Origin of the sequence: Streptomyces sp. MA5143a (assembly GCF_900290235.1) — a bacterium.
Taxonomy (GTDB): Bacteria; Actinomycetota; Actinomycetes; order Streptomycetales; family Streptomycetaceae; genus Streptomyces.
This window is the reverse complement of the sequence record NZ_OLMK01000026.1, coordinates 112,676-343,361: the sequence shown is the minus strand read 5'-3', so window position 1 is coordinate 343,361 and position 230,686 is coordinate 112,676. Positions and strand designations below refer to the sequence as shown.

Here is a 230,686-nt window from a genome sequence, read left to right as displayed (position 1 = left end):
ATCGCCTTCGGACTCGACGGCAAGTCGTACGAGATCGACCTCAACGAGGCCAACGCCGAGAAACTGCGTGAGGCGCTCGCGCCGTACGTGGAGGCCGGGCGGAAGCGGTCGAGGTCGGGCAAGGCCTACAAGCAGACCCAGGTGGCCCCGGACCCCGCGGCCGTCCGCGCCTGGGCCATGGCCAACAAGCTGGAGGTGCCGGCCCGCGGCCGGATCCCCAAGAAGGTCTACGAGGCGTTCGCCGACGCCCAGTGAGCCGGGGCGGGTGATCCGCGCCGGGTGACCAGGGCGGGCGAGGCCGCCGGGTGATCCGGGTCGGGTGAGGCCCGGCGGGGTGTGCCGGGTCGGGCACCCTGCCGAGGCCGGCCCTCAGTGTCCGTCAGCGGACCCTGGGGGTGGCGGACTTGGCCCCCGGCGGGAACCGACTTGCGTTGCACCCCTGCGGATCAGCTAGAGTCTGGAGCACGCCGAGGGGCAAGGCCGAAAGGCCCGGCTCACCGGAGTCACGCGGGTGTAGTTCAGTAGCAGAACATCCTCCTTCCAGGGGGAAGGCGCAGTGTGCAATTCCTGTCACCCGCTCTGATCACTTACCAACCATCCTTCTGGATCAGGTAATGTGGTCTGCGCGCCGATCGGTGGGAGCCGGTCGGAGGCAATGCGGACGTAGCTCAGTTGGTAGAGCGCAACCTTGCCAAGGTTGAGGTCGCGAGTTCGAGCCTCGTCGTCCGCTCTTGAATCAAGACCCCGGTCCACTGGACCGGGGTCTTGTGCGTTCCCAGATCTTCCGCGTTCCGATCACCCGGGTTGCGGCTCGCCCCGGTTCCCGATCTTCCCCTGACATTTGTCATGCCGACCGATGACAGCGCGCACTGCTCCGCGGCCCGCACCACCGGGACGCTGGAAGCATGAAAACGAACGGGCACGAGGACGTGATCGAGGTCACCGACCTGCGGCGCGTGTACGGGGGCGGTTTCGAAGCCGTACGGGGAATCACCTTCTCCGTACGCCGGGGCGAACTCTTCGCCCTTCTCGGCACCAACGGCGCCGGCAAGACCTCCACGGTCGAGCTGCTGGAGGGCCTCGCCCCGGCGTCCGGCGGACGCGTGCGGATCCTCGGCCACGACCCGTACACCGAGCGCGCGGCCGTCCGGCCCCGTATCGGCGTCATGCTCCAGGAAGGCGGCTTCCCCTCCGAGCTGACCGTCACCGAGACGGTCAGGATGTGGGCGGGCTGCACCAGCGGCGCCCGGCCCGTCGGGGAGGCCCTGGAGATCGTCGGACTCGGGCGCCGGGCCGGCGTACGGGTCAAGCAGCTGTCCGGCGGCGAGAAGCGGCGCCTGGACCTCGCCCTCGCGCTCCTCGGCCGCCCCGAGGTGCTCTTCCTCGACGAGCCGACCACCGGCCTCGACGCCGAGGGCCGCCAGGACACCTGGGCGCTCGTCCGCGACCTGCGCGACCAGGGCACGACCGTGCTCCTCACCACGCACTACCTGGAGGAGGCGGAGGGCCTCGCCGACCGGCTCGCCATCCTCCACGAGGGAAGCGTCGCCGCGACCGGCACCCCGGCCGAGGTGACCGCCTCCCAGCCGTCCCGGATCTCCTTCGAACTGCCCGACGGCTACTTCCTCGGCGACCTGCCGCCCCTCGGGGAACTGGGCGTCGCCGGACACGACGTCGAAGGACGCGCGGTGGTGCTGCGCACCCACGAACTCCAGCGGGCCGCCACCGGGGTGCTGCTCTGGGCGGAGCGGGCCCGGGTCGAACTCCGGCGGCTCGAAGTGCGGTCGGCCTCGCTGGAGGAGGCGTTCCTGCGCATCGCGCGGGAGACGGCGGCCCGTACCGGCACGGGGGCCGGTACGGGCGCGGCGGCGGACGACAGGGCGCTGACGGGCACGAGGGCCCGCAAGGACGGGGTGAGCGCATGAGCACCATGACCGACACCGACACCGGCACCGGCCGGACGACCCTGAAGGGCCGGATGACCGCGCTCGCCCGCGCCGAGCTGACCCTGCTCGGGCGCAGCCGGGCCACGCTGGTCACCGCGGTGCTGGTGCCGCTGCTGCTGCCGCTCAGCGTGCGGTCGGCGACCGACCAGATGGACCTGGACGAGGTGGGACTCAGCGTCGGCACGGTCATGCTGCCCGCCGCCGTCGGCTTCTCCCTGCTGTTCGCGGTGTACGCCGCCCTCACCAACATCTACGTCGTCCGCCGCGAGGAGCTGGTGCTCAAGCGGCTGCGGACCGGGGAGCTGCGGGACCCGGAGATCCTGGTCGGGGCCGCGCTGCCGGCCGTCGGCATCGGGTTCGCGCAGTGCGTGCTCCTCGCCGTCGGCTGCACGGTCCTGCTGGATCTCGGGGCGCCGCCCGCGCCGCACCTCGCCGTGCTGGGTGTGCTGTTGGGGATCGTGCTGTGTGTGGCGCTGGCCGCGGTGACGGCGAGCTTCAGCCGTACCGCCGAGAGCGCGCAGGTGACCACCCTGCCGGTGATGTTCGTGTCGCTGCTCGGCTCCGGGGTCACCGTCCCGCTCGAAGTGCTGCCCGACCGGGTGGCGTCCGTCTGCGAGCTGCTGCCGCTCTCCCCGGTCATCACGCTGGTGCGCGGCGGCTGGACCGGCGACCTCACCGCGTACGAGTCGCTGGGGGCCGTCGCCACCGCGCTGGCCTGGACCGTGCTCGCGGTGTTTGCTGTACGACGGTGGTTCCGCTGGGAACCGCGCCGATGAGGGGAGTTGGCCATGCGGGGGCCTGGGGCATGGTGGCGGGGGAAGAGCACACCGGCGAAGGTGGAGACGTACACCCGGTGGTCGTTCTACTCGTTCCCGCTGATCGAGGTCGCCACGTTCGGGCTGCCGGTGCTGGGGCAGGTTCCGATGCCGCAGGCGGGCTGGCTGTTCGCGCTGCTCGCCGGGCACGCGGCGCTGGGCGCGCTGACCGGGGCCCGGGCCCTCGACTGGGTGCGGGACGTCCGTGACCAGCCGCTCCGGTTGATGTGGGCCTTCGCCGTGTTCAGCGGGATGGTCGGGATCGTCGTGTGCGCGATGATCGGCCGGGTGGGCGACGACGAGACGGACGCCGCGCTGGGCGGGCTGTTGGCCGGCGTCATGGTCTTCGGCATAGGCATGATTTCGCTCGGCGTGCGCAGACGGCGGAGCGCTCTGTACCTGAGCGCGGGCTGCGCGGCGGGCACCGCGGTCATGAGCCTGGTCGTGGGCGGCAGTGCGTCCGAGGCGCTCGCCGCGACGATCGCCGTTCTGGTCGGGACCTCCTTCTTCGCCTTCACCTCCGTCTTCTCCGTCTGGCTCCTCAAGGCCGTCTACGAACTCGACGAGGCCCGCGAGACCCGCGCCCGGCTCGCCGTCGCCGAGGAACGGCTCCGGTTCGGGCGCGATCTGCACGACGTGATCGGACGCAACCTCGCGGTCATCGCTCTCAAGAGCGAGCTGGCCGTCCAGCTGGCCCGCCGCGAACGGCCCGAGGCCGTCGACCAGATGACCGAGGTCCAGCGGATCGCGCAAGAATCGCAGCGGGAGGTCCGGGACGTCGTACGCGGCTATCGCGAGGCGGACCTCGGCATCGAACTCGCGGGTGCGCAGGGCGTCCTGGAGGCGGCCGGCATCGCGTGCTCGGTCGACCGGGCGAACACCGCCGGACTGCCCGGCGAGGTGCAGTCCGCGCTCGCCTGGGTGGTGCGCGAGGGGACGACGAACGTGCTGCGGCACGGGAACGCCGGTCAGTGCACGGTGGTGTTGAAGGTGACGGAGGGGCAGGTGGTGCTGACCGTGGAGAACGACGGGATACGGGCGGCCGACGGGGACGGGGAGCGGATGGCGGCGGGTGCCGTCGCGGAGCGCTCCGCCGGATCCGGGCTGGCCGGGCTACGCGAGCGGCTCGCGATCGTGGACGGAACGCTGGAGGCGGGACCGGTGGACGGGGAGGCGTTCCGGGTGGTGGCCCGGGTGCCGCTGACGCCGGAGACCGCTCCGGGTCCGGTCGGCGGGGGCGTCGCGGTCACCTCCGCGGCGGGCGCCGTACGGGAGGTCGCGTCGTGACGGCCGTACCGGAGGCGGGGCGGCCCGTGCGGCTGCTGCTCGCCGACGACGAGCATCTGATCCGGGGGGCGCTGGCCGCGTTGCTCGCCCTGGAGGACGATCTGCTGGTGGTCGCCGAGGCGGCGAGCGGGCCGGAGGCACTGGCGATGGCCCGGGCGCACGAGCCGGACGTGGCCGTGCTCGATCTGCAGATGCCGGGGGCGGACGGTGTGAGGGTGGCCACATCGCTGCGGGCGGAGCTGCCCGGCTGCCGGGTGCTGATCGTCACCGGTCATGGCCGGCCGGGGCATCTGAAGCGGGCGCTTGAGGCGGGTGTGCGCGGGTTCGTACCGAAGACGGTCAGTGCCCAGCGGCTCGCGGAGATCATCCGTACCGTGCACGCGGGAAACCGTTACGTCGACCCCGAGTTGGCCGCCGACGCGATCTCCTCCGGGGACTCGCCGCTGACCGCCCGCGAGGCGGAGGTGCTGGAGCTGGCCGCCGACGGGGCGCCCGTCGTGGAGATCGCCGAGCGGGCCGCGCTGTCCCAGGGGACCGTACGGAACTATCTGTCGTCGGCCGTCTCCAAGCTCGGGGTGGAGAACCGGCACGCGGCGGTACGGCTCGCACGGGAGCGAGGTTGGGTATAGTTGCTCTCGCGCCACGGCGCACTGCGGACGTAGCTCAGTTGGTAGAGCGCAACCTTGCCAAGGTTGAGGTCGCGAGTTCGAGCCTCGTCGTCCGCTCCAGAAAAGGCCCCCGGTTTCCCGGGGGCCTTGTTCGTTTACGCCCAGCGCGTGCCCGTCAGACGCTCGTACGCCTCCACGTACTTGGCGCGGGTGGCCGTGACGATCTCCTCCGGGAGCGGCGGCGGGGGCTGCTCGCTCGCCCGGTCCCAGCCGGACTCTGCGGACGTCAGCCAGTCGCGGACGAACTGCTTGTCGAAGGACGGCTGGGCGCGGCCCGGCTCCCACTGGTCGGCGGGCCAGAAGCGGGAGGAGTCGGGGGTGAGGACCTCGTCGGCGAGGACGAGGGTGTCGTCCTCGTAGCCGAACTCGAACTTGGTGTCGGCGAGGATGATGCCCCGGTCGCGGGCGATGGAGCGGGCGCGGCTGTACACGGCGAGAGTGGTCTGCCGCAGCTGGGCGGCGGTCTCCGCGCCGACCTGGCGGGCGACCTCCTCGTAGCTGACGTTCTCGTCGTGCTCGCCGACCGCGGCCTTGGTGGCGGGGGTGAAGATCGGCGCGGGCAGCTCCGAGCCGTCGACCAGGCCCTCGGGCAGGGCGAGACCGCAGACCGTACGGCTCTCCCGGTACTCGGCGAGACCCGAACCGGTGAGGTAGCCGCGGGCGACCGCCTCCACCGGGACCATCCGCAGGGACTTGCAGACGAGGGTGCGGCCGGCCCAGTCGGCGGGGGCGCCCTCGGGCAGTTCGGTGCTCAGGACGTGGTTGGGGACCAGGTCGGCGAGCTGGTCGAACCACCACAGGGACAGCTGCGTGAGGACGCGCCCCTTGTCGGGGATCTCCGTCGGCAGGACCCAGTCGAACGCGGACGTTCGGTCGCTGGCGACCATCACGAGGTCGCCCGCCTCGTTCTGGTACAGCTCGCGCACCTTGCCGGTGTGCAGGTGCACCAGGCCCGGAACCTGGATCGGCTCGGGCTTTTCTACGAATCCGGACACGGTTCCTCCCCGTGGTGATGTCCAAGTGGCTCGATTGTCCCGTATCGGGGCGACCGGTCTGGGCCAGGGGTGCGGGTGAGGGCGTTCGGGCGCGTTGCGGAGGACGAGGTCAGTCCCGTTTGCAGATGCGGTCCAGGAGATTGGCCGTGGCCCGCTGGATACGGGTGTCGACGTGGCCGGGGCGGTCCAGGGCGGGGGACCAGGCGAACGTTCCGGATGCGAAGACCCAGGCGCCGGAGGGGGCCCGGTAGAGGGAGGTCTCCTGGTGGCGGAGGACACCTTCGGGGTCCCGGTACGGGGAGTGGGCGAGGAGGATGCGGCCCTGGTGCTCGGGGAGCGCGGTGCGGGGGAAGTAGCGGTCGGCCTCGCCGGCGACCATGCCGTGCAGCTCATCGCCCTCGTGGGCGCCGGTCGCGTCCCAGAGCCAGTGGTCGGCGTTGCGCACGACCAGGGGGTGGGGTTCGGGGACCCGGCCCTCGTACTGGATGCCCATCAACTGCTGCTCGGGGCGGTCGATTTCGCGCCACAGTGCGGGTTTTCCGGGGCCCCGGCGTTTTCGGCAGGTGAGGAGCCGGTCGGGGACACCGGACGGGGACGGGCCCAACTCCACCTGCCAGTACATGGTGTTGGAGGAGAGGAACACCAGGGAGATCCCGCTGTCCCGGGCGGTCTCGGCGGTGCGGCGCATCTGCGGGGACCAGTACTCGTCGTGGCCGGGGAAGACCAGCCCCCGGTAGCGGGTGGGGTCGACGCGGCCCGAGTGCAGGTCGCGGGCGTCGGCGTAGGCGATGTCGTAGCCGTAGCGCTCGGCCCAGCGGATGAAGTCGTAGGCGTGGCCCACATGGAGGGGCAGGCCCGCGCCGGCGTACGGGCGGTCGAAGGAGACGGTGGTCGCGGCGTGGGACTCGCCGAGCAGCCGGCCGTCCTCGTCCCAGGCGTGGTAGAAGCTGGCGCCGGTGCGGCCGTCCTCCGGGTACAGGTTGTACGCCTGCCAGGTGATGTCGGGCATCAGCAGCAGCAGGTCGGCGGGCTGGTCGTCCCGGACGGTGAACGGCACGTGGGAGCGGTAGCCGTCGGCGGTGGTCAGGACCGCCACGTACGCGCCGATGTTCCAGTAGCTCGGGATCTGCAGCCGCCAGGACAGCCACCAGTGGTGGCAGGAGACCGTGCGGTCGGCGGTCAGGGGCGGGGGCTGGACGATGCCGGACAGGCGGGGGCTGGTGGTGATCTTCGCGGCGCCGTCGCCGCCGTAGTGGCCGACGCGGTAGATGTCGACAGCGAATTCCTGGGGCGGGTCCACGGTGATGTGGAAGTCGATGGACTCGCCGGGGGCGGCGGCACCGGTCGCGGTGAAGCCTTTGATCTGGCGCCGTACGTCGTCGGCGGAGCGGGGGCCGGACGTCGACCGCGGGGCGGGGATGCGGGGCTCGGTGGTCCTGCCGCTCGGCGGCAGCGTCGCCTGGTCCACGTACCAGGGGACGACCTGGCCCGTGTCGTCGAAGTACGTCACGTTGCCCCGGAGCCAGGGAACGGGGCCCTGGCCGAAGGGGTCGGTCACGGCGTGTGCGAGTGCGCCCGACTCCCAGCGGCGGACGCGGTGCTCCGTGCCCATGAGTTCTCCCCTCCCTCGCCCCCGTGAGCCGTCACAAGCCTCTGCCGCGTACGCGAACGGTCCCAGCACATCACATTGAGCACGCGCTTCGTCACCGTTCGTCGCGAATTGATGAGAGTGGAAACCGGGGCTCCGGATGGGGAGGCCGGTCAGACCAGGCGGACCGGCTTCTCGGGGCGGACGCCGAGTCTGCGGAGCCACTCGCGGAGGGGGTCCGGGTCTCCGTCCTCGACGAGGGTGAGGACGCGGGGGGTGAGGTCGGAGGCCCGTTCGCCGTGGACGAGGAGGGAGGGGCCGTCCAGCCAGTCGAGGCCCGGGGTGGCGCCGGCCGTGTCCATCGCCGCGCAGCAGACCATCGCGGCGACGTGTTCGGCGAGCAGGTCGCGGCCCGTGCGGGGCGGCTGCATCGGGAACAGCGGCAACAGGCCGTCCTCCCACAGCGCCCGGTCCGGGCCCTGCGCCTCGGCGCCGCCCGGCTGCTGCTCCGCGGGGCGGGGGGCCGCCGCCTCCTCCCTCGCCAGCTCCGCGGTCAGCCCGGCGGCCAACGCGGCGGCCTGCACGGTGGCGGGGCCCTGCTCGTCGTCCTCGTCCGAGGGGGTGAGGGCCGGGGCGGCTTCCGAGGTGGGCGTGGGGGTCGGGAGTTCGGCTGTGGCACCGGGGGTGGGTATGTCTCGGTGCTGCGGCTCGGGGGCCGGTTCCGTGGCGGGGGCTGGGGTGGCGTCGTGCGGCGCGCCGGTGGCCGTGGGACCGGTCGGCTGTCCGTCGGGGCGTGCCTCGGGGGACCCTGTCCGTGCCGTCAGGTGGTCCAGGACGCGGTCCAGGGTGGGGCCGGTCTGGTCGGGGCCGGTCTGGTCGGGGCCGGTGCGGTCGGTGGTGCGGTGGACGCCCAGCGCGTCGAGCACGCGGTGGAGTCGGGCCGCCTCCGTGCGCCATTTGCGGTCGACGACCTCGTCCGGGTACTCGTTCCAGGCGACCGGGGCCCAGTCGCGGCCGGCCTCGGCGGGGCCGCCGTGGAAGAGGCGCGCGGCGAGCAGTGACGCGGCCTCGTCGACCGTGCCGGGTTCTTCGAGGAGGTCGCAGGCGGGGCGCTCGCCGAGCCGGGAGGCGAAGCCCTCGGCGAGGCGGTCGCGGCGGGACAGCTCCGTGAGCGCGGCGACGACGCCCGCGTCGAGACGGGACGGCCAGCGTCCCATCCGCCAGGCGGGCAGCGCGACGCGCGTGAGAAGCCGGTCCCAGCCGGCGTAGGCCAGTCCGACCTGCTCCTGGGCGACGATCCGCAGACCGTAGTCCACAGCCTGTGCACGCTCGGCCGCGGCGGCCGCCACCCCGCGCTCCATCTCGGCCGCGTGGGCCCGGCAGCCGCGCAGGAGCAGCCGGGTCACCCAGCCGACGCCGGCCAGCACCGTACGGACGAGGGGACCGTGCGTCGGGGCGGAGCTGACGGCGACGGCGGCGTCCAGGCCGCGGACGAAACGGCGGGCCGCGGCTATGTCCGGGTGCGCCGACGGGCCCGTACCCGCGACGACCGGGGCGAGCACCGCCCGTAGCTCCCCCACCCGCATCCACCACAGGAACGGTGAGCCGATGACCAGCACGGGCGCGGTGGGGGCACGATGGCGGCGGTGCGAGGACAGGCCGGAGGGGATGCCGGGCGCGACGCCGGTCCCGGTCGGGACGCCGGACGCCCCTTCTCGGGCGTCGGCCGTCTCGTGGCCGCTGCCGGGACCGCGTCCGCCGGGGCCGGCGGCGCCCGACGCCCCGCTCGACGTGCCGCCGGACGGTGACGTGGCGGCCGACGAGGTCCCGGGCGAGGTGGCGGCCGATGCGGTGGAGGTGTGGCTGCCGGGTGAGGTGTGGGACGGGTGGGTGCGGTCCTCCAGCCAGCTGTCGCAGTCGGGGGTGAGCGCTATCGCGGAGGGGGCGGGGACGTCGAGGCGGTCCGCCAGGTCGCGGACCAGGCGGTAGAGGTCGGGCGCGGCTTCCTCGGTGATCGGGACGGTGGGGCTCACGGCGGGCCGGGCCCGGGCCACGACGAGCGCGATACCGGCGGCGGCGAGCAGGACGAGGGCGGCGAGGCCGGAGACCACCCAGCGTGCCGTGGACCAGAACGGTCCGGTGAGGTGGCCGGTGGAGACGCCGGCCACCAGGACGACCGCGACGGCGGCCGGCAGCAGAGCCACGGCCGACGCGCGGCTGCGGACGCGCAGCACGGCGAGGGCCCGCGAGCGCGCTGCCCGCGCACCCGCCTCCTCACCACCCGCCATACCGCTCACGATGCGACGTCACCCCCTGCTGTCCCGTGCGGCGTGCGCCGCGACGGCTTCCCGTCGGCGTCGTGGCCGCCGACTGCCCTGACGTTGCTCACTCCCCCACTGTGGCACCCACGACTGACATCGCAATGCCGGTGGGCCAAGTGCCGGAACACTTGCGCCGCACCCTAGTTGGGGCCTCGGCGCCCGTCAGCCGGATGGCCCATCGGTCACTCGATGGAATGGCTTTGGGGAGAGGTGATCGAAGCGGGGAGGGACCAGGGGCCCGCGGTTCCAAGGGCTCCGAGAGCGCTCGGGAGGGGGCTCGGTGGGGGTGACGGGGGGCCGGTGGGGGTGACGGGGGGCCGGTGCGGGTGACGGGGGGCCGGTGGGTGGCCAAGTGGGGACCGTGAGCCTTTGGACGCGCGGGGCGCACGGCGCTCGGGGGCCGCGCACGGCACCTCCGTCACGCGATGCGTCAGGTGCCCCGCGCAGAGCCCGGGTACGTCTGTCAGGCCGTCTGTCAGGCCGTCTGTCAGGCCTCGGCCGCCGCCTTCGCGGCGATGTCCGAGCGGTGCTGGGAGCCGTCCAGGCCGATGCGGGCGACGGCGGTGTACGCGCGGTCGCGGGCCTGGGTGAGGTCCTTGCCGGTGGCCGTGACGGACAGGACGCGTCCGCCCGCGCTGACCACGGCGTCGCCGTCGCGCCTGGTCCCGGCGTGCAGCACGTACGCGTGCGGCGCGTCCACGGCGGCCACCTCGTCGAGCCCGGTGATGGGGTCGCCGGTGCGCGGGGTGCCGGGGTAGTTGTGCGAGGCCACGACCACCGTGACGGCCGCGTCGTCGCTCCAGCGAAGGGGTTCGAGGTCGCCGAGGGAGCCGTTGGCGGCGGCGAGGAGGACACCGGCCAGCGGGGTCTTCAGTCGGGCCAGGACGACCTGGGTCTCCGGGTCGCCGAAGCGGGCGTTGAACTCGATGACCCGTACGCCCCGGCTGGTGATCGCCAGACCGGCGTAGAGCAGGCCGGAGAACGGGGTGCCGCGGCGGCGCATCTCGTCGACGGTCGGCTGAAGCACGGTCTGGAGGACCTCGTCGACCAGCTTGGGGTCGGCCCAGGGGAGGGGGGAGTACGCACCCATGCCGCCGGTGTTGGGGCCCTCGTCGCCGTCCAGCGCGCGCTTGAAGTCCTGGGCGGGCTGGAGCGGGAGGACGGTCGTGCCGTCGGTGATCGCGAAGAGGGAGACCTCGGGGCCGTCCAGGAACTCCTCGATGACGACGCGACCGCAGGCCAGCGCGTGCTCGCGGGCGGCGCCGAGGTCCGGGGTCACGACGACGCCCTTGCCGGCGGCCAGTCCGTCGTCCTTCACGACGTAGGGGGCGCCGAAGGCGTCGAGGGCCTCGTCGATCTCCTGGGCGGTGGTGCAGACGTACGACCGCGCGGTGGGCACGCCCGCGCCGGCCATGACCTCCTTGGCGAAGGCCTTGGAGCCCTCCAGCTGCGCGGCCTCCCCCGAGGGGCCGAACACCGGGATGCCCGCCTCGCGCACGGCGTCGGCGACACCCGCGACCAGGGGGGCCTCCGGGCCCACGACCACCAGGTCGGCCTCCAGTCGGGTGGCCAGCGCGGTCACGGCGGCGCCGTCCAGCGCGTCCACCGCGTGCAGCTCGGCGACCTCCGCGATGCCGGCGTTGCCGGGGGCGCAGTGGAGCGCGGTGACGTCGGAGTCGAGGGACAGAGAACGGCACAGCGCGTGCTCGCGGGCACCGCTACCGATGACGAGGACCTTCACGGGGCCAGCCTAACCGGCTGGGCGGGGTGGGTTTGTGGGGGCTTCCGAAGAGTGGGACGGCGGGGGTTTGTGGGTCAGACGAAAGGGGCGACGGCGGTGGGCCGGGACCGGCTTGCTCCCGGTCCCCGCAGACGCGTCGCCCTTGCTCCCGGTCCCCGCGGACGGGTAACGCTGCTCGCGGTCCCCGCAGACGCGTCGCCCTTGCTCCCGGTCCCCGCGGACGGGTAACGCTGCTCCCGGCCCCGCCCACGGACGGCGCTGTCGCTCGCACTCCCCGCCCGGCTCCGTACGGTCCCGCCCCGCTACTCGTTCGCGATCTCCTCCACGACCGTCGCGCCCAGTTCGCGGACGATCAGTTCGTGGCCGGAGAGGGCGGATTCGTCGAGGTCGGGGTCGTCGTCCTCGGGAATGTCGTCCTCGGGGGAGACCGGCGGGGGCTCCGGGGCCGCTGGGGGTGTGGGCGCGGCGGTGGGTGCGGCCGGGCCCGGCTGCTGGGGTCTCGGCGGGGCCGGGGTGGACGCGGCGGGCGGGTGGGGGGCCGAGGGCGAGGCCTGGGGCGGGGCGGGGCGGGACGCCGGGTCGGGGGAGCCGTAGCCGCCGCCCGCTCCACCGCCGTAGCCACCGCCCCCGCCGTACCCACCGGGGGCCGGGGGCGCGTAACCGCCGGCCGGGGCCGAGCCGCCGCCCGATGTGTCGACGAGCGCCTCGATCTTCCAGTGGACGTTGAACTGCTCGCCCAGCGCCGCGCGCAGGACGTCCTCGCTGCCGCTGCTCGCGAAGTTGTCCCGTGCGCCCGCGTTGACGAAGCCGATCTGGAGGGTCGTGCCGTCGAAGCCGGCGACGTGCGCGTTCTGGCTGAGGAGGATCCAGGTGAACCGGCGGCGGTTCTTCACGGCCTCCAGGATGTTCGGCCACAGCATGCGGGGGTCCAGCCCGCCGGGGGCCGGGGTGTACGCGGCCGGGGCGGACCGGTCCGCCGGGGGCGGAGTCGGCCGGCCGTGTGCGGCGGACGGGGGCGCGGCGGCCTGGCCCGGCGCGGAGCCGGACGGACCTCCGGGCGCCGCTCCACCACCGGCGGGCGCGGCCGTGGGCCACCCACCGGGGCGCCGCCCGCTGCCGGCGGCGGCCGGCGTGGGCCACGAACCGGGACCGGCGGCAGGAGCGGCCTCCGGCGCCGCGGCGGCGGGGGTGTTCGGGTGAGCGTGAGGCGGGGCGGCGGCCGTCCCTGCCTCTCCCGACTGTCGTGACTGGGCGGCGGGCTCGGCGGGCGCGTTGCCCGGCGGAGCCCCCTGCGGGGCAGCGGCGGCGGCCGGGGCGGCCCCGGCGGGACCACCCGCGCCCGGCCCTGCGAAACCACCGGCGCCCCCGGCACCGTACGCGTCCGGACCCGGCCCCCCGGCGGGACCGCCTGCGGCCGCGGGCGCTCCCTGAGCACCGGGCATCCCCGACCCCCCGGGCACCCCGGCGGTCCCCGGCGCCCCCTGGCCTCCGGGCGCCCCCGCGCCCCCGGCACCGCGCACAGCGGCCCGAGCCGCGGCCGGCCCGCCCCCCGGCGGCACCGGCGGACCGGGAACGACCGGCGGGGCCATGCCCATGCCCATCGGCGCGCCCGCCGCCCCCCCGTGGACGTCGGGCCCGGGGGCGTACCCCATGGCCGGGCCGGGGCCGGACGCGGAGAAGTTCACGCCGCGCTCCAGCCGGTCCAGGCGGGCCATGACGGAGCGTTCGTCGCCGTAGGTCGCGGGGAGGAGGACCCGGGCGCAGATCAGTTCCAGCTGGAGGCGGGGGGAGTTGGCGCCCCGCATCTCCGTGAGTCCCTCGTTGACGAGGTCGGCGGCGCGGCTCAGCTCGGCGGCGCCGAAGACGCCGGCCTGGGCCTGCATCCGCTCCAGGACGTCCGCGGGGGCGTCGATGAGCCCCTTCTCGACGGCGTCGGGCACGGCGGCCAGGATCACCAGGTCACGCAGCCGCTCCAGCAGGTCGGCGACGAACCTCCGCGGGTCGTTGCCGCCCTCGATGACACGGTCGACGACCTCGAAGGCGGCGGACCCGTCACCCGAGGCGAAGGCCTCGACGACCGAGTCGAGCAGCGACCCGTCCGTGTAGCCCAGCAGGGACGTGGCCATGGCGTATGTCACACCCTCGTCCGTCGCGCCGGCCAGCAGCTGGTCCATGACGGACATCGAGTCACGCACGGAACCGGCGCCCGCGCGCACCACCAGCGGGAGGACGCCCTCCTCGACGGGGATCTTCTCCTTGCCGCAGACCTCGCCGAGGTAGTCGCGGAGCGTGCCCGGCGGGACGAGCCGGAACGGGTAGTGGTGCGTGCGCGAACGGATCGTCCCGATGACCTTCTCGGGCTCGGTCGTGGCGAAGATGAACTTGAGGTGCTCCGGGGGCTCCTCGACCACCTTCAGCAGTGCGTTGAAACCGGCGGACGTGACCATGTGGGCCTCGTCGATGATGTAGATCTTGTACCGGCTGGCGGCCGGTCCGAAGAACGCCTTCTCGCGCAGCTCACGGGCGTCGTCGACACCACCGTGCGAGGCGGCGTCGATCTCGATCACGTCGATCGAACCCGGGCCGTTGCGCGCCAGGTCCTGGCACGACTGGCACTCGCCGCAGGGGGTGGGCGTGGGGCCGTTCTCGCAGTTCAGACAGCGCGCGAGGATACGGGCGCTGGTCGTCTTGCCGCAGCCGCGCGGCCCGCTGAACAGGTACGCGTGATTGACCCGGTTGTTCCGCAGCGCCTGCTGCAGCGGGTCGGTGACATGCTCCTGCCCGATGACCTCGGCGAACGACTCCGGGCGATAGCGGCGGTACAGCGCGAGAGACGACACGCCTACGAGGTTATAGGCGCCCACTGACAACCCGGACGCGGCCGAAGCGGGACCGGACGCCGAGCGGACCGTCTCCCGGGACGTCGACCCGGCTCGCTCCCCGAGCCCCCTCTGCCGGGCCGCGGCCCCTGGGCAACGAAAGACCCCTCACGCACCCGCCAGAGCCGACCTACCCTTGCTGCCTTCCGGCCCTGGGGGAGTTCAGTCAGATAGCGCCGCGTGAGGGGCTACGCCCAGCCTACCCGATCCCCCGACCCCGCCCGCCCGCCTCCCCACCTCGACGCCTCCCCCTCGTCACCGAGGGGGAACGCGTTCGCAAGCACCCTCCGCCGTCATGTAATGTTTCCGGCGGAGGATTCGCCTAGAGGCCTAGGGCGCACGCTTGGAAAGCGTGTTGGGGGCAACCCCTCACGAGTTCGAATCTCGTATCCTCCGCAGCCGCCTGAACAGGCGAAACGAAGACCCCGGACCGCTTGGCGGCCGGGGTCTTCGGCGTGCCCAGGTCTCAGTTTTGGTCTCACTTATACCTCGCCAAGGCCAACCCGGGAGCTGCCCTCGATCATCCAGGAGGCGCTGCGCCCCCTGCGTGACCAGCGCACCGGCTCCCGTACCCGGCTGCTGCTGTGCGGCTCGGCGCTGTCCTTCATGGGCAGGGTGCTCTCAGGTAACGCCCCACTGCGCGGACGGGCTGGGCTGGAGCTGGTCGTCCGCCCCCTGGACCACCGCCTCGCCGCCGAGTTCTGGGGCATCACCGACCCCCACTTGGCCATGAAGGTGAACGCGATCGTCGGCGGCACCCCCGCCTACCGGCGCGAATTCGCACGCGGCGACACCCCCAACGGGCGGACGACTTCGACGACTGGGTCGTCCGTACCGTCCTCAATCCCGAGACCCCCTCTTCCGCGAGGCCCGCTATCTGCTCGCCGAAGAACCCGACCTTCGCGACACCGCCCTGTACCTGTCCGTTCTGGCCGCCGTCGCCGACGGCAACGCCACCCGCGGGGGCATGGCCGGCTATCTGGAACGCAAAGCCACCGACGTTGCGCACCCCATCAACGTCCTCGAAGACGCGGGTCTGCTGCACCGTGACGCCGACGCGTTCCGCGACAACCGGCCCACCTACCGCATCGCCTAGCCACTGATCGGCTTCTACCCCGCGATCATGCGTCCGGTCTGGGACCAGCTCGAACGCCCGGGCAGTGCGCCACGGGTCTGGCAGGCCAGCCGCCGACGCTTCGTCAGCAACGTCCTCGGACCTCATTTCGAACAGGTCTGCCGCGAATGGGCCCTCCATCACGCCGACCCCGAACTGCTCGGTGGTTTGCCCGCCCGCGTCGGGCACGGCATCGTCCACGACCCCAAGGCCCGCACCGGCCACGAGGTCGACGTGGCGGTCATCGGCATCGCCGACGGCGCCAAACCGCCGCTCCTGGCCATCGGCGAGGCCAAGTGGAACGACACCATGGGCAAGGCCCACATCGACCGCCTCCGGCACGTCCGCGACCTCATCGCTCTGGCCGGACGCTACGACACGAGCCGCGCCCAGCTCATCTGCTTCAGCGGAGCCGGATTCAACGACAAAGCACGCGCTATTGCCGAGGCCGACCCCTGCGTCCAGTTGATCGGCCTGGCAACGCTCTACAGCCAGGGCTGATGCATACCTTCATCCATCCCCAGCTGGCCTCTGTACGGTCTCTCCCCAGCCAGCCACACCTGGACCAAGGGACGGGTGCCGCAGTCGCCCGGAGCCGCAACCCCATCAACCGCCCACCTTGACTTCGGATCGCCTCCTGGGGTTCGGCCAGAAGCGAATTCATCACATTCAGGGCCGCCTTCTGACGCCGGAAAAGCCGCAGCGCGGGGCAGTACAGGCTGCGGTGTACACGAACGCCGAAGCCCTGGCCGGAGCACCGCTTTGCCGCAGCCACCCATCCACCTCATCTGGGCTGGTGAGGCTGCAACTTGAGCTGCTTGACCAGATTCTGCGGGGTGGGCTGGAGGCGACGGGAAGACGACTGCTCCGGGTACAGATCGTGGTGGACTGCGCGAGCGACTCCTTCAATGGTGCCTATCCCGTAAATCCACCCCGATTCTGCCGGATGGCCGTCAGGGACTCTGTTGTTCTCGGTGAGGACAACAAGCCCGTAGTCGTAGTCGTCCCCAGTGAACGCAGCCATGCTGTTCACCTTCCAGTCGAGCCTGTCGTAGGGGTCTACACCAGGATTGTCGGAGCGCCGCAGCCAGCCGTTCTTGACATGGACGACAGCGTTCTGGGGAGCTCCTGCCGGGGCTCCCCATCGCTGGTCACTTTGGACGTGATTCATGAGCTCCAGCGCGTAGGCGCGTGCCTCTTGGGGGAGCACCGGCGCTGCTGTGTCACTGTTGTATGTGAACACCTTCAGAAGTTGAAGCTGATCCGCTGCGGTGACCTGACTGAGACCCCAGAAGCCTTCCTTGTCGAGGATGGTGTTTTTCATTCCCGCCGCGTCGAGAAATTCCTGAATCTTTACCGGGTTTGGGGCGGACGGATTCGTCAGGTCCGAAAGTTTTTTCCAGAGAGTCGTGGCTGCAGCATTGTCCGAAGCAGTGATCATTTTTCTGGCAAGAGCGTCGTCCTCACCGGTCAGGGGCCCCTTGCTCTGGAACAGCAGCGCGCCCAGGATGACCGGCTTTATCACACTTGCCGCGTCCTGCTGCCTGTTCTCGTCGTATGCGCAAGCAATGCCGGTTTTGCGGTCGTAGAGTGCAACCGACGCCACACTGTCGCGACCCTTTAGGGCCTCGTTTATGTCTTTCTCGATGCGCTTGGCCAGGAGGTGCCCAGTCGGCTCGCTGCCATCCGAGGTGCATGCGGCCCCGGCGCCCCCCTGACCGCCAGTCACCGCGGATGCGGCAGCCGGCACCAAGGCCGCGAGGGCTATCACGCCAGCCGCCACCTTTATGTACTTGTACACAGTCAACCCTTCGCGCTTTGTCCACCGAATCTTTACGTCACTCACTTTCGCGAATAACGATGCCGCACAATAACACAAGCGCAGGAAAAGAAATGGGGTCCCATTTCATTCCGTGGAGGGTGATTGGATACGCTTTGGGGTGCCTATCCGCCGAGTGAGTGCGGGTGGAGGTACCACTCGGCACTGCCAGGGCTTCGGCATGGTCGCCTGACATCCGGTTCGTGATTATCTGCCGGCTCAGCGGATTTCCGGGAATGCAGCGACGCTGGTCGAAGCGTACGACAGCAGAACCAGCGCTGGGACTGGGTGCTCTCCGGGCTCAAGGTCGCCGACATCGGGAAGGACGAGGCCCGCCAGGCCCGTCGCCTCCTGGCCGATACCAAGCTGCACAGCCACAAGCCTCGATCTTGCCCACCGACCCGGACTTCGAGACCACTCCGTGGTCACCGCCCGCGACACGGGCATGCGGGTACGACCCGCTACGCTTCTTCACCTGGAGAGTGCTTCTTTCCTTGCAGCTGACAGGACCCTCGAAAAGTCCCATCGTTGCAGGTCAGCAGCATTCTCCGTCTATTCGATCAAAGCTCGGACAGCCCCACTCGCGAAAGTGCGAGGCAAGTACGCGATCGACGCCGTTCTCGCCGTCATCGCGCGACAGCAGAAGGGGCAGGTCACCGTCTTCACCTCGGACGTGGACGACCTGGAACAGCTGGTTCCGACTCGATCGTCGTCAAGAAGGTATGACCCGGCGTCTGGTCTCAGTTCTGGTCTCATTCACCCCCGGTCGACGCCGTCTGAAGCTCCCTCCGGCCAGGCGAAACGGGGAGCCGGACCGCTCATTGCGGTCCGGCCGACATGTCCTGGTTGCAGTTTCGGTTGAACTCATAAGCAACATTTAGGACAAATCGTCAAGCAGGAAAGGCGCACGCTCAGGTCCTCCAGGGCGACCGGCGCAGACCCTGAGAAGCTTGGACACCGAACGCGCTCATGCTCCCGCATCCGTCGATGACGTATTCACCCATCGCGGGCTGACACTGCGGCGACTCTGGTAGCTGCGGATCCACTCGGATCTGTCCATGGTCCCGGAACGATGCCGCGGTCATAGCCCGATCATCCGGACCTTGCTGCCGCACAGCCGGGTCATGTCATCGACATCCGACGTGAGGATGGCGACCGGGCCAGGCTGACGCAAGGCCGCTTCCGCGACGGTGGCGTCGATCGCGTACTTGTGTCCGTGCAGACCGGCGCCCTTGAGCAGTTGGGCCGCCGCCTTGGCCGCCGCCTCCGTGATCGGCTCCACCTTGACCCGGGAGAGCGCCCATTGCAGTCGGGGCAGGTTCACCCTGGTGTGGCTCACCTCGACAATGGTGTTGGCGCTGACGACAAGGTCCGCGCCCATGTCATGGAACACCTGGAACATCGCCAGAACCTTCCGGTCCTGCGCCACCCAGGCCGACAGCCCCTCGCTGTCCAGGACGACGGTCTCGATGTGCCCGCTCACGCTGCGCTCGCGCCGCCGCCGGCCGACGTCGTACCGAAGATCCGCGCCCGCGCCTCGGCCAGCTCTTCCTCGCTGAAGGCCCCGTGCTCGTCCGTGTGGCTGCGCAGGTCGGCCCCCAGGAGCTGGTGCCGGATCTGCCTGGCGACCGCTTCGGCCACGTAGCCGGAGATGTTGCCCGTGATTTTCTTCAGCTCCGCCACCTGCTCGGTGGGGAGTGTCACCGTGATGCGTGTGGTGTCAGCCATAGCTCCAAGCATACTGCGGTATGCGCGCTACGGGTTGTCTGTTCCCGCCGTCGGTCCGGTGAGCGGCAGTCGGGGCGGCTGTCCGTTCGAGCAGGGGCTCAGCTGGGCGGCTGTACGACGCGCCAGTTCAGCGGGCCCAGTAGCGGTATGCCTCGATCCACTGCCAGCCCTCGGGGGCGGGGTCCGGCAGCGGCAGGTCCAGAATTCCGATGTCCTGTCGGACCGACCCCCGGGCGCAGCGTGCGACCACGCGTCCGTCTTCGGCCAGATCGGCACCGACCACGCTCACCTCGACGCCGAGAACAGTCGTGGTGAACGGCACGGCAAGACTCCCGCGATCATCGTGAAGAAGCCGGTGAGCTGCTCATCCTCGCCGTAGGCGTCGACGGTGGCCTCTTCGATCAACGCCTCCAGCACGGCTGGGTCCCAGGTGCTCATGGCCTCACCGTAGCGCTGCGCCGTACGGTTGAGGCCGGTGTGTTCAGCAGTGACGTATCCGTCGCGGCGCCGTCGCCGGCAGTCAAGCCAAGGCCCGTGGTTGCCAGCCTGTGACATTGCCTGGTGGGGTTCGGTAGTGAGCTGCCCAAGGGAAGGTCCGGCCAGCGACAGGGTGGGAGAGAGTGGCACGAGTCGTCGTACGAGAGCCGAGTACGGGCGCGAAAAGCGCACCGCCGCTGGCCCGGCAGGAAACGTCCGCCTTCGTCAGGGAGCTGCTCGGCGTCGGCTGGGCGGCGGTGTTCCTGCCCGGTGAGCCCGCCCGCCTTGGGCGGCTGCTGCTGTGGAAGCCGACCGGGGCGGCAGCCGGAGACAGTACGGCGCCCACCGGCCTCGAGACCGAGGCGGTGGAACTGGTCCTGCCGCACGGCCGCTCGGTCAGGCGGCGCAGGGTCGAGGGTTACGCGGTGCCTGTCGCCGTCGCTGTCTCCGCCCTGGCCACTGCGGAGCCGACGCATCCCTCCGGCGCCGCCTGGCAGGCCGCCACTCGCTTCGCGCTACGGCTGCTCGCCGACGGCCGCCTCCACCCGGCCCTCACCCCCGCCGGTTACGACATTTGGCAGGCGGGCCCTTTCACCGCCGCCCAGCGCCAGACGCTGGACGCCCTGGCCGCCGCCTTCTCGCCACACGCCCACTGCCTGCCCGAGCCTGGCCCTGCTCCGGTACGGATCGCCGAACCGGCTGCGCTGGTAAGCCAGTTCTGCGACGCGGTCGCCGACGAGCTGGTCCGTACACCTGCCGCGCCGCTCGCCATGGGAGCGCTGCCGTACGCCTGGCGCGAGGCCCGTGCCGTGCCCGCCTTGCGGGAATGGGCCGAGGAAACTCAAGTGGCGCTCACCGCCGAGGTCAGTGTCTCCCTGCGCGTGGACGTACCCGAAGGACGCCGACGGCAGTTCCGGGCCGTCCTGCAACTGCACACCGCGGCGGACCCGGCGCTCGTCATCGAGGCCGCACGACTGTGGAGCGAGCCGACCGAAGCGGAGCGACTGCTCGGCCCACGCGCCGAGGCCGAGACCTTGCTCGCCCTGCGCCGCGGCGCCCGCGCCTGGCCCCCGCTGCGGCGGCTGCTCGACGATGCCGCTCCCGATCAGCTCCGGTTGACCGACGACGAAGCCTTCGATCTCCTCGGGGACGCCACGGACGCACTGCGCGCGGCCGGTGTCGACGTTCACTGGCCGCGCGAACTGGTCAAGGCGCTCACCGCGACCGCGGAGATCGGACAGCGCACCGCCCCCGGCTCCGCCGCAGGCGGCCTGCTGGACACCGAGGCCCTCCTCGACTTCCGCTGGCAGGTCTCCCTCGGCGGCGAGCCTCTCACCGAGGCCGAGATGGATGCTCTCGCGGAGTCACGCCGTCCCCTCGTCCGACTTCGGGACCAGTGGGTGGTCGCCGACCCGAAGCTGGTGGCCCGCGCCAAGCGCCGACGGATGGAACCGCTCACCCCCATGGAGGCGTTGAGCGCGGCGCTGACCGGCGAGGCCGAGCGAGACGGTGACCGGGTCCCCTGTGCGGCGGTCGGTGCGCTCGGCGACCTGGTCGCCCGTATCCGCGACCCCGAGTCCCGCACCCCCGTGCCCCAGCCCGCCGCCCTCGAGGCCACGTTGCGCGAGTACCAGAAACGGGGCCTGGCCTGGCTGGCCGAGATGTGCGCACTCGGCCTCGGCGGCTGCCTCGCCGACGACATGGGCCTGGGCAAGACCATCACCCTGCTCGCTCTGCACCTGCACCGCCAGACCGACCCCGCCACCGCCGGCCCCACGCTCGTCGTCTGCCCCACCTCTCTGCTCGGCAACTGGCAGCGCGAGGCCGCCAGGTTCGCACCTTCCATCCCCGTGCGCCGCTACCACGGCGGCGACCGCCACCTGAAGGACCTCGCCGATGACGAGATCGTCCTGGTCACCTACGGTGTCCTGCGCCGCGACCGGGAGACCCTCACCGAGCACGCATGGTCGCTGATCGCCGCCGACGAGGCACAGCACGTCAAGAACCCCTACGCCGTCACCGCCCGTGAGCTGCGCGCCCTGCCCGCCCGCGCCCGCGTCGCCCTCACCGGCACCCCCGTGGAGAACAACCTCTCCGAACTGTGGGCGCTCCTCGACTGGACCACCCCCGGACTCCTCGGCCCGCTCACGGCCTTCCGCGAACGGCACGCCCGATCGATCGAGTCGGGCGAGCACCCACAGGCTGCCGACCGGCTGTCCCGTCTTGTCCGCCCGTTTCTGCTGCGCCGCAGGAAGTCCGACCCGGGCATCGCACCCGAACTGCCCGCCAAGACCGAAACCGACCGTGTCGTACCTCTGACCGCCGAGCAGGCAAGCCTGTACGAGGCAGTGGTCCGCGAAACCATGGCGAAGATCGCCGAAGCCGAGGGCATCGCCCGCCGCGGTCTGGTTCTGAAGCTCCTCACCGCGCTGAAGCAGATCTGCAACCACCCCGCCCAGTACCTGCGCCAGTCGTCACCGCTGCGCGGCCGGTCCGGCAAGCTCGACCTGCTCGACGAACTGATCGACACCATCACCGCCGAGGGCGAGTCGGTGCTGGTCTTCACCCAGTACAAGCAGATGGCGACCCTGCTGGAGAAGCATCTCGCAGAGCGCGGAGTGCCCACCCTCCTCCTGCACGGCGGTACCCCCATCACCGCGCGCGAGGAGATGGTGGACCGCTTCCAGCACGGCGAGGTGCCGGTGTTCCTGCTCTCCCTCAAGGCCGCGGGCACCGGCCTCAACCTCACCCGCGCCACCCACGTCGTGCACTACGACCGCTGGTGGAACCCGGCCGTCGAGGACCAGGCCACCGACCGCGCCTACCGCATCGGCCAGGACAAGCCCGTACAGGTCCACAAACTCCTCGCGGAGGGCACCGTGGAGGACAAGGTGGCGAAGCTTCTCGAGTCCAAGCGCGCGCTCGCCGACGCCGTCGTCGGCTCCGGTGAGGCCGCCCTGACCGAACTGTCCGATGCCGACCTCGCCGAACTCGTCGCCCTGGGGAGGCAGACATGAGCCCCGCTGTCCCCAGTCCGCGCCGTGCGCCCGCCCGCGGCAAGCGAGCCTTCGCCGCGACCTGGTGGGGCCAGGCATGGGTGACGGCCCTGGAGGACTCCACCCTGGACTCGGGGCGCCTGTCCCGCGGACGTACCTACGCCCGCCAGGGCATGGTCGGCGCCGTCACCATCGCCCCCGGCCAGGTCAAAGCCGTCGTCCAGGGCAGCAGGCCCCGCCCCTACCGCTCCGCCGTCCACCTGCCCGTCCTCACCGACGCCCAATGGGGCACTCTCCTCGACACCATCGCCGCCCGAGTTGGGCATCTCGCCGCCCTCCTCGACGGCGAGATGCCCGCCGAACTCGTCGACGACGCCCACCAAGCAGGCGTCCCCTTGCTCCCGCAGCCCGCCGAACTCGATCCCGAATGCTCCTGCCCCGACTGGGGCTACCCCTGCAAACACGCCGCCGCGCTCTGCTACGCCATCGCCGCCACCATCGACGCCGACCCATTCGTGCTCTTCGCGCTGCGCGGCCGCGGTCGCGAGGAGGTCTTCGCCCAGCTGCGCGCACTCCGTACGGCGGCACAGGAGACCGCCGCCCCACCGGCACCGGCCGGCATCCCGGCAGCCGCCGCGTACGCCCGCTGGGCCGAAGAGCCCCCCGAACTGCCCGAACCCCCGGAACCCGCCGCCCACACCACAGCACTGCCCGTCGCCCCGCCATCCGGCACCGGTCTGGCCGCCGCGGACCTGGAACGCCTCATGGCCGACGCCACCGCGCGCGCCGCCCGGCTCCTCGCGGGCGACACCGCCGACCTTCACCTGACCCAGCACCAGGACGCCGTCCGCATCGCCGCGAGCAACCCCGGACCCGAGTGGTTCCACCACCTGATCCAGAACACCGGCACCAACCCCACTGCCTTCGCACGCCTCACCCGCGCCTGGCGCCACGGCGGCCCCACGGGTATCACCGTCGCCGAACAGCCCCACACCCCCGACCCGACGGTGATGAAAGCCACCCGCACCGCCCTGGCCGCGGCCCTCGCCGAGATGACCGACTTCCCCCCACACCTCAGAACCTGGCGCAACCGCCTCACCCTCACCCACCACGGCATCCAACTGCGCCTGGGCCCCGACGCTCGCTGGTACCCCTACCTCCGGGACGACGACGGCGAATGGTGGCCCGCGGCACCAGCCGACAGTGACCCGGTCACCGCGCTCACCGCGGCCTGGTCGCAGAAGGGGGAGTAACGAGGCGATTCCCCGCTGACCAGGAATCACGAACAGAAGCCGGACACACTCACGCTGCTCCACTTCCGTGGTTGCGGTTCTGGTTGCATTCACCTGCGTACAGCACCGTTCAGAACCCCCGCCCTGACCCGCTGAACCGCAGGTCAGGACGTTGCCGTACGCGCCGGGACCCCCAGACGAACATGTGGAAAGCGTGTGGGGGGGGCAACCCCTCACGAGTTCGAATCTCGTATCTTCCGCAGTCGCCTGACCGGCACCATGAAAGACGAACCGCCCGGCCACGCCACCGTTCGCGGCACAGACTGGTAACGGAGGCAGGGGCGGGCGGCGAACGGGTGGGCTCACCTGGGCGCGGAGTGCAGTTCGCGTACCAACTGCGGGGTGAGCAGCTCGCCGGCGCGGTCGGCGAGGACGGCCATTTCGTAGCCGACGAGGCCCACGTCGCACCCTTCGGCGGCGAGCACGCCCAGGCAGCTGCCGTCGCGGATACGACCGACCATGAGGAAGCCCCCCAGCATTTCGATCATGACGAGCTTCATGCCGTGGAAGCCGTGTGCCGTCGCCGCGTTCTGGGCGAGGCTGGTGATGCCGGAGACGACGGCGGCCAAGTGGTCGGCGTGATCTCGTCCGAGGCTGTCCGAGGCGGCCATGAGCAGGCCGTCAGAGGAAACGGCGACGGCATCGGTGACGCCGTCGGCGGTGCGCACGAACTCCGAGACGAGCCAGCCGAAACTCTGGACGGCGGTGGTCACGATGACGCTCCTTGGGGGTTTCTGGCTTCGGCGCGGGCGACACCTGCTCGGAAGCCGTTGAGCAGAGAGGAGACAGCGGGCCTGGCGGGTGGGGGTGAGGGGGAGGGGCCCTCCACGGCGGCGAGCAGGCGCCCGGGGAGGACAAGAAGGGCGGACAGGCCGCCGCCAGGAGTGTCGAAGAGGTGGACTTGAGCGCCTTCACCGAGACGGTGGGCGATTCGGCCGACGACGAGGTGGCCGAGGAACCGAGTGGGTGCGGCAACCAGGCTCTCCTCGCCGGAGTCGGAGAGGAGGGCGCCCGCACGTGCTTTGTCGGCTTCGGACATGCCGATGCCGTGGTCGACGACACCGAAGGAGTACGTGTCGTCCTCGGCGTCGTACCAGCCGTGCACCTCGACCAGTTCGGTCGGGGGCGAGAAATTCAGTCCGTTCTCGATGAGTTCGGCGAGGAGGTGGGCGACATCTGCGACGGCGTGCCCACGCACCCGCACCCGCTCCACGGTCGCGATCAGAACTCGACGGTACTGCTCCACCTCGGCGACTGCGGACTGGACGACCTCCAGACTGTCGGCGGGTGCTGCCGTGGCCCGCGGCGAATTCTGCCCGGCCAGGACCAGCAGGCTTTCAGCGTTGCGCCGCATACGGGTGGCGAGGTGGTCGAGCTCGAAGAGCTCGGCGAGGGCGTCCGGGTCGAGTTCCTGCCGTTCCAGGCGGGTGATGAGGCTGAGCTGGCGACGCACCAGGCTCTGGTTCCTGCGGCCGAGATTGGCGAGCGATTCCGTGGTGTTGCGACGCAGGCCGGCCTGCTGGGCAGCCAGCTGGAGGGCCGTGTGCTCAACCTGCTGCAGGGACGCCGCGACCTCGGCGATCTCGGCCGCACCGCCCAGCAGCCGCGCATCGGGATTGTCCCGTACGTTCTCCGACGGGAGGAGCTGAGCATGGTCCTGCGGGGACTGCTGGATACGGGCGACGGCTGCGGGCAGCCGGCGGCGCGCCACGTCGTGAGCGGTCTCGGCGAGCCCACGGAGCGGGCGCGTGAGGGACCGGGAGGCAACAGCGGCGAGGCCCGCGACAAGGCCGACGATGAGCGTGCCCGCGACGAGATATGCGGCGAGGGTCAGCTCGGCGTCGTGGCTGAGCCGATCGGCCCGGTCCCGTACGCCGTCACCGACCGACTGCTGGACGGCGTACAGATCGTCGACGAGCACGGTCATCGCGTCCCACCAGGTGCCGGCGTCGGCGCGCAGGGGGGAGCCGTCGGCGGCGCCTTCCGCCTGTTTCTCGTAGGCGGTGGCACGTTCGGCGTCCTCGGTTGCGAAGGCTCTCTCCAGTGCCGCGTGTTGAGGTGCGGTCGCGACCTGCCGGAAGCGGGCGAGGGCGGCGACGCGTGTGGCTCGCACCTCGATGAAGTCGATGTACGCACGGCCGCGGAAGGCGCCTTGGGCGAACACACCGTTGAGGAGTCCGCGTTCGAGAGCGACGGACTCCGTGATGGCGGCCAGCTCGCGCAACGCGGCCAACCCGTCACGCAGTTGAGGGTCGGCGCCGGTCGCGGTCTCCGCCACCGGATCGACGGCGTTCAGGGCGTTGACGGCGCTGGTGTAGAAGGTGAGGGTCGCGGCCTGGCCGGCGGTGCCTCTGTCGGCGGCGGCTCGGATGTCGGCGAGACGCCGCAAGTGCCGCTGGACGACGTCCTCGACGGCGCTTTCACCGCGCATACGGCGCAGTGCCGTGTCAACGCGCTTTCGTGTGGCGGAAAGCGGTGGGCGGAACTCCTTCTCACCGCCCAACAGGCCGCTGGTCAGACCGCGTTCGCGCTGCAGCTGGTGCACCAGGGCCTGGATGCGCAGACTGAGGCCCACCTCGGCACGGGTCGTCCGGGCATCGCCGAGGGCCTCGGCGCTGCCGTGCACGGCGAGACCGGCCACCGTCAGCAGCAAGCAGATCGGCACCGCTATGACCACCGCCACCCGGCCCCTGATGCTGCGCCAGCCAGGCATCGGCCGTCGTCCGGGAGTCGTTCGGCCCCCGTGGCGGCGCGCTGAACCGCCCTTGCCGAATCTGCCCTTGCCGATCGCGGCAAGCCTGCCGCGCCACGGCCGTACGGGCATCCACACCCTCATGTCACGAAGTTAGTCCGACCGCCGTAGCGGCCGGTTTCCTGCCTGTTAGACCGCGTGGGACATTCCGTTGCGCCGCTCTCACACCGCAGAGCAAGAGGTTGTGACCGCGGAATGGTCGAGCCCAGGGGTGTGGGGGCGGGAGCGTGACGAACGTGGCTCTATGGGCAGCCGCCCCTCCGCGCCTTCGTACTGGACCGCGAAGCCCTGTCCCTTGCGGTACGCGACGACAGGAAGACGATCGCCTGGCTCGACCTCGCGGCCGGGGGTGGGGCCGAGGTGGTGCCGTCTCTCTTGACGCTGGTCGAGGCGTTCGACGGCAGGACTACCGAGCAGCGCTGGGACTGGGTGCTCCCGGCTCAAGGTCGCCGACAAGTCGAATCTCGTATCCTCCGCCAGTGCCTCACCGGGCACGATGTCGAAGGGCCCCACCGTTCGCGGTGGGGCCCTTCGACGTTGCGGAAGGGTGGGCGAGTGAATCTCAGGGACATGAGTGCGCGAGTACTGGGCCTTCGTGTCCGAGGGCCCCGAGGTGTTCGTGGGTCGGGCCACGCTCGCCCGCGTGGAGAGCTTCTTGATCGGCTACGACGCCCACGCCCGGCGGCACGGCGGCCGCGGGCTCGACGGCTGGCGTGACTGGCTGGTGGCCAAGCGCGGCCGGGAATGCAACCACGCGTGGATGGGTCTGGTCCGTCACATCGCGCTTCCCGATGAACCCTGGGATCACTGGCAGCTCTCACCCGAGCAGGAAGAACGTGTCATCACGACACTTTTCGCGCTGCTCGACGACTTCCTCGCGGAGCACGAAGGGGGGCCGCACACACTCTGACCTCTCCGCATGGAGTTCATCGTGGAGCGGCGGGTGGAGCCGGGCGGGCCTCGGGATCTCCGGTGCCCGCGCTGCCGCCTCGCTCAGTTGGATCGTGTACGCGAAGGGGTCCAGGAATCGCGTGTCGCCCTACGCTTCTACGACCAGCGACCAGCGACCAGCGACCAGCCACCAGCCACCAGCCACCAGCCACCAGCGGGGCAACGTGGGTCTCTTCGTCGGAGCCGCGAGGGCAGTGACGGTCGGCTGTGGCAGATCGGATGAGGGAGGCATGAACAGGATCGCGTCCGACCGTACGACCGGTGTTCTGCCCGACGCCGCCGTCGTGCAGCGCCGGGTGTTGCGGGTGTTGGTCGCTTCTCAGGTTCTTTCCGGGGCCGGGCTCGCCGCCGGTGTCACCGTGGGGGCGCTGCTCGCCCAGGACATGCTCGGTGCCACCGGTCTCGCCGGGTTGCCGAGTGCGCTGTTCACCGCGGGGTCCGCGTTGACCGCCGTCGTCGTCGGTCGGGTCTCCCAGCGCCACGGGCGTCGGCCCGGACTGGCCGCCGGTTACCTCACGGGGGCCGTCGGCAGCCTCGGCGTCATCACCGCCGCCGTCCTGGACAGCCCCGTCCTGCTGTTCGTCGCCCTGTTCGTCTACGGTGCCGGAACCGCCACCAACCTCCAGGCCCGCTACGCCGGGGCCGACCTCGCGCCCCGCGACCACCGCGCCCGGGCCGTGTCCACCGTGCTGGTCGCCACCACCCTCGGGGGCGTCGCCGGACCCAACCTCGCAGCCCCCACCGGCACCTTCGCCGAGAAGCTCGGCATCCCCGGGCTGGCCGGCCCGTTCCTGCTGTCCGGTGTCGCCTACGCGCTCGCCGCGCTCGTCCTCGCCGTCCGACTGCGCCCGATCCACTGCTCACGGCCCGTGCCCTCGCCGACGCCGGGCCGGAGGGAGGCGCCCCCGCCGACGGGACCACCACGGGCACCACCGACCGCGAAGGCCGCGGCGGCGTGGTCCTCGGGGCGCTGATCATGGTCCTCACCCAGCTCGTCATGGTCGCGATCATGACGATGACGCCGGTGCATCTGCACGACCACGGCCACGGCACCGCCGCCTCCGGCGTCGTGATCGCCGTCCACATCGCCGCCATGTATCTGCCCTCGCCGCTGACGGGCTGGCTCGTCGACCGCTTCGGCCGACTGCGGATCGCGGCCGCCTCCGGCCTCACCCTGCTCGCCTCCGGGCTGCTCGCCGCCACCGCGCCCGGCGACTCCGTCGCCCTCCTCGCGCTGGCCCTGGCGCTGCTGGGTCTCGGCTGGAACTTCGGCCTCGTGTCGGGCACCGCGATCATCACCGACGCCGTGCCGCTCGCCACCCGCGCCAGGACGCAGGGCATGGTCGACGTCTCCATCGCCGTCGCCGGTGCCACCGGCGGCATCAGCTCGGGCCTGGTCGTCGCCGCCTCCGGCTACCCCGTCCTCGCCCTCACCGGCGGTGTCCTCGCACTCGCGGTCCTGCCCGCCGTCGCCGTCACCGCCTACCGGCGCTGAACCCCGGCGGTCGCAGGGCGCGGGCTGCCGTTCACACGTCCCCCGGCCAGTCCCCCGGCTCCTGGGTGCGCGGCAGGACGCTGGTGGTGAGGCGGCGGTAGGCCGCTCGGGCCTGGAGGAGGCGGGCCAGGGTCGTGCCGGTGAGGGCCGCCGTGAGGAGGCAGACCAGCCAGAACATGTCGCGGGGGTTGGCCCAGGTGAGGACGCCGACCGGCGGTATGGCGAAGCCGTTGAGGAAGAGCCAGCACAGGGCGGCCGTGCCGGGGGCGGCGGTGAAGCGGGCGTAGACGCCGAGCAGCGCGGACAGCAGGGACAGCGCGGTCAGGGCCAGGCCGGGGCGGTCCGTGCCGACCAAGGCGTTGAGGAGGGCGACCAGCGCCATCGCGCCGGCGAACGCCGTGGCCCACACCAGCGGTGTGGAGACGGGCTGGGGTACGGGGCGGGGGCCGGTGGCCAGGGACACCCACTGGATCATGCCTGCGCTTCCTTTCGGTCCTTCCCCCGCTGCCCGGGCGGAGCCGCGGCCGGAGCGGGCGCGGCGGCGGATGTCGACGGCCTCGGTCCGCATGACCGCCGACAGGGGGGTACTGGGCAGGTCACCGGCGTCAACGCCGGAGGGGCCGGACGGGGATTGTCCCATCGGGGACTCAATCTCGCCTCGGCCAGGCCGTCTCGGGTCTCGTTAGGGTGGCACCCATCGGGTTTCCGAAGACATGTCCGAACCAGACAGGGGGCCAGCCGTGGGTGCTCCGCGCCTCAGCAGTACGCCGTTGCCGGGGATCGGTGTGCGGTACGACCTCAACACCCGTGAGCACCGGCGGCTTTCGGTCGTGGCGCACCGGGACGGGTCACGGACGTTCAGCGCGTACCGGGAGGACGATCCCGACGCGTGCGCGCTGTCGGTACGGCTGACGGGGAGCGAGGCGACGGCCCTCGTGGACGCGTTGATGCCGGACCACCACAGCCCCAACCTGCTGTCCACGACGGAACTGGGCCTGGTCGCCGAGCGGATCGAACTGGCCTCGACGTCGTACTGGAACGGGCGGGTCCTCGGGGACACCCGGATGCGGACCGACACGGGCGCGTCCATCGTGGCCGTGCTGCGGCGGGCGGAGGCGATTCCGTCACCGGCACCGGACTTCCGGCTGGCCGGCGGGGACACCCTCATCGTGATCGGCACCCGTGAGGGTGTGGGGGCGGCCGCCGCGATACTCGGCCGGGAGTGAGCGGCCCATGCACCTCTCCGCTCAGCTCTCCGCGTCCCTCGCCGCCCAGGCTCCCCAGCAGCTCGCCTCGCCCGTGCGACTCGCCGCCGAGTCCTCCGGGCACTCCTCCGCCGTCTTCCTCATCGAGTTCGGCGCGATCATCCTCGGACTCGGGCTGCTCGGGCGGTTCGCCGCCCGGTTCCGGCTCTCGCCCATCCCCCTGTATCTGCTGGCCGGGCTCGCCTTCGGGGAGGGCGGGCTGCTGCCGCTCGGCACGAGCGAGGAGTTCGTGGCGATCGGCGCCGAGATCGGCGTGATCCTGCTGCTGCTCATGCTCGGCCTGGAGTACACCGCCAGCGATCTCGTCTCCAACCTCAAGACCCAGTACCCGGCCGGTCTGGTGGACGCCGCGCTCAACGCGCTGCCCGGCGCGGCGATGGCGTTGCTGCTGGGCTGGGGCCCGGTCGCCGCCGTCGTGCTCGCCGGTGTCACCTGGATCTCCTCCTCCGGTGTCATCGCGAAGGTCCTCGGCGACCTGGGGCGGCTCGGCAACCGCGAGACGCCGGTCATCCTGAGCATCCTGGTCCTCGAGGACCTCTCCATGGCCGTCTATCTGCCGATCGTCACCGCCCTGCTCGCCGGGGTGGGGCTCGCGGCGGGCAGCGCGACCCTCGCCATCGCCCTGGGCACGGCCGGGCTCGTCCTGCTGGTCGCGGTGCGGTACGGGCGTCACATCTCCCGCTTCGTCTCCAACGACGACCCCGAGAAGCTGCTGCTGGTCGTGCTGGGGTTGACGCTCGTGGTCGCCGGACTCGCTCAGCAGCTCCAGGTGTCCGCGGCGGTGGGCGCGTTCCTCGTCGGCATCGCGCTGTCCGGGGAGGTCGCCGAGGGGGCGCACAGTCTGCTGGCGCCCCTGCGGGATCTGTTCGCCGCCGTGTTCTTCGTCTTCTTCGGCCTCCACACCGATCCGGCGAGCATCCCGCCGGTGCTGCTGCCCGCGCTCGTGCTGGCCGTCGTCACCGCGCTGACGAAGATCGCCACCGGGTACTGGGCGGCCCGCCGGGCCGGGATCTCCGCGAAGGGCCGCTGGCGGGCGGGCGGCACGCTGGTCGCGCGCGGCGAGTTCTCCATCGTCATCGCCGGGCTCGCCGTCACCGCCGGCATCGAACCGTCCCTCGGACCGCTGGCCACCGCGTACGTCCTGATCCTGGTCATCGCGGGCCCGCTGACCGCCCGCTTCACCGAGCCGGTCGCCCTGTGGGTGACGGGGCGGCTGGGCAAGCCGGCAGCCGGGCAGCCGGCGGTCGCCACCGCCACGGCGGACGGCGGTGCGCCGTCGGACTCCGCGTCCCTGACCGGAACGGCGCACGACGTCCTGCCGACGGCGGAGGAACGGGACACCGCCGAGCGGCCCTGAGGTCTCGGGGTGGGTCCCGGCTCGGGGATGGGTGCCGGCTCGGGGATGGGTGCCGGCTCGGGGATGGGTGCCGGCACGGGGGTGAGTGCCGGCACGGGGATGGGCCCCGGCTCGGGGATGGGCCCCGGCTCGGGATAGGACCCGGCCCGGGGAGGGGTCCCGGCCGAGGATGAGGGCCCCGGCCGGGATGGGTCCCGGCTCAGGATAGGACCCGGCCCGGGAAGGGGTCCCGGCCGAGGATGAGGGCCCCGGCCGGGATGGGTCCGGCGCGGGATAGGACCCGGCCCCGGGGAGGGGTCCCGGCCCGGAAATGAGTCCCGCCCGAGGATGAGAGCCTCGGGCCGGGATGGGTCCCGGCCCGGGATAGGACCCGGCCCCAGGGAGGGGTCCCGGCCCGGAAATGAGTCCCGCCCGAGGATGAGGGCCCCGGCCGGGATGGGCCCCGGCCGGGATGGGTCCCGGCCCGGGATAGGACCCGGCCCGGGAAGGGGTCCCGGCCCGGAAATGAGTCCCGCCCGAGGATGAGAGCCTCGGCCCGGGATGGGTCCCGGCCCGGGGATGACGGCCCCAGCTCGGGGATGAGGGCCTCGGCCCGGGACAGGCCCCGGCTCGGGATAGGCCCCGGCCCGGAGATGACGGCACCGGCCCGGGAGGGCACCGGCACCGGCCCGGGAGGGCACCGGCACCGGCACCGGATGGGGCCCCGGCCCGGGAGGGGTCCCCTTACTTCTCCGCGGTCTCGTCGAAGCTGGCGAAATACGCGGCGGCCATGTCTTCGTCGGCGTGGCCTTGCGCGGCGGCGCGGGTGAGGCGTTCGGCGCCGGCCTCGGCCACGTCGAGGCGGACCCCGTGGCGCTGTCCCTCCTCGACGATCAGCCGGGCGTCCTTGGCGGCGGTGGCCACGGCGAAGGACGCCGGGGACAGCCTGTCGTCGAGGATGAGCGCGGACTTGGCGCGCAGATAACCCATGTCGAGGGGTCCGCCGTCGATGATCTCGAAGAAGGACCGCGGGTCGACACCGAGGGCCTTGGCCAGGGCGAGTGTCTCCCCGGCCGCGTTGGTGGCGGCGAGCACCCAGCTGTTGGCGACGAGCTTGAGCCGGGTGGCGGTGCCTGCCGCGCCGTCCTCACCGGTCCACACCGTACGGGCGCCCACGGCGTCGAGGACGGGCGTCACCGTGTCCCGCCCCGCCGCCGGGCCGGCCGCGAGGACCGTCAGCTGCCCGGCCTCGGCGGGTTGCCGGGTGCCGAGGACCGGGGCGTCGTAGTACACCAGGCCGTGTTCGCCTGCCAGGGCGGCCAGTTCGGCGACGTCCTCCAGCCCGGCGGTGGTGGACTGTACCCAGGCGGCGCCCGCGCGCAGGGCCGGCCCCGCCTCGCGCATCACGTCCCGCACGGTCGCCCCGTCGTACAGCATCGTGAGGACGACATCGGCGTCCCGGACGGCCTCGGCGGGGGTGTCAACGACGTGGACGCCGTCGGCGGTCAGCGGCTCGGCCTTCTCACGGGTGCGGTTCCACGCGCGGACGGGGTGTCCGGTCCGGGCGAGGTTGCGGGCCATCGCGGCCCCCATGATGCCGGTGCCCAGAACGCCGACGGTCGGCTTGTCGCTCATGACGTGATCTCCCATCAACAACTTCCCGGATCACCGTTCGACTTCTCGCCGTCGGAGCCTACGTCTCCGACCGCGCCGACCGGCGGCTCTCGGTAGGTACGGCGCGGCCCGCCGGGCTCGTGCCCGGCTGAAAGGGGCCGCGGGGCGGGTAGGTCCCCAAGCGGGAAACGGTGAGCGATGAAAGGTGAGCGATGAACAGCGACAGCACGGGAGCCGTCGACGGGCTCGACGTACGCCCCGCCTCGGGGTACATCGGCGCCGAGATCCACGGCGTGGACCTCTCCGGGCCCCTGGACGACCGCACGGTCGACGGGATCCGCTCGGTGCTGCTGCGCTGGAAGGTCGTGTTCTTCCGGGGGCAGCGGCTGGACCACGCCGGGCAGATCGCGTTCGCGCGGCGCTTCGGGGAGCCGATCCGGCTCCGCTCGCGCGGCTCGGTGTCACCCGCGGAGTACCCCGAGATCGAGACGACCGCCGACCGCCAGGAGCTGGGCCGCAAGCACGGCATGGACCAGGCCGAATGGCTGGAGCGCCGCCGCCACTCCACCCTGCGCGGCTGGCACGGCGACCACACCGCCCGTATCGACCCGCCCGCCCTCACCCTCCTGCGCGCCGAACAGGTGCCCCCGTACGGCGGCGACACCACCTGGGCCGATCTGGCCACCGCCTACGCCGGGCTCTCCGAACCCGTACGCCGGTTCGCCGACGGGCTGCGCGCCGAGCACCGCCTCGGCGTCGGCTATCTCGCCCGCTCCGGCCCCGACCCGTATCTGCGCCACCTCCAGGACCATCAGGTGGCCTCGGTGCACCCCGTCGTCCGCGTGCACCCCGAGACCGGCGAACGCGTCCTCTTCGTCAACCCGTACTACGTCGAGAACATCGTCGACGTCAGCAGAGCGGAGAGCCGGCTCCTCCTTGAGCTGTTCGTCGAGCAGATCACGCGCCCCGAGTACACCGTCCGCTTCCGCTGGGAGCCGGGCTCCGTGGCCCTCTGGGACAACCGGGCCACCGTCCATCTGGCCCCCAACGACACCGCGCACCTGGACTTCCCGCGCATCATGCACCGGGTGATGGTGGCCGGGGAGCCGCCCGCCGGTGTGGACGGCACCGCGTCGAAGTCCCTCGTGGGCGCGCCGCTGCACGACCCCCACGACGCCTAGCCGCCCGGCCGGGGCCCTCGTCCGCGCAGGAGCGGGGCCGTGCGGCGTGGCGCCGAGTAGTCGTCCGGCCGAATCCGGGTAACCGGCACCGCATGGGTGAGCTGCTGGTCGGTACCTGTTCCTGGACGGACCGCGCGTTACTGGCCGGCGGCTGGTATCCGCGCGGCCGGCGCGACGCCGAGTCCCGACTGCGGTACTACGCCGAGCAGTTCCCGGTCGTCGAGGTCGACTCCAGCTACTACGCGCTGCCCAGCCGCCGCAACGCCGTCCTCTGGGCCGAGCGGACGCCGCCCGGATTCCGTTTCGACGTCAAGGCATTCTCGCTCCTGACCGGCCATCCGACCCGGCCGACGGCGCTCCCCGAGGACCTGCGCGACCGGACGTCCCCTCTGCCGGGCCTGCTCGACCGGATCTGGGAGCGCTTCGCCCACGCCGTGGAGCCGTTGCGGCTCGCGGACCGGCTGGGGGCCGTGTTGTTCCAGTTCCCGCCGTGGCTGGCGCCGGGGCCGCGGGCGGAGAAGACGCTGACGGAGTGCGCGGAGCGCACGGCGGGCTGGCCGGTCTCCGTGGAGTTCCGGCACCCGGCGTGGTGGCGCCCCGGGCAGGCGGACGAGACCAGGGCCCTGCTGTCCCGGCTCGGCCTCATCGCCGTCGGCGTCGACATGGCCCAGGGGCTCGGCACCTCACTGCCGCCCCTCGCGCCCGTCACCACGCCCGAGCTGGCCGTCGTACGGTTCCACGGCCGGAGCCCCGCCTGGGGGACCGGCAGCAAGGAGGACCGTTTCCGCCACGACTACACGGAGGCCGAACTCACGGCGTGGCTACCGCGGTTGCGGGCCGCCGCCGAGCAGGTCGACGAGCTGCACGTGCTGTTCAACAACTGCTGCGCCGACGCGGCCGTCCGAGCGGCGGAGACGATGCGCCGCCTGCTGACCGGGGGAGGGGAAGCGGGCGGGGGCGGGGGCGCGGGCCGAGGGGCGGCTGGGCCCTAGCCGACCTTGACGTTCTTCTCCACCGTGACCTGGTCGATGTCCGTCGTGCGGACCGTCAGCTTCATCGTCCATGTGCCCGGCAGGGGGATCTGGAGGGTGTCCGTGGCCCAGTAGCCGCCCCGGTCGGTCAGCTTGGCGTCGATCGGGCCCACCTTCTGCGCCTTCAGCGTGAACGTGAGCCGCAGTTCGGGGACGGTCGCGATGCCGTCGTCGGGGCCGAACACCACGGCCTGGATGGAGTTCTTGCCGACCTTGCCCGGACCGAGGTCGATCTGGACCTTGCCGTGCCCGTTCGGGGTGCCCATGTCGAACGGCACGACGGTCGAGGAGGCCGTGACCTCCCCCGGCGCCGCCGCGCCCCCGGCCCCCTGCGCGCTCTCCGCCGCCGCCCGGCCCGGCAGAGTGCCCGTCAGCACGGTGGTGATCACCAGCACCACCACCGCCACGGTGAACTCGCCGAGCACGCTACGGCGCAGGGCGAGGCGGTGGGGGTCGGCGGGCTCGGTGGGGGCGTCGGAGGCCTTGGGGGCCTTGGGGGCGTCGGGGGCCTTGGGGGCGTCGGTGTCGGCGTCTGTGCCCTCGGCGGAGCCGGAGTCGGCGTCGGCGTCGGCGTCGGCGTCGGCATCGGCATCGGCATCGGCATCGGCATCGGCATCGACGGTGGAGACCGCGGGCGCCTTCGCCACTGCCGCGTCGTCCACGCGGGCCACCGCCCCCACCGGTTGAGGCACCCGAGCCTCCGCCACGACGACCCCGCCGCTTCGGGCGCTCTCGGCGTACTCGGCGTTCTCGCCACTCTCGGCGTTCACCCCGACCGCCACCGCGCCCAACCGCGCCGTCCACCGGCGGGAGAACGCGGCCGCGGCCAGCAGCAGGGCGACCGCCGCCAGTTTGGCGAGGAGGACCTGGCCGTAGGCCGTGGTGGTGAAGGCGGACCAGGAGCCGAGGCCGCGCCAGGACTGGTAGACGCCGGTGACGACCAGGACGACCACCGAGGCGAAGGCCAGCCGGGAGAAACGGGTGACGACGGCGGCCGACAGCGTCTCGGGGGCCCGGTACAGCACCGTCAGCAGGGCGGTCAGGCCACCCAGCCAGACGGCCATGGCGAGCAGATGGAGCACGGAGGAGGTCATCGCCACCGGCACCTGGATGCCCGCGGAGGCGTGCTCCGCGGCGGCCCAGGTCCCGGCGAGACCGACCGAGAGCAGCACCCCGGCTCCGGCCGCGCCCCGGCCCCGGTTCTCCTGACCGCGGGTCCGGACGAGGAGGAAGAGGACCACCGCGAGCAGCGCGAGCCGGGCCAGCAGCGCGAGGCCCGGACGCGTTCCGACCGTGCCGCCGAGGACGGACGGGTCGAGGACGGCGCCGACGCCGCTGCCCCGTTCGTACGGTCCGCGCAGGAGCAGCAGGACCACCGAGGAGAGCGTCAGGGCCAGCCAGCCGGACAGGAGCAGCTTGCGGAGCGTGTCGTTCGCCCGGCCGAGGACCGCGGTCACGAACACGGTGACGCCGATGAGCAGGGCGAGGGCGCCGTACGCGAAGTAGCGGGTGATGTCGTAGAAGGAGGCGGTGAGGGGGTCCTCGGTGAGGTCGGCGGGGAGGGTCGCGGAGGTGGCGGAGGGTTCGCCGACGGAGAAGAGGAGCGCTCCCGAGATGGGGTGACTGTCGGCGGAGATCACCCGCCAGGCGACGGTGTACGTGCCGTCGGCCAGCCCCGCGGGCAGGGTGACGCGGGCCGTGTCGGACCGGTCGCCGGACCGCCCCGGCTTGCTCGTGTCGACCGCGCGGTTCTCGGGGTCGATGACGCGGATGGAGTCCTGGAGCAGGCTCACCGGTTCCGTGAAGGTGAGGGTGACGTCCTTCGGCGCCGAGTCGAGGACGCTGCCGTCCGCGGGATCGGCGCCCTTGAGCGCGGCGTGCGCCGAAGCGGTCCCCGTCCCGCCGAGGAGGAACAGGACCAGCACGGTGCCGAGCAGCACCAGGCGCCGGACATACGGGCGGACATACGGGAGGCCCCTCACGCCCCTTCCGCCGGTTCCGCCCTGTCGACTCTCGTCCCTGTCACTGCGTCGGCCCACGTCGTGCTCCGGATCCACTGTCGCCGGCTCGGATTCCTCCGAGTAGGTACGGGCGCCGGGAACCGTGTGTTCACCACTCATCCCGGGCGTCCGCCCTCATTCCCTCCCCAGCTCCGCGATGAGCGCGGCCCGCTCGGGGTACCGCCGCGCCAACTCCCCCGCGTCGCCGTGCTCGTACCCCTCGAAGGTGAACCCCGGCGCCATCGTGCAGCCGAACAGCGTCCATGCCCCGTCGCCGCCCAGCACGCGCGCGCCCATCCAGGTCCCGGCGGGCACGACGTACTGCACGTGCTGCCCGCCGAGCACGTCCGGCCCGAGCACGACGGTGTCGGAGGAGCCGTCGGGGCGCAGGAGGAGCAGTCGGAGGGGGTCGCCGAGGTGGAAGTGCCAGATCTCGTCGGTCGGCAGCCGGTGCAGCGCCGAGTAGTCCCCCGGCTCGGTGGTGAGCAGGGCGACGATCGCGGTCCCCTCCGGCCGCCCGTCGCCCCGCTGGGGCCCCGCCCACGTCTGGCGGAAGCGCCCGCCCTCCCGGGGGATGGGCTCCAACGCGTAGTGCGCGATCAGGTCCTCAGGAGTCACCCGCCCACGCTACGTCCGAACGGGCCGCCCCGACACCGTCCCCCCGCCCTCCCGAGACCACCTCCCGCCACCCCGAGACCACCTCCCGCGCTCCCGTGACCACCTCCCGCCACCCCGGCAGCGTCCTCCTACCGCCGGAACACCGTGTCCCGCCGCAGGAACGCCAGTTGCGCCCGCTTCTCCGGCAGGTACACGTCGGGCAGGTCGATCTCCGGCAGCACGACCACCGGCCCGCGTTCGAAGCCCTGCCGCAGGAACCGCGCGATCGCCTTCTCGTTCCGCACGTCGGGGTCGACGACCACCCGCCGCCGGTCCAGGCCCACCAGCACGAACGCCGAGAACACCGCCAGCACCGAGGCCGACCAGCCGGGCCGCGCCCCGTCCCGCCCGGCGGGCGCCAGCAGGACGTGCACGCCGATGTCGCCGGGCTCGACGTCGTAGCACTCGCCGACCCGGTCGGCGTCCGGCTCGTACGTCTGGAGCAGTCCGACGGGCTCACCGTCGCGCAGCGCGAGGAAGGCGTGGTGGGTGTCGAGGGTGTCGAGGTGGGCGTAGATCTCCCGGACCTGCTCCTGGGTGAGTCCGTTCATGCCCCAGAACGCGGCCCGGGGTTCGCTCACCCAGCCGTGGACGACACCGGCGTCGGCCGTCGGGTCCAGGGGCAGGACGCGGACGGTCCCGAAGCCGTCGATCACCTGCTCGTGGACGGCCACGCGCCCGCCGTACGCGTCAACGCTCATCGTCGTTCCCCTCGCTGTCCTTGCTGTCCTTGCTGTCCTTGCTGTCCTTGCTGTCCTTGCTGTGCTTGCTGTGCTTGCTGTGCTTGCCGGCCTTGTTGTGCTCGTCGGGGTCGGTGGGCCCGGTGTCCCTGGTGAGCCGGTCCCAGTCGGTCACGACCGGTACGAGCTCCCCCCGGAGCCAGAGGGGGAGCTGGTCGCGGTGGTGGGTGGAGCCGGCCGTGCCGGACGCCCCGAACGGCACCACCCAGAGGCTGTCCTCACGTCGGGCCAGGTCCCAGACGTAACGGGCCGCGGGGCCACGCGCGCTGCGGTCGGTGATCCCGGGGACGGCGGAGGTGCACAGCACGCAGTCGTGGTCACCGGCGAGCCCCGGCTCGACGTGCGCGGCGAACGGGTCCACGGGGTCCAGCGCCCGCCACGGCGCGAGCCGGTGGCTGTCGCCCCACGGCCCGAACGCGCCGCCCGCCACCTCCTCCAGCGCCTCCCGCACCAGTCCCGCGCGGTCGATCCCGTACAACTCCTCGGCCCGCAGCAGATGTTCGAGCGCGAACCCGATCCGGACGGTGAGCGAGAGCCAGGGCCGGAAGACCTCCGGGTACGCCGGCGGCACGGCCAGCGCCGCGAGGGCGGGCTGGGCGGCGAGCCGCCGTACGACCGCGTCGCGCACCGCCGCGTACGCCGTGGCCTCGACGCTGTCGGCGGCCATCCGCCGGTCCCAGCCCAGCAGCCGCGCGCGCAGGTCGGCGGCGGCAGGGGTGAGGCCCACGGGACCGCCCGAACCGTCCGAGCCGTCTGAGCGATGGGGTCCGTCGGGGTCGTCGGGGAGAGCGGCCAGGTGGTCCAGCAGGGGCCCGGCGGAGGCGAGGTGGGTGTCCATGTGGATGGCCGGCATGTCCGGTGCCGACCAGACCGGCCGCTCGGCCAGCAACTCCCGGATGCGGTCGGCCCGGTGGGGTGGCGCGAACTCCACGCCGAGCGGGGTCGCCGGGCCCCGCTGGTTCGCCATGACGGCGACCCCGTCCTCGAACGTGCCGTACGGCGTCTCGTGCCAGCCCTCCCAGGCATGGCCCGGTTCCCACGCCGGAACGATCCTCCGGCGGTTGTCCGCGCTCCGGACCGGCACCCGCCCCGCCACCCGGTGCAGCACACCGCCCCTGGTGTCCGCGGCCTGCACGACGTTCACCGGCTCGGCCCACAGATCCAGCGCCCGGTCCACATCGGCGACCTCGCGTGCCCGGAGGAGCGGGAGCAGCGCGCTCATCCCGAGGTCCTCGGTGACCCGCGGCGGGTAGCGGAGGCTGATGGGACCGACGGAGGGGATGTCAGAGGGGGTGCCCGCGTGGGCGTCGGCCGAGGAGGCGGTGCCCGCGTGGGCGCCGGTGACCGTGCCCGTGTCGCCGTCGCTCTCCGTCCCGCAGCCCCCGATGACGACCGGCCCCCGGGCGGTCTCGACGACCTCCACCTCGACGGCGGCCCCGCCGGCGACCTCGACGGTCTCCACGTGCCGGTGCGCGGCGCGCCACCGTCCGTCCGGGTCGAGCGCCTCGACTCCCCCGGACGGGGTGCGCCGCAGGCGCTCCCGGTAGAGGTCCTGGTAGTCGGCCATGGCGTTGGTGATCGCCCAGGCCACGTGCCCGGTGTGGCCGAAGTGGGCGATGCCGGGCATGCCCGGGACGGCGAGCCCCACCACGTCGAACTCGGGGCAGGAGAGGCGGATCTGCTGGTAGACCCCGGGTTCCTCGATGAACCGGTGCGGGTCACCGGCGATGAGGGCCCGCCCCGTGGCCGTACGGGACCCGTCGACCAGCCAGCCGTTGCTCCCTGCGGTGCCGGGCCCGTCGGTGGCGAACAGGCCCACCGCGTCGGTGCCCAGGTGCCGGACGACCTCCTCGCGCCAGAGCTTCGCGGGGAACCCGGCGAACAGGATGTGCGTGGCCAGCCACACCCCGAGCGGGTGCCAGTCCTCCCAGCGCCCGGGGGCGAGCCCTGCCCGCTCGAACTCGGGAGCGCGCCGGGCCCCTTCGGCGAGCCCCTCGTTGACGCCGTCGACATACGCGCGGACCCAGTCGGCGGTGCCGGGGTCCTGTCTCTCCAGCCGGGCGAAGCAGCGTCTGGCGGTGTCGTCGAGTCTGGCCCGTCTCGCGAACAGGTCCCAGCCGAGCGCGTCCGCACCCAGGAAGGCCGCCGAGGTGCCCTGGGACCGGTGACGTTCGACCTCCAGCTGCCAGGCCCGGTCGTGCGCGGTGACCCGGCCCTGGGCGCGGGCGAGCGCACGGGCGTCGGCGGCGCGGAGGTGGGGGATGCCCCAGGCGTCCCGGTAGGTCTCGGTGCTCATGTCTGTCCCTGACGTGCAACTGTGGTTTAGGTTAGCCTCACCTAAGCAATGGTGGGGGAAGCGTACGTGAAGGGTGCGGGCGTCATGGGGCAGGGTCACGGCTGGGAGGGCGCGGTCCTCAAACTGCTGCGCGCGAAGGACTTCGTCTTCACCGTCACGGGCGCCGAACAGGTCACCGACGACTACCGGCGGATCCATCTCACCGACGGCGGCATGCTCGCGACGACCGGCGTCCACCCCACGATGTGGGTACGGCTCTGGTTCGCGCCCACCGGGGAGACGGGGGCCGCCGCCCGCCCGCACCAGCGGGCGTACACCCTGGTCGATCCCGACCCGGCCGCCGGGACCTTCAGCCTGGAGTTCGCCCTCCACGAGGGCCGCGCCAGCGACTGGGCGCGCTCCGCGAAGCCGGGCGACACGATCGAGGCGACCGTCCACGGCACCGGCTTCACCGACCCCGACCCGGCCCCCTCCCACCTCCTCGCCATCGGCGACCCGGCCTCGCTCCCGGCCATCAACTCCCTGCTGGGCGCGCTGCCCTCGACCCTCACGACGATCTGGTTCGAGACCCCGGCCGAGAACGGGTCCGACGCCGTGGGCGGCCTCCCGCTCCGCCGCGACCCCGACCACCACGAACTCCGCCCGGTCCCCCGCCGGGACGGCGGCGCGCACCTCGTGGCCCGGGTGCGGTCGGACGCGCCCGCGCTGCTGGAGGGCACCCCCGACCCGTACGTCTGGATCGCCTGCGACACCGCCACGACCCGCTCCCTCACCACGTACTTCCGCAAGGAACTGGGCCTGCCGAAGCAGCGGATACAGGCACTGGGGTACTGGCGGCCGTAGAGGGACGCCGGGCTGCGGCGGGCGGGCGGCCCGGGGTGGCCGGGCTGCGGCAGGTCGGCGCCTCGGGGGTGGCCGGGCTGCGGTGGGTCGGTGTCCGCGCCATCATCGGGGGCATGGACGTCACCCTTCACCTCGCCCAGGATCCCGAGGCCGACGCACTCCTCGGGCGCAGTCCGCTCGCCGCGCTGGTCGGCATGCTGCTGGACCAGCAGGTGCCGATGGAGTGGGCGTTCAAGGGCCCCTCGACCATCGCGGGGCGGCTCGGCGCGGACGACCTCGACGCGCATGAGATCGCCGCGATGTCCCCGGAGTCGTTCGCCGGGATCCTCTCCGCCAAGCCGGCGGTCCACCGCTACCCCGGCTCCATGGCCAAGCGGATCCAGCAGCTGTGCGAGTACCTCGTGGAGCACTACGACGGTGACGCGAGCGGGGTCTGGAAGGGCGCGGGGACGGGCCGGGAGCTGCTGGCCCGGCTGGAGGCCCTGCCCGGCTTCGGCCGCCAGAAGGCACAGATCTTCCTCGCCCTCCTCGGCAAGCAGCTCGGTGTCCAGCCGGAGGGGTGGCGGGAGGCGGCGGGGGCGTACGGCGAACGGGATTCCTTCCGCTCCGTGGCCGACATCAAGGGGCCCGAGTCACTGGCCAAGGTCCGGGCGCACAAACAGGAGATGAAGGCAGCGGCCAAGGCGAAGAAGCAGAGCGCCGGGTAAGGGGACCGCGCCGGGCGGGGGAAAGCACGCCTGGCCGGGGCCACGCGCCGGGTAACGGGCCACGCCGGGCGGGGAGCCACACCGGATGAGTGGAGCCATCTCGGACGAGAGAGGAGCCACCTCGGACGAGAGTGGAGCCATCTCGGACGAGAGTGGAGCCATCTCGGACGAGAGGTAAGCCGCGCGCCGCGCGAGAGGGGCCGCGCCGGGTGAGGGGGCCTCCGCCGCCGTCGCGTACGGGGCCCCTCGGCGCGAGAGTGCCGTCGACGCGCCCTAGGGGTGGGGTGGCCGGGGCTGCGGGGCGGGTGCGGGGCAGCCGAGGGCGGACGCGCGGTTCGCCGCGCCCCTGGAGAGGGCTTGGTCCCCTCCTCGGGTACGCCCCTCGGGTACGCCGAACAGGGGGTTCTTCGGGCGGCTCGATGCAAGAAGGGCGCCCGGCGGGCAGACAGTCACCGTGAGCACGACCCCGCACGCCCCCGTCGCCGTACGGCTGTGGCTGCGTGTGCTCGTGCTGGCCCTCGCCCTGGTCCTCCCGGCCGCCCACGGCACCGCTCACGCGAGTGGCGCGCCGCCCGTCGCAGGCGAGACGGCCCTCGTCGAGTACGACCTCGTGGAGACGGCCCCGCGACCGCCGTCCCGGCACCACCGGCGTCCCGCCACCGCGACACGCCCGGCGGCCCCCGCCGTCGGTCCACCGGCCCCGGCCACGGCGGAGCGCCCCCCGCTCGCGCCGGCCCCGCCCCGGTCCCCGTCCGCCCCGCGCGTCCTGCGCTCCGTCGTCCTGCGCTGCTGAACGAGCCGTTCCCGCAGCTCACCCCCGCGAGAACCCGCGGCGGGAACCGACACGGACCCAGCACAGAACCCCGCACAGGACAGGACCACGACCATGCCCAGCGACCCCTACACGGTCCTGCGCGCCCTCCTCCGCGCGGAGGCCGTGCGCAGCGCACCCAAGGCACGCCCCGAGCAGCACCCGGAACGCGACCGGGACCCCGAGCGCGGGGAGCAAAACGGCCAGAAGGCTCCCCAAACCGACTGAACCGGGCTCCGCCCGAGTGCCCCGGAACCACGGACTCCGGGGCACTCGGACCGCGGGGACAGCGCGGATCACACGCCATCGACCCACAGGGATTGCGCCGTTTGACCGATTCACGGAACCTTTTCCCGGGTCGCACTCCGTCGCCGTGGCTGCGCCCGGAACGTCTCGACCGGTAGGCTTTCCGTGTGATCTTCAAGCGCATCGGAAACGGCCGGCCGTACCCCGACCACGGCCGGGAAAGCACCCGGCAGTGGGCGGACGTCGCGCCGCGCCCGGTCCGCCTCGATCAGCTCGTGACGACCAAGGGGCAGCTGGACCTGGAAACCCTCCTCGCCGAGGACTCCACGTTCTACGGCGACCTCTTCGCGCACGTGGTGAAGTGGCAGGGCGACCTTTATCTGGAGGACGGCCTCCACCGCGCCGTACGCGCGGCCCTCCAGCAGCGCCAGGTCCTGCACGCCCGCGTCCTCGAACTGGACTGACCGGACCCTCGCGTTCCGGCGGGCCGAGGCACCGGTTGGCCCTTTCGGGTTGGACTGCCGCGCGGCCAATGATCATCTAGTAGGCATTGCCGCCCAACGGCACTACGCTGCGCCCATGAGCATGCTGACTCCTCCCGGCATGGGCGGCCAGTACCGGATCACGGGGGACAAGTACCCGCGGCTGCGCCGACCGAAGAGGCGCCGCAGGCTCGTCCTCGCGGTCGTCGCGTCCACGACCGCGCTGGCCCTGGCCGGTTGGGGAACCCTGCAGCTCATCGACGTCTTCACCGGCGGCGACGACCAGGCCGCGGCGGCCGGCCCCAAGGCGGACTGCTCGGCCCGGGTGAGCCCCTCCCCGACACCGGCCAAGGCCGGCGGCAAGACCTCCGGCAAGCCCGATTCGTACCCGGCGCCCGGGAGGATCACCGTCAACGTCCTCAACGCGACACCCCGCTCGGGCCTCGCCAAGGACACCGCCGAGGAACTGAAGAAGCGCGGCTTCCGCATCGGGAACGTGGGCAACGCGACCGAGGAGTACGACAAGAAGGTCAAGGGCACCGCCCTGCTGCTCGGCGCGAAGGCGGCCGAGGACACGGCGCTGCCCGTCCTCAACACCCAGCTCGCCGGCGCCCGGCTGAAGACCGACGGGCGCAAGAAGGCCACCGAGGTCGACCTCGTCATCGGCACCGGGTTCAGGGCCCTCAGCAAGCAGAAGGACGCCGACGCGGCCCTGGCCGAACTGACCAGGCCCGAGCCGACGCCCACTCCGACGAAGACCTGCTGAGCCCCACGAGGGGCAGGCGGGCGGTGCCTACTCGGCCGCCCCGTACAGCCGGTCCCCCGCGTCGCCCAGGCCCGGCACGATGTAGCCGTGCTCGTTCAGGTGCTGGTCGACCGCGGCCGTCACGACCGTCACCGGGGTGCCCGCCAGCTCGCGCTCCATGACCTCCACGCCCTCGGGCGCGGCGAGGAGCACCACGGCGGTCACGTCGTCGGCGCCCCGGTCGATCAGCTCACGGATCGCGGCGACCAGGGTGCCGCCGGTGGCGAGCATCGGGTCGAGGACGTACACCTGACGCCCCGAGAGGTCCTCGGGCATCCGCGTGGCGTACGTGGAGGCCTCCAGCGTCTCCTCGTTGCGGATCATGCCCAGGAAGCCCACCTCGGCGGTCGGCAGCAGCCGGACCATGCCGTCGAGCATGCCGAGGCCGGCGCGCAGGATCGGCACCACCAGGGGGCGCGGGTGCGAGAGCTTGACGCCCGTGGTCGGGGCGACCGGCGTCTCGATGTCGACCTGTTCCGTGCGCACGTCACGGGTGGCCTCATAGGCGAGCAGGGTGACCAGCTCGTCGGCGAGACGACGGAAGGTCGGGGAGTCGGTGCGCTGGTCGCGCAGCGCGGTGAGCTTGTGGGCGACCAGGGGGTGGTCGACGACGTGGAGACGCATGACCACAACAGTAACGGGGGTGACAGCGGCGGGCTCCCCGTCCCCGGCCGCGGAACCGTTCACTCACCGCACAGCAACCCCGACCCGCGCCGTTCACCCTTCCGATGGCATCAAACCCGCCGCCGGAGGGAAAGTGGGAGGGACATGGCGGGGGTGGTGAGCCGATGCCGGACGGTGGTGAGCCCATGGCGGGAGTGGACGACGAGTCCCGGCGTCCGCGGAGGACGGGCGGGACCCGGTCGCGGGGGACGAACCGGGAAGGACAGCGAGGCGCGGACGGCGATCCGCGGCGCGCGACGGACGGGGAACGCCCACGGGGTACGGACCTGCGGGGCACGGACCTGCGGGGCACGGACCTGCGGGAACCGGCGGGGGCGAGCACCGACGCGGGCGCCCCCGACCCCGATGAACAGAGCGACGCCGCGCGCAGGCGGCGCAGGGCCCAGTTCCTGCGGGAGCTGACGGAGGCACGCGAACTGCGCGACCGGGTGCAGCCGCGCCGGGCCAAGGCGGCCCGGCTCCGGCACGCGATGCGTATGCGCACCTTCCGCTGGTAGCCCGGCCGGCACCCCGCGAACACCCCCGTGCGACACGCCCCGTACGCCCCCTTCCGGGACCCTCGCGAGGTGCTCACGGGGCATGCGCGGGGCGCTCACGGGGTGGCCGTGCATATGCGGCGGGGAAGTCCGCGTACGATCCGCAGGTGGTGGCAACAGGTGCGCAGGTGAACGCCTTGCCCGGCCGGCGATCAAAACTGCCGGACACAGGGAGCCGAAGACGTCCCCTGGGCGCTCTGTTTCTGCCACGATTCCGAGTGGGTGGGGCTCGGAGGACAGCACTCCCCGCCCACCGACCTCCGCCGGGGGGACCCCCAACCGGCACGCCTATGACCAGTGGGAGAGTCACGGTGTACTTCGCCGCACTGCTCGCGCGCACCGAAGACGGGTGGGAAGCGAGCGACACAGAGCTCGACGATGTGGAGACCCTGTCGGATCTGGCCGACCTGGCCCGTGAAGCCTCGCCCGACGACGACACGGTGCTGGTGCTCATCGAGCAGGAGGACGCCTGGTTCGGCGTCGTCCGCATCGATGGCGAGGACGACCCTCGTATCTACATCTCGGACGCCGCCGCCGCTGCCCGCAGCAGCTACGGCGAGATCCTGCTCACCGCCGAACTGCTCGGAAAGGAGCCGGGAGACGACGGTCCCGACCTGGACTCCCTCGACCTCGACGGTACGGAGGACGGTGAGCCCGACGACGAGGACGACGACGACACGGCCGCCGAGGCCGTGCCGCACAGCCCCGTCGGCGACACCGAGATCCTCGACGACCTCGGCGTGAGCGAGAAGGAACTGCGCGCCCTCGACGCCGACGACGCCCTCAACTCCATCGCCGAGGCCCTGGGCGCCTCGGAGGTCCTGGAGACGGTTCGCTAGGCCGTCGCCGGGCCCGTCGGCACGACGGCCCGGCGGCGGACTGCGTGGCGGACGGCGCGACGGGCTGCCTGGCGGACGGCGCGGCGGGCTGCCTGGCGGGCGGCGGGCCTCGGGGTGACTCCCGGACGGCTCGCCGGCGGCCGATCCGCTAGGTTCCCCGGGTGACCGAAGCAACCGACGCAGAGGCACCGGGCCCCGATCCGGTACGCGACCGCTGGCGGCCCGCGATGCGGCTCGCCCTGGACGAGGCCGGGCGGGCCGCCGCGGGCGGAGACGTCCCGGTCGGCGCCGTCGTCCTGTCCCCGGACGGCACGACCGTCCTGGCCACCGGGCACAACGAACGCGAGGCGACCGGCGACCCGACGGCCCACGCCGAGGTCCTGGCCGTCCGCCGGGCCGCCGCCGCACTCGGCGAGTGGCGGCTGACCGGCTGCACCCTGGTCGTCACCCTCGAACCCTGCACGATGTGCGCGGGCGCCATCGTGCAGTCCCGGGTCGACCGGGTCGTCTACGGCGCCCGCGACGAGAAGGCCGGCGCGGCCGGTTCCCTCTGGGACGTCGTCCGCGACCGCCGCCTCAACCACCGCCCCGAGGTCGTCGAGGGCGTCCTCGCCGACGACTGCGCCCGGCTCCTCACGGACTTCTTCCGCCTCCGCTGAACCGCCTGCGGCAGCCCACCCGACCCTCCCCGCATATGGATTTCAAAGCACGCCCCACCTTGCTGTAAGGTCTCCCTCGGTAGCGTGTCCGAGCGGCCGAAGGAGCTCGCCTCGAAAGCGAGTGTGGCGCAAGTCACCGAGGGTTCAAATCCCTCCGCTACCGCTGGCAGACGAAGGGCCCGGTCCGATGGACCGGGCCCTTCGTGCTGCTCCGTCTCAGCAGGCGCGTCACCGTTCCGTCACAGGAGTCGCCGCACGGAACCCCGTCGCTCTCCCGCCCTATCTGCACTCACGTACGACGACCACACGTGCCGCGGGGCAACAACCGACGACCGAAACCCGCGGACGAGACGACTCAGGGGGACGACAGCATGCGGCACAGCAACGGCATTCGCAGGGCGGCTCTGGCGACGACGACGGCGGCCACGGCCATCGCGGCGGCGGTGACCGGCATCCTGCCCGGCACCGCCATGGCGGCGAGCACCACCACCTCCACCCCGCCGCCCGCCTGCCGGGCCTCCGCCCTCCAGGTCAGCGCCCGGCAGGCCGCCCACCCGCCCGTCGGGACCGGGACCGGGGCGGCGGTCGTGAAGTTCACCAACGTCTCCAAGAGGACGTGCGTCCTGAAGGGCCATCCGACGGTCGCGGGCGCCGGCAACGGCTCCCCCGCCCACAACACCCCGCTCAAGGTCACCCGCACCGGCAAGGCCACCACCGTGAAGCTCCGGCCGCACGGCAAGGCATGGGTGAAGCTGACCTTCGTCCAGGTCCAGGGGGAAGGCGACGGCTACTGCAAGTCGGGCAAGACCCCGAAGACCTATCCGACGATGGTCATCGGGCTGCCGCGCTCCGGGAAGCACCAGGTCGCCCTGAACGAAGGCGTGTGGGCCGAGTGCGACAACAAGGTGAAGGCCACCCCGGTCTCGGCGGTCAAGCCTTCCTGACCCCACCGTCCGCGGAGAAGGGCCCCGCCGTCAGGCGGGGCCCTTCCTGCGTTCCGGGGATCTCTACGAACGGATGATCGGGTTACACTCGCCGCCGGTGGACAGGGACATATGAGGCGGGGGAGGCCGCTGTGGCGGTGCAGGGGAAGAAGATCGCGCTGTACGTGCTCGTGGTCTTCGTGCTGTACGTGATCATCACGGACCCGGCCAAGGCCGCGGACTACGTCCAGATAGGGTTCGAGGGCGTCTCGACCGCCGCCCAGTCCATCGGCGACTTCTTCACCTGGATCGCCGACGGGGCGGAATGACCCGCAGCACCACGCGTCGTACGACCTTTCCGGAGCGCCCATGATCCGCCATCTGGTCCTGTTCAAGCTCAACGAGGGCGTCGAGCGCGACGATCCGCGGGTCGTCGCGGGCGAGAAGGCCTTCCGGGCCCTCGACGGCACCATCGCGGAGCTGCGCCACTGGGAGCTGGGCTGGAACATCAGCGACCGGCCCATCGCGTACGACTTCGCGATCAACTCGGCGTTCGACGACGCGGACTCCCTGCGCCGGTACGTCGAGCACCCCGACCACCAGGCCGGCGTCGCCCTGTGGCGGGAGTTCGCCACGTGGGTGATCGCGGACTACGAGTACTGACCGGTCGACCGCCCGCCCATACGCCCGTACGGCCCGCCCCGCGCCACTCAAAAGGTGCGGGGCTTCGTCGTGCCCCGTTTCCCGGTTCCCCCGATTGCCCGGCACGGTCTCAACTCTCCCTCAACACGGCGATATGCGGTGCTTGATCGCAGCACACATGTCTTGTGATGCTATGACCGCTTTTGACGGTTGAGTTGATGAGTTGATCGACGAAGAGGTGGCGTTGACCGTGTCGGCCAGTACTGCGCCACCCCAGGAAGAAACCCAAGCGCCCGTTCAGGAGAAACGTCGCGGCGCCGACACCCGCGCCCTCACCCAGGTCCTCTTCGGTCAGCTCAAGCACCTGGAACCGGGCACTCCGGAGCACAACCGCGTACGCGGGGCGCTCATCGAGGCGAACCTCCCGCTCGTGCGGTACGCGGCCGCCCGTTTCCGCTCCCGCAACGAGCCCATGGAGGACGTCGTCCAGGTCGGCACCATCGGCCTGATCAACGCCATCGACCGCTTCGACCCCGACCGGGGCGTGCAGTTCCCGACCTTCGCGATGCCGACCGTCGTCGGTGAGATCAAGCGCTACTTCCGCGACAACGTCCGCACGGTCCACGTGCCCCGTCGGCTGCACGAGCTCTGGGTCCAGGTGAACGGCGCCACCGAGGACCTCACGACCGCCTTCGGCCGCACCCCCACGACCGCCGAGATCGCCGAGCGGCTCCGGATCACCGAGGACGAGGTCCTGTCCTGCATCGAGGCCGGCCGCTCCTACCACGCGACCTCGCTGGAGGCCGCCCAGGAGGGGGACGGGATGCCGGGGCTCCTCGACCGGCTCGGCTACGAGGACCCCGAACTCGACGGCGTCGAACACCGTGACCTCGTACGCCACCTCCTCGTCCAGCTCCCCGAGCGCGAGCAGCGCATCCTGCTGCTCCGCTACTACAGCAATCTGACGCAGTCGCAGATCAGCGCGGAGCTGGGCGTCTCCCAGATGCACGTCTCCCGACTACTGGCCCGGAGCTTCGCGCGACTGCGGTCGGCGAACCGCATCGAGCCCTAGGGCTTGCCGTCCGGAGCACGCCTCGGCCGCGGCGATGACCGGGCCACGGCGCGGCCGCAGTCGGCCTTTCCGGGCACCGCATGACCGGGGGCGCCGGCGTGACCGTCGGTAACCGGCAACCCTCGTTCCACCTCGGAGGGACCGTGGGGCACGCGGGGCGCACAAAGGCAGGCGGGGCGCACAGAATGGGCCACGAGCACACGTGCCCAGGCCATCTGGCCTAACCGAATGCGCTGTCGAGGCATCACCGCCGAGAGCGAATCACTCACAGCAACTCTTTCCGACAGCAATAGGCCGAAACATCGTCAGACTGCCCTTTTCCAGGGCTAATTGCCCCTCTCCATGTCGACATGTCACTACATCGCGTTGCCGACGTGTGACATTCTTCCCCCAGCGCGTTTGCCGTGGCCTCGCCGCCGGTATTCAGGTGGAGGCTGCGTTCCCTACGACGGAGCGTCCGCCGCGACCGTCCGCGACCCAAAGGGGGTGGCATGTCCGCAGACCAGGGCAGCTCGAAGGTGCTCACGCTCGCCAAGAGCGAGACCGCGCCCGACGCTATCCAGGCCCCTCAGGACCTTCAGGAGCTCGAGAACCTTCCCGGCACCGAGGCTCCACCGGCGCCTGAGTTCCCGGCCTTGCCGGCCTCGGCGAACATCGACACCCGCACCCTGTCCCGCTCCCTGTTCCTGCGGCTCGCCGCCCTCGACGAGAACAGCCCCGAGCGCGCCTACGTCCGGGACACCCTCATCGAGCTCAACCTCCCGCTGGTACGCTACGCGGCCGCCCGTTTCCGGTCGCGCAACGAGCCGATGGAGGACATCGTCCAGGTCGGCACCATCGGCCTGATCAAGGCGATCGACCGCTTCGACTGCGAACGGGGCGTGGAGTTCCCGACGTTCGCGATGCCGACGGTCGTGGGCGAGATCAAGCGGTTCTTCCGCGACACCTCGTGGTCGGTCCGGGTGCCGCGCCGCCTCCAGGAGCTGCGCCTGGCCCTCACCAAGGCCAGCGACGAGCTGTCGCAGAAGCTCGACCGCTCCCCGACGGTCACCGAACTCGCCGCCGTGCTGGGTGTGTCGGAGGAGGACGTCGTCGACGGCCTCGCGGTCGGCAACGCGTACACGGCGTCGTCGCTCGACTCACCCGCCCCCGAGGACGACGGCGGCGAGGGCTCGCTGGCGGACCGCCTCGGCTACGAGGACACCGCGCTCGAAGGGGTCGAGTACCGCGAGTCCCTCAAGCCGCTGCTCGCCAAACTCCCGCCCCGTGAGCGCCGGATCATCATGCTCCGCTTCTTCGCGAACATGACCCAGTCCCAGATCGGCGAAGAGGTCGGCATCTCCCAGATGCACGTCTCCCGCCTCCTCACCCGCACCCTAACCCAGCTCCGCGAGGGCCTCATCTCCGACTGAGCCCCCGTCAAGAGGGGTTTGGGGAGCGCCCAGACAGAGAGACGACCGCCGGGATGTCCATTCGTTCAGGACATCCCGGCGGTCGTCGTGCGCGCGGATGGATATGCCGGGGGGAGTAACTAGGCGGGTGGGGCGGAGTAGCCGGGTGGATGCGTGCGGGTGGCGGGTGGTTGCTCACGCAGTTCCCCGCGCCCCCTGAGGACGCCGGGTGCCACCCATGCCGTCAAGGGGCGCGGGGAACTGCGCGACCAGCCACAAACCCACCCGCAGCCGCAAGATCACAGTCACCCGGCAGACGCACAGGCGCCCGCCACCTCGCCGGAGGCTCCCGGCAGACGCACAGGCGCCCGCCCCCACCGAACCGCTAGCCCAGCGCCAGCCACACCACCGCCGCGACCACCGCCACCGCCGCGACGATCCCGACGATCAGACCGACGCGGGGCCCGGAGGAGGCCACCTCCGCACGGCCACCCCGCGGGGTCTCGTCAACGAACGCGCGGAACATCTGCGTGCTCCCGGCGGGGTCGTAGTTGCCCTGGGGGCCCTGGTTGTCAGCCATGGCCCGAGACCTTAGCGAATCCGTGAGGGGGCACCCAAGTGGGGTGGGGCGGAGCGGCTCCCTCCGCGGCGCCCTCCTTTGCCAAGACTTGGTCCGCGAACCCACCGATTCGCTTGCCTGCGGCAACCATCCAGTTCTATGGTTGCCCTAAGCAACAAACACGGGAGGGGCTCCCATGGCCGAGCGAGCGCAGTACGAGGAGCTGGCCCGCCAGCTCAGCGCCATCGGGGTCGTGAAGCGGGAGATCGCACGGATGCTGCCGTACGACTGCCCCGGCGGATCGGCGGGAGTCCTCACGCTGCTCGACCGGAACGGCGAGATGCGGATGAGCAGGCTCGCCGAGCTGCTCTCGGTGGACATGTCGGTGACCAGCCGCCATGTCGCGCACGTCGCCGAGCGGGGCTGGATCGAACGGCTCCCCGACCCGGCGGACAGGCGCTCGCGCATCCTGCGCCTGACCCCCGAGGGCCGGGCCCTGGTCGCCGAACTCCACCGGCGCACCAGCCGGGTGATGGCCCATCGGCTGAGCGACTGGTCCGACGACGAGGTCGGCGAGCTGGTCCGGCTCCTCGGCCGGCTGCGCCACAGCTTCGACGGGGCCGCCGCCTCCCGCCCGGCCCCCTGAAAGACACCCACCACAACCCGTACACCCGCGAAGACCACGTAAGAGAAGGAAGCCCATGGCAACGACCACACCAGCCGGTGTGCGGGCCCACGCCAAGCACGGCCACGGCCCCGCCAAGGGGGCCTCGCACGGCGGCGACGGCACTCCGATGACGCACCGGCAGATCATGGAAGCGCTGACCGGACTGCTGCTCGGCATGTTCGTGGCGATCCTGTCGTCGACGATCGTCTCGAACGCGCTGCCCGACATCATCAAGGACCTGGGCGGCGGCCAGAGCGCCTACACCTGGGTGGTGACCGCGTCGCTGCTGGCGATGACCGCGTCCACCCCGCTGTGGGGCAAGCTCGCCGACCTGTTCTCCAAGAAGCTGCTGATCCAGCTGGCGCTCGTCATCTTCGTGCTCGGCTCGGCCGCGGCAGGACTGTCCCAGAACGCCGGGATGCTGATCGGGTTCCGCGCGGTGCAGGGCGTCGGCATGGGCGGCCTGTCGTCGCTGGCTCAGATCATCCTCGCCGCGATGATCTCCCCGCGGGAGCGCGGCCGGTACAACGGCTACCTCGGCGCCACCTTCGCGACCGCCATGGTCGGCGGCCCGCTGGTCGGCGGTGTCATCACCGACACCGACTGGCTGGGCTGGCGCTGGTGCTTCTACGTCGGCGTGCCCTTCGCGGTGATCGCCCTGATCGTGCTCCAGCGGACCCTTCACCTGCCCGTCGTCCGGCGCAAGGTCAAGGTCGACTGGGCGGGCGCCTTCCTGATCACCGCCGCGGTGTGCCTGCTGCTGATCTGGGTGACCTTCGCCGGTGACAAGTACGACTGGGTGTCCTGGCAGACGTACGCGATGGTCGGCGGCACGGTGGCCCTGCTCGCGCTGTTCGTCCTCGTCGAGGCGAAGGCGAGCGAGCCGATCATCCCGCTGCGGCTGTTCCGCAACCGGACGATCACCCTGGCCTCGCTGGCCTCGCTCTTCGTCGGTGTCGCGATGTTCGCGGGCACCATCTTCTTCAGCCAGTACTTCCAGCTGGCCCGCGACAAGTCGCCGACCATGTCCGGCGTCCTGACCATCCCGATGATCGCCGGTCTGTTCGTCTCGTCGACCGTCTCCGGCCAGGTCATCACCCGCACCGGCCGCTGGAAGGCCTGGCTGCTCGCCGGCGGAGTGCTGGTGACCGCGGGCCTCGGTCTGCTGGGCACCCTCCGGTACGACACCCCGTACTGGCACGTGGCGGTCTTCATGGCGCTGCTCGGCCTGGGCGTCGGCATGATGATGCAGAACCTGGTGCTGTGCACGCAGAACCAGGTGGCCCCGGGCGACCTGGGCGCCGCCAGCTCCACCGTCACCTTCTTCCGCTCCCTCGGCGGCGCGATCGGCGTCTCCGCGCTGGGCGCGGTGCTGAGCCACCGGATCACGCACTACGCGGAGGAGGGCCTCGCGAGGCTCGGGGTGTCCGGCTCCTCCATGGGCCACGGCGAGATCCCCGACCTGGACGCGCTGCCCGCGCCGATCCGCACGGTCATCGAGAGCTCCTACGGCCACGGCATCGGAGACGTCTTCCTTTACGCCGCCCCCTTCGCCGTCCTCGCGCTCGTCTTCTCCGTCTTCATCAAGGAGGTCCCGCTGCGGACCCACGGGGCGCTCGCCCAGGCGGCGACGGAGAAGGAGACGGCCGGGACGGCACCGTCGCCGACCCCGGTTGCGGCAGGGGCCGGCACTCCTTCCGCCTCGGCTCCCTCCACCGCTGCGGCTTCCGCCACGGCTGATGTGGCTCCGGCGGCCGCCGCCTCGGGCTCCGTCCCGGCGTCGGTGGGCGGCGGGGTGGCCGTGCGGGGGCATGTGCGCGGGGCCGAGGAGGCGCCCGTGCCGGGGGCCGCGGTCACGCTGATCTCGCTCGGGGGCCGGCAGCTCGGCCGTTCGGTCGCGGGGGCCGACGGGGTCTACGCGGTGGACGCGCCCGGCGCCGGGTCGTATGTGCTGATCGCCGCCGCCGACGGGTTCCAACCGCAGGCGTCCACGATCGTCGTGAACGGCGAGCCGGTCGCGTACGACATCCTGCTGAGCGGCACGAGCGGGCTGAGCGGTGTGGTGCGGGCCGCCGGGGCCGCGCTGCCCGTGGAGGACGCGATGGTCGTGGTGACCGATGTGCGCGGGGACGTGCTGGCCACCGGAACCACCGGTGAGCAGGGCGAGTTCGGCTTCGGTGAGCTGGTGCCCGGTCCCGTCACCGTCGCGGTGAACGCCGCCGGGTTCCGTCCGCGCGCCCTGCCCGTCGAGGTCGGCGGCACCGGCGTCACCCGCGTCGAGATCGACCTGGACGCCGGGGCCCGGCTCCAGGGGGTCGTCCGGGCGCCGGGCGGACCGCTGGCCGACGCCCGCGTGACGCTCGTCGACGCGGCGGGCAACGTCGTCGCCACCGCCACCACCGGTTCGGACGGGGCGTACGCCTTCGCCGACCTGGACGGCGGCGACTACACGGTCATCGCCACCGGGTACCCGCCCGTGGCCACGGCCCTGACGGTCTCCGGCACCGGAGTCGACGGCCATGACATCGAACTCGCCCACCCCGGCGAGTAGTTCACACCCGGTCGGCGGGGCGGTGCCTCCGCCCCGCCGACCGGTCGCACCCGAGGAGTGACGCGCACATGGGACTGACCGCGAGGATCCGCACGAGGGACGGCTGGGCCGTGTCGCACGCGGTCGTCACGGTGACCGACATGGCCGGTACGCAGGTGATGCGGGCCGAGGCCGACGCGGAGGGAGCGGTCCACGAGCCCACGGCGCTCGCGCCCGGCGCGTACACGGTGATCGTCACGGCCGTCGGCTACGGACCGGTCGCGTCGAGCGCCCTGGTCACCGCGAGCGGCCGGGCTGAGGTCGGCACGGTCACCCTCGCCCGGCTCGGCGGCACCGAACTCCCGCCGCCCGGCCCCTGGACCGTCGACCCGGCCCACTCGTCCGTCGCGGCGGTCGCCCAGCACCTGGGCATCTCCAGCGTCCGCGGGCGGTTCACCGAGTTCTCCGGTTCGATCGAGATCGCGCCGACCCCGGACGAGGGCACCAAGTCCCGTGTGGCGGCGGTGATCCGGGCCGCCTCGATCGACACGGGCAACGGCATGCGCGACGACCACCTGCGGTCCCCGGACTTCCTGGACGTGGAACGGCACCCGGAGATCACCTATGTGTCGACGGGGCTCACCACCGTCGCCCCGGACCGCTGGACGGTGCACGGCGAGCTGACCCTGCACGGCGTCGTCCGCCCGGTCGACCTCGACCTCGCGTACCTCGGCACCGGCCCCGACCCGTGGGGCGGCACCCGCGCCGCGTTCCGGGCGACGACGGAACTGCGCCGCGAGGACTTCGCGATGAACTACAACCAGGTCCTCCAGGCGGGCATCGCGGCCATCGGCACGACCCTGAAGGTGGAACTGGACGTCCAGGCGGTGCGGGGGGAGAGCCTGCCGGGGGCTCGGTGACGGCGGCGGGTGTCCCGCTCCCTCAGGCACCCCGGCCCTACGCTGTGCGCATGGCACGGAACATCGCGACCAACACCAAGGTCTCCCTCGACGAGCTCCTCGACTTCGTGCGCCCCCGGCACCGGGCGCTCCTGCTGACCCGACGGGCCGACGGCGGGCCACAGGCCTCACCGCTGACCTGCGGTGTCGACGACTCGGGCCGCATCGTGGTCTCCACGTACCCCGAGCGCGCCAAGACGCGCAACGCCAAGCGGGACGAGCGGGTCAGCGTCGTCGTCCTCAGCGACGACTGGGACGGCCCCTGGGTCCAGATCGACGGAACCGCCGAGGTCATCGACTCCCCCGAGTCGGTTGAGCCGCTGGTGGAGTACTTCCGCAACATCGCGGGCGAGCACCCGAACTGGGACGAGTACCGCGAGGCCATGGTCAAGCAGGGCAAGTCGATCATCCGCATCACCCCGGACCGCTGGGGCCCGGTGGCGACGGGGGGCTTCCCGGCACGGCTGGTGGAGGAGGGCTGAGGGCCGGGCGAGGGCTGAGGGCCCTCCCGGGGCCGGGGCCCAGAGCCGGGGCCTTCCCGGGGCCGGGGCCCAGAGCCGGGGCCTTCCCGGGGCCGGGGCCCAAAGCCGGTCGCGCCGGCGCGGGGTCGGTCAGCCGCGTTCGACCATCGCCTCGATGCCGGCGATGAGCGTGTCCAGCGCGTAGGCGAAGTCCCGTTCGCGCATCTCCTCCACGGTGTCGCCACCGCGGGCCTCCATGAGGTCCGCGGAGTGCTGGACCACCTCGTGGAGTTCGGGGGTGACGGTCACCGCGGTCATGGCGTGCCGGAAGTACTCCTCCTGGGTCATGCCGGCGCTCGCACAGCGCTGGACGTAGTGGCCCTCGATGGTGCCGAAGCCGTACACGAACTGGAAGACCGCGGCGATCGCCCCCGCCTGGCCGTGCGCCGGCAGCTCCGTCCGCCCGATCACCCGCTGGACGGCCAGGGAGAAGTCCAGCGAGTGCGGGCCGATGTTGAGGAAGGTACCGGCGAGGGGTGACACCCAGGGGTGCCGGACCAGCAGGGCCCGGTACTGCTCGGCCAGTGTGCGGAGCTGGTCCCGCCAGTTCTCGTCGGAGTCCGCCGGGGGGAGCCGCATCTCGCCGAAGGCCCGGTCGAGGGCCAACTCCAGCAGGTCGTCCTTGGTCTCGACGTACCAGTACACCGACATGGCCGTCACGTTCAGATCGGCGGCCAGGCGCCGCATCGAGAACTTGGCCAGCCCCTCGGCGTCCAGCAGTCGCAGGGCCGTCTCGGTGATCCGCTCCCGGTCCAGCCCCGACGGCTGCCCGCCCCGCCGCGCCCGCGCCTCGCCCTCCAGCCACACGCTGACCCGAGCACGGCCTCCGGCCCGACCGGCAGCCTTCACCATGAGCACCTTCCCCGACACGACGACGGTTCGTCCTTGGTGATGATGCTAGGGCCGCACGAACACCGGGGGCGCGCGGCGAGCGTCTTCAGGGGCGCGGGGAACTGCGCGAATGGCCCCAGCGCACCCGCAGCCGCCCACCAACCCGCACCCCGACCCGCTAGGCACCCCCCACCTCCCCCACCCCCGTCTCCGCCCTGCGCAGCAGTCCCGCCGCCAGCAACCCCCCGAGCAGTACAGCCACCGCTCCCACCAGCAAGCTCGTCTGCACCCCGGAGGAGAACGCCGCCACGATCTCCCTCCTCTCCTCCCTCGACCCCGCCGCCCCCAGCGCCGCGGGCAGCGACGCCGCCGCCAGCGGGATCAGCGCCGCGAACCGGGAGTTCAGCACCGCCCCCAGCACGGCCACCCCCAACCCCGTGCCGAACTCCGCGAGCGTCCCGTTGACCCCCGCCCCCACCCCCGCCTTGGCCGGCGGAATCGCGCTCATGATCGCGTGGGCCATCGCCGGGTTGGCGATCGCCGCCCCGGCCCCGATCAGCACCAGCCCGACGAGCGTCGCACCGTAACCGTCCGGCCCGGCCGCGATGGAGACCAGGCCGCCCGACATCAGCACCATGCCCAGCGCGATCGACACCGGCATACCGAGCCGGCCCGTCCACCGGGCCGACAGCCCCGAGAAGTTGAGCGCGACGACGACGAGGGCGAGGGGCGCCGTCCTGAGCCCCGCCTCCAGCGCGCCGTACCCGAGGACGAACTGCAGGTGCTGGGTGAGCAGGAACAGCGCCCCGCCCATCCCGAACGTGATGAGGACCGCCCCGGCCACGGCTCCCGTGAACCGGCGGTCACGGAAGAAGTGCGGGTCGAGCATCGGATACGGGACACGGCTCTCCCAGAACGCGAACGCCGCGAGCACCACGACGGCGACGACGGCCGTGGCCAGGACCCGCCCGGAGGCCCAGCCGTGCTCGGGGCCCGAGATGATCGCGTAGACGAGCGAGGTCATCCCCACCGTCGACAGCAGCGCCCCCGGCAGATCGGGCCGGTCCCCCTGAGGGTTCTTCGACTCGGGGACGAGGGCGACGACGGCCACCAGCCCCAGCGCGACGACCGGCAGGTTGACCAGGAAGATCGCGCCCCACCAGAAGTGGCCCAGTAGGAAACCGCCGAGGAGCGGACCGGCCGCGAACCCGAGCGCGTTGACCGCGCTCCAGATGCCGATCGCCTTCGGCTGCTCCCCGGGCGGGAAGATCTGCATGGCGACGGCGAGGGTCGTGGTGAGCAGCAGCGCCCCGCCCACACCCATGCCCGCCCGCGCCGCGATCAACTGCCCCGTCGACTGGGCGAGTCCGGCCGCCAGCGAGCCGACGCCGAACAGCGCGAGCCCCGCGAGCAGCATCTTCTTCCGGCCGTAGCGGTCGGCCGCGCTGCCCGCGGTGAGCAGCAGGCCCGACTGGACGAGCGAGTACGCGTTGATCATCCACTGGATGTCGGACGTGGCCGCGCCCAACTCCTCGGTGAGCGAGGGGATCGCCACGTTCAGCACGGTGTTGTCCAGCAGCACGGCGAGCTGCGCGAGACAGATGACGCCGAGGGTCAGCCAGCGTCGGGGGTGACCTTGGGGGGAGGGGGTGGTGGGGAGGGTCGGGGTGGTCGCCATGTTCTACACCGTAGAACAGTTTCCTATACACCGTACAACGCTGCTGGAGCGGCGTACGGCAAGGCGGTGGCCCGGGGTCTCGTCCTCACCCCGGGCCACCGCCCCACTCCGCGTCGGCCGCGCCTACTTCGCCTGCGTCAGGTCGTAGAACGTCGTGCCGTCGACCGTCACCGTCTCGAAGTTCTCCTGGACCCAGGAGCTGATCTGCGCGGAGGTACCGTCGCTCCCGCCGCGCATGCCGCCCCCGAAGCCGCCGGCGATGAAGTAGTGGATCTTTCCTTCCTCCACGTACTTCTTGAACTCCGCGAGGGTGGGGGACGGGTCGGTGCCGTTGAAGCCGCCGATGGCCATGACGGGTTCGCCCGTGGAGAGCTGATAGCTGGCCGCGTTCTGGGCGCCTGTCGCGGCAGCCGCCCAGGTGTAGTCCCCGGCGTTCTTCTCCAGGAGTTCCTTGACCTCGTCGCTGACGCTCGCGCCGTTGAGCAGACCGCCCATGCCGCCACCGCCGCCCATCCGGCCGCCGTCACCGTTCTGCTGACCTTGCCGTCCCTGCTGACCCTGCTGGCCCTGCTGACCCTGCTGGCCGTTCGGGCCTCCGCCGAAGCCGCCGGTCGGGGGCTGGCCCATCTGACCGTTGCCGTTCTGGCCGTTGCCGTTCTGGCCGTTCTGGCCGCCCTGCCAGCCCGGCATCCCGCCGCCACCGGGGCCGCCGGGGCCGCCGCCCATGCCTCCGCCGGGGCCTCCCCGGCCGCCCTGGACGGACGGGCCGGCCGTGACGATCGAACCGGTGTGGCCCTCACCGAGCGTGGTCAGGGTGTACGCCGTCGGGCCGGCCAGCGCGGTGACGAAGCTCAGGCCCACGACCGCGAGGGCCAGCTGACGACCCAGCCTGGCCGCGAAGACCAGGCCGAGCGCGGCGACCAGACCGCCGACCAGGACGACCCACTTCAGCCAGGGGAGGTAGTCGGAGGAGCGGGTGAGGAGGACGTACCCCCAGACCGCCGTGGCCGTCGTCGCCGCGGCCAGGGTGAGCGACGCCCACACCTCGGCGCGCCGCTCCCACAGCAGGGCCGCGCCCATGCCGATCAGCGGCGCGATGTAGGGGGCGAGGGCCACGGTGTAGTACTCGTGGAAGATGCCCTGCATGAAGCTGAACACCACCATGGTGATGAGCAGCGAGCCGCCCCAGAGGAGGAACGCGGCACGGGTGCCGTCGGTGCGCCGCAGCTTCCGCGTGGCCCAGATCGCCGCGCCCAGCAGGATCAGCGCGGCGGGGATCAGCCAGGAGATCTGGCCGCCGATGTTCGAGCTGAACATCCGGTCCCAGCCGCTCTCGCCCCAGATGCCACCGCCGTTGCCGCCGCCACCTCCGCCGCCGACGCTGCCGGTCTCCTCGCCGTTGATGCGGCCGAGGCCGTTGTAGCCGAAGGTCAGCTCCAGGAAGGAGTTGTTCTGCGAGCCGCCGATGTACGGGCGGGACGAGGCCGGCCACAGCTCGACGATCGCGACCCACCAGCCCCCGGAGACGACCATCGCGAGCCCGGCGAGCAGCACCTGGCCGACGCGCTTCTTCCAGGTGCCGGGGGCGCAGGCGACATACACGAGTGCGAGCACCGGCAGGATCAGGAAGGCCTGGAGGGTCTTCACCAGGAAGGCGAGGCCGATGGCGGTTCCCGCCCAGACCAGCCACTTGGTCTGCGCCTTCTCCATCGCGCGGAGGGTGCAGTACACGGCGGTGGCCATCAGCAGCGCGAGGGCCGCGTCCGGGTTGTTGAAGCGGAACATCAGCGCGGCGACAGGCGTGAGCGCGAACACCGCCATGGTGAGGAAGCCGGCCGTGGCGTGGAAACGGCGGCGTACGGCCGCCCACAGCACTCCGGCGGTGGCGACGGCCATCAGGACCTGCGGGAACAGGATCGCGAAGGAGTTCAGGCCGAGGAGCCGCACCGACAGGGCCATCGGCCACAGCGACGCCGGGGGCTTGTCGACGGTGATGGCGTTGGCCGAGTCCAGCGACCCGAAGAAGAGGGCCTTCCAGGACTGGCTGCCCGCCTGCACGGCCGCCGAGTAGAAGGAGTTGGCGTACCCGGACGCCGTGAGGTTCCAGGTGTAGAGGCCGCCGATCAGGACTAGGGCGAGGAGGAAGCCGGGGCGCACCCAGCGGTTGTCCTCCGGGCGCCCGCGCCACATCCGCCGGCCGAGGGGCTGCCGGGGCTCACCGGCGCCGGGTGCCGTGGGAGTGCCGGGCGGATCCGCGACTTCCGTCCCCTGGACGTCTGCTCTCGTCGTCGGCGGCCCCCAGCCGGGGTCGGCCGGGCTCGTGCCCCCCTGGTGCGTCGACGTGTCGAAGTCCGTGGTCATCGTGTGTTCCTCGAATCCTGGTCGTGCGGGCGCACCGGCCGCATCCGCATGGTCGCGTCGCCCCAGGCGCGGTCCGCGGCGTCACCGGCGCGGAACGGGGTCGTGGGGTACGGGGTGGTCCCGTACGGGACGGTCGGCGCCGCCTCGTACTCGGGGCGCGGCACGGTGCGGGCCTCTGTCGGGGGATGGGCCGCTGTCGGAGGGTGGACCGCTGTCGGAGGGTGGACCGCTGTCGGAGAGTGGGTCGCTGTCGGAGGGTGGGCCTCCGTCGAGCCGTGGGCCGTCGGCTGGAACCGGTCCTGGTGGGCGTACGGGCCTGGCCGCCCCGGTCGGACCGCGGCCGTGCTCACGTACCCGGCGGCGGGGTGGGCGGCGGGAGCGGTCGGCGTGCCGCTGTCACGCCGGTCGGGGAAGACCCAGGCCCGGAAGAGCAGGAACCGCAGCACCGTCGCCGCGAGGTTGGCGGCGATGAGGACGGCCAGTTCCGTGGAGTGCGCGGGGTCGCTGGTGGCCGCGTTCAGGGCGACGAGCGAGCCGCTGGTGAGGGCGAGGCCGATACCGAACACCACCAGACCCTGCGCCTGGTGCCTGACGGCGCCGGCCCGGCCCCGGACGCCGAACGTGAGGCGCCGGTTGGCCGCCGTGTTGGCGATCGCCGAGACGAGGAGGGCGAGCGCGTTGGCGGTCTGCGACCCCGCGAGGCTGCGGAAACCGCTGTAGAGGAGCAGATAGAAGAGAGTGGACAGGCCGCCCACGACACAGAAACCGAGAAGCTGGCGGGCCAAGCCGCGCGGCACGTCCTCGATGTCGCGGTCGCGGGGGTCGTCCCCGAAGGGCCGGGCGAGCCGGTCGAGGGTGATCGACCCGGTGGCGAGGGCCCGGCCGACCCGCCACACGCCCTTGAGGTCGTCGGTGGCCGTCCTCACGATGTGGACGGTCGAGTCGGGGTCGTCGACCCAGTCGACCGGCACCTCGTGGATCCGGAGCCCGGCGCGCTCGGCGAGCACCAGCATCTCGGTGTCGAAGAACCACCCGGTGTCCTCGACGAGCGGCAGCAGCACCTGCGCCACGTCCCGCCGTATCGCCTTGAACCCGCACTGCGCGTCCGAGAAGCGGGCCTGGAGCGAGCCGCGCAGGATCAGGTTGTACGCGCGGCTGATGAACTCCCGCTTGGGGCCGCGCACCACCCGTGACGAACGGGCGAGCCGGGAGCCGATCGCGAGGTCCGAGTGGCCGGAGATCAGCGGGGCCACCAGCGGCAGCAGGGCGTTCAGGTCGGTCGACAGGTCCACGTCCATATAGGCGAGGACCGGGGCGTCGGAGGCGGACCAGACGGCGCGCAGGGCCCGCCCGCGCCCCTTCTGCTCCAGCCGGAACGACCTGACCCGCGGCAGCTCCGCCTCCAGCCGCGCGGCCACCTGGGGGGTGGTGTCCGTGGACGCGTTGTCCGCGATCGTGATGCGGAACGCGTACGGGAAGGTCCGCGCGAGGTGCTCGTGCAGTCTGCGGACGCACGGCTGGAGGTCCTTCTCCTCGTTGTAGACGGGGACCACTACGTCCAGGACAGGCGTACCGGCGTCTCCGGCCGGGAGGTGCTCCCGCGCCGGCAGGGTGCCGGGAGAAGAGTCGGTTCGCATGACACGTACATTCGCGACCGGCTCTGTTATGCCCGTGTGCTGACGCTGTGCTGTGCCTATGAGTCCGGCTGCCGGGGGGCGGGCCGGTGCGCGGGCCGCGGTACGGGCCGGTGCGCGGCGTCGACGAGGTCCTGGCCGACGCCGCCGGTGTCGAGAGCGAAGTCCAGGTCGGTGTCGTGTCCGGAGTCCGGGTCGACGTCCGGGTCGGCGTCGTGGTCCAGGTCGTCGAACCGCCAGTCGGCGGCGTCGTCGAGCAGGGGTCCGGGCCCGCCGAGGACGGGCAGGTGCACGGTGAACACGGTCCTTCCGGGCACGCTGTCGACGGTCACGGCACCGCCGTGCGCATCGGCCACGGCCTGCACGATGGCGAGTCCGAGGCCGGTCGAGCCGGACACCCGGGACCGGGAGGAGTCCCCGCGCGCGAACCGTTCGAAGACGTGCGGCAGCAACTGCTCGGGGATGCCCTGCCCGTCGTCCTCGACGTCCACGCACATCCAGGGCCCGCGCCGCTGCACGCGTGCGGTGACCGTGGTCCCGGGCGGTGTGTGCGTACGGGCGTTCGCCAGCAGATTGACGAGGACCTGTTGGAGCCGTGCCGCGTCCGCCGACACCGGCGCCGGCGCGTCGGGCAGGTCGAGCCGCCAGTTGTGGCTCCGCCCGGCAGCCCGCGCGTCGCTGACGGTGTCCACGACCAGAGGGATCAGATCGGTCCGCTCGAACTGCAACGGCCGTCCGGCGTCGAGCCGCGCCAGCAGCAGCAGATCCTCGACGAGCAGTGTCATCCGTCCGGACTCGGACTCGATGCGGCCGAGCGCGTGCCGCGTGTCGGGCCCGATGGCCTCCCGGCCGCGCCGGGTGAGTTCGGCGTAGCCCCGGATGGACGCGAGGGGTGTCCGCAGCTCATGGCTGGCGTCCGCCACGAACTGCCGGACGCGCGTCTCGCTCTCCTGCCGCGAGTGCAGCGCGCCGTGGATGTGGTCGAGCATCCGGTTGAGAGCGGCCCCGACCTGTCCGACCTCCGTGTGCGGGTCGGTCTCGGACTCGGGCACCCGTTCGTTGAGGGTGACCTCGCCGGTGTGCAGGGGCAGCTCGGAGACACGGGTGGCGGTGGCCGCCACCTTGCGCAGCGGCCGCAGGGCCACCCCGACCAGCGCGGACCCGGCGATACCGGCGGCGACGAGCCCGGCTCCGGTGACGCTGAGCTCGACGACGACGAGGGTGTTGAGGGTGTTGTCGACGTCCGTGGTCGGCAGCGCGACGTAGTAGGTGCCCTTGATGCCCGTGACGTAAGTGACCCGGTAGTCACCGAGCCCGGTGAGCTCCACGGTGTCCATGCCCGTCCTGGACGCGGCGGCGAGTTCCTTCGTCGTCGCGGCCGGGAGTTCGGTCCCGTACATCCGGTCGAAGCCGCCGGAGTCGGTGGACTTCTCCCGCGCCACGACCGCCTTGCTGACCTTGCCGCTGTCGTCGACCGCGGCGATGACGGTGTTCTCCAGCGTCGGGCCCCTCACGAAGTCCTCGAGCTTCTCGTCCGTCGTCCGAGCCGTGAACGCACCGGAGCTGTCACCGGCCCCTGAGCCGTTCGGTTTCTGGAAACCGGGGTAGCCGCCGCTCGGCTTGAGCCCGTCCAGCGCCTCCTGGGGAGGGCCGGACGCCCGGTCGCCCACGTCTTGCACCTGACGGTCCAGCTGGTTGTTGAGGTGCTCGCTCAGCGCGATCGTCGTCACCGTTCCGATCACCGCGCACACCACCGCGATCAACGCCACCGCGGAGACGACGAGCCGCGTACGCAGTGTGCGCGGCTGCCGTTTCCCTCGTCCCGGCCCGAGCCGCGACCACCACCGCGTACGCGTCCGTCGTCGCCCGCTCATGAAGCGCCGGGCTTGATCAGATAACCGGCTCCCCGCCGCGTGTGGATCATCGGCTCGCGCCCGGCGTCGATCTTCCGCCGCAGGTAGGAGATGTACAGCTCGACCACGTTCGCCTGGCCACCGAAGTCGTACGACCACACCCGGTCGAGGATCTGCGCCTTGCTGAGCACCCGCCGCGGGTTCCGCATCAGGAACCGCAGCAGCTCGAACTCGGTGGCGGTGAGGTGGATGTCGTCCCCACCGCGCGACACCTCGTGGCTGTCCTCGTCGAGCATGAGGTCACCGACGACGAGCACGGAGTCGGAGCGCCGGTCGGCGGCGCCGGAACGCCGGATGAGGCCCCGCAGCCGGGCGACGACCTCCTCCAGGCTGAACGGCTTGGTGACGTAGTCGTCGCCGCCGGCGGTGAGTCCGGCGATCCGGTCCTCGACCGCGTCCTTCGCGGTGAGGAAGAGGACCGGCACGTCCGGCAGATCCCGCCGCAGCCGCCCGAGGACGGTCAGCCCGTCCATGTCGGGGAGCATCATGTCCAGGACGACGGCGTCGGGCCGGAAGTCGCGCGCGGTCTGGAGGGCACCGGTGCCGTCCCCCGCGCTCCGGATCTGCCATCCCTCGTAGCGAAGGGCCATGGAGAGCAGTTCGGTGATCGACTGCTCGTCGTCCACCACAAGCACGCGGACGGGGCTCCCGTCCGGCCTCAGCAGTTCGGTGCGCCCCTGGGGCGAGGTCGTGGTCATGCTGGACACCTTGTCGGGGCCCTCTGAGAACACCCTTTCTGGAACCTGTGATTTTTCTGAGAAACACACAGGAGCCTCTCAGGGAACACCTGGGATGTTCCGGACTTCCGGGAGAACCTCCCAGCTGACCTGCGATTTCATGCCCCGGCGCAAGGTCTTCGCCTGGGCGCCTCACCGCGATCCCACAGCCCCCGCCCCACAGGAAACGGGACGCGCGCCCCCGTCCTGCCCCCCGCCTCATGCAAGCGCGGTCATGCTCGCCTACTCCCTCTCCTTCACGAACCCGTGGCTGCGTTCGACCTTGGCGACGTGCAGGGAGTAGCTCCGGTACCACTCGGCGCGCCCCCGCTTCTGTGCCGACCGGTGCTCCGTGTCGCTCCGCCACCGCTCCAGGGCGTCGGCGTCCCGGAAGTACCCCACGGTGATGGCGAGGCCGCCGGGCGTCTGTGCGTGGTCCATCCCGAGGTACCCCGGCACGTCCTTCACCAGTTCCTCCATCCGCTCGGCCGTCTCCCCGTAACCGCTCTGCTCCTCGGTCCGCGTGGAGGTGAACACCACGGCGTAGTAAGGCGGTTCGAAGGCAGGAACAGGTGCTATCCGCTGATCACTCATGTCGCCCACTGTCGCCTCGGTCATCGACCACCGTCCAGCGCCTTTCCGTACGGGATCCCAAAGGGATCGAAGTCTTTACCCGGAGCTCGACGACCACGGCCGGCGCGAAGCCCTCTCCGGCCGCCCGCAATCACACCACCGCACCCCCTCACCCGCTCGCCCTCGCTCCCCCCTCACCCGCGGGCCCCCTCACCCGCCCTCAGAACAGCCCGTCTTGGACCCCTCCCCCTGCCCCTCCCTCTCGCTTCCGCACCTCTCTGATCGGCACCGTGACCGCGTCACGCGCCCCCTCGCCCGTGGGAGCGGTCAACTCCCACCCGGTCATGAGCCGTGTGTCCAGAACGACGACTCCCTGCCCGGTGGCGAGATGCAGATCGGGCCCGGCGACGGCGAGCACCTCACCGCCCACCACACCGCCCGCGACCAGCTCGCTCACCACCCCGTCGGCGGCCGGCAGCGCGTCCAGCCCGAACACCCCGAAGTGATCGACCGCCTGGAACGCCACCGGTTCCAGGGACTCCGGCCACCCCGGCAGCGCGAGGGCCCGCCCGTGGACCGCCGCCAACTCCCCCTCGCGCTCCGCCGGTTCCGGCAGGGCGGCCCGCAGCAGCCTCTTCTCGGCGTACGGAATCCGGTCCGGCACCTTCAACGCGGCCCGCAGCACCTCCTCGGCCCGCCGCGCGGCCATCAGCGGCCCCCGCCCGAGCCACGCGAAGCACACCGCCCCCTGCTCCAGCAGTCGCGCCGACCCCCGCTCGATGGCCGTGATCCCGACCTTCACCATGCCGGGCCCGAACCACGCGAGGTACACGTGGTACGGCCGCGGATCATCGGCGAAGGTGTCGGCCGCGACGGAGTGCGCCCGGTCCAGCCGCGCACACTCCTCGCACCGCGCGCCGGTACTCCGCCCCGGAACGCCCGCCCGCACCGGACACGCGTGCCCCCGGGCCCCGACACAGGTCCGTCCGCCCCCGTCCACGACTCCGAAAACCACCGCCTTCCCCCGAGGCAGAGGACTCCTCCGCCCGCCTTCCCACACCAGACAGGGCTCGGCGCCGCCCCACCGCAGCCCGGTACATCTCCACGCGTGTGCCATCCCTCACGACATTAGAGGGCACCACTGACAATGCGACTGATCTGCGAAAACGACCCGGCCGCCGGACGTCGGGACACGCGGAAGCCACTCACGGGCTGTCGGGTCGGGCGGTGTGGGCGGGGTGGCCGGCCGTACGGCGGGCCTCCTTCATCTCCGCCTCATAGAGATGGTCCCGGCCGTCGGCCAGCTCGTCCACGGCGCTCTTCTCCAGCGCCTTGAAGGGCTCGTAGTAGGTGTCGTTGTAGGCCTCGACGATCTGGAACGTCCAGTGCCCGGGGATGACATTGCGCCCGAGGATCTCGGTCCGCACCTTGTCCGCCCACTCCGGGTGCCCGGCCTCCCGCAGCAGGCGCACGGCCCGGTCCAGTTCGAGATCGGCACCGCCGGTGAGCTGGTGGAAGTCGTAGAGGCGGCCGCGGGCCCGCTCGGTCATCTCCAGTGCCTTGGAGAGCGCCCCGAGCGCCTCCACCGTCGTGTCGCTGAGCCCTTCGGGCCGCTGATGAGCGCGGTCGGGGCCGTCGTGCTGTGCGTTCATGACTCCCGAAGTGCCCGTTTTCTCCCTATCCCATTCGGTCGACGTCAGGATGTGTCAGGGCCGTCGGCGCGGTACTCGTGACACCACCATGCAGACGTTCCTGCCCTACCCCGACTTCCGGGCGTCGGCGCTCACGCTGGACCGCCGCCGCCTCGGCAAACAGCGGGTCGAGGCGTTGCAGGTGCTCCGCGGCCTCGTCGTACCGGGCTACGGCTGGCGCCACCACCCGGCGGTACGGATGTGGGCCGGATACGAGGAAGCGCTGGTCCGGTACGGCCTGGACGTGTGCGCGGTGTGGTGCGAGCAGGGCCACCAGGACAGCTGCGCGACCACCCTGGTCGCCGACCTCCTGGCGTTCCGCCCCGGAACACAGATCCGCCCCCAGACCGCGCTGGGGGAGGCCGCCGAACTCCCCCCTTGGCTGGGCGACGACACGTTCCACCGCAGCCACCGCTCGGCACTCCTCCGCAAGGACCCCGCCACGTACACCCCCCTCTTCCCCGACGTCCCACCCGACCTCCCCTACGTCTGGCCCACGTCGGACAGAACCACGACCCAGCCCCAACGGTCCGAGCCATGACACGGCGACGGCTCGGGTAAGGTGGCGATCTTCGGCCGGCGGAAGCCGTACGGAGTCCTCGAAGGCCGGGCACATGCAACTCGCCGACCATCCCGCACGCCGCCGCCTCAGCGCCGCCCTGGAGAACCTCTCCACCACCTTCCGCGGCATGACCGCTCACCCGGACGAGCACAACTGCGAGTGCCACTGGGGCAGTCCGGAGGAGATCGCCCTGCTCAAGACGCCGGACGTGGAACTGGATCCGGATCTCCTGCGCAGGACCTGGCAGGCCGTCGACTGGACCGACCACGCCGCCGTGCTGCGCCGCATCCTGCCGCAGTTCGCCACAGACCTGGTCGCCGGTCGCGTGAATCCCCGGTACGACGCACTGGAGGAGGCCGGGTACTCCCTGGCCCGAGGCCGCTGGCAGCAGTGGCCCGAGGATCACGCCGGTCCGGTACGCGAGTTCCTGCATGCCTGGTGGGCCCAGAGCCTCACCGATCCGGATGCGGTCGTACCGGCGCACCGGGTCCTCGTGCTGTGTGCCGAGGCGTCCGGAACGCTGGGACCGTGGCTTGCCGCATGGGAGCAGCACACCGAGCCCCTCAGTGACCGCCGCCTGGCCGAGGCGGCGGCGGAATGGGAGTACGAGCTCCTGGGGGACGGCCTGCCCTGGAGAGTCGGCTGGTACGAGCACGACGAGGAGAAGATGCGCGCCGACCTGGTCACGTGGCTCCTCGACCACGCCGTGACGCGGCTCCGCGAGTCGAACGCACCGGAAGACCTACAGCACCGGATACGACTCCTGGGACTCACCGACGAGGACCGCTGGACGGACCCACACTGGCCCGGCCACCGCTACTGACGACCGCCCCCACCCGGAAGCGAGCGAGGAGGAGGTGCGGGCAGCACTGGGCAAACTGTCCGAAGCCATGGGTGGCGTCGGCTGAGGACTCCGTAACCATGACCTGCTCTCCAGGGGACCCCGAACTCGGGGCCCCCTGCATGTCGTTCGCCTATGCGGCATCCACGGTCAGGGAGTAGTCCACACCAACGGCGAAGTCCTGGGCCTGACCACGAATTTTCAGTGTGTGCTTCCCGGGCTCCAGCGGGGGCAACTGGACCCAGAGGCCGCACCCTGTGGTCGTGAGGCGCTCGTCCGTGCCTGTGACGGGGTTGAAGGCAACGCCCTTCACAGAGATCGGCTCTCCGCGGTTCGTCTCCGATTCGACCTTCTTGCCGTCCAGGACTGCGGACCCCTTGGCCTCGCTCATGAAGGTTGCGCAGTCCTCCGGCTCACCCATCAGGTTCACCAGGGGAAACGCGACAGGGATCCCTTCGGGGACGTGGCAAGTGCGCTCGGCCCGAGTGCCGAAGGTACCCGCCAGAAACCACACGTCCTGCGGCTGGTTGCGCTCACAATCGCTCCCATCCTCGTCAGCGACCGGATTGGTGCCTTCGGGTTCCGACAGTGCCCACGTCCACCATCGGCTCTGCAGATCCTCAGGAGAGAGACCGTCTGGCGCCGACGACGGCGCACCTGAAGCCCGAGCCGGCGAGTCCCCCGTTCCCTCGGTTGCGCTGCGCCCGCACCCCACCAGCGCCGCCAGGACCATGGTCATGAGCACCACCCTGCCGGTCTTGATCTTCATGAGATCCCCTCCCCCTACTGCGCACGTGCGCGACCCCCGGTCGCATACGGATGGCGTGGACCCTGTCCGCGAAGCCGGCCGGCCCCCTTGGGCCACCCGTTGCTGTACTTCGCCGCTGCACGCCCCCGAAACGCAAGAGGCCCCGGATCTCTCCGGGGCCTCTCACCTGTGTGCACTCGGCAGGATTCGAACCTGCAACCTTCTGATCCGTAGTCAGATGCTCTATCCGTTAAGCTACGAGTGCTTGTTCTGTTTTCCGCCGGTCCCGGCCCTTTCGGCCCGCTCTTGGCGACAGGAAGAACATTACATGACTGCCGTCGCCATGTGAAATCCGTTTGCCGCACCCCTTGTGACCTGCGAAAACACCTCCGTGGGCCCTCCAGGGAACGACGAAGCCCCGGTCGCGTGGACCGGGGCTTCGGTGATCAAGCGCGGAGGCGGAGGGATTTGAACCCTCGATGGGCTTTAAGGCCCAAACCGCATTAGCAGTGCGGCGCCATAGACCGGACTAGGCGACGCCTCCCGCACAACCGCCCGCGCGAGCGCGAGTGGTGCGTGCAGATGATGACACAGCCGAGTGGGCTGTCACCAATCGCCTCCCACGGTACTAGGCGGAGAGGCCGCAGGGCAAAGCCGTATGGCACGTCGCGGCGGGTCGGAGGGTGTTCGGGAACGGTTCGTCAGGGACGTCCGGGATCGGCGGGGCGGGTCGGCGCGACAGGGCCCCTCTCCTGCGTCCGCTCCTGCGTCCGCCGCAACCGTGGGACCCCCGTGGCGTTAGTCAGGTCATGTTGCAGAGCCGTCCACCCACACCGCCGCAGGGGTCCTCCGCCTCCGCCCTCGCCCCCACCCCCGCCGACGCCCGTCACGCGGCCTCCGGTCGGCCCGTCCGCCCGTTCGCCCCCGGCGCCTCCCGTGCCGCCACCCCCGGCCGTTCCGCTCGCCGGGTTCTGCTCGGTGCCGTCGTCTCCCTCGCCGCGGCCGCCGCCGGGGCGTTCTCACCCTCGGCCGCTCCGGTCGCGTACGCCGCCGACGCGTCGCCCCGTATCGGCGAGGCGCTCCCCCGGACGGCGTTGCCCCTGCCCGTCGCTCCTCAGGACCGGCTGGTCGTCACGGTCCGGGGTGCGGGCGAGGGGGCCGACGGGCGGTTCGAGCTGCGCTGCCATCCTCAAGGGGGCAGTCATCCGCACACCCGGGACGCCTGCGGGCAGCTCGATCAGCGGACCGTCTGGGGCAAGGATCCCTTCGCACCCGTCGCGCCGGGCACCGTGTGCACGATGTTGTACGGCGGACCGGCCACCGCCCATGTCACCGGGATCTGGGCCGGTCGCCCGGTCGACGCGCGCTTCGAGCGCGGCAACGGCTGCGAGATCGCCCGCTGGGACTCACTCGTCCCCGTACTTCCTGATCTCCGTAAGTAACGGCGCCCTCCCCGCCTACGACCACAGCGCCCTCCCCACCCACGCTCACGATCACGGCACCCTCCCGCCCTCGCCCCGATCACGGCGCTCCCCCCGCCCTCGGACCGTCGGCACGCCCCCGCCCGCCCCTCCCCCGATAACTCCGACGGCATATGCCCATAAGCCCGAGCGGGGGTCGTAGGCGCCGTACATATGTGCCGCGAGGCGTGTGGTTCGGCAAAACACACGGTCACGGCATCTCCGTATGTTCGGTGTGCGACCTCCCTCTCATCCGGCGTCGCGAGCGCAACCTCTGCCCGTAGACTCCCTCGCGTGACACGTCGCGGGCCGGTTGGCAAGATGGCCCAGGCGGTCGGCAAGGTGCGGTAACAGGGAGGAAGCGTCTCGTGAGCAGCAGGCCATCCCGAGGCGCTGCTCGCCTCGCAGCCATACTGGACGCGCTGCCTGACGCGTTGGTGCTGGTCAACGCCAATGGGACCGTCGTCAACGCGAACACCATCGCCCTGGAGGCCTTCGAGGCCCCGGGGACCGCCCTGGTGGGGCGCGGGCTGCTGGACCTTCTCCCCGAGTTCGACTCCCGGCTCATTCCGGGGTCGATGCGCCGGCCCGACACCATGGACCCGACCGGGCGGACCAAGCCGACCCGCATGATCGCCCGCCGGACCGACGGCAGCGAGTTCCCGGTCGAGGTCACAAGCGCGAATCTGGAGAACGGGCAGCAGGCGTACGACGGTTACGGCTCCGCCAATGACGAGCTGCTCATGCTGGTCGTACGCGACCTCTCCGGCACCGTCGACACCGAGGCCGAACTCGCGCGTTCGCAACGGCAGACCGAGATGATCCTGCGGGCCGCGGCCGAGGGCGTCGTGGGGACGGACACCGACGGGCGGATCGTCCTCGTGAACCCGGCCGCCGCCCAGATACTGGGTTACCGGGCCAGCGATCTCGGCGGGCGCGAGCTGCACACCCTCGTCCTGCACTCCCGCGAGGACGGCTCCCCCTTCCCGTACGGCGAGTCGCCGCTCGCCGACACCCTGCGGTCCGGGCGCAAGCACCGCGTGCGCGGCCAGGTCCTGTGGTCCAAGAGCGGCGACAAGGTGTCGGTCGACCTGACGACCGCGCCGGTGCGCGACGGGGACCAGCTCGTCGGGGCCGTGATGACGTTCACCGACCGGCGGCCCTACGACCAGCTCGCGGAGGAGAAGAGCGCCGAGGCCGAGCGGCACGCGGAGGAGCTGAAGCAGCTCGCCGAGGAGCACGCCGAGGAACTGGAGGGCGTGCGGGAGCAGCACACCACCGAACTCGCCGAGCTGCGCGAGAAGCACGCCGAGGAACTCGCCGCCGGTGACGAGCGGTACGCCGCGCTCGGCGAGCGGGAGAAGGACCGCTACGAGGCGCTGGCCGCGCGGCACGAGCAGCTGCTCGCCGTGCTGGGCACCTCCCTGCGCGGCCCGCTCGACCAGCTCCGCAGCGAACTGGGCACCCTCGCCGCTGACGACGCCGGGCAGCTGTGGCCCGAGGCCAACCAGGTCCTCCACCACCTCACCGCCGGGTACTCGCGGATCACCACCCTGATCGACAACGTGCTCGGGTACCAGCGGATCGACGCCGGTGAGGACGGCCTCGTCCGTACGACGGTGATGCTCGACGCGGTCGTCGCCGCCGGTGTCGACGGTGCCGTGGAACTGGTCGGGCCGGGGCGGGTGCAGTTCGCCGTGCACGCGCCGCCCATCGAGGCGGAGGTCGACCAGGCCCGGCTCGCGACCGCCCTCGCGCACCTCATCGCGGATGTCGCCGGCGTCGACGCGACCGGCAACGCGCCGATGTCCGTCGGCGGCTACATGGACAACACCGTCGTCGTGGCGGCGGCGCAGCGCGGCGAGGTCGTACGGATCGAGGTCCGTGGCCCCTACGCCGGGGGTGACCCGGTGCACCAGCCGATCGTGCAGGGGATCGTGCGCGCGCACGGCGGTGTGCTGCAGACGCACGAGGTGCCGGGGATGAGCGGCAGCGCGTACGTGCTGGAGGTGCCGCTCGGGGGCGGCGCGGGCACGGTTCCCGTGCAGGCCCCCGTCGTGGCCGTCGAAGAGTCCGCGCCCCTCGCCGAGTCACCTGCCGACGGTCCCGTGGCCGCCGGTGCCGAGGTCTCGTTGCCCGAGCCGGCCGCCGCCGGTGGCGCTGGTGGAGCCGGTGGAGCCGGTGGTGGGCGGCGTCGGGCCCGGCGGTCGTCCGTGGACGCGTTCCTGGACAGCGACGACGCCCCCGAGGCGGAGGCCGCGCCCGCCGCGCCTCCCACCGGGCGTCGTCGGCGCCGGGCCGAGGACGCCGCGGGCGGTCCCCCCGCCGAGGCGCCCGTGCCCGGGCAGGGCGGCACCGACGAGGCCGAGGGCACCGGGCGGCGACGCGGCCGGGCAGCCGCTGCCGACGGTGCCGGAGAGGCCGTCGCCGCCGAGGGCGCGGTCGTCACGGCGGCCGAGCACGCCGCCGGCACCGCTGCCGCCGCCTCCGGGCTCGGCGGGACCGTGCCGCCCCAGGGCGTGCCCGCGCCCAGTGGACGACGGGCACGCCGCGAGCCCGCCGCGCAGAACGCGTTGCCGCCCGCGCTGCCCGCCGGCCCGGCCACGACCCCCTCGCCCGACGCCGCGACCGGTGACACGAGCGAGGGCCAGCCCTCCGGCCGCCGTCGTCGTGCGCTGGCCAAGGCGGAGGAGCGCGCCGCCGCCGAGCCCGCCGGGCGTGCCGTCTTCGCGCTGCCGCCGGCCGAGGCCGACCGTGGCCCCGAGTACGCGCAGAACGCCGGTCTGGGTCCGGTGCCGGTGCCTGCGGCGCCGGGCGGGGCGGTGACTCCGGGTACTCCGGGCGCGCCTGCCGGAGCTGTGGCCGTGCCTGCGGTGCCCGCGCAGGGGTCGCAGAGCGTCCCGGGGGCCCCGGGAGCGGAGGTGTACGAGGCTGAGGGCGGCCAGGGAGCCGCGGTGCCCGGGGGGATGGTGCCCGTCGGTGGGGCCGCGCTGCCCGCAGGAGGGGTCGTACCGCCTGGTGGGCCGGTACCGGCCGGTGGGCCTGTGCCGGTGACGGGGGCTGTGCCTGGTGGGGGGCCGGTCCCTGCCGCTGGGCCGGTGCCCGCCGGGCAGCCGATGCCGGGGGCAGGTCCTGTGTCGCCCGGGCAGCCGATGCCGGGACCCGTGCCGCCTGGGGGCATGGTGCCCGCCGGGGGTCCGGTCCCCGCCCCGGGCCCCGTACCCGCGGCCGGTCCCGTACCTGCCGCGGGGCCCGTGCCCGCCACCGGGCTCGCCCAGCCCGCCCAGGCTCAGGTGCAGGCAACGGGTGAGGCGGCCCAGCCGCAACCGCGGGTTCAAGGCCAGGTTCAAGGGCAGGTGCAGGCTCCGCCGCAGGTCCAGGGCGCCGGGGTGCCCGGTGTCGCGGCCGCGCAGGGTGCCGTACCGGTGCCGGATGCCGCGCAGGCGGCCAGGGTCGGCCAGGCGGTCGTCGCCGGTCAGGTGCCGGGGGCTCCCGTCGGGAGTGCGGACGACGGGCGCCATGACGCCGCGCTGCACAACCCGGCGGACGACCACACCCCGCCGCAGCCGCATCCCCTGCCCGCGCCGACCGGCCGCCGCCGCGCCGTTCGCCCCGCTGCACAGGGCGACGTCGGGGCACAGGTCGCCGCCGGGCAGCAGCCGGTGCCGGTCCAGGTTCCCCCGGGTCAGGGCGCCCCTCCGCAGATGGTGCCCGGCCAGCCGGTACCCGCGCAGGGCGCCGCCGCTCCACAGCCGGTGCCCGCGCAGGGCGTCCCCATGGGTGCCGCTCCCGCGCAGGCCGCTGCTCCCGGTCAGCCCATCCCCGCCCAGGGTCTGCCCGGCGCCCCGCAGCCGGTGCCCGCCCAGGGCGTTCCCGGGACCGCCGCGCAGTCCGCTGCCGCACAGTCCGCTGCCGCACCGCCGCAGGGTGTCGCCGGTCCGGCCCAGCAGGTGCCCGCCCACGCCGCCGCCCCCGGCCAGCCCGTCGGCGCTCCCGGCGCGGGCGCGCAGCCCGTGCCCGGCCAGGGTGTCCCCGGGGCCGCGGAGCAGGTAGCTGCCGCACCGGCCCAGGGTGCCCCCCAGCAGGTCGCCGCGCCCGGCCAGTCCGGTCTCGCGCAGGGTGCCGTACCGGGTGCTCAGGGTGCCCCGCAGCCGGTGCCCGCCCAGGGCGTGCCCGGTGCCGGTCAGCCGGCCACGCCGCAGGCGCAGCCCCAGTCCTGGCCCGACCCCGGTCAGGACAGCACCGGCGCCGGTGTGCCCGTGGCCGGTGCGCAGGCTCCGTTGCCTCCGCAGTCGACGCCGTCGTCGGGGACCCCGCTGCCGCCGGAGCGAGCCGTGCAGCAGCAGCCTCGTGTCGCGCAGCCGCTGCCCGCCGAGGCCGCGCCGACCGCCGGGCCCGTCGCCTCGCTCGACCCCAACTCGACGCAGGGCCGGGCGATCAGCGTGCGGACGCTGGGCCAGGGGGTCCCGTTCGCCCGCCAGGGCGCCCCCCAGGCGCAGGGCCAGCCCCAGCCGGGGTCCACCCCCGCCCCGAACCAGCCCGGCGGTTCCGGTCGGCGCCGCAAGCTCGGAACGCCGCCCGAACCCGCCGGTGACCGCCCCGAGTCGGCCGCGCGCCCCCACCCGCAGCCCGGACAGGCCAAGGGCAACGGCAGCGGGCAGACCCCGCTGCCCGCTCAGCCGGGCCAGCCGTCCCTGGCCGGACAGGTGCCGCTGCCGCCCCATGCCTCGCTCGCCGGACAGGTGCCCCTGCCGCCGCAGCCCTCCCTCGCCGGGCAGTCCCGGCTGGCGGGCAACACCGACGGAGCCGGGCGCTCGTACGCCATAGGGGCCCCGGACGAGAACGCGGACGAAGGGCCCGAGCCGCTGGACGGACCCGGCGGGGCGGTGGAGGTTCCCGACCGGCCCCAGCCGCAGCCGATGGACGACGAATTGCCGCCGGAGCCGCTGGACAACCCGCGCCGGCTGCTCGTGTGGCCCGCTCCGGACGTGCCCACCCACCAGGCGCTCAGCGAGCGCGGCTACCGGCCCGTCATCGTGAACTCGCGTGAGGACGTCGACGCGCAGATCGCCGCGTATCCGGCCGCCCTCTTCGTCGACCCGCTCACCGGTCCCATCACGCGTACGGCCCTTCAGTCGCTGCGCCAGGCCGCGGTGGCCGCCGAGGTGCCCGTGCTCGTCACGGCGGGGCTCGGCCAGGCGACACGTGACGCGGCGTACGGGGCCGACCCGGCCATCCTGCTGAAGGCGCTCGCCCCGCGTGACTCCGAGCAGCATCCGCCGAGGGTCCTGCTGATCGAGGAGCACGCGGAGATCGCGCTCGCCCTGACCGCCACGCTGGAACGGCGGGGCATGCAGGTCGCGCGGGCCGCGTCCGACGCGGACGCCGTCACCCTCGCCGCGCAGATGCGCCCCAACCTCGTGGTGATGGATCTGCTCCAGGTCCACCGTCACCAGGCCGGGATCATCGACTGGCTGAGGACCAACGGGCAGTTGAACCGCACCCCGCTCGTCGTCTACACCGCCGCCGTCGACCAGGCCGAACTCCCGCGCCTGGCCTCGGGCGAGACCGTCCTGTTCCTCGCCGAGCGCTCGACCAGCCCGGACGTCCAGACCCGCATCGTGGACCTCCTGGCCCGCATCGGCACGAACTGAGGCCGCCGACACACGGGCTGAGGCCACCGACAACAGCACCTGGGGCACTGTTTCACGTGAAACAGTGCCCCAGGTCGTGCAGGTCTTCTCAGCCGGTCGGACGCCGGACCCTCAGATCTGCGTCACGTCCAGCTGACCGTCCGCGTACTGCCTGCGCAGCACCTTCTTGTCGAACTTGCCGACGCTCGTCTTCGGGACGGACTCGATGATCGTCCAGCGCTCCGGGAGCTGCCACTTGGCGATGTGGCCCTCCTCCGAGAGGAAGGACCGCAGTGCCGCGAAGTCCGTACTGGCGCCTTCCTTCAGCACGACGGTGGCCAGCGGGCGCTCGCCCCACTTCTCGTCCGGTACGGCGACGACGGCGGCCTCGGCGACGTCCGGGTGGGCCATGAGGGCGTTCTCCAGCTCGACCGAGGAGATCCACTCGCCGCCGGACTTGATGACGTCCTTGGCGCGGTCGGTGAGGGTGAGGAAGCCGTCCGGGCTGATCGTGCCGACGTCGCCCGTCTTCAGCCAGCCGTCCTCGCTGAACTTGTCCTCGGGCCGGAGGTGCTCGGCGCCCTGGCCGCCGTAGTACGCGCCCGCGATCCAGGGGCCGCGGACCTCCAGCTCACCGGCGGACTCGCCGTCCCAGGGAAGCCGCTCGCCGCCGGGGCCGGTGAGGCGGGCCTCCACGGAGGCGGGGAAACGGCCCTGGGTGAGGCGGTACGCGAGCTCCTCCTCCGAGTCGGCCTCGACATGGGCCGGCGGCCGGGCGATGGTGCCCAGCGGGGACGTCTCCGTCATGCCCCAGGCGTGGCAGACGCGCATACCGAGCTTGTCGAAGGCCTCCATGAGGGAGGGCGGGCAGGCGGAGCCGCCGATGGTGACCTGGGTGAGGGAGGAGACCTCCCGCGGACGGGCGTGCAGCTCGGCGAGCAGGCCCTGCCAGATGGTGGGAACGGCGGCGGCGTGGGTCGGCTTCTGCGTCTCGATCATCTCGGCGAGGGGGGCCGGTTGCAGGAACCGGTCCGGCATCAGCATGTTGACGCCGGTCATGAACGTCGCGTGGGGCAGGCCCCAGGCGTTCACATGGAACTGCGGGACGACGACGAGGGAGAGGTCCGCGTCCGTCAGGCCCATGGACTGGGCCATGTTGACCTGCATGGAGTGCAGGTAGATCGAGCGGTGGGAGTAGACGACGCCCTTGGGGTCGCCGGTGGTGCCGGAGGTGTAGCACATGGCCGCGGCGGAGCGCTCGTCCAGTTCGGGCCAGTCGTACGTGGTCGGCTTGCCGGCGATCAGGTCCTCGTACTCGTGCACCTGGACGCTCGCTCCGGCGAGCAGCGAACGGTCGCCGGGGCCGGACACGACGACGTGCTCCACCGGCTTGAGGTGCGGGAGGAGCGGTGCGAGGAGGGGGAGCAGCGAGCCGTTGGCGATGATGACGCGGTCCGCGGCGTGGTTGACGATCCAGGCGAGCTGCTCGGGGGGCAGCCGCAGGTTCAGGGTGTGGAGGACGGCTCCCATGGAGGGGATCGCGAAGTACGCCTCGACGTGCTCCGCGTTGTTCCACATGAGGGTCGCGACCCGCTCGTCGCCCTCGACGCCGAGGTCTTCGCGCAGGGCGTGGGCCAGCTGGGCGGTGCGGGCGCCGATCTCGGCGTAGGAGCGGCGGTCGGGTTCCCCCTCGCCGGTCCATGTGATCACCTGCGACGTCCCGTGGATGACCTGCCCGTGGGTCAGGATCCTGGAGATCAACAGCGGTACGTCCTGCATGGTGCTCAGCACGGCGTCCTCCCGGGGCGGCTCTGCCTACGCGGTGGTAACGGTTGCGCTGATTCTGCTCACATACCGCGCGGTATGTCACTAGGTGCCGGGATGATCGATCAGAGAGCGTTACCCGAGAAGCTTGATCGCGGCCGCATGTCAGGCCAACGATCGGGTTAGCGGACGGGTTCCAGTTCCGGGTCCTCACGCAGCTTGCCGAGCGCCCGCGACACCGCCGACTTCACCGTGCCCACCGAGACCCCGAGGACCTCGGCCGTCTGCACCTCGCTGAGATCCTCGTAGTACCTGAGGACCACCATCGCCCGCTGGCGGGCCGGCAGCTTCATGATCGCCCGCCACATCGCGTCGTGCAGTGCCTGCTGTTCGGCCGCATCCGACGTGTGGACGCCGTCCGGCTCGGGTAGCTCGTCGCACGCGAACTCGTCCACCTTGCGCTTGCGCCACTGGGACGTCCGCGTGTTCAGCAGCGCCCGCCGCACATACCCGTCGAGCGCCCGGTGGTCCTCGATCCGCTCCCAGGCGACGTACGTCTTGGCCAGCGCGGTCTGCAGCAGATCCTCGGCGTCGCTCGGGTTCGCCGTCAGCGACCGGGCGGTCCGCAGCAGCAGCGGCTGGCGGGCCTTCACGTACGCCGAGAACGACGGGTACGACAGGGTCACCCGGGGCGGGTTCGGCAGGGTCCGCGTCGCCGGTACAGCGGCGTTCGAAGCGCTGGTGCAGACGAGTGTGGTCATGGCTCCACGCTAGGAGCGGTCCCGCCCCGGCGGATCGGCCGCAGGTCCCTAAGACGAATCCCCCTCAGGTTGTAGGAGTAGGGCAGACCCCACCTACTGGAGGTGGATGAACGGCCCCCATCCACTGAGGGTGCATCCCTGAGGAACGCCTGCCCGGGCCGTACGGGTACGGGGTCGTCGCCGCCCTCACCCGCCTGTGCCCGGAGCACCGGCCCTCACTCACCTGCCCTCATCCACCCGTGCCCAGCACCAGGCCCGAGGTCGGTACTCCGGTGCCCGCGGTGACCAGGACGTGTTCCGTGCCGGCGATCTGGTTGACCGCGGTGCCGCGGAGCTGCCGTACCGCCTCCGCGATGCCGTTCATGCCGTGCAGATACGCCTCGCCGAGCTGGCCGCCGTGCGTGTTCAGCGGGAGCCGTTCCTCCGCGACGAAGCCGGCCGCCTCCCCGGCCGCGCAGAACCCGAACTCCTCCAGCTGCATCAGCACGAACGGCGTGAAGTGGTCGTAGAGGATGCCCACGTCGATGTCGCCCGGCCCGAGCCCGGAGGTCCGCCACAGCTGGCGCGCGACGACGCCCATCTCGGGCAGCCCCGTCAGGTCGGTGCCGTAGAAGCTCGTCATCTGCTCCTGGGCCCGGCCGGCTCCCTGGGCGGCGGCGACGATCACCGCGGGCGGCTTCGGCAGGTCCCGTGCCCGTTCCACCGACGTCACGACGAGCGCCTGGCCGCCGTCCGTCTCCTGGCAGCAGTCCAGCAGCCGCAGCGGCTCGACGATCCACCGGGAGGCCGCGTGCTCGGCGAGCGTGATGGGGCGCCCGTGGAAGTACGCCGCCGGGTTCGTCGCCGCGTACGCGCGGTCGACCACCGCCACGTGCCCGAACGCCTCCGGGGTCAGCCCGTAGGTGTGGAGGTACCGCTGCGCCGCCATCGCCACCCAGGACGCCGGGGTGAGCAGCCCGAACGGCAGCGTCCAGCCGAGCGCCGTCCCCTCCGCCGACGGCTCGCGGTGCCGCACCCCGGCCCCGAACCGCCGCCCCGACCGCTCGTTGAACGCCCGGTAGCAGACCACGACCTCCGCGACGCCCGTCGCCACGGCCAGCGCCGCCTGCTGCACCGTCGCGCACGCCGCCCCGCCGCCGTAGTGGACGCGGGAGAAGAAGGACAGCTCCCCGATGCCGGCGGCCTGCGCGACCGTGATCTCCGGGCTCGTGTCCATCGTGAACGTCACCATCCCGTCCACGTCCGCGGGCGTCAGCCCCGCGTCGTCCAGCGCGGCCCGCACCGCCTCCACGGCCAGCCGCAGCTCGCTGCGCCCCGAGTCCTTGGAGAAGTCGGTCGCCCCGATCCCGACGACGGCGGCCCGCCCGCCGAGCCGGTCCTTCGCACGCACGCTCATACGACGCCCTCCGCCGGGACGGTGACGGTGACCGTCCCCGTGACATGACGGCCGATGCCGTTGTCCCCCACGACCCTCACGGTGGCCGTGTCCCCGTCGACCTCCTCGACCGTGCCGGACAACACCATCGTGTCGCCGGGGTAGTTGGGCGCCCCGAGCCGGATGGCGACGCCCCGCAGGACGGCACACGGGCCGAAGCAGTCGGTGACGTACCGTCCGACCAGCCCGTTCGTCGTCAGGATGTTCATGAAGACGTCGGGCGATCCGCGCCGCCGCGCCAGCTCCGGATCGTGGTGCACGTCCTGGTAGTCGCGCGAGGCGATGGCTCCGGCGACCACGAGGGTCCGCGTGATCGGGATCCGCAGCGGAGGAAGCCCGTCCCCGGCCCTCATGCCCGCACCCCTTCCTCCGCACCACGGAACACGGGCAACTCCAACTCCTCGTCGTACCGCACGAAGGCGAGCCGTACGGGCATGCCGATCCGCACCTTGTCGTACGGCACCCCGATGACGTTGCTGATCATCCGTACGCCCTCGGCGAGTTCGATCAACCCGACGGCGTAGGGCGGATCGAAGGCCGGGAAGGGCGGGTGGTGCATGACGACGTACGAGTGGACGGTGCCCTCGCCGCTCGCCTCGACGGTGTCCCACTCGGGCGAGCCACATGCGTTGCACCCCGGCAGCCAGGGGAAACGCAGCGTGCCGCATCCGGTGCAGCGCTGGATGAGGAGGCGGTGGCGTGCGACGCCCTCCCAGAAACCGGCGTTGTCGCGGTTGACGACGGGGCGGGGCCGGCGCGGGGCCGGTTCCCGTGGCGGGGCCGCGACGCGGGGCGCGTACTTCAGTATCCGGAAGCGATGGGTGCCGGCGAGTTCGTCGCCGACGCGGACATCCGTACGGGTGGTGACGAAGTACCCGGTGCCGAGCTTGGTGGTCTTCCGGTCCGACACCGACTCGATGACCGAGTCGAAGCTGATCTCGTCGCCGGGGCGCAGCACCCGCAGGTACTCCTGCTCGCAGTCGGTGGCGACCACGGAGGTGTACCCGGCGCCGTCGAGGAGGGCGAGGAGCTCCTCGTACGCCGGCGAACGCGTCTCGTGTCCGCTCAGGCCGCCCATCGTCCACACCTGGAGCATGGTGGGCGGCGCGATCGCGTCGGGGCCGGTGTACGCGGGGTTGGTGTCGCCCATGGCCTCGCACCAGTGCCGGATCATGGGCGGGTTGACGGGGTCCTTGCCCAGGCCACCGCGTACGGCGGGGCGCCCCTCGTAGACCTTGAGTCGCACGGACAGATCCTCGATCACCACGCCACGGCCCCCTCCGGAGGTTTCTGACTATGCGTCAGATTGCAGGAAGTGGTGGGGGGACTGTCAATACGCCGGTGCGACAACCGGCTCATCGGTTGGACGGCGGCACCGAAGCCTCACGCCAAACACCTGCGCGACGGCGTTGGCCGCGTTCGATCCGCGGTCCACGTCGACACCGCTGCCGGCCGCCGCGACACCGCCGAAGAGAGCGACGGCGAGCGGCAGGGCCGAGACGGCGGCACGACGGAACGGCCGTACACCCGAAACCCCGACCGGGCCCTCTTCCCTTTATCGAACGTACGTACGAACATGGAAGCATGGCCACCATCGACCGGCAGGCCACCACCCTGGCCCTGGCACACGCCCTCTCCGCCGCCGAACGCGGACTGGCGGTGATCCCCCTGTCCCGCTCGAAACTCCCGGCCCTGCGCTCACCCCATCGCAACGACCCGGCCCCGACCCCCTGCCACGGCGAATGCGGCCGCTTCGGGCACGGCGTGTACGACGCCTCCACCGACCCCCGCCGCATCCGCGCGCTCTTCGCCGCCGCGCCCTGGGCCACCGGCTACGGCATCGCGTGCGGACTCCACCCCCACCATCTGATCGGCGTCGACCTCGACACGAAATCCGGTACGGACTCCTCCGCGGCCCTCCGTGAACTGGCCCTGCGCCACCTCTTCACGATCCCGGACACGGTCGTGATCCTCACCCCCAGCGGAGGCCGCCACCTGTGGCTCACCGGCCCGCCCGACGTGGTGGTGCCGAACTCGGCGAGCCGTCTCGCCCCCGGCATCGACATCAGGGGCGCCGGGGGATACCTGGTCGGCCCCGGCTCCCGCACGGACCACGGCGCCTACGGCCCGGTCCCGGGAACGGCCCACCTCCCGCCGGCCCCCTGCCCCTCGGCGCTGCTGCGGCTGCTTCTGACGCCGCCGACCAGGGGCCCCCACGGGCGGGGAGGCGCGGCCGGAGGGCGGGGAGGCGCGGCCGGAGGGCCGGGCGGCAGGGGTCCGGGGCCGAGCGGGGGTCTGGGGCCGGCCAGGGGCCACGCCCACGGCCACGGATTGATCCACTTCGTCCTCACGGCCCATGAAGGGCAACGCAACACCCGCCTCTTCTGGGCCGCCTGCCGCGCCTACGAGAACGGCCTCGGCCCCGACCTCGCCAACGCCCTCATAGACGCCGCGATCCACACGGGCCTCACGGAACGCGAGGCCCGCTCGACGGTGACGTCGGCGGCACGGATGTCGGGGCGGAGGGGGTGAGGGGGTGAGGGGGTGAGGTTGAGCCGGGACGGGAGTCCAGGAGCACTCGTAACAACCGGCGCGGGACCGGCGCCCGGGTTCGGGCGCCGGTCTGGTCTCACGCGGCTCTGGCCACGCCCTCGTCACCCCGTGCCACCCGTGCCGCCTACCGCGGCGGCGGCTCTTCTCGGCCGCCCGGGTCCGTCTGGCCTGTCTGGTCCGTGCCCAGCTGCTGCTTGAGCCGGTCCTGAGCGGTGTCGACGTGACGCCTGTGCTTGCCCTGGGTCTTCTCGTCGACGAAGTCACCGGCCCGGCCGACGCCCTTGCCCGCCTGCTCCTCATGGCCCTTCAGCATGTGCTTGAGCTTGTCCATCACAGACATCGCGGCTCCTTCCGCCGTTCGCCGTCCCCTCCAGAATCGGCGCCCGTCCTCCACCTCGCATCCGGAGACGCGCAAGGGGCGCCCCGCACACCGGGACACCCCTTCCACCCGCGAGTTCACCGGAACGCGCGCGTGCTCATCCCGTACCGCCGACGCCGGGCGCGACGAAGCGTCGGTGCAGCGGGCTGAAGGCGATCTCGGGCGACCCCGTGAGGCCGGCCTTCTGGATCGCGGGCGCGAGCCGCTCGCCGAAGAACGCCTCGAAAGCCTCCTGGGAGTCCCACACATCCGTCACATGGAACCCCTGGTCGTCGAACCAGGCCACATGCATCTGCCCACCGGCCGCCGGCACCTCCTCCCACCCGACCGCGTCCCGCACCGTGTCGTACTGCTCCGGCGTGACCCCCGCCCAGTGCATCGACAACACCACAGCCATGCCAGGCCCCCTTCAGCTGATTTCTCGCCGATACCGGCAGGGGGATCGTTCCAGCCACCGGGTCGCGCCCGGCAGAGCGTGCGGACGCACACCGGCGGGCGGCCAAGCCCCCGTACGCTCGCCCGGCGCGGCTCTGTGTGAGCCCACGGGCTTGTGCGATACGACGGCGTCGGCTGTCTCCCGTGGTGCCCGGAATAACACGGTTTTCCCGAGGGATATGTGCCGACGGCCACAGCGGGCCGGAGACGCGTAGGCTCATACTGAGCCATGACAAAGCCCGCGGCACCGAAGCGTCACTTGCCCACCAGCCCGTTCAAGGCCCCGGTAGCACCGGCTCCCAAACACTTCGCCCTGGGCGACCAGGTCACGCACGACGTGTACGGACTCGGCCGGGTGGTCGGCATCGAGGACGGAATCGCGGCGCTCGTCGATTTCGGCTCGGCGCAGGTGCGGATCTCGAGCCCGTACGCCAAGATGACCAAGCTGTAGAACCGCTGTGCCCGGTCACGGCACACCAGGTCCCCTCAGGGACCTGTAACGAAAGGCAGACCTCTCATCGACCCGACGTCGACGTCGCTGTTCTCCGCCCTGGAAGGGCAGCCCAGCCGTCCCACCGCGGTATCGCCGCCTCCGACGACAGACCCGTTCCGGGCCCCGGACTTCGGAGAGGACGAGCCCTACTGGCCTGAGGACGCACAGGACCCGGCCCCGGCACCGAGCCAGGCCGCAGGGCCGGCTCGACCGTCCCGGTCAGCCCGGTCCCCCAAGGCTGCCTAGCGCCCACCGCGCAGAAGAAGGCCCCTGACCATCCGACGTGGTCAGGGGGCCGTTCCCGGTGTGCCCGGTGTGCCTGGTGTGCCGCATGGCGCCGGTGACCCGGCCCACGGACCCCAGACCCCGGGCCCTCGACCCCGGCCCCTCGACCCCAGACCCCGGGCCCTCGACCCCAGACCCCCGCCCCCGGCCACGCCGCCGTAATCACCGCGCCTCGTCCCCCGTCGCGCCGGGCCGCTGATCGCGTTCGCCCCGGCGGGAGGGATCCGGCGGCGCGAGCACATAGGTGGCGATCATTCCCGCCACGCTCATCAGGCAGTTCAGGTAGACGTCCACGGTGGGCGCGGTGGGCGCGGTGGCGTTGGCCGCCATGATCAGAACGATCCCGGTCACGAGCACGGCGAGAAACGTCGTGTAGTGGCGGCGCAGCGACATCCTGAGGTCGATCGGCATGTGCGATCACCTTCCTCTTCCGATCCTCGGCTTGAGATGTCGGCCAGTTGACCAGGCGCCGCTCCACGCGGTCCAGGGATTCCGGCAGAGCCCGAAAGTCCTGGAAGCTTCGGCGGAGTTCGGGCTTCTTCGGCGGGATTCGGCGAAGTTCGGCGGCCGCCCGGAGAGAGTGGGACGATCACGGTCGTCGACCGATCACACGCGTCGGACCCGATCGCCGCCGTCGGACCGGATGACGGTCGTCGTCGGACCGGGCGACGCTCTCAGGGGTAACTCAGGGGGAACGATGAACGTGCACGCGGGCGGTGTGCCGCCGGCCGTGCGCCGCTTCGCGGCGGAGCTGAGCCGGCTGCGGATCACCGCGGGCACCCCACAGGTCACGACGATCGCCGCGCGGGCGCAGTGCAGTCCGTCGACGGTCTCCGAGGCCCTCAACGGGCGCCGCCTGCCCGGCGAGACGGTCACCCGCCGCCTGGTCGCCGCGCTGGACGGGGAGTGGAGCCAGTGGCAGTCCCTGTGGCGCGAGGCCAGGACGGAGCTGGACAGGCTCAGGCGGGAGGGCCCCGAGGCACCGGTGGAGGCGCTGAGGGCGGAGATGGTGCGCTACCCGGACCCGTCGTCCTTCTACCGCGCCTCCGCCGCGCGCATCCGGGCGGCCCGCCGCGAGATCCGGCTCACCTACGTCCGACGGCACCCGCCCGGCCACTGGGGAGCACCGGAAGTGGCCGAGTACTACAACACGGTGCTGGACTGGGCGAGAGACCACTCCGGTGAGGGCGCGAGCGTCCGGCGCATCATCGGCGTCCCCGAGCGCGAGGGCACACCGGAGCCGGCGTACTTGCAGTGGCTGCTCGACCACCAGAGGGAGACGGCGGACATCTACGCCTACGAGGCGCGCGTCATGCCCTGGACCGCCTCCTGCGCCTGGCACAACACCGGCCTCGTGGACGACTCCGTCACGTTCCTGTCCTTCTCCGGCGCGGGCCGCCAACAACTGACGGGCTTCAGCGTCGAAGGCCCCGCCTTCCTGAGGTACTTCGCGGACAGCTTCGACCTGGCGTGGGGCGCGCTGGACCCCCTGGACGTCTACGCGGCCCGGCACAGCCGCTGACTGCCGCACCGACCGACTCGCCACCCACCCTCAGCCGGCCGCCACATCGGACGCATCGTCCTGCCTGCCCGAAAACACCAGCCAGGCACCGCCGTTGATCGCACCAAGAGACACCAACGCCAAGCCATGCCGCACCAAGCGCAGGCCCCCGTCCCAATCCTGGGGCCCCCCGAAGACCAGCCAGGCCGCGAGCCCCATACCGCCCATGACACCCACGATCCCGCCCGCACGACGTAAACCCATACTCATGAGTACATGATCTCCCGCCCCCAAGACGAGGTCCAGGAGCCCACAACGGCCCCTGACCGTCTCACCTGGTCAGGGGCCGTTCACTACGCGGTGGGTGTGGGATTTGAACCCACGGTGACATCGCTGCCACGACGGTTTTCAAGACCGTTCCCTTAGGCCGCTCGGGCAACCCACCCGTGCCCCGGCCCACCAGGGGCGGAGCGGGTACAGCGTACCGGCCCGGCGCGGGTCGCGGGGGCCGTGGGCCGCGCGGGGGTGCTTCGCGGGGAGGACGGCGCGCGCACCGTCCTCCCCGGAGAGGGGAGGTGCCGGGGGTGCCCCCCAGCCAGCCGGCCGGCGCACGCTCGTGTGCCAGCCGGCCGCGTGTGCCTCCGTCAGCTGTCGCCCTCGCGTTCGCCGAGGGTGACCTCGGCGGTGCGGGTCTTGCCGTCGCGGGTGTACGTGAGCGTGACCTTGTCACCGGGCTGGTGGGTCCAGATCTCGCCGATGAGGGTGGGGCCGCTGTCGATGACGTGGTCGTCGAGCTTGGTGATCACGTCGCCGGACTTCAGACCGGCCTTGTCGGCGGGGCCGTTGGGGGTGACCGAAGACGCGCCGTTCGCCCCGGCTTCGGTGATCTTCGCGCCGCCGGTGCCCTCGGTGAGGGAGACCGAGGCGCCGATCACCGGGTACACCGGCTTGCCCGTCTTGATCAGCTGCTGGGCCACGTTCTTCGCCTGGTTGATCGGGATCGCGAAGCCCAGACCGATCGAACCCGCCTGACCCGAGCCGAAGCCGCCGCTGCTCGCGGACTGGATCGCCGAGTTGATGCCGATGACGTTGCCCCGGGCGTCGAGCAGCGGGCCGCCGGAGTTGCCCGGGTTGATCGACGCGTCGGTCTGCAGGGCGCTCATGTACGACGCCTTGCTGTCCTGGGAGCCGTCGCTGGAGGCGACCGGGCGGTTCTTCGCGCTGATGATGCCCGTCGTCACCGTGTTCGACAGGCCGAAGGGGGCGCCGATCGCGATCGTCGAGTCGCCCACCGCCACCTTGTCGGAGTCGCCGAGCGTCAGCGGGTTGAGGTCCGTCGGGGCGTTCTTCAGCTTGATGACCGCCACGTCGTAGCCCTGCGCGTGGCCTACCACCTCGGCGTTGTACTTCTTGCCGTTCGGGAAGGTCGCCGACACCTTGCCGCCGTCGACCGCCTCCGCCACCACGTGGTTGTTGGTGACGATGTGCCCTTCCTTGTCGAACACGAAGCCCGTGCCCGTGCCGCCCTCGCCGTCGCTGCCCGACGCCTCGATCGTGACCGTGCTCGGCAGCGCCGACGCGGCCACCGCGGCGACCGTACCGGCCGCGCGCTTGACGTCACCGCCGTTCTGGGAGGCCGAAACGGTCGTGGACCCGGTCGAGTTGTCGTTGCGGTCGGCCAGCGTGTAGCCGATACCGCCGCCGACGCCGCCCGCCACCAGCGCGGCCACCAGGACCGCCGCGATCAGACCGCCACGCTTCTTGCCGCCCGGCTGGGGGGCCGGCTGCTGCGTCTGCTGCCACGAGGAACCCCAGCCGCCACCCGCGCCACCGCCGTGCCCGCCGGAGCCGCCCTGGTCCCCGGGACCGCCCGGTCCCGCGACACCGCTGCCGTCGGCGTACGTGTGCCCGCCGTCCGCGTACGACGGGACGGTCGGCGGAGCCGGGGGCGGCCACGCGGCGTCGGGTGCGGAGGTGCCACCGGGTGCACCGGGACCTCCCGGCGCACCGGGAACACCAGGACCGCCGGGTGCCTGGCCGTAGCCTCCGCCGGCGCCGGGCGCCTGTCCGTAGCCGTGGCCGGCTCCATGGCCGGGGGTCGGGGCGGCCGCGTACCCGGGCGCACCAGCGGTCACCAGCTCCGGCTGAGCCTGCTGCCCGTACGACTGATGCCCATGCGCCTGCTGCCCGTGCGGCTGCGGCTGTGCGTGGGTCACCGGCTGCTCGTGCGGCGGCCGCGGCTGAACCGCCGTCTGGTCCGGCGCGGTGGGCGGGACCGGCGGGAGCTGGGCCGTGGGGGCGTTCCCGTCGGTGGCGTCGGCCGCGGCCGGGGGCGCCGTGTGGGCGGTCGGCGCCGGCTCGGAGGTGGTTCCCGCTGGGGCCGCGCTCGGCTCGGGGGCCGGGGCCGGCGCGGAGGCAGCGGGAGTGTCCACCGGCACGGGAGGTGCGGACGGGGCCGGGGGTACCGCGGTGCCCTCGTTCTCGGTGCTCACAGCTTCTCTCCTCGATCCACGGCTGTCACCTGTCGGCGGTCGACTCGTCTCGGGCGCACGGCGGGGCCGTGCGCGAGTTCTTGTATGCGGTCAGCTTTTCCCACGAGCCGTCAGGGCACCATAAGCGGTGTCTGTGGGTCCGGGAGGAACCTTTATATAGGATCTATCTGACCAAAGGTGCACATCACCCTTGGTGCCGCAGCCGTACGACGCCACCGCCCCCACGCGTACCCCCTTCACGGTGGCACCATGACGCGGTGACCCACGCACGACAGCTCCCGATCCAGGTCGTCGCCCACCGAGGGGCCTCCGAGGAAGCCCCCGAGCACACGCTGGCCGCGTACAAGAAGGCCATCGAGGACGGGGCGGACGCCCTCGAATGCGATGTCCGGCTGACCGCGGACGGCCATCTGGTCTGTGTCCACGACCGACGCGTCAACCGTACGTCGAACGGCCGCGGCGCGGTGTCCACCCTGGAGCTCGCCGATCTCGCCGCCCTGGACTTCGGCTCCTGGAAGAACGGCGACGAGGCACCCGACTGGGAGATCGCCCCCGAGGAGCGGGCCGACACCTCCGTCCTCACCCTGGAACGGCTGCTCGAACTCGTGGCCGACGCCGGACGCCGTGTGGAACTGGCCATCGAGACCAAGCACCCCACCCGCTGGGCCGGGCAGGTGGAGGAGCGGCTGCTGGTGCTGTTGAAGCGGTTCGGGCTGGACGCGCCGGCGTCCGCCGACGAGTCACCGGTGCGGATCATGAGCTTCTCGGCGCGCTCGCTGCACCGCGTACGGGCCGCGTCCCCGACGCTGCCCGCGGTCTACCTCATGCAGTTCGTCTCGCCCCGGCTGCGGGACGGACGTCTGCCGGGCGGGGTCCGGATCGCGGGCCCCTCCATCAGGATCGTGCGCAACCACCCCGCGTACATCGAGCGCCTGAAGAAGGCCGGTCACCAGGTCCACGTGTGGACGGTGAACGAACCCGAGGACGTCGACCTCTGCGTCGAGCTCGGCGTCGACGCGATCATCACCAACCGGCCCCGCGCGGTCCTCGACCAGCTCCACCGCTGATCCACGTCGCGCGCGCGGCGTACGCGCCCCCCTCCGCGGGCCACCGCCCCCTGGCCGCGTACGCGCCGCCACCCCCTCCGTACACCCCCCTCCGTACGCCCCCTCCGGGCCTCCCCTCCGGGCGCCGCCTCAGGGCACTCCTCCACGCGCCGCGCGCCTCCGGTTCGAATACGCGCCTGTTCACTCTTGGCCATGCCACTGGCCCTCTCCGCAGCCCCGCACACCAGGTCGGCGGAGGTAAGAATTCCGCCAGAACGGCGAGTCTGCGCGCGCGGACAAGTCCGTACATCGGGGGCGAAATTCAGCCAGCCGCTCACAGGGAGTGCACCGGCGCGTTCGGACAGTATTCGATCGGTGTGAGTGCGTCAGAGCACATGTGTTGGCCGGTTTCCAGTCCAGTCCCATGGGGCATTCACACCGTGGCGTGGGGTGAAGGAGGTCTCGGGGGTGGCGTTGGTGGTGGCACAGGAGGTGCCCACGTCGTCGAGCATGGCCGTACCCCATGGCCCTGCGGGCGTGGGGCAGGCGAGGCACCGGTTGCGTGATCAGTTGCGTGACGGTGGAGTGGCGGAGTCGGTCATCGACGACGCCCTGCTGATCCTTTCCGAACTACTGAGCAATGCCTGCAAACACGGCAGGCCCCTCAACGACGCGCTGGCCGGCGACGGCGACGTGCGCTGCGGGTGGCGCATGGACCCCACGGGGCGGCTCACCCTCGAGGTCACGGACGGCGGTGGCCCGACCCGCCCGATCCCGTCCACACCCTCGGTCACCGCGCACGGCGGCCGCGGACTGAACATCGTGACCGCGCTGGCCGACGACTGGGGCGTGCGGGACGACGCCCGGGGCGAGGTCACGGTCTGGGTCGTCGTCCAGGACGACGTCCGCCACGCCCACCGCCGGGACGACTTCGCTACGCGCGTCACGGGCCCATCGGTCTCGTCCCTCCCCGACCTGGACTTCGCGGACGCGTTCGAGGACATGGACTGACCCCCCTGGCCTCCCCGACTCGAACAACCTGGCCTGAATCACCGGTTCCGGGACGACTCGGTGCGTTGTCCACAGGGTCCCGTCGGCCGCCGTACTAGCGGCTAGGCTCGCGCCAGTACGAGACGAGCCGTGATCGGGAGACACCCACGATGGCCAAGAAGCGACCCCACACGAAGGCCAAGCGCCCGCAGGGCACCGGCGGAGTCGGCGCCGCAGGCGCCGATGGGCAGGTCCCCGTCGTCGGTGCGCGCGAGCCCTGCCCCTGCGGCAGCGGCCGCCGTTACAAGGCCTGTCACGGCCGGGCCGCCGCGCAGGCCGTGACCGAGCTGGTGCAGCGCCCGTTCGAGGGCCTGCCCGGCGAGTGCGACTGGGTGGCGCTGCGCGAGCTGGTCCCCGCCGCCACCGTCGAGCTGAAGCTGCGCGAGGCGCTCCCCGAGGGCGTCCCGTCGGTCACGCTCGCCACCGTCCTGCCGATGGCGTGGCCCGCGCTGCGCCGCGACGACGGCTCGGTACTGATCGGCCTGCAGAACGACACGGCGTCGGGCGACATCAGCCGCGACCTCGCCGACACCCTGCAGCGCGCCCTCGTCGCCGAGCCGGGCACCCCCGTCCAGGGCCGACGCGCCCCGGCCGACGGGCCCCGGCTTCAGGACCTGCTCGACCCCGAAGGTGAGTTCGAGCCAGTTGTGCACACGGGCTTCGAGTTCTGGGTCCCCGACACGGAGAACGCCACCCCTGAGGTCACCGCCTCCCTGGAGCGGGCCAACTCTGCGGCGATCCCGACCGTGAAGCTCTCCGGCGTCGACGCGGCCTACTGGTGCGAGACCCCCGACAAGAACCATCTGCGCTGGGTCATGCCGCACCCGGAGGAGCGTCTTCTGGACGCTCTGGCGCGGCTGCACGCGGCGGGCGGCTCCAGCCTCGGTGAGGGCACCCGTCTGGTGGGCTCCTTCCGTGCTCACGGGCTCACGGTGCCCGTGTGGGACCTCCCCACCGGGGTCGGCGCGGACGACATCGAGAAGCCGGCCGCGGAGTTCGCCGAGCGGCTCGCCGCGGCCCTGGCGGAGGAGTCTCCGCTCACCCCGGACGAGCGCCGGGCCCGCGGCGGACTCACCAACCGGCAGGTCACGCTCAGCTGACACGGGAAGCGCCGGCCGGTCGTCCACCGGTCGGCGCTGACCCTGCGTTTGTGGTGACTCCTGTCACAACTCCCCTACGTGACAGGCAAATTCGTGTCCGAATAGCCGAGATCGAATTTGCGAAGCGCCGATCTCTTGTTACGGTTCCATCAGCCCGGTTGCTGGTGCATCCCCCGTCGCCAGCAACCGGGTCTTTTCATGTCCGGGCCCGCGAGCGGCCGCACTGTACGGATTCACCGCCGCCGTCAACGCCCTTGCGTGCGGCCCGAGTTGCTTCCGGAACGCAGGAGAAGCGGCCCACTCCCGTCGGGTGCCGCGAACTCCGCCACGGCCGTGTACGCGCCCGGCTCGCCCTGAGTGCGCTCCCTCGGTGTCTCGCACGCCCCCGGCTCGTCCTCCGCGCCCACGGCGCAGTGCATGCGCACACTTCGGCCGCCGGGACCCATCATGCTGAGGACCGAACTCAGCTCTCGTCCGGTCGCGTTGCGGTAGTACGTACGTGCCCAGGTCTCCTCACCCTGGGTGAGGACGCAGGTCTGGGCCTCGATGCCGTCGGGCGAGGTGAGTTCGGGGCCGCAACGGGCGGCCGTGGCGAGCCCGAGGCCGAGCAGCATGTGCGAGCGGGACGACGACGCGTCCCCGGAGGCGTCCCGCGCCTTGTCGTCGGGTCCGTCGTCAGGTTCGTCGCCGGGCCCGGCGACCGTCGGCCTCCCCGCGGACCCGTCCCCGGAGCGCCCGGTCCCCGCGCGTCCGCCGACTTCAGCGGCATCGGCGACTTCAGCGGCTCCGGGGACTCCGACTGCATCGGCTGCATCGGCTGCATCGGCTGCATCGGCTGCATCGGCGGAGAGTGGCTCCGCACCCGCGCCGTCGAGTTGTCCGGCAGCCCGGCGCGCCATGGTGTCGCCGGCGTCGGCCAAGGGGCCCGCCGACGCCACGAGCGGCAGGGTGAGGGTGCACGCCACCGCGACCGTCAGCCCGAGGAGCCGGAGCCCCCGCGCGTCCGGACCACCGCGCACCACTCCGGTCGCTCGGTGGGTCCGGGGTGAGGGCGCACTGTGCCGACCGCGCGGCGACGGGGCCCCGAGGCCCCCGGGAAGACGCTGCATGAGCGGAAGATAACGACCCACCGGGGCGCCCGGCCGAGCGCGCGCCGGGCGGGCTCACAACTCGGGGGCGCTCACACCCGTACGAGTGAGGGCGTCGACGACCGCGTCCACGACGGCCTCGACGTCGGGCACCCAGGGGGCCGCGGAGCCGGGCAGCGGCGCGCGCTCCCAGCGGACCCGGCCGTGGCCCGTCTCGGACGGCGGCAGTGCGATGTAACCGCCCTCGCCGTGGAAGCGGAGCGAGCCGGGGACGAAGTCCTTGGCGTAGAGCAGTTCGCCCAGCTGCTCCATCGAGTACGGGGCGACGAGGATCGACCAGCGGTGCGGGGCGGCGACGACCGGGCCGAGGCGCATGCCGCTGCGGTCCAGCGCGGCGAGGGCCCGTGCGGCGGCGAGGGCCGGCAGGCTGACCGCGCACGGCGCGGAGCCCCCGGTGGCCAGGACGATGGGTGCCGTGGGCCGGTTGGTCCACCACCAGCGGACCATGCGCTCGTCGGTGGTGGCGGCGAGCAGGCCGGGATCGAACGGGTGAGCGCCGGGCACCACGCACTCCGGGTCCGGGCAGGCGCAGCGGGCGCGCCCCTGCGGGTCCGGCGCCACGCCCGGGAGTACGGGCCACTGCCATTCCCTCGCGAACGTCAGGGCCTGCTCGAGCAGCTCGGGCCTCCCGCCGTTGCGCTTGGACAGGAGCCTGCGTCGCCTTCCGGGGATCTCGCGCATGAGCGCTCGTCCTTTCCGTTGCACGCATGGCAACACCGTGGGGTCACTCACAACATGTGTCGTTCACTTCACTGTGCGTACCTGCTGGCGCATCACACCCCTGTCGCGGACAAGGGGAACCCCTGCGGGCCTGGCTCGGCTACGTCCGCGTCCATCGCTTGCGCTGACTTGCAGTCTGTCCAAAGCATGGCGTGGCGTGGGGGTGGCGACGCCTGGCGTTTTGCCGTCCGGCGTTTGCTCGCCGCCTCCGCCACGGGAGGATGGGGCTCGGTCGTCGGTGGATAGGACGCCCGGTTCCGTCGCCAGGTTCCGGATGACTGACGCCACCCCTGGCCTTCACCGAGTACGTACCCATCACGACCGCTGTGACGCTCTGTTGAACAAGGCCAGTCGACCTCAATACACCGTTCACCACAACACTTTTCGGCCAATTTTGATTTTCCCAAAGGACTGGACAGTAACCCGACCCGAGTCCAACAGGGCCACGCGGACACCACATATCCCAGCAGGACAATGCTGGACATCCCCTCACGAGTGCGTGTACATGTGGAGACACTGCTAGCGGCGCAGAATGACATGGGGGTTTGCGATGCTTTTGAGCAATACGCACCGGTCGGAAAGCCGGACACCATGAACGCCCCTCACCCTCCGAAAGTGGCCGGAATCGATTCCACGGTTCCCTCTCCCGCACACACTGTCGCGCCCGCGCCTGCCGCCCCGGGTGCCTCGTCGGCCACTCCCGCCACAGGAATGGGCACGCCCCCAGGGGCCGTCCTCCAGGACCGGCTCGCCGGCTGGGTCTCGGACCTCACGACCCTGCACGAACTCACCGAACGCCTGGCACGCACGGACGCGCTCGACGGCGCCCTCCAGGAGGCGCTGAGCGCGGGAGCCGCCCTGGTCGGCGCCCGGCGCGGCCTCGTCGTCCTGGAACCGCGCGACGGACTCGGGCCCGACACGACCTTCGGCCTCGGCCTCGGCCGCGCCGACCTCGGCCACATGGAGACCGTGCCGCGCAGCTCCCTGCCGTACGGCCGCATCCTCGACGGACTGCCCGGCGGCGACGGCGAGATCGCGCAACCCGACCTGTTCGCCGAGGACGGACTCGACCCCCGCCACCGCGTGGTCGCCGCCCGGCTCGGATACGCCGCCAGCTACGCGCTCCCCCTGTCCACCGACGCCGCGGGCCGCCTCGGCGCCGTCGTCTGGCTGTACGACGAGCCCGCCGAACCGGCCGAGCGGCAACGGCACCTCGTCGGGCTGTACGCGCGGTACGCCGCCGAGCACCTGGCGCGGCTCGTCGAGGTCGAGCGGACCCGCGTGTCCATGGCGACGATCGCCGAGGAACTGCTGCCCTCCCGGTTGCCCCGCGTCGCAGGGGTCCAGCTCGCCGCCCGGCACCGCACCGGACCGCGCGGCGGCGGCGACTGGTACGACGCCCTGCCGCTGCCCGACGCCGCGCTCGGCCTCGCGGTCGGCTCGGTGACGGGGTCCGGGCCCAGCGCGATCGCCGCGATGGGCCGGCTGCGGGCCTCGCTGCGGGCGTACGCCGTGATGGAGGGCGAGGACCCCGTCGCTGTCCTCTCCGACCTCGAACTGCTGCTCCGCCTCACCGAGCCGGCCCGCTCCGCGACGGCCCTCTTCGCCTACGTCGAGCCCGTGCTGCGCAAGCTCACGCTGGCCGGGGCCGGGCACAGCCCGCCGCTGGTGATCGGCGAGCGGCGCACCGAGTTCGTGGAGACGTCGCTCTCGGCGCCGCTCGGCATGCTCGCCTGCTGGGAGGCGCCCAGCATCGAGCTGACCGCCCAGCCAGGAGAAACCGTCCTGCTGTACACCGACGGCCTCCTCCAGCGCACCGGCGAACCCGTCGACCGCGCCTTCGCCCGGCTCCACGCGGCCGCCGCCGGCGTCCCCCGCGCGCTGCGCGCCGAACCCGGCGCCCTCGCCGACCACGTCCTGCGGACCGTGCTGCCGGACGAGCTGGACGCGACGGAGGGCGCGGAGGACGTGGTGCTGCTGGCGGCGCGGTTCGAGTAGCCGACCCCGGCCGGGGGCCGCGACGGCATCGCGCGAGCGAGCGCGGCTGCTCCCACGAGTCCCGTACGGCCGCTTCCCGCGAACCTCGTACGAGCCCGTACGGCCGCTTTCGCGCACCTCGTACGAGCCCGTACGGCCGCTTTCGCGCACCTCGTACGAGCCCGCGCGGCTGCTTCCTGCGAGCCGGCCCGACCGCTGCACGCCCGCCCGCGCGGCTGCTTCCCGTGAGCCGTCGGTGACCGCCCGTGAGACGTCCTGAAGGGCCCTGGGCCCCGTCCGTCGCGACCGTACGATGGACGGGGTCCAGTGCCGTACCTAGGAGGATGACCGTGGCGGACGAGCTCGAGCCGGCGACCCCGGAGAACGAGGCCACCGAAGCCGAGGAGCCCATCAAGCAGCGCAAGAACGGCCTGTACCCGGGCGTGTCCGACGAACTGGCCGAGAACATGAAGTCCGGCTGGGCCGACACCGAACTGCACGACCTGCGGCCCATCGCCCAGGCCGCCGAGACCGCCGCCCGCCGCGCCGCGCTCTCCGCGCGCTTCCCCGGCGACCGGCTGGTGATCCCCTCGGGCAACCTGAAGACCCGCTCGAACGACACCGAGTACCCGTTCCGGGCGTCGGTGGAGTACGCGTACCTCACCGGCAACCAGACCGAGGACGGCGTCCTCGTCCTGGAGCCGAAGGGCGAGGGTCACGAGGCGACGCTCTACCTCCTGCCGCGGTCCGACCGCGAGAACGGCGAGTTCTGGCTCTCCGGCCAGGGCGAGCTGTGGGTCGGCCGCCGCCACTCGCTGACCGAGTCGGAGAAGCTGTACGGCATCCCCGTCTCCGACGTGCGCGAACTCGCCGACTCGCTGCGCGAGGCCACCGGCCCCGTCCGGGTCGTCCGCGGCCACGACGCGGGCATCGAGGCGGCGCTCACCGACAAGGTCACCGCCGAGCGCGACGAGGAACTGCGCGTCTTCCTCTCCGAGGCACGGCTGGTCAAGGACGAGTTCGAGATCGGTGAGCTGCAGAAGGCGGTCGACTCGACCGTGCGCGGCTTCGAGGACGTCGTCCGGGTGCTCGACAAGGCGGAGGCCACCTCCGAGCGCTACATCGAGGGAACGTTCTTCCTGCGTGCCCGGGTCGAGGGCAACGACGTCGGCTACGGCTCCATCTGCGCCGCGGGCCCGCACGCGACCACGCTGCACTGGGTCCGCAACGACGGCCCCGTGCGCTCCGGCGACCTGCTGCTGCTCGACGCGGGCGTGGAGATCCACACGTACTACACCGCCGACGTCACGCGCACGCTGCCGGTCAACGGCCGCTTCAGCGAGATCCAGCGGAAGATCTACGACGCCGTGTACGACGCGCAGGAGGCCGGTATCGCGGCGGTGCAGCCGGGCGGCAAGTACCGCGACTTCCACGATGCCGCGCAGCGGGTGCTGACCGAGCGGCTGGTGGAGTGGGGGCTCGTCGAGGGCCCGGTGGAGCGCGTCCTGGAACTGGGCCTGCAACGCCGGTGGACCTTGCACGGCACCGGGCACATGCTCGGCATGGACGTCCACGACTGCGCGGCGGCGCGGGTGGAGACGTACGTCGACGGCACGCTGGAGCCGGGCATGGTGCTGACCGTCGAGCCGGGGCTGTACTTCCAGGCGGACGACCTGACCGTTCCGGAGGAGTACCGGGGGATCGGCGTCCGGATCGAGGACGACATCCTGGTGACGGAGAACGGCAACCGGAACCTCAGCGCCGCGCTGCCTCGCCGAAGCGATGAGGTCGAGCTGTGGATGGCGTCCGTGAAGGGCGCCGGACAGAGCTGAGAAGAGGGCGGGGCTGTGGCCGGGGTGCCCTTGGGGGTGCTCCGGCCGTCGTCTTTGTCCGCGGGTGGGTGCGTGCTGCCCGCGCCCCGATGAAGGCCGGCCGCGGCTCAACCCCCTTCAGGGGGAGCGGGCCGTCCGGGGAGGACGGGCCGCAGGCCCGATCCTCCAGGGGCGCGGGGAACTGCGCGAGAAACCGGACACCACCCCCACCCGCCGACGAACACGCACCCCCGAGCTACTGGGCGCCCCGGCCCACCCCCACCCCCGCCCCCACCCGCAGCGCGTCGGCGAACAGCGCGCCCGCGAGCAGCGAGCCGCTGCCCCGCGGACTCCACCCCCGCTGCTGCAGATCCGCGTCGAACCCGGCCAAGGCCCGGCGGCCTGCCGTCGTGGCCGTACCCCCTTCGTCGAGGACACCACGGGCGGCCGCTTGGACGTGACGGAGTCCGTGCGGGCCGGCGGTGTAGAGCAGTTCGGTGTCCTGGAGGGTCGACATGACCGTCAGCAGGGCATCGAGCCGTGCGTCCTCCTCCCTTGCGCCGACCGTGCGCGCCGCGGCCAGGACGTCCAGGGCCCGGCGTACATGCGGGAACCCGGCGCGGGCCTCGCCACGGGCGCCGGCCGCGCCGTACTGGGCGGAGACGGTGGACCCTCGGGACGGCCGCCGGGGCGCCCCACGGTCGGGGTGAGCGGCGATCTTCTTCGCGATGGTGACGAGTTCACGGCCCCGGGCGCCCGGTTCCAGGGCCGCCGCGGCGACCAGGAGGCCCAGGATCCAGGTGGCGCCCCGGTGGCCACCCCCGGCGAGGGTCACCGAGTGTTCGGTGGAGCGCCCGATCGCCCCGAGTTCCGCGCGCAGTTCGGGTGTCGGGATGCCGTTGCGGCGGGCGCAGGCCGCCATCGCCACGAGGCCGGGGAGCAGTGCCTTCGCCGACCAGCGCAGGGCACGGTGGTCCTGGCGGGTGATCCGGGCACGGAGGTCGCGCGGATCGGGCAGCCCGGGTTTGGGAGTCAGCTCCAACTGCCGGGTGAGCGCGTCCACGGCGGCATGCGCCAGTGTCTCGTCCTCACGGCCGCTCATGGCCGTGCCCTACGCAGCGGACGCGGACGCGGCGGTGCCGGCCCACCGGCCGCGACCGTCCCTCCGGTCACGGCGAGCCCCCGGCGCCGAGTGATCGTTTTGCTTGTGTGATGTCCCGTCATGCCGCAGAAACTAGGCACACGGCCCGTCAGGGGGCTCGGAAGTGACTGTGAGCGCACTGAGAGTGGGGCGGCTGAAGCGAGAGGGATGGCACTCCCGCTCGGTTGTCGTGCGTCCATCGGCCAATGAGACGGTTCTCACGTTTGCCGACCTGTATACGGACGAGGCTTGTGGTGCCAGCTGAAAGCACCCCCCGGGGTCGGCTATGTTCTCTGCTCGCGATCAACGGCTGACCGTACATTCGGTGCCGTTCGTCTCGTCGGCCGTTAACTTCTTCTGCGGCTGGTACCTCAGTGAGCGATTCCTGTCGGCATCTGGTTGATTGAGCCGCAAGACTTCGTAAGCCCGTCGGTTCTCACGCACAGATTGATGAGGTCTCCATGAACGCATCCCCGGTCCCCGCGCAGCGGGTGCCTCTGGTGCAGTTGGCCGCGCGGGCGGGCGGCCCCGCGTCTCCCACCCTGACTCGCATCGTGTCGAACAACGTCGAGCGGAAGGGCCCGGGGCGGGTTTCGGTGGCCGCCTTCCAGTCCTCCGTCTGACCGGCTCGATCCACCCGGCCCGTCACTCATCGGACGTCGTCCGCATTCAGTCGTCTGACCCTCCCGATCCGCCTGACCCTCCCGATCCACCTGATCCATCCGATCCACCTGATCCACCTGATCCGTCCGATCCGCCTGATCCATCTGATCCATCCGATCCGGAAGGACAGCACTCGCATGACCGCCTGGGGCCGGCCGCTCGTCCCACTGCGCCAGTTCGTGGTCAAGATGCACAGTCGCTGCGATCTCGCCTGCGACCACTGCTATGTCTACGAACACGCGGACCAGAGCTGGAGCGCCCGGCCCAAGGTGATCTCCCCCGACGTCCTGCGCGGCGCGGCGGCACGCATCGCCGAGCACGCGGCGGCCCACGGTCTGGACACCGTCCACGTGGTGCTGCACGGCGGCGAACCCCTCCTCGCCGGCCATGACCGGCTGCGCGGGGCCGCCGAGGCACTGACCACCGCCCTCGACGGTGTCTGCGCTCTTGACCTGCGGATCCACACCAACGCCGTCACCCTCGACGAGCGGTTCCTCGACCTGTTCGACGAGTTCGACATCAAGGTCGGCGTCTCGCTGGACGGCGACAAGGCTGCGAACGACCTGCACCGCCGCTACGCCGACGGGCGCAGCAGCCACGACCGCGTCCTGCGGGGCATCGCCCTGCTCGGCCGCCCCCGCTACCGCCATCTGTTCGCGGGCATTCTCTGCACCATCGACGTGCGCAACGACCCGGTCGCCGTCTACGACGCGCTCGCCGAACTCCGGCCGCCCCGCGTCGACTTCCTCCTCCCGCACGCCACCTGGGACGAACCCCCGCTCCGGCCGGCCGACGACACGGACGGCACGGCCTACGCCCGCTGGCTGCTGGCCGTGTACGACCGCTGGGCGGCGGAGGGCCGCCCCATGGACGTACGGATCTTCGACTCCGTCCTGCGGACCCTGCGCGGCGACAGCAGCCTGACCGAGTCGCTCGGGCTGGCGCCCGCCGACCTCGCCGTGATCGAGACCGACGGCAGCTTCGAACAGGCCGACTCCCTCAAGACGGCCTACGACGGCGCGCCCGTCACCGGCATGGACGTGATCACCCACTCGCTCGACGAAGTGGCCGCGCATCCGGGCCTCGTCGCCCGGCAGCAGGGACTGGACGGGCTGGCGGACCAGTGCCGGACCTGCCCGGTCGTGCGCTCCTGCGGCGGTGGGCTGTACGCGCACCGGTACCGGACCGGCAGCGGTTTCCTCAACCCGTCCGTGTACTGCTCCGACCTGTTGCGCCTCATCACCGACATCCGGGACCGACACATGTCCGAGCAGCTCGACCGGTCCGTCGAGCCCGCGCTGGCCGACGAGCACCTCGACGAACTGGCCACGGGCCTCGGCTCCACCGCCACCACGGACCTGCTGGCCCGCCACCAGCTCTCCCTCGGCCGCGAGTTGCTGGGTCTGGTCTGGCACGGGACACCGCCCAGCGAACCGGGCGCGGCCGCGTGGGACGTGCTGACCGAACTGGACCAGGAGGCGCCGGAGGCCGTGGACACGGTGCTGGCCCACCCGTACACGCGTTCCTGGGCCCTGCACTGCCTCCGGGGGCACGCGAAAGGAGTCGCGGACCGCGTCGTGCGAGGGGTGGCGGAGATCGCCGCGGCCGCCGCCCTGCGGGCCGGACGGGCGACGACGGTCGTCGTCCCGGTCCACGGCGGGCTGTTGCGGCTGCCGACGCTGGGCGCCCTGTCCGTGGGCGGGACCGTCGAGCAGGTGGTCGTGCGGGCCGACGCGGACGGCTTCAGGGTCCTCGCGGAGGACCGGACGTACACGGTGGCGTGGAAGGGCGACAAGGACCCCGCCTGGCAGGGGCTTCGGGTCCACGAACTGGACGGCTGGTCCGTCGTGCTGGAGGACACCGACCCCTGGCGGGACTGCCACGGACACCCTGCGCACCCCCGGCTCACCGAGAGCGAGGCCGAGGCGTGGGGGGCCCAGCTGGACGCCGCATGGGCGTGGATCCGCGCCGAACTGCCGCAGTACGCCGACGCTCTCGCCGCCGCTCTTCGCGTGATCACGCCGCTCCGTCCGTCCCCGGAGAACGCCGACATCAGCTCGGCCGCCCGGGACGCGTTCGGCGCGGTCGCCATCGCCCGGCCGAGCACCCCCGAGTCACTCGCGCTGCTGCTCGTGCACGAGTTCCAGCACGTCAAACTGGGCGCGGTCATGGACCTCGTCGACCTCCACGACCCGATGTGCACGCAGTGGTTCTACGCCCCCTGGCGCCCCGATCCGCGTCCGCTGGAGGGGCTGTTGCAGGGGACGTACGCCCATCTCGCGGTGATCGACTTCTGGTTGGCGCGGTGGCGGTCCGCCGAGGGGGAAACGGCCAGCAAGGCCGAGGTGCAGTTTTCCCGCTGGCGGGACCAGACGGCCGAGGCGGTGGAGACCCTCTCCGGGTCCGGTGCGCTCACTCCCGCGGGAGAGCGGTTCGTGGCGGGGATGCGTGGGACCCTCCGGGGGTTCCGGACAGCCGACATCGGGGCCGAGGCACTGCGGAGGGCCCGGCAGGCGGCCGACGAGCATCGGGGAGCCTGGGAGGCGGAGACGCGGTAGGGCTCGCCCGGGACAGCGGCGGCCTCGGCCTCGTCCGGCGTGGTTCTTCCTGACCGTTCACCCCCACCCCTGGAGGAGATTCGAGTGCGTTCGTCCTGTTCCGAACAGGACGTGTTGGTTTCTACACTAGGGGCCCAGTCACGGAGCGTCGGGGGCATACGTGCGAGGAACCGGTCTCACCACAAGTGGGGGCAGCCCCTACTTCTTCCTCAGTTACGCGCACACACCGAGCCATGACTCGAGTGGCGGCGACCCCAGTGTGTGGGTGAAGAAGCTGTACGACGGTCTGTGCGAACACATCAGGGGGCTGACCGACCTGCCCCGGGGGGCGAAGGTCGGGTTCCTGGACGAGAAGGTGTCGGCCGGCACCAAGTGGACCGACGAGTTGTCCATGAATCTCGCGCGCTGCAAGGTGTTCGTCCCGCTGTACTCGCCGCGCTACTTCATGAGCCGGCAGTGCGGCCGTGAGTGGTGGGCGTTCTCGCGACGCCAGGTCACCCAGCGGGCGCACGGCGGTCCCGCGCGGGAGAACACGATCATCCCCGCGTTATGGATGGACGAGCGTCCGCCGGAGTTCGACATACCCGTGCTCGCCCGCACCCGTTTCGATCTGCCGCAGGGCCGCAAGCCCGACTTCCACGGGGACCAGCCGCACGACTGGAACCCCTACCACCCCGAGTCCACCGTGCCGTTGGGCGATCACGCGGCGGAGCTCGTCCGCATGTCCCGCATGACGGACCGGGCCGGCCACTACTCGACCAACGCCAGCAGCCGTGACCTGGACTTCTCCGGCAACGAGCCGCACCGGGCCGTGAGGTCGGCCATCCACTACTACGGGGAGAACATCGCGACCTACCCGCCTGAAGGGCCGCCGTACGAATGTCCGCGGCTACGGGGGCCCGACCTGGGCTGATGGGGCACCTGACCGTGAGACTCCGACTCCCATGGCACCACCGCGAAGCCGATACAAGCCGGCACGGGGGAGAGCAGCGCATGTCCGAGAGCCGCAACGGCACCGTGATCACGTTCTACTCGTACAAGGGCGGCGGCGGGCGGACCATGGCGCTCGCCAACGTGGCCTGGATCCTGGCCGCGAACGGACACCGGGTCCTGGCCGTGGACTGGGACCTGGAGGCGCCGGGCCTGCACAAGTTCTTCCATCCCTTCCTCGACGCCCGGTTGCTGCGGGGGACCCCCGGACTGATCAACCTGATCGACGACTACCGCCGGGAAGCCCTGCGCAACCTGCCCGACCGGGCGTCGGACTGGCACCGCCACTACGCCCGGGTCAGGCCGCACGCTCTGTCGTTGGACTGGGCGTTTCCCGAGGGCGGCAGCCTGGACTTCCTGTCCGCGGGCAGACGGCACCGGGACTACCCGATCGTCGGCAACATGGACTGGGACCGCTTTTGCGCCGACTACGGCGGCGGGCAGTTCTTCGACGCGATGCGCGACGACATGCAGTGCAACTACGACTACACGCTGATCGACAGCCGGACGGGCCTCAGCGACCTCGCGGACATCTGCACCGTACAGATGCCGAACACCCTGGTCGTCTGCTACACGCTGAGCGAGCAGAGCATCGAGGGTGCCGCCGCCGTCGCGCACGACATTGAGGAACTGTACGGCGAGAAGGGCATCCGCATCCTGCCCGTCGCCATGCGCATCGACCTCGGTGAGAAGGACAAGCTGGCCGCCGGCCGGGCCCGCGCCAGAGAACGCTTCTCGGGACTGCCCTCCGGCCTGAACGCCGACCAGATGGCCGACTACTGGGCGAGCGCGGAGATCCTCTACCAGCCGTACTACGCGTACGAGGAGATCCTCGCGGCCTTCGGCGACCTGCCGAAGTCAGCCAACTCCATGCTGAGCGCCTGCGAACGGCTCACCTCCGTGATCACCGAGGCGCGGGTCACCAAGCTGCCGCCGATCAGTGAGGCGAAGCGGGCCCGGTTCAAGGCCGCGTACACCCGGCAACGGCCGGTACTGCTGTCGCAGCTGACGCTCTACTACGTGTCCGAGGACCGGATGTGGGTGGAATGGTTGGAGTCGGTGCTGCGCGGTGCCGGTTTCGAGGTCGTGCCGAAGAACGTGCAGACGGTGCCGACGGCGGAGATCGGCGCCGAGGCCATGCCCGGCGGGGCGCACCGGGTGCTCGCGGCGCTCTCGCTCAGCTTCGTCGACTCCCGCCGGGCGCTGTTCGCCTGGGAGGCGGCGGTGCACTCCGGTGGCTCGGAGAAGCAGCAACAGCCGGTGTCGATCCGCGTCGACGACGTGCAGATCAGTCTGCCGTTCGCCGGCCGGAGCGTCATCGACCTCAAAGGCCTCAACGAGACCCAGGCCTACAGCGCTCTGCTGAACGGCCTCGACCGCCCCGAAGCCGTCTCCACCATCTCGCCCAGCTCGCGCGGCCTGCGCTTCCCCGGTGTGGGCAGGCGCGTCTCCAACGTCCCCGCCCGCTACCGGTGGTTCACCGGTCGCTCCACCATTCTGGACAAGCTGCGCGAGCAGTTGACCACGAACCGCCCCGGTCAGCGCGTACCGCAGGTACTGCACGGCCTCGGCGGTGTGGGCAAGACACAGCTCGCCCGTGAGTACGCCCACCGGTTCATGGCGGACTACGACGTGGTGTGGTGGGTCGACGCCGAGCAGCCCGAACTCGTCATGCCGAAGCTGGCGGCGCTCGCGCAGCACCTCGGCCTCGGTGTGGGCGGGGACGTCAAGGAGGCGGCCGACTCGGTGATCCAGGCGCTGAGGGAGGGGGAGCCGTTCAACCGCTGGCTGTTGATCTTCGACAACGTCGAGGACCTCGACAAAATGCGGAACAGGTTCCCGAAGTACACCGGTCCCGTCCCCGAGCACGTCTACGGCCACCTCCTGGCCACCACCCGCACCCGGCCCACCCTGGCGAAGGTCCAGCCGCAGGAGGTGGAGGTCTTCACCCGCGAGGAGAGCGTGGAGCACCTGTGCCGCCGGGTGCCGGGACTGAGCGAGGAGGACGCCGCGCTGGTCGCCGACGCGGTGGGCGACCTGCCGCTCGCCATCGAGGTCGCGGCGGCCTGGCTGGAGGCGACGGCCACACCCGTCGAGGGGTACATCGAGCAGCTGCGCGAACAGTCCACCCAGGTGCTCTCCGTCAAGGAGGCGGTGGAGGCCGTGGAGTACCCGAGGTCCGTGGGCGCCACGTGGAACATCTCTATCAACCGCCTCCGGGACGAGTCACCGGCCGCCGCCCGCCTCCTCGAACTCTGCGCGTTCTTCTCGGCCGAACCCATCTCGATGAGCCTCATCGGCAGCGACGCGATGATCAAAGCCCTGCTGCCGTACGACCGGGACCTGCGTGTCCGTTACATGCTGGGCCGGGTCACCCAGGCACTGAACCGGTTCGCCCTCGCCAAGGTCGACTCGACCGACAACTCCATCCAGGTGCACCGCCTCGTCCAGGCCGCCGTCCGCGACGGCATGGACGAGGCGAAGTTCGAGGACACCCTCCATGAGGTGCACCGCATTCTGGCCGCCGCCCGACCACCCGAAGAGGCCCTGGACGACCCCGCGCAATGGCCGGGCTTCGAGGTGATCTGGCCACATCTGGCGCCGTCCAACATCCGCAACTGCTCAGAGGAGGACCCGCGGCAGCTGATGGTCTACCGCGTGCGCTACCTGTGGAAACGCGGTGACCTGCACGCCGCCCGCACCCTGAGCACCCAGCTCAACGAGTTCTGGTCGGGTGAGTTCCCCGACGCGAACGACGAACAGATCCTCAACCTCCGCTTCGAGCTGGCGAATGTGCTGCGCTCGCAGGGGCAGTACCAGGAGGCCCTCGACCTCGACGAGAAGACCCTCGCCGACCAGCGGGAGCTCCTCGGCGACGACCACCCGAGCATCCTGATCACCTCCGGCAGCTTCGCCGCCGACCTGCGCGCGGTGGGCCGCTTCAAGGAGGCCCTCGATCTGGACCAGCGGATCTACCGGAGCTTCCGTGAGATCTTCGGCGAGGATCACCCTCGTACTCTGACTGCCGCCAACAACCTCGCCATCGACTACCGGCTGGCCGGCGACAGCGAGGCCGCCCTGCGGCTCGACGAGGACACCGTCCACCGCCGTACCGCGCTGCTCGGGCCGCTGCACCCGTACACCCTCACCACCAAAGGTCATCATGCGTGTGACCTGCGGGAACTGGGCGACTACAAGAACTCGGTGGAGATCCTCCGCGAGGTCCGGGAGGGCTTCAGGCAGGTCCTGAACCCGAACGTGCCCGAGGTACTGCGGGTCGACAAGAGCCTCGCGGTCTCCCTGCGCAAGGACGGCCGGACCGCGGAGGCGCTGCGCATCTCCCAGGAGACCTGGGAGACGTACGCCCTGTACCGCGACCGCTATGGCAGCAACCTCCCCGAGGCCCTGGCGTGCGGGCTCAGCCTCGCGGCGGACCACTTCGCCACAGATCTTGAGAACGGCGCCGCGCGGGCGGTCGAACTGGTCAACGAGGTGTTGGAGGGCTACAAGACCTCCTTCGGCCCCGAGCACCCGTTCGTCATGTGCTGCCTCAACAACCTGTCCATCTACCACCGGGCCCTGGGCGAGGTGGAGAAGTCCGCCGAGTTGAGCAAGGAGGCCCGTGACGCCTTGGCGGAGAGCCTCGGGGAGGGTCACCCGGCCGTGCTCTGCGCGGGCATCAATCTCGCCAACGCGTACGGGGAGATGGACATGTACGACCGTGCCGAGCGCTGGGAGCGGCTGGCCGTCGAGGGGCTGCGCCGCCGTTTCGGCCCCACCCATCCCGACGTGCTGGTCAGCATGGGCAATCTGTCGATCACTCTGCGGGACATGGGGCGTCAGGAGGAAGCCGAACGGCTCCAGCAGCAGACGGAGTCCTGCGCGTCCGTGCTGCTGGGCGACACCCATCCCGTCACCGAGTCCATCCGCGCATGGCGCCGGGTGGGCAGGGACCTGGAGCCACAGCAGACCTGAACACCGCGACCGGACGGCCACCCGGCCCGGAGCGCGCGCTACACCGCCACGAGCGGTGCGCCCTCCCGCCATTTGAGGATCTTGTCGAAGCTCACGACGGCGCCGCCGCGGCCCGGTTTGTTGCCGATGTGGACGTGGTCGGCGAGTTCGCGGATCAGGCAGAGGCCACGTCCGTTCTCGTCGTCGGCGTGGGCCTGGCGGGGCGGCTGACGGTGCGGGAAGCCGGGGCCCGAGTCGGCGACCTCGATACGGCACTTCTCGCCGTCGAGGTACGCGGTGACCCGGTACGCCTCGGAGGTGCTGCCCGACGGGACGGCGCCACCGTGCTCCACGGCGTTGGCGCAGGCTTCGCTGAGGGCGACGGAGAGGTCGTACGAGACGTCCGGGTCGACGCCCGCCGTCTCCATCGTGCCGAGCAGCAGCCGCCGGGCGAGCGGCACGCTCGCAGCATCACGCCGCAGATGGAGTGACCACCAGATGCTCATGCTCCAGCCTCCCGGCCGCGGCTCGACATACCGTTACGTATTGCCACCGAGAGGGGCGCGCAATCGCCCGGAACCGGTCCCGCCGCCCATACGGCGGATGCGGCCTCGTCACATTCGGTGTATGCGAACGAAACCCTTCCGAATCCCCCACCCCTTCCACACCTCGGGACCCAGGAATGCGGCCACGGGGGGGGCGGGCCGGGGTGCCGGGGTGTCGCGTCGCCGCGAGGGCACGGGAGGTGGGCGAAATGCCTGACTGGTGCGTTTATATCGTTTGGTGCGCGACGGTCTCCGGTGCCAAGGGCCCCTCCCCTCCCTCTGATGCCGTACCGCCGCCTGAACACCGGCCCCTCTGGTGCCGTACCGCCGCCTGAACACCGGCCCCTCCCGCCCCGTACCCCAGCGTGGGAACCCGGCGCTCCCCCGACCGGACCTCGATGGGATGATGACCCCGCCATGAAAGCCCGCACACGCACCGGAGGTGATCTCCGGGTTCTACGGGCCGCGGTGTTCGCCGCGGTCTGCGTCGTGCTGGCCGGTGCGGGCCACGCGCTCGCCTCGTGCGCGGCCGTTCCGCTGTGGAGCCTCGGTGTCGGATTCGTCGGCGTCTTCGCCGTCGCCGTCGCCCTGGCCGGCAGGGAACGCTCGCTGCCGGGGATCGCGGCCCTGCTCGCCGTGGGCCAGACCGTGCTGCACACCCTCTTCGGGCTCGGCCAGCACGGCACGGAGGCCACGTCGAAGGCCACCGCAGCCATGGACGCGGCGCTCGTCGAACGTGCCGCACGACTCGTCTGCGGGGCCACCGCGGCGGCCATGAGCCCCGCCGAGGCCCGACGGATCCTCGTCGACGCGGGGCTCGGCGGGTACGCCACGCACCACCCCGCGGACGCCATGACGACCGCGCCGGACTCCTCGGCCGCCGTCCTGCCGTCGCTGCCCATGCTGCTCGGCCATGTCCTCGCGGCCGTCGCCGCCGGGTGGCTGCTCCGCCACGGCGACCTCGCGCTGCTGCGCCTCGCCCGGCTGTCGGCCCACGAGCCGCTCGTACGGTCGCTGCGAGGGGCGCTCGCGCTGGCGCGGGCACTGCGGTCCGGGCTCCCGGGCGCGCCGGACGCCGTGTCGCGCGCCCCCCGCCCCGCGTACACCACGCCGCCGGCCCCGTGTACGACCACGCTCCAGCACACGGTGATCCGACGCGGCCCTCCGACCGCCGCGCTCACCCTCGCCGCCTGACACGACGACGGTCCACTCGCACTCACACTCCACGTACTGCCTGCGCACGGCTCGGCAGCGCGGGGCTTCACCGCCTCGCGTCGCCGCGCCGCGCATCGCACGGGGGGGGAGTCGGGGACGTCGGCGTGCGGCGCACGCGCGCGTGCGGTCGCGGTTGTGGGGAGCGGGCGTGGGTGTGGGTGCGGTGCGAGCGTGGCTCGATCCGCGCTCCTCGCGCCTCCCCTCAACTGGTCGTGACGCGTTCCCCTTCCGTCCTTTCCTCTCCTCACTCACCGTGGAGTGTCACCAGTCATGAAGGCTTCTCGTATCGCCGCCGTCGGCGCCCTTGCCGGTTCCGCCGTCCTCGTCCTGTCCGGTCCCGCGTTCGCGCACGTCAGCGTCGCGGCGGAGGGCACGGCGGCGAAGGGCGGGTACGCGACCGTCAACTTCAAGGTCCCGAACGAGCGCGACGACGCCTCCACCACCAAGGTCGAGGTGAACTTCCCGACCGACCACCCGCTCGCCTCGGCCCAGCCGGAGGCCGTCCCGGGCTGGAAGATCGAGGTCACCCGCGCCAAGCTCGACAAGCCGATCGAACTGCACGGCGAGCAGATCGACGAGGCCGTGTCCAAGGTCACCTGGACCGCCACCGGCAAGGGCATCGAGCCGGGCTACTTCCAGAAGTTCCCGCTCTCCCTGGGCCAGCTCCCGGAGGACACCGACGAACTGGTCTTCAAGGCGCTGCAGACGTACTCCAACAAGGAGGTCGTCCGCTGGATCGAGGTCCCGCAGAAGGGGCAGGAGGAGCCCGAGCACCCGGCGCCGGTGCTCGCGCTGTCCGCCGCGTCCGGCGACCACCACGGCTCGTCCACCGCCGCCTCGGACGAGTCGGAGGACGCGAAGAACGCGAAGGACGCCGAGGCCGCCTCGAAGGAGACCGCGGCCGAGCCCGCCGACAGCAGTGACACCACGGCCCGCGTGCTCGCCATCGTCGGCATCGTCGTCGGTGCCGCGGGCGTGGCGTACGGCGTCCTCGCCGGCCGTCGGCGCACCGAGGCCTGAGGCCCCCGGACTCCCGACTCCCTTCCTTTCCCCGGCGCGCACGCGGTCGTCGTACGGCGTGTGTGTCCGCCGTAGCGGCGCCCGCCCGGTGCGCGCCGGGGCTCGAACCATCTGGGACATTTCCATATGCACACGAACACGAAGATGACGAAGGACACGATGAAGATGAGGAGGACGGGGAGGACGGGGAGGACGAGGGCGAGGAAGACGTACGCGGTCGGTGCCCTGCTCGTCGCGGCCGTCCTCGGCCTCTCCGCCTGCGGCAGTGGGGACGCGTCCACGACGTCCGTCGCCGAGGTCTCCGAGACCGGGCCGACCAAGCCGTCCACGGTTCTCGACCGGCCGTTCGTCAAGCCGGACCTGGTGCTCACCGACACCGAGGGCAAGTCGTACGACCTCCGCAAGGAGACCAAGGGCAAGCCGACGTTGATCTACTTCGGCTACACCAACTGCCCCGACGTGTGCCCGCTGACCATGAACAACATCGCGGTCGCGAAGAAGGAGGTCTCGAAGAAGCTGCCGAAGTCGGAGCTGGCGAACCTCCGGATCGTCTTCGTCACCACCGACCCGGAGCGGGACACCCCCGCCGAGCTCGGCAAGTGGCTCAAAGGCATCGACCCCGAGATCGTCGGTCTGACCGGCGACTTCGACAAGATCCAGGCCGGCGCGCTCAAGCTCGGCATCTCCATCGCCCCGCCGACCAAGGACGAGAACGGCAAGACCGTCTCGGAGCACGGCACCCAGGTCATCGCGTTCTCGCCGAAGACCGACGCGGGCTATGTGCTGTACGACGACGACGCGAACGTGCAGGACTACGAGAAGGACCTGCCGAAGCTGCTCAAGGGCGCGAAGCCGTGAGGGCGCGTGCGGCGAGGGTCGCCGGGCTCGTGGCCGGTGGAATCGTGGCCGGTGGGCTCACGCTGACCGGGTGCGGCTCGTCGGACTCCTCCGGCTCCTCCGCGGCCGAGCTGTCCGTGAAGGCGGCGTACATGCCGCAGCCGGTCACCGACTCCATGGCGGCCGGATACCTCGTCATCGAGAACAAGGGCGGCGCGGCGGACGAACTCACCTCCGTGACCAGCGACCTCGCTCAGGACGTCACCGTCCACGAGACGGCCGGGCAGGCGATGAAGCAGGTCTCGGCGCTGAAGGTCCCCGCCGGTGGCGAACTCGTCCTCCGGAGCGGCGGAAACCACCTGATGTTCGAGAACCTGAAGCGCAAGCCGAAGGAAGGCGAGACGGTGTCCCTGCGGTTGAACTTCACCAAGTCCAAGGCCATCACGGTCGAGATGCCCGTGAAGTCGGCGACGTACCAGCCGACGACCGGTCACTGAGGGAGGGAACCCCGTTGAGGCCCTTGAACGGGTTGCGGCCGTCGCACCGGCCGAGACCGTCGAGTGAGGTACGGCGGTCCAGTGAGGTACGGCGGTCCAGTGCGGCGAGGCGGTCGGAGGGCGTGCGGCAGTCCAGCGCGGCCTGGCGGTCGCGGGGCGTGCGGCGGCCCAGTGCGGCGAGGCGGTCGGAGGGCGTGCGGCAGTCCAGCGCGGCCTGGCGGTCGGAGGGCGTGCGGCAGTCCGGCGCGGCCTGGCGGTCGGAGGGCGTGCGGCAGTCCGGCGTCGTGAGGCGGTCGGCCTGTGGTGCTTCGCCGTCGTCGAACCGGCTGAGGGCGTTGCTTCTGCTGCTGATCACCACGGTCGCGGCGGTGCTCGCCGGTGCCGTGCCGGTCGCCGCCCACGCCGCGCTCACCGGCAGCGACCCACAGCAGGGGTCGGTGGTCCAGGAGGCGCCGTCCCAGATCTCGCTCACCTTCTCCGAGAAGGTCGCGACGTCCGACGGCTCGGTGCGCGTGTACGACCCCAAGGGCAAGCAGGTCGACACCGGTGACATCGCCGACCTGGGCGGCAACAGCTACGGGGTGAAGCTGCGCCCCGGACAACCCGACGGCACCTTCACCGTCACCTACCAGGTGGTCTCGGCGGACAGCCACCCCGTCTCCGGCGCCTTCACCTTCTCCGTGGGGGCACCGTCTAAGACGACGGTCCCCGTGCCGGGCCAGGAGGCCGGCGGCGGGGTGGTCGGCGGGCTCTACGGCTTCGCCCGCTACCTGTCGTACGCCGGTTTCATCCTGCTGGTCGGCGGCGCCGCGTTCGTCCTGGCCTGCTGGCAGCGCGGCGCCGGGGTACGACCCGTACAGCGGCTCGTGGTCTCCGGATGGCTCACGCTCGCCGTGGCCACCCTCGCCATGCTGCTCCTGCGCGGCTCGTACACCGGCTCCGGCAAGCTCGGCGACGTCTTCGACCTGGACCTGCTCAGCGATGTCCTCCAGACGAAGACGGGCGCCGCCCTCATCTCCCGTCTGCTGCTGCTCGCCGCGGCGGCCCTCTTCATCGCGGTCCTCTTCGGCGCGTACGCCCGGCGGGACGAGGAGGACGACGAGGAGGACGACGAGAGCGTCGAGGAGAGTGAGGGAGAAGAAGAGGGCGAGGAAGGCGTCGTCCGGGAGGCGGACGGCACGGAAACGGGCGGTACGGAGACGGACCGACCGGAGGGGGCGGGTTCCGAGGACGACGACGAGCTCTCCGACGCCGACGACGGCTCCTACCAGCGGGACCTCACCTTCGGCCTGGCCATCGGTGGTGGCGTCGTCGCCGCCGGGCTCGCCGCGAGTTGGGCGATGGCCGAGCACGCCTCGACCGGTCTCCAGGCGGGCCTCGCGATGCCGCTCGACATCCTGCACCTGCTGGCGGTCGCCGCCTGGCTGGGCGGTCTGGCGACGCTGCTCGTCGCGCTGTTCCGGGCGCCCTCCGACGCACAGATCGAGACCGCGGCCGTACGCCGTTTCTCGCGGGTCGCGTTCGGCAGCGTGCTGGTGCTGACGGCCACCGGGATCTACCAGTCCTGGCGGCAGGTGGGCACCTGGTCGGCGCTGACCGGCACGTCGTACGGGCAGTTGCTGCTCGTGAAGATCGGCCTGGTCGCCGTGCTGGTCGGGATCGCGTGGATCTCCCGCCGGTGGACCGCCCAGCTGGCGGAGGCACCGGCACCGACGGAGGAGGACCGGGAGAAGGCCACGGGTGATGGCGCAGGCGTGGGTGTGGGTACGGGTACGGGTACCGCCGACGATGGCGCAAGCGTGGGTGTGGGCGGCGTCGGCGACGACGGTCGGGACGACCCCGAGCGGGCCGCCCAGCTCGCCCGGCAGCGGGTCGCGGTGGCCACCGCGCGCGAGAAGCGGCTGCGGGACGCCGATCCGGGTCGGCGAGGCCTGCGCCGGTCGGTGCTCGCGGAGGCGGGCGTCGCCGTCGTCCTCCTCGCCGTCACCACGGCCCTGACCTCCACCGAGCCGGGCCGCACCGTGGAGGAGGCCAAGGCGGCCAACGCGGCCGTCGCGCCGGACACCCAGTCGGGGGCGCTGGCGCTCGACATGTCGTTCGACACCGGGGGCAAGAACGGCAAGGGCGTCGTCCGGCTGGAGATCGACCCGGCGCGCGTCGGCGCCAACGAGATGCACGTCTACGTCCAGGGCCCCGACGGCAAGGCCCACGACATCCCCGAGGTGAAGGTCGCCTTCACCCTGGAGGCCAAGGACATCGGCCCCCTGCCCGTGGTGCCCGACCACATCGCCACCGGGCACTGGACGGCCGACGGTGTGCAGATCCCCATGGCGGGCGACTGGAACATCGAGGTCACCGTGCGCACGTCCGACATCGACCAGGTGACCGTGAGCAAGAACGCGAAGATCGGCTGAACCGCACCATGACCGACCAGTCCACCACCGTCCCGTCCGACGTCCCGTCCGAAGGGGCCCCCGCCAAGGGCACCTCTCCCAAGGGTGGGCCCGCCAGGGTTTCCGAGGCTGCCCCTTCCGACGGAGCGATCTCCCGACGCCGTCTGCTCGGTACCGCCGGTGCCACCGGTCTCGCCCTGGGCGCGGCCGGGGGAGCCGTCGGATACGCGGCCGGGTCCTCGTTCGCGTCCGACCCGTCGTCCTCGTCCACCTCCGGGGAGGAGGTCGCCCCGCTCTCCTCCCTCGGGGCCGGAGAGGTGATGTTTCACGGGAAACATCAGCCGGGGATCACGACGCCGCTCCAGGCCCGCGGCCACCTCGTCGCGTTCGACCTGGCCGCCGGGGCGGGTCGCAAGGAGGCCGCAGCGCTGCTGCGCCGCTGGTCGGAGACGGCCCGGCGGCTGATGGCGGGTGAGGCCGCGGCCCAGGACGACACGGGCGTGGCGCGCGACGCCGGACCCTCCTCGTTGACGGTCACCTTCGGCTTCGGGCACAGCTTCTTCGCCCGGACGGGGCTGGAGAAGCAGCGCCCCGACTCGCTGGACCCGTTGCCGGACTTCTCCTCCGACCACCTGGACAAAGCGCGCAGCGACGGCGATCTATGGGTGCAGATCGGCGCCGACGACGCCCTCGTCGCCTTCCACGCCCTGCGCACGATCCAGAAGGACGCGGGCGGCGCGGCCCGGGTGCGCTGGCAGATGAACGGCTTCAACCGTTCGCCGGGGGCCACGGCGCATCCCATGACAGCCCGCAATCTGATGGGCCAGATCGACGGCACGCGCAATCCCAAGCCCGCCGAGCCCGACTTCGATGAGCGGATCTTCGTACCCGCGTCGGGGGCGTCCGGCGAGCCGGCGTGGATGGCGAACGGTTCGTACGCCGTCGTACGCCGTATCCGCATGCTCCTCGACGACTGGGAACAGCTGTCGCTGAAGGAGCAGGAGAACGTCATCGGGCGGCGGAAGTCGGACGGCGCTCCCCTGAGCGGGGGCGCGAAGGCGACGGAGACGACGGAGATGGACCTGGAGAAGACCGACTCCCGTGGAGATCTGCTCGTCCCGATCAACGCGCACGCCCGGATCAGCCGCCCCGACCAGAACGGTGGCGCGGCCATGCTGCGCCGGCCGTTCTCCTTCCACGACGGCATCGACGCGAAGGGCGTCCCGGACGCGGGCCTCCTCTTCGTCTGCTGGCAGGCCGACCCGCTCCGCGGCTTCGTCACTGTCCAGCGCAAACTCGACCGCGGCGACGCCCTCTCCACCTTCATCCGCCACGAGTCCAGCGGCCTCTTCGCGGTGCCGGGCGGCGCGGCGAAGGGCGAGTACGTGGGCCAGCGGCTGCTGGAGGGGTAGCGGGTACGGCGCCGGCCAGCGGCTGCTGGAGGGGGAGCGGGTACGGCGCCGGCCAGCGGCTGCTGGAGGGGGAGCGGGTACGGCGCCGGGGGTCGGCTGAGGTGCTGCCGAGCTTCGGGGCTGACGTCTTGCTGGGGTTCGGTGCCGAGGTCCGGTGCCGGGCCCGCTCGTGGGGGCGCTCCGGCGTCGGAGTCGTCCGCGGGGGTGGTGTGGACGTAGTCGTGCGCCGTCCCCGTGCAGGCCCATTAGGGTGAGGTCATGCCAGCCAGCTACGTGTACCTCGGCCCCGAGGGCACCTTCACCGAGGTCGCCCTGCGCACGCTGCCGGAGTCCGCGACCCGCGAGCTCGTCCCGATGGTGTCCGTACCCGCCGCCCTCGACGCCGTCCGTACCGGCGAGGCCGAGGCGGCCTTCGTCCCGATCGAGAACTCCGTCGAGGGCGGTATCACCACCACCCTCGACGAACTGGTCGCCGGCGCCCCGCTGATGATCTACCGCGAGGTGCTCCTGTCGATCACCTTCGCGCTGCTGGTCCGCCCGGGCACGAAGCTCTCCGAGATCAAGACGGTCACCGCGCACCCGGCCGCCCAGCCGCAGGTCCGCAACTGGATGAAGGCCAACCTGCCCCCCGACGTCGTCTGGGAGTCCGCCGCCTCGAACGCCGACGGCGCCCGGCTCGTCCAGGAGGGCCGCTACGACGCCGCCTTCGCCGGCGAGTTCGCGGCCTCGCGGTACGGCCTGGAGGCCCTGGAGACGGAGATCCACGACGCGGAGAACGCCCAGACCCGGTTCGTCCTGGTCGGCCGCCCCGCCCGGCCCGCCGCCCCGACCGGCGCCGACAAGACCTCGGTCGTCATCTGGCAGCGCGACGACCACCCCGGTGGTCTGCGCGATCTGCTCGGCGAGTTCGCCGTCCGTGGCGTCAACCTCATGCTGCTCCAGTCCCGCCCGACCGGTGAGGGCATCGGCAACTACTGCTTCGCCATCGACGCCGAGGGCCATATCTCCGACCGCCGGGTGGCCGAGGCGCTGATGGGCCTCAAGCGGGTCTGCCTTCAGGTGCGCTTCCTCGGCTCGTACCCGCGTGCGGACGCCGCCGTGGCGAAGGTGCGGCCCACGCTGACGGGGACCTCGGACGCCGAGTTCGTCGCCGCCGCGGACTGGGTGGCGCGCTGCCAGGACGGTCGGTTCTAGGCCACGCGGCTGGTCCTACCTGCTTATTTTCTTTGTCCACAGAAGTTATCCACAGGTGGGCTTCTCGATCTGGGGACAAGTCGACAGCGCAGTGCCACGCAGTCGACAAATCCCCTTGCGGACCGCACTCTGTCCACACCCCCGTAGATCACCCTTCGTCCACGCGTTTCCCGAGGTCAATCCTTTAGAGCGACCCATTCCCCCATGAATCCACTCGAACGTGGGCGTGAGGGCGGTTTGAGTCGGGAATCCTGGAGTCGACCACCGCCTTTCGAAACGATCTTCCCGGCCGTCCACAGATCTTTCGCACAGCCTGTGGATAACTTTTCCGCACCGTGGATCCCTGTGGACGATCAGGCCCCAAGTCCCGTACGCCGCAAGGGATTCGAGTCAACCAAAGGCCATCTTCGCGCCTACTTTCAGGGAATCGGCCCACAATTCATTGACGTCCACCAACCTCATGAACGCGGTGGACATTTCACGCAAATCGTTACTGCGGCGACGTACCGCAATTCCGAGTCGTGGGGCGGAAGCACTCCCCGGTAGCCTTGAGGGGTGATTGACCTTCGCCTGCTTCGTGAGGACCCCGACCGTGTGCGCGCGTCCCAGCGCGCCCGTGGAGAGGACGTCGCGCTCGTCGACGCTCTCCTGTCTGCCGACGAGCGGCGCAGGTCCTCCGGCGTCCGCTTCGACGAGCTCCGCGCCGAACAGAAGTCGCTCGGCAAGCTGATCCCCAAGGCCACCGCCGACGAGAAGGCCGAGCTGCTCAAGCGCGCGGAGCAGCTCAAGGCCGACGTCAAGGCCGCCGACGCCGAGCGGGACGCCGCCGACACCGAGACCCAGGAACTCCTCCTCCAGCTCGGCAACCTCGTCCACCCCGACGTCCCCGTCGGCGGCGAGGAGGACTTCGTCACGCTGGAGACGCACGGCGAGATCCGCGACTTCACGGCCGAGGGCTTCGAGCCCAAGGACCACCTGGAGCTGGGCACGCTCCTCGGTGCCATCGACACCGAGCGCGGCGCCAAGGTCTCGGGCTCGCGCTTCTACTTCCTGACGGGCGTCGGCGCCCTCCTGGAGCTCGCCCTCGTCAACGCGGCGATGGCCCAGGCCACCGCGGCCGGCTTCACCCCGATGCTGACCCCGGCGCTGGTCCGCCCGCAGTCGATGGCCGGCACCGGCTTCCTCGGCCAGGCCGCCCAGGACGTCTACCACCTGGACAAGGACGACCTCTACCTGGTCGGCACCTCCGAGGTGGCGCTCGCCGCGTACCACATGGACGAGATCATCGACGCCGACCGCCTCCCGCTGCGCTACGCCGGCTTCTCGCCGTGCTTCCGCCGTGAGGCCGGTTCGCACGGCAAGGACACCCGAGGCATCTTCCGCGTCCACCAGTTCGACAAGGTGGAGATGTTCTCGTACGTCACCCCGGAGGACTCCCAGGCCGAGCACCAGCGCCTGCTGGAGTGGGAGAAGCAGTGGCTGACGTCGCTGGAACTGCCGTTCCGCGTCATCGACGTCGCCTCCGCCGACCTCGGTTCCTCGGCCTCGCGCAAGTTCGACTGCGAGGCGTGGATCCCCACCCAGGGCAAGTACCGCGAGCTGACCTCGACCTCGGACTGCACCGAGTTCCAGTCCCGTCGGCTGTCGATCCGCGTCCGTGACGGCAAGCAGGTCCGTCCGCTGGCCACGCTCAACGGCACGCTGTGCGCCGTCCCGCGCACGATCGTCGCGATCCTGGAGAACCACCAGCAGGCCGACGGCTCCGTCCGTGTCCCCGAGGTCCTGCGCCCGTACCTGGGCGGACGCGAGGTCCTGGAGCCGGTCACCAAGTGAGCGACTCGGCTGCCACCGGGGAAGCGCCCGCAGGGGCTCTCTCCGCGCCCTCGGGCTTCCCGTACAAGCTGATCGCGACCGACCTCGACGGAACGCTCCTGCGCTCCGACGACTCGGTCTCGGAGCGCACCCGTGAGGCGCTCGCCGCGGCCACCGCGGCGGGCGCCGCCCACATCGTCGTCACCGGCCGGGCCGTCCCCTCGAGCCGCCACATCCTCGACGACCTCGGCTACCGCGGCCTGGCCGTCTGCGGCCAGGGCGCCCAGGTGTACGACGCCGGGGAGCACCGCCTCCTCACGGCGGTCACCCTGGACCGGAAGCTCGCCGCGGTGGCCCTCGCCAAGATCGAGGCGGAGGTCGGCCCGCTGTACCTGGCCGCCAGCCGCGCGGGCCTGGACGGCGAGCTGCTGGCCGGCCCGGGCTATGCCTTCCGCGGCTCCCTCCCCACGGTCCCGTTCACGGACGTGTCCGACCTCTGGTCGGCGCCCCTCAACAAGATCTACCTACAGCACCCCACCTTGACCACCGACGAACTCACCGAAGCCGCCCAGCGGGCGGCCGGCGGCTTCGTCACGGTGGCCATGGCCGGCGAGGGCATAGTCGAACTCCTCCCCCTCGGCCTCACCAAGGCCACCGGGCTCTCCCTCGCCGCGCGCCGCCTCGGGGCCAAGGCCGCCGACACGATCGCCTTCGGCGACATGCCGAATGACATCCCCCTGCTCACCTGGGCCGCGCACGGCGTCGCCATGGCCAACGCCCACCCCACCCTCAAGTCCGTCGCCGACGAGGTGACCTCCTCCAACGAGACGGACGGCATCGCCGAGGTCCTGGAACGCCTGCTCCCCACCTGAGCCTGCTCACGCCGCGACGACCGGCCGCCGACGAGTCACGCCGACCTCGGGGTCGAGGACTTCGAGGTGGCCGGACTTCGGTCCAGCGGGTCTGAGGTCCACGGGCTGGAGAGCGATGGCCGGGGCCAGCGGATCTGAGGCCTGGGGAACCGAGGTCAGTGGGGCTGGGGATCCGTCTGGGGGGGCGGGGCTCGGTCTGGGGGTTGGGCTGGGGCTGGGGGCGGGGCGAAGGCTCGTTCTGGAGGTCGGTGGGCTGAGGCTTCGGGGGCGACAGCCGGGGTCTGGGGCCTGTAGGTCCGAAGCCTGGCGGTTGCGGAGCGATGGCCGGGGTCGATGGATCCGGGATCTGTGGGTGGGGGAGCGACGGCCCCGGGGCGGGCGTGGCCGGGCGTCGTCCCGGCTGAGCCGTCACCTGGGATCGGCCTCCTCGCCTGACGGCGCGGTCTGGATCAGCAGGTGGCCACGGCCCCGGCGCGGGTCGGTGGCTCGGCACCAACACCGAAGACCTTGACACGCGCCCCCAGCCCCAAGCACTCGGCCCAAGTCACAGCGACAGCGATCCGGCGGAGGATGCACGATTCGAACGTGCGCGGGCAAAACCCGACCACGGCTTAGCAAGCCGGTGCCTTACCACTCGGCCAATCCTCCGGGTGGGCGACCCACGCGAAGCGATTCGCGTGCTCGAAGCGGCCGCCCCGGGCAGTTCCCTTGCGGCGCGAACTCGACGGAGGGGTAACTACTCCGGACTCCGCCGCGGACTGCCCTGTCGGGAACTCGACGTACTGCGCCTGATGAACAGCATCGCCGGGCTCCTCTCCCAGAACGTGGTGCCACCTCGATCCGGCGGCCTGAACACCAACCACTCTGCCTGGCGCCCGAGTTGTCCGCCACCGAATATCGCCCGCGCCCATCCCACCGTGGCCGTGGCCGTGGAGAACGGTCAGCGGCGACGCCACTTGCGCCGACGCGCCTTGCTGAAGAACCACCCGGCAGGCGGTTCGTCCGACCGCCACGGCTGGGGATCGGGCGCCTGCTCCCGCCAACGCGCCGCGAGCATCCGGGCTCTCGCCGACGGCTCGGCGGTCTCCGCGGACCGTATGAAGTCCTCATCCAGAACGAGGTCGTCCCAGCCCGCCGACTCGTCGCGGCTCGTGCCCCCGGCCCCTGACGCCGCCTCGGAACCGCCCCCGGACACCCTGTCCTGCCCTTCGCCCCCGTCGGGTGTGACCTCAGCCGTCATCCCGGTGCCCTCCTGCCTCCTGGCCGCCCTTCCTGGCCGTCTCCTACCGCTTCGCACCCCTTGCCCAGTGTGCCTGGAGGTGTGTGAAGCCTCCGTCAAGCCCTCGGCCACCATGGCAGAGAGGCCCGTCGAGGCGGCTGCGTGCCCGAAAGGGCGTCCGCGGCCGCCTCCCCGGAGGGGTGCGTCACTCCTCGCCGGCCAGCTTCAGCGTCCGCAGCTTCTGTCCCGCGTACCAGGTGGCCCCGGCCGTGACGACCGTCAGCAGGATCACCGCCGTGGACAGTCCGACTTCGGAGGTCACGAGGTCTCCGTCGGTGACCTTCTGGGCCACGGCGAGGGACCACTGCTGGACACTGAGCGTGCGTGCCCCCTGCACCAGCGACCCGAACAGGGCTTCCCAGACGAGCGCGTAGACCAGTCCGAAGACCACCGCGTGCCGGGTCACCGTGCCAAGGAGCAGGAACATCGCCGCGTACGCGATGGAGGCGACCAGAGCCGCCACCGTGTAGGCGACCGCGATCTGCTGCCCGTTGCCGTTCAGGATCAGGCCCGCGACGAACGTCGGTATCGCCGAGAAGGCCATGGTCACGGCGATCGCCACGATCAGCTTCGTGAAGATGATCGTCGACCGCTTCACCGGCTTCGCCAGCAGATACACCACCGAACCGTCGTCGATCTCAGGCCCGATCGCGCCCGTCCCCGCGATGACGCCGATGATCGGCACCATGGTGGCGAGCGCGAACCCGCCGAGCAGGTCGGCCGCGACCTGGTCGTCGGCTCCGCTCAGACCGCGTACGGCCGCGGAGATCACCAGCAACAGCACCGGCAGCGCGGCGAGAATGAGAGCCCGACGGCGGCCGAGCAGGGCCCGGTAGGTGAGCCGGGCGACTGTGGGGTCGTACATCTTCGGCCTCCTACGCCGTGACCAGATACGAGAACACGGACTCGAGGGACTCGTCCGACGGCGAGACCGTGAGCAGACGGATGCCCTGGTCCCGGGCGACCTTCGGCAGCAGAGCGGTGAACCGTCCGAAGTCGACAGCCTGGATGCGCAGCGCGCCCTCGGTCACATCCACTTCGATGCCGGCGGTCGACGGATCGGCGATCAGCGCGGCGGCCAGCGCCCGGTCGTCGCTGGAACGCACCAGATAGACGTGCGGCCGGTCCGTCATCAGGCGCCGGATGCGCCGGAAGTCGCCGCTCGCCGCGTGCCGCCCGGCGACTATCACCTCGATGTGGGAGGCCAACTGCTCCACCTCTTCGAGGATGTGCGACGAGAACAGCACCGATCGGCCCTCGTCGCCCATGCGCCGCAGCAAGTCCATGAGCTGCATGCGCTGGCGCGGGTCCATACCGTTGAACGGCTCGTCGAGCAGCAGTAGGGAGGGGTCGTGGACCAGGGCGGACGCCATCTTCACGCGCTGCCGCATGCCCTTGGAGTACGTCGAGATCTTGCGGTCCTGCGCGTACTCCATCTCCACCGTGGCGAGCGCCCGTTGGGCCGCCGTCGCCCCCAGGCCCTGCAACTCGGCGTTGGCGACGACGAACTCACGGCCCGTGAGGAAGTCGTACATCGCCTCCCGCTCGGGGACGATGCCGATGTCCTTGTAGATCTTCTCGTTGCGCCAGACCGGCCGGCCGTCGAGAGTGACCGTGCCCGTGGAGGGGGCGAGGAAGCCGCCCATCATGTTGATGAGGGTGGACTTCCCGGCGCCGTTCGGGCCGAGGAGGCCGGTGACGCCGGGGCCGATGGTCATCGTGATGTCATTGACCGCCACCACGTTGCCGAACCAGCGTGAGACGTGGTCGATGTTGAGCGTGGTCACAGCCCGGCCTTTCGGTAGCGGCGCATCAGCAGGCCGTAGGAGCCCACGATGAGACCCAGGACGACGAGGAGGTAGACGACCCCCTGTCCGCCGGACGGCCCGTGCCCGCCGGGAAAGGCGGAGGTGGCGCCCAGGAAGGCGGTCTGCACGCCGTCTATGAGCGTGATCGGCGAGAAGAGGCCGAGCCAGGGGATCACGCCACTGCTGGACTGCGCGTCGGCGATGGCCTGGACGACGGACACGGCTCCGTAGGAGATGGTGAAGACCGCGATGACGGCGGCGATGCCGAACCCTCGGCGAGGCGTGACCGCGGAGATCACCAGACCGATGCCGGCGAAGAGGAGTGACAGCAGTGCCACGGACACCAGTCCTTGTGCGAAGCCCTTGGTCTGGTCGGTGAAGTCCAGCTTGGCCAGCAGGGCGCCCACGTAGAGCACGACGAGGGGGACGGCGGTGATGATGAAGAGCGCCGAGGTCAGTGCGGCGTACTTGGAGCGCACGTAGTCCGAGGTCTCGATCGGGCGCGAGAAGTACAACGGCACCGTCTTGAAGCGCAGATCGAGAGAGACGGACTGGGGCGCCTGGGAGGCGACGTACAGCCCGATGACGGCCTGCATGATGATCGCGTAGTCGGTGTACTTGATGGGCAGGTCGTTGGCCTTGGTGGCGACCGCGACCGCCACCATGATGGCCGCCGGCACGCACATCACCGCGAAGAGCATCATCGGCAGCACCTTGGACTTGGCCGAACGGCCGAGCCCGTACGCACCGCGCAGGGACTGCGAGTAAAGCGAGCGGCGGGCGTAGGCGCGGCCCAGACGGGGGCCGTCGTAGCTGCGGTAGCCGATGTTGTGAATTCGGCTCTGTTCGCCGGTGCGTGTGGGCTGTGCACCGGCCTGAGCCGGGGCCTGGGCCCGGGTCTGCTCAACCGCCATGGCCGACCGCCTCCTTCCAGGCATCCTGCGTGCGCTGCGAAAGTGCCTGCTCGTCGCTGTCCTGGAACACGTCGGCGATGTGGTGCCTGCGCTGCTCCATGCGGACCAGACCGAGGCCCAGATCGGCGACGACGTCACGGATCAGGTCGTAGGTCTCCTCGCCCTGCGCGGTGAGCAGGAGGATGTGCCCGGCGCCGGGAAGGCCGCTGCCGTCGGAGACGGTCACCCCGCGCGCCTGGAGCGCCTCACGCAGCGCGCTGGTGCCGTCGGGGTGCTCGTCGGTGTCCGTGACCTCGATCGCGAGGGTGGCCGTGCTCTGGGTGAAGTCCCGGGTGGAGCTGGACCGCAGGAGCTTGCCGCCGTCGATCACCACGACGTGGTCGCAGGTGCGCTCCAGCTCGCCCAGCAGGTGCGATGTGACCAGGACCGAGATGCCGAAGTCGGTGTGGATGCGGCGGATGAGGCCGAGCATCTCGTCCCGGCCGACCGGGTCGAGGCCGTTCGTCGGCTCGTCCAGGAAGACCAGTTGTGGGTCGTGCACCAGGGCCTGGGCCAGCTTCACGCGCTGCTTCATGCCGGTGGAGTAGCCGCCCATCGGGCGGTACCGCTCCTCGTAGAGGCCGACATGACGCAGGGTGTCAGCGGTCCGCTCTCGGGCGGCGGTCGGCGGAAGCCCCGAGATTCGGGCCATGTGCACGACGAACTCGGTGGCCGACACATCGGGCGGCAGGCAGTCGTGCTCCGGCATGTATCCGACGCGCTCGCGGATGGCGCCGCCCTTGCTGGCGACGTCCAGGCCGAGCACCTCGGCACGGCCTTCCGTGGCGGGGGACAGACCCAGGAGGATCTTGATCAGCGTGGACTTGCCGGCGCCATTGGCACCGACGAGTCCCGTCACACCGGGTCCGATGTCCACGGAGAGCCGGTCAAGAGCGGTCACCCTCGGGAACCGCTTGCTCAGGCTTTCGGTCGCGATCACAGTCACGATTTCGACATTAGGGCCGGGGAGCCTTCGGGGTCGTCACCCCGCAGAGCTGTCTCGACGTCACCCTCGAGTCGTACGGGCCCGTAGGGGGCATCAACCGTCAGTCCCCCTAGGGGTCACCCTGAGGTCGAACAACCGGCAGGCCAGGGCCCGGCGGAAGGGGTCGCCGCGATGGGAGAACGACTGGCTTCTCGAATTGGTGCCCGCCGGTTCTCCACAGCCTCGGACATCCCCTATTGACGCAGTCGCCAATCACTGTCACATTCGTCGATGTCACATTGCGAACACGGACCGTAGCCGACGGAGACAGGTGGGGCGGTGACATGAGCTCGGTGACAGGGGAACGCGCGGCGGACCTGCGGGGGTTCCGTGAGGTGCAGACCCTCGCGTACGAATGTGCGGAAGCGGTCGCGGCCCAGTTGAAGCCGGGCGTGACCGAGCGCGAGGCGGCGCGGATGCAGCGTCGCTGGCTGCGGGAGCGTGGGGTGCGGGACTGGTTCCATCTGCCCTTCGCCTGGTTCGGTGACCGCACGGCGTTCGTGAACTTCCGCATACCGCTGCAGTTCTTCCCCACCGACCGCCGTCTCGAGCCGGGCATGCCGTTCATCCTCGACATGGCCCCCGTCCACAAGGGCTACACCGCGGACATCGGCTACTCGGGTTGCCTCGGCCCCAGTCCCCTGCACGACAAACTGATGGCGGACCTCGAAGCGCACCGGGAGCTGATCCTGCGCGAGGTGCGCGAGCGGCGTTCACTGCGGGAGATATACGAGGACGTGGACCGGCTGATGATCCGCCAGGGGTACGCCAACCGCCATCGCGCCTATCCCTTCGGCGTCATCGCGCACAAGGTCGACCAGGTCAAGGAACGTCGCTGGTCACCTCATGTCTTCGGGTTCGGCACACAGGCGCTGAGAGGCCTGGCGGCGGACGCGCTGCACGGGCACCGTGACGGCTGGTCGCCCTTGTGGTCCCCGTACCGGTTCTCGGACCATCCGCCGCAGCCCGGGCTGTGGGCGGTCGAGCCGCACCTCGGCTTCCGCGGCACCGGCGCCAAGTTCGAGGAGCTCCTGGTCGTCACCGACTCCCGGGACCCGGAGGAGAGCGCGTTCTGGCTGGACGACGACCTGCCGCACGTACGGCGGTGGGCGGAGGAGAAGTGCCGATGAGCGAGGGGGAAGAGGTGAAGGCTTCGGTGGGGCCGGCAGGTGCGCGGGAGCGCCGGGTGCGCGCGGACGGGGTCGAGCTGTGCGTGGCCGAGCTGGGCGACCCACAGCAGCCGACCGTGCTGCTCGTGCACGGCTATCCCGACTCCAAGGAGGTCTGGTCCGAGGTGGCCACGCACCTCGCCGAGCGCTTCCACGTGGTGTTCTATGACGTGCGCGGCCACGGCGGGTCGACGGCGCCGCGGCCGTTGCGCGGCGGCTTCACCCTGGAGAAGCTGACGGACGACTTCCTCGCGGTCGTGGACGCGGTCAGCCCCGGCCGGCCCGTTCATCTCGTGGGACACGACTGGGGCTCGGTGCAGGGCTGGGAGTTCGTGACAGTCGAGCGCACCGAGGGCCGCATCGCGTCCTTCACGTCGATGTCCGGACCCTCGCTCGACCATCTCGGCCACTGGATCAAGCGGCGCACGAAGTTGCCCACCCCGCGCCGGCTCGGCCAGCTTCTCAACCAGGGCGTCAGGTCCTGGTACATCTATGCGCTCCACACACCCGGACTGCCCGAGTTCGCCTGGCGCGGTCCGCTCGGCAAGCGGTGGCCCGGCATGGTCCAGCGGGCCGAGAAACTGTCGCCGAGCGGGGGCTATCCGTCCAGGTCGCTGCCTGAGGACGCCGCACACGGCGTGTGGCTGTACCGGGACAACGTACGGCCCCGCCTCGCCGAGCCGCGGGACGACGCGTACGCGCACGCGCCCGTACAGCTCATCACTCCCCTCGAAGACGCGTTCCTGTCCGAGCGGCTCTACGACGAACTGGAGCAGTGGGCTCCGCGGCTGATCCGTCGCACTCTCCCCGCCAAGCACTGGATCCCGCGCACACGCCCTCACCAACTGGCGGCCTGGATCACCGAATTCGTCACGGCCACCGACGGCGGACGCCCAGCACCCGCAGCGGCCACCGGCAAGTACGCCGACCGGTTCGGCGGGCAGTTGGTGCTGGTCACCGGCGCCGCGGGCGGGATCGGGCGGGCCACGGCGTTCGCGTTCGCCGAAGCCGGTGCGCGTGTCATCGCCGTCGACCGGGACGCGGAGGGCGCGGCCCGCACCGCGGAACTGTCCCGGCTGATCGGCGCCCCCGAGGCCTGGGCCGAGACGGTCGACGTCTCCGACGAGCAGGCCATGGAGAAACTCTCCGAGAAGGTCGCCGCCGAGTACGGGGTGGTGGACGTCCTGGTGAACAACGCCGGGATCGGCCTCTCGGGCTCCTTCCTCGACACCACCCCCGAGGACTGGCGGAAGGTCCTCGACGTCAATCTGTGGGGCGTGATCCACGGCTGCCGCCTCTTCGGCAGGCAGATGGCCGAACGCGGGCAGGGCGGCCACATCGTCAACCTCGCCTCAGCCGCGGCCTATCTGCCCTCACGGACACTGCCCGCCTACAGCACCTCCAAGGCGGCCGTGCTCATGCTCAGCGAATGCCTCCGAGCGGAGCTGGCCGGCAAGGGCATCGGGGTCTCGGCGATCTGCCCCGGCATCGTCAACACCAACATCACCTCGACCGCCCGCTTCACCGGCGTCGACGCCGCGGAGGAGAAGCGCCGACAGCGGAACGCCGCCCGGCTGTACGGTCTGCGGAACTACCCTCCTGAGAAGGTCGCCGACGCTGTTCTGCGGGCAGTGGTGCGCAACCAGGCCGTTGTGCCGGTCACCCCGGAGGCCCGCGGCGGCCACCTCATGGCGCGCTTCACTCCCAGGGCGCTGCGCGCCTTCGCCCGACTGGAACCCCGGCTGTGAGCCCGCGCGAAGAGCACCCCGGCACGTACTACGGCGGCGGCGATCGTACAAGCGGGGACGTAGACGGCGAGATCGCCCGGGCCGTCTCGTACGTGGGCGCAAAGCGAAGGAGGCGGGGAAGGTATGAGGACCATGAACGACAAACCGGCAGAGACGACCGGCGCGCCCACGGCTGCGGCGCGCCCGCCCGCCACCGCCACACCGCAGGCCACCGCGGTCAGTGCCCCCACCACCGCGCTCCCGCCCGTCGGAACTCGCCTGCCCGCACCCACCTCCACCCCCAGCCCCGCCTCCACCTACCGCATCGAGGATCTGGCGCACCTCAGCGGCACCACCGTTCGCACCATCCGCGCCTACCAGGACAAGGGGCTGCTCCCCCGCCCCGAGCGGCGCGGCCGGGCGAACGTCTACTCGGGGGCCCATCTCCAGCGGCTGCACCAGATCGCGGACCTCCTCGACCGCGGATACACCTTGGCCTCCATCAAGGAACTCCTCGAGGCCTGGGACGCGGGCCGCGGCCTGGGAGGGGTGCTCGGCCTGGTCGCCGAGGTCGACGGACCGTGGACCGACGAGGAGGCCGTCCGGATCACCCGGTCCGAGTTGGTCGAGCGGTTCGGCGGGGTTCCGGACGAGGCCGCCGTGACGGACGCGGTCGAGTTGGGTGTACTGGAACCGGTGCCCGGTGACGGCGACCTCTTTCTCGTGCCGAGCCCTCAAGAGCTGGCCGTCGCCGCCGAGTTGCATGCCGCCGGAGTTCCGTTGTCGGCGATCACGGGCCATCTGAGGGAGTTGAGGGGGCAGATCGAGCACATCGCCGCCCGTTTCCTGGACTTCACCACCGAGCACGTGTTCGCTCGCTATCTCAGCGGGCTCCAGCCTCCGAGCGAGGCGGAAACAGTCGAAGCCGCAGCCCTGGTACGTCGGCTGCGGCCTCTCGCCCAGCAGTCGGTGGACGCGGAACTCGCCCGCGCGATGCGCTCGTTGGCGACCCGACACCTCAGACAGCATCTCGGTGCCGACGCCCCTGTGCAGCGGACGAGCGAGTCGTTCCCGGTACAGATCCCGGCCTCCACAATTCAAGCGGTCGAGAGGCTCGTCGGCCCCGAGCACCTCCAGGCGTTCATCACAGCGGCCGTGGAACGAGAGGTGCAGACACGAACCTTGGACTCCCTGACAGCAAGTGCGCAAAATATGAGCGAACTTGATCAATCCCCCTGAAGAGGGTGCCGGGTTGTCCACAGAATCTTCAATTCCCCTGTGGATAACTCCACTTGGCTGTGGATCAAACATCCCGCCCAAAATCGCGTGCGTGACGCGTGTCTCGCGGGCACGCTGGCGGCATGGACGAAAGACGCACCGTGAAGGTGTCGAAGTACCTCTCCAAGCATCTCCGACACCAGCCCGAGCGGATCGGGCTCACTCTGGACGAGGCCGGCTGGGTCGAGATCGACACACTCATCGAGGCGGCCGCCGCACACGGCTTCCGCTTCACCAGGGCGGAACTCGACCACGTGGTCGAAGCCAACGACAAGCGGCGCTTCGCCGTGCGGGGCGACCGCATCCGCGCCAATCAGGGCCACACCGTCGAGGTGGACCTCGGCCTGCCTGCGGCGACCCCGCCGCCGTACCTCTACCACGGGACAGTCGCGGCCTGTCTGACGGCGATCCGCGCGGAGGGCCTGCGGCCCATGAACCGGCACGACGTGCACCTGTCGTCCGACCGCGAGACAGCCACCCGGGTCGGTGCCCGACGCGGCCGTCCGGTCGTTCTCTCCGTCGACACCGGAGCGATGCACCGCGACGGCCATGTGTTCCGGGTCAGCGCCAACGGCGTCTGGCTGACCGAGGCGGTTCCGCCCCAGTACCTGCGCTTCCCGCAGGCCCACTGACCACGCCCCGGACCGGACGGACCGCTCCCGCCCCGGGTCGGACCATCGCGCGTCTGCGCTTACGCTCGAAACATGAGTCTGCGTCTGAGCACCGTGATCCTGCCGTACCTCCGCTGGCACGACGGCGGCCGCACCACCTGGCAGCGGGCCGACCAGCTCGGGTTCCACACCGCGTACACATACGACCACCTGTCGTGGCGGACCTTCCGTGACGGGCCGTGGTACGGCGCCGTACCGACCCTGACCGCCGCGGCCGCGGTCACCGACCGGCTGCGCCTCGGCACCCTGGTGACCTCGCCGAACTTCCGCCACCCGGTGACCCTCGCCAAGGAACTGATCTCCCTCGACGACATCTCCGGCGGCCGGATCACCCTCGGCGTAGGGGCGGGCGGCACCGGTTTCGACGCCACCGTGCTCGGCCAGGAGCCGTGGACACCGCGTGAGCGCGCCGACCGGTTCGCCGAGTTCGTTCCCCTGCTCGACCGGCTGCTCAGGGAGGACTCCGTCTCCTTCGAGGGCGACTACTACTCGGCCCACGAGGCACGTAACATCCCCGGCTGCGTCCAGCGCCCCAGGCTGCCCTTCGCGGTGGCCGCCACCGGCCCTCGCGGCATGAAGCTCGCGGCGCGCCACGGACAGGCGTGGGTGACCACGGGGGACCCCAAGCTGTTCGAGACGGGCACTCCGGAGCAGTCCGTGCAGGCCATGCGCGGGCAGATCGAGAGGCTGGCCGACGCGGCCGCCCAGATCGGACGGGATGCCGCCGGGATCGACAAGGTCCTGCTCACCGGCTTCACCCCGGACCGCGGCCGCCCGCTGGAGTCGCTCGACGCGTTCGTGGACTTCGCCGGCCGCCACGCCGAGCTGGGCTTCACCGACATCGTGCTCCACTGGCCGATCCCGGACTCCGACTTCGCGGCGGACGAGAAGGTCTTCGAACGCATCGCCATGGAGGCCCCCGCCCAACTGTCCTGAACCCGTCGGTCAGCGTCCCCGGCCGCAGCCGCAGCCGGGGACGTCACGGCTCCACGGCCGTATCCGCGCAGGTCGAGACGCATGCACAGGGCAGGCATCACTCACGTGTGCGGGCGCCCGCACGGCCGTGCACGCATATGCGCGACAATGGGGTCCGTGACCTCAGCGACGAGACAGCCCGAGACCCCGGCCCCGACCGTCCCGCCGCGGCTGATAGCCACGGACCTCGACGGCACCCTGCTCCGAGACGACAAGTCCGTCTCCCCGCGTACGGTCGCCGCCCTGGCGGCCGCCGAGCAGGCCGGTATCGAGGTCTTCTTCGTCACCGGGCGCCCCGCCCGCTGGATGGACGTCGTGAGCGAGCACGTCCACGGCCACGGCCTCGCGATCTGCGGCAACGGAGCGGCCGTCGTCGACCTGCACGGCGGCCCAGGCGCCCACCGTTTCGTCAAGGTCCGCGCGCTGGCGCGGGAGAACGCGCTCGACGCCGTGAGGCTGGTGCGTGACGCCGCGCCGGGCACGGTCTACGCCGTCGAGCAGACGTACGGCTTCAACCAGGAGCCCGAGTACCCGAAGCTCCACATGGAGATCCCCGACATCCTGGCGCCGGCCGAGAAGCTGCTGGCCCTGGGCGGTGTCGCCGACCACGAGCCGGTGCTGAAGATCCTCGCGTACCACCCCTCGCTCGACCCCGACGACTTCCTCGCCACCGCCCGCCTGGCCGTCGGCGATCGCGCCACCATCACCCGGTCCAGCCCCAGCGCCCTGCTGGAGATCAGCGGCCCGGGTGTCTCCAAGGCCAGCACCCTCGCCCTGTGCTGCGCCGAGCGCGGTATCTCGCACGAGGAGGTCGTCGCCTTCGGTGACATGCCGAACGACGTGGAGATGCTCACCTGGGCCGGCCAGTCGTACGCCATGGGCAACGCGCACCCGGACGTCCTCACGGCCGCCTCCGGCCGAACCGTCGCCAACAACGAGGACGGCGTCGCGGTCGTCATCGAACGCCTGCTGGCCGAACGGCCGTAATCAGGGCGGAGCGCCGCAGCCGGGATGTCCCGCCACAGCGGGCGCCCGCGCTCGGGCCGAAGCGCCCGCATCCTCGTCCCCGTCCGGCATCCCGCCGCCCTCGCGGTACTGGGCTCGGGCGGTCCGGCCGAGGTCGTCGCAACACGGCGACGAGAACCCGATGTCGGCGAAGTGAACGCATGCCGTGATCGTGGCCCGCGACGGAGACCTGGTCATGTCCGGGGCGCCCGGCCGGGGAACACCCTGCGCTGGGTGGACCAGGACATCTGCTCCGAACAGGGGTCCCACCCCTCGGGTTCGGCGACGCTCCTTGCCTACACCCCCGCATGGGTAGGGCACCTGACGCTGCACCAGCCTCGACAGCGCCCGAGACCGTATGCGCACAACGGTGCTCCGCCCTTGGTCAAAGTCTCAGGCCCTGACCAGCGACTCTCCCGCCGCCTCCCGCTCGACCATCGCCCGCAAGGGGCCGTCCACCGAGATCAGTTCGGCGTATGTCCCGCGCTGCGCGACACACCCCTCCGCCAGCACGACGACCTCGTCCACGGCGTCCAGCCCTGCCAGCCGGTGGGTGATCAGCAGGGTCGTGCGGCCCTCGGTCGCGGCCAGCAGATCGGCGGTGAGCGCGTCGGCCGTCGGCAGGTCGAGGTGTTCGGCCGGCTCGTCCAGGACGAGGACGGGGAAGTCGGCCAGCAACACCCGGGCGAGGGCGAGCCGCTGACGCTGACCACCGGAGAGCCGCGCCCCGTGCTCACCGATCAACGTGTCGAGTCCGTCGGGGAGTCCGTCGACCCAGTCGAGCAGCCGCGCCCGCGCGAGCGCGTCCCGCAGGTCTTCCTCGTCGGCGTCCTTGCGGGCCAGCAGCAGGTTCTCGCGCACGGAGCTGTCGAAGAGGTGCGCGTCCTGGGCGCACAGCCCCACGAGCCGCCGTACGTCGTCCCCGTCGAGCGTGGAGGCGTCCGCGCCGCCCAGCGTGTACGTCCCCTCGCGCACGTCCAGGAACCGCAGCAGCACCTGGGCGAGCGTCGTCTTGCCCGCACCCGAGACGCCGACGACGGCGACCCTCCGGCCCTGTTCGAGGGTGAGGTCCAGCCCGGCGAGCGCATCCCGCTCCTGGCCCGTGTACCGGGCCCCGAGCCCTTCGAGGCGCAGCGGGAACGGCGACACCGGCGGCTTCGCGGGCCGCTCCGGTTCGCGGACGGGGTCAGGGGCGTCCAGCACCTCGTAGACCCGCTCCGCGCTCCTGCGCACCCGCTGGCGGAACTGGCTCGCGAGCGGCATGCCGAGCACCGCCTCGAACGCGGCGAGTGGGGTGAGTACGACGACGGCCATGGCCACACCGCTCAGGCGTCCGTCGCCGACCGCCCGGGCTCCCAGCAGCGCGGTGCCGGCGACAGTGAGCCCCGACACGAGCGCCGTCAGACCGTCGCCGATCGCGGTGGCGGTGGCGGCACGTGAGGCGATCCTGGTGAGAACCCGGTCGGCTCGCTTCGCCTCGGCGGTGCGAGCGGGCAGAGCGCCGGCGACCGCCAGCTCGGCGGTGCCGCTCAACAGGTCGGCCACTCGGGTGGCCAGCACGCCACGAGCGGGCGCCAATCGATGCTCGGCCCGCCGGGCCACGGCTCCGCTCACCAGGGGCACCCCGGCCCCGGCCGCCAGCAGCCCGACGGCGAGGGCCGCACCAGCCTCGGGCAGCAGCCAGGCGGTGAACCCGACAGAGGCGGCGGACACAGCCACGGCCGCACCGGCCGGCAGCAACCAGCGCACCCAGTAGTCCTGCAGGGCGTCCACATCGGCGACGAGCCGTGAAAGCAGGTCACCCCGCCGTATCGTGCGCAGCCCGGCGGGTGCCAGGCGCTCCAGTCGCCGGTAGACGGCCACCCTGGCGTCGGCGAGCATCCGCAGCACGGCGTCGTGCGACACCAGCCGCTCCGCGTACCGGAACACGGCCCGCCCGATCCCGAACGCCCGTGTGGCCGTCACCGCGACCATCAGATACAGCACGGGAGGCTGTTGCGAGGCCCGCGAGATCAGCCACCCTGACGTCGCCATCAGTCCGACGGCGCTGCCGAGGGCGAGGCTGCCGAGCAGCAGGGCGAGAGCGAGGCGGCCCCGCCGGGGCCCGGCCATATGACGGACGCGGGTCAGCACGCCACCTTCCCGCTTGAGCGGGAGGGACACAGAAGGCACTGCGGCCATCGTCTCCGGCTGGTCGGGTCGGCGGGGCGCAGCCCCTTCCGCGCGGTCGACGGAGGATGCCACGGCGGACTCCTTGGCAGCCTCCAGCCGGACCACCCGGTCCGCCACGTCGAGCAGCGCCGGTCGGTGCACTACAAGAAGGACCGTCCGGCCGACGGCGAGCCGCCGTACCGCTTCCACGACCTCCGCCTCGGTCTCCCCGTCCAGCGAGGCTGTCGGCTCGTCGAGGAGCAGGACGGGCCGGTCGGCAAGGAAGGCCCTGGCGAGCGCGAGCCGTTGCCGCTGGCCGGCGGAGAGACCGGCGCCGTCCTCACCAAGCACCGTGTCGGCCCCGTCGGGCAGCGCGTCCACGAACTCCAGGGCTCCGGCGTCGGCCAGCGCCCGCCGCACCGCCGCGTCGTCCGCGTCCGGCCGGGCCAGCCGTACGTTCTCGGTGATGGACCCGGCGTACAGGTGGGGGCGCTGCGGCACCCAGGCGACCCGTGAGCGCCACTGCTCCATGTCGAGCACGGGGAGATCGGTTCCGCCGACCGACACGGTGCCCGCGGTGGTCCTGGTGAACCCCAGCAGGACGTTCAGGAGCGTGGACTTGCCCACCCCGCTCGGCCCGACGAGCGCCACCGTCTCGCCGGGCGCGACGGTGAAGGACACCTCGGAGACAGCGTCGTACGAGCGCTCGGGGTACCGGACCGTCACGCCCTCAAAGCGGATGTCAGCCGAGGACGGGACGGTCCCCGTGCCGGACGCCGGGACCGGTGTCTCCAGGACCTCGAAGATGTCCTCGGCCGCCGCGAGCCCTTCGGCGGCCGCGTGGAACTGGGCGCCCACCTGGCGTAGGGGCAGGTAGGCCTCGGGCGCCAGGATGAGGATGACGAGTCCGATGTACAGATCCATCTCGCCGTGCACGAGCCGCATACCGATGGTGACCGCGACCAGCGCCACCGAGATCGTCGCCAGCAGTTCCAGGGCGAAGGACGACAGGAACGCGATCCGCAGCGTGCGCATGGTCGCCTGCCGGTACTCGCCGGTGATCCGTTTGATCGACTCTGCCTGGGCCTTGGCTCGGCCGAACACCTTGAGCGTCGGCAGCCCGGCCACGACGTCGAGGAAGTGCCCAGAGAGCCGGGACAGCAGGCGCCACTGGCGATCCATCTGGGAGCGAGTGGCCCAGCCGATGAGCACCATGAAGATCGGGATCAGGGGAAGAGTGCCGACGATGATCGCTGCCGACACCCAGTCCTCGGTGACGATCCGTGCGAGCACTGCCACGGGCACGACCACCGCGAGGCCCAACTGCGGCAGGTAGCGCGAGAAGTAGTCGTCGAGGGCGTCGACGCCGCGAGTGGCGAGGGCGACCAGTGAGCCTGTGCGCTGGCCACTGAGCCAGCCGGGTCCGAGCGCGACGGCTCGTTCCAGAAGACGGCCTCGGAGCTCCGACTTCACGGCCGCACTCGCACGATGGGCAGCCAACTCGGTGAGCCACGAGACGACGGCCCGTCCCACCGCGACGGCCACCAACAACAGCAGGGGAGTGTTGAGTTCACGAACGGTCAGCCCGTGCTGGAAGGCACCGACCACCACCTCGGCGATGAGCATCGCCTGCGCGATGACGAGCGCGGCCCCGACGGCACCCAAGCCAACAACCGCCGTGAGGAAGAGGCGGGTAGCTCGCGCGTACCGCAGCAGTCGTGGGTCGATCGGTTTCACGTGAAACACCCTTCTCGGCGGGCCTGTTTCACGTGAAACAGGCCCCTTCGGCCGCAGAGGGCGCGTTTCACGTGAAACATCGCGAAACACAGCCTGCGGACCCGGACTCAGTGCACCGGCTCGGCGATGTGCTGCGTGCCGATCCGCTTGCGGAACACCCAGTACGTCCACCCCTGGTAGAGCATCACGATCGGCGTGGCGACGGCCGCGCACCAGGTCATGATCTTCAGGGTGTAGGGGCTCGACGAGGCGTTGGAGACCGTCAGGCTCCAGTCCTCGTTCAGCGAGGACGGCATGACGTTCGGGAAGAGCGTCAGGAAGAGCATCGCGACGGCCGCCACGATGGTGAGACCGGACAGAGAGAACGCCCAGCCCTCACGGCCCGCCCGGACGGCGACCAGCGCCACCAAGAGCGCGGCGACCGCGACGATCAAAGCGACCAGCGAGGCGCCGTCACCCTTCTCGATCTGCGTCCAGAAGAGGAACAGCAGCGCCAGCCCCGCCGTCACGACGCCGACGCGCAGGGCCAGCTTCCGGGCCCGTTCCCTTATGTCCCCGACGGTCTTGAGCCCGACGAACACCGTCCCGTGGAAGGTGAACAGCGTCAGCGTGACCAGGCCGCCCAGCAGGGCGTACGGGTTCAGCAGGTCGACAACACTGCCCACGTACTCGAAGTCCCGGTCGATCTTGACGCCGCGCACGATGTTGGCGAAAGCCACACCCCACAGGAAGGCGGGCAGCAGCGAGGTCCAGAAGATCGCGGTCTCCCAGTTGCGTTGCCACTTCTCCTCGGGCCGCTTGGCCCGGTACTCGAAGGCGACACCGCGGACGATCAGGCAGACCAGGATGAGCAGCAGCGGCAGATAGAACCCGGAGAAGAGCGTGGCGTACCACTCGGGGAAGGCGGCGAAGGTCGCGCCGCCCGCCGAGAGGAGCCACACCTCATTGCCGTCCCAGACGGGCCCGATGGTGTTGATGAGGACCCGCTTCTCCGGCCGGTTCCGGGCCAGCAGCCGGGTGAGGACGCCGACCCCGAAGTCGAAGCCCTCCAGGAAGAAGTAGCCGATCCAGAGGACCGCGATGACGACGAACCAGACGTCGTGAAGTTCCATGACTGTGCAGCTCCCTCGGCCTAGTACGAGAAGGCCATCGGCTTGTCGGCGTCACGGGAGTCGCCGCCGATCTTCGTGGGCGGGTTGAGGTCGGCCTCTGTCAGTTCGGGCGGCCCGGCCTTGACGTACTTCACGAGCAGCTTGACCTCGACGACGGCGAGGATGGCGTACAGCGCGGTGAAGACGATCATCGACGTGAGGATCTCGCCTTGCGAGACACCGGGGGAGACCGCGTCACGGGTCCGCAGCACGCCGTAGACGACCCACGGCTGGCGGCCCATCTCGGTGAAGATCCAGCCCCAGGAGTTGGCGATCAGCGGGAAGCCCAGGGTGAGGATGGCGATCCGCCAGTACCACTTGGTGAGGGTGGGGCCGAGGATCCGGCCCGGCAGGAGCGAGAGATGCGGTACCTCGTCGTCGCCGACCCTGAGGTGGTGCGGGAGCAGGAACTTCTTTCGGGTCAGCCAGAGCCCGACGGCACCGAGGGCGAACGACGCCATCCCGAAGCCGATCATCCAGCGGAAGCCCCAGTACGCGACGGGGATGTTGGGCCGGTAGTCGCCGGGCCCGTACTTCTCCTGCTCGGCCTTGTTGACGTCGTTGATGCCTGGGACGTACGAGCTGAAGTCGTCCTTGGCCAGGAAGGAGAGCAGACCCGGGATCTCGATGGCGACCTTGTTGTGGCCCTCGTCGACGTCACCGACGGCGAAGACGGAGAAGGGCGCGGGCGCCTCGCCGTCCCAGAGGGCCTCGGCGGCTGCCATCTTCATCGGCTGCTGCTCGTACATGACCTTGCCCAGCAGGTCGCCGCTGATCGCGGTGAGCATGCCGCCGACGACCACGGTGACCAGGCCGAGCCGCAGCGAGGTCTTCATCACGGGGATGTGCTTCTTGCGGGTCAGGTGGAACGCGGCGATGCCGACCATGAAGGCGCCGCCGGTGAGGAAGGCCGCCGAGAGGGTGTGGAAGACCTGGGTGAGTGCCGTGTTCTGGGTCAGCACCAGCCAGAAGTCGGTCAGCTCGGCACGGCCCTTGGCCTCGTTGATGCGGTAACCGACGGGGTGCTGCATCCATGAGTTGGCCGCGAGGATGAAGTAGGCCGAGAGGATCGTGCCGATGGAGACCATCCATATACAGGCCAGATGAATCTTCTGGGGCAGCTTGTCCCAGCCGAAGATCCACAGCCCGATGAAGGTGGACTCGAAGAAAAAGGCGATCAGCGCCTCGAAGGCGAGCGGGGCACCGAAGACGTCGCCGACGAAGCGCGAGTAGTCGGACCAGTTCATGCCGAACTGGAACTCCTGCACGATGCCGGTGACGACGCCCATCGCGATGTTGATCAGGAAGAGCTTGCCCCAGAACTTGGTGGCCTTGAGGTACTTCTCCTTCCCCGAGCGCACCCAGGCGGTCTGCAGGCCGGCCGTGAGCGCGGCAAGCGAGATCGTGAGCGGGACGAAGAGGAAGTGGTAGACGGTCGTGATGCCGAACTGCCATCGCGCCAGTGTCTCCGGCGCCAGAGCGAGGTCCACGTCTTCTCCTTACATGCCGTGGCACTGCGGCAGTTAGCCCCGCCTGTTCCGTACATCACGGGGCAACCGGGACGCGCTTGTGAAAGCGTTCACATTCACAAGCAATTATGCCGCATACCCGTTCGGGCATCGATGGGCGGGGGGTCCCTCTTCCGCCGCCGATGGCCCCCTGCCACAAAGACGCAGGTCAGACCCGTCGGCCAGACCTGTGATCAGACACAAAAGGGCCCGAGGGGGGAACCTCGGGCCCACATCCTTGACAGCCGGCCGAGCCGAGGCAAACGAACACCCCCGGCCAGAGCTTGCTAGAACTCCTTGCGGAACTTCTCCGTCACCTTCAGGAAGATGTCGTTCGCCTCGTCCTCGCCGATCGTCACCCGGACCCCCTCGCCCGCGAAGGGCCGCACGACGACGCCGGCCCCCTCGCACGCGGCGGCGAAGTCGACCGTCCGCTCCCCCAGCCGCAGCCACACGAAGTTCGCCTGGGTGTCGGGCACCGTCCAACCCTGGCCGCGGAGCGACTCGACGACCCGGTTGCGCTCGCAGACCAGCGTGCCCACCCGTCCGAGAAGCTCGTCCTCGGCGCGCAGCGAGGCGACCGCCGCGTCCTGGGCGAGCTGGCTCACCCCGAACGGCACGGCCGTCTTGCGCAGAGCGGCCGCCACCGGCTCATGAGCGATCGCAAAGCCCACACGGAGCCCCGCGAGCCCGTACGCCTTGGAGAAGGTCCGCAGCACACAGACGTTCGGCCGCTCACGGTAGAACTCGACGCCGTCCGGCACCTCGACATCCCGCACGAACTCGCGGTACGCCTCGTCCAGCACCACCAGCACATCGCCGGGCACCCGATCGAGGAACCGCTCCAGCTCGGCCCGGCGGACAGCCGTCCCCGTCGGGTTGTTGGGGTTGCAGACGAAAATCAGCCGGGTCCGGTCGGTGATCGCGGCCGCCATGGCGTCCAGGTCGTGCACCTCGCCCGAGGTCAGCGGCACCTGCACGGACGTCGCCCCGCTGATCTGCGTGATGATCGGATACGCCTCGAACGACCGCCAGGCGTAGATCACCTCGTCGCCGGGCCCCGCGGTCGACTGGATCAGTTGCTGGGCGACGCCGACCGAGCCCGTGCCCGTGGCCAGGTGCGTGAGCGGCACCCCGAAGCGGTCCGACAACTCGTTCATCAGCCCGGTGCACGCCATGTCGGGGTACCGGTTGAACGACGAGGCCGCCCCGGTGACGCTCTCCAGCACACCGGGCAGCGGCGGATAAGGGTTCTCGTTGGAGGACAGCTTGTACGCCACCGGACCGCCCGCCACGGCCGGCTTGCCGGGCTTGTAGGTGGGGATACCCGCCAGCTCGGCTCGCAGCTTGGGGCTCGTCTCGCTCACCGCAGTCCTCCTCGTCGACGTAATGCTTCTCACCTTATGAGGATTCGGCCCGCCTGCGAATGGGTGCGGGCAACGAGGTCCGTCACTGCCGTTTCACCCGCATCACGGGCATCAGCGCATGAAGGGGAACAAAGCGGGGGCGCGCTGCTCACAAACGCACGCGCCGGTGGCTCGCGCCCTAGCGCGCATCACCCGTGCAGGTGAGTTGAGACCTCTTCGAGACATGAGCTACTTGGCAGGCTCATGCGTGCCGACAAGCAGCGTACTGACATTGGATCGTTCAACTCCCTTGCATTGCAAGGCAATTGGGTATGATTGACCTTGCAGAAACGTACCTGTCAACGGGTGCATATGCGTCCGCACTACCCCACCGCATGAGCCCTACTATCGGCTCGCCATGACAGCAGCAGGGAAGCACCAGGTGAGCCGGGCGGAAACTCCCCGCCGAGGCAGCCGGTCGGGCCGGGCGGGCATCCGAGACGTGGCCGCCGCCGCCGGGGTCTCCATCACGACCGTTTCCGACGCCCTCAACGGCAAGGGCCGGCTCCCGGACGCCACCCGACGCCATGTACGCGAGGTCGCGGACCGACTTGGCTACCGCCCTTCGGCGGCGGCCCGAACCCTGAGAACGGGCAAGTCCGGCCTCATCGGCCTGACCGTGACCACGTACGGGGATGAACCTTTCACCTTCACCGAGTTCGCGTACTTCGCGGAGATGGCGCGAGCGGCCACGTCGGCCGCGCTCGCCCGGGGCTACGCCCTCGTCATCCTGCCCGCGACCTCGCGCCACGACGTGTGGTCCAACGTGGCCCTGGACGGCACCGTGGTCATCGACCCGTCCGACGAGGACCCGGTGGTCAGCGAGCTGGTCCGCCAGGGATTACCGGTGGTCTCCGACGGCCGCCCGGCCGGAGCCCTGCCGGTCACCGCGTGGGTCGACAACGACCACGAGGCGGCGGTCCTTGGCATCCTCGACCACCTCGCCGACGCCGGCGCCCGCCGGATCGGCCTCCTCACGGGCACGACGACGGACACGTACACCCATCTCTCGACGACCGCATACCTGCGTTGGTGCGAGCGCGTGGGCCAGGATCCGGTGTACGAGGCGTATCCGGCGCACGATCCGTGCGCGGGAGCCGTCGCAGCCGACCGGCTGCTGGCCCGGCCCGACCGCCCGGACGCGGTCTACGGCCTCTTCGACCCGAACGGCACCGATCTCCTCGCCGCGGCCCGGCGCTACGGCCTGCGCGTCCCGGACGAGCTGCTCCTCGTGTGCTGCAGCGAGTCCGCCGTGTACGCCACCACGGAGCCGCCGATCACCACGCTCTCGCTGAAGCCGCGCCGGATCGGCACGGCGGTGGTCCAGCTCCTCATCGACGCCATCGAAGGGGTCGAATCGGACCAACCGGTCGAGCAGGTGATACCGACGGAGCTGATCGTGCGGACCTCGTCCGAGCGGCGTTCGCCGCGTACGACGGTCAGTCCGCCACGATCCCCCGAAGCGGGTTGACGCCCGAGCTGAGGGCCCGAACACGAATTGGGCGGGGAGAGCCCCGCCCAATTCGGGAGAAAACCGCGGTGAACCGGGGTCCCGCGCCATTTCACCACCCCTGGGTCATCACATGGCGCGATCCGCATTCCTATGATGGGCGGACGACACCGCGGGCCGCTGCGACCAGGCAGTCCGATGCGGTGCAGATGCGGCGCGATGGTGGTGGAGGGGTCGATGACTCAGGGGGCCGGTCAGGGACCCGAGGTGCGGACGCCGACGGTGCGTGATTTCCGCGTGCCCGCGTACGTCCACGAGGCCGGTCCGTACGGACACACCACTCAGCCCGGCCAGACGGGCGATCCCGCCGAGACCACGGAGTACCCCGAGGGGTACACCCCCACCCAGCGGGACCTTCCGGTGATCAACCGGGGTGACACCCTTCAGGTGACCATCGACCCGGAGGCTGTGGCCGCCGAGCAGCCCTCCGGCAGGCCGGGCCCGCTGTTCGTCGTCGGCGACGTGCACGGCTACCTGGACGAGCTGATCGCCGCTCTGCGGGAGAAGGGCCTCGTCGACGCCGCGGGCAGCTGGTCGGCGGGCACCGCCCGGCTCTGGTTCCTCGGCGACTTCACCGACCGCGGCCCGGACGGCATCGGCGTCATCGATCTCGTGATGCGCCTGTCCGCCGAGGCCGCGGCGGCCGGCGGCTACTGCAAGGCCCTCATGGGCAACCACGAGCTGCTGCTGCTCGGCGCCAAGCGCTTCGGCGACACACCCGTCAACTCGGGCGCGGGCACCGCCACCTTCCAGGCCGCCTGGCTCCTCAACGGCGGCCAGAAGACCGACATGGACCGCCTCCAGGACCACCACCTGCAGTGGATGGCCCGCCTCGACGCCATGGAGGAGGTCGACGGCCACCTCCTGGTGCACTCCGACACCACCGCCTACCGCGACTACGGCGACTCCATCGAGGCCGTCAACGACACCATCCGCGAGACGATCACCCGCAACGACGCGGACGAGGTCTGGGACCTGTTCCGCAAGTTCACCCGGCGCTTCTCGTTCCGCGACGAGGGCGGCGCGGACGCCGTGCGCTCCCTGCTCGACATCTACGGCGGCACGCGCATCGTCCATGGCCACAGCCCCATCCCGTACCTCCTGGGCGAGGTCGGCTCGGAGGACGGCGAGGACGGGGCGGGACCCTCGGTCGAGGGGCCGTACATCTATGCGGACGGTCTGGCGGTCGCCATGGACGGCGGCGTGACGATGGCAGGAAAGCTGCTGGTCCAGCAACTCCCCCTGCAGAGCTGATCCCACGGCGGGCCGGCCTCCTTCGTCGAAAGAGTTCGCCGGCCAGGGTCCAATTTCTTCAAACCCCCTGTCACCGCCCGCCGTCACCGCTCTACCATCGGCTTATCCGTAGCAGGCTCCCCTCCGTTTCTGCCCGACGGCTCGTCAGCATGCCGAGCCACAAGCCCTACGGAGCATCGGGGGATGCACATGAACAGCGTTCCGCAGCACCTCCTCAGTGAGGACCGCCAGGAGTACGAGCGGATCCTCGGCGAGGCGCTGCGCTCCGCACCGTACCGCCCGGAATTCGCCGCCGGTCTGCAGCGGCTCAACCCCGAACAACTGCGCACCATGGCTCTCAGCGCCACGGCCATCATCACTGCGGCCGCGGCGACCGAGTACGAGTACTACGTCAAGGCCCGCGACGAACTGCGCAACCCGCCACCGGCCCGCACCCCTTCCGGAAGCACGGCGTCCGGCGCCTCCGAGCCCGACGGGACGGCGGTAGGACTCGTGGCCGCCATGGGAGAGGTCGGCGAGGCCGCCGGAGCGGGCGCGGGTGCCGTGGCCGCCGTACTCGCTCCCGTGCTCGCCGGCACCGCCGCGGTGATCTTCCTGCTCGTCGGCTACATCATGAAGGTGCTCGACCCCGATCGAGCGATCGCCGAGACGCTCCTCACGACCGGATGGGTCTTCGGCGCGGTCACGGCGGCGGCGATTCTCGTGGCCGCGGTCGGCCTGCTGCTCACCGCCCTGCGTAACGGCTCCACCGCCCTGGAGGACCGTGGAGCACGCGACGAGCTGGACGAAGAGGTGACCCGCGCCAAGGAGGCATGGCGTGACGCGCTCCTGCAGCGCGGCATCCTGCCGTTCCTCCGGGACGCCCTGGCCCACCCGGACCCGGCGGTGCTGGGCAACCCTGACCGGCCGGCTCCGCCCAGCCGCATGCCGCACCTAGGCTACAACCGGCCCAACTTCACCAGCCCCGGCAGCGGCTCCTCCGGTTCCCGTCCCAGCTTCAGCAGCCCGGACTTCAGCAGCCCTGACTTCGGCGGCCCGGAACACCAGCCGGAGTGACCCGTCGGGTCCGAGCCGCTGCCCGGAACCCCCCGGGGGGCGGCGGCCGCCCGACGCTCGGCGGTGTCACCCGCACGAAAGCCGGCGGCCGCGTGTGCCGCGGTCGGCCGACCGCCCACGCACCCGGCGGCGCGCGTACGGGCGACGATCAAGGCGGCCCTGTGCCGGTGGAGGGCCGTCGCCGACGCACACCGTCCGACCGCCGGGCCGCCTGACCTCTCAACGGCTCTCTCAGTCCGCGAGGGGCAGATAGACCCGGTTCCCCGCCTGCGCGAACTCCTTGGACTTCTGTGCCATGCCCTCCTCGATCTCGGCCCGCGAGGTGCCGTGTTCGCGACGGATGTCCTGGGAGATCTTCATCGAACAGAATTTCGGGCCGCACATGGAGCAGAAGTGAGCCGTCTTGGCCGGCTCCGCCGGCAGCGTCTCGTCGTGGAACTCACGGGCCGTGTCGGGGTCGAGGGCCAGGTTGAACTGGTCCTCCCAGCGGAACTCGAAGCGGGCGTCCGACAATGCGTCGTCCCACTCCTGTGCGCCCGGGTGTCCCTTGGCGAGGTCCGCCGCATGGGCCGCGATCTTGTAGGTGATAACGCCGGTCTTGACGTCGTCACGGTTGGGCAGACCCAGGTGCTCCTTGGGCGTGACATAGCAGAGCATCGCGGTGCCCCACCACGCGATCATCGCGGCACCGATGCCTGAGGTGATGTGGTCGTACGCCGGCGCGACGTCCGTGGTCAGCGGGCCGAGCGTATAGAACGGAGCTTCATCGCAGATCTCCTGCTGAAGGTCGATGTTCTCCTTGATCTTGTGCATCGGGACATGGCCCGGGCCCTCGATCATCGTCTGTACGTGGAAACGCTTCGCGGTCCGGTTGAGTTCCCCGAGCGTGCGCAACTCCGCGAACTGGGCGGCGTCGTTGGCGTCAGCGATCGAGCCGGGCCGCAGACCGTCGCCGAGCGAGTACGTGACGTCGTACGCGGCGAGGATCTCGCACAGCTCCTCGAAGTGCTCGTAGAGGAACGACTCCTTGTGATGGGCCAGGCACCAGGCGGCCATGATCGAGCCGCCACGCGAGACGATGCCGGTCTTCCGGTTGGCGGTGAGCGGTACATACGCCAGGCGCACACCCGCGTGGACCGTCATGTAGTCCACGCCCTGCTCGGCCTGCTCGATGACCGTGTCCTTGTAGATCTCCCAGGTCAGTTCCTCGGCCTTGCCGTCGACCTTCTCCAGGGCCTGGTACAGCGGGACCGTGCCGATCGGCACGGGGGAGTTGCGCAGCACCCACTCACGCGTGGTGTGAATGTTCCGCCCGGTCGACAGGTCCATGACCGTGTCGGCGCCCCAACGGGTCGCCCAGGTCATCTTCTCCACCTCCTCCTCGATGGAGGACGTGACCGCCGAGTTGCCGATGTTGGCGTTGACCTTCACCAGGAACCGCTTGCCGATGATCATCGGCTCGATCTCCGGATGGTTCACATTCGCCGGCAGCACCGCCCGGCCCGCGGCGATCTCCTCACGGACGACCTCGGGCGAAACGTTCTCGCGTACCGCCACGTACTCCATCTCGGGGGTGATCTCCCCGCGCCGCGCATAAGCGAGCTGTGTCACGGCCTGGCCGTCACGGCTGCGCCGCGGCTGGCGCGGCCGTCCTGGGAACACCGCGTCAAGATTGCGTAGACCTCCGCGCGGTGAGGTGTGCTTGATGCCGTCGTCCTCGGGACGGACGGGGCGGCCCGCGTACTCCTCGGTGTCGCCACGGGCGATGATCCAGCTGTCGCGAAGAGGAGTGAGGCCCCTCCTGACATCGGTCTCGACGGTCGGATCGGTGTACGGACCGGAGGTGTCGTACAGGGTGACGGACTGGCCGTTGGTCAGGTGTACCTGACGGACCGGCACCTGCAGATCCGGGCGCGAGCCCTTGATGTACGCCTTGTGCCAGCCGATGGACCGGCCGGTCCCCTCAGGATGCTCAGCCTGAGTATCGGCGTCCTGCTGTGAGGCATGTGACCCGTCTGTCTGGCTGGAGGCAGACGTGCGTGTGTCCTCGATGGTCATGAGACCTACTCCCTACGCCGGCATTACCCGGTAACAGGTTCAGCGGTCGACGCAGCGATATCCGCCCGCCGATGTTCCACGTGAAACATCGCGTCTACGGAGGTCAGCGCCCTCTCAGCCCGGTGCTCCGAGCTCCCGCGTGTGCAAAGGTGTCTCCACGCTAGCGTCCGATGTGGCGCGGTGAACAGTGGGCCTCGCTCGTTCTTGCGATGATCGGTCGGTGACCACGATGCAGCAGCCTCCGCCTCCCCCCTCCGAGCCGCCCCACGGCCATGGCCCTGGGAACGGACACGGCCATGGTTCCGGCGGGGGTCAGGGATACGGCTCCGGAGGCGGAAACGGCCCCGGTGACGGGCACGGCCAAGGCCCGTCCTCCGGCGGCGGCCACGGCCACTCCCACAGTCACAGCCACGGCCCCGCCGCGCCCGTGTCACAGCACCTGCGCAAGGTGATCGCGGCGGTACTGATCCCCTTCGCCACCGCGGTCCTCGTGGGCCTCGTCGTCCTGTGGCCCGGCGGTGCACCGCCACACGAGCGCACCGGTGTGGGCTTCGACCGGCAGACACAGTCAGCCACCGTCACCAAGGTCGAGGAGGTCGACTGCGCCTCCGTGAACGCCTCGGGCGTGCCGCCCACCGGTGACACGTCCACCGCCGAGGGGTCGTCCGCCCAGCAGCAGGCGAAGGGCACCTGCAAGAAGGCGACGGTGCGCGTCGACACCGGCCAGGACAAGGGCCGTACGTTCACCGAGATCGTCCAGCCCGACCAGTCACGGCAGTTGAAGCAGGGCCAGGAGGTCGTGGTCGCCTACGAGCCCGCCGCGCCCAAGGATCTGCAGTACTCGGTCACCGATGTGAACCGTAAGTTCCCCATGGCGCTACTCGCCGGCATCTTCGCACTCGCCGTCGTGGTGGTGGGGCGCATGCGCGGAGTCATGGCACTGGTGGCCCTGGCGATCAGCTTCCTGGTGCTGACGTTCTTCATCCTCCCGGCCATCCTTCAGGGCTCGAACCCCCTGGTGGTGGCGGTGGTCGGGGCGAGCGCCATCATGCTGATCGCCCTCTACATGTGCCATGGCCTCTCGGCCCGCACCTCGGTCGCGGTGATCGGCACCCTGATCTCTCTGCTGCTGATCGGCCTGCTGGGTTCGCTGTTCATCGACTGGGCCGCACTGACCGGGAACACGGACGACAACACCGGTCTGATCCACGGCCTGTACCCGGAGATCGACATGAGCGGCCTGCTCCTCGCGGGCGTCATCATCGGTTCCCTGGGTGTACTCGACGATGTGACGGTCACCCAGACCTCGGCGGTCTGGGAGCTGCACGAGGCCAATCCGGCGATGGGCTGGCGCGGGCTGTACCGCGCGGGCATCCGCATCGGCCGCGACCACATCGCCTCCGTGGTCAACACGCTCGTCCTGGCCTACGCCGGCGCCGCTCTACCGCTGTTGCTGCTCTTCTCGATCGCGCAGAGCAGCGTCGGGACGGTCGCCAACAGCGAGCTCGTCGCCGAGGAGATCGTGCGCACCCTCGTGGGGTCGATCGGTCTGGTCGCCTCCGTGCCGGTGACCACCGCGCTCGCCGCGCTGGTCGTCTCGGCCGACCGCCCTGGCATCCCCGCGACGGCGTCCGTGGCACCCGCGGCCGCTCCGGCGCGTGGGGGGAGGGGGCGCCGCCGCAAGCGCTGAAGCGTTACGGCAGGTGGGTGACGTACGGGTCAGCCCGCGCTCTGCTCCTCCGCCAGGATGCGGTCCAGCGCCTCGTCGAGCAGGGTGTCGAAGTCGGCGAGGGAACGCTCCTGCCCGAGCGGCACAAGCTTGTCCGTGCGGTCCAGGAAGGCCACCAGCGGCGCCGTACCCACCCGGAAGAGCGCCTGATCGCTGCCCACCTGAAGCCGGATCAGCACCTCACCGAAGGACTCCGGATCGGCGGGCGCGATGTGCACGTCCCCGTCCCCGCACGGCCGGCCCACGCCGTCGATGAGCAGCTCCCTGCCGAAGGCCCAGGTCACCGGGGCGTCACCGGGCAGATGGAAAGTGAGCCGCACGGCATAGGGATCACAAGTCTCGTAGCGCAGCTCCACCGGGATGCGGAAGGAGAGCTCCTCCGACACGAGGAAGCTCATCATGACTTCTGCCTGTACCGACTCGCGCATCGCCTACCCCGCCATGTTGGTCGACTGGCCAGGAAACATCCGCCTGACACTCCTGGAAGTTTGCTGAAAGTACACGAGAGATCACAAGGAGTGATTTTTCAGATGCTGATAGAGATCGCGAGTGTCCCTAGCAGCATTCCGATCTCGGTCTGCAACTGATGCGCCGCGGGCAGCAGCCGGTCGGCCTGGTGCACGGGAAGCGAGAGGGCCAGTGTCGCGGCGGTCGTCCCCGCGGTGATGGGAATCGCGGCGCAGACCGTCCCCAGGGCGTACTCCTGGCGCTCGACGACGGGTTCCATCCGTCCGATCCGGTCCAGGCGCCGCAGCAGCGTCTCGTTGTCACGCACTGTGTACGGTGTGATCGACTGTACGGGGTAGCGCTCCAGGTGGTCGCGGCGGGCCTCGTCGCCGAGTTGGGACAGCAGACACTGTCCGATGGCGTGCGCGTGGCCCGTCTCCCGGAAGTCGGCCCACTCCTCGACCGCAGGGGCGCTCGGGCTGTCGGCGACGCATTTGACCTCGATCTCGCCGTCCCGGTAGATCGCGAAGTACACGGGGGCTCCGATGGTGTCCCGCCAGTGCGCCAGGGCCTCGTCGACCGTGCTGCGACGTTTCTGCTGCGCTCCGCTGCTGCTCAGCCGTTCCGCGGCCTCACCGAGGAAGAACAGTCCCTTCTCCCGGCGGAGATAGCCCTCGTGCACCAGGGTGCGCAGCAGGTGGTACGCCGTGGGCAGGGCGAGTCCGGCATCCCGCGCCAACTGTTTGGCCGGCGCCCCGTGTTCTCGCTCGGCGACGGCCTCCAGCAATCGCATCGCCCGCTGCACGGAGCCGATGAGGGTCCCCGACTGCGGGTCGGGAATGCTCGCTGGTGCCGCCGGGGCCGATGGGCGCGCTCCTCGCCCCGACCTGTGCGCCGGAGGGGGTGCTGCGGGCCGGACGGGTTCGGTGGCCGGCGCCGACTCGGGCGTGGGTGCCGACTCCGTCGATGACGCAGGTGTCGATGCCCTGGGCGGCGACGCGGGCGTCGGTGGCCTGGGCGTCGGTGCGGGCACGGTCCTTGGCGCCGGAGGGGGTTGTGTGGAGCGGGCGGTGTCCTCGCCCGGTGAGGTGCGCGGCTGAGCCGGGGGTGCGGCGGGCTTCGAGGGGGTCGCGCGCGGCCGGGGCGGGGCCGTACGCGGCTGCGACGGCGGGGTTGGCAGTTCGGCGGAGCGGGTGCGCGGGTGTCCGGAGGCGCCGACCGGTGGGGTCGATCGGGGGCCCGGTTGTGCGGGTGGGCCGGCGGCCGGTGTGGACAGGGAGCGCGGCCGGGCCGGTGGGAAGAGGGGTTCTGCGGGTGCGGTGTCAGCCGTGGCCAAGGGTCACTCCCGAAGCGCGAGGTGGGCCGCCCGTGCGGGGGACACGGGAGGGGGTGCGCCGCCCGCGGGGTGGAGCCCGCGACGAGTTCCCGGACTCTAACCGCCCGCCACCGCCCGCAGACGGCCCCGACGGGAAACTTCCCCCTGCCGAGGGAACCTCACGTTCCTGTTACCGCCGCGCCCTGACCAGCCCTCACTCACTCATGCCTCAGCAGTTCCCCCGTGCTGACGCGTCACCAGTCGCTGCGGGACGACGAACTCGCCGTGAACTTCCGTACGACATAGATGAGTCCTCCGACCAGGGCCACGAAGACCAGCACCTTGAACAGCAGGCTGAACACGACCTGGAGGATGCTGACCAGCAGCCCGCCGAACACGACCAGCGCGATGACCGGCACCGCGATCCACTTCACCCACCACGGCATCCCCGCGAAGATCTCCCGCATCGCCTTGCTCCTTGTCTCCGCCCGTGGCCCTCGTCGGGCACTGGTTCCGGGTCCCTTCATGTCCTGCCATCGATGCTAGGGCCGCGCAGGGGGCGTCCGGGGGCTTCGCACCCCTTGTCCGTCCCTGATCGTTCCCCTAGGGAACCCTGAAGTGGAGCTCAGCCCTCCGGCGGAGAGAACACCACCACGACCCGGAGATCCTCGGTGATGTGGTGGAACTTGTGGGCGACCCCGGCGGGCACGTAGACCACGCTGCCTCGCGCCACTTGCGTGGTCTCCAGGCCGACGGTGAGTGAGGCCCTACCGCTCACGACGAGGTACACCTCGTCCTGGCTGTGCGGCCGCTGCGGGTCGAGCTCGCCCGCGTCGAGCGCGTAGAGACCGACCGACATGTTCCGTTCGCGCAGGAACTGCAGATAGGCGCCGTCGTTGGCGGCCCGCTCCGTCTCCAGTTCATCCAACCGGAATGCCTTCATCGACTTTGTCGCCCCTGCCCGATGCTCGTACCGATCCGTTCTGCCACGATCAGACACATGATGAATTTCCTAGTCAAGACGATCGCCAACGCGGGCGCACTGGCCGTCGCCGTCTGGCTCCTCGACAAGATCACACTCACCGGGGACGGCACGGGCAAGAAGGTCGGCACGCTGCTGTTGGTGGCGCTCGTCTTCGGCCTGGTGAACGCCGTGGTGAAGCCGCTGGTCCAGCTCCTCACACTGCCCCTTTTCATAGTCACCCTGGGCCTGTTCACGCTGGTGGTGAACGCCCTGATGCTGCTGCTCACCTCCTGGCTGGCCGACAAGATCGATCTGAGCTTCCACGTGGAGGGCTTCTGGACCGCAGTCCTGGGCGGCCTGATCATCTCGATCGTCTCCTGGGCACTCCACCTCGTCCTGCCCGATGCCGACTGAGGCTTTGAGATGACCTACCGCGTCTGTTTTGTCTGCACCGGCAACATCTGCCGTTCGCCGATGGCCGAGTCCGTCTTCCGCGCCCGTACGGAAGAGGCCGGACTCGACGGCCTGGTCAAGGTCGACAGTGCGGGCACCGGTGGCTGGCACGAGGGCGAGCCGGCCGATCCGCGTACCGTCAGTGTTCTGGAGGCCCACGGCTACGGCAGCGGCCACACCGCGCGCCAGTTCCACGCCTCGTGGTTCTCCCGCCTCGACCTCGTCGTCGCCCTGGACGCGGGTCACATGAAGGCGCTGCGCCGCCTCGCGCCCACCCCGGAGGACGCGGACAAGGTCCGTCTTCTGCGCTCCTACGACCCCGCCGCGGGTGACGACCTCGACGTTCCCGACCCCTACTACGGTGGCATGGACGGCTTCGAGGAGTGCCTCGAGCTGGTGGAGGCCGCGAGCGAGGGCCTTCTGACCGCCGTACGCGAGCAGGTGGAAGGACATGTCGCATGAGTGAGGAGAACCCCGCCCCGGAGCTGGGTGAGGGCACACGAGCCGTCCGCGTCGGTCTGCCCGAACCCGTCAAGCATGAGCCGACCCTTCCGGGCCCGGTCTTCGCCGCCCACTATCACCTGCCGGGCGACCCCACCGGCCCGTACGCGTACGGGCGGGATCAGAACCCCACCTGGACCCTCCTGGAGCGAGCCATCGGGGAGCTGGAGGCGCCCGGCCAGGAGGAGGTCGAGACGCTCGCCTTCGCCTCGGGCATGGCCGCGATCTCGGCGGTCCTCTTCTCCCAGCTGCGCTCAGGAGACGTCCTCGTCCTACCGAGCGACGGCTACAACGTGCTGCCGCTGGCCGGTGAGCAGCTGCGGTCGTACGGCATCGAGGTGCGCAGTGCCCCGACCGGCGGCGATGCCCAGCTCGACGCCCTGGACGGCGCCAAGCTGCTGTGGGTGGAGACGCCGTCCAACCCAGGGCTCGACGTGTGCGACATCCGCCGGCTCTGCGAGGCGGCGCACGAGCGGGGCTGCCTGGTCGCCGTCGACAACACCCTGGCGACCCCGCTCGGGCAGCGGCCGCTGGAGTTGGGTGCGGACTTCGCGGTGGCCAGCGGCACCAAGCAACTGACGGGGCACGGTGATGTGCTGCTCGGTTATGTGGTCGGGCGCGATGCGGGGCTGATGGCCGCCGTACGGCGCTGGCGCAAGATCGTCGGAGCGATCCCCGGCCCGATGGAGGCCTGGCTCGCGCACCGTTCACTGGCCACGCTCCAGCTACGGGCCGACCGGCAGAGCACCAACGCCCTGGCCGTGGCCGAGGCGCTGAAGGGTCGCCCCGAGGTGACCGGGCTACGGTATCCGGGACTGGGGGGCGATCCGTCCCACAAGATCGCCTCGCAGCAGATGCGGCGTTATGGATGCGTCGTCTCGTTCTCGCTGTCCACGCGCGTGCGTGCCGACCGCTTCCTCGACGCACTGCGTCTCGTGGACGACGCCACGAGCTTCGGCGGGGTGCGGTCGACTGCCGAGCGGCGTGGACGGTGGGGCGGGGACGCGGTGCCGGAAGGCTTCATCCGCTTCTCGGCCGGCGCGGAGGACACGGACGATCTGGTGGCGGATGTACTGCGGGCTCTCGCCGTGGCTACCGGCTAGTACTCCGTACGTACAACGGGCGGTCCGAGCCTCCCCCCTCGTGGCTCGGACCGCCCCGGTTCCGCGCGCGAAGAACCGCCCGACCAAGGCTAGTTGACTCTGTGTCAGTGTCCAATCACAGTAGCGACAGAGACCTATCGACTTATTTATAGTTGGGCGCTCCGGGGCGGCGAAGGGGCGACCATGGATCTGGCCTTACTGCGTACGTTCGTGACCGTGCACCGGGCCGGTTCGTTCACCCGTGCCGCGGCCCTGCTCGGCCTGTCGCAGCCGGCCGTCACCTCCCAGATCCGCACCCTGGAGCGGCAGCTGGGCCGCCCGCTGTTCCTGCGGCAGGCCCGGGGCGTGACGCCGACGACCATCGGCGACGAACTCGCCCACAAGGCGGCCCCTCATCTCGACGCGTTGATGGAGATCGCCGAGACGGGCCTCGACGACGATTCCTCCTTGGGTACTCTCCATCTCGCCGGTCCCCCGGAGTTCACCGCCGAGCGCGTCCTGCCCGCTCTCACGGAACTCATCGACGACGGTCAGGGCTTCGCGTTGCGGGTGTCCTTCGGGAACGCCGACGAGACGTTGGAGGGCCTCGCCGCCGGCCACCACGACCTGGCCATCACCACCGCGCGGCCGCGCGGCGCGCTGCTGACCGCGACCGCCCTCTGCGACGAGGAGCATGTCCTGGTCGCCGCCCCGCGGTGGGCCGAGCGCATCGGCCCCGGCACGCTGCACCCCAAGGAGGCGCACCTGCTGGAAGGGCTTCCGGTCGTCGAGGTGCACGAGTCGCTGCCGTTTATCGCCCGCTACTGGGCCTCGGTCTTCGACTCCCGGCCCGCCGCCTCCGGCACCGTGGTCGTCCCTGACCTACGCGCGGTGCTGGCCTGTGCGATCTCGGGGGGAGGTCTGGCGGTGCTGCCCCGCTATCTCTGCGTCGATGCCCTTGAGCGAGGGGACGTCATAGCGCTTCTCGAGCCGACGGTGCCGCCGCTACGGACGTACTTCCTGGTGGTCCGTATCGGCACCCTGGCCATGCCGCACATCGCCCGGGCCCACGACTGGCTGCTGCGCACGGCGGTGGGCTGGTCCTGAGGCAGCGGGTGCCGTGGCTCATTTCCGTGGTCGGGCGATGTTTCACGTGGAACATGACGGGCCACATTTCTCCCATGACCGTCCGACCCGTGGTCAAACGCACCGCCCGCGCCATCCTGCTCGACGGCGACGACCTGATCCTGATCAAGCGGACCAAACCGGGTGTCGATCCCTACTGGCTCACGCCTGGTGGCGGGGTCGAGCCGGAGGACACGACCGTCGTCGACGCGCTCCATCGCGAGGTGCATGAGGAACTCGGCGCCAAGATCACCGATGTCGTGCCCTGCTTCGTGGACACCGTCGAACACATCGGTGAGGACGGTGGCGCGACGGGGGTCAAGGTCCAGCACTTCTTCGTCTGTCGGCTGGAATCCATGGACACGTCGAAGCGGCACGGCCCCGAGGTGGACGAGCCGCTGGGCGAGTACGAGATCGTGCGGGTGCCCTTCACCCGGGTCGGGATCGCCTCCGTCCACCTCGTCCCGCTGTCCCTGCGCCACTACCTCGACGGGAACATCGAGGGCGTCCGCGCGATGCACGCGCCCGACCTGGGCTGACGGACAGATGGCGCTGCCCGTCACGGCCCGGTGGGGCTTCCGGTTCAGTCGCCGGCGGCCACCAGTTCCTCCACCGAGTCATGGCGTATGCGGTCCGACGGGACACCCACGCCCCTGAGCGCGTCCACACCGCTGCGGATCATCCCGGGCGGACCGGAGAGGTACGCGTCGTACCCGCCCCACGGTCCGTATTCGCGTATGGCGTCGGGCAACTGGAGCAGCCCGTGCCGGTCGACCACCGGCCGGACCTTCAGCCAGGAGTTGCTCTGCTGCAGTCGCAGCAGAGTGTCGATGTCATAGAGGTCCTGGTCACTGCGGGCCCCGTAGAAGACCTCGGCCGGGCGGTGCCGTCCTCGTTCGGCGACATCCTCGATCATGGCCTTGATGGGGGCGATGCCGGTACCCCCTCCCAGGCAGAGCAGTCCGTTGTCGGTGCTGTGGTCGACGGTCATCGCACCGGCCGGCGGCCCGAGCCGTATGACGTCGCCGAGTCGGGCACGGTGCACGAGCGCGTTGGAGACCCAGCCCGCCGGGACCGCTTTCACATGGAACGACAGCAGTCCGTCCGAGCGGGGCGCCGAGGCGAAGGAGTAGTGCCGCCAGATCCGCGGCCACCAGGGAGTCTCCACGCTGGCGTACTGACCGGCGAGAAACGGATACGGCTGGTTCGGCCGGACGGTGAGGACCGCTATGTCGGCTGTTCTCAGCTCGTGCGAGACGACCTCGGCGAGCCACCACGGCGGGGAACGCAGCTCGTCCGCGGCCGCCGCGTCGATCATCACCTGAGAGATCGTGGTGTACGTCCGTACCCAGGCCGCCTCGGTCTCGTCGTCCCAGGTCGTGGGGGCGTAACGGCTCAGGGAGCCGATCAGGCACTCGCCGACCGCCGGGTAGTGCTCAGGCTGTGTGCCGTACTTGCGGTGGCCTCGGCCGAGGTTCTGGAGGTAGTCGACGAGGACGGGGGTGTTGTCGATGTGCTCGGCCGCGGTCAGCAGTGCCTTGAGCAGACGGTCCCTTTGGGCGTCCATCGCCGGCGGGAAGAGGGAGCGCAGGTCCGGGTGCTGGACGAAGAGGAGCGCGTAGAAGTACGAGGTGACCTTGTCGGCGACGGGTCCGACCTCGGCCATGGTCCGCCGGATGAGCACGGCGTCGGGCGAGGCATCAGGGCCCGCACGGGGCGTGGGGACCCGGGCCTCGAAGACGGACTGCTCGGAGCCGTGCTCCTCGCCGAGGGCAGCCGGTCGGGGTGGAGGGCTGGACGGCGTGTCCTGGAACGGAGGTATTCGCTCCCGGGCAGCCTCGTCCGGGGTCCGCTGTGGGCCGGTCGACGGCTCCCGGGGGCGAGCCACGGGACGCAACCCGGCGAGACGATTGCCCTCGATCTCCTGGTCCCCGTCGGGGGACGGCTGGGTGCGCGGTGTGAACCAGCTGCCTCCGTCACTGTCCCCCGCAGCGCCGTTGCCGGCCGACGTGGTGGTGGTCGGAGCGTCCATGGTGTGCCTCGCCTCGAGCATCTTTCGGTCGATCTGCGCACTCCCTCAATCGGAAGGTCGCATGTTTCCCCCGCGGACGGCCTTGCTTTCCCCCTTGTGTTCCCCCACGACCAATGCGGCCACATTCAACCCGGCTTCCCGCCCCGTACGGACAAGTAGGCGAGAGTGTGACGTGGGCCGCAGCAATGTGTGGCAGCGTTCCACAGCACACCAACGCCCACGTTCCACAACGGTGAACGCGGTTCTTCGATCTCTCTGTCCGGTTAGGCTGCATTGGACTGTGTTCGTACCCGCAGGATGAGACAACTACATCTCGCTTCGGACACGAACCGGACTCGACCCTACCGGCACGCGCGTCACATACAAGTCCCCCCATGTCCCGGCAGGAATTCAACAGGGGCGAATCAGCGATTCCTTCAATTACCGGGCGTGGCGCACCAATTCATAGGCATCCCACAGATCCTGCCCCGTATAGGAGTGCGTGGCCAGCACGGCCACATGCTGATCCGCATTTACGGCGACCGAGATCGGCACCGAGCCGAAAAGGTCCGCGTCAGACAGCGAGTCACCGTATGCGACACAGTCCGCGCGAGTCAGTCCGAGTCGCGCGCAGAGGCGATCCGCGATCTCGACCTTGGCCGCCGGGGTGAGGATCCCTGCCGGATCAACCGGCTCGGCGAAGGGCACGGGGGGAAAGAGCGAACCATACGCCGCATGCGCACCCCACGCCGTCAGCCGCTCGACGAAGAACGAAGGCGAGAGAGATGACGGCGCAGTACTCTCCCCTGTCCCGGATCTCGGCCCAGGTGTCCTGGATGCGCCGGAGCCAGGGCGCCCCCTCGAAGGCAGCGGCGACATGGACCTCGGTGAGCCCGGTGCACAGACGATGGACGCGCTGCGCGTAGATCCGTGAATCGATACGCCGGGTCACGAAGTCCCGTTCGAGCTCGGCGATCTCGTGATCCAGGCCGAGTTGTCGTGAGATCTCCACAGGCGCTGCCGATCGGTGCAGCAGGGTCCCGTCCAGATCGAACAGGTGCAGTCGCGTCATAGCGGCCGAGGCTAGTCAGCCCCACGCTTCACGCCTGCTCGGGTGTGCCTGCGCGTTGCTGTTTCACGTGAAACACCTGTCCGTGCTCTGTGCGCTTGTGGGCAAGATGGCCAAAAGCGCGTACGTCCCCCAGCAATCCGGTGGACGTCGGGGTCCTGCGTCGGACAGCCTGGCCCGCGTGCCGACACCTTCCCCCGCTACTCTGCCCATCCGCCGTCTCACCCTGCGCGATCTCACCGCCTGCGCCGACTTGTCCGAGAACCGGGGCTGGCCCCGCGAAGAGCACAAGTGGGGGCTGCTGCTGGCAGCCGGGGCCGGTTACGGCATCGACGACCCGGAAGGTGGCCTCGTCGCCGCCTGTGTGGTGACCGAGTACGGAGCGGCGGGCCGCCCGGCCCTTCGGGCGATCGGCATGGTGCTGGTGGCCGAGCGACACGCCCGGCAGGGCGTCGGCCGCCGTCTGATGCGCCACGTCATCACCGAGTCCGGGACGACCCCTCTGACGCTGCACGCGACACCCAACGGACAGCCGCTCTACGAAGAGCTGGGGTTCAAGGTCACGGGGCGGGCCGAGATGGTCCGGGGACACTTCTCGGCCGATGGGGACGATCGAGCTGTCACCACCCGCCCGGCCACCGCCGAGGACCTCACGACTATCGTCCGGCTCGACGGGGAGGTGTTCGGCACGGACCGCACTCACGTGCTCACCCGGCTCCCCGCCTTCGCTGATCAGATCCGCGTCGCCGAGGAGAGCGGCCGAGTCATCGGCTACGCGGCCGCCTGGCCCAACATGGACACCCATGTCGTCGGACCGCTGATCGCCCGGGACACACAGACGGCGAAGGCGCTCATCGCGTCCCTGGCCGCCCACGCCGGGCTCCCCCTCCGCACGGACATCGACGTACGGCACGAGGAACTGCTGGCGTGGGTGAAGCAACACGGCCTGAAGTCGGTCGCCTTTAACGCGGTGATGGCCTACGGGATTTCCGAGCTGCCGGGCGACTGGTCCCGCCGATACGCTCCGCTGACCGTGGCGGCGGGCTGAGCGCTCGAGTCGGGCGGACACGGACGACACACGGCTGTCAGCGGTGCACGACCGTCCGCCGGTCGGCCCCGGCTCCGCCGACCACAACCGTGCTCGGCACGTTCCTCTTGCGCTCCAGGGCCGCCGAAAGGAACGCCCGCCGAGGGCGCTCACCGCCAGGGCGGCTCCGACCCAGTTGGGCGCCGTGAACCGAAGATCACGTCGATGACGAGGCCGCCGAGCCAGGCGGCGAGCGCGTTGCCGAGGTTGAAGGCGCCGATGTTGACGGCCGAGGCCGAAGAGAACGAGGAGCCAGGTGACGGAGGCGTCGGCGAAGCCGACGGCGTGGGTCATCATCGGCGCGATGTAGGTGGTGGCGGCGAAGACCCCGCCGGGGCCCAGCACGGTCATCGCCATGGCGAGCAGATCTGGACGTTCTTGACGGCCGCCAGTTCATCCCGCAGGCGCACGGCCTGCGGCTTGGGTTTGTCGGGGACGAGCCGGGCGACGCTCAGCAGGCCGACGACGCCCAGTGCCGTCACTGCGGCGAAGGTGCTCTATACCGAGGTCTCCGAGGCCGGGCTCAAGCTACTGTCAGAGGCCCGCCCCACCAACGACGCCGCACTGCGCGAGGCGCTGGACGAAGCAGCGAAGAACCCGCACTGGCGCCGCTGGTCCGCGCCGTGGAGGCACTGAACGCACCTGCGTAGGGTGCTGGCATGGAAGATCTTGAAATTCGCTCGGTGGCCAAGGACGACATCGCCGACATCGTCGCCATGCTCGCCGATGACCCGCTGGGCGCCCGGCGTGAGTCGCCGGACGATCTGACGCCGTACTTCGCGGCCCTGGAGCGACTGAGCGGTGACCCCCACCAGCACCTGATGGTCGCCGTCCGCGACGGCCGCGTCGTCGGCACACTTCAGCTGACGATCATCCCCGGTCTCTCCCGGCGCGGCTCCACCCGGTCGATCATCGAGGGTGTGCGCGTCCACGCGGATGAGCGCGGGAGCGGTCTCGGCACCCACCTCATCGAGTGGGCGATCGCCGAATCACGACGTCAGGCATGCCAGTTGGTCCAGCTGACGTCCGACGTCACGCGCACCGATGCCCACCGTTTCTATGAGCGGCTCGGCTTCGAGGCGACCCATGTGGGCTTCAAGCTTTCGCTCTGAGCACCCTCGGTAATGGGTAGGGGGCGCTGTTTCACGTGAAACATCACGCCAGGACCCCACCCCGCCCAGTCCGCGACTACGCGATCCCGCGCCACCCCTCCGGATCCACTCCACCGGGCACCGGAGCACCCTCCTCGTACGGCTGACGCGTAAACACGAAGGAGCCGATGTCCAGGTGACTCACGCGCTTGTCGGGCCCTCGTACGGCCTGCAGGCGCTCGCCCGCGAAGTATCCGTTGAGGCCCGTCCAGCCGCCGTCGTCGTCGCGCCGGAAGCGAGCGCTGCGCCCCGTGCCCGACAGCGGCTCCAACGACACACTTGCGTCGGCCATGAGTCGCAGCACGAAGCTGTACGTCCCCCAGTACCAAGGCCCCACCAGTTCCAGGGCCGATCGGTCGACCTCGGGCAGCGGACGCCACGGCTCCGGAATGCGCGGCTCAGCCTCCGCCACGATGTGGACCAGATCGGCGGCCACCTCCGACACCACCGGCCCGGAGGTGCAGTTGGCCAGCACCACGGCGGCGACGTCGTCCTCGACGCCGATGGTCAGCTGTGCGAGGTAGCCGGGTACCGATCCTCCATGGCCGACGAGCAATCGGCCGTCCCGGTCCTGGATCTGCATGCCCAGCCCGTACGCCGAGCCGGCCGACACATCAGCGGCGTCACCCGCGGCAGCGGCAGGCATCCGCATCTCCTGAACCGACGCCGCGCCCAGCACCCGATCGTCGCCCTTGGCCAAGAACGCGGCGAAGCGAGCCAAGTCCCCTGCGGTCGACCAGAGTTGCCCTGCGGGGCCCATCTTTCCGAGGTCCTCGACCCGCTCCGGCATCATCACATCGGCCCAGGGGTGGACGGCCCACCCGCCGGCGTGCGGCGTCTCGGGGTGCCACGTCGTGCGGGTGAGGCCCAGCGGTTCGAGCACCTCGCGCCGCAGGACGTCCTCCCAGGAGGCGCCCCTCATCCGCTCGACCAGCGCGCCGAGAAGAGTGAAACCGGGGTTGGAGTAGTGGAAGCGGCGGCCGACGGGATGCCGGTGCGGCTCCTCGCCGAGCACATCGGCGAGTTCCGGACGCAGGGAGCCGGGGGTCCGCTCCCACCAGGGGGAGGGCGATTCGGCCGCCAGACCGCCCAGGTGGGCGAGCAGGTGGGCGATGGTGGCCTCCCCCGCATTGGTGCCGGGCAGATGCTTCTCCAGCGGATCACCGAGATCCAACAGGCCCTCGTCCCGCAGTCGCAGGACCAGCACCGCCGTGAAGGTCTTGGTGATCGAGCCGATCCGGTACTGAACATCCGCGTCCGGCGCATGGCCGTCGACTGAGGTCCGTGCCCCGTTCCACACCATCCTGCCGTCCCGCACGACCGCGGCGACCAAGGACGGCGCGCGGCCCTCGGTCTGAGCGACGGCGATACGGTGCAGCAGAGCCCGGCGGGTGGCGGGAAGCAGCTCTTCCAGAGGTTGTGTCATGGGCTCAGTCCACCCGGCTCGGCCACGCACGTCGAGCACATTTCATTCCGGACGGCCGACCGGTCGGATCAGGTCTGGGCCATGTCCACGAACCGCGAGTAGTGCCCCTGAAAGGCGACGGTGATCGTCGCCGTCGGACCGTTACGGTGCTTGCCTACGATGATGTCCGCCTCGCCGGCGCGCGGGGACTCCTTCTCGTACGCGTCCTCGCGGTGCAGCAGGATGACCATGTCGGCGTCCTGCTCGATGGAACCGGACTCACGCAGGTCGGAGACCATTGGCTTCTTGTCCGTACGCTGCTCGGGACCACGGTTGAGCTGCGACAACGCGATGACCGGCAACTCCAGCTCCTTGGCCAGCAGCTTCAGGTTTCGCGACATGTCCGAGACTTCCTGCTGACGGCTCTCGGACCGCTTGCCTGACTGCATCAGTTGCAGATAGTCGATGATGACGAGCTTCAAGTCGTTGCGCTGCTTCAGGCGGCGGCACTTGGCTCGGATCTCCATCATCGACAGGTTCGGGGAGTCGTCGATGTAGAGGGGCGCGGCCGAGACGTCCGGCATCCTGCGGGCCAGCCGGGTCCAGTCCTCGTCGGTCATGGTGCCGGAACGCATGTGGTGCAGGGCTACGCGCGCTTCCGCGGAGAGCAGACGCATCGCGATCTCGTTGCGGCCCATTTCGAGCGAGAAGATCACGCTCGGCAGATTGTTCTTGATGGAGGCGGCCCGGGCGAAGTCCAGCGCCAGCGTGGACTTACCCATGGCGGGACGGGCCGCGATGATGATCATCTGACCGGGGTGGAGTCCGTTGGTGAGCTGATCGAGATCGGTGAAGCCGGTCGGCACGCCGGTCATCTCTCCGGAACGTGAACCGATCGCCTCGATCTCGTCGAGCGCGCCCTCCATGATGTCGCCGAGCGGCAGATAGTCCTCGGTGGTGCGCTGCTCGGTGACCGCGAAGATCTCCGCCTGCGCTCTGTTGACGATCTCGTCGACGTCGTCGTCGGCCGCGTATCCCATCTGGGTGATGCGGGTGCCGGCCTCGACCAGGCGGCGCAGGACGGCGCGCTCGTGGACGATCTCCGCGTAGTACTCGGCGTTCGCCGCCGTCGGCACCGTCTGCACCAGGGTGTGCAGATAGGAGGCGCCACCGACCTTGGTGATCTCGCCGCGCTTGGTGAGCTCGGCGGCGATGGTGATGGGGTCGGCGGGCTCGCCCTTGGCGTAGACGTCAAGGATCGCCTGGTAGATCGTCTCGTGGGCCGGCTTGTAGAAGTCGGCGCCCTTGAGGATCTCGACGACGTCGGCGATGGCGTCCTTGGACAGCAGCATGCCACCGAGGACGGACTGCTCCGCGTCGAGGTCCTGCGGCGGCACACGTTCGAAGGCCGAACCCCCGCCGTCCCACTCCCCGTTGTCCCGGCCGCGGTCGTGCTGATCGTCCCGTCCCCGGCCGCCGTCGTGGCGTCGTCGGGAGGCAGGCAGACGATCACTGGGTCCGCTGTCGGCCCACGGGTCGTCCAGGGGCTCGGAAATGCTCACCGAGCGGCCTCCTCCCGTCCGCCGAGCGGACCTCGCCGTGCTTTTCAGTTCTACGGCACGACACTGACAAATGAGAGGCCCAACTCCGCTTACGGCACGTCGGTTTTGCGAGGTTTCCGCGGTCTGCCGAGGGAGTGGGCGCCGCACCACCGTAGGCCCGCGGGCACCTTCAGCCAATCTGGTTATCCACAGGCCATGTGGACGACGCCCCAGATGCTGTGGAGAACTCCGCGAAACCTGTGCACGACCCGGTGGACAGCCCTGTGAACAAGCCCTCGCCTCACCTAAGGGAACCGCCCTGACCTGCGCTTTTACCGTCCACCGGCTGTGCAGAAGAAAAACTTCCCCAACAGGATCAAGATCATCACGATCCGTGCGCGACGACACACTCAACCAGGCTCGATGTAATAGTCACAAGCGGATTGCATCTCTTACCTGTGGAAGATTAGATTGGTGCTCATGACACAGGCTCCAGCGACCTCCCAGGCCGACCGTCGACGCCACGACCGCGAGATCGTCGCACTCGCAGTTCCGGCCTTTGGCGCGCTCGTCGCCGAGCCTCTTTTCCTCATGGTCGACACCGCCATCGTCGGCCATCTCGGCACCGCACAACTCGCCGGTCTGGGAGTCGCCTCCGCCCTCCTCGTCACTGCCGTGAGCGTCTTCGTCTTCCTCGCCTACGCCACCACGGCGGCCGTCGCCCGGCGGGTCGGAGCCGGCGATCTCAGAGCGGCCATCCGCCAAGGCATGGACGGCATCTGGCTCGCTCTGTTCCTTGGCGCTGTCGTCGTCGCGGTCGTAGTGCCCACGGCGCCTGCCCTGGTCACGCTCTTCGGCTCGTCAGAGACAGCCGCCCCCTATGCCACGACCTATCTGCGGATCTCGGCACTGGGCATCCCAGCCATGCTCATCGTGCTCGCCGCCACGGGCGTCCTCCGTGGCCTCCAGGACACCAAGACTCCGCTGTACGTCGCCGTCGGGGGCTTCGTCGCCAACGGCGCCCTCAACGCAGGACTCGTCTACGGCGCCGACCTCGGCATAGCCGGTTCCGCCTGGGGAACGGTCATCGCTCAGTGCGGGATGGCCGCCGCATACCTCTGGGTCGTGGTCCGCGGCGCACGCAGACACGGTGCTTCACTGCGACCAGACACAGCCGGGATACGCGCTTCCGCTCAGGCGGGGGCGCCGCTGCTGGCCCGTACGCTCTCCCTCCGCGCCATCCTGATGATCGCCACCGCGGTCGCCGCCCGACTGGGCGACGAGGACATCGCCGCCCACCAGATCATCCTGTCGCTCTGGAGCCTGCTTGCCTTCGCCCTGGACGCGATAGCCATCGCCGGGCAAGCCATCATCGGCCGGTATCTCGGCGCCGACGACGCTCAGGGTGCCCGCGAGGCCTGCCGCCGCATGGTCCAGTGGGGGATCACCACGGGTGCCGTTCTCGGGCTTGCGGTGATCGCGGCCCGCCCTCTGTTCATCCCGATCTTCACGGGCGATCCGGCGGTCCAGGAGGCCGCACTGCCCGCACTGATCGTGGTGGCGCTCGCCCAGCCGATCTCGGGGATTGTCTTCGTGCTCGACGGCGTACTGATGGGCGCAGGGGACGGGCCCTATCTGGCCCGGGCCATGCTGGTAACCCTCGCGGTCTTCACGCCCGCCGCACTGCTCGTCCCGACCTTCCATGGTGGCCTCACAGCCCTGTGGGGCGCGATGACGCTGATGATGGCGGTCCGCATGCTGACCCTGTGGCTTCGTTCCCGCTCGGGCCGCTGGATCGTCACCGGCGCCACCCGCTGAGCGAGCCGAACGTCGTTTCACGTGAAACATCACCCGGTTCACGCTGTTTCACGTGAAACAGCCACCGGTGTCGGCACGAGCGCCGGCAGACGAGGGCCACAGCGCTTCTGCACACGTGTGGGGCCGCACCCCTTCAGAGGATGCGGCCCCACACGGTGCTTTATCGCACGCAGCGCTTAGGCCGCGATGACCTCGATGTTGACCTTGGCGGCAACCTCGGGGTGCAGACGCACGGACGTCTCGTGAGAGCCCAGCGTCTTGATCGGAGCGCCCAGCTCGATGCGGCGCTTGTCGACCTCGGGGCCACCGGAAGCCTTGATCGCGGAAGCGATGTCGGCCGGGGTGACGGAACCGAAGAGACGACCGGCGTCGCCGGAGCGGACAGCCAGACGGACCTTGACGGCCTCGAGCTGGCCCTTGACCTGGTTGGCCTGCTCGATGGTCTGGATCTCGTGGATCTTGCGAGCACGACGGATCTGCTCGACGTCCTTCTCGCCGCCCTTGGTCCAGCGGATAGCGAACTTCCGCGGGATCAGGTAGTTGCGAGCGTAGCCGTCCTTGACGTCGACGACGTCGCCGGCAGCACCGAGGCCGGAGACCTCGTGGGTGAGGATGATCTTCATGAGTCTGTCACCCTTCCCTTAGCGCGCGGTGGACGTGTAGGGCAGCAGCGCCATCTCACGGCTGTTCTTGACGGCCGTGGCGACGTCACGCTGGTGCTGCGTGCAGTTGCCGGTCACGCGGCGGGCACGGATCTTGCCGCGGTCGGAAATGAACTTCCGCAGCATGTTCGTGTCCTTGTAGTCCACGTACGTGACCTTGTCCTTGCAGAAAGCGCAGACCTTCTTCTTCGGCTTGCGCACAGGCGGCTTCGCCATGGTGTTTCTCCTGTGTGATCAAGAAGTGTGGGGTACGGACCCCGCCCTCGACCGACAGACCGGTGATCCCGGTCCGAGCGGTCCTAGAAGGGGGGCTCGTCCGAGTAGCCGCCACCGCCGCCGGAGCCTCCGCCCCAGCCGCCACCGCCGCCGCCCTGGTTGCCACCGGCGGGAGCGCTGGTCGCCCACGGGTCGTCAGCGGGAGCGCCGCCGCCCTGCTGGCCGCCGCCGGGGCCTCCGCCCCAGCCGCCGCCACCCTGGCCGCCGCCGCCACCGCCACCGCCGTAACCACCCTGGCCGCCTCGGCCGGCGGTCTTGGTGACCTTGGCCGTGGCATTGCGCAGGCTGGCGCCGACTTCCTCCACGTCCAGTTCGTAGACCGTGCGCTTGACGCCCTCACGGTCCTCGTAGGACCGCTGCTTCAGCCGGCCCTGCACGATGACGCGCATGCCTCGCTGGAGCGACTCGGCGACGTTCTCCGCCGCCTGACGCCAGACCGAGCAGGTCAGGAACAGGCTTTCGCCGTCCTTCCACTCGTTCGTCTGGCGGTCGAAGGTGCGGGGGGTGGACGCGACACGGAACTTCGCGACCGCCGCACCGGAAGGGGTGAAGCGCAGCTCGGGGTCGTCGACAAGATTGCCGACGACCGTGATGACGGTCTCGCCTGCCATGGGGGAACCTCTCGGCGGGTTTGCTGCTGGCTGCTGGTGCTGCTACTCGAAACCCGAGATCAGCTGAGCGGAAGGCTCAGTGGGTCTCGGGACGGAGGACCTTGGTCCGGAGGACCGACTCGTTCAGGTTCATCTGGCGGTCGAGCTCCTTGACGACCGCAGGCTCGGCCTGCAGGTCGATGACCGAGTAGATGCCCTCGGGCTTCTTCTTGATCTCGTACGCGAGACGACGACGGCCCCAGGTGTCGACCTTCTCGACCTTTCCGTTGCCCTCGCGGACGACGGAGAGGAAGTTCTCGATCAGCGGGGAGACAGCACGCTCCTCGAGATCGGGGTCGAGGATGACCATCACCTCGTAGTGACGCATGTGGAACCCACCTCCTTTGGACTCAGCGGCCACGGTCGTTCCGTGGCAGGAGGGTTGTGATGCGTACGCAACGGTATCGGCCACCACTGACAATCGACGTTCCCTACTGGGATCCACTGTCATGGCCTGGGCAGACACCGGTGCAGACGGTACACACTACCCGCACACCCGCTTCCGGTTGAAATTCGGCGGTGGTGACCGTCAATCTGTACACATCGGGTGTGTATGGCGCTACGATGCGCCGCCTTCCGCAGGAGGTGCCCCATGGCACAGACATTGCGACCCAACATCGCCGGATCCCTGTTCGCGACCGACGACAAGCCCCACCCCGTGCAGGACACGCTGCTCGCCGTGACGCTCGTCCTCGGTGCGGTCTCCTTCATCACGGCGATGTTCCACCACCTTCATCTGATCAGTTCCTGGACGGGGCTGGTGGGAATCCTGACCGGCGCGTACGGGCAGTTCATCTCGGAAACGACTCGTGAGCGCTTCGGCCTGATCGTGGGTCTCGGTGCCTCGGCCGTCGGCTTCTTCCTCGGCATGGCCCATGGAGGTCTGTTCGGCGGACTCATCGGCTAACTCTTCTCCGCGGCCGCAGGGTCGACACGACGGGCGGTGCCTCGCGCTGTCCGCCGTCCCACATCGGACCAAGCGGCCGAATAGCACCGTCCGGCGCCCCGGCCGTGCCTTGGCCGGGGCGCAGGTCCCATGCGGCCATTCGGCGTGCCCGCAGGGCGCAGTAGGCTTCGGCGCGAGAGCCGGAGCCCTTGTACCCATGGGGACACACCAGCCCGAGGAGCGCCCCGAATGAGCCTGACCCTGAGGACGATCAGCCGAGAGCAGCATCTGGCGTACATCCAGAGCCTGCCCTCGGCCAGCCACATGCAGGTCCCGGCCTGGGCCGACGTCAAGGCCGAGTGGCGCTCCGAGAACCTCGGGTGGTTCGACGACAAGACCGGTGAGATGGTCGGCGCCGGCCTGGTGCTGTACCGCCAGCTTCCCAAGATCAAGCGCTATCTGGCCTACCTGCCCGAGGGCCCGGTCATCAACTGGTTCGCGCCGAACCTCACCGACTGGCTCGAACCGATGCTCGCGCATCTGAAGAACCAGGGCGCCTTCTCGGTGAAGATGGGCCCGCCGGTGATCATCCGGCGCTGGGAGGCCACCTCCATCAAGAAGGGCATCCAGGACCCGGATGTGAAGCGGCTGCGCGACATCGAGGCCGACTTCATCGAGCCCCGTGCCTTCGAGGTCGCCGACAAACTGCGCCGCATGGGCTGGCAGCAGGGCGAGGACGGCGGGGCCGGCTTCGGTGACGTACAGCCCCGCTACGTCTACCAGGTGCCGCTGGCGAACCGGTCCCTCGAAGAGGTCCACAAGAACTTCAACCAGTTGTGGCGCCGCAACATCAAGAAGGCCGAGAAGGCCGGCGTCGAGGTCGTCCAGGGTGGCTACCACGACTTGGAGGAGTGGCAGCGGCTGTACGAGATCACCGCTGTCCGCGACCGCTTCCGGCCCCGCCCGCTGTCGTACTTCCAGCGCATGTGGACGGCCCTCAACACCGAGGACCCCAACCGCATGCGGCTCTACTTCGCGCGGCACGACGGCGTGAACCTGTCCGCCGCGACGATGCTGGTCGTCGGTGGGCACGTCTGGTACTCGTACGGCGCCTCGGACAACATCGGCCGTGAGGTCCGGCCCTCGAACGCGATGCAGTGGCGCATGCTGCGCGACGCCTACGCCCTCGGCGCGACCGTCTACGACCTGCGCGGGATCTCCGATTCGCTCGACGAGACGGACCACCTCTTCGGCCTGATCCAGTTCAAGGTGGGCACGGGCGGCCAGGCCGCCGAGTACCTCGGTGAGTGGGACTTCCCGCTCAACAAGCTGCTCCACAAGGCGCTCGACATCTACATGTCGCGCCGCTGACTCCCCCGTTTTTGCTTCCATACCTCTGATACACCGCAGCCACGAGAAAGGTTCCGGGACCGGCCATGGCGCTCACGCTCTACGTCGACACCGCGCGCTGGCGGGCACACCACAAGCACGTTCAGGAGCAGTTCCCGGGACTCGTCCCCGTATGCAAGGGCAACGGCTACGGCTTCGGGCACGAGAAGCTGGCGGAAGAAGCCACGCGCCTCGGCGCGGACGTCCTCGCCGTCGGCACGACGTACGAGGCGGCCCGGATCAAGGACTGGTTCAGCGGTGACCTGCTGGTGCTGACGCCGTACCGACGGGCCGAGGAGCCCGTCCCCCTGCCCGACCGCGTGATCCGTTCCGTGTCGTCGGTCGACGGCGTCTACGGCCTCGTGGGTGCCCGCGTGGTCATTGAGGTCATGTCCTCGATGAAGCGGCACGGCGTGAGCGAGCAGGAACTGCCCCAACTCCACGCCGCCATAGAGAACGTGCGTCTGGAGGGCTTCGCCATCCACCTGCCGCTGGACCGCACCGACGGCTCCGACGCCGTCGAGGAGGTCATCGGCTGGATGGACCGCCTGCGCGCGGCCCGTCTGCCGCTGCACACGATGTTCGTCAGCCACCTCAAGGCCGAGGACCTCGCCCGGTTGCAGCAGCAGTTCCCGCAGACTCGCTTCCGCGCCCGCATCGGCACCCGGCTGTGGCTGGGGGACCACGAGGCCACCGAGTACCGCGGAGCAGTCCTGGACGTCACGCGTGTCTCCAAGGGCGACCGCTTCGGATACCGGCAGCAGAAGGCGGCCTCGGACGGCTTCCTGGTGGTCGTGGCGGGCGGCACGTCGCACGGGGTGGGGCTGGAGGCCCCCAAGGCCCTGCACGGCGTCATGCCGCGCGCCAAGGGTGTCGCCCGAGCCGGCCTCGCGACGGTCAACCGGAACCTTTCTCCGTTCGTCTGGGGTGGCAAGCAGCGTTGGTTCGCGGAGCCGCCGCACATGCAGGTGTCGATCCTCTTCGTTCCCTCGGACGCGCCCGAGCCGCAGGTCGGCGAGGAGCTGGTGGCCCATCTGCGGCACACCACCACTCAGTTCGACCGGATCGTCGACCGCTGAGCCATGCCCGCCCGGCCCCCACGCGGTTCCGGGCGGGGCCGCAAGCCGCAGCCATGTGAAAGGCCGTGTACGGGAATCCCGTGCACGGCCTTTCGTGTGCCTCACCTGCCGTGTTCGCTCAGGGCGAACGGTCCATGGAGTCCTGGCTGCCCCACTCGACAAGGGGGCCGTCGAAGTGCGCCGCGTGCCGCGCGGGACGGGCGGCGGCACCGTAAACGTGCACGTCTTCCGCGCCGTCCAGCACGCCGCCGGACGGGTCGTCGTCACCAGTGCGGCGCACCATGTCCCGCTCCGGCATGAAGATGTCGCGTACGACGATGACGCACAGGTACAGCGTCCCCAGCAGATGGGCCATGATCGCCACGTGGTAGCCCTCGGGAGGCAGTCCCTTGTGGGCCTCTCCGCTCGTCGTGTACGCGAGGTACAGCCAGATCCCCAGGTAGTACACGACTTCGCAGGCCTGCCAGATGAGGAAGTCGCGCCAGCGGGGCCGGGCCAGCGCGGCCAACGGCACCAGCCAGAGCACGTACTGCGGTGAGTAGACCTTGTTGGTGAGGATGAAGGCCGCCACGATCAGGAAGGCCAGTTGGGCGAAGCGCGGACGCCGTGGAGCGGTCAGCGCCAGTGCGGTGATGCCGCCGCAGATGAGGAGCATGGCGATCATCGCGTACGCGTTCGCCGTCTCGGGGGCGATCTGGATGTTCATCCGCTGTGAGATGACGAGGAAGGCCGAGCCGAAGTCGACTCCTCGTTCCTGACTGAAGCGGTAGAACTTCGCCCAGCCGTCGGGCGCCAGGAGCATCACGGGGAGGTTCACCGCGAGCCAGGCGCCGACCGCGCCGAGGAGCGCGGTCCCGAACTCGCGCCACTTGCCCGCTCGCCAGCACAGGACGAAGAGCGGGCCGAGCAGTAGGAACGGGTAGAACTTGGCGGCTGTGGCGAGCCCGATCAGCACACCGAAGGCGAGAGGGCGCTGACGCGACCACATCAGCATCGCGGCCGCCAGCAGGGCCACGGCGAGAAGATCCCAGTTGATGGTGGCCGTCAGAGCGAACGCCGGCGCCAGGGCCACCAGAAGGCCGTCCCAGGGGCGCCGGCGGTGGATGCGGGCGGAGCACACGGCGATGACCGCCGCGCAGGCCATCAGCATGCCTGCGTTGACCATCCAGTACCACTGCTCTTGTTCCTGGATGGTGCCGCTGCCCGGGGTGAGCCACGCGGCGACCTCCATGAAGACACCGGTCAGCACCGGGTACTCGAGGTACTCCATGTCGCCGGGGATCTTGTCGAAGTACGGCACCAGCCCGTCGGCGAAGCCGCGCCCCTGATAGAGGTGGGGGATGTCCGAGTAGCAGGCGTGGGTGTACTGGGAGCTGGCCCCGAAGAACCAGGCGCCGTCGTAGCAGGGCAGCTTCTGCACCATGCCCAGCGCGAACATGCCGATCGCGACGAGGGCGACGACCCGGACCGGGCTCCACCAGGACGTCCCGAGCAGTGCACGTCGCCCGATGGGGCCGCCGATCAGCTCGCTGCCGGCCGCAGCGACCTCGTCCTCCTTGGTCGGCCGCACCGGCTCCGGCTCGTCCACGCTCATTCGCGTCGTCTCCGCACTGGGCATGCCGCACATCCTGCCGTACGTGCCCGGGACTACGCCGAGGACCGCCGCATCCAGCTGTCCGGGATAGCCGGTGTTTCACGTGAAACAGCCTCTTGAGCACCCGCTCTCCCGCCGCCGCACACGAGAAGGGCCGCCGCACCTCAGCGGTGCGGCGGCCCTTGTTTCACGTGAAACACCCTCTACCGGGACGAAGAGCTATCCGGCGGGTCCTCCGAAGAGACCCCCGTTCTGATTACCTCTTGTGTCGTCTTCCGGTTCGGTCGGGGTTGGTGTCACCCCGCCGTCCGTTCCGCCGGTGTCCGTGCCCCCTGTGTCCGTACCGCCGGTGTCCTGGCAGGTCGGGTCGAACGGGTTCTTGCAGGGCTTGTCACTGGGCGTCGGCGACGGAACGACGGGCTCGCTCTGGGACGGCGACGGCGATGGCTCCGGGCTCTCCTCCGGGCTCTCCTCCACCGAGGGAGTCGGCGTCGGGTCCGGGTCGTCGTTGACGATGACACCGATGGGCTGCGGCTCCGGGAACGCCTTCGGAGGCACGTTCTTGAGCGCGTCCTCCATGTAGTCGTGCCAGATCTCGGCCGGGAACGAGGCACCATGAATCGTCTTCTGGCCACCCGTGCCGTACATCTCCAAGAACGTGCGGTTCTTGTTGGACTCGTCGTCGTCCATGCGGTACATGCTGATCGCGGTCGACAGTTGGGGGGTGTACCCGACGAACCAGGCCGACTTGTTGCCGTCGGTGGTACCGGTCTTGCCGGCGACCTCGCGGCCGGCCAGCTGGGCCGATGTACCGGTTCCCTTGTCGACGACGGTCTTGAGGACGTCGGTGACGTTGTCGGCGACATCCGGGGTGAATGCCTCCTTGGGGGAGGCGATTTCCTCGTGGTCGAACTTCGTCAGGCCCTCGTACTCGACCTTGCTGACGGAGAACGGGTCGTTCTGCTTGCCGCTGGCGGCGAAGGTCGCGTACGAGCCCGCCATACGGATGGCGCTGGGGTCGGAAATACCGATCGAGAACGACGGGAAGCTGGTGCCTGTCAGGCTGTCCTTCTTGAGGCCCGCCTCGATGGCCGCTTCCTTCACCCGGTCGAGACCGACGTCCATGCCCAGCTGGACGAAGGCGGAGTTCGCCGAGACCCGCATCGCCTCACGCAGGTCGATCTGGTACTTCGGCGCGCTGCCGTACGACTCGTCGCCGTCGTTGGCCTGCAGCCACTCCTTGCCCTCTTCGTTGGTCCAGACGGTGCCGTCGTAGTCCTCGATCTTGAGGTTGTTCTTGCCGCTGTAGAGGCTCTTCGGGGAGACGATGGTGCGCTCGTCCTGCGCCTGCTCCGGATCCAGATCGGGGTCGCGCTTGCCCCAGGTCATGGCTGCCGCCAGGACGAAGGGCTTGAACGTCGAACCGACCTGTGCACCGGTCACGTCGGCGTTGTTGGTGAAGTGCTTGGTGGCGTCCTCACCGCCGTAGATCGCCTCGATGGCGCCCGACTTCGGATTCACCGACGCCCCGCCGAACTGCACATGCGTGTCCGTCTGCGGCCGCAGCTTGGGCTTGATGTGCTCCTTGCGCACCTTCTTCACAGCCGCCTCGAGTTCCTTGACCTTGTTCTTGTCGAAGGTCGTGTGGATCTCGTAGCCGCCCTGCTCGAGGGCCTTCGGCGTGATGTCGGTGTTGTTGAGGATGTAGCCCTTGGCCGTGTCGACGAGGTAGCCAATCTGCCCGCCCAGCTGGGCGTTGGACCTGGGCCGCTCGATCCGGGGGAAGTCCTCGTACTTGGCCCGCGTACCCGGCGCGAGGCGCTTGTCCTTGACCATCTCGTCGAGGATCCATCGCCAGCGGTTCGTGGCCCGCTTGGTGTTCGCCTCGGGCGTCGCTGCGGGGTCGATCGACGTCGCTCCGGCCGGGTCGTAGTACGTCGCGCCCTTGAGAATGGCGGCGAGGAAGGCGCACTGACTCGGGTTGAGCTTCTCGGCGTCCTGGCCGAAGTACGTGCGGGCGGCTGCCTGAAGGCCGTAGGCGCCACGACCGAAGTAGGCCGTGTTCAGGTAGCCGCGCATGATGTCTTCCTTCTCGACGGAGGCGCCCACCTTCACCGAGATGAAGAGTTCCTTCACCTTTCGGGAGAGGGTCTGCGACTGGTCGTCGAGCATGGCGTTCTTGACGTACTGCTGGGTGATGGTGGAGCCACCCTGCGTCTGACCGCCCTTGGCCATGTTGACGACCGCGCGGGCGATACCCATGGGGTCGACGCCGCTGTCCGTCTCGAACGTCTTGTTCTCGGCCGACATGACCGCGTAGCGCATCGCCTTGGGGATCTTCTCGTAGGCGATGATCTGGCGGTTGACCTCACCACCCGTCGCGACCATCTGCGTGCCGTCGGACCAGTAGTAGACGTTGTTCTGCGCCGTCGCCGCCTCGGCCGGGTTGGGCACCGCGACGACGGCGTACCCGATACCGGCGGCCGCCACGAGGCAACCGAAGAACCCGATGAAGACCGCCGTCACCTGGCGCCAGGACGGCATCCACCGCATGGCCCCGTACTTGCCGGCGCGTGGATAGTCGATGAAGCGCTTCTTACCGGGAGGAGCGGGCCGTCCCCGGCCCCGACCCGGTCCACGCCCTGCGGGCTCGACCGCTCTCCGGCGGCTGCCACCGGTGCCGGTGCTTCTCTGCGCCGCCCGTCGGGCCGCTGCACGCCCCTCGTGGGGAAAGTCATCACCTCCCGCCCCATAGGTCTCGGAAAGTGACCCATTGGTGCCCCGCGGTGCAGCGCGGCGGCCGGAGGGCGCCGATTGGCCGCGTCTGGCCGCGGCACGTCCGCCTCCCTGCGGCTGCGGCGGTTTGCGACGGTGCTCGCTCATCGAACGACTACTCCTCGGGCAGGCGCACCCGTGCGCGCCTGGAAACGGCGGCTGGTTTCCGGTCCCCCCGAAGTACGGATGCGGTCGTGTTGGCATTCATCCGTACCGCACCCAGGACCACGACGTGCTCTAACGTCACTCGCTTCCCGGTGGTGTGCATGCCGCACAGACTACGCACCGTCAAAACCTGCTGAGCACCGAACTTCACCCCAAATCCGGCAACTTGCTTCGTACCAATCAGTGATGTGACCCCGTTCACCGTGCCCCCACTTGTCGCATACGTAGGGGCGTTCTATCGTCATGATGTATCGAGTCGATACATCAGCTCGGCATAGTGGGTGTCGGGACGGCCAGTGGGAGAGGGGAGGCGACGATGAGCCGGCGCTCCGGGATCCTCGAATTCGCCGTACTCGGCCTACTGCGCGAAGCCCCCATGCACGGCTATGAGCTGCGCAAACGACTCAACACCTCACTGGGTGTGTTCCGCGCCTTCAGCTACGGGACGCTCTACCCCTGCCTCAAGACGCTGGTCGCGAGCGGCTGGTTGATCGAGGAGTCGGGGGGTGCCCAGGACGACGCTCCCGCCGCCCTCACGGGCCGCCGCGCCAAGATCGTCTACAGGTTGACGGCGGAAGGCAAGGAGCACTTCGAGGAACTGCTTTCGCAGACGGGTCCCGACGCGTACGAGGACGAGCACTTCGCCGCTCGCTTCGCGTTCTTCGGGCAGACCTCCCGCGATGTGCGCATGCGCGTCCTGGAGGGCCGTCGCAGCCGTTTGGAGGAACGGCTGGAGAAGATGCGTGCCTCCCTGGCACGCACGCGCGAGCGCCTCGACGACTACACGCTTGAGCTCCAGCGCCACGGGATGGAGTCCGTGGAGCGCGAGGTGCGCTGGCTGAACGAGCTCATCGAGAGCGAGCGGGCAGGCCGCGATCTGAAGGGTCCCGCCCATGGAGAACCCGCTCGCGACACCACAGAGGGAGCGCCGGGCGCCCTGCCCCGGCCCGGGGACACCCCCGGTCCGGATGCGCCCGGCGACACCGCCACGTGAGGTCCCTGCCAGGACCTCACTCGTACACACAGGGAGCAACCGGAATGGGTTCGGTTCGCGTAGCCATCGTCGGCGTGGGCAACTGCGCCGCGTCGCTGGTGCAGGGAGTCGAGTACTACAAGGACGCCGACCCGGCGTCCAAGGTCCCCGGCCTCATGCACGTGCAGTTCGGTGACTACCACGTCCGGGACGTGGAGTTCGTCGCGGCCTTCGACGTCGACGCGAAGAAGGTCGGCCTCGACCTCGCGGACGCCATCGGCGCCTCCGAGAACAACACCATCAAGATCTGCGACGTGCCGAGCACCGGCGTCACCGTCCAGCGCGGCCACACCCTCGACGGTCTCGGCAAGTACTACCGCGAGACCATCGAGGAGTCCGCCGAGGCCCCGGTCGACGTCGTCCAGATCCTCAAGGACAAGCAGGTCGACGTCCTCGTCTGCTACCTGCCCGTCGGCTCCGAGGACGCGGCGAAGTTCTACGCCCAGTGCGCCATCGACGCCAAGGTCGCCTTCGTCAACGCCCTGCCGGTCTTCATCGCCGGCACCAAGGAGTGGGCGGACAAGTTCACCGAGGCGGGCGTCCCGATCGTCGGTGACGACATCAAGTCTCAGGTCGGTGCCACCATCACGCACCGCGTCATGGCGAAGCTGTTCGAGGACCGGGGCGTCGTCCTGGACCGCACCATGCAGCTGAACGTCGGCGGCAACATGGACTTCAAGAACATGCTCGAGCGCGACCGCCTCGAGTCCAAGAAGATCTCCAAGACCCAGGCCGTCACCTCCCAGATCCCCGACCGGGAGCTCGGCGAGAAGAACGTCCACATCGGCCCGTCCGACTACGTGGCCTGGCTCGACGACCGCAAGTGGGCCTACGTCCGGCTCGAGGGCCGCGCCTTCGGTGACGTCCCGCTGAACCTGGAGTACAAGCTCGAGGTCTGGGACTCCCCGAACTCCGCCGGCGTCATCATCGACGCGCTGCGCGCCGCGAAGATCGCCAAGGACCGCGGCATCGGCGGCCCGATCCTCTCGGCGTCGTCCTACTTCATGAAGTCGCCGCCGGTGCAGTACTTCGACGACGAGGCGCGGGAGAACGTCGAGAAGTTCATCAAGGGCGAGGTCGAGCGCTGACGGGACAAGGCGCGGAGCGCTAAGTCCACTCGCTCTTCGGGTTGTTGAGGGTCCCCGGGTCGTACACCCGGGGACCCTCCCCGTATGTGAGGCTGTGCCCCATGGCTGTCGTACGAGACCTGCGGGTGCTCCTGCGCTTCCGGGACTTCCGGCGTCTGCTCGCCGTACGACTGCTCTCCCAGGGAGCGGACGGGGTCTACCAGGTCGCGCTCGCCACCTACGTCGTCTTCTCCCCGGAGAAGCAGACGTCCGCCACGGCCATCGCCTCGGCCATGGCCGTCCTGCTCCTTCCCTACTCCCTCGTCGGGCCCTTCGCCGGTGTGCTGCTGGACCGCTGGCGCCGCCGTCAGGTGCTCCTCTACGGCAATCTGCTGCGCGCACTCCTCGCGTCGGTGACGGCCGTCCTGATCCTGATCCACGTTCCCGACTGGCTCTTCTACGTCTCCGCGCTCTGCGTCACGGCGGTCAACCGCTTCGTGCTGGCCGGACTCTCCGCCTCACTGCCCCGTGTCGTCGACGCCGACCGCCTGGTGGTGGCCAACTCCCTCTCGCCCACCGCCGGCACGCTCGCCGCGACAGCGGGCGGTGGACTCGCCTTCGTCGTACGGCTGCTGGGCTCGGACTCGGATGCCCTGGTGGTCCTCCTCGGCTCAGCGCTGTATCTGTGCGCGGCGCTCGCCTCACTGCGCCTCGCCCGGGACCTGCTCGGCCCGGACCCCGCGCGGGTGCAGACGCGGCTGGGTGCCGCGATCGCCGGCACGGCACGGGGACTGGTCGCGGGCGTACGACATCTCGTCGAACCGGGGCGGCGGCGGGCGGCGGCGTGGGCGCTCGCGTCGATGACGATGATGCGGTTCTGCTACGGAGCCCTCACGGTCATGGTGTTGATGCTGTGCCGGTACGCCTGGTCGTCATCGCCCTCCGCCGCGGCTGACTCGGAGGAGGGGCTCGCCCTGCTCGGACTCGCCGTGGGAATCTCAGGGGCGGGGTTCTTCACCGCGGCGGTGCTGACGCCGTGGGCGGCCGGACGTCTGGGTCCGGCCCTCTGGATCGTGACGTGCGCCGCGACCGCCGCCCTGCTGGAACCCGCTCTCGGCCTGCCCTTCACGGAGCGACCCATGCTGGTCGCCGCGTTCGTCCTGGGGCTCGTCACTCAGGGAGCCAAGATCTCGACGGACACGATCGTGCAGTCCGCCGTCGACGACGGCTACCGGGGCCGCGTCTTCTCGCTCTACGACGTTCTCTTCAACGTGGCATTCGTCGGCGCCGCGGCAGTGGCCGCACTGATGCTCCCTCCCGACGGCCGCTCCGCCGCCCTGGTGATCACGGTGGCAGTGATCTATGGAGCCGTCGCCGTAGGCATGGTGCGCTTCGGGATGGCGAAGCAGTGGCGCCAGACCTCCCAGACGGTGACGTGAGCCCGATGTTTCACGTGAAACATCACTCCGGTCAGCGAGCGGCGGCCAGCGGACCCTTCCCGGCACGACAGTGCGGCGCGATGTTTCACGTGAAACATCGCGCCGCAAATGAGGCAGGACGCCCGGAACCTAGGGCATCTGAGCCCACCACTCCTTGAGCGCCGCCACCGCCTCGTCATGCTCCATCGGCCCGTTTTCCAGCCGCAGCTCCAGCAGAAACTTGTAGGCCTGCCCGATGACCGGGCCCGGGCCGACGCCCAGGATCTCCATGATCTGGTTGCCGTCGAGGTCCGGACGGATGGCGTCCAGCTCCTCCTGCTCCTGAAGCTGCGCGATGCGCTCCTCCAGACCGTCGTATGCACGGGACAGCGCACTCGCCTTGCGCTTGTTCCGCGTGGTGCAGTCGGAGCGGGTCAGCTTGTGGAGGCGATCGAGGAGCGGACCCGCGTCCCTGACGTAACGGCGGACGGCGGAATCCGTCCACTCTCCGGTGCCGTACCCATGGAAGCGCAGATGGAGCTCGACCAGACGCGAGACGTCCTTGATGAGGTCATTGGAGTACTTGAGGGCCGTCATGCGCTTCTTGGTCATCTTGGCCCCGACCACCTCGTGGTGATGGAAGGAAACCCGGCCGTCCGTCTCGAAGCGCCGCGTACGGGGCTTGCCGATGTCGTGCAGCAGGGCGGCGAGGCGGAGGGTGAGGTCGGGCCCGTTCTCCTCGAGCGCGATCGCCTGTTCCAGGACGATCAGCGTGTGGTCGTAGACGTCCTTGTGCCGGTGGTGTTCGTCACGCTCCAGCCGCAGCGCGGGCAGCTCGGGCAGGACGTTCTGGGCGAGACCGGTGTCCACCAGCAGGGTCAGACCCGTGCGGGGGTGCGCGGAGAGGACGAGCTTGTTCAGCTCGTCCCGCACCCGCTCCGCGGACACGATCTCGATCCGGCCGGCCATGTCGGTCATCGCCGAGACGACCTCCGGCGCGACCTCGAAGTCGAGCTGCGCGGCGAATCGAGCGGCCCGCATCATGCGCAGCGGGTCGTCGGAGAAAGACTCCTCCGGCGTACCGGGGGTGCGCAGCACTCGCGCCGCGAGGTCCTCGAGCCCACCATGCGGGTCGATGAACTCCTTCTCCGGCAGCGCGACCGCCATCGCGTTGACGGTGAAGTCACGCCGCACGAGGTCTTCCTCGATGGAGTCGCCGTACGACACCTCCGGCTTGCGGGAGGTCCGGTCGTAGGCCTCCGACCGGTACGTCGTGACCTCGATCTGGTAGCCGTCCTTCTGGGCTCCCACCGTGCCGAAGGCGATCCCGACCTCCCAGACGGCGTCGGCCCAGGGACGCACGATCTTCAGCACGTCCTCGGGGCGGGCGTCCGTCGTGAAGTCCAGGTCGTTGCCGAGCCGGCCGAGCAGCGCGTCCCTGACCGACCCGCCCACCAGAGCCAGCGAGAACCCCGCCTCCTGGAAGCGGCGGGCAAGATCGTCGGCAACAGGGGCGACGCGCAGCAGTTCACTCACCGCGCGGCGCTGCACCTGGCTCAGGGCACTGGACTGTTCGTTGGCGTTCGGCACAACAGAAAAGGGTACGTGGCCACCGTGGCGGTGGTCGCCTTCATTGAACGTGCACAACGGTTTCGCGTAGATGACCCCATCCCTGGCCCCTTTGATACGTGTACATACAGGGACAGCCCGGTCTCGCCGCCCGATCTTGTGACGCGGACCGCGGCACTTCACCTCGGCGCGCATCGTTACCATGCGTGGACGCACATTCCGACGACCACTGACGACGACGAGGACGGGCGAGCGCGTGGCCGAGGCGGCAGACTTCCAGGGGACCAGTCCCTCACCTGCCCGCCGCTGGCTGCTGCGTACAGGGGCACTGATCGCCGGGGCACCGCTGCTGGCCGGTCTACTCCAGCTCTCCGCTGCTCCAGAGGCTCTGGCGGCGCCGAAGGCCGCGCCAGCCGATGCCACGGGGACGAACACCGTGGCTGTCTCGCTCGACTCGCTCAGCCCCAGCGCGCCCACCGACGGTGACACGGTCACCGTCTCCGGCACGGTGACCAACAGGGGCAAGCAGACAATCACGGACGCCCATGTGGGCCTGCGGGTGGGCTCGGCTCCCCTCACGACCCGTTCCTCCATCGACAGCGCGGCCAAGCGCGACGGCTTCGACCAGTTCGTCGACGGCACGGAGGTCGGCGGGAAGTACGTGGAGAAGTTCTCCAAGCTCACTACCGGCGTGGCCCAGCCCTTCACCATCTCGGTACCCGTCAAGGAGCTGGACCTCGGTGCGGACGGCGTCTACCAGCTCGGTGTCTCCCTCTCGGGCCAGACGTCCGCGGCCCGGTACGACCAGATCCTCGGCATCCAGCGCACGTTCCTCCCGTGGCACCCCGACGAGGCGGACACGAGGACGAAGACCACATACCTCTGGCCCCTGATCTCCACCAGCCACCTCACGGCCGAGACCGGGCCGGGAGAGCGCCAGACGCCCACGTTCCTCAACGACGACCTGGCCAAGGAGATCTCCGCGGGCGGGCGCCTGGAGCAGATGCTGGCGTTGGGCAAGGATCTCGACGTCACCTGGGTGATCGACCCCGACCTGCTGGCCTCCGTGGTCGCGATGACGGAGAGCTACAGCGTCCGGAGCGGAAGCACGACCGTCCCGGGAAGGAGCCAGGCGGTCGCCAACGCGTGGCTGGCCGACCTCGAGACCGCGGTCCAGGGCAAGGAAGTCGTCGCGCTCCCCTTCGCGGACCCCGATCTGGCGTCGCTGGCACAGAACGGCAAAGCCGTCACGGGCTCCCTCAGCCGCCTCAAGGACGCCACCGACGTCGCCGCGGACACCGTCGAGAACATCCTCCACGTGGAGCCGAACACCGAGTTCGCATGGCCCGTGAACGGCGCTGTGGACCCGTCCATCATCAAGGTCGCCACCTCAGCGGGCGCCGACAAGGTGATCGCCCGCAGCGACAGCCTTCAGGAGAACCGCGGCCTGTCCTACACGCCCACCGCAGCCCGCCCCATCGGTGGCGGCACCACGGCCGTCGTCGCGGACGCCCAGCTGTCCACGGCGTTCCAGGGCGACATGACGAAGGCCGAAAGCTCCACGCTGGCGGTGCAGAGGTTCCTCGCCCAGAGCCTGATGACGAATCTGCAGACCGACAAGCAGCGCAGCATCGTGGTCGCCCCACAGCGCATGCCCTCGGCCAGCCAGGCCCAGACGATGGCACAGGCCCTGACGACGCTCCAGGGCGGTACGTGGTCGCAGTTCCAGGACCTGTCCGCGGCCGCGGAGGCGAAGCCCGACCCCAACGCCAGCACGCGGATTCCGTCCGCCTCTGCGTACCCCAAGTCGCTGCGCAAGCAGGCACTGCCGAAGTCGGCGTTCGAGGAGATCCACGGCACCCAGAGCGACCTGGACCGCTTCAAGGTAATCCTTAACCGCCAGTCGCGCGTGGTCACGCCCTTCGGCCGGTCCATGGACCGGGAGATGTCCACGTCGTGGCGGGCTCACGCCGCGGACGCGAGGGCCTACCGGGACGGCGTGCAGTCCTACCTGGACACGCTCACCAGCCAGGTCCGGCTGATCGAAAAGTCCGAGACGAAGCTTTCGGGTCGCAGTGCCACGATCCCCGTGACCGTGCAGAACAACCTCGTGCAAGGCGTCGACAACCTGACGCTGCGCCTCACGTCACAGCTTCCGAAGCGCCTGAAGATCGACGACGACGACTACGCCGAGCGGTCCATCGACATCTCGGGCGGACACAGCGAGTCCGTGAAGTTCACCACCAATGCCAAGGCCAACGGCAAGGCCGACGTCGTCGCCCAGCTCTACACGAAGGACGGCCAGAAATACGGCGACCCGGTCGTCTTCACCGTGAGCGTCACCGAGATCACTCCCACGGTGATGCTCGTCATCGCCGGCGGTGTCCTGCTCCTCGTCCTCGCCGGGTTCCGCATGTACACCCAGCGCAAGCGCGCCGCCGCCCGCCAGGCGGCGGAGGGCGCCTCGCAGGACGAGTCGGCGGACAGCACTTCTCCGGGCGAGGAAGCGAACACCGAGGCGGCCCCGGTCGTACAAACTGACGGAGTCGTACACACTGACGAAGGGGATTCCTCGGCCGAGCCCGTGGCAGACGCGCCGGAGCACCCGAGTGACCCGGCCACGGACACCGCATCGGGAAACACCGACCGGTCCGGAACGGGTGAGAGAGTGGACCGTTGAGCGATTGTCGTGGCCCGTGGGCCCGGGGACGATGAGGTGGGGTAACCATGAACGCGCCGTACGACGGTGACCGCGGCCAGGGCGCGGCCGACTCGGGCTACCCCGACGGCCCGGTGCCCGGTTCGGCCCAGGTACCGCCGCAGCCGCCCGCGGACATGTACCTTCAGGACGCCTACGACCAGGACCCCTACCGCGCGCGGGATCTGTCCGCCCAGGACCCGGTGGCCGAGGCGCTCTACGACCGCGCCTCGCACCCTCCGCCGCCTCCGGGCGCCCAACAGCCGCAGCAGCCGCAGCAGCCGCTCTACGGGCAGCCTGCGCCGTCGCAGTACGCCCCTGACCCGCGGGTGTGGGCCCAGACCCCCGCGCCCGAGCCGGACGGTCCGTCGCGGCATCTGCCGTACGGCGACAACGCCCGTACGACCCAGTTCGTGGGAGTGGACGACCTGGTCACGCAGGCCGGCGAGGAGCGCCACGAACCCGACGCGTTCGCCCACCTCTTCCGGGACCAGCAGCAGAGCGGCAGCGGCCCCGTGGGGCAGCCCTCCGTGCCCGGCCCGACCCCCGCTCCGGCCCCGGGTCCGGGCCGTCCGCAGCACGAGGAGCCCGCGCAGGCCCCCGCGGCCGCGCCTGCCCCGAAGAAGGGTGGGCGGGCCTCAGGTCTGCTGAAGTCGAGTGCCGTGATGGCGGCGGGCACCATGGTCTCGCGCCTCACCGGCTTCATCCGCTCGGCGATGATCGTCTCCGCGCTGGGTCTCGCCCTGCTGGGCGACGCCTTCCAGGTGGCCTACCAGCTGCCGACCATGATCTACATCCTGACCGTCGGCGGTGGCCTGAACTCCGTCTTCGTGCCGCAGCTCGTGCGTGCGATGAAGGACGACGACGATGGCGGTGAGGCGTACGCCAACCGCCTGCTGACCCTCGTCATGGTGGTCCTCGGCCTTCTCACGGCGCTCGCGATGTTCGCGGCCCCGCTCCTGGTGCGGGCGCTGTCCGTGGGAGTCGCCAACAACCCCGCGGCCAACGAGACCGCTGTGACGTTCACCCGCTACTTCCTGCCGTCCATCTTCTTCATGGGCGTCCACGTGGTGATGGGGCAGATCCTCAACGCCCGCGGGCGGTTCGGCGCGATGATGTGGACGCCGGTTCTCAACAACATCGTCATCATCGTCACCCTCGGCGCTTTTCTGTGGGTCTACGGCAGCGCGGCCGACTCCCGGATGACCGTCGACAACATCCCGCCGGAGGGCGTGCGCCTGCTCGGTGTCGGCATCCTGCTCGGCCTCGTCGTGCAGGCCCTGGCGATGATTCCCTACCTGCGGGAGACCGGGTTCCGGCTCCGGCTCCGCTTCGACTGGAAGGGCCACGGCCTCGGCAAGGCCGCGATGCTCGCCAAGTGGACGATCCTCTTCGTCCTCGCCAACCAGGCGGGCGCCCTGGTGGTCACCCAGCTGGCCACCTCCGCGGGCATCGGCTCCGACGTCAAGGGCACCGGTTTCGCGTCCTACGCCAACGCCCAGCTGATCTGGGGTCTGCCGCAGGCCATCATCACCGTGTCCCTCATGGCGGCCCTCCTCCCGCGCATCTCGCGGTCGGCGGCCGAGGACGACGCGGGAGCCGTCCGCGACGACATCTCGCAGGGCCTGCGCACGACTGCGGTCGCCATCGTGCCGATCGCCTTCGGTTTCCTCGCGCTGGGCATCCCCATGTGCACCCTGATCTTCGGTTCTTCCGGCACCGTCGAGGCCACCAACATGGGCTTCATGCTGATGGCCTTCGGCCTCGGCCTGATCCCCTACTCCGTGCAGTACGTCGTCCTGCGCGCCTTCTACGCGTACGAGGACACGCGGACGCCGTTCTACAACACGGTCATCGTGGCCGCCGTCAACGCCGGCGCCTCCGCGATCTGCTTCTTCGTGATCCCGGCCCGCTGGGCGGTGGTCGGTATGGCGGCCTCGTACGGTCTCGCCTACATGATCGGTGTGGGAGTCGCCTGGCGTCGTCTGAAGCAGCGGCTGGGCGGTGACCTGGACGGCTCCCGGGTGATGCGGACGTACGCACGGCTGTCCATCGCGTCGCTGCCCGCGGCACTGGTCAGCGGCGCGGCCTGCTACGGGATCAGCCGGAGTCTGGGACAGGGCGTGGGCGGCTCGATGCTCGCCCTCGTCGGGGGAGGAATCGTTCTGCTCGGTGTCTTCTACGTCGCCGCGCGGCGCATGCGCATCGAAGAGCTCAACTCGATGGTCGGTATGGTCCGGGGACGACTGGGGCGCTGAGACGGGGTTAGGCGCACAACCATCGTCCGTCGTCGCGTGTCGCTCATAGCGGCGGACTGTGGGCACAATTGGCTTTGGCGTCGCAGAGCGCGCAACGGATGGGGAGGCAGGAACGACGGTGGCGGAACGGAGCACGGCTGCCGTCGACGTGGCAGACAACAGCGGTGACGAGCCGCTGACCGCGCAGGCGGACCAGTCCACGGCCGACGGGGAGGCCCAGAACCGGGAGCGGGACACGGACAGCTCGGCGAGCAAAGAGGCACAGGGAAGCGGCGGCACCGAGAGCCCTTCCAGGACGACACCGCCCGAACTGCACAGCGGTCACAAGCTCGCCAGGCGCTACCGCCTCGAAGAGTGCGTCACCCGTCTGGACGGTTTCAGCAGTTGGCGTGCCGTGGACGAGAAACTGCGGCGTGCCGTGGGAGTTCACGTCCTGCCGGCCGACCACACACGCGCCCGTGCCGTGCTGGCGGCGGCGCGTTCCTCGGCGCTGCTGGGTGACCCCCGCTTCGTCCAGGTACTGGACGCCGTGGAGGAGAACGACCTCGTGTACGTGGTGCACGAGTGGCTTCCCGACGCCACGGAACTGACGACGCTTCTCGCTTCCGGCCCGCTGGAACCGCATGACGCGTACCAGATGGTTACGCAGGTCTCGCACGCCATGGCCGCCGCGCACCGCGAGGGCCTGTCCCATCTCCGGCTCAACCCGAGCGCCGTTCTGCGCTCCGCCGCCGGGCAGTGGCGCATCCGCGGCCTCGCGGTGAACGCGGCGCTGCGTGGCATCAGCTCCGACACCCCGCAGCGCACGGACACAGAGGCGATCGGCGCGCTTCTCTACGCGTCGCTCACCCAGCGCTGGCCGTACGACAACGACGCTCACGGCCTCTCCGGGCTCCCCAAGGGCGTCGGTCTGATCGCTCCCGACCAGGTACGGGCAGGCGTCCACCGTGGTCTGTCGGAGCTCTCGATGCGCGCGCTCGCCAACGACGGTGCCACCGCCTCGCGGCACGAGTCTCCGTGCACGACGCCGGAGGAGCTGGTGAAGGCGATCGGTGAGATGCCTCGCATCCGTCCGCCGGAGTCGGCGTTCACCGCCCCGCCCGACTATCAGCGCACGACGTACCAGCAGGGCACGTACGGCCGTCCGTCGCCCCATCCGGGCGCCACGCAGCCCATTCCGACCCCTCCGCCGCCGCTGCAGAGCCGTACTGGCAAGGCCCTCAAGTGGGCGGTGTCGGCGCTGCTGATCGCCGCGCTCGGTCTGGGCAGCTGGCAGCTGGCAGACGCTCTGATGGGGCGCAGCGACCGGTCCAACGACCCGGACACGGGCCAGACGACGGACAACGACAAGGGCGACAACACGGCCAAGCCGCTCCGGAAGCTCGGCATCAGCGGCGCCGCGGAATACTACCCGGACGGGAAGCCGCAGCACGCCGACGACGTGGATCTGACCTACGACAAGAGCGGATCCACATACTGGCGGACCTACTCCTTCAACGACGGCCCCACCCTGGCGCCCTACAAGCAGGGTGTCGGCATCGTCTACGACCTGGGCTCCGCCCAGGAGGTGTCGGCTGCGTCAATAGGGCTGTACTACACCGGGGACCACACATCGGCCACGCTCTACGCGGCCGACTCCCTCTCGTCGACCGCCCCCCTCAACTCGATGACGAAGATCGCCTCGAGCACGACCAGCGGCACCAACCTGAAGATCTCCGCCAAGAAGCCGGTGAAGACCCGGTACGTTCTGGTCTGGCTCACCGCCGTGCCCAAGTCGGCGCCCGACCAGTTCAGTGGCGCCGGCTACAAGCAGGCGATCACCGACGTGAAGTTCATGGGCTGAGAGTTCTTCGAGGAAGGGGGTCCGATGGCGCCAGTCGCTGACCACAGCGGGACGAGCGATCAGGACCTCCTGGCCCAGCATGTCGGGGGCGACCCCGATGCCTTCGCGGAGCTCGTACGGCGCCACCGGGACCGGCTGTGGGCGGTGGCGCTGCGGACCCTGGGGGACCGTGAGGAGGCCGCTGACGCCGTCCAGGACGCGCTGGTTTCCGCCTATCGGGCCGCGCATACCTTCCGGGGCCAGTCGGCCGTCACGACCTGGCTGCACCGCATCACGGTGAACGCCTGCCTGGACCGCGCCCGCAAGGCCGCCTCGCGCAAGACCTCCCCGGTCGACGACACCGAGCGGCTGGAGCAGCTCCTGGAGCCGCACGAGTCGGCATCAGCTCCCGCCGAGCGCAACGACGTGCACCGTGAGCTGCTGGAAGCCCTGGGCACACTCCCGCAGGACCAGCGGGCGGCCCTCGTCCTGGTGGACATGCAGGGCTATCCGGTGGCGGAGGCCGCACGGATCCTCGATGTCCCGACCGGGACGGTGAAAAGCCGCTGTGCTCGCGGCAGAGCCAGACTTCTGCCGCTTCTGACCCATCTCCGCGGCGACGGTGGAGGGGACGGCGGCGAAAAGTCCAGGCGCGGAAGGAACCGGACGCAGGGGACATCCGTCCCACCCGCAGCAGGACCACATGATGCGGGGCCAAGCGATTCAGCTGCTGTGAAGGGCGGAGGTGGGCGAGCGTGACTTCCACGACCGACACAGCCGGACACCCGGACGTCGAGGAGATCTCCGACCTCACCGAAGGTCTTCTGCCACCATCCCGTACCGAGGACGTCCGACAGCACCTGGACGAATGCTCGCTCTGCGCCGATGTGTATGCCTCGCTGGAGGAGATCCGCGGCATGCTCGGCACCCTGCCGGGCCCTCCGCGTATGCCCGACGACGTGGCGGGACGGATCGATGCTGCTCTGGCTGCCGAAGCCCTGCTGAGCGCCACCACGCCCGACCCGGAGATCGAAGAGACCGCGGAAGCGTCCGACTCCTCTGGCACGACTGGTACGACGTCTGGCACGACTGGTACGACGTCGCGGACGGACGACGGTGTTCATGTTTCACGTGAAACATCGAAGACAGCCGATCGTCCTGCCGGTCATGGTCGGGGGCCCGCGGGCCCAGGCCGCTCCACACCCAAGCGACGCACTCGCCGCGTCAGGATCCTCGCCGCGGTCTTCGCGACCGCCACTCTGGGGCTCGGCGTCCTGCTCGTCCAGTCGATGAACGACAGCGGTTCCGGTGAGAACCCTCCGAGCGCTCAGAGCCCGGCCTCCGACGTGTTCTCCGGCGTCAAGCTGCAGAAGCGGGTTGACGATCTTCTCGGCGGCCAGACGGCGAAGGATGCCCCGGGTCGGGATTCGGTCGGCGCCAATACGGCACCCGAAGATCCGGAGCACTTCGACTCGAACCCCACCACGAAGCTCACGAAGGACGTGCCCCCTTGTATCGCCAAGGGCATCGGCGACGTGACCGGGGCCATCGCTTCAGAACCCGGGACCTATCAGGGAGCGGATGCCTATCTCGTCCTGTTGCCCGTCCCGGAGGACGCTTCGCACGTCACGGCCTACGTCGTCGACGCCTCCTGCGTGGGCAAGGCCTCGGCATCCGCCGGAGAGGTTCTGCTGAAGCAGACCTACTCCCGCCCCTGAGGACGGCGCGCCCCGCCATCCCTGGCATCCCTGTGCGGTGTCACGTCTCCGTGTGCCCAGACACACCGGGAATGCGCGCCCCTTAGGATCCGTTGGGTGGGGTGAGAGTTCCGAGAGCAGCTCCCACCGGCAGTACGCAGCACTCTCCAGAGACGAGGAATCAAGCCGTGAGCGACGTCCGTAACGTGATCATCATCGGCTCCGGGCCCGCCGGCTACACGGCAGCGCTCTACACCGCGCGCGCGTCGCTGAAGCCGCTGGTGTTCGAGGGGGCCGTCACCGCAGGCGGCGCGCTCATGAACACCACCGACGTGGAGAACTTCCCCGGCTTCCGGGACGGCATCATGGGTCCCGATCTCATGGACAACATGAGGGCCCAGGCAGAGCGCTTCGGTGCCGAGCTCGTTCCGGACGACGTCGTCGCCGTCGACCTGACCGGCGAGATCAAGACGGTAACGGACACCGCGGGCACCGTGCACCGCGCCAAGGCCGTCATCGTCACCACGGGCTCGCAGCACCGCAAGCTCGGGCTGCCCAACGAGGACGCCCTCTCCGGGCGTGGCGTCTCCTGGTGTGCCACCTGTGACGGGTTCTTCTTCAAGGACCAGGACATCGCTGTGATCGGTGGCGGTGACACCGCCATGGAGGAGGCCACCTTCCTCTCCCGCTTCGCGAAGTCCGTGACCGTCGTCCACCGCCGGGACACGCTGCGCGCCTCCAAGGCGATGCAGGAGCGTGCGTTCGCCGACCCGAAGATCTCCTTCATCTGGGACAGTGAGGTCGCGGAGATCCAGGGCGACCAGAAGCTCGCCGCGTTGAAGCTGCGCAACCTCAAGACGGGCGAGACGTCCGACCTGCCGGTGACAGGCCTGTTCATCGCGATCGGCCACGACCCGCGCACGGAACTCTTCAAGGGTCAGCTCGACCTGGACGACGAGGGCTACCTGAAGGTCGCCTCCCCGTCGACCCGGACGAACCTGACCGGTGTCTTCGGCGCCGGCGACGTCGTCGACCACACCTACCGCCAGGCGATCACCGCGGCCGGCACCGGCTGCTCCGCCGCCCTCGACGCCGAGCGCTTCCTCGCCGCCCTCGCGGACGGCGAGCAGACTGCCGAGCCCGAGAAGACCACCGTCTGACCCCCGTCCGCCCCACCGCACCAACCAGTTAGGAGCCCGCCGTGGCCGGCACCCTGAAGAACGTGACCGACGACTCCTTCGAGCAGGACGTCCTGAAGAACGACAAGCCCGTCCTGGTGGACTTCTGGGCCGCGTGGTGCGGCCCGTGCCGCCAGATCGCGCCGTCCCTCGAAGCGATCGCCCAGGAGTACGGCGACAAGATCGAGATCGTCAAGCTCAACATCGACGAGAACCCGGCCACGGCAGCCAAGTACGGCGTCATGTCCATCCCGACCCTGAACGTCTACCAGGGCGGCGAGGTCGCCAAGACCATCGTGGGTGCCAAGCCGAAGGCCGCGATCGTGCGTGACCTTGAGGACTTCATCGCCCAGTAGAGAGCACCGCCGCAAGGTGGCGCTGCCGTCGCTCGGTGACGATGTTTCACGTGAAACACGAAGGGGCCGATCCCATCGGGGTCGGCCCCTTTGCTGGCGCATGCCCCAGTCGGTCGCTCTCAGAGCGGCCGGAGAGCGGGCTCCTTCTGGACCGCTCCCAGAAGCCGGTCGAGCGCCAACTCGACGTCCTCCTTCCAGGAGAGCGTCGTCCGCAACTCCAACCGCAGCCGGGGGTAAGCGGGATGAGGCCGGACTGTTTTGAAGCCCACAGCGGTCAGGTGGTCGGCGGGCAGCACACAGGCCGGTTCCTTCCAGCGTGCGTCACCGAAAGCCTCGATTGCCTTGAAGCCCCGCCGCAGAAGGTCCTTGGCCACCGTCTGCACCATCACCCGACCGAGCCCCTGCCCCTGAAAGCCGGGCACGATGTAGGCGGTCATCAACTGAACCGCGTCCGGGGAGACCGGACTTGTCGGGAACGCCGTCGAGCGTGGTACATACGCCGGCGGTGCATAGAGCACGAAACCCGCAGGGACGTCGTCCACATAAACGACTCGCCCGCAGGACCCCCAGTCCAGAAGAACGGCGGAGATCCAGGCTTCCTTCTCCAGTGCGGGAGTACCGGCCTTTAGCGCTGCCTCACCGCTGACGGGGTCCAACTCCCAGAAGACGCACGAGCGGCAGCGCTGGGGAAGGTCCTGAAGGTTGTCCAGTGTGAGCGGTACGAGCCGACGCCCCATGAAGGCTGTTCCTCGCTTCCTACGCCCGCAGCATCGCGAGCGGCTGTCAGAGCGCTTCGCTCCCTGAGCAGGCTGCCGACGAATCCGCCGATCGCACCCAGCCCCAGGCCGACTGTCAGCAGACCGGAACGGCTCACGGTTCGCATTGCCCCCGCCTCCCATAAAGGTGCCACAAGGTGGATGCGCCCTACCCCACCGCATCGTATCGACGATGTGATTGCCTAGACACTGCCTGCAAGCAAAGAGCGGGCAGTGTCCGGTATACATCGGACACTGCCCGCTCATGCGGTCGACCAGCCGAAAGGCGTCCTACCGTTCGACAGTTCAGGCTTCGCTCTCGTCGCTGTCGTCGTCCAGCAGGCTCCGCTGAAGGACAGGTCCTTCACCGGGGGCGAGCGACGACAGGATGCGCTCCAGATCTTCCATCGAGGCGAACTCGACGGTGATCTTTCCCTTCTTCTGGCCCAGGTCGACCTTCACCCGGGTCTCGAAGCGGTCCGAGAGCCGGGTCGCCAGGTCACTCAGCGCGGGGGAGACACGCGCGCCTGCGCGCGGGCCCTTGGAGCGTGAGGTCGTCTTGGGCCGCGAGCCCATGAGCGTGACGATCTCCTCGACCGCTCGCACCGAAAGCCCTTCGGCCACGATCCGGTGAGCCAGCTTGTCCTGCTCCTCCGAGTCCTCGACCGAGAGCAGTGCCCGCGCGTGTCCGGCGGAGAGCACACCGGCGGCCACACGACGTTGTACCGCGGGCGAAAGCTTCAACAGGCGCAGGGTGTTGGAGACCTGAGGACGGGACCGGCCGATGCGGTCCGCCAGCTGGTCGTGCGTGCAGTTGAAGTCCCGGAGCAGTTGGTCGTAGGCGGCAGCCTCTTCCAGCGGGTTCAGCTGAGCCCGGTGAAGGTTCTCCAGGAGGGCGTCGAGAAGAAGCTTCTCGTCGTCCGTGGCCCGCACGATCGCCGGGATCGCCTCCAGGCCGGCCTCACGGCAGGCGCGCCAGCGTCGCTCACCCATGATGAGCTCGTAGCGGGCCGGTCCCAGTTGCCGCACGACGACGGGCTGGAGAAGGCCGACTTCCTTGATGGAGGTGACCAGCTCCTGGAGGAGGTCCTCGTCGAACACCTCACGGGGCTGCCGCGGGTTCGGCGTGATGGAGTCGAGGGGCAGCTCGGCGAAGTGGGCGCCGATAGGGGCTGCAGGCACCTCGATGCCGCCGTTCGAAGGCAGCTCCTCTGTTTCACGTGAAACATTGGGCAGCGTGGCCACCCTCGCGGCCGCCACCCCACGTTCCTGGGCGACGACCGGTACCGCTGCCGGGGAGGACGACGCGGGTCCACCGATGGCCGGCGGCGCCGCCTTCTCCCCAGTCGGGGCTGCTGGGATCAGTGCGCCGAGACCACGGCCCAACCCCCTCCGTCGCTCACTCACTGGATCCCCTCCACCATGCTCGGGTTGTTCTGTGCGCCGATGTGGGCGTGCGTCGGGTCATAGCCCACGCCGACGCCCTTCAGCGCGATTTCTCGTGCCGCCTCAAGGTAGGAGAGGGCACCGCTCGATCCTGGATCGTAAGTCAGCACGGTCTGCCCGTAGCTGGGGGCCTCCGAGATACGGACAGAGCGCGGAATGCTCGTCCGCAGCACCTCGTCGCCGAAGTGGTTGCGCACCTCGTCTGCGACCTGGGAGGCAAGACGCGTCCGGCCGTCGTACATGGTGAGCAGGATGGTCGACACATGGAGGGTGGGGTTGAGGTGCCCCCGCACCAGGTCGACATTGCGGAGCAGTTGGCCGAGGCCCTCCAGTGCGTAGTACTCGCACTGGATCGGGATGAGGACTTCCTGGCCGGCCACCATTGCGTTGACCGTCAGCAGGCCGAGCGAGGGAGGACAGTCGATCAGGATGTAGTCCAGCGGCTGCTCATAGGCCTGAATCGCTCGCTGGAGCCGGCTCTCACGGGCCACCAGGGACACCAGCTCGATCTCCGCACCGGCGAGATCGATTGTGGCGGGAGCGCAGAAGAGCCCCTCGACATCGGGAACGGGCTGGACGATCTCTGCCAGAGGCTTGCTCTCGACCAGCACGTCGTAGATGGACGGCACCTCGGCGTGATGGTCGATCCCCAGCGCGGTGGAGGCATTGCCCTGGGGATCCAGGTCGATCACCAGAACTCGGGCACCATGCAGAGCCAGCGATGCGGCGAGGTTGACCGTGGTAGTGGTCTTGCCCACGCCGCCCTTCTGGTTGGCGACCACCATGACCCGAGTCTGCTCAGGCCGGGGCAGCCCCTCCCCAGCGCGGCCCAGAGCCTCTACCGCCAGTTGAGCAGCACGACCGATGGGAGTGTCGTCCATCGGGGGCGGTGTTTCACGTGAAACATCCTCCCCCATCGATTCGGTACGGGGACCGGGGACCGGATCGGTCATCGGTCCCGCGATGTTGGCGTCGGACCGCAAGGATTCACTCTCCTCGACTTCAGGCTCGCAATGAACAGAGCCTCCCATGTCTTCGGGGTCGTGAACCAGTGAGGCCTGGGGTTCTGTGGAGAAATCCACCTCTGTGGAAATCTCCCTCGCCTCTCCGAGTGACCCGAGAGGCTTCCGGTCGCGCGGTTCGGCCGCGGCGCGGCCACGGCCGATGATGCCGTGTAGCAGTGAGCGACGTTTCACGTGAAACACGATGCATAGCCGCTCAGGCCACCGCCGCGCGACACTCCGACATGCGTAGGTTGGGGGGCTTGTGTGGAGTATGCCTCGTCGTCAGGACGGATCAGCCCGCGTGCTGAGCAACAAGGCAAGTGGTTGCGCGCTGAGCATCGCCGTCAACGACGTCGGCGGGCCCGTCCCGTCCGGGCCGCCTTCGCTCGCTTCGCTGCGAAGCGGACACCGCCCGGGCTCTCACCGACCTCCACACGGACGACCGTGGAGAGCGGATCCACGACGCCCTCGCCGACATGGTGGATGGAGGTCTCCACCGCGCCGAGCTTGCTCAGTGCCGTGGCCGCGCTCTTGAGCTCCTCCTCGGCGGTGTCGCCCTTGAGCGCCAGCATCTCTCCGTACGGACGCAGGAGCGGAATGCCCCAGGTGGCCAGTCGGTCCAGGGGAGCCACGGCCCGCGCTGTCACCACGTGGACCGGCTGGAGCGTGCCGAGGACTTCCTCGGCACGGCCTCGGAGCACCGTGACGTGGTCGAGGCCCAGCAGCTCCACGACCTCGGTCAGGAAGTTGGTGCGCCGCAGCAGCGGCTCCAGCAACGTGATCTTCAGGTCGTCCCGAACGAGCGCCAGCGGGATGCCGGGCAGACCGGCACCGGAGCCGACATCGCAGACCGTCACTCCCTCGGGGACGACCTCGGAGAGCACCGCGCAGTTCAGCAGGTGCCTCTCCCACAGCCGAGGTACTTCCCGCGGACCGATGAGCCCTCGCTGCACTCCCGCTTCCGCCAGCAGTTCGGCGTACCGGACCGCGTCCGCGTAGCGATCACCGAATACGTCACGCGCCTGCTCGGGCGCAGGGGGAAGCTCCGCTGCCTCCGTCACGGGGACCGTCCTTCCGTACCGCAAGAGCGCACTGTGCGCTGACACCAGAACAACAGGCTGACAAAGATCGGCCCCGCCTGCGGGCAGACGGGGCCGGAGAAACGTACGTACCGGTTCAGGCAGGCAGCACGACGACGAAGCGCTGGGGTTCTTCGCCCTCGGACTCGCTGCGCAGGCCCGCGGTCTTGACCGCGTCGTGCACGACCTTGCGCTCGAAGGGCGTCATCGGCTTCAGCTTGACGGGCTCACCAGTGCTCTTCGCCTCGGCCGCGGCCTTGGCACCCAGCTCGGAGAGCTCGGCACGCTTCTTGGCGCGGTAGCCGGCGATGTCGAGCATCAGGCGGCTGCGGTCACCGGTCTCGCGGTGCACGGCCAGGCGCGTGAGCTCCTGAAGTGCTTCGAGCACCTCGCCTTCCCGGCCGACGAGCTTCTGCAGGTCGCGGCTGCCGCTGTCGCTGATGATCGAGACAGAGGCACGGTCGGCCTCGACGTCCATGTCGATGTCGCCGTCGAGGTCGGCGATGTCCAGCAGACCTTCCAGGTAGTCCGCCGCGATCTCACCCTCCTGCTCCAGGCGGGTGAGGGTGTCTCCACCCTCGGAGGCGGCGGAGGTGGTGCCTTCCGTCACGGGATGGGCTCCTTCTTACTTCTTGGACGGGGACTTGGGGCGCTGCTGGCCCTTGCGCTGACCGGACTGGGCCTTGCTGCGGCCGCCGGTACCGGGCTTGGGCGCCGCCTTCTTGGCTGCGGCCGCCGGCTTGGCGTCCTCGGGCTCGTCGGACTTGCTGAGCGAGGTCGGCGCGCTCTGCTGCTCGGCGTCGTCGGCGGTCTTCGTGACACCGGACTGGCGCTGGGCCTTGGTCTGGCGCTTGGGCTGCTGGCGCTTGGCGGGAGTCGGCGTACCGTCCTCGGCGGTGGCCACGGCCGAGGCCTCGCCCTTGATCACGGTTCCGTCGGTCTGGGCCGCGAGGCCCTCCTTGTTCAGACCGTTGATGAACTTCCGCTCGTACTCGTTGCGGTCACGGCCCTTGACGACGATCGCCTTGACGATGGCGCGCTCACGCCGGTTGCGGGTCTTGCCGTGGCGCGTGACGTGCTTGAGGAGGCGCTCCAGGTACGCGGCCTGGGCCTTGGAACCCGGGGTCGGGTTGTTGTGGATGACGTACATCTGCTGGCCCATGGTCCACACGTTGGTGGTCAGCCAGTAGACGAGGACACCGACGGGGAAGTTGATGCCGAAGACGGCGAACATGATCGGGAAGATGTACATCAGCATCTTCTGCTGCTGCATGAACGGCGTCTTCACCGTGGTGTCGACGTTCTTCGTCATCAGCTGACGCTGCGTGTAGAACTGCGACAGCGACATCAGGATGATCATGATCGCGGTCACGATGCGGACCGTGGTGATGGAAGCGTCGAGCGCCGACGCCTCGGCCGCGCTGTCCGTGAAGGTCGCGGCCAGCGGGGCGCCGAAGATGTGCGCCTTCTGCGCGCTCTGCAGCAGGCTCTCGTTGATGACACCGATGGTGTCGTTGTTCGCGATGCTGTTGAGCACGTGGTACAGGGCGAAGAAGAACGGAGACTGCGCCAGGATGGGAAGGCACGAGGAGAGCGGGTTGGTGCCCGTCTCCTTGTACAGCTTCATCATCTCTTCGGACTGACGCTGCTTGTCGTTCTTGTAGCGCTCCTGGATCTTCTTCATCTCGGGCTGGAGCGTCTGCATGGCCCGAGTCGCCTTGATCTGCTTCACGAAGAGCGGGATCAGGCAGATCCGGATCAGGATCACCAGGGACACGATGGACAGGCCCCAGGCCCACCCGGTGTCATCGCCGAAGAGGGCGCCGTACACCTTGTGGAACTGGACGATGACCCAGGAGACGGGTGTCGTGATGAAGCTGAAGAGACTGGCAATCGTGTCCACTAATCATGCTCCTTGGGCATGGGACGGGCTCTCGGCGGCCGGGCCCGAAGGGGTGTGCCCCTCGGTGGCCGGTTCGGCGGCGGAGGACCCGCCCTTGCGTGCGCGCCACGCACCACGCAGCATCTCGTGCCACCGCGGACGCCTGCGCGGCGGGACATGATCCACACCGCCGAGCGACCAGGGGTTGCACCGCAGGATGCGCCAGGCCGTGAGGGCCGTGCCCTTGATCGCACCGTGGCGGTCGATGGCCGTATAGCCGTAGTGGGAGCACGACGGGTAGTACTTGCACACCGGCCCGAGCAGCGGACTGATCGTCCACTGGTACAGCTTGATCAGCGCCAGCAGCGGGTACTTCATCGTGCGCCCCCTCCCAGCAGCCGTCGTATGGCGGCATCCAGGTCTTGGGCCAGTTGTACGTGGTCGGCGTCGCCCGCACCGGGCAGCGCTCGTACGACTACCAGGCTACCGGGGGGAAACTGGGCGACTCGATCGCGCATGAGATGGCGAAGCCTGCGCTTCACCTTGTTGCGGACGACCGAACCGCCGACGGCCTTGCTCACGACGAAACCCGCACGCGTCGGGGGAGCGCTCTCCCCAGGCGCGTGCGGGTCCATGGAACCGCTACGTAGGTGAACGACGAGGTGCGGGCGTCCGGCCCGACGCCCTCGTCGTACCGCGGTCGCGAAGTCCTCGCGCCGCCTCAGCCGGTTCTCGGTGGGCAGCACGACGGCATGACCTGACCGGGATCAGGCGGACAGGCTCGCGCGACCCTTGGCACGACGGTTCGCGAGAATCGCGCGACCGGCACGGGTACGCATCCGAAGACGGAAGCCGTGGGTCTTCGCGCGACGACGGTTGTTCGGCTGGAAGGTGCGCTTGCTCACTCGGGGGCTCCAGTAATAAATCGGTAGTTGCGGGGTGCCGTCCTGGCTGTCACCGTGCGCCCACGAGTAGCTCGTATTAACGCCCGAGTGCACCGCTTTCCGATCACCTGACGCGATCTGTGCCCATCGGAGGCAGGCGGCAGCAGCCATCGACAACTCGACCTGGTTACGGTACGCGCGGCTGCGCCATCCGGTCAAACCAGAGGTCACGGAGGGACACTATCCACAGGCTGGGGACAACAACTTGAACCGTACCGGCCGCCGTGACTACCGTGACGGAACTCCGATTCGTTCCCATTCCTCGGCTGCCGGGTGACCGACCGACCCACCAGACCTGGTCCCGAGCGCACCACCCGAGTTCCATCCCGACCCCCGTCCCAGAACCACACGTTCGTGGGACCTGTGAGAGAGCGTGCCCTGTGGCTGACGTACCTGCCGATCTTGCCGCAGTGTGGCCACGAGTACTGGAACAACTTCTGGGTGAGGGCCGAGGCCAGGGGGTCGAGGTCAAGGACGAGCGCTGGATCAGACGCTGCCAGCCGCTCGCGCTGGTCGCGGACACCGCTCTGCTCGCCGTTCCGAACGAGTTCGCGAAGGGCGTACTCGAAGGTCGGCTCGCACCGATCGTCAGCGAGACCCTGAGCCGGGAGTGCGGCCGCCCGATCCGGATCGCGATCACGGTGGACAGCTCCGTCGGCGAGACGCCGGCGCCTCCGGTCCAGTCCCGCTTCGAGGAGCCCGAGCTCTCCTCGGGCCCGGGGCAGGGCCGCGACTCCTACGACGGCAGGGACATGTACGACGGCGGGCGGGACGCGCGCGGTCCGTACGACGGCCAGAGCTCCTACGACCATCAGAACTCGTACGACGGCCAGGGCCGTGACCCGTACGAGAGCTACGGCCGCCACCGCGCCGACGACCGGGGCACCGGCGGTGCGGGCGACCAGCTGCCGCCGCCGCGCGCGGACCAGCCGCCCACCGGACGCGGTGACCAGCTCCCGACCGCGCGCCCCGCGTATCCGTCGGAGTACCAGCGTCCCGAGCCGGGCGCCTGGCCCCGACCGTCGCAGGACGACTACGGCTGGCAGCAGCAGCGGCTCGGTTTCCCCGAGCGGGACCCGTACGCGTCGCCGTCGTCGGACTACCGTCCGCAGTCGATGGAGCGGCCGCCCTACGACCAGCGCCCGGACTACGACTCGCCGCGCGCCGACTACGACAAGCCCCGCACCGACTACGACCGGCCGGGCGGCGACTACGACCAGCGGCCGGACCGGCGTGAGGTCCCCGAGCCGCCGCCGGGGGGTCCCGGTGCGCACCGGGGCGGTCCGGCCGGCGGTGCGCCCGGTCCCCTGGCCGCGCAGCCGGCGCCCGCGACCGGTCCGGGCGAGCCCACGGCCCGACTGAACCCCAAGTACCTCTTCGACACGTTCGTCATCGGTGCCTCGAACCGCTTCGCGCACGCCGCCGCGGTGGCCGTCGCCGAGGCGCCGGCGAAGGCGTACAACCCCCTTTTCATCTACGGGGAGTCCGGCCTCGGCAAGACGCACCTGCTGCACGCGATCGGGCACTACGCGCGCAGCCTCTACCCGGGCACGCGGGTGCGGTACGTGAGCTCGGAGGAGTTCACCAACGAGTTCATCAACTCCATCCGCGACGGCAAGGGCGACAGCTTTCGCAAGCGCTACCGTGAGATGGACATCCTGCTCGTCGACGACATCCAGTTCCTGGCGGACAAGGAGTCGACGCAGGAGGAGTTCTTCCACACGTTCAACACGCTCCACAACGCGAACAAGCAGATCGTGCTCTCCAGCGACCGGCCGCCGAAGCAGCTGGTCACGCTGGAGGACCGGCTGCGGAACCGCTTCGAGTGGGGGCTGATCACCGACGTCCAGCCGCCCGAGCTGGAGACGCGTATCGCGATCCTCCGCAAGAAGGCGGTGCAGGAGCAGCTCAACGCCCCGCCGGAGGTGCTGGAGTTCATCGCCTCGCGGATCTCGCGCAACATCCGCGAGCTGGAGGGCGCGCTGATCCGGGTGACGGCGTTCGCGTCGCTCAACCGTCAGCCGGTGGACCTCGGGCTGACGGAGATCGTCCTCAAGGATCTGATCCCCGGCGGGGAGAACGCGTCCCCCGAGATCACCGCGACGGCGATCATGGCGGCGACGGCCGACTACTTCGGGCTCACGGTCGAGGACCTGTGCGGCACCTCACGCGGCCGAGCCCTGGTGACCGCCCGCCAGATCGCCATGTATCTGTGCCGTGAGCTGACCGATCTGTCGCTGCCGAAGATCGGCGCGCAGTTCGGCAACCGCGACCACACGACCGTGATGCACGCCGACCGGAAGATCCGCGCGCTGATGGCCGAGCGGCGCTCCATCTACAACCAGGTCACCGAGCTGACGAACCGCATCAAGAACGGCTGAGCCCCAGGCTCTGCCACCCCTCGAAGGGCGCCCCGGGACGAGTTCCCGAGGGCGCCCTTCGACGTTCCCGAGGCCGTTTCGGCGTCTCCAGGAGCCTGGTTCGTCATTCCCAGCGCCCTGGTTCGTCGTTCCCAGGAACCCGTCAGGCGCTTCCCCGGACGCTTCCCGGAGGCTCCCGACCCTTCCCGAGGCACTTCAGCGAGGCTCCCCGAGCCTCCGCAGGGGCTCCGCGGCGCGCGCCGCGCGTCATCGAGTCGTCAGCCGGTGTTCGAATACCTGCCGCGTTACGGCCGTCCTCCACAGATTCGGGGACTTTCTCCCGTCCACACCCTGGGGACCGGGAAGTTATGCAGATCATGTCCACAGGGCAGCCTGGTGAGCGATCATCGGGCCAGGTCAACAGCCTGTGGATTGGTGGACGAAGGATCTCCACAGACTGTGGACGAAGCGAAGATCCACAGACTGTGGACAGACTTGTCCACCGCCAACCCACAGCTTGCGGCCGGTTGTCCCCAGCGATCCCCAGCTTCTCCACATGCCTGTCCACTGTTCGGCAAGGAAACCGGCCTTCTCACCGCGCCGAGTGAAAGGCGTCACACGAAGTTGCCTGGTTGGGCTGTGGGAAAGCCGGGTAAACCTGGGGACGCGGTTGGGGAGAAGTGCCGTCCGGCTGTGCACGGTGTGTGCAGAACTTTCTGTTCTCCACAGACTGGCCTGGTTGTCCACCGCCTCCACCCACAGGCCCGGTGGACAAAATCTCCTGCCTGAGCTGCGCAAACGCGGTTATCCACGGTTTCCACAGGCCCTACTACTACTCCCAACTAGAGAGAGCTGGGAATTCGTTTCGAAGGGGGCCCTGTGCACAACTCGCTCTCGGCTGCCCGACCGCGCCTCGTCACGACTTGACCCCGGAAGGCTCCGAGTGTCAGTGGCGTGCGTCAGACTGTTCCCCGGTGTCCTTCCCCTCACAGGAACCAGCGACACCGCGACAGACGACGAAGCCAGGCAGGCCGAGAAGCGCCGGCAACAGCAGGAGGCGGCAACAGTGAAGATCCGGGTGGAACGCGACGTACTCGCGGAGGCCGTGGCCTGGGCGGCGCGCAGCCTCCCGGCCCGTCCGCCGGCGCCTGTCCTCGCCGGCCTCCTTCTGAAGGCCGAGGAAGGCCAGCTGAGCCTGTCCAGCTTCGACTACGAGGTCTCCGCGCGGGTCTCCGTGGAGGCGGAGGTCGAGGAGGAGGGCACCGTCCTCGTCTCGGGCCGTCTCCTCGCGGACATCTGCCGCGCCCTCCCCAACCGCCCGGTGGAGATCTCCACAGACGGTGTACGGGCGACGGTGGTCTGCGGCTCCTCGAGGTTCACCCTCCACACACTGCCTGTGGAGGAGTACCCGTCCCTGCCGCAGATGCCGAACGCCACTGGCACCGTCCCCGGCGAGGTCTTCGCCTCCGCCGCCGCCCAGGTGGCCATCGCCGCCGGACGTGACGACACGCTGCCCGTCCTCACCGGTGTGCGCATCGAGATCGAGGGCGACACGGTCACCCTGGCCTCCACCGACCGCTACCGCTTCGCGGTCCGCGAGTTCCTGTGGAAGCCGGAGAACCCGGACGCCTCCGCGGTCGCCCTGGTGCCCGCCAAGACGCTCCTGGACACCGCCAAGGCGCTCACGAGCGGCGACAGCGTCATCCTGGCGCTCTCCGGCTCGGGCTCCGGCGAGGGTCTGATCGGTTTCGAGGGCGCCGGACGCCGGACGACCACCCGTCTCCTCGAGGGCGACCTGCCGAAGTACCGCACGCTGTTCCCCACCGAGTTCAACAGCGTGGCCGTGATCGAGACCGCCCCCTTCGTGGAGGCTGTCAAGCGTGTGGCCCTGGTCGCCGAGCGGAACACCCCGGTGCGGCTCAGCTTTGAGCAGGGCGTGCTGACCCTGGAGGCCGGCTCCAGCGACGACGCACAGGCTGTGGAAAGGGTCGACGCGCAGCTGGAGGGCGACGACATCTCGATCGCCTTCAACCCGACGTTCCTGCTGGACGGCCTGAGTGCCATCGACTCCCCGGTCGCCCAGCTGTCCTTCACGACGTCCACCAAGCCCGCGCTGCTCAGCGGCAAGCCGGCGGTGGACGCGGAGGCGGACGAGGCCTACAAGTACCTGATCATGCCGGTGCGGCTCAGCGGCTGACCCGTCGAGAGACCGCTGTCGCCGCCGTCGGGCGGCCGGCGGCCGTCCACAGCGCTGCGGGGCCCGGTGGATCACCGGGCCCTCGGTGTGAAAGCGCAGGTCGGGGCGTACCTATGAGCGGGTATGCCCACAGATGTGCGTGAGCGTCCGGGTTTAGGCTCGTGCATGGGTACGCAGTGCCCTCATGCCACGTCGCAACCTAAGGAACAACTGATGGAGCTCGGTCTCGTCGGCCTCGGCAAGATGGGCGGCAACATGCGCGAGCGGATACGCCGCGCGGGCCACACCGTCATCGGATACGACCGGAACCCGGATCTCGCCGATGTCCACAGCCTCGAAGAGCTTGTGGGCAAGCTCAAGGGCCCCCGCGTCGTGTGGGTGATGGTCCCGGCCGGGGCCGCCACCCAGTCGACCATCGACGAGCTGGCCGAGCTGCTGGAGCCCGGCGACGTCGTCGTGGACGGCGGCAACTCGCGCTGGACGGACGACGAGAAGCACGCCGAGGAGCTGGCGGCCAAGGGCATCGGCTTCGTCGACTGCGGTGTCTCCGGCGGCGTCTGGGGCCTGGAGAACGGCTACGCGCTGATGTACGGAGGCGACGCCGAGAACGTGGCCAAGGTCCAGCCGGTCTTCGACGCGCTGAAGCCCGAGGGCGACTCCGGCGCCGTGCACGCCGGCAAGGTCGGCGCCGGGCACTTCGCGAAGATGGTCCACAACGGCATCGAGTACGCGATGATGCAGGCGTACGCCGAGGGCTGGGAGCTGCTGGAGAAGGTCGACTCCGTCACGGACGTCCGTGAGGTCTTCCGCTCCTGGCAGGAGGGCACGGTCATCCGCTCCTGGCTGCTCGACCTGGCGGTGAACGCCCTCGACGAGGACGAGCACCTGGACGGGCTCCACGGGTACGCGCAGGACTCGGGCGAGGGCCGCTGGACGGTGGAGGCCGCCATCGACCACGCCGTGCCGCTGCCCGCGATCACGGCCTCCCTCTTCGCGCGGTTCGCGTCGCGCCAGGAGGACTCCCCGCAGATGAAGATGGTCGCGGCGCTGCGGAACCAGTTCGGCGGCCACGCGGTCGAGAAGAAGTAACCCGCGCCCCACGGCCCGCAGGGGGCACGAACACCACTACGGTCGACGAGAAGTCATCCACAGGACCGCACTGCGGTCCACAACCCTGGGGGAGGTCGGCACCCGACCATGCACGTCACGCATCTGTCGCTGGCCGACTTCCGCTCGTACGCCCGGGTCGAGGTCCCGCTCGACCCGGGCGTCACCGCGTTCGTCGGCCCCAACGGACAGGGCAAGACGAACCTGGTCGAGGCCGTCGGCTACCTGGCGACCCTCGGCAGCCACCGCGTCTCCTCCGACGCGCCCCTGGTCCGCATGGGCGCCGACCGTGCGGTCATCCGGGCCCAGGTGCGGCAGGGCGAGCGGCAGCAGCTGGTCGAGCTGGAGCTGAACCCCGGCAAGGCCAACCGCGCCCGCATCAACCGGTCGTCGCAGGTCAGGCCGCGCGACGTGCTCGGCATCCTACGAACGGTGCTGTTCGCGCCGGAGGACCTCGCCCTGGTGAAGGGCGACCCCGGTGAGCGGCGGCGCTTCCTCGACGAGCTGATCACCGCGCGGGCGCCGCGCATGGCGGGTGTGCGCTCCGACTACGAGCGGGTCCTCAAGCAGCGCAACACCCTCCTGAAGACGGCCGCCCTGGCCCGCCGCCACGGCGGCCGCAGCATGGACCTGTCCACGCTCGACGTCTGGGACCAGCACCTCGCGCGCGTGGGCGCCGAACTGCTCGCCCAGCGCCAGGACCTGGTCGCCGCCATCCAGCCGCTGGCCGACAAGGCGTACGAGCAGCTCGCCCCCGGCGGCGGCCCCATCGGCCTGGAGTACAAGCCCTCCTCACCGGGGATCGTCGGCCACGCGCGCGAGGAGCTGTACGAGCAGCTGACGGCCGCCCTCACCGAGGTCCGCAAGCAGGAGATCGAGCGCGGCGTCACGCTCGTCGGTCCCCATCGGGACGAACTGGTGCTAAAACTCGGTCAGCTGCCCGCCAAGGGGTACGCCTCCCACGGGGAGTCCTGGTCGTACGCCCTGGCGCTGCGCCTCGCCTCCTACGACCTGTTGCGGGCCGAGGGCAACGAACCGGTGCTGATCCTCGACGACGTCTTCGCCGAGCTGGACGCGCGACGGCGGGAGCGGCTGGCCGAGCTGGTCGCCCCGGGCGAGCAGGTCCTGGTGACCGCCGCGGTCGACGACGACGTGCCCGGCGTACTGACGGGGACGCGGTTCGCCGTGTCCGACGGGACGGTGGAGCGCGTATGAGCGGATCGGAGAGGAACCCGAAAACCCCCGAACCGTCCGGCGTGGACCTCGCCCGCGTGGCGCTGCGCGCCGCCAAGGAGGCCGCACGCGCGCGGGGGGACGCGGCGCAGCAGAAGAGCCAGGCGCGGCGTGGCGGCGGTCTGCGCTCCGGCGCCCGCCGGGACGGCCGGGACCCGATGGCCCTCGGCTCCGCCATCAACCGGCTGATCACCGAGCGGGGCTGGGAGACGCCGGCCGCCGTCGGCGGGGTGATGGGCCGCTGGCCGCAGATCGTCGGCGAGGACCTGGCCCGGCGCTGCGTTCCCGAGCGGTACGACGAGGACGAGCGGGTCCTGCACGTGCGGTGCGACTCCACGGCCTGGGCGACCAACCTGCGCCTGCTCGCCCCGCAGCTGGTCGCCCGGCTCAACGAGGACCTCGGCCACGGCACCGTACAGCTGCTCAAGGTCCACGGCCCCGGTGGTCCCGCCCACCGCTACGGCCCGCTGCGGGCCCCGGGAAGCACCGGTCCCGGCGATACCTACGGGTGACCGTAGTCACATTTTGACGCTCTCCCGGAAGCCGTCTGCCGCCCGGTCGCACCCCCCTGTGATCCCGCGCGCACGGTCGCGTGCGGATGCGAACTCCTACCTGACCCGGGGGTAGCAAAGGGTTGACACCCGGAAGCGCTGAGTGCCTCCGTGAGCCTCTTGGAGCCCCGTTCCGCATATGGGGAGTCGGGAAGGACCGGTTGAGGGCGGCACATGCGGACTCAGGTACCGGCAAACCCCCATCACTGTCGGCGCTACCGGTAGACTGGAAGCGAAACCCGCCCCATTCGTGGGGACCGCTTCGGAAACACTGTGCAACGCTGACAAAGGCTTCCACCGCAACATGCCGCAGCCGCTCCGGCAAACCCGCCGGGAGTCTGGCTTGTGCTGTGCCAGAAAGGGCGCTTCGTGGCCGATTCCGGCAACCCCAACGAGAACATCCCGTCCACCGAGGCCCTGGCCGGAACGGCCGAGGCCTCATCCTCGGCGTACGACGCCAGCGCCATCACCGTCCTCGAAGGGCTGGACGCGGTCCGCAAGCGGCCCGGCATGTACATCGGCTCGACCGGTGAGCGTGGCCTGCACCACCTGGTGCAGGAGGTCGTCGACAACTCCGTCGACGAGGCCCTGGCCGGGCACGCCGACACGATCGACGTGACGATCCTGCCCGACGGCGGCGTGCGCGTCGTGGACAACGGCCGAGGCATCCCCGTGGGCATCGTCCCGTCGGAGGGCAAGCCGGCCGTCGAGGTCGTGCTGACCGTCCTGCACGCGGGCGGCAAGTTCGGCGGCGGAGGCTACGCGGTCTCCGGCGGTCTGCACGGCGTGGGCGTCTCCGTCGTGAACGCCCTGTCGACCAAGGTCGCCGTCGAGGTCAAGACCGACGGCCACCGCTGGACGCAGGACTACAAGCTCGGCGTCCCGACGGCCCCGCTGGCCAAGCACGAGGCCACGGAGGAGCACGGCACCTCGGTGACCTTCTGGGCCGACCCGGACATCTTCGAGACCACCGACTACTCCTTCGAGACGCTGTCGCGGCGCTTCCAGGAGATGGCGTTCCTCAACAAGGGTTTGACGATCAAACTCACTGACGAGCGCGAGTCCGCCAAGGCCACCGCGGGGGCGGACGAGGCCGGCGAGGACGAGAAGCACGAGGTCAAGACGGTCACGTACCACTACGAGGGCGGCATCGTCGACTTCGTGAAGCACCTCAACTCCCGTAAGGGGGACGTGGTGCACCCCTCCGTCGTCGACTTCGAGGCGGAGGACAAGGAGAAGCACCTCTCCGTCGAGATCGCGATGCAGTGGAACAGCGGTTACAGCGAGGGTGTGTACTCCTTCGCCAACATCATCCACACGCATGAGGGCGGCACCCACGAAGAGGGCTTCCGCGCGGCGCTCACCGGTCTGATCAACCGCTACGCGCGAGACAAGAAGCTGCTGCGGGAGAAGGACGACAACCTCACGGGTGACGACATCCGCGAGGGTCTGACGGCGATCATCTCGATCAAGCTGAGCGAGCCGCAGTTCGAGGGCCAGACCAAGACCAAGCTGGGCAACACGGAGGCGAAGACCTTCGTGCAGAAGGTCGTGCACGAGCACCTCACCGACTGGCTGGACCGCAACCCGAACGAGGCCGCGGACATCATCCGCAAGTCGATTCAGGCGGCCACCGCGCGCGTGGCGGCCCGCAAGGCCCGTGACCTCACCCGTCGCAAGGGCCTGCTGGAGACGGCGTCCCTGCCGGGCAAGCTGAGCGACTGCCAGTCGAACGACCCCACCAAGTGCGAGATCTTCATCGTCGAGGGTGACTCCGCCGGCGGATCGGCCAAGTCCGGCCGTAACCCGCAGTACCAGGCGATCCTCCCGATCCGCGGCAAGATCCTCAACGTCGAGAAGGCGCGGATCGACAAGATCCTGCAGAACCAGGAGATCCAGGCGCTGATCTCCGCCTTCGGCACCGGGGTCCACGAGGACTTCGACATCGAGAAGCTTCGCTATCACAAGATCATCCTGATGGCGGACGCCGACGTCGATGGCCAGCACATCAACACCCTGCTGCTGACCTTCCTCTTCCGCTTCATGCGCCCGCTGGTCGAGGCCGGACACGTCTTCCTGTCGCGTCCGCCGCTCTACAAGATCAAGTGGGGCCGGGACGACTTCGAGTACGCCTACTCGGACCGTGAGCGCGACGCCCTGATCGAGCTCGGCCGGCAGAACGGCAAGCGGATCAAGGAAGACTCGATCCAGCGCTTCAAGGGTCTCGGCGAGATGAACGCCGAGGAGCTGCGCATCACGACCATGGACCAGGACCACCGTGTCCTCGGCCAGGTCACGCTCGACGACGCCGCCCAGGCCGACGAGCTGTTCTCGGTGCTCATGGGCGAGGACGTCGAGGCCCGGCGCCAGTTCATCCAGCGCAACGCCAAGGACGTCCGCTTCCTCGACATCTGAGTCGGTCTCAGCTGACCGCACCAGAAAGGATCCCCACCAGCAATGGCCGACGAGAACACCCCCGTCACGCCTGACCCCACCGAGGGCGAGACCACCCTGCGCATCGAGCCCGTCGGGCTCGAAACGGAGATGCAGCGCTCGTACCTGGACTACGCGATGTCCGTCATCGTGTCCCGCGCGCTGCCCGACGTACGCGACGGTCTCAAGCCCGTCCACCGCCGTGTCCTGTACGCCATGTACGACGGGGGCTACCGGCCCGAGAAGGGCTTCTACAAGTGCGCCCGCGTCGTCGGCGACGTGATGGGCAACTACCACCCCCACGGCGACTCCTCGATCTACGACGCGCTGGTCCGCCTCGCGCAGCCGTGGTCGATGCGCATGCCGCTGGTGGACTCCAACGGCAACTTCGGCTCGCCGGGCAACGACCCGGCGGCGGCCATGCGCTACACCGAGTGCAAGATGGCGCCGCTGTCGATGGAGATGGTCCGTGACATCGACGAGGAGACCGTCGACTTCACGGACAACTACGACGGCCGCTCCCAGGAGCCGACCGTCCTGCCGGCCCGCTTCCCGAACCTGCTGATCAACGGCTCGGCCGGTATCGCGGTCGGCATGGCCACCAACATCCCGCCGCACAACCTCCGCGAGGTCGCGGCCGGCGCGCAGTGGTACCTGGAGAACCCGGAGGCCTCCCACGAGGAGCTCCTGGACGCCCTGATCGAGCGCATCAAGGGCCCCGACTTCCCGACCGGCGCCCTGGTCGTCGGCCGCAAGGGCATCGAGGAGGCGTACCGCACGGGCCGCGGCTCCATCACGATGCGCGCGGTCGTCGAGGTCGAGGAGATCCAGAACCGCCAGTGCCTGGTGGTCACGGAACTGCCGTACCAGGTCAACCCGGACAACCTCGCGCAGAAGATCGCCGACCTAGTCAAGGACGGCAAGATCGGCGGCATCGCCGACGTCCGTGACGAGACGTCCTCCCGCACGGGCCAGCGCCTGGTCATCGTGCTGAAGCGGGACGCGGTCGCCAAGGTCGTGCTGAACAACCTGTACAAGCACACCGACCTGCAGACGAACTTCGGTGCCAACATGCTGGCGCTGGTCGACGGCGTGCCCCGCACGCTCTCCCTGGACGCGTTCATCCGCCACTGGGTGACGCACCAGATCGAGGTCATCGTCCGCCGTACGAAGTTCCGGCTGCGCAAGGCCGAGGAGCGCGCGCACATCCTGCGTGGTCTGCTGAAGGCCCTGGACGCCATCGACGAGGTCATCGCGCTGATCCGGCGCAGCGACACCGTCGACATCGCGCGCACGGGCCTGATGGAGCTCCTGGAGATCGACGAGATCCAGGCCAACGCCATCCTCGAGATGCAGCTGCGCCGACTGGCCGCCCTGGAGCGTCAGAAGATCCTCCAGGAGCACGCCGAACTCCAGGCGAAGATCAACGAGTACAACGAGATCCTCGCGTCGCCGGTCCGCCAGCGCGGGATCGTCAGCGCCGAACTCGCCGCGATCGTCGAGAAGTACGGCGACGACCGCAAGACGATGCTGGTCCCCTACGACGGCGACATGTCCATCGAGGACCTCATCGCCGAGGAGGACATCGTCGTCACGGTCACCCGCGGCGGCTACGTCAAGCGCACCAAGGCCGACGACTACCGGGCGCAGAAGCGCGGCGGCAAGGGCGTACGCGGCGCGAAGCTCAAGGAAGACGACATCGTCGACCACTTCTTCGTGTCCACGACCCACCACTGGCTGCTGTTCTTCACCAACAAGGGCCGTGTGTACCGGGCCAAGGCCTACGAGCTGCCGGACGCGGGACGTGACGCGCGTGGACAGCACGTCGCCAACCTGTTGGCCTTCCAGCCGGACGAGGCGATCGCGGAGATCCTCGCGATCCGCGACTACGAGGCCACGCCGTACCTGGTGCTCGCCACCAAGGGCGGTCTTGTGAAGAAGACGCCTCTGAAGGATTACGATTCGCCCCGTTCCGGCGGCGTCATCGCGATCAACCTCCGTGAGAAGGAGGACGGTTCCGACGACGAACTGATCGGAGCCGAACTCGTATCGGCAGAGGATGACATCCTTCTGATCAGCAAGAAGGCACAGTCGATCCGCTTCACGGCGACCGACGACGCGCTGCGGCCCATGGGCCGTGCGACCTCGGGTGTCAAGGGCATGAGTTTCCGTGAGGGAGACGAGCTGCTCTCGATGAATGTTGTTCGACCCGGTACGTTCGTGTTCACTGCCACAGACGGCGGGTACGCGAAGCGGACCGCCGTCGACGAGTACCGCGTTCAGGGTCGCGGCGGCCTCGGCATCAAGGCCGCCAAGATCGTGGAGGACCGCGGTTCGCTCGTCGGCGCGCTGGTGGTCGAGGAGACCGACGAGATCCTCGCCATCACGCTGTCGGGCGGTGTGATTCGTACGCGGGTCAATGAGATCAGGGAAACCGGCCGTGACACCATGGGCGTCCAACTGATCAACCTGGGCAAGCGCGATGCCGTGGTCGGTATCGCCCGTAACGCCGAGGCGGGACGTGAGGCGGAGGAGGTCGACGGCGAGGTCGCCGTCGACGAGACCGCCGAGGGCGTCGCGACGATCGGCACGGACGAGGGTGAGGCGCCCTCGGCCGAGTAGCACGAGGAGTGAGTCAGCGTGAGCGGAGCCACGGGCGCCGGATCGTCCGGTAGTTCGTCCGGCACTTCGACCGGTGCGGAAACGGACGGCGGCGGCCGTGGCTCCGCCGCGCGTGCGATGGACACGCACACGACGCAACTGAAGGCGATCAAGCCGGACCCGACCGATTCGGCTTCGCCTTCGTCCTCACCCTCGTCCGAGAAGCATGGATCGCAGGGGGGAACTGTGACGGACACGAGGGGGGCGCAGGCGAAGCCGCCGGCGCCGGGGACCCCGCCCGCGGCGCCGGGCGGGCGCCAGACGTCGGCGCAGGCCCAGCCGCCAGCGCAGGCCGCGCGTTCGGCACAGGCCGCGGGCTCGGCGCTGCCGGGCGAGCGCGGTCCGCAGCAGCAGACGGGGCCGTACCACCCGCCGCAGGCGTACCAGGCGGCGCCGGGCGAGAGCGCCTCGCGCAAGCCGCGTACGGGGGCCGGCACGGTGCCGCGTACCCGCAAGGCGCGGCTCCGGGTGGCCAAGGCCGACCCGTGGTCGGTGATGAAGGTGAGCTTCCTGCTCTCCATCGCCCTCGGCATCTGCACGATCGTCGCGGCCGCGGTGCTGTGGATGGTCATGAACGCGATGGGCGTCTTCTCCACGGTCGGCGCGACCATCTCCGAGGCCACCGGCTCGAACGAGTCCAACGGCTTCGATCTGCAGTCGTTCCTGTCGCTGCCCAACGTGCTGATCTTCACGGCGATCATCGCGGTCATCGACGTCGTCCTCGCCACCGCCCTCGCGACGCTCGGCGCGTTCATCTACAACCTCTCCGCCGGTTTCGTCGGCGGCATCGAGCTGACGCTGGCCGAGGACGAGTAGGGGCGACGGGGCCCTGAGACGGAGCCCTCTGCGGGGTGTCCCACCGCTTCGCGGTCCCTCCCCGGGTATCGATTTTGGGACTGCCCACGTCGTGCGCTAATCTTCAGGAGTCAGCGCGCGGGACACACACCGCAGAGCGCGGCGGGGCTATAGCTCAGTTGGTTAGAGCGCATCCCTGATAAGGATGAGGCCACAGGTTCAAATCCTGTTAGCCCCACACGCGAAAAGACCCCCAGTCGGAAACGGCTGGGGGTCTTTGGCGTTGCCGGCTGACTTCAGCAGGGGCAGGGGGCCGCGGCCGGCACCGGGCTGGACTTTGTGAGCTGACGGCCGTGATGGGCGGGTTCTCGGGCGCGGGCTGCTGCTGCTCACCGCCGCGGTCTGAACGGCTCTGCACGGCAGAAGCCCCCGGCCGGGAGCCGGGGGCCTCGTCTTGGTCTGGGGCGTCGTACGCAGGATCGCCGTGGTGTACGGGTGGACGCGGCAGGTCGCGGGCTTCGCGGTCGTGGGCGGTCGCGATGTCCGCGGTCCGTGGATCAGCGCTGAAGGCGGGTGAGGGGGTCGTTCGGCGCGGGAGGGGCTTCAGGAGCGGCCGGCGGGACCGTGAGGGCCGACGTCGCGTCCGGAGGGCTGTCCAGGGCCGTGAGGTGGCGGCAGGAGGGCGAGGAGCCGTGTGCCTCCGCGCGGATGCGCTGCTTCATCGTCGGTGGCAGGGCGCGATCGCGAGGGCGGGAGACGAGGGGCAGGTCCGCGATCGTCGGGCGGGCCGCGCAGTTGCGGTGGGTCTCGGGCTGCGGTACCGCGGCGGCCGCCGTGGCTGTGATGAGTCCGAGCGCCGTGCACAGCGCGAGGAAGGCGGTGACGATGGTGGTCCACAGCTTCATGACCTTGTTCTGGGCCATGGCCCCTCACTTTCGGGTCGGGCGATTTGCGTACTTTCCTCATGATGTGTATGTGGGCCGCGAAGTGGGGGACCGACGCCCATGGCGCGTCGATCTTCAGATCAACACCACTCGGATGGGCGCAAGGGGGTGCGAGAGTTCCCCGGAGCTGCGATGTCGTACGGGAAACCGGTCCGATGAACCTGCGATAGGAACGGCGACGTCCGGTTCTACTGGGGTCTTCCGGCCGGGAGTTGAGGGGCCGACGCAGGTCACCGATCGATATCGGTCGGTGTGTATAGTCGGGCGCCAGAGGTCCCCTACGTCAAGGAAAGACGAGGTCGCGCGGTGAAGAAGCTTCTCCTGGTCGCACTGGCCGCCATCGGCGGGCTCCTCGTGTACCGCCAGATCCAGGCGGATCGCGCCGAGCAGGATCTGTGGACGGAGGCGACTGACTCCGTGCCCACGGGTTCGTGAACATCGACATCAGTCTCAGAGCAGACCCCGGCCGTATTCGCGGCCGGGGTTTTGTGTGTCCTGGGTCCGTCGTCCCAGGCCCGCGGAAGCCGACAGGGGTACCTGCGCTTCACTGCCGCGAATGATTCGCTTGCAACAGCGAAACGGTGCTCTGTCAAGAGCGCGATTTCGGCCGCTCGTCCCCGAGAAGGCGCGCATCTGTGCGGAGGGAACGGCAGGATGGGCGCGTTCGGGGCTACGACGAGGGGTGGCGCGTGATGGGGCGGCGCACGGTCTGGGGGCGCACTGCGGCAGCCGTGGGAGCGGCCCTGCTCATGACCATGGCACAGCCCGTTCCCGCCCTGGCGGCCGACGAGCCGACGCCGTACTCCTACGCCGAGGACGCCACGACGGTCGACGGCTCGACGGGCACCACACAAGCGGTGCGGCTGACGCCGGGCAGGACCTACCGCAGTGCCATCGGCCCCGGCGAGAAGCTCTACTACCGCCTCGACCTCGACGCCGTCGCCAACGCGTACGTCTCGGGCACCGCCGTACCCGCGGCAGGGGCGAGCGTCGCCTCCTCCGACGGGCTGAGGGTCTCCATCGAGGACGTCGACGCCCACCGCTGCTCGTACGGGAACGCCCGCTTCGGCCCCACGCGCAGCGCCCACCCCGTCACCGCCTCAGCCTCGCGTGAGATCGGCACCGACGAGTACATGTGCCAGGCGGCCGGGGCGTACTACCTCGTCGTCGAGCGCGTCGGTCCCAGCACGTCGTCCGGTACCTCGTCAGGTCTGTCATCGGGTGCATCGGGTACGTCGGGTGCGTCGGGTGCGTCGGCGGGTGGATCCTCGGGGGCCGGTGGGCGGAGGGCCGGGCAGGAGTGGGGGCTCGAACTCGGCTACGCGTGGGAGCCCGCCGTGAAGAAGGGCGGCTCGACAGACGCACCCGAGACCTGGGACTCGGCGTCGCCCGAACCCCTGCGCGGGGATCCCGAGCGCCGACGCGGGGGGAGCGGTTTCGCCTCGGCCGGCCCTCTGGCGCAGGGAATCTGGCAGGACGAGGCCGGGATCAAGGCCGGGGAGACGCGCTACTACAAGGTCCCCGTCGACTGGGGGCAGCAGCTCCACGCCACCGCTGAGCTGGGCAGCACGACCGGCGGCGAAGGGTACGTCGGCAACGCGCTGGTCATGTCGCTGTACAACCCGGCGCGGGGGCTCGTGGACGACGCGCTCGTCAACTACGGCGGTGAGCAGCGCTCCGCCGCCCTCGACCCGCTCCCCCCGGTCGCCTACGACAACCGCTACTCCCTCGACGACGAGGTCAGCGGAATGCGGTTCGCCGGCTGGTACTACCTGGCGGTTCACCTCGGCTCGGCGGTGGCCGAGCGCTTCGGCGAGAAGCCGATCGGGCTGACCCTGCGGATACGGGTGTCCGGTCGGGCCGAGTCCGGGCCCGGGTACCTGGGTCCGGCCGAGCCGCGCGGGGCCTTCGAGGTCACCGACCAGGACCGGGAGGCCGCCGAGACGGGCACGGGGACGGGGGACACGCTGGAAGGGGCTGGAGAGGCGGGGAGTTCCGGCGGCGAGGAGAGCGCCGGTGGTTCGGGCGGGTCCACGATCAGCGGGGGCAGGCGGCTCGCCATGACGGCGGTCGCCGCCGGCGGGATCGGCACGGGGAGCCTGCTGGTGCTGGCGCTGCTGCTGTGGACGCTCGTGGCACGCCGTCGGGCGGCGGCGGTGCGGCCCGCGGCACCGTCGGGTGGAGCCCGCGCCTCGCGGCGGGGGCGGCACGGGTCGTCGCGGGGGCGGTAGCGCCGGCGGGTGGGGGAGGTGGCGGGGCAGCCGGTCCCTGGCCGAGGGTCAGAGCTGGCCCAGTGCCCAGAACCCCACCGCGAAGCAGGCCATGGCGAGCAGCAGGACGGGGATGACCACCTTCATGGGTGGGCCGGGGCGGCGCCGCGTATTCGCCCTCGATCGGCGTGGAACCTGCGACGGCTGAGCGGTGTATGAACCAGTAGAGGCGTACGCGGGCTGGTGCACCGCTGGAGTCGAGACCTGAGAGGGGTCCAGGGGCGGTTGCGGCTGGGGGGAGGGCACATGCGTGGGTTCGTGGAGCTGCGGGGTACGCAGGGGCGTCCCGGTCGTGGGAGTGGCCTGCTGATTCAGCTGGTGCTGGGAGTAGCCGGGAGCGTGGTGCGGTGGCTCCGTGTGCCGTGGCTCCATGTGCGGCGGTTCCGCACGCTGTGGCTCCGCGTACTGCGGCTCCGTCTCGCGCGGCGGAGCGTGGGTGGCCAGCACCTGCGGTGGCGGCAGATGGAAGCTACCGGTGTCCGACATGGTGGGCGGCGGTGGCCCGGGGGCGCGCTCGGGTCGCGGCGGGGCGGGCTCGGGGCGAGGCGGTGCAGGGTCGGTGAGCGCCGGTATGGGGTCGGACTGCGGTGGTACGGCGACGGGGGGCGGCTCGGGGGCCGCTTGGTCTCCGAGCTCCGCAGAGGGGGAGCCCGCACCCTGATACCACTGCCCTGTGCCTGTGCCTGTGCCTGTGCCTGTGCCTGTGCCTGGGCCTGTGCCTAGGCCTGTGCCTGTGCCTGGGCTCGTGCCTGAGCTGGTCCCGGGCGGCGCTGATGGGGGCATCGGCGGCGGCGATGCGGCACCGGGGCGCGGAGGTTGAGGCGACGGGGAGCCGTTGGGTGGGGCCGGAGGTAGGTCCCCTGCGCCGGGCTGCGCGAGCGAGCCCTGGGACGGTGTGGCCTCAGGCAGCTGAGCCGGAAGCGGCGGAGCGGAGGGAGGGGGCGTGGAGGGAGGGGGAGGCGTCATGTCGACACCGGACGGCGAAGAGGCGGACCAGCCCAGCGAGTTGGAAGGAGCAGCAGCGCCTGAACGAGGAGCATGCGAACTCGGCGGCAGGATCCCCGGACCCGGCGAGCCTTCCGCTCCCGGCGGCGGGCCGCCCACAACAGGGGCATTCGCGCTGACCCGAGAAGAGCCCGTCCCTCGCCCAGACCTCGACGAGGACGTGGTGCCCGTGCTCGTCCCGCTCACGTCCAGCCCTGACGCTCGCTGCAAAGGGCCTTCCGAGCCGAACCCCACTGGAAGCGGGCCGAGTTGGTCGAACACCTCCACCAGCTCGTCGTCGGGGCCGGTCTCGGGGAGCAGCTCGGTGGCGGCGGCGAGGGCCTTGCGCGCACCCGTGGCGGTACGGAAGCGGGCATGGGGATCGGGCTGGAGCAGTGTGGCGATGACCTGCCACAGAGGCTCCGGGATGCCCCTGGGGGCCTTGGGTGTGCCGTGGGCTGCGAAGTGTTCGATGAGCGCCTTGGAGTCGGGTTTGGCGCCCTCCAGGAGGTACAGGGCGACGAGGCCCACCGCGAAGAGGTCGGCGGGGAAGTCGGGGTCCGCACCCAGCATCTGCTCGGGGGCGAAGTAACCCGGCGTGCCCACGACGTAGTTGGTCTCGGTCAGCCGGGGCTCGCCCAGACGCATGGCTATGCCGAAGTCGGACAGGCGAAGACGTGGCCTTGCGGTGCCGGTGGCCTCCAGCAGCACATTGGCGGGCTTGATGTCGCGGTGGATGACGCCTTCCGCGTGCACGGCGGCGAGGCCGGACAGCAACTGGTCGAGCAGGAGGCAGACGAAGGCAGGAGGAAGAGGGCCGTAGTCGTTGACGAGATTGACCAGAGAGCCTCCGGCGACCAGGTCCATGGTGAACAGGACCTTGTCGTCATCGGCGGCCCAGCTGGCGGGCGCGAGCACGTGAGGGTGGTCGATCCGCACGGCCTGCTCACGGACGAAGCGGAGCAGAGCGTGCGCGTCGCGCTGCTGCAGGACCTTGGCGGCCACGTACCGGCGGCGTCGGTGGTCCCAGGTGCGCCAGACCGCGCCGACTCCCCCGCGTCCGATCGGGTCGACCAGCTCGTACCGGCCGGCGAAGACCTCACCCATGGTTGTGCGTCGTTCCCCCTTCGGCTCCCCCCTTGGCTGCCCGTCGGCGGAGGACACGGCTTCCGAGCCGTCCTCCGCAGAGCCGGCTTCTGCCTACCGGTTTCCCACGGAGCTCGTTTCCGTACCTCTGTCCCCCAACCGCATTGTGTGGCCCGTCCCCTCAGCCCCCTCCGCAGCCTCTGCCTGGCTTGGTCGTCTGCCTCTCCGGAGCGTCGTCTGCCTCTCCGGAGCTCTGCCTCGGCCCGCCCTTCCGGCGGCCCGGTCCGTTGCCTCTCGGCTCTCGTCGAGCCTACGTCCGCGTCTTCGTGACGTCGGTGCTGGTGGTCCGTTCAGCCTGAGCCTCCAGCCTGCGTCACTCGTTCCTTCAGCCTGCGCCACTGGTCCCCCGCTCAGGCCGCGGCCCGGTCGCCGACCCCGTCTCGGTGACCGGGCCTCGATCTCAGTTCTGGTGGGACTGGTAGTGGGTCACCGCGTCCGAGGTGCGGCCCGCGCCGTACACCCGGAGGAACTCTGCCAGTTCGGGGTGGGTCGGGGCGAGGGTGTCCGCCGCCTCGATGATGTCGCCCGCGGCCGCCACCGAGCGCAGCAGTGACTGGATCTCGCGGACGACCCGCTTGACCGTCGGCGCCCCGGAACTCGTCGTCGACTGCGTGGTGTTGCTGAGCACAGATCCCCCCTGCGACTTCTTGATCTCGTCCATGCGCTCGGTCGCCTCGGCGGCGCTCACGCTGCCGTCCGCGACCTGTCCCGCCAGGTCCTGCAGCAGCTGCACCCGCTGAACCACGGCCGGGTTACCGATCTTGGCCCGCTGACCGCTCATCAGCTGCGACAGCATCGGAGCGGAAAGGCCAAGTACCCCCGCGAGACGAGCCTGGTTGAGGCCCAGATCCTCGATGAGCCTACGGAAGAGCGCCCCCAGTGGCTCTCCGTACCAGTTCCGCTGCAGCTCCCGGGCTCTTGCGGTCGCTTCCTGCTGTGCGGCGTCCATTGCGTCTCCCCATCGCTTCCCCAAAAACTGCGGTTCGCTGTAGCGAACCACGACGAGCATCTTACGGAGAGTGGTCGTTCACGGGGACCCCCAATCTTTTTGCGAGATACCGGGGGTGACCCGGTACTCTGGTCTGCGGCGCCACCCGGTGGTCGGTACTTCCGGGCGGACGCTTCCCTTCCGGGGCCTTAGCTCAGTTGGTAGAGCGCTGTCTTTGCATGGCAGATGTCAGGGGTTCGACTCCCCTAGGCTCCACAGCGGATGGACCGGGCCGGACGTCAGAAGACGTCCGGCCCGGTCTCTTTTCTGTGATCCCGCGTTAGCCCGTCCCGTGGCGCTCCAAGGGAGCCGCGTCGCGATCGCGATCTGTGCACTGGATGAGCGAACTGCCTCTGTAGCCGTGCGACGGGGCAAGGCGCCTGTCGGCGTGCGCATATGCGAAAACCATGGTCTACGTCACAGGAATGCCGGGCCGAAGGTGGCTATCACTCTTTGCAATCGGACGTGTGCATTCCGGTTTTGGCTCTCGACGGTCCGCACCCAGGTGTGTTTCCGCGTGTTTCACGTGAAACAGCCCTGTGGGCCGGAAGACCGTCAAGTCTTCCGGCCCACAGGGCTGTTGAAGGCGCCGCGCCTCAGGCGAACTGGGGCGTGGCGGGCACACTCGTGTCAGCCGCGGACCAAGGTCCCCGGCTTCCGGACTCCACGGTGGCACCCGTCGGCTTCCGCGGTGGCGCCACCGGCTTAGATCACAGCACCGCCAGTGCGTCGGCGGCGCTCGCGCGTCTCAGCGGCGGTCGTCGCGGTTCGCCGCTTCGTCCTCGGCCTGCTTGGCCTCGACCTCGGGGTCGAGGACGGACTCGTCACCGCCGCCCACGGAGGACAGTCGCCCGGGCTCGGAGACCTCGGTGGCGGCGGGGGGCTCGACCAACCAGTCGGGGTTGGCCTGCTTGTCCCACCACTTCCAGGCGGCGAACGCGCCGCCCGCGAGGACGCCGATCACGGCCACGCCCTTGAAGACGCGGCCGGCCCTGGCGCGACGCTGCTGCTTGCGGACGAGCCTCTGGATCTGCTCGGGCGACACCTGTCCGCGCAGCGCGGACAGTGCCGCCACGCTCCGGGCCGTGGCCTCCTCCCGCATGGGGCCGGCAGCGGCCACTGCCTGCTCGAGTCGCGGGCGGGAGTAGTCGGCGGCCTGGCGGGCCGCCTTCCGAGTGCGCACGGCGGCCTCATGGGCCGCACTGTCGATCTTCGGCGGTACGTGCGTGCGTGCCTGTTCCAGACGCGGGACGACAAGGGCGCCGTACTGGACGCGTGCCTGTTCCGCGGCCTGCGACACCTTGGGCGCCATCTTCACGCGCGCCTCGTGTGCGTAGTGCGAGGCCTTTTCCTTGGCCGTGTCGGCGTAGGGCGCCACCACTTCCGCGGCGTGCAGCACGCTTTCCTTCGCCGAACCGGTCGCGGCGCGCACGCTGTCGATGCGGGTCACGGGATCCTCCTCCTCGGTGGCGTACGGTATTTCGACTTTCCACCCTTTTGGCGATCATGCCTCTCGAAACGCTCTGAGGCATGTGAGGGCGGGCATCCGGGTCATGCGAGCCGGCTCCGCGCGGTCAGGAAGCCGGGAACCGTTCGCGATCCGGTGCTGTGCAATTGCGGATGAATACGGGGCAACGGGAGCTTGTCCACGACAGTGCCGACAATGCCACGGATCGTCGCCAAGCGCGCCGATACCGTCGGTACTCGACCCGTTTTCGGTGCGCATGCCGGACGAGGGCGTGGCCGTCGGGCGACTCCGGGCGCCGTCCGTGCGAGGATCGGGGGAGTCACAGAGGACAACGGAAGGCAGATCGTGGCTGAGCAGCTGTACGCCACCCTGAAGACAAACCACGGCGACATCGAGGTGCGGCTGCTGCCGAACCACGCGCCCCAGACGGTCAAGAACTTCGTCGAGCTCGCCAAGGGCGAGCGTGAGTGGACCCACCCGGCGACCGGCCAGAAGTCCACGGACAAGCTCTACGACGGCACGGTCTTCCACCGGGTGATCAGCGGATTCATGATCCAGGGCGGTGACCCGCTGGGCAACGGCACCGGCGGCCCCGGCTACCAGTTCGGGGACGAGTTCCACCCGGACCTCGCATTCGACAAGCCCTACCTCCTGGCCATGGCCAACGCCGGTCCGGGCACCAACGGCTCGCAGTTCTTCATCACCGTCTCCCCGACGGCGTGGCTGAACCGCAAGCACACGATCTTCGGTGAGGTCGTCGACGCGGCCAGCCAGAAGGTCATCGACTCCATCGCGACCACCCAGACCAACCCGCGCACCGACCGCCCGGTCAAGGACGTCGTCATCGAGTCGGTCGTCGTCGAGACGCGCCAGGGCTGAGCCGCCCGAAGGTCCGCCACGCGGGCCCGGGGGCCTCAGGGGCGCCCATGTGCGCCGGAGCCGAAATGGTTCGCAAGGTCCCCAAGGGAACCATTCGCCCCGCTCATCCGTATGGATGGGCGGGGCCGATGTGTTCCACACACGAGACGGAGGGGACCGATGGACCAGGTGCCGAGCAGCCCGCAGGACGCGCAGAGCCTGCCCACCTGCTATCGGCACCCGGACCGAGAGACGGGCATCCGCTGCACCCGGTGCGAACGCCCCATCTGCCCCGAGTGCATGGTCAGCGCCTCCGTCGGCTTCCAGTGCCCGGACTGCGTCCGCAACGGCTCGGGCACGAGCCACGCGCCCTCCGCCTCCCAACCCCGCACCCTCGCGGGCGGCACCGTCAGCGCCGATCCCCGGCTCCTCACCAAGATCCTCATCGGCGTGAACCTGCTGCTGTTCCTGGTGCAGATGTCCCTGGGCGACCGCTTCACCGACCGGTTCTACCTCGTCGCGCGGGAGTGGGTCCCGGAGCTCGGGTTCCAGGGCATCGCCGAGGGCCAGTGGTACCGGCTGGTGACGTCGATGTTCCTGCACAGCACCGGGGTCACGCACATCCTGTTCAACATGCTCAGCCTCTGGTGGATCGGCGGCCCTCTGGAGGCGGCGCTGGGCCGTGCCCGCTATCTGACGCTCTACTTCGTCTCCGGCCTCGCCGGCAGTGCCCTCACCTACCTGCTGGCCGCGCCGGACCAGCCCTCCCTCGGTGCGTCCGGCGCGATCTTCGGTCTCTTCGGTGCGACCGGCGTCCTCATGCGGCATCTCAACTACGACATGCGGCCGCTGGTCATCCTGCTGGTGATCAACCTGATCTTCACGTTCAGCCCGTTCTTCAACATCTCGTGGCAGGCCCATGTGGGCGGCCTCGTCGCCGGTGTCGTGGTCGGCTACGCGATGGTGCACGCTCCTAGGGAGCGGCGGTCACTGATCCAGTTCGGGGTGTGCGCCCTGGTCCTGGCGGCCGTCGTGATCATGACTGTGGTCAGGACCGCCCAGCTCACCTGATCAGCCCTGATGCGCCGGTGAGCGGGCACTCGGACAGTGCTGCTACAGCACTGTTGTCCACAGACCGTGGCGGATCTTGTGCATAGGGTGCGGGAACAGCTGTGCCCCCTGTCGCTCACCTGCGTTTTCGCAGGTCAGGCAGGGGGCGAACATGCTTGCGGGGGTGACGGATCAGTCATACCGGCGTCAACGCCCGATGGGTTATCCACAGATCGTCGTTCTTTTTCCCCACTGTGGAAAACGCCTGTGGATAACTCCGTGGATAGCTCTGGGGAGGGCTGGTCACACGGGTGTGGAAGGTGCTACTTCCACTGGGTCGAGACACCGAATCCGGCGGCGATGAAGCCGAAGCCCACCACGATGTTCCAGTTGCCGAGGGAATCGATGGGCAGCGAGCCGTCGGTCACATAGAAGATGACGATCCAGGCCAGGCCGAGGAGGAACATGGCCAGCATGACGGGAGCCACCCAGCCACGGCTGTTCAGCTTGATGGCTGTGGCCTGCTTCGACGGCGGCGGCGTGTAGTCGGCCTTCTTGCGGATACGTGACTTCGGCACGAGGGTCTCTCCTGTCGATGCGCTGCGTGGCCGCGCAGGGAACGGGGCGGGCTCCGGGGCAGCGTACAAGGGGACACTGAATGCTCCCCCGGGCGTCCGTTAGCGTAGTGCTTCCGCGCCGCCTAAGGAGATAAGGGTACGTTGAGCAATTCAGCCGACTCCCCCGAGGCCGGTTCCGGCGACTCCTCCGGGCCGGGTGCCGGGACCGCCGGGACCACCGAGTCCGACGGCTCCTCGCCCCTCGCGACCGGTGACGCCTCCGCCCGGGGCGGTGTCCGGCCCGTACGCGTGCTCACCGTGGGAGTCTTCGCCCTCGCCGGGCTCATCTTCTTCACCAGCTTCGACACGGCCAAGGGCACGAACATCCGCACGGACGCCTCGTTGCTCAAGCTCTCCGACCTGATCCAGGAGCGCAGCCACAAGAACGGCCAGCTCGACGAGTCGAACGGAGTGCTCCGGGACGACGTCGAGGCCCTCGCCGAGCGGGACGACGGCAGCACCGAGGCCGAGGACGCCCGGCTCACGGCGCTGGAGAAGAACGCCGGCACCCAGCGGCTCAAGGGCCAGGCCATCACCGTCACCCTCAACGACGCCCCGCCGAACGCCACCGCCAAGCTTCCCGGCTACCCCGAGCCACAGCCCGACTACCTGGTCATCCACCAGCAGGACCTGCAGGCCGTGGTGAACGCCCTGTGGCTGGGCGGCGCCAAGGGCATCAAGGTCATGGACCAGCGGCTCATCTCCACCAGCGCCGTGCGATGCGTCGGCAACACCCTGATCCTCCAGGGCCGCGTCTACTCACCGCCGTACAAGATCCAGGCGGTCGGTGACCCTGAGAAGCTCCAGAAGGCGCTCGCCGAGAGCAAGGCGATCCAGAACTACATGGTGTACGTCAACGTCTACGGACTCGGCTGGAAAGTCACCGAGGACGGGCCGGTGACTCTGCCCGGCTACTCGGGCACAGTGGATCTGCAGTACGCCAAGCCCGTGGAGTAGAGGCCCGTAACGGCAGCCGGGGGACCTGTGTCGGTGCGTGTGATCGTCAGGACCGTCAGCGAACTCTGCATCACCGTCGGCACCTTGATCGTGCTCTTCGTCGTCTATGTGCTCTTCTGGACCGGCGTGAAGGCCGACACCGAGATGGACCGCCAGGTCGGCCTGCTCCAGGACCAGTGGGCCAGGCAACCGGTGCGACCGACCACCGCGGCGGGGACCACGGCGAGTCCGAAGCCGCCCGCGCCGTACACGGAGGCGAAACCCTTCGCTCTCATGTACATCCCGCGTCTTGGTTCCACGTGGAACAAGCCCGTGCTGGAGGGCACCAGGACCAGCACCTTGAAGAAAGGGCTCGGGCACTACGCGAACACCGCTCAGCTGGGACAGAAGGGAAACTTCGCGGTCGCCGGCCATCGCCGCACGTATGGCGATCCCTTCAAAGATTTTCCCAAGCTGCGGGCCGGGGACGCGGTGGTCCTGACCGACGGCGCCCACTGGTACACGTACGTCATCGACAAGGGTCCTTATCGGACATTGCCCGCCGACGTCCAGGTCATCGACCCCGTGCCGAAGAAATCGGGCTACACGCGCGCGGGGCGCTATCTGACGTTGACGACCTGCGACCCGGAGTGGGGCCACAGCCATCGGCTCATCGTGTGGGGCCATCTCGAATCCACGAAGCCTGTGGAGTCAGGGAAACCTGAGGCGCTACGCCGTTAGTCTGGTGGCGGTACGGCGTGAATCCGGTGCCGTGGTGTGAAGGAAGGGACGGCATGTACGGCTGGATCTGGCGGCATCTGCCCGGCAATGTCTGGGTGAAGGCGCTGCTTTCCCTCGTGCTCACGCTGACCGTCGTCTACGTCCTCTTCCAGTACGTCTTTCCTTGGGCGGAGCCCCTGCTGCCCTTCAACGATGTGACGGTGAACGACCAGTGAGTGCCGCCCGACCCGCCCGCATCCTCGTCGTCGACAACTACGACAGCTTCGTCTTCAACCTGGTCCAGTACCTGTACCAGCTGGGCGCTGAGTGCGAGGTGTTGCGCAACGACGAGGTGGCGACCGCGCACGCCCAGGACGACTTCGACGGTGTCCTGCTGTCCCCCGGACCGGGCACCCCCGAGGAGGCCGGCGTCTGCGTCGACATGGTCCGCCACTGCGCCGAGACCGGCGTGCCCGTCTTCGGGGTGTGCCTCGGCATGCAGTCCATGCAGGTGGCGTACGGCGGGGTCGTGAACCGCGCCCCCGAACTGCTGCACGGCAAGACCTCGCTGGTGGAGCACGAGGGCAGAGGCGTCTTCGCGGGCCTGCCGACGCCCTTCACCGCGACCCGCTACCACTCGCTGGCCGCCGAGCCCGGGACCGTACCCGTTGAACTGGAGGTCACGGCTCGTACGCACGACGGGATCATCATGGGCCTCAGGCACCGTGAACTTCCCGTCGAGGGCGTGCAGTTCCACCCCGAGTCGGTGCTCACCGAGCACGGCCACCGCATGCTGGCCAACTGGCTGGTGGAATGCGGGGACGAAGACGCCGTGGCGAGGTCGGCGGGGCTCGCCCCGGTGGTGGGCAGGGCCACGGCGTGACAGCCCTGCGCCCCGAGCGTGAGAGTGCCCCCTACGGCGGCGAGGCCGCGTACGGGGGCGCCGAGTCGTTCGAGGCGGAGGATTTCCGCACCCGCCCCCCGGTCGATCCGCCACAGCAGTGGTACGCCCCGCCGCAGGCCCAGCCCCAGGAGACGGACTACCCCCAGGGTGACTGGTACGGCCGGCGGGACCACGCGGAGCCGACCTACGAACCGCGCTCCAGGACGCCCTACGGGGAGCCCTTCGAGAACTACGAGCCGACCGCCTATCAGGCGGCACAGCCCTCGGGCTATGAACCGGCCGTGCACGAGCACCCCTCGGTCGACACCGCCCAGGAGCACCCTCCGATCGACGAGGAGACGGTGGCCCTCCGGGTGGAGGAGGCCCGGCGCCTGGCCGCCGAGGCCGAGGCGATACAGACGCCGCCCGCTCCGGGGGGCCGAGCGGCGCGCCGTAAGGCCGCCAGACGGCACGGGAGGCACGGAGGGCCCCTGGGAGCCCGGGCGGGCTCCGGAGCCGCTCACGGGCCCGACAAGCCCTTAGGGGCGGCCTCGGCGCCTCTCTCCCGGGTGGAGGCACGCCGGGCCGCGCGGGCGCGCAAGCCCAGCATGGGCGTGGTCGCGAGTCGGGCGATCGGCGAGGTGTTCATCACCACCGGCGTGCTGATGCTGCTGTTCGTCACGTACCAGCTCTGGTGGTCGAACATCCGGGCCCAGCAGCAGGCGGGCCGGGAGGCGACCAGCCTTCAGGAGGAGTGGAAGAGCGGCAAGCGCGCGCCGGGTGCGTTCGAGCCGGGCCAGGGCTTCGCCATCCTGCACATCCCGAAGCTCGACGTGGTCGTGCCGATCGCGGAGGGCACCAACAAGCCGAAGGTCCTGGACCGTGGGATGGTCGGGCACTACAACAGTGACCGCGTCAAGACGGCGATGCCCCAGGACAAGACGGGCAACTTCGGTATCGCGGGACACCGGAACACCCACGGAGAACCGTTCCGGTACATCAACCAGCTCAAGCCGGGCGACCCGATCGTCGTGGAGACGCAGGACACGTACTTCGTCTACGACATGGCCTCGATCCTGCCGGTGACCTCGCCGTCGAACATCAGCGTGCTCCAACCGGTGCCCCCGGGCTCGGGATTCACCGAGCCCGGCCGCTACATCACCCTCACCACCTGCACCCCGGAGTTCACCAGCAAGTACCGCATGATCGTGTGGGGCAAGATGGTGGAGGAACGGCCGCGCAGCAAGGGGAAGCCCGACGCGCTCGTCCAGTAGGGGCTCGATCAAGGGCGGATGAACTGTGGCAGTGACCACCGACGAGACCGAAGAACGGACGGACACGTCCGAGACGGCGCCGAAGCGTCGTCGTATGGGACGGATCGCGATGGCGGTCAGTGTCTTCGGTGAACTGCTCATCACTGCGGGCGTGGTGCTGGGCCTGTTCGTCGTCTACTCGCTGTGGTGGACGAACGTCCTGGCCGACCGCGAGGCCGGCGAGGAAGCGGACAAGGTCCGCGACAACTGGGAGGCGGCGGACGACAGCCCGGGCGCCCTGGACACCAAGGACGGCATCGGCTTCCTGCATGTGCCGGCCATGGAGAACGGCGAGGTCCTGGTCAAGAAGGGCACCTCGACCAAGGTCCTCAACGGTGGTGTGGCCGGCTACTACACGAGTCCGGTCAAGGCGACCCTCCCCACTACCGACAAGGACGGCAACTTCACCCTCGCGGCACACCGCGACGGTCATGGAGCCAAGTTCCACAACATCGACAAGCTCGAGAAGGGCGACCCGATCGTCTTCGAGACCCGCGACAACTGGTACGTCTACAAGGTCTACGACACCCTCTCCGAGACCTCGAAGTACAACGTCAAGGTTCTGTCGAGCATCCCCAGGGAGTCCGGCAAGAAGAAGGCCGGCAAGTACATCACCCTCACCACCTGCACCCCCGTCTACACCTCCCGCCACCGCTTCGTCGTGTGGGGCGAGCTGGAGCGGGTGGAACGGGTCAACGCGGAACGCACCCTGCCGAAGGAATTGCGTTAGCCGCGACTGTTTCACGTGAAACATCGCCATGGCGGCTGATGTCCGGCTCCTACCGGAAAGACCGATGCCCGACTCCTCTCCAGAGGGGCCGGGCATCGGTCTTGATGCGGGACGAGGTGGTGATCAGTCCTCGAAGCGGGCGCCGGTGAGGCCTCCGAAGAAGCCCCCACCGTTGTTGCCGCCGTTGTCATTACCGCCGTTGTTGTTGCCGCCGAAACTCACCGAGGCGAGGGTGATCGTCGTCTGGCTCGGCACGGCGTCGTTGCCACCATCCGGGTCCTGGTCGGTGACCAGCGCGGTGTCGCTCTGGTCGCTGCCCTGGGCGAACTGGATGTTGGTGAAGCCGTTCTGCTGGAGGATCTGCTTCGCCTGACCCACGGTCTGGCCGACCACGTTCGGGACCTTGGCCTTCTTCTCCTCGGCCTTCTTGCCGATCTGGATGGTCACCGTGTCACCCGGGTTGAGCTCGGTGCCCGCCTCCGGGTTGGTGGCGACGACCTTGCCGACGAGGTTGTCGTCGTCGGTCTGCACATCGGTGCAGGTGCCGACGAGGTCGTTGGCCTCCATCTGCGCCTTGGCGTCGTCACAGCTGCGGCCCGCGACCGTCGGCACGACGGACTTCTCCGCCTCCTTGGCCACCGTCAGCGTGACCGTGGAGCCCTTCTCGAGCTTTCCGCTGTCGGGGTCCTGGCTGATCACGACGCCGGGCTTGCGGTCGGACTCCTCGTTCTTCCGGTCGACCGTGAAGCCCTTGTCCTGCAGCTGCTTCTTGGCCTCGTTGAACTGGAGTCCGGTGACGTCGGGGACGGAGACCTTCGGGGCGCCCGTCGAGATCACCAGGGCGATGGTGTCGCCCTTCTTCACCGGGTCGTCGGCCGCGGGGTTCTGACTGCAGACGTTGCCGGTCTTCTGGTTCTCGCACGCCTTCTGGGTGGTGGTCACCTTGAGGTCGACGTTGTTCGCCGCCTGTCTGGCTTCCTTCTCCGTCTGGCCGACGAAGTTCGGCGCCTTGAGGGTGTCCCCACCCGTGTCGTTACCGGCGAACATCCACCGTCCGATGAGGATCGCGCCCACCAGCACCAGCACACCCGCGACGACCAGCAGGATCGTCGAGGTGTTGTTCTTCTTCTGCTGGCGGCGACGCCCCTGGCGGTCGTCATAGCCGTAGCCGTCGTCCCCGTTCATCGGGGGCAGCATCGTGGTGGCGCCGGCGTCCTGGGAGCGCAGCGCCGTGGTGGCCTGGTCGTCCGGGTAGCCACCGTAACCGACCGAGCCCATGGCCGCGGTGGCCGCTACGGGCTGACCGTCGAGACAGGCCTCGATGTCGGCGCGCATCTCGTCGGCGGACTGGTAGCGGTAGTCCGGGTCCTTGACCAGGGCACGCAGGACGATGGCGTCCATCTCCGGCGTGATCTCCGGGTCGAAGACGCTCGGAGGCTGAGGTTCCTCCCGTACGTGCTGGTAGGCGACCGCCACGGGGGAGTCACCGACGAACGGGGGACGAACCGTCAGCAGTTCGTAGAGAAGACAGCCCGTGGAGTACAGGTCAGACCGGGCGTCCACCTGCTCGCCCTTGGCCTGCTCCGGGGAGAGGTACTGGGCGGTGCCGATGACGGCGGACGTCTGCGTCATCGTCATGCCGGAGTCACCCATGGCGCGGGCGATACCGAAGTCCATCACCTTGACCTGGCCGTTGCGCGTCAGCATGACGTTGGCCGGCTTGATGTCACGGTGGACGATGCCGTTGCGGTGGGCGTACTCCAGACCCTGGAGGATGCCGATGGTCATCTCCATGGCTCGCTCCGGCAGCAGCTTGCGGCCGCTGTGGAGAAGCTCACGGAGCGTGGAGCCCTCGACGTACTCCATAACGATGTACGGGATCGAGACCCCGTCGATGTAGTCCTCGCCCGTGTCGTAGACCGCGACGATCGCGGGGTGGTTGAGCGAGGCGGCCGACTGGGCCTCCCGGCGGAACCGGGCCTGGAAGGTGGGGTCGCGCGCGAGGTCCGCTCGCAGCGTCTTCACCGCCACGGTGCGGCCGAGGCGGGTGTCCATCGCGAGGTAGACCTCCGCCATGCCACCACGGCCGAGCACCTGGCCCAGCTCGTACCGGCCGCCGAGGCGACGCGGCTCTTCCATAGCTTCCTACCAGCCCTCTCCGTCGGTCCCGACCGCACCTTGTGTGGTCCGGCGGCTGTGCTCCGGGCATACGGTACCCGTCTCGCCTTTCATGACCTGGCCAACCGCGTCACCCGATACAGGACCGGTATCGCAACGTGCACCGATGTGGAGGTGACGTGAGCGGGGTCACTTCTTGCTGTTGATCACTGCCTGCATCACGCTCTTCGCGATCGGGGCGGCGAGACCACCACCGGAGATCTCACCGCGGTTGGCGGAACCGTCCTCGACCACCACGGCCACGGCGACCGGCGAGCTGCCGTCGCTGAGCTTGGCGTACGAAATGAACCAGGCGTACGGCTTCTCCTTGTTGTTCACGCCGTGCTGGGCCGTACCGGTCTTGCCGCCGACGGTGACACCGTCGATCTGGGCGCGGGTACCGGTGCCGTTCTTGACGACGGACTCCATCATCGCCTGGAGCTTCTGGGCGTTCTCCGGAGAGACGGCCTGGGAGAGCGACTCCGGGTCGTGCGACTCGATGACGTCGAGATTGGAGGCGCGAAGCTGGTCGACCATGTACGGCCTCATCAGCTCTCCGTTGTTGGCGACCGCCGAGGCGACCATTGCCATCTGGAGCGGGGTGGCGCGGTTGGAGGCCTGGCCGATGCCCGCCATGGCGTTCTGGGGGCGGTTGTCCTCGGGATAGACGCTCTCCGCGGCGCGGACGGGAGTGTCCAGCGTGGCGTTATTGAAGCCGAACTTCTCGGCCTGCTCGATCATCTTGTCGTTGCGGACGGCATCGGAGAGCTTGCCGAAAACCGTGTTGCAGGACTGCTCGAGCGCGTAGCGGAGGGTGGCGTTCTTGCACTCGCCATGCTCATTGGTGAGGGGGGTTGACGACTCCGGCAGCTTGTACGGGTCGGGTGTGTCCGTCTTGTCGTCGATGTCCGACACGACGCCGTTCTCCAGGGCGGCGGCGGCAGTGACCACCTTGAACGTGGAACCCGGAGGGTAGGTCTCGCGCAGCGCGCGGTTCAGCATCGGCTTGTCTTTGTCCTTCTCCAGCTTCGAGAAGGTCTCGCTGTCCTTGGTGCTGATGCCGGCGAACGTCGACGGGTCGTAGGACGGCGTGGAGGCCAGGGCGAGGATCGCGCCGGTCTTGGGGTCGAGTGCGGCGACGGCGCCCTTCTTGTCGCCGAGGCCCTCGAAGGCCGCCTTTTGCGCGGCGGCGTTGAGGGTGGTGACGACGCTGCCGCCCTCCTTCTTCTTGCCGGTGATCATGTCCAGCGTGTTCCGGAAGAACAGCCGGTCGTCGTTGCCGGTGAGGATCCCGTCCTCGAGGTTCTCCAACTGCGTTGCGCCGACGATTTGCGAGGAGTACCCGGTGACGGGGGCCCACATCTCGCCGTTCTTCCAGGTGCGCTTGAACTTGTAGTCGGTGCCCTCGGTCTCGACGGACCCGGTGATGGCCTTGCCGTCGACGATGATGTCGCCGCGTGGGGTGCCGTAGCGCTCGATGGCGACGCGGCGGTTCTTGTTGTCGCTTTTTAGGGAGTCGGCCTGTACGTACTGGATCCAGTTGTCGCGGATGAGTAGGGCAAGGATGAGGAGCCCACAGAAGATCGCGATCCGGCGCAGCGGCTTGTTCACGGTCGGACCACCTGGGTCATCTCGGCGTCGGGGTTCGGGGCGGGTGCTGGCGCGGGACGCCGCGCGGTGTCGCTGATGCGGATCAGAATGCCGATCAGCGCCCAGTTGGCGATCACGGAGGAACCGCCATATGCCACGAAGGGCAGCGTCATACCAGTCAGCGGGATCAAACCCATCACGCCGCCGGCGACGACGAAGACCTGGAGTCCGAAGGCTCCGGACAGGCCGACGGCCAGCAGTTTGCCGAACGGGTCCCGAGCGGCCAGTGAGGTACGAATGCCGCGTTCCACGATCAGGCCGTAGACCAACAGGATCGCCATGACACCGGCCAGGCCCAGTTCCTCGCCGAAGGTGGCGAGGATGAAGTCGGAGTTGGCGGCGAAGCCGATGAGGTCCGAGTTCCCCTGACCGAGGCCGGTGCCGAGGGTTCCGCCGGAGCCGAAGGCCCACAAGGCCTCCATGGACTGCTGGGAGTGACCGGCGATGCCCTGCTGGCTCAGCTCGTACTCATGCATCGGGTCGAGCCAGGCCTGGACACGCTGCTGGACGTGGATCTCGAACGAGGCCACGCCGACGGCGCCGGCGGCGGACATCAGCAGACCGAAGACGATCCAGCTGGTCCGCTCGGTGGCGACGTACAACATGATCACGAACATGCCGAAGAAGAGGAGCGAGGTACCGAGGTCGGTCTCGAAGACCAGGATCAGGATGGACAGGACCCAGACGACCAGGATGGGCCCGAGGTCGCGGCCGCGCGGCAGATAGAGGCCCATGAAGCGGCGACTGGCCAGGGCCAGCGCATCTCTCTTCACCATGAGATAACCGGCGAAGAAGATGGCCAGGACGATCTTGGCGAACTCACCTGGCTGGATGGTGAATCCGAAGATGGAGATCCAGATGCGAGCGCCGAAGACGTTCAGACCGAGGCCAGGCACGAGCGGCAGCAGCAACAGGACGAGGGCAGCCGCCATCGAGATGTACGTATAGCGCTGCAGGACGCGGTGGTCCTTGAGGAAGACGAGCACCGCGATGAACAGCGCCATGCCCAGCGCGGAGTAGAGCAGCTGCCTGGGGGAGGCTTCGAAGAACTCGTTGCGCAGCTGGAGTCGTTCCGACTGGTCGAGCCGCCAGATGACCACGAGCCCGAGCCCGTTCAGCAAGGTGGCCAGCGGCAGCATCAGCGGGTCTGCGTACGGTGCGAACTTGCGCACGGCGAGGTGGCAGATACCGGCGACCAGGCCGAGCCCGAGGCCGTATGCGAGGAGGCCGGCGGGGACCTGGTCGCTGATGGCCAGACCGGCGTTGGCGTAGGCGAACACTGGGATCGCGACCGCGAAAGCCAGCAGCGCCAGTTCGGTGTTGCGGCGGCTCGGCGCGCCGATCGCGCCGATCGTGGACGTGTGCTGCGTCGACGTGTTGGTAGTACTGCTCATCGTGTGCGTGGGCCCCTCGCGGCTTGCCTACTGCTCACCGCACCGCGAGACCAGCTTCTGCTCCTCCTCCGAGAGGGTGGGGCCGGCTGACGGTGTGGGTGTGGACTGGGTCGGGCTCGGGGACGCCGATGGCTTCGACGTCGGGGACGGTGTGGCCTTGGACGTGAGGGAGGTCTTCGTGGTTCCCGTGGTGCCCCCGGCCTCACCCGCACCGGTCTTGGCGTTGTTGTCCGCCGCCTCACGGCGCTCGGCGCTCTTCTTGCACGCCGACGCCTGGACGGCCAGTTCGTCGATCTTCTTCTTGGCGTTGTCCAGACCGCCCTCGGCGATCGTGGCCTCGACAAGCTTCTGCTGGTACGGCGGCAGGTACTTGAGTTCGATCTCGGGGTGGTCCTTCTCCACCTTCGAGAGCGAGATCCAGGCCAGGTCCTGGCTGATGCCGCGGTACAGCGCGACATGGTCGTCGTTGGCGCCGACGTAGTACTGCGTCTGCGTCCAGCGGTACCCGCCGTAGAGGCCCCCGCCGATCACGGCGAGGCCGAGGATGCCGAAGAAGGATCTCTTGAGCCACCGGCCCTTCTTGCGCGGCTTGACGAAGTCGGTGTCGGAGTAGTTCCCGAAGCTGCCCGCCGACGGCATGTACCCGGTGGTGTTGCCGGAGCCGGGCGGGCCGAACTCACCGCCACCGCCCTGCGCGTGCCCCTGGCGGCCGAGCCCGGAGGCGCGGCCGGCGGGAGTCTGCATGATGCCGTTGTCCTGGTGGTGGAGCTGGTTCTCGGCGACCGCGCCCACCACGACCGGGGTGTCGTGGAGCTGGCCGGCGAGGGTGTCGCCCGTGTCGAGGTCGAGGACGTCGGCGATGATGACCGTGATGTTGTCGGGGCCGCCGCCGCGCAGTGCGAGCTCGATCAGCTGCTGGACGGTCTCCTCGGGGCCCTGGTAGCTGGCGAGGGTGTCCTCCATCGTCTGGTGGGACACCACGCCGGACAGGCCGTCGGAGCAGATCAGGTACCGGTCGCCGGCGCGGACCTCACGGATGGAGAGGTCGGGCTCGACGTGGTCGCCACTGCCCAGCGCGCGCATCAGCAGGGAGCGCTGCGGGTGGGTGGTGGCTTCCTCCTCGGTGATACGGCCCTCGTCGACCAGGCGCTGCACCCAGGTGTGGTCCTGGGTGATCTGGGTGAGGACGCCGTCGCGCAGGAGGTAGGCGCGGGAGTCACCGACGTGGACGAGCCCGAGGCGCTGGCCGGTCCACAGCAGGGCGGTGAGCGTGGTGCCCATGCCCTCCAGCTGAGGGTCCTCCTCGACCATGGCGCGCAGCTGTTCGTTGGCGCGCTGCACCGCGGTGCCGAGTGAGGTCAGGATGTCGGAGCCGGGGATGTCGTCGTCGAGCGTGACCAGCGTGGAGATCACCTCGGAGGAGGCGACCTCGCCGGCCGCCTGGCCGCCCATGCCGTCGGCGATCGCGAGCAGCCGCGGGCCGGCGTAGCCGGAGTCCTCGTTGCCCTCACGGATCATGCCTTTGTGCGATCCGGCGGCGAAGCGCAGTGACAGACTCATGCGCACCTCGCCCGTCGGCTCCGGGTACATCCGCACGGTGCCCACCCTCCGGTCGGGAGCGCGCCGGGGCCCCTGGTGGGGACCGCCGCTGCGTGCTCGCTCCGCTCGCGCCTATTCATGATGTAGCACTACTTCCGCAGCTCGATGACGGTCTTGCCGATGCGGATCGGCGCGCCCAGCGGGATCGGCGTGGGAGTCGTCAGTCGGTTCCGGTCGAGATACGTGCCGTTGGTGGACCCCAGGTCCTCGACGATCCACTGGCCGTCGCGGTCCGGGTAGATCCGGGCGTGCCGACTGGAGGCGTAGTCGTCGTCCAGCACGATCGTGGAGTCGTGCGCGCGGCCCAGGGTGATGGTCTGGCCCTGCAGCGCGACGGTCGTCCCCGTCAGCGTGCCCTCGCTGACGACGAGCTTGGTGGGGGCGTTGCGCCCGCGGCGGCCGCCGGTGGCGGCGGGCTGCTGGCCGCGCTGCTGGGGCGGCGCGGCCTGCCGGGCGGCGTTCTGCGGCCGCGCGTTCTCCCGGCGCGACCCCCGCTGGGTGACGCGCGTACCGAACAGGTCGCTGCGGATGACCTGCACGGCCACGATCACGAACAGCCACAGTACGGCCAGGAACCCCAGCCGCATGACCGTGAGGGTCAGCTCTGACATTGCCCCCGCTTCACCCTTCGGCTTGCCGGTAAATGATGGTGGTGCTGCCCACGACGATCCGCGAGCCGTCGCGGAGCGTAGCGCGGGTGGTGTGCTGCCCGTCCACCACGATGCCGTTGGTGGACCCGAGATCCTGGATCGTCGAGGGCGTTCCGGTCCGGATCTCGCAGTGCCGGCGGGACACGCCGGGGTCGTCGATCCGCACGTCGGCTTCGGTGCTGCGGCCCAGCACCAGCGTCGGGCGGGAGATCTGATGGCGGGTGCCATTGATCTCGATCCAGTAGCGCGTGCGTCCAGCGGCGCCCGGGGCTGCCCCGGCGCGCTGGAGGTAGGGGGCCGAGCCGGGACGGCCGCCGGGCGGCGGCGTGGCCGGCATGGGCGGGGCGCCGGTGGGCGGGTAGCCGTAGCCGCCGGGG

At 70.3% G+C, this 230,686-nt stretch carries 195 protein-coding genes, 11 tRNA genes, 1 other RNA gene and 4 pseudogenes (2 of these 211 cut by a window edge); 115 read left to right on the top strand and 96 right to left on the bottom strand.

What is annotated here, in order from left to right; translation table 11 throughout:
• From SMA5143A_RS13350 to SMA5143A_RS13315, 8 genes are all read left to right on the top strand, one after another.
• Window positions 1–255: the 3' portion of a histone-like nucleoid-structuring protein Lsr2 gene (locus SMA5143A_RS13350; RefSeq protein WP_055514058.1), read on the top strand. It extends 63 nt beyond the left edge of the window; 255 of the gene's 318 nt are visible here — the last part of the coding sequence; its start codon lies off the left edge, out of view; its stop codon occupies window positions 253–255.
• Window positions 256–507: 252 nt separating this feature from the next.
• Window positions 508–579: transfer RNA gene (locus tag SMA5143A_RS13345), tRNA-Gly, on the top strand.
• A 78-nt stretch (window positions 580–657) separates the two neighbouring features.
• Window positions 658–730 (top strand) — tRNA-Gly (locus tag SMA5143A_RS13340).
• 175 nt (window positions 731–905) lie between these two features.
• Window positions 906–1,925, top strand: coding sequence for an ABC transporter ATP-binding protein (locus tag SMA5143A_RS13335; protein WP_107463129.1), 1,020 nt, complete (start codon window positions 906–908; stop codon window positions 1,923–1,925).
• The gene (locus tag SMA5143A_RS13330; RefSeq protein ID WP_107463128.1) at window positions 1,922–2,722 is read left to right on the top strand and encodes an ABC transporter permease; all 801 of its coding nucleotides are present in this window, start codon (window positions 1,922–1,924) and stop codon (window positions 2,720–2,722) included. Before SMA5143A_RS13335 ends, SMA5143A_RS13330 begins: the two co-directional genes overlap by 4 nt.
• Window positions 2,723–2,734: 12 nt before the next feature.
• Entirely contained in the window at window positions 2,735–4,048 is a 1,314-nt protein-coding gene (locus SMA5143A_RS13325; protein ID WP_107463127.1) for a sensor histidine kinase, read from the top strand.
• Window positions 4,045–4,677, top strand: coding sequence for a response regulator transcription factor (locus SMA5143A_RS13320; RefSeq protein WP_180303690.1), 633 nt, complete (start codon window positions 4,045–4,047; stop codon window positions 4,675–4,677). Before SMA5143A_RS13325 ends, SMA5143A_RS13320 begins: the two co-directional genes overlap by 4 nt.
• Window positions 4,678–4,700: 23 nt before the next feature.
• Window positions 4,701–4,776 (top strand) — tRNA-Gly (locus SMA5143A_RS13315).
• Between the two features lie 35 nt (window positions 4,777–4,811).
• Here SMA5143A_RS13315 and SMA5143A_RS13310 read toward each other — a convergent pair.
• The 6 genes from SMA5143A_RS13310 to ffs all read right to left on the bottom strand — a co-directional run bounded on the left by SMA5143A_RS13310 (window position 4,812) and on the right by ffs (window position 14,433).
• A complete protein-coding gene (locus tag SMA5143A_RS13310; RefSeq protein ID WP_107463126.1) occupies window positions 4,812–5,711 on the bottom strand; it encodes a phosphoribosylaminoimidazolesuccinocarboxamide synthase in 900 nt (299 codons plus the stop codon).
• Between the two features lie 109 nt (window positions 5,712–5,820).
• Window positions 5,821–7,323 carry a N,N-dimethylformamidase beta subunit family domain-containing protein gene (locus SMA5143A_RS13305; RefSeq protein WP_107463125.1) on the bottom strand — a complete coding sequence of 501 codons (1,503 nt, stop codon included), beginning with the start codon at window positions 7,321–7,323 and terminating at the stop codon, window positions 5,821–5,823.
• A gap of 149 nt (window positions 7,324–7,472) precedes the next feature.
• Complete coding sequence (locus SMA5143A_RS13300) at window positions 7,473–9,587, bottom strand: hypothetical protein (RefSeq protein WP_107463124.1); 2,115 nt, start codon at window positions 9,585–9,587, stop codon at window positions 7,473–7,475.
• A 520-nt stretch (window positions 9,588–10,107) separates the two neighbouring features.
• Window positions 10,108–11,361, bottom strand: a complete 1,254-nt coding sequence (purD, locus tag SMA5143A_RS13295) for a phosphoribosylamine--glycine ligase (protein ID WP_107463123.1) — start codon at window positions 11,359–11,361, stop codon at window positions 10,108–10,110.
• A gap of 302 nt (window positions 11,362–11,663) precedes the next feature.
• Entirely contained in the window at window positions 11,664–14,201 is a 2,538-nt protein-coding gene (locus SMA5143A_RS13290; RefSeq protein ID WP_107463122.1) for a DNA polymerase III subunit gamma and tau, read from the bottom strand.
• 135 nt (window positions 14,202–14,336) lie between these two features.
• Window positions 14,337–14,433, bottom strand: an RNA gene (gene ffs / locus SMA5143A_RS13285) — signal recognition particle sRNA small type.
• Window positions 14,434–14,551: 118 nt separating this feature from the next.
• On the opposite strand from ffs, the gene SMA5143A_RS13280 reads away from it, so the two are divergent.
• Both SMA5143A_RS13280 and SMA5143A_RS13275 read left to right on the top strand, forming a co-directional pair.
• Window positions 14,552–14,636 (top strand) — tRNA-Ser (locus tag SMA5143A_RS13280).
• Between the two features lie 89 nt (window positions 14,637–14,725).
• Window positions 14,726–15,855 (top strand): annotated as a pseudogene (locus SMA5143A_RS13275) (AAA family ATPase); the annotation flags it as partial.
• Between the two features lie 283 nt (window positions 15,856–16,138).
• Here SMA5143A_RS13275 and SMA5143A_RS13270 read toward each other — a convergent pair.
• From SMA5143A_RS13270 to SMA5143A_RS43825, 5 genes are all read right to left on the bottom strand, one after another.
• Window positions 16,139–17,155 carry a class A beta-lactamase-related serine hydrolase gene (locus SMA5143A_RS13270; RefSeq protein ID WP_258193503.1) on the bottom strand — a complete coding sequence of 339 codons (1,017 nt, stop codon included), beginning with the start codon at window positions 17,153–17,155 and terminating at the stop codon, window positions 16,139–16,141.
• Between the two features lie 1,099 nt (window positions 17,156–18,254).
• Window positions 18,255–18,656, bottom strand: a complete 402-nt coding sequence (locus tag SMA5143A_RS13260) for a PIN domain-containing protein (protein WP_107463120.1) — start codon at window positions 18,654–18,656, stop codon at window positions 18,255–18,257.
• Window positions 18,653–18,901, bottom strand: a complete 249-nt coding sequence (locus tag SMA5143A_RS13255) for a hypothetical protein (protein ID WP_107463119.1) — start codon at window positions 18,899–18,901, stop codon at window positions 18,653–18,655. The genes SMA5143A_RS13260 and SMA5143A_RS13255 overlap by 4 nt, the downstream gene beginning before the upstream one ends.
• A 127-nt stretch (window positions 18,902–19,028) precedes the next feature.
• Window positions 19,029–19,223: a hypothetical protein gene (locus SMA5143A_RS43830; protein WP_258193502.1), complete on the bottom strand. Its 195-nt coding sequence runs from the start codon at window positions 19,221–19,223 to the stop codon at window positions 19,029–19,031.
• A complete protein-coding gene (locus SMA5143A_RS43825; RefSeq protein WP_258193501.1) occupies window positions 19,187–19,339 on the bottom strand; it encodes a hypothetical protein in 153 nt (50 codons plus the stop codon). Before SMA5143A_RS43825 ends, SMA5143A_RS43830 begins: the two co-directional genes overlap by 37 nt.
• Window positions 19,340–19,611: 272 nt before the next feature.
• Here SMA5143A_RS43825 and SMA5143A_RS13245 point away from each other — a divergent pair, with 272 nt between their 5' ends.
• Both SMA5143A_RS13245 and SMA5143A_RS13240 read left to right on the top strand, forming a co-directional pair.
• Window positions 19,612–22,395 carry a DEAD/DEAH box helicase gene (locus tag SMA5143A_RS13245; protein ID WP_107463170.1) on the top strand — a complete coding sequence of 928 codons (2,784 nt, stop codon included), beginning with the start codon at window positions 19,612–19,614 and terminating at the stop codon, window positions 22,393–22,395.
• On the top strand, window positions 22,392–23,627 hold the full coding sequence (locus SMA5143A_RS13240) for an SWIM zinc finger family protein (protein WP_258193499.1): 1,236 nt from the start codon (window positions 22,392–22,394) through the stop codon (window positions 23,625–23,627). Before SMA5143A_RS13245 ends, SMA5143A_RS13240 begins: the two co-directional genes overlap by 4 nt.
• 341 nt (window positions 23,628–23,968) lie before the next feature.
• On the opposite strand, the gene SMA5143A_RS13235 is transcribed toward SMA5143A_RS13240, so the two are convergent.
• A complete protein-coding gene (locus SMA5143A_RS13235) occupies window positions 23,969–24,379 on the bottom strand; it encodes a roadblock/LC7 domain-containing protein (RefSeq protein ID WP_107463117.1) in 411 nt (136 codons plus the stop codon).
• Complete coding sequence (locus SMA5143A_RS13230) at window positions 24,376–26,379, bottom strand: nitrate- and nitrite sensing domain-containing protein (RefSeq protein ID WP_258193498.1); 2,004 nt, start codon at window positions 26,377–26,379, stop codon at window positions 24,376–24,378. The genes SMA5143A_RS13235 and SMA5143A_RS13230 overlap by 4 nt, the downstream gene beginning before the upstream one ends.
• A 613-nt stretch (window positions 26,380–26,992) precedes the next feature.
• Between SMA5143A_RS13230 and SMA5143A_RS13225 the strand changes: the two genes are divergently transcribed.
• From SMA5143A_RS13225 to SMA5143A_RS44720, 3 genes are all read left to right on the top strand, one after another.
• On the top strand, window positions 26,993–27,328 hold the full coding sequence (locus SMA5143A_RS13225; protein WP_107463115.1) for a hypothetical protein: 336 nt from the start codon (window positions 26,993–26,995) through the stop codon (window positions 27,326–27,328).
• Window positions 27,329–27,599: 271 nt separating this feature from the next.
• A complete protein-coding gene (locus SMA5143A_RS44725) occupies window positions 27,600–28,343 on the top strand; it encodes an MFS transporter (protein WP_375136481.1) in 744 nt (247 codons plus the stop codon).
• The gene (locus tag SMA5143A_RS44720; RefSeq protein WP_375136480.1) at window positions 28,325–28,864 is read left to right on the top strand and encodes an MFS transporter; all 540 of its coding nucleotides are present in this window, start codon (window positions 28,325–28,327) and stop codon (window positions 28,862–28,864) included. The genes SMA5143A_RS44725 and SMA5143A_RS44720 overlap by 19 nt, the downstream gene beginning before the upstream one ends.
• Window positions 28,865–28,895: 31 nt before the next feature.
• On the opposite strand, the gene SMA5143A_RS13215 is transcribed toward SMA5143A_RS44720, so the two are convergent.
• Window positions 28,896–29,339 carry a hypothetical protein gene (locus SMA5143A_RS13215; RefSeq protein WP_107463114.1) on the bottom strand — a complete coding sequence of 148 codons (444 nt, stop codon included), beginning with the start codon at window positions 29,337–29,339 and terminating at the stop codon, window positions 28,896–28,898.
• Between the two features lie 265 nt (window positions 29,340–29,604).
• On the opposite strand from SMA5143A_RS13215, the gene SMA5143A_RS13210 reads away from it, so the two are divergent.
• Both SMA5143A_RS13210 and SMA5143A_RS13205 read left to right on the top strand, forming a co-directional pair.
• Window positions 29,605–30,090, top strand: a complete 486-nt coding sequence (locus SMA5143A_RS13210; RefSeq protein ID WP_258193497.1) for a cation:proton antiporter regulatory subunit — start codon at window positions 29,605–29,607, stop codon at window positions 30,088–30,090.
• A gap of 7 nt (window positions 30,091–30,097) precedes the next feature.
• On the top strand, window positions 30,098–31,486 hold the full coding sequence (locus tag SMA5143A_RS13205; protein WP_258193495.1) for a cation:proton antiporter: 1,389 nt from the start codon (window positions 30,098–30,100) through the stop codon (window positions 31,484–31,486).
• A gap of 723 nt (window positions 31,487–32,209) precedes the next feature.
• On the opposite strand, the gene SMA5143A_RS13200 is transcribed toward SMA5143A_RS13205, so the two are convergent.
• Entirely contained in the window at window positions 32,210–33,100 is an 891-nt protein-coding gene (locus tag SMA5143A_RS13200) for an NAD(P)-dependent oxidoreductase (RefSeq protein ID WP_107463112.1), read from the bottom strand.
• A 191-nt stretch (window positions 33,101–33,291) separates the two neighbouring features.
• Here SMA5143A_RS13200 and SMA5143A_RS13195 point away from each other — a divergent pair, with 191 nt between their 5' ends.
• Window positions 33,292–34,260: a TauD/TfdA dioxygenase family protein gene (locus tag SMA5143A_RS13195; RefSeq protein ID WP_107463111.1), complete on the top strand. Its 969-nt coding sequence runs from the start codon at window positions 33,292–33,294 to the stop codon at window positions 34,258–34,260.
• Between the two features lie 92 nt (window positions 34,261–34,352).
• Window positions 34,353–35,252, top strand: coding sequence for a DUF72 domain-containing protein (locus tag SMA5143A_RS13190; RefSeq protein WP_107463110.1), 900 nt, complete (start codon window positions 34,353–34,355; stop codon window positions 35,250–35,252).
• On the opposite strand, the gene SMA5143A_RS13185 is transcribed toward SMA5143A_RS13190, so the two are convergent.
• The 4 genes from SMA5143A_RS13185 to SMA5143A_RS13170 form a co-directional block, all read right to left on the bottom strand.
• A complete protein-coding gene (locus SMA5143A_RS13185; protein WP_107463109.1) occupies window positions 35,249–37,411 on the bottom strand; it encodes a copper resistance CopC/CopD family protein in 2,163 nt (720 codons plus the stop codon). The two genes, SMA5143A_RS13190 and SMA5143A_RS13185, sit on opposite strands and share 4 nt — an antisense overlap.
• Window positions 37,412–37,426: 15 nt before the next feature.
• Window positions 37,427–37,909: a cupin domain-containing protein gene (locus SMA5143A_RS13180; protein WP_107463108.1), complete on the bottom strand. Its 483-nt coding sequence runs from the start codon at window positions 37,907–37,909 to the stop codon at window positions 37,427–37,429.
• 128 nt (window positions 37,910–38,037) lie between these two features.
• Window positions 38,038–38,649, bottom strand: coding sequence for a GNAT family N-acetyltransferase (locus SMA5143A_RS13175; RefSeq protein ID WP_107463107.1), 612 nt, complete (start codon window positions 38,647–38,649; stop codon window positions 38,038–38,040).
• Window positions 38,639–40,984, bottom strand: coding sequence for a penicillin acylase family protein (locus SMA5143A_RS13170; protein WP_107463106.1), 2,346 nt, complete (start codon window positions 40,982–40,984; stop codon window positions 38,639–38,641). Before SMA5143A_RS13170 ends, SMA5143A_RS13175 begins: the two co-directional genes overlap by 11 nt.
• An 84-nt stretch (window positions 40,985–41,068) precedes the next feature.
• Here SMA5143A_RS13170 and SMA5143A_RS13165 point away from each other — a divergent pair, with 84 nt between their 5' ends.
• The 6 genes from SMA5143A_RS13165 (at window position 41,069) to SMA5143A_RS13145 (ending at window position 44,839) form a co-directional block, all read left to right on the top strand.
• On the top strand, window positions 41,069–41,827 hold the full coding sequence (locus SMA5143A_RS13165) for a siderophore-interacting protein (RefSeq protein ID WP_107463168.1): 759 nt from the start codon (window positions 41,069–41,071) through the stop codon (window positions 41,825–41,827).
• Between the two features lie 113 nt (window positions 41,828–41,940).
• A complete protein-coding gene (locus tag SMA5143A_RS13160) occupies window positions 41,941–42,534 on the top strand; it encodes an HhH-GPD-type base excision DNA repair protein (protein ID WP_107463167.1) in 594 nt (197 codons plus the stop codon).
• Window positions 42,535–42,988: 454 nt separating this feature from the next.
• Window positions 42,989–43,327 (top strand): hypothetical protein, encoded by a 339-nt coding sequence (locus SMA5143A_RS13155; protein WP_107463105.1) that lies wholly within the window; start codon window positions 42,989–42,991, stop codon window positions 43,325–43,327.
• A 93-nt stretch (window positions 43,328–43,420) separates the two neighbouring features.
• Window positions 43,421–43,573 carry a hypothetical protein gene (locus SMA5143A_RS42965; protein WP_181361830.1) on the top strand — a complete coding sequence of 51 codons (153 nt, stop codon included), beginning with the start codon at window positions 43,421–43,423 and terminating at the stop codon, window positions 43,571–43,573.
• A 185-nt stretch (window positions 43,574–43,758) separates the two neighbouring features.
• Window positions 43,759–44,055: a type II toxin-antitoxin system VapB family antitoxin gene (locus SMA5143A_RS13150; RefSeq protein WP_003999914.1), complete on the top strand. Its 297-nt coding sequence runs from the start codon at window positions 43,759–43,761 to the stop codon at window positions 44,053–44,055.
• Between the two features lie 139 nt (window positions 44,056–44,194).
• Window positions 44,195–44,839, top strand: a complete 645-nt coding sequence (locus SMA5143A_RS13145) for a LytR C-terminal domain-containing protein (RefSeq protein WP_107463104.1) — start codon at window positions 44,195–44,197, stop codon at window positions 44,837–44,839.
• A gap of 27 nt (window positions 44,840–44,866) precedes the next feature.
• Here the strand turns inward: SMA5143A_RS13145 and upp are convergent, their stop codons facing one another.
• Window positions 44,867–45,502, bottom strand: a complete 636-nt coding sequence (upp, locus tag SMA5143A_RS13140) for a uracil phosphoribosyltransferase (RefSeq protein WP_107463166.1) — start codon at window positions 45,500–45,502, stop codon at window positions 44,867–44,869.
• Between the two features lie 356 nt (window positions 45,503–45,858).
• Between upp and SMA5143A_RS13135 the strand changes: the two genes are divergently transcribed.
• The 9 genes from SMA5143A_RS13135 to SMA5143A_RS13095 all read left to right on the top strand — a co-directional run bounded on the left by SMA5143A_RS13135 (window position 45,859) and on the right by SMA5143A_RS13095 (window position 51,645).
• Window positions 45,859–46,059, top strand: coding sequence for a hypothetical protein (locus SMA5143A_RS13135; protein ID WP_107463165.1), 201 nt, complete (start codon window positions 45,859–45,861; stop codon window positions 46,057–46,059).
• A 350-nt stretch (window positions 46,060–46,409) separates the two neighbouring features.
• A complete protein-coding gene (locus SMA5143A_RS13130) occupies window positions 46,410–46,937 on the top strand; it encodes a tRNA adenosine deaminase-associated protein (RefSeq protein ID WP_107463103.1) in 528 nt (175 codons plus the stop codon).
• Between the two features lie 227 nt (window positions 46,938–47,164).
• On the top strand, window positions 47,165–47,596 hold the full coding sequence (gene tadA / locus SMA5143A_RS13120) for a tRNA adenosine(34) deaminase TadA (protein WP_055542935.1): 432 nt from the start codon (window positions 47,165–47,167) through the stop codon (window positions 47,594–47,596).
• 78 nt (window positions 47,597–47,674) lie between these two features.
• A tRNA-Ser gene (locus SMA5143A_RS13115) sits at window positions 47,675–47,759 on the top strand.
• A 208-nt stretch (window positions 47,760–47,967) separates the two neighbouring features.
• Complete coding sequence (locus tag SMA5143A_RS13110; RefSeq protein WP_107463101.1) at window positions 47,968–48,540, top strand: DUF4232 domain-containing protein; 573 nt, start codon at window positions 47,968–47,970, stop codon at window positions 48,538–48,540.
• Between the two features lie 131 nt (window positions 48,541–48,671).
• Window positions 48,672–48,848 carry a hypothetical protein gene (locus tag SMA5143A_RS42960; protein ID WP_099966503.1) on the top strand — a complete coding sequence of 59 codons (177 nt, stop codon included), beginning with the start codon at window positions 48,672–48,674 and terminating at the stop codon, window positions 48,846–48,848.
• Window positions 48,849–48,888: 40 nt separating this feature from the next.
• Window positions 48,889–49,182 carry a Dabb family protein gene (locus tag SMA5143A_RS13105; RefSeq protein WP_055538177.1) on the top strand — a complete coding sequence of 98 codons (294 nt, stop codon included), beginning with the start codon at window positions 48,889–48,891 and terminating at the stop codon, window positions 49,180–49,182.
• A gap of 217 nt (window positions 49,183–49,399) precedes the next feature.
• Complete coding sequence (locus SMA5143A_RS13100; protein ID WP_079049511.1) at window positions 49,400–50,233, top strand: RNA polymerase sigma factor SigF; 834 nt, start codon at window positions 49,400–49,402, stop codon at window positions 50,231–50,233.
• 491 nt (window positions 50,234–50,724) lie between these two features.
• A complete protein-coding gene (locus SMA5143A_RS13095) occupies window positions 50,725–51,645 on the top strand; it encodes an RNA polymerase sigma factor SigF (RefSeq protein WP_107463100.1) in 921 nt (306 codons plus the stop codon).
• 364 nt (window positions 51,646–52,009) lie between these two features.
• Here the strand turns inward: SMA5143A_RS13095 and SMA5143A_RS13090 are convergent, their stop codons facing one another.
• On the bottom strand, window positions 52,010–52,204 hold the full coding sequence (locus SMA5143A_RS13090; protein ID WP_055713413.1) for a hypothetical protein: 195 nt from the start codon (window positions 52,202–52,204) through the stop codon (window positions 52,010–52,012).
• Between the two features lie 175 nt (window positions 52,205–52,379).
• On the opposite strand from SMA5143A_RS13090, the gene SMA5143A_RS13085 reads away from it, so the two are divergent.
• From SMA5143A_RS13085 to SMA5143A_RS13070, 4 genes are all read left to right on the top strand, one after another.
• Entirely contained in the window at window positions 52,380–52,829 is a 450-nt protein-coding gene (locus SMA5143A_RS13085; protein WP_099966504.1) for a MarR family winged helix-turn-helix transcriptional regulator, read from the top strand.
• Between the two features lie 55 nt (window positions 52,830–52,884).
• Complete coding sequence (locus tag SMA5143A_RS13080) at window positions 52,885–55,401, top strand: MFS transporter (protein WP_107463099.1); 2,517 nt, start codon at window positions 52,885–52,887, stop codon at window positions 55,399–55,401.
• 68 nt (window positions 55,402–55,469) lie between these two features.
• Entirely contained in the window at window positions 55,470–56,300 is an 831-nt protein-coding gene (locus SMA5143A_RS13075; RefSeq protein WP_107463098.1) for a YceI family protein, read from the top strand.
• Between the two features lie 50 nt (window positions 56,301–56,350).
• Window positions 56,351–56,821 (top strand): PPOX class F420-dependent oxidoreductase, encoded by a 471-nt coding sequence (locus tag SMA5143A_RS13070; protein ID WP_107463097.1) that lies wholly within the window; start codon window positions 56,351–56,353, stop codon window positions 56,819–56,821.
• A gap of 129 nt (window positions 56,822–56,950) precedes the next feature.
• On the opposite strand, the gene SMA5143A_RS13065 is transcribed toward SMA5143A_RS13070, so the two are convergent.
• From SMA5143A_RS13065 to SMA5143A_RS13025, 9 genes are all read right to left on the bottom strand, one after another.
• A complete protein-coding gene (locus SMA5143A_RS13065; RefSeq protein WP_107463164.1) occupies window positions 56,951–57,712 on the bottom strand; it encodes a TetR/AcrR family transcriptional regulator in 762 nt (253 codons plus the stop codon).
• Window positions 57,713–57,869: 157 nt separating this feature from the next.
• Window positions 57,870–59,369 carry an MFS transporter gene (locus SMA5143A_RS13060; RefSeq protein ID WP_107463096.1) on the bottom strand — a complete coding sequence of 500 codons (1,500 nt, stop codon included), beginning with the start codon at window positions 59,367–59,369 and terminating at the stop codon, window positions 57,870–57,872.
• Window positions 59,370–59,492: 123 nt separating this feature from the next.
• Window positions 59,493–61,730 (bottom strand): ArnT family glycosyltransferase, encoded by a 2,238-nt coding sequence (locus SMA5143A_RS13055; protein ID WP_107463095.1) that lies wholly within the window; start codon window positions 61,728–61,730, stop codon window positions 59,493–59,495.
• Window positions 61,727–63,367 (bottom strand): bifunctional glycosyltransferase family 2/GtrA family protein, encoded by a 1,641-nt coding sequence (locus SMA5143A_RS13050; RefSeq protein ID WP_107463094.1) that lies wholly within the window; start codon window positions 63,365–63,367, stop codon window positions 61,727–61,729. Before SMA5143A_RS13050 ends, SMA5143A_RS13055 begins: the two co-directional genes overlap by 4 nt.
• Window positions 63,368–63,423: 56 nt before the next feature.
• Entirely contained in the window at window positions 63,424–65,238 is a 1,815-nt protein-coding gene (locus SMA5143A_RS13045) for a sensor histidine kinase (RefSeq protein ID WP_107463093.1), read from the bottom strand.
• Complete coding sequence (locus SMA5143A_RS13040) at window positions 65,235–65,975, bottom strand: response regulator transcription factor (protein ID WP_181361829.1); 741 nt, start codon at window positions 65,973–65,975, stop codon at window positions 65,235–65,237. Before SMA5143A_RS13040 ends, SMA5143A_RS13045 begins: the two co-directional genes overlap by 4 nt.
• A 261-nt stretch (window positions 65,976–66,236) precedes the next feature.
• Entirely contained in the window at window positions 66,237–66,587 is a 351-nt protein-coding gene (locus SMA5143A_RS13035; RefSeq protein ID WP_107463163.1) for an antibiotic biosynthesis monooxygenase family protein, read from the bottom strand.
• A 199-nt stretch (window positions 66,588–66,786) separates the two neighbouring features.
• Window positions 66,787–67,683 carry a DUF2797 domain-containing protein gene (locus SMA5143A_RS13030; protein WP_107463091.1) on the bottom strand — a complete coding sequence of 299 codons (897 nt, stop codon included), beginning with the start codon at window positions 67,681–67,683 and terminating at the stop codon, window positions 66,787–66,789.
• A gap of 88 nt (window positions 67,684–67,771) precedes the next feature.
• Entirely contained in the window at window positions 67,772–68,218 is a 447-nt protein-coding gene (locus SMA5143A_RS13025) for a hypothetical protein (RefSeq protein ID WP_107463090.1), read from the bottom strand.
• Window positions 68,219–68,306: 88 nt separating this feature from the next.
• Between SMA5143A_RS13025 and SMA5143A_RS13020 the strand changes: the two genes are divergently transcribed.
• Window positions 68,307–68,798, top strand: coding sequence for an MSMEG_6728 family protein (locus SMA5143A_RS13020; protein WP_107463089.1), 492 nt, complete (start codon window positions 68,307–68,309; stop codon window positions 68,796–68,798).
• Window positions 68,799–68,871: 73 nt separating this feature from the next.
• Window positions 68,872–69,642: a hypothetical protein gene (locus tag SMA5143A_RS13015; protein WP_107463088.1), complete on the top strand. Its 771-nt coding sequence runs from the start codon at window positions 68,872–68,874 to the stop codon at window positions 69,640–69,642.
• A 151-nt stretch (window positions 69,643–69,793) separates the two neighbouring features.
• On the opposite strand, the gene SMA5143A_RS13010 is transcribed toward SMA5143A_RS13015, so the two are convergent.
• From SMA5143A_RS13010 to SMA5143A_RS13000, 3 genes are all read right to left on the bottom strand, one after another.
• On the bottom strand, window positions 69,794–70,429 hold the full coding sequence (locus SMA5143A_RS13010) for a signal protein (RefSeq protein WP_107463087.1): 636 nt from the start codon (window positions 70,427–70,429) through the stop codon (window positions 69,794–69,796).
• Window positions 70,430–70,600: 171 nt separating this feature from the next.
• Window positions 70,601–70,673 (bottom strand) — tRNA-Arg (locus tag SMA5143A_RS13005).
• A gap of 188 nt (window positions 70,674–70,861) precedes the next feature.
• Window positions 70,862–70,952: transfer RNA gene (locus tag SMA5143A_RS13000), tRNA-Ser, on the bottom strand.
• A gap of 265 nt (window positions 70,953–71,217) precedes the next feature.
• Here SMA5143A_RS13000 and SMA5143A_RS12995 point away from each other — a divergent pair.
• Complete coding sequence (locus SMA5143A_RS12995) at window positions 71,218–71,850, top strand: SSI family serine proteinase inhibitor (protein ID WP_107463086.1); 633 nt, start codon at window positions 71,218–71,220, stop codon at window positions 71,848–71,850.
• Window positions 71,851–72,236: 386 nt separating this feature from the next.
• Window positions 72,237–77,522 (top strand): PAS domain-containing protein, encoded by a 5,286-nt coding sequence (locus SMA5143A_RS12990; protein ID WP_107463085.1) that lies wholly within the window; start codon window positions 72,237–72,239, stop codon window positions 77,520–77,522.
• Between the two features lie 111 nt (window positions 77,523–77,633).
• Here SMA5143A_RS12990 and SMA5143A_RS12985 read toward each other — a convergent pair whose 3' ends face one another.
• From SMA5143A_RS12985 to SMA5143A_RS12965, 5 genes are all read right to left on the bottom strand, one after another.
• Complete coding sequence (locus tag SMA5143A_RS12985; protein ID WP_181361828.1) at window positions 77,634–79,292, bottom strand: long-chain fatty acid--CoA ligase; 1,659 nt, start codon at window positions 79,290–79,292, stop codon at window positions 77,634–77,636.
• Window positions 79,293–79,447: 155 nt separating this feature from the next.
• Window positions 79,448–80,026: a SigE family RNA polymerase sigma factor gene (locus SMA5143A_RS12980; protein ID WP_107463084.1), complete on the bottom strand. Its 579-nt coding sequence runs from the start codon at window positions 80,024–80,026 to the stop codon at window positions 79,448–79,450.
• A gap of 229 nt (window positions 80,027–80,255) precedes the next feature.
• A complete protein-coding gene (locus SMA5143A_RS12975) occupies window positions 80,256–81,422 on the bottom strand; it encodes a lipid-transfer protein (protein ID WP_107463083.1) in 1,167 nt (388 codons plus the stop codon).
• Complete coding sequence (locus SMA5143A_RS12970) at window positions 81,419–81,814, bottom strand: MaoC/PaaZ C-terminal domain-containing protein (RefSeq protein WP_107463082.1); 396 nt, start codon at window positions 81,812–81,814, stop codon at window positions 81,419–81,421. Before SMA5143A_RS12970 ends, SMA5143A_RS12975 begins: the two co-directional genes overlap by 4 nt.
• A complete protein-coding gene (locus SMA5143A_RS12965) occupies window positions 81,811–82,728 on the bottom strand; it encodes a bifunctional MaoC family dehydratase N-terminal/OB-fold nucleic acid binding domain-containing protein (RefSeq protein ID WP_375136479.1) in 918 nt (305 codons plus the stop codon). The genes SMA5143A_RS12970 and SMA5143A_RS12965 overlap by 4 nt, the downstream gene beginning before the upstream one ends.
• A 317-nt stretch (window positions 82,729–83,045) precedes the next feature.
• On the opposite strand from SMA5143A_RS12965, the gene SMA5143A_RS12960 reads away from it, so the two are divergent.
• The gene (locus SMA5143A_RS12960; protein WP_107463081.1) at window positions 83,046–83,993 is read left to right on the top strand and encodes a bifunctional DNA primase/polymerase; all 948 of its coding nucleotides are present in this window, start codon (window positions 83,046–83,048) and stop codon (window positions 83,991–83,993) included.
• A 145-nt stretch (window positions 83,994–84,138) separates the two neighbouring features.
• Here the strand turns inward: SMA5143A_RS12960 and SMA5143A_RS12955 are convergent, their stop codons facing one another.
• Both SMA5143A_RS12955 and SMA5143A_RS12950 read right to left on the bottom strand, forming a co-directional pair.
• Window positions 84,139–84,354: an antitoxin gene (locus SMA5143A_RS12955; RefSeq protein WP_107463080.1), complete on the bottom strand. Its 216-nt coding sequence runs from the start codon at window positions 84,352–84,354 to the stop codon at window positions 84,139–84,141.
• 136 nt (window positions 84,355–84,490) lie between these two features.
• On the bottom strand, window positions 84,491–84,790 hold the full coding sequence (locus SMA5143A_RS12950; RefSeq protein WP_258193493.1) for a hypothetical protein: 300 nt from the start codon (window positions 84,788–84,790) through the stop codon (window positions 84,491–84,493).
• 267 nt (window positions 84,791–85,057) lie between these two features.
• Between SMA5143A_RS12950 and SMA5143A_RS12945 the strand changes: the two genes are divergently transcribed.
• The gene (locus tag SMA5143A_RS12945) at window positions 85,058–85,279 is read left to right on the top strand and encodes a hypothetical protein (protein ID WP_055521757.1); all 222 of its coding nucleotides are present in this window, start codon (window positions 85,058–85,060) and stop codon (window positions 85,277–85,279) included.
• A 489-nt stretch (window positions 85,280–85,768) separates the two neighbouring features.
• Here the strand turns inward: SMA5143A_RS12945 and SMA5143A_RS12940 are convergent, their stop codons facing one another.
• The gene (locus SMA5143A_RS12940; protein ID WP_107463079.1) at window positions 85,769–86,017 is read right to left on the bottom strand and encodes a hypothetical protein; all 249 of its coding nucleotides are present in this window, start codon (window positions 86,015–86,017) and stop codon (window positions 85,769–85,771) included.
• 286 nt (window positions 86,018–86,303) lie between these two features.
• Here SMA5143A_RS12940 and SMA5143A_RS12935 point away from each other — a divergent pair, with 286 nt between their 5' ends.
• Window positions 86,304–87,128, top strand: a complete 825-nt coding sequence (locus tag SMA5143A_RS12935; protein ID WP_107463078.1) for a helix-turn-helix domain-containing protein — start codon at window positions 86,304–86,306, stop codon at window positions 87,126–87,128.
• 30 nt (window positions 87,129–87,158) lie between these two features.
• Here the strand turns inward: SMA5143A_RS12935 and SMA5143A_RS12930 are convergent, their stop codons facing one another.
• From SMA5143A_RS12930 to SMA5143A_RS12920, 3 genes are all read right to left on the bottom strand, one after another.
• Complete coding sequence (locus tag SMA5143A_RS12930) at window positions 87,159–87,377, bottom strand: hypothetical protein (RefSeq protein ID WP_258193492.1); 219 nt, start codon at window positions 87,375–87,377, stop codon at window positions 87,159–87,161.
• An 88-nt stretch (window positions 87,378–87,465) separates the two neighbouring features.
• Window positions 87,466–87,552: transfer RNA gene (locus SMA5143A_RS12925), tRNA-Ser, on the bottom strand.
• A 199-nt stretch (window positions 87,553–87,751) separates the two neighbouring features.
• The gene (locus SMA5143A_RS12920; protein ID WP_107463077.1) at window positions 87,752–89,599 is read right to left on the bottom strand and encodes a S1C family serine protease; all 1,848 of its coding nucleotides are present in this window, start codon (window positions 89,597–89,599) and stop codon (window positions 87,752–87,754) included.
• A 257-nt stretch (window positions 89,600–89,856) separates the two neighbouring features.
• On the opposite strand from SMA5143A_RS12920, the gene SMA5143A_RS12910 reads away from it, so the two are divergent.
• The 3 genes from SMA5143A_RS12910 (at window position 89,857) to SMA5143A_RS12900 (ending at window position 92,795) form a co-directional block, all read left to right on the top strand.
• Entirely contained in the window at window positions 89,857–90,666 is an 810-nt protein-coding gene (locus SMA5143A_RS12910; protein ID WP_107463076.1) for a glycerophosphodiester phosphodiesterase, read from the top strand.
• A 447-nt stretch (window positions 90,667–91,113) separates the two neighbouring features.
• Window positions 91,114–91,656 (top strand): ATP-binding protein, encoded by a 543-nt coding sequence (locus tag SMA5143A_RS12905; RefSeq protein ID WP_375136483.1) that lies wholly within the window; start codon window positions 91,114–91,116, stop codon window positions 91,654–91,656.
• A gap of 149 nt (window positions 91,657–91,805) precedes the next feature.
• A complete protein-coding gene (locus tag SMA5143A_RS12900; RefSeq protein WP_107463074.1) occupies window positions 91,806–92,795 on the top strand; it encodes a DUF5926 family protein in 990 nt (329 codons plus the stop codon).
• A gap of 245 nt (window positions 92,796–93,040) precedes the next feature.
• On the opposite strand, the gene SMA5143A_RS12895 is transcribed toward SMA5143A_RS12900, so the two are convergent.
• Window positions 93,041–93,760, bottom strand: a complete 720-nt coding sequence (locus SMA5143A_RS12895; RefSeq protein ID WP_258193509.1) for a hypothetical protein — start codon at window positions 93,758–93,760, stop codon at window positions 93,041–93,043.
• A 198-nt stretch (window positions 93,761–93,958) separates the two neighbouring features.
• Window positions 93,959–94,624: a bifunctional DNA primase/polymerase gene (locus SMA5143A_RS12890; RefSeq protein WP_107463073.1), complete on the bottom strand. Its 666-nt coding sequence runs from the start codon at window positions 94,622–94,624 to the stop codon at window positions 93,959–93,961.
• A 513-nt stretch (window positions 94,625–95,137) separates the two neighbouring features.
• Here SMA5143A_RS12890 and SMA5143A_RS12885 point away from each other — a divergent pair.
• Together SMA5143A_RS12885 and SMA5143A_RS12880 are read left to right on the top strand one after the other, a co-directional pair.
• The gene (locus SMA5143A_RS12885; protein ID WP_107463072.1) at window positions 95,138–96,661 is read left to right on the top strand and encodes a PP2C family protein-serine/threonine phosphatase; all 1,524 of its coding nucleotides are present in this window, start codon (window positions 95,138–95,140) and stop codon (window positions 96,659–96,661) included.
• 323 nt (window positions 96,662–96,984) lie between these two features.
• On the top strand, window positions 96,985–98,472 hold the full coding sequence (locus tag SMA5143A_RS12880) for an aminopeptidase P family protein (RefSeq protein WP_107463071.1): 1,488 nt from the start codon (window positions 96,985–96,987) through the stop codon (window positions 98,470–98,472).
• Window positions 98,473–98,707: 235 nt separating this feature from the next.
• Here the strand turns inward: SMA5143A_RS12880 and SMA5143A_RS12875 are convergent, their stop codons facing one another.
• Window positions 98,708–99,553: a triphosphoribosyl-dephospho-CoA synthase gene (locus SMA5143A_RS12875; RefSeq protein ID WP_107463070.1), complete on the bottom strand. Its 846-nt coding sequence runs from the start codon at window positions 99,551–99,553 to the stop codon at window positions 98,708–98,710.
• A gap of 500 nt (window positions 99,554–100,053) precedes the next feature.
• Here SMA5143A_RS12875 and SMA5143A_RS12865 point away from each other — a divergent pair, with 500 nt between their 5' ends.
• From SMA5143A_RS12865 to fxsT, 4 genes are all read left to right on the top strand, one after another.
• Window positions 100,054–100,215: an FXSXX-COOH protein gene (locus SMA5143A_RS12865; protein WP_107463069.1), complete on the top strand. Its 162-nt coding sequence runs from the start codon at window positions 100,054–100,056 to the stop codon at window positions 100,213–100,215.
• Between the two features lie 177 nt (window positions 100,216–100,392).
• Entirely contained in the window at window positions 100,393–102,813 is a 2,421-nt protein-coding gene (locus SMA5143A_RS12860; protein ID WP_107463068.1) for an FxsB family cyclophane-forming radical SAM/SPASM peptide maturase, read from the top strand.
• 160 nt (window positions 102,814–102,973) lie between these two features.
• Complete coding sequence (locus SMA5143A_RS12855; protein ID WP_181361827.1) at window positions 102,974–103,726, top strand: TIR-like protein FxsC; 753 nt, start codon at window positions 102,974–102,976, stop codon at window positions 103,724–103,726.
• Between the two features lie 80 nt (window positions 103,727–103,806).
• Window positions 103,807–107,778, top strand: coding sequence for an FxSxx-COOH system tetratricopeptide repeat protein (gene fxsT, locus SMA5143A_RS12850; protein ID WP_107463067.1), 3,972 nt, complete (start codon window positions 103,807–103,809; stop codon window positions 107,776–107,778).
• 38 nt (window positions 107,779–107,816) lie between these two features.
• Here the strand turns inward: fxsT and SMA5143A_RS12845 are convergent, their stop codons facing one another.
• Complete coding sequence (locus tag SMA5143A_RS12845; RefSeq protein ID WP_055711708.1) at window positions 107,817–108,263, bottom strand: ATP-binding protein; 447 nt, start codon at window positions 108,261–108,263, stop codon at window positions 107,817–107,819.
• Window positions 108,264–108,719: 456 nt separating this feature from the next.
• Between SMA5143A_RS12845 and SMA5143A_RS12840 the strand changes: the two genes are divergently transcribed.
• From SMA5143A_RS12840 to SMA5143A_RS12825, 4 genes are all read left to right on the top strand, one after another.
• Window positions 108,720–109,496 carry a hypothetical protein gene (locus SMA5143A_RS12840; protein ID WP_181361826.1) on the top strand — a complete coding sequence of 259 codons (777 nt, stop codon included), beginning with the start codon at window positions 108,720–108,722 and terminating at the stop codon, window positions 109,494–109,496.
• A gap of 291 nt (window positions 109,497–109,787) precedes the next feature.
• On the top strand, window positions 109,788–110,537 hold the full coding sequence (locus tag SMA5143A_RS12835; protein ID WP_107463065.1) for a YcnI family copper-binding membrane protein: 750 nt from the start codon (window positions 109,788–109,790) through the stop codon (window positions 110,535–110,537).
• Window positions 110,538–110,681: 144 nt separating this feature from the next.
• On the top strand, window positions 110,682–111,395 hold the full coding sequence (locus SMA5143A_RS12830) for an SCO family protein (protein WP_258193491.1): 714 nt from the start codon (window positions 110,682–110,684) through the stop codon (window positions 111,393–111,395).
• Window positions 111,392–111,871: a copper chaperone PCu(A)C gene (locus SMA5143A_RS12825; RefSeq protein ID WP_107463064.1), complete on the top strand. Its 480-nt coding sequence runs from the start codon at window positions 111,392–111,394 to the stop codon at window positions 111,869–111,871. The genes SMA5143A_RS12830 and SMA5143A_RS12825 overlap by 4 nt, the downstream gene beginning before the upstream one ends.
• Here the strand turns inward: SMA5143A_RS12825 and SMA5143A_RS42565 are convergent.
• Complete coding sequence (locus SMA5143A_RS42565) at window positions 111,816–112,229, bottom strand: hypothetical protein (protein ID WP_146193900.1); 414 nt, start codon at window positions 112,227–112,229, stop codon at window positions 111,816–111,818. The genes SMA5143A_RS12825 and SMA5143A_RS42565 overlap by 56 nt on opposite strands.
• Between SMA5143A_RS42565 and SMA5143A_RS12820 the strand changes: the two genes are divergently transcribed.
• The 5 genes from SMA5143A_RS12820 (at window position 112,207) to SMA5143A_RS12800 (ending at window position 119,554) form a co-directional block, all read left to right on the top strand.
• The gene (locus SMA5143A_RS12820) at window positions 112,207–114,285 is read left to right on the top strand and encodes a copper resistance CopC/CopD family protein (RefSeq protein WP_107463155.1); all 2,079 of its coding nucleotides are present in this window, start codon (window positions 112,207–112,209) and stop codon (window positions 114,283–114,285) included. The genes SMA5143A_RS42565 and SMA5143A_RS12820 overlap by 23 nt on opposite strands.
• 8 nt (window positions 114,286–114,293) lie before the next feature.
• Entirely contained in the window at window positions 114,294–115,676 is a 1,383-nt protein-coding gene (gene efeB, locus SMA5143A_RS12815; protein ID WP_107463063.1) for an iron uptake transporter deferrochelatase/peroxidase subunit, read from the top strand.
• A gap of 258 nt (window positions 115,677–115,934) precedes the next feature.
• Window positions 115,935–116,870, top strand: a complete 936-nt coding sequence (pheA, locus tag SMA5143A_RS12810; protein WP_107463062.1) for a prephenate dehydratase — start codon at window positions 115,935–115,937, stop codon at window positions 116,868–116,870.
• 555 nt (window positions 116,871–117,425) lie between these two features.
• Window positions 117,426–118,703, top strand: coding sequence for a serine--tRNA ligase (serS, locus tag SMA5143A_RS12805; protein WP_107463061.1), 1,278 nt, complete (start codon window positions 117,426–117,428; stop codon window positions 118,701–118,703).
• On the top strand, window positions 118,700–119,554 hold the full coding sequence (locus SMA5143A_RS12800; RefSeq protein ID WP_107463060.1) for an HAD family hydrolase: 855 nt from the start codon (window positions 118,700–118,702) through the stop codon (window positions 119,552–119,554). The genes serS and SMA5143A_RS12800 overlap by 4 nt, the downstream gene beginning before the upstream one ends.
• A gap of 564 nt (window positions 119,555–120,118) precedes the next feature.
• On the opposite strand, the gene SMA5143A_RS12795 is transcribed toward SMA5143A_RS12800, so the two are convergent.
• The 6 genes from SMA5143A_RS12795 to SMA5143A_RS12770 form a co-directional block, all read right to left on the bottom strand.
• A tRNA-Ser gene (locus SMA5143A_RS12795) sits at window positions 120,119–120,202 on the bottom strand.
• A gap of 292 nt (window positions 120,203–120,494) precedes the next feature.
• Window positions 120,495–120,794, bottom strand: a complete 300-nt coding sequence (locus tag SMA5143A_RS12790) for an SGM_3592 family protein (RefSeq protein ID WP_107463059.1) — start codon at window positions 120,792–120,794, stop codon at window positions 120,495–120,497.
• Window positions 120,795–120,978: 184 nt separating this feature from the next.
• The gene (locus SMA5143A_RS12785; protein WP_055520940.1) at window positions 120,979–121,698 is read right to left on the bottom strand and encodes an ABC transporter permease subunit; all 720 of its coding nucleotides are present in this window, start codon (window positions 121,696–121,698) and stop codon (window positions 120,979–120,981) included.
• A gap of 10 nt (window positions 121,699–121,708) precedes the next feature.
• Window positions 121,709–122,620: an ABC transporter ATP-binding protein gene (locus SMA5143A_RS12780; protein ID WP_107463058.1), complete on the bottom strand. Its 912-nt coding sequence runs from the start codon at window positions 122,618–122,620 to the stop codon at window positions 121,709–121,711.
• On the bottom strand, window positions 122,617–123,555 hold the full coding sequence (locus tag SMA5143A_RS12775; protein ID WP_181361825.1) for an ABC transporter permease subunit: 939 nt from the start codon (window positions 123,553–123,555) through the stop codon (window positions 122,617–122,619). Before SMA5143A_RS12775 ends, SMA5143A_RS12780 begins: the two co-directional genes overlap by 4 nt.
• Window positions 123,545–124,534, bottom strand: coding sequence for an ABC transporter ATP-binding protein (locus SMA5143A_RS12770; RefSeq protein WP_107463057.1), 990 nt, complete (start codon window positions 124,532–124,534; stop codon window positions 123,545–123,547). The genes SMA5143A_RS12775 and SMA5143A_RS12770 overlap by 11 nt, the downstream gene beginning before the upstream one ends.
• A gap of 329 nt (window positions 124,535–124,863) precedes the next feature.
• Here SMA5143A_RS12770 and SMA5143A_RS12765 point away from each other — a divergent pair, with 329 nt between their 5' ends.
• The 6 genes from SMA5143A_RS12765 (at window position 124,864) to SMA5143A_RS12740 (ending at window position 131,386) form a co-directional block, all read left to right on the top strand.
• On the top strand, window positions 124,864–125,709 hold the full coding sequence (locus SMA5143A_RS12765; protein ID WP_107463056.1) for a M24 family metallopeptidase: 846 nt from the start codon (window positions 124,864–124,866) through the stop codon (window positions 125,707–125,709).
• Window positions 125,706–127,496 (top strand): SDR family oxidoreductase, encoded by a 1,791-nt coding sequence (locus tag SMA5143A_RS12760; protein WP_107463055.1) that lies wholly within the window; start codon window positions 125,706–125,708, stop codon window positions 127,494–127,496. Before SMA5143A_RS12765 ends, SMA5143A_RS12760 begins: the two co-directional genes overlap by 4 nt.
• Window positions 127,497–127,619: 123 nt before the next feature.
• Window positions 127,620–128,714: a MerR family transcriptional regulator gene (locus SMA5143A_RS12755; RefSeq protein ID WP_258193490.1), complete on the top strand. Its 1,095-nt coding sequence runs from the start codon at window positions 127,620–127,622 to the stop codon at window positions 128,712–128,714.
• A 122-nt stretch (window positions 128,715–128,836) separates the two neighbouring features.
• Window positions 128,837–129,385, top strand: a complete 549-nt coding sequence (locus SMA5143A_RS12750) for an RNA 2'-phosphotransferase (RefSeq protein ID WP_107463054.1) — start codon at window positions 128,837–128,839, stop codon at window positions 129,383–129,385.
• Window positions 129,386–129,457: 72 nt separating this feature from the next.
• Window positions 129,458–130,360, top strand: a complete 903-nt coding sequence (locus SMA5143A_RS12745) for an LLM class flavin-dependent oxidoreductase (protein ID WP_107463053.1) — start codon at window positions 129,458–129,460, stop codon at window positions 130,358–130,360.
• A 156-nt stretch (window positions 130,361–130,516) separates the two neighbouring features.
• Window positions 130,517–131,386 (top strand): HAD-IIB family hydrolase, encoded by an 870-nt coding sequence (locus SMA5143A_RS12740; RefSeq protein ID WP_107463152.1) that lies wholly within the window; start codon window positions 130,517–130,519, stop codon window positions 131,384–131,386.
• A 411-nt stretch (window positions 131,387–131,797) separates the two neighbouring features.
• On the opposite strand, the gene cydD is transcribed toward SMA5143A_RS12740, so the two are convergent.
• The 4 genes from cydD to hisC all read right to left on the bottom strand — a co-directional run bounded on the left by cydD (window position 131,798) and on the right by hisC (window position 139,318).
• Window positions 131,798–135,301 carry a thiol reductant ABC exporter subunit CydD gene (gene cydD, locus SMA5143A_RS12735; protein WP_107463052.1) on the bottom strand — a complete coding sequence of 1,168 codons (3,504 nt, stop codon included), beginning with the start codon at window positions 135,299–135,301 and terminating at the stop codon, window positions 131,798–131,800.
• Window positions 135,302–135,399: 98 nt separating this feature from the next.
• On the bottom strand, window positions 135,400–136,404 hold the full coding sequence (gene cydB, locus SMA5143A_RS12730) for a cytochrome d ubiquinol oxidase subunit II (protein ID WP_107463051.1): 1,005 nt from the start codon (window positions 136,402–136,404) through the stop codon (window positions 135,400–135,402).
• 20 nt (window positions 136,405–136,424) lie between these two features.
• Window positions 136,425–137,933: a cytochrome ubiquinol oxidase subunit I gene (locus SMA5143A_RS12725; RefSeq protein WP_107463050.1), complete on the bottom strand. Its 1,509-nt coding sequence runs from the start codon at window positions 137,931–137,933 to the stop codon at window positions 136,425–136,427.
• Window positions 137,934–138,238: 305 nt separating this feature from the next.
• Window positions 138,239–139,318, bottom strand: coding sequence for a histidinol-phosphate transaminase (hisC, locus tag SMA5143A_RS12720; protein WP_107463049.1), 1,080 nt, complete (start codon window positions 139,316–139,318; stop codon window positions 138,239–138,241).
• 397 nt (window positions 139,319–139,715) lie between these two features.
• Here hisC and SMA5143A_RS12715 point away from each other — a divergent pair, with 397 nt between their 5' ends.
• The 3 genes from SMA5143A_RS12715 to SMA5143A_RS12705 all read left to right on the top strand — a co-directional run bounded on the left by SMA5143A_RS12715 (window position 139,716) and on the right by SMA5143A_RS12705 (window position 143,177).
• Window positions 139,716–140,828: a LacI family DNA-binding transcriptional regulator gene (locus tag SMA5143A_RS12715; protein ID WP_107463048.1), complete on the top strand. Its 1,113-nt coding sequence runs from the start codon at window positions 139,716–139,718 to the stop codon at window positions 140,826–140,828.
• A 201-nt stretch (window positions 140,829–141,029) separates the two neighbouring features.
• On the top strand, window positions 141,030–142,121 hold the full coding sequence (locus tag SMA5143A_RS12710; protein ID WP_258193507.1) for a metallophosphoesterase: 1,092 nt from the start codon (window positions 141,030–141,032) through the stop codon (window positions 142,119–142,121).
• A gap of 183 nt (window positions 142,122–142,304) precedes the next feature.
• Window positions 142,305–143,177, top strand: a complete 873-nt coding sequence (locus SMA5143A_RS12705; protein ID WP_107463046.1) for a hypothetical protein — start codon at window positions 142,305–142,307, stop codon at window positions 143,175–143,177.
• Between the two features lie 231 nt (window positions 143,178–143,408).
• Here the strand turns inward: SMA5143A_RS12705 and thiC are convergent, their stop codons facing one another.
• Window positions 143,409–145,235 carry a phosphomethylpyrimidine synthase ThiC gene (thiC, locus tag SMA5143A_RS12700; protein WP_107463045.1) on the bottom strand — a complete coding sequence of 609 codons (1,827 nt, stop codon included), beginning with the start codon at window positions 145,233–145,235 and terminating at the stop codon, window positions 143,409–143,411.
• Window positions 145,236–145,455: 220 nt separating this feature from the next.
• Here thiC and SMA5143A_RS12695 point away from each other — a divergent pair, with 220 nt between their 5' ends.
• On the top strand, window positions 145,456–146,925 hold the full coding sequence (locus tag SMA5143A_RS12695; RefSeq protein ID WP_107463044.1) for a YibE/F family protein: 1,470 nt from the start codon (window positions 145,456–145,458) through the stop codon (window positions 146,923–146,925).
• Window positions 146,926–146,954: 29 nt separating this feature from the next.
• Here SMA5143A_RS12695 and SMA5143A_RS12690 read toward each other — a convergent pair whose 3' ends face one another.
• The 4 genes from SMA5143A_RS12690 to SMA5143A_RS12675 all read right to left on the bottom strand — a co-directional run bounded on the left by SMA5143A_RS12690 (window position 146,955) and on the right by SMA5143A_RS12675 (window position 149,669).
• Window positions 146,955–147,392 (bottom strand): SsgA family sporulation/cell division regulator, encoded by a 438-nt coding sequence (locus SMA5143A_RS12690; protein ID WP_107463043.1) that lies wholly within the window; start codon window positions 147,390–147,392, stop codon window positions 146,955–146,957.
• 98 nt (window positions 147,393–147,490) lie between these two features.
• Window positions 147,491–148,204: an IclR family transcriptional regulator gene (locus tag SMA5143A_RS12685; protein ID WP_375136478.1), complete on the bottom strand. Its 714-nt coding sequence runs from the start codon at window positions 148,202–148,204 to the stop codon at window positions 147,491–147,493.
• Between the two features lie 776 nt (window positions 148,205–148,980).
• Window positions 148,981–149,193, bottom strand: coding sequence for a DUF5326 family protein (locus SMA5143A_RS12680; protein WP_099966585.1), 213 nt, complete (start codon window positions 149,191–149,193; stop codon window positions 148,981–148,983).
• Window positions 149,194–149,351: 158 nt separating this feature from the next.
• Window positions 149,352–149,669, bottom strand: coding sequence for a cupin domain-containing protein (locus SMA5143A_RS12675; RefSeq protein ID WP_099966586.1), 318 nt, complete (start codon window positions 149,667–149,669; stop codon window positions 149,352–149,354).
• Between the two features lie 57 nt (window positions 149,670–149,726).
• Here SMA5143A_RS12675 and SMA5143A_RS12670 point away from each other — a divergent pair, with 57 nt between their 5' ends.
• From SMA5143A_RS12670 to SMA5143A_RS12650, 5 genes are all read left to right on the top strand, one after another.
• Window positions 149,727–150,104 (top strand): phage holin family protein, encoded by a 378-nt coding sequence (locus SMA5143A_RS12670; protein ID WP_107463041.1) that lies wholly within the window; start codon window positions 149,727–149,729, stop codon window positions 150,102–150,104.
• A gap of 9 nt (window positions 150,105–150,113) precedes the next feature.
• Window positions 150,114–150,605: a low molecular weight protein-tyrosine-phosphatase gene (locus SMA5143A_RS12665; RefSeq protein ID WP_107463040.1), complete on the top strand. Its 492-nt coding sequence runs from the start codon at window positions 150,114–150,116 to the stop codon at window positions 150,603–150,605.
• Window positions 150,602–151,747: a cystathionine gamma-lyase gene (locus tag SMA5143A_RS12660; protein ID WP_107463039.1), complete on the top strand. Its 1,146-nt coding sequence runs from the start codon at window positions 150,602–150,604 to the stop codon at window positions 151,745–151,747. The genes SMA5143A_RS12665 and SMA5143A_RS12660 overlap by 4 nt, the downstream gene beginning before the upstream one ends.
• 183 nt (window positions 151,748–151,930) lie before the next feature.
• The gene (locus tag SMA5143A_RS12655; protein WP_107463038.1) at window positions 151,931–152,833 is read left to right on the top strand and encodes a LysR family transcriptional regulator; all 903 of its coding nucleotides are present in this window, start codon (window positions 151,931–151,933) and stop codon (window positions 152,831–152,833) included.
• A 74-nt stretch (window positions 152,834–152,907) separates the two neighbouring features.
• Window positions 152,908–153,390: an NUDIX domain-containing protein gene (locus SMA5143A_RS12650; protein ID WP_055514539.1), complete on the top strand. Its 483-nt coding sequence runs from the start codon at window positions 152,908–152,910 to the stop codon at window positions 153,388–153,390.
• 44 nt (window positions 153,391–153,434) lie between these two features.
• Here SMA5143A_RS12650 and SMA5143A_RS12645 read toward each other — a convergent pair whose 3' ends face one another.
• Both SMA5143A_RS12645 and SMA5143A_RS12640 read right to left on the bottom strand, forming a co-directional pair.
• On the bottom strand, window positions 153,435–154,883 hold the full coding sequence (locus tag SMA5143A_RS12645; RefSeq protein ID WP_258193489.1) for a globin domain-containing protein: 1,449 nt from the start codon (window positions 154,881–154,883) through the stop codon (window positions 153,435–153,437).
• 420 nt (window positions 154,884–155,303) lie between these two features.
• Window positions 155,304–155,934, bottom strand: a pseudogene (locus tag SMA5143A_RS12640) (HAD family hydrolase).
• Between the two features lie 178 nt (window positions 155,935–156,112).
• Between SMA5143A_RS12640 and SMA5143A_RS12635 the strand changes: the two are divergent.
• Window positions 156,113–156,979, top strand: coding sequence for a GNAT family N-acetyltransferase (locus tag SMA5143A_RS12635; RefSeq protein WP_107463036.1), 867 nt, complete (start codon window positions 156,113–156,115; stop codon window positions 156,977–156,979).
• 37 nt (window positions 156,980–157,016) lie between these two features.
• Here the strand turns inward: SMA5143A_RS12635 and SMA5143A_RS12630 are convergent.
• Window positions 157,017–157,512 (bottom strand): annotated as a pseudogene (locus SMA5143A_RS12630) (hypothetical protein); the annotation flags it as partial.
• 4 nt (window positions 157,513–157,516) lie between these two features.
• Here SMA5143A_RS12630 and SMA5143A_RS12625 point away from each other — a divergent pair.
• Both SMA5143A_RS12625 and SMA5143A_RS12620 read left to right on the top strand, forming a co-directional pair.
• Window positions 157,517–157,668: pseudogene (locus SMA5143A_RS12625) on the top strand (MarR family transcriptional regulator); the annotation flags it as partial.
• Between the two features lie 9 nt (window positions 157,669–157,677).
• Window positions 157,678–158,130, top strand: a complete 453-nt coding sequence (locus SMA5143A_RS12620; protein WP_107463035.1) for a GNAT family N-acetyltransferase — start codon at window positions 157,678–157,680, stop codon at window positions 158,128–158,130.
• Window positions 158,131–158,206: 76 nt separating this feature from the next.
• On the opposite strand, the gene SMA5143A_RS12615 is transcribed toward SMA5143A_RS12620, so the two are convergent.
• Window positions 158,207–159,595 (bottom strand): serine hydrolase domain-containing protein, encoded by a 1,389-nt coding sequence (locus tag SMA5143A_RS12615; protein WP_107463034.1) that lies wholly within the window; start codon window positions 159,593–159,595, stop codon window positions 158,207–158,209.
• Between the two features lie 68 nt (window positions 159,596–159,663).
• Window positions 159,664–161,136 carry a replicative DNA helicase gene (gene dnaB / locus SMA5143A_RS12610; RefSeq protein ID WP_055714670.1) on the bottom strand — a complete coding sequence of 491 codons (1,473 nt, stop codon included), beginning with the start codon at window positions 161,134–161,136 and terminating at the stop codon, window positions 159,664–159,666.
• Window positions 161,137–161,586: 450 nt separating this feature from the next.
• Here dnaB and SMA5143A_RS12605 point away from each other — a divergent pair, with 450 nt between their 5' ends.
• The gene (locus SMA5143A_RS12605; protein WP_107463033.1) at window positions 161,587–162,933 is read left to right on the top strand and encodes an MATE family efflux transporter; all 1,347 of its coding nucleotides are present in this window, start codon (window positions 161,587–161,589) and stop codon (window positions 162,931–162,933) included.
• Between the two features lie 176 nt (window positions 162,934–163,109).
• On the opposite strand, the gene rplI is transcribed toward SMA5143A_RS12605, so the two are convergent.
• The 4 genes from rplI to rpsF form a co-directional block, all read right to left on the bottom strand.
• Complete coding sequence (gene rplI, locus SMA5143A_RS12600; protein WP_055514525.1) at window positions 163,110–163,556, bottom strand: 50S ribosomal protein L9; 447 nt, start codon at window positions 163,554–163,556, stop codon at window positions 163,110–163,112.
• Between the two features lie 18 nt (window positions 163,557–163,574).
• Complete coding sequence (rpsR, locus tag SMA5143A_RS12595; protein ID WP_003949403.1) at window positions 163,575–163,811, bottom strand: 30S ribosomal protein S18; 237 nt, start codon at window positions 163,809–163,811, stop codon at window positions 163,575–163,577.
• Window positions 163,812–163,894: 83 nt separating this feature from the next.
• Entirely contained in the window at window positions 163,895–164,482 is a 588-nt protein-coding gene (locus SMA5143A_RS12590; RefSeq protein WP_107463032.1) for a single-stranded DNA-binding protein, read from the bottom strand.
• Between the two features lie 76 nt (window positions 164,483–164,558).
• Window positions 164,559–164,849, bottom strand: a complete 291-nt coding sequence (gene rpsF, locus SMA5143A_RS12585) for a 30S ribosomal protein S6 (protein ID WP_004950685.1) — start codon at window positions 164,847–164,849, stop codon at window positions 164,559–164,561.
• Window positions 164,850–165,113: 264 nt separating this feature from the next.
• Between rpsF and SMA5143A_RS12580 the strand changes: the two genes are divergently transcribed.
• The 3 genes from SMA5143A_RS12580 to SMA5143A_RS12570 all read left to right on the top strand — a co-directional run bounded on the left by SMA5143A_RS12580 (window position 165,114) and on the right by SMA5143A_RS12570 (window position 167,875).
• A complete protein-coding gene (locus SMA5143A_RS12580; protein ID WP_055537164.1) occupies window positions 165,114–165,428 on the top strand; it encodes a hypothetical protein in 315 nt (104 codons plus the stop codon).
• Window positions 165,429–165,656: 228 nt separating this feature from the next.
• Entirely contained in the window at window positions 165,657–166,778 is a 1,122-nt protein-coding gene (gene femX, locus SMA5143A_RS12575) for a peptidoglycan bridge formation glycyltransferase FemX (protein WP_099966597.1), read from the top strand.
• Window positions 166,779–166,843: 65 nt separating this feature from the next.
• Window positions 166,844–167,875, top strand: a complete 1,032-nt coding sequence (locus SMA5143A_RS12570; RefSeq protein WP_107463031.1) for an alanine racemase — start codon at window positions 166,844–166,846, stop codon at window positions 167,873–167,875.
• Between the two features lie 118 nt (window positions 167,876–167,993).
• On the opposite strand, the gene SMA5143A_RS12565 is transcribed toward SMA5143A_RS12570, so the two are convergent.
• Window positions 167,994–169,502 carry a glycosyltransferase family 87 protein gene (locus SMA5143A_RS12565; protein WP_107463030.1) on the bottom strand — a complete coding sequence of 503 codons (1,509 nt, stop codon included), beginning with the start codon at window positions 169,500–169,502 and terminating at the stop codon, window positions 167,994–167,996.
• Window positions 169,503–169,688: 186 nt separating this feature from the next.
• Window positions 169,689–172,352 carry a transglycosylase domain-containing protein gene (locus tag SMA5143A_RS12560; RefSeq protein ID WP_181361823.1) on the bottom strand — a complete coding sequence of 888 codons (2,664 nt, stop codon included), beginning with the start codon at window positions 172,350–172,352 and terminating at the stop codon, window positions 169,689–169,691.
• A gap of 373 nt (window positions 172,353–172,725) precedes the next feature.
• Between SMA5143A_RS12560 and SMA5143A_RS12555 the strand changes: the two genes are divergently transcribed.
• The 3 genes from SMA5143A_RS12555 to SMA5143A_RS12545 all read left to right on the top strand — a co-directional run bounded on the left by SMA5143A_RS12555 (window position 172,726) and on the right by SMA5143A_RS12545 (window position 175,948).
• Complete coding sequence (locus SMA5143A_RS12555; protein WP_055537159.1) at window positions 172,726–173,403, top strand: PadR family transcriptional regulator; 678 nt, start codon at window positions 172,726–172,728, stop codon at window positions 173,401–173,403.
• A 44-nt stretch (window positions 173,404–173,447) separates the two neighbouring features.
• Window positions 173,448–174,530: an inositol-3-phosphate synthase gene (locus tag SMA5143A_RS12550; RefSeq protein ID WP_107463028.1), complete on the top strand. Its 1,083-nt coding sequence runs from the start codon at window positions 173,448–173,450 to the stop codon at window positions 174,528–174,530.
• 101 nt (window positions 174,531–174,631) lie between these two features.
• Window positions 174,632–175,948, top strand: coding sequence for an MFS transporter (locus SMA5143A_RS12545; protein ID WP_107463027.1), 1,317 nt, complete (start codon window positions 174,632–174,634; stop codon window positions 175,946–175,948).
• A gap of 129 nt (window positions 175,949–176,077) precedes the next feature.
• Here SMA5143A_RS12545 and SMA5143A_RS12540 read toward each other — a convergent pair whose 3' ends face one another.
• Window positions 176,078–177,517 (bottom strand): CCA tRNA nucleotidyltransferase, encoded by a 1,440-nt coding sequence (locus SMA5143A_RS12540; RefSeq protein ID WP_055714660.1) that lies wholly within the window; start codon window positions 177,515–177,517, stop codon window positions 176,078–176,080.
• A 235-nt stretch (window positions 177,518–177,752) separates the two neighbouring features.
• Here SMA5143A_RS12540 and SMA5143A_RS12535 point away from each other — a divergent pair, with 235 nt between their 5' ends.
• The 7 genes from SMA5143A_RS12535 to trxA all read left to right on the top strand — a co-directional run bounded on the left by SMA5143A_RS12535 (window position 177,753) and on the right by trxA (window position 187,505).
• On the top strand, window positions 177,753–180,176 hold the full coding sequence (locus tag SMA5143A_RS12535; protein WP_107463026.1) for a DUF6049 family protein: 2,424 nt from the start codon (window positions 177,753–177,755) through the stop codon (window positions 180,174–180,176).
• Window positions 180,177–180,223: 47 nt separating this feature from the next.
• A complete protein-coding gene (gene murJ / locus SMA5143A_RS12530; RefSeq protein ID WP_107463025.1) occupies window positions 180,224–182,452 on the top strand; it encodes a murein biosynthesis integral membrane protein MurJ in 2,229 nt (742 codons plus the stop codon).
• Between the two features lie 118 nt (window positions 182,453–182,570).
• Window positions 182,571–184,295, top strand: a complete 1,725-nt coding sequence (locus SMA5143A_RS12525) for a protein kinase family protein (RefSeq protein WP_107463024.1) — start codon at window positions 182,571–182,573, stop codon at window positions 184,293–184,295.
• Window positions 184,296–184,319: 24 nt separating this feature from the next.
• On the top strand, window positions 184,320–185,033 hold the full coding sequence (gene sigM / locus SMA5143A_RS12520; RefSeq protein WP_107463023.1) for an RNA polymerase sigma factor SigM: 714 nt from the start codon (window positions 184,320–184,322) through the stop codon (window positions 185,031–185,033).
• Window positions 185,030–185,992 carry an anti-sigma factor family protein gene (locus tag SMA5143A_RS12515; RefSeq protein WP_107463022.1) on the top strand — a complete coding sequence of 321 codons (963 nt, stop codon included), beginning with the start codon at window positions 185,030–185,032 and terminating at the stop codon, window positions 185,990–185,992. Before sigM ends, SMA5143A_RS12515 begins: the two co-directional genes overlap by 4 nt.
• Before the next feature lie 167 nt (window positions 185,993–186,159).
• Entirely contained in the window at window positions 186,160–187,131 is a 972-nt protein-coding gene (gene trxB / locus SMA5143A_RS12510) for a thioredoxin-disulfide reductase (RefSeq protein WP_107463021.1), read from the top strand.
• A 41-nt stretch (window positions 187,132–187,172) separates the two neighbouring features.
• Window positions 187,173–187,505 (top strand): thioredoxin, encoded by a 333-nt coding sequence (gene trxA / locus SMA5143A_RS12505; RefSeq protein ID WP_055537149.1) that lies wholly within the window; start codon window positions 187,173–187,175, stop codon window positions 187,503–187,505.
• 119 nt (window positions 187,506–187,624) lie between these two features.
• Here the strand turns inward: trxA and SMA5143A_RS12500 are convergent, their stop codons facing one another.
• The 9 genes from SMA5143A_RS12500 to rpmH all read right to left on the bottom strand — a co-directional run bounded on the left by SMA5143A_RS12500 (window position 187,625) and on the right by rpmH (window position 194,576).
• Window positions 187,625–188,242, bottom strand: coding sequence for a GNAT family N-acetyltransferase (locus tag SMA5143A_RS12500; protein WP_107463020.1), 618 nt, complete (start codon window positions 188,240–188,242; stop codon window positions 187,625–187,627).
• A gap of 324 nt (window positions 188,243–188,566) precedes the next feature.
• Window positions 188,567–189,667 (bottom strand): ParB/RepB/Spo0J family partition protein, encoded by a 1,101-nt coding sequence (locus SMA5143A_RS12495; RefSeq protein ID WP_107463019.1) that lies wholly within the window; start codon window positions 189,665–189,667, stop codon window positions 188,567–188,569.
• Window positions 189,664–190,737: a ParA family protein gene (locus SMA5143A_RS12490; protein WP_107463151.1), complete on the bottom strand. Its 1,074-nt coding sequence runs from the start codon at window positions 190,735–190,737 to the stop codon at window positions 189,664–189,666. The genes SMA5143A_RS12495 and SMA5143A_RS12490 overlap by 4 nt, the downstream gene beginning before the upstream one ends.
• 317 nt (window positions 190,738–191,054) lie before the next feature.
• Window positions 191,055–191,771 carry a 16S rRNA (guanine(527)-N(7))-methyltransferase RsmG gene (gene rsmG, locus SMA5143A_RS12485; RefSeq protein ID WP_055537145.1) on the bottom strand — a complete coding sequence of 239 codons (717 nt, stop codon included), beginning with the start codon at window positions 191,769–191,771 and terminating at the stop codon, window positions 191,055–191,057.
• Between the two features lie 115 nt (window positions 191,772–191,886).
• Complete coding sequence (locus SMA5143A_RS12480; RefSeq protein ID WP_055514481.1) at window positions 191,887–192,399, bottom strand: Jag family protein; 513 nt, start codon at window positions 192,397–192,399, stop codon at window positions 191,887–191,889.
• Window positions 192,400–192,414: 15 nt separating this feature from the next.
• Window positions 192,415–193,692 carry a membrane protein insertase YidC gene (gene yidC / locus SMA5143A_RS12475; protein WP_107463018.1) on the bottom strand — a complete coding sequence of 426 codons (1,278 nt, stop codon included), beginning with the start codon at window positions 193,690–193,692 and terminating at the stop codon, window positions 192,415–192,417.
• A 3-nt stretch (window positions 193,693–193,695) separates the two neighbouring features.
• Window positions 193,696–194,049 carry a membrane protein insertion efficiency factor YidD gene (gene yidD, locus SMA5143A_RS12470; protein WP_107463017.1) on the bottom strand — a complete coding sequence of 118 codons (354 nt, stop codon included), beginning with the start codon at window positions 194,047–194,049 and terminating at the stop codon, window positions 193,696–193,698.
• Window positions 194,046–194,417: a ribonuclease P protein component gene (rnpA, locus tag SMA5143A_RS12465; protein ID WP_107463016.1), complete on the bottom strand. Its 372-nt coding sequence runs from the start codon at window positions 194,415–194,417 to the stop codon at window positions 194,046–194,048. The genes yidD and rnpA overlap by 4 nt, the downstream gene beginning before the upstream one ends.
• Before the next feature lie 21 nt (window positions 194,418–194,438).
• A complete protein-coding gene (rpmH, locus tag SMA5143A_RS12460; RefSeq protein WP_015659252.1) occupies window positions 194,439–194,576 on the bottom strand; it encodes a 50S ribosomal protein L34 in 138 nt (45 codons plus the stop codon).
• Between the two features lie 419 nt (window positions 194,577–194,995).
• Between rpmH and dnaA the strand changes: the two genes are divergently transcribed.
• From dnaA to SMA5143A_RS12410, 9 genes are all read left to right on the top strand, one after another.
• Complete coding sequence (gene dnaA / locus SMA5143A_RS12455) at window positions 194,996–196,996, top strand: chromosomal replication initiator protein DnaA (protein WP_107463015.1); 2,001 nt, start codon at window positions 194,996–194,998, stop codon at window positions 196,994–196,996.
• Between the two features lie 1,045 nt (window positions 196,997–198,041).
• A complete protein-coding gene (dnaN, locus tag SMA5143A_RS12445) occupies window positions 198,042–199,172 on the top strand; it encodes a DNA polymerase III subunit beta (protein WP_055514473.1) in 1,131 nt (376 codons plus the stop codon).
• A 213-nt stretch (window positions 199,173–199,385) separates the two neighbouring features.
• Window positions 199,386–200,261 carry a phosphogluconate dehydrogenase (NAD(+)-dependent, decarboxylating) gene (gnd, locus tag SMA5143A_RS12440; RefSeq protein ID WP_107463013.1) on the top strand — a complete coding sequence of 292 codons (876 nt, stop codon included), beginning with the start codon at window positions 199,386–199,388 and terminating at the stop codon, window positions 200,259–200,261.
• Window positions 200,262–200,369: 108 nt separating this feature from the next.
• On the top strand, window positions 200,370–201,494 hold the full coding sequence (recF, locus tag SMA5143A_RS12435; RefSeq protein WP_107463012.1) for a DNA replication/repair protein RecF: 1,125 nt from the start codon (window positions 200,370–200,372) through the stop codon (window positions 201,492–201,494).
• Window positions 201,491–202,024 (top strand): DUF721 domain-containing protein, encoded by a 534-nt coding sequence (locus SMA5143A_RS12430; RefSeq protein ID WP_181361822.1) that lies wholly within the window; start codon window positions 201,491–201,493, stop codon window positions 202,022–202,024. Before recF ends, SMA5143A_RS12430 begins: the two co-directional genes overlap by 4 nt.
• 384 nt (window positions 202,025–202,408) lie before the next feature.
• Window positions 202,409–204,478, top strand: a complete 2,070-nt coding sequence (gyrB, locus tag SMA5143A_RS12425; RefSeq protein ID WP_099966617.1) for a DNA topoisomerase (ATP-hydrolyzing) subunit B — start codon at window positions 202,409–202,411, stop codon at window positions 204,476–204,478.
• Window positions 204,479–204,520: 42 nt separating this feature from the next.
• A complete protein-coding gene (gyrA, locus tag SMA5143A_RS12420; protein WP_107463010.1) occupies window positions 204,521–207,118 on the top strand; it encodes a DNA gyrase subunit A in 2,598 nt (865 codons plus the stop codon).
• 18 nt (window positions 207,119–207,136) lie between these two features.
• The gene (locus SMA5143A_RS12415) at window positions 207,137–207,973 is read left to right on the top strand and encodes a DUF3566 domain-containing protein (protein WP_107463009.1); all 837 of its coding nucleotides are present in this window, start codon (window positions 207,137–207,139) and stop codon (window positions 207,971–207,973) included.
• 143 nt (window positions 207,974–208,116) lie between these two features.
• A tRNA-Ile gene (locus SMA5143A_RS12410) sits at window positions 208,117–208,190 on the top strand.
• 319 nt (window positions 208,191–208,509) lie between these two features.
• Here the strand turns inward: SMA5143A_RS12410 and SMA5143A_RS12405 are convergent.
• Window positions 208,510–208,875, bottom strand: a complete 366-nt coding sequence (locus SMA5143A_RS12405; RefSeq protein ID WP_107463008.1) for a DUF6344 domain-containing protein — start codon at window positions 208,873–208,875, stop codon at window positions 208,510–208,512.
• Window positions 208,876–209,202: 327 nt separating this feature from the next.
• Between SMA5143A_RS12405 and SMA5143A_RS12400 the strand changes: the two genes are divergently transcribed.
• Together SMA5143A_RS12400 and SMA5143A_RS12395 are read left to right on the top strand one after the other, a co-directional pair.
• Window positions 209,203–209,331, top strand: coding sequence for a DLW-39 family protein (locus SMA5143A_RS12400; protein ID WP_003999697.1), 129 nt, complete (start codon window positions 209,203–209,205; stop codon window positions 209,329–209,331).
• A gap of 314 nt (window positions 209,332–209,645) precedes the next feature.
• Window positions 209,646–211,127: a hypothetical protein gene (locus tag SMA5143A_RS12395; RefSeq protein ID WP_107463007.1), complete on the top strand. Its 1,482-nt coding sequence runs from the start codon at window positions 209,646–209,648 to the stop codon at window positions 211,125–211,127.
• Between the two features lie 48 nt (window positions 211,128–211,175).
• Here SMA5143A_RS12395 and SMA5143A_RS12390 read toward each other — a convergent pair whose 3' ends face one another.
• Both SMA5143A_RS12390 and SMA5143A_RS12385 read right to left on the bottom strand, forming a co-directional pair.
• Complete coding sequence (locus SMA5143A_RS12390) at window positions 211,176–213,257, bottom strand: serine/threonine-protein kinase (RefSeq protein WP_107463006.1); 2,082 nt, start codon at window positions 213,255–213,257, stop codon at window positions 211,176–211,178.
• A 439-nt stretch (window positions 213,258–213,696) separates the two neighbouring features.
• Window positions 213,697–214,245 (bottom strand): helix-turn-helix domain-containing protein, encoded by a 549-nt coding sequence (locus SMA5143A_RS12385; protein WP_107463005.1) that lies wholly within the window; start codon window positions 214,243–214,245, stop codon window positions 213,697–213,699.
• A 182-nt stretch (window positions 214,246–214,427) separates the two neighbouring features.
• Between SMA5143A_RS12385 and SMA5143A_RS12380 the strand changes: the two genes are divergently transcribed.
• Window positions 214,428–214,500, top strand: a tRNA-Ala gene (locus SMA5143A_RS12380).
• Window positions 214,501–215,032: 532 nt separating this feature from the next.
• On the opposite strand, the gene SMA5143A_RS12375 is transcribed toward SMA5143A_RS12380, so the two are convergent.
• Window positions 215,033–215,734: a DUF5324 family protein gene (locus tag SMA5143A_RS12375; RefSeq protein WP_107463004.1), complete on the bottom strand. Its 702-nt coding sequence runs from the start codon at window positions 215,732–215,734 to the stop codon at window positions 215,033–215,035.
• A 363-nt stretch (window positions 215,735–216,097) separates the two neighbouring features.
• Between SMA5143A_RS12375 and SMA5143A_RS12370 the strand changes: the two genes are divergently transcribed.
• Both SMA5143A_RS12370 and SMA5143A_RS12365 read left to right on the top strand, forming a co-directional pair.
• Window positions 216,098–216,631, top strand: a complete 534-nt coding sequence (locus tag SMA5143A_RS12370) for a peptidylprolyl isomerase (RefSeq protein WP_099966624.1) — start codon at window positions 216,098–216,100, stop codon at window positions 216,629–216,631.
• Window positions 216,632–216,790: 159 nt separating this feature from the next.
• Window positions 216,791–217,681: a rhomboid family intramembrane serine protease gene (locus SMA5143A_RS12365; protein WP_107463003.1), complete on the top strand. Its 891-nt coding sequence runs from the start codon at window positions 216,791–216,793 to the stop codon at window positions 217,679–217,681.
• 302 nt (window positions 217,682–217,983) lie between these two features.
• Here the strand turns inward: SMA5143A_RS12365 and crgA are convergent, their stop codons facing one another.
• Window positions 217,984–218,238: a cell division protein CrgA gene (gene crgA, locus SMA5143A_RS12360; protein WP_107463002.1), complete on the bottom strand. Its 255-nt coding sequence runs from the start codon at window positions 218,236–218,238 to the stop codon at window positions 217,984–217,986.
• 141 nt (window positions 218,239–218,379) lie between these two features.
• Between crgA and SMA5143A_RS12355 the strand changes: the two genes are divergently transcribed.
• From SMA5143A_RS12355 to SMA5143A_RS12330, 6 genes are read left to right on the top strand one after another with little or no spacing between them, the layout of a single operon-like run.
• Window positions 218,380–219,234 (top strand): DUF881 domain-containing protein, encoded by an 855-nt coding sequence (locus SMA5143A_RS12355; RefSeq protein WP_181361821.1) that lies wholly within the window; start codon window positions 218,380–218,382, stop codon window positions 219,232–219,234.
• 27 nt (window positions 219,235–219,261) lie between these two features.
• Complete coding sequence (locus tag SMA5143A_RS12350) at window positions 219,262–219,954, top strand: class E sortase (RefSeq protein WP_107463001.1); 693 nt, start codon at window positions 219,262–219,264, stop codon at window positions 219,952–219,954.
• 53 nt (window positions 219,955–220,007) lie between these two features.
• On the top strand, window positions 220,008–220,169 hold the full coding sequence (locus SMA5143A_RS12345; RefSeq protein WP_107463000.1) for a hypothetical protein: 162 nt from the start codon (window positions 220,008–220,010) through the stop codon (window positions 220,167–220,169).
• Entirely contained in the window at window positions 220,166–220,816 is a 651-nt protein-coding gene (locus SMA5143A_RS12340; RefSeq protein WP_107462999.1) for an aminodeoxychorismate/anthranilate synthase component II, read from the top strand. Before SMA5143A_RS12345 ends, SMA5143A_RS12340 begins: the two co-directional genes overlap by 4 nt.
• Entirely contained in the window at window positions 220,813–222,090 is a 1,278-nt protein-coding gene (locus SMA5143A_RS12335) for a class E sortase (protein WP_107462998.1), read from the top strand. The genes SMA5143A_RS12340 and SMA5143A_RS12335 overlap by 4 nt, the downstream gene beginning before the upstream one ends.
• A 25-nt stretch (window positions 222,091–222,115) precedes the next feature.
• Complete coding sequence (locus SMA5143A_RS12330) at window positions 222,116–222,859, top strand: class E sortase (RefSeq protein WP_181361819.1); 744 nt, start codon at window positions 222,116–222,118, stop codon at window positions 222,857–222,859.
• Window positions 222,860–222,982: 123 nt separating this feature from the next.
• On the opposite strand, the gene pknB is transcribed toward SMA5143A_RS12330, so the two are convergent.
• From pknB to SMA5143A_RS12295, 6 genes are all read right to left on the bottom strand, one after another.
• Window positions 222,983–224,998 carry a Stk1 family PASTA domain-containing Ser/Thr kinase gene (pknB, locus tag SMA5143A_RS12325; protein ID WP_107462996.1) on the bottom strand — a complete coding sequence of 672 codons (2,016 nt, stop codon included), beginning with the start codon at window positions 224,996–224,998 and terminating at the stop codon, window positions 222,983–222,985.
• A 168-nt stretch (window positions 224,999–225,166) separates the two neighbouring features.
• Complete coding sequence (locus SMA5143A_RS12315) at window positions 225,167–226,627, bottom strand: peptidoglycan D,D-transpeptidase FtsI family protein (protein ID WP_107462995.1); 1,461 nt, start codon at window positions 226,625–226,627, stop codon at window positions 225,167–225,169.
• Window positions 226,624–228,060 (bottom strand): FtsW/RodA/SpoVE family cell cycle protein, encoded by a 1,437-nt coding sequence (locus SMA5143A_RS12310; RefSeq protein ID WP_107462994.1) that lies wholly within the window; start codon window positions 228,058–228,060, stop codon window positions 226,624–226,626. The genes SMA5143A_RS12315 and SMA5143A_RS12310 overlap by 4 nt, the downstream gene beginning before the upstream one ends.
• 27 nt (window positions 228,061–228,087) lie before the next feature.
• The gene (locus tag SMA5143A_RS12305; protein WP_181361818.1) at window positions 228,088–229,620 is read right to left on the bottom strand and encodes a Stp1/IreP family PP2C-type Ser/Thr phosphatase; all 1,533 of its coding nucleotides are present in this window, start codon (window positions 229,618–229,620) and stop codon (window positions 228,088–228,090) included.
• A gap of 128 nt (window positions 229,621–229,748) precedes the next feature.
• Complete coding sequence (locus tag SMA5143A_RS12300) at window positions 229,749–230,270, bottom strand: FHA domain-containing protein FhaB/FipA (RefSeq protein ID WP_055538165.1); 522 nt, start codon at window positions 230,268–230,270, stop codon at window positions 229,749–229,751.
• Window positions 230,271–230,280: 10 nt separating this feature from the next.
• Window positions 230,281–230,686: the end of an FhaA domain-containing protein gene (locus tag SMA5143A_RS12295; RefSeq protein WP_107462992.1), read on the bottom strand. It continues 425 nt past the right edge of the window; only the last 406 of its 831 coding nucleotides appear in the window; the start codon falls outside the window, past its right edge; the stop codon is at window positions 230,281–230,283.

Bases quoted from the DNA above. Each gene is read 5' to 3' on its own strand.
- SMA5143A_RS13335 (WP_107463129.1), top strand. From the start codon at position 906: ATGAAAACGAACGGGCACGAGGACGTGATCGAGGTCACCGACCTGCGG.
- SMA5143A_RS13330 (WP_107463128.1), top strand. From the start codon at position 1,922: ATGAGCACCATGACCGACACCGACACCGGCACCGGCCGGACGACCCTG.
- SMA5143A_RS13325 (WP_107463127.1), top strand. From the start codon at position 2,735: ATGCGGGGGCCTGGGGCATGGTGGCGGGGGAAGAGCACACCGGCGAAG.
- SMA5143A_RS13305 (WP_107463125.1), bottom strand. From the start codon at position 7,323: ATGGGCACGGAGCACCGCGTCCGCCGCTGGGAGTCGGGCGCACTCGCA.
- SMA5143A_RS13300 (WP_107463124.1), bottom strand. From the start codon at position 9,587: ATGGCGGGTGGTGAGGAGGCGGGTGCGCGGGCAGCGCGCTCGCGGGCC.
- SMA5143A_RS13255 (WP_107463119.1), bottom strand. From the start codon at position 18,901: ATGGCTGACACCACACGCATCACGGTGACACTCCCCACCGAGCAGGTG.
- SMA5143A_RS43825 (WP_258193501.1), bottom strand. From the start codon at position 19,339: ATGAGCACCTGGGACCCAGCCGTGCTGGAGGCGTTGATCGAAGAGGCC.
- SMA5143A_RS13240 (WP_258193499.1), top strand. From the start codon at position 22,392: ATGAGCCCCGCTGTCCCCAGTCCGCGCCGTGCGCCCGCCCGCGGCAAG.
- SMA5143A_RS13230 (WP_258193498.1), bottom strand. From the start codon at position 26,379: ATGCCTGGCTGGCGCAGCATCAGGGGCCGGGTGGCGGTGGTCATAGCG.
- SMA5143A_RS44725 (WP_375136481.1), top strand. From the start codon at position 27,600: ATGAACAGGATCGCGTCCGACCGTACGACCGGTGTTCTGCCCGACGCC.
- SMA5143A_RS13215 (WP_107463114.1), bottom strand. From the start codon at position 29,339: ATGATCCAGTGGGTGTCCCTGGCCACCGGCCCCCGCCCCGTACCCCAG.
- SMA5143A_RS13205 (WP_258193495.1), top strand. From the start codon at position 30,098: ATGCACCTCTCCGCTCAGCTCTCCGCGTCCCTCGCCGCCCAGGCTCCC.
- SMA5143A_RS13200 (WP_107463112.1), bottom strand. From the start codon at position 33,100: ATGAGCGACAAGCCGACCGTCGGCGTTCTGGGCACCGGCATCATGGGG.
- SMA5143A_RS13195 (WP_107463111.1), top strand. From the start codon at position 33,292: ATGAACAGCGACAGCACGGGAGCCGTCGACGGGCTCGACGTACGCCCC.
- SMA5143A_RS13190 (WP_107463110.1), top strand. From the start codon at position 34,353: ATGGGTGAGCTGCTGGTCGGTACCTGTTCCTGGACGGACCGCGCGTTA.
- SMA5143A_RS13185 (WP_107463109.1), bottom strand. From the start codon at position 37,411: ATGAGTGGTGAACACACGGTTCCCGGCGCCCGTACCTACTCGGAGGAA.
- SMA5143A_RS13175 (WP_107463107.1), bottom strand. From the start codon at position 38,649: ATGAGCGTTGACGCGTACGGCGGGCGCGTGGCCGTCCACGAGCAGGTG.
- SMA5143A_RS13170 (WP_107463106.1), bottom strand. From the start codon at position 40,984: ATGAGCACCGAGACCTACCGGGACGCCTGGGGCATCCCCCACCTCCGC.
- SMA5143A_RS13165 (WP_107463168.1), top strand. From the start codon at position 41,069: ATGGGGCAGGGTCACGGCTGGGAGGGCGCGGTCCTCAAACTGCTGCGC.
- SMA5143A_RS13160 (WP_107463167.1), top strand. From the start codon at position 41,941: ATGGACGTCACCCTTCACCTCGCCCAGGATCCCGAGGCCGACGCACTC.
- SMA5143A_RS42965 (WP_181361830.1), top strand. From the start codon at position 43,421: ATGCCCAGCGACCCCTACACGGTCCTGCGCGCCCTCCTCCGCGCGGAG.
- SMA5143A_RS13145 (WP_107463104.1), top strand. From the start codon at position 44,195: ATGGGCGGCCAGTACCGGATCACGGGGGACAAGTACCCGCGGCTGCGC.
- upp (WP_107463166.1), bottom strand. From the start codon at position 45,502: ATGCGTCTCCACGTCGTCGACCACCCCCTGGTCGCCCACAAGCTCACC.
- tadA (WP_055542935.1), top strand. From the start codon at position 47,165: ATGCGGCTCGCCCTGGACGAGGCCGGGCGGGCCGCCGCGGGCGGAGAC.
- SMA5143A_RS13110 (WP_107463101.1), top strand. From the start codon at position 47,968: ATGCGGCACAGCAACGGCATTCGCAGGGCGGCTCTGGCGACGACGACG.
- SMA5143A_RS13105 (WP_055538177.1), top strand. From the start codon at position 48,889: ATGATCCGCCATCTGGTCCTGTTCAAGCTCAACGAGGGCGTCGAGCGC.
- SMA5143A_RS13095 (WP_107463100.1), top strand. From the start codon at position 50,725: ATGTCCGCAGACCAGGGCAGCTCGAAGGTGCTCACGCTCGCCAAGAGC.
- SMA5143A_RS13090 (WP_055713413.1), bottom strand. From the start codon at position 52,204: ATGGCTGACAACCAGGGCCCCCAGGGCAACTACGACCCCGCCGGGAGC.
- SMA5143A_RS13085 (WP_099966504.1), top strand. From the start codon at position 52,380: ATGGCCGAGCGAGCGCAGTACGAGGAGCTGGCCCGCCAGCTCAGCGCC.
- SMA5143A_RS13080 (WP_107463099.1), top strand. From the start codon at position 52,885: ATGGCAACGACCACACCAGCCGGTGTGCGGGCCCACGCCAAGCACGGC.
- SMA5143A_RS13075 (WP_107463098.1), top strand. From the start codon at position 55,470: ATGGGACTGACCGCGAGGATCCGCACGAGGGACGGCTGGGCCGTGTCG.
- SMA5143A_RS13070 (WP_107463097.1), top strand. From the start codon at position 56,351: ATGGCACGGAACATCGCGACCAACACCAAGGTCTCCCTCGACGAGCTC.
- SMA5143A_RS13065 (WP_107463164.1), bottom strand. From the start codon at position 57,712: ATGGTGAAGGCTGCCGGTCGGGCCGGAGGCCGTGCTCGGGTCAGCGTG.
- SMA5143A_RS13060 (WP_107463096.1), bottom strand. From the start codon at position 59,369: ATGGCGACCACCCCGACCCTCCCCACCACCCCCTCCCCCCAAGGTCAC.
- SMA5143A_RS13055 (WP_107463095.1), bottom strand. From the start codon at position 61,730: ATGACCACGGACTTCGACACGTCGACGCACCAGGGGGGCACGAGCCCG.
- SMA5143A_RS13050 (WP_107463094.1), bottom strand. From the start codon at position 63,367: ATGCGAACCGACTCTTCTCCCGGCACCCTGCCGGCGCGGGAGCACCTC.
- SMA5143A_RS13045 (WP_107463093.1), bottom strand. From the start codon at position 65,238: ATGAGCGGGCGACGACGGACGCGTACGCGGTGGTGGTCGCGGCTCGGG.
- SMA5143A_RS13040 (WP_181361829.1), bottom strand. From the start codon at position 65,975: ATGACCACGACCTCGCCCCAGGGGCGCACCGAACTGCTGAGGCCGGAC.
- SMA5143A_RS13035 (WP_107463163.1), bottom strand. From the start codon at position 66,587: ATGAGTGATCAGCGGATAGCACCTGTTCCTGCCTTCGAACCGCCTTAC.
- SMA5143A_RS13030 (WP_107463091.1), bottom strand. From the start codon at position 67,683: ATGGCACACGCGTGGAGATGTACCGGGCTGCGGTGGGGCGGCGCCGAG.
- SMA5143A_RS13025 (WP_107463090.1), bottom strand. From the start codon at position 68,218: ATGAACGCACAGCACGACGGCCCCGACCGCGCTCATCAGCGGCCCGAA.
- SMA5143A_RS13020 (WP_107463089.1), top strand. From the start codon at position 68,307: ATGCAGACGTTCCTGCCCTACCCCGACTTCCGGGCGTCGGCGCTCACG.
- SMA5143A_RS13015 (WP_107463088.1), top strand. From the start codon at position 68,872: ATGCAACTCGCCGACCATCCCGCACGCCGCCGCCTCAGCGCCGCCCTG.
- SMA5143A_RS13010 (WP_107463087.1), bottom strand. From the start codon at position 70,429: ATGAAGATCAAGACCGGCAGGGTGGTGCTCATGACCATGGTCCTGGCG.
- SMA5143A_RS12995 (WP_107463086.1), top strand. From the start codon at position 71,218: ATGTTGCAGAGCCGTCCACCCACACCGCCGCAGGGGTCCTCCGCCTCC.
- SMA5143A_RS12980 (WP_107463084.1), bottom strand. From the start codon at position 80,026: ATGACCACACTCGTCTGCACCAGCGCTTCGAACGCCGCTGTACCGGCG.
- SMA5143A_RS12975 (WP_107463083.1), bottom strand. From the start codon at position 81,422: ATGAGCGTGCGTGCGAAGGACCGGCTCGGCGGGCGGGCCGCCGTCGTC.
- SMA5143A_RS12970 (WP_107463082.1), bottom strand. From the start codon at position 81,814: ATGAGGGCCGGGGACGGGCTTCCTCCGCTGCGGATCCCGATCACGCGG.
- SMA5143A_RS12960 (WP_107463081.1), top strand. From the start codon at position 83,046: ATGGCCACCATCGACCGGCAGGCCACCACCCTGGCCCTGGCACACGCC.
- SMA5143A_RS12955 (WP_107463080.1), bottom strand. From the start codon at position 84,354: ATGTCTGTGATGGACAAGCTCAAGCACATGCTGAAGGGCCATGAGGAG.
- SMA5143A_RS12950 (WP_258193493.1), bottom strand. From the start codon at position 84,790: ATGGCTGTGGTGTTGTCGATGCACTGGGCGGGGGTCACGCCGGAGCAG.
- SMA5143A_RS12945 (WP_055521757.1), top strand. From the start codon at position 85,058: ATGACAAAGCCCGCGGCACCGAAGCGTCACTTGCCCACCAGCCCGTTC.
- SMA5143A_RS12940 (WP_107463079.1), bottom strand. From the start codon at position 86,017: ATGCCGATCGACCTCAGGATGTCGCTGCGCCGCCACTACACGACGTTT.
- SMA5143A_RS12935 (WP_107463078.1), top strand. From the start codon at position 86,304: ATGAACGTGCACGCGGGCGGTGTGCCGCCGGCCGTGCGCCGCTTCGCG.
- SMA5143A_RS12930 (WP_258193492.1), bottom strand. From the start codon at position 87,377: ATGAGTATGGGTTTACGTCGTGCGGGCGGGATCGTGGGTGTCATGGGC.
- SMA5143A_RS12900 (WP_107463074.1), top strand. From the start codon at position 91,806: ATGGCCAAGAAGCGACCCCACACGAAGGCCAAGCGCCCGCAGGGCACC.
- SMA5143A_RS12890 (WP_107463073.1), bottom strand. From the start codon at position 94,624: ATGCGCGAGATCCCCGGAAGGCGACGCAGGCTCCTGTCCAAGCGCAAC.
- SMA5143A_RS12885 (WP_107463072.1), top strand. From the start codon at position 95,138: ATGCTGGACATCCCCTCACGAGTGCGTGTACATGTGGAGACACTGCTA.
- SMA5143A_RS12880 (WP_107463071.1), top strand. From the start codon at position 96,985: ATGACCGTGGCGGACGAGCTCGAGCCGGCGACCCCGGAGAACGAGGCC.
- SMA5143A_RS12875 (WP_107463070.1), bottom strand. From the start codon at position 99,553: ATGAGCGGCCGTGAGGACGAGACACTGGCGCATGCCGCCGTGGACGCG.
- SMA5143A_RS12865 (WP_107463069.1), top strand. From the start codon at position 100,054: ATGAACGCATCCCCGGTCCCCGCGCAGCGGGTGCCTCTGGTGCAGTTG.
- SMA5143A_RS12860 (WP_107463068.1), top strand. From the start codon at position 100,393: ATGACCGCCTGGGGCCGGCCGCTCGTCCCACTGCGCCAGTTCGTGGTC.
- fxsT (WP_107463067.1), top strand. From the start codon at position 103,807: ATGTCCGAGAGCCGCAACGGCACCGTGATCACGTTCTACTCGTACAAG.
- SMA5143A_RS12845 (WP_055711708.1), bottom strand. From the start codon at position 108,263: ATGAGCATCTGGTGGTCACTCCATCTGCGGCGTGATGCTGCGAGCGTG.
- SMA5143A_RS12840 (WP_181361826.1), top strand. From the start codon at position 108,720: ATGAAAGCCCGCACACGCACCGGAGGTGATCTCCGGGTTCTACGGGCC.
- SMA5143A_RS12835 (WP_107463065.1), top strand. From the start codon at position 109,788: ATGAAGGCTTCTCGTATCGCCGCCGTCGGCGCCCTTGCCGGTTCCGCC.
- SMA5143A_RS12830 (WP_258193491.1), top strand. From the start codon at position 110,682: ATGACGAAGGACACGATGAAGATGAGGAGGACGGGGAGGACGGGGAGG.
- efeB (WP_107463063.1), top strand. From the start codon at position 114,294: ATGACCGACCAGTCCACCACCGTCCCGTCCGACGTCCCGTCCGAAGGG.
- pheA (WP_107463062.1), top strand. From the start codon at position 115,935: ATGCCAGCCAGCTACGTGTACCTCGGCCCCGAGGGCACCTTCACCGAG.
- SMA5143A_RS12790 (WP_107463059.1), bottom strand. From the start codon at position 120,794: ATGACGGCTGAGGTCACACCCGACGGGGGCGAAGGGCAGGACAGGGTG.
- SMA5143A_RS12785 (WP_055520940.1), bottom strand. From the start codon at position 121,698: ATGTACGACCCCACAGTCGCCCGGCTCACCTACCGGGCCCTGCTCGGC.
- SMA5143A_RS12775 (WP_181361825.1), bottom strand. From the start codon at position 123,555: ATGGCGGTTGAGCAGACCCGGGCCCAGGCCCCGGCTCAGGCCGGTGCA.
- SMA5143A_RS12765 (WP_107463056.1), top strand. From the start codon at position 124,864: ATGAGCTCGGTGACAGGGGAACGCGCGGCGGACCTGCGGGGGTTCCGT.
- SMA5143A_RS12760 (WP_107463055.1), top strand. From the start codon at position 125,706: ATGAGCGAGGGGGAAGAGGTGAAGGCTTCGGTGGGGCCGGCAGGTGCG.
- SMA5143A_RS12755 (WP_258193490.1), top strand. From the start codon at position 127,620: ATGAGGACCATGAACGACAAACCGGCAGAGACGACCGGCGCGCCCACG.
- SMA5143A_RS12750 (WP_107463054.1), top strand. From the start codon at position 128,837: ATGGACGAAAGACGCACCGTGAAGGTGTCGAAGTACCTCTCCAAGCAT.
- SMA5143A_RS12745 (WP_107463053.1), top strand. From the start codon at position 129,458: ATGAGTCTGCGTCTGAGCACCGTGATCCTGCCGTACCTCCGCTGGCAC.
- cydB (WP_107463051.1), bottom strand. From the start codon at position 136,404: ATGGAACTTCACGACGTCTGGTTCGTCGTCATCGCGGTCCTCTGGATC.
- SMA5143A_RS12715 (WP_107463048.1), top strand. From the start codon at position 139,716: ATGACAGCAGCAGGGAAGCACCAGGTGAGCCGGGCGGAAACTCCCCGC.
- SMA5143A_RS12705 (WP_107463046.1), top strand. From the start codon at position 142,305: ATGCACATGAACAGCGTTCCGCAGCACCTCCTCAGTGAGGACCGCCAG.
- thiC (WP_107463045.1), bottom strand. From the start codon at position 145,235: ATGACCATCGAGGACACACGCACGTCTGCCTCCAGCCAGACAGACGGG.
- SMA5143A_RS12690 (WP_107463043.1), bottom strand. From the start codon at position 147,392: ATGCGCGAGTCGGTACAGGCAGAAGTCATGATGAGCTTCCTCGTGTCG.
- SMA5143A_RS12685 (WP_375136478.1), bottom strand. From the start codon at position 148,204: ATGCGATTGCTGGAGGCCGTCGCCGAGCGAGAACACGGGGCGCCGGCC.
- SMA5143A_RS12680 (WP_099966585.1), bottom strand. From the start codon at position 149,193: ATGCGGGAGATCTTCGCGGGGATGCCGTGGTGGGTGAAGTGGATCGCG.
- SMA5143A_RS12675 (WP_099966586.1), bottom strand. From the start codon at position 149,669: ATGAAGGCATTCCGGTTGGATGAACTGGAGACGGAGCGGGCCGCCAAC.
- SMA5143A_RS12670 (WP_107463041.1), top strand. From the start codon at position 149,727: ATGATGAATTTCCTAGTCAAGACGATCGCCAACGCGGGCGCACTGGCC.
- SMA5143A_RS12665 (WP_107463040.1), top strand. From the start codon at position 150,114: ATGACCTACCGCGTCTGTTTTGTCTGCACCGGCAACATCTGCCGTTCG.
- SMA5143A_RS12660 (WP_107463039.1), top strand. From the start codon at position 150,602: ATGAGTGAGGAGAACCCCGCCCCGGAGCTGGGTGAGGGCACACGAGCC.
- SMA5143A_RS12655 (WP_107463038.1), top strand. From the start codon at position 151,931: ATGGATCTGGCCTTACTGCGTACGTTCGTGACCGTGCACCGGGCCGGT.
- SMA5143A_RS12650 (WP_055514539.1), top strand. From the start codon at position 152,908: ATGACCGTCCGACCCGTGGTCAAACGCACCGCCCGCGCCATCCTGCTC.
- SMA5143A_RS12645 (WP_258193489.1), bottom strand. From the start codon at position 154,883: ATGGACGCTCCGACCACCACCACGTCGGCCGGCAACGGCGCTGCGGGG.
- SMA5143A_RS12620 (WP_107463035.1), top strand. From the start codon at position 157,678: ATGGAAGATCTTGAAATTCGCTCGGTGGCCAAGGACGACATCGCCGAC.
- SMA5143A_RS12615 (WP_107463034.1), bottom strand. From the start codon at position 159,595: ATGACACAACCTCTGGAAGAGCTGCTTCCCGCCACCCGCCGGGCTCTG.
- rplI (WP_055514525.1), bottom strand. From the start codon at position 163,556: ATGAAGATCATCCTCACCCACGAGGTCTCCGGCCTCGGTGCTGCCGGC.
- rpsR (WP_003949403.1), bottom strand. From the start codon at position 163,811: ATGGCGAAGCCGCCTGTGCGCAAGCCGAAGAAGAAGGTCTGCGCTTTC.
- SMA5143A_RS12590 (WP_107463032.1), bottom strand. From the start codon at position 164,482: ATGGCAGGCGAGACCGTCATCACGGTCGTCGGCAATCTTGTCGACGAC.
- rpsF (WP_004950685.1), bottom strand. From the start codon at position 164,849: ATGCGTCACTACGAGGTGATGGTCATCCTCGACCCCGATCTCGAGGAG.
- SMA5143A_RS12580 (WP_055537164.1), top strand. From the start codon at position 165,114: ATGGCACAGACATTGCGACCCAACATCGCCGGATCCCTGTTCGCGACC.
- femX (WP_099966597.1), top strand. From the start codon at position 165,657: ATGAGCCTGACCCTGAGGACGATCAGCCGAGAGCAGCATCTGGCGTAC.
- SMA5143A_RS12570 (WP_107463031.1), top strand. From the start codon at position 166,844: ATGGCGCTCACGCTCTACGTCGACACCGCGCGCTGGCGGGCACACCAC.
- SMA5143A_RS12565 (WP_107463030.1), bottom strand. From the start codon at position 169,502: ATGTGCGGCATGCCCAGTGCGGAGACGACGCGAATGAGCGTGGACGAG.
- SMA5143A_RS12560 (WP_181361823.1), bottom strand. From the start codon at position 172,352: ATGAGCGAGCACCGTCGCAAACCGCCGCAGCCGCAGGGAGGCGGACGT.
- SMA5143A_RS12555 (WP_055537159.1), top strand. From the start codon at position 172,726: ATGAGCCGGCGCTCCGGGATCCTCGAATTCGCCGTACTCGGCCTACTG.
- SMA5143A_RS12550 (WP_107463028.1), top strand. From the start codon at position 173,448: ATGGGTTCGGTTCGCGTAGCCATCGTCGGCGTGGGCAACTGCGCCGCG.
- SMA5143A_RS12545 (WP_107463027.1), top strand. From the start codon at position 174,632: ATGGCTGTCGTACGAGACCTGCGGGTGCTCCTGCGCTTCCGGGACTTC.
- murJ (WP_107463025.1), top strand. From the start codon at position 180,224: ATGAACGCGCCGTACGACGGTGACCGCGGCCAGGGCGCGGCCGACTCG.
- sigM (WP_107463023.1), top strand. From the start codon at position 184,320: ATGGCGCCAGTCGCTGACCACAGCGGGACGAGCGATCAGGACCTCCTG.
- SMA5143A_RS12500 (WP_107463020.1), bottom strand. From the start codon at position 188,242: ATGGGGCGTCGGCTCGTACCGCTCACACTGGACAACCTTCAGGACCTT.
- SMA5143A_RS12490 (WP_107463151.1), bottom strand. From the start codon at position 190,737: ATGGGAGGCTCTGTTCATTGCGAGCCTGAAGTCGAGGAGAGTGAATCC.
- yidD (WP_107463017.1), bottom strand. From the start codon at position 194,049: ATGAAGTACCCGCTGCTGGCGCTGATCAAGCTGTACCAGTGGACGATC.
- gnd (WP_107463013.1), top strand. From the start codon at position 199,386: ATGGAGCTCGGTCTCGTCGGCCTCGGCAAGATGGGCGGCAACATGCGC.
- recF (WP_107463012.1), top strand. From the start codon at position 200,370: ATGCACGTCACGCATCTGTCGCTGGCCGACTTCCGCTCGTACGCCCGG.
- SMA5143A_RS12430 (WP_181361822.1), top strand. From the start codon at position 201,491: ATGAGCGGATCGGAGAGGAACCCGAAAACCCCCGAACCGTCCGGCGTG.
- gyrA (WP_107463010.1), top strand. From the start codon at position 204,521: ATGGCCGACGAGAACACCCCCGTCACGCCTGACCCCACCGAGGGCGAG.
- SMA5143A_RS12405 (WP_107463008.1), bottom strand. From the start codon at position 208,875: ATGGCCCAGAACAAGGTCATGAAGCTGTGGACCACCATCGTCACCGCC.
- SMA5143A_RS12395 (WP_107463007.1), top strand. From the start codon at position 209,646: ATGACCATGGCACAGCCCGTTCCCGCCCTGGCGGCCGACGAGCCGACG.
- SMA5143A_RS12390 (WP_107463006.1), bottom strand. From the start codon at position 213,257: ATGGGTGAGGTCTTCGCCGGCCGGTACGAGCTGGTCGACCCGATCGGA.
- SMA5143A_RS12385 (WP_107463005.1), bottom strand. From the start codon at position 214,245: ATGGACGCCGCACAGCAGGAAGCGACCGCAAGAGCCCGGGAGCTGCAG.
- SMA5143A_RS12365 (WP_107463003.1), top strand. From the start codon at position 216,791: ATGGACCAGGTGCCGAGCAGCCCGCAGGACGCGCAGAGCCTGCCCACC.
- SMA5143A_RS12345 (WP_107463000.1), top strand. From the start codon at position 220,008: ATGTACGGCTGGATCTGGCGGCATCTGCCCGGCAATGTCTGGGTGAAG.
- pknB (WP_107462996.1), bottom strand. From the start codon at position 224,998: ATGGAAGAGCCGCGTCGCCTCGGCGGCCGGTACGAGCTGGGCCAGGTG.
- SMA5143A_RS12310 (WP_107462994.1), bottom strand. From the start codon at position 228,060: ATGAGCAGTACTACCAACACGTCGACGCAGCACACGTCCACGATCGGC.
- SMA5143A_RS12305 (WP_181361818.1), bottom strand. From the start codon at position 229,620: ATGAGTCTGTCACTGCGCTTCGCCGCCGGATCGCACAAAGGCATGATC.
- SMA5143A_RS12300 (WP_055538165.1), bottom strand. From the start codon at position 230,270: ATGTCAGAGCTGACCCTCACGGTCATGCGGCTGGGGTTCCTGGCCGTA.